193 protein-coding genes, 1 tRNA gene and 10 pseudogenes (1 of these 204 running past the window's edge) are annotated in these 230,686 nt (G+C 64.6%); 102 read left to right on the top strand and 102 right to left on the bottom strand.

Going from position 1 to position 230,686, the window contains the following annotated elements; all coding sequences use genetic code 11:
• Window positions 1–1,153 carry the 3' portion of a DUF7504 family protein gene (locus I7X12_RS11920; protein WP_198060303.1) on the top strand. Its footprint begins 353 nt before the window's first position, so 1,153 of the gene's 1,506 nt are visible here — the last part of the coding sequence; the start codon falls outside the window, past its left edge; the stop codon is at window positions 1,151–1,153.
• 79 nt (window positions 1,154–1,232) lie between these two features.
• Here the strand turns inward: I7X12_RS11920 and I7X12_RS11925 are convergent, their stop codons facing one another.
• Both I7X12_RS11925 and I7X12_RS11930 read right to left on the bottom strand, forming a co-directional pair.
• A complete protein-coding gene (locus I7X12_RS11925) occupies window positions 1,233–2,054 on the bottom strand; it encodes an RNA methyltransferase (RefSeq protein ID WP_198060304.1) in 822 nt (273 codons plus the stop codon).
• The gene (locus I7X12_RS11930; protein ID WP_198060305.1) at window positions 2,054–2,581 is read right to left on the bottom strand and encodes a hypothetical protein; all 528 of its coding nucleotides are present in this window, start codon (window positions 2,579–2,581) and stop codon (window positions 2,054–2,056) included. Before I7X12_RS11930 ends, I7X12_RS11925 begins: the two co-directional genes overlap by 1 nt.
• Before the next feature lie 121 nt (window positions 2,582–2,702).
• Here I7X12_RS11930 and I7X12_RS11935 point away from each other — a divergent pair, with 121 nt between their 5' ends.
• From I7X12_RS11935 to I7X12_RS11945, 3 genes are all read left to right on the top strand, one after another.
• Window positions 2,703–3,011 carry a hypothetical protein gene (locus I7X12_RS11935; protein ID WP_198060306.1) on the top strand — a complete coding sequence of 103 codons (309 nt, stop codon included), beginning with the start codon at window positions 2,703–2,705 and terminating at the stop codon, window positions 3,009–3,011.
• Between the two features lie 114 nt (window positions 3,012–3,125).
• The gene (gene folP, locus I7X12_RS11940) at window positions 3,126–4,319 is read left to right on the top strand and encodes a dihydropteroate synthase (protein WP_198060307.1); all 1,194 of its coding nucleotides are present in this window, start codon (window positions 3,126–3,128) and stop codon (window positions 4,317–4,319) included.
• A gap of 5 nt (window positions 4,320–4,324) precedes the next feature.
• On the top strand, window positions 4,325–5,029 hold the full coding sequence (locus I7X12_RS11945; RefSeq protein WP_198060308.1) for a 6-hydroxymethylpterin diphosphokinase MptE-like protein: 705 nt from the start codon (window positions 4,325–4,327) through the stop codon (window positions 5,027–5,029).
• 6 nt (window positions 5,030–5,035) lie between these two features.
• Here I7X12_RS11945 and I7X12_RS11950 read toward each other — a convergent pair whose 3' ends face one another.
• The gene (locus tag I7X12_RS11950; RefSeq protein ID WP_198060309.1) at window positions 5,036–5,188 is read right to left on the bottom strand and encodes a hypothetical protein; all 153 of its coding nucleotides are present in this window, start codon (window positions 5,186–5,188) and stop codon (window positions 5,036–5,038) included.
• Between the two features lie 166 nt (window positions 5,189–5,354).
• Between I7X12_RS11950 and I7X12_RS11955 the strand changes: the two genes are divergently transcribed.
• Complete coding sequence (locus tag I7X12_RS11955; protein ID WP_198060310.1) at window positions 5,355–6,452, top strand: phosphotransferase family protein; 1,098 nt, start codon at window positions 5,355–5,357, stop codon at window positions 6,450–6,452.
• 44 nt (window positions 6,453–6,496) lie between these two features.
• Here the strand turns inward: I7X12_RS11955 and I7X12_RS11960 are convergent, their stop codons facing one another.
• Window positions 6,497–6,919: a hypothetical protein gene (locus I7X12_RS11960; protein WP_198060311.1), complete on the bottom strand. Its 423-nt coding sequence runs from the start codon at window positions 6,917–6,919 to the stop codon at window positions 6,497–6,499.
• A gap of 100 nt (window positions 6,920–7,019) precedes the next feature.
• Between I7X12_RS11960 and I7X12_RS11965 the strand changes: the two genes are divergently transcribed.
• Window positions 7,020–8,405, top strand: coding sequence for an FAD-binding oxidoreductase (locus tag I7X12_RS11965; protein ID WP_198060312.1), 1,386 nt, complete (start codon window positions 7,020–7,022; stop codon window positions 8,403–8,405).
• Window positions 8,406–8,423: 18 nt separating this feature from the next.
• Here I7X12_RS11965 and I7X12_RS11970 read toward each other — a convergent pair whose 3' ends face one another.
• From I7X12_RS11970 to I7X12_RS12005, 8 genes are all read right to left on the bottom strand, one after another.
• Entirely contained in the window at window positions 8,424–9,440 is a 1,017-nt protein-coding gene (locus I7X12_RS11970; protein ID WP_198060313.1) for a TIGR04024 family LLM class F420-dependent oxidoreductase, read from the bottom strand.
• A 131-nt stretch (window positions 9,441–9,571) separates the two neighbouring features.
• The gene (gene thiC, locus I7X12_RS11975) at window positions 9,572–11,023 is read right to left on the bottom strand and encodes a phosphomethylpyrimidine synthase ThiC (RefSeq protein ID WP_198060314.1); all 1,452 of its coding nucleotides are present in this window, start codon (window positions 11,021–11,023) and stop codon (window positions 9,572–9,574) included.
• A 226-nt stretch (window positions 11,024–11,249) separates the two neighbouring features.
• A complete protein-coding gene (locus I7X12_RS11980) occupies window positions 11,250–11,549 on the bottom strand; it encodes a hypothetical protein (protein ID WP_198060315.1) in 300 nt (99 codons plus the stop codon).
• A 105-nt stretch (window positions 11,550–11,654) separates the two neighbouring features.
• Complete coding sequence (locus tag I7X12_RS11985; RefSeq protein WP_198060316.1) at window positions 11,655–12,089, bottom strand: universal stress protein; 435 nt, start codon at window positions 12,087–12,089, stop codon at window positions 11,655–11,657.
• Window positions 12,089–13,213 (bottom strand): sulfite exporter TauE/SafE family protein, encoded by a 1,125-nt coding sequence (locus I7X12_RS11990; protein WP_198060317.1) that lies wholly within the window; start codon window positions 13,211–13,213, stop codon window positions 12,089–12,091. Before I7X12_RS11990 ends, I7X12_RS11985 begins: the two co-directional genes overlap by 1 nt.
• 332 nt (window positions 13,214–13,545) lie before the next feature.
• A complete protein-coding gene (locus I7X12_RS11995; protein ID WP_198060318.1) occupies window positions 13,546–13,845 on the bottom strand; it encodes a hypothetical protein in 300 nt (99 codons plus the stop codon).
• Window positions 13,842–14,141, bottom strand: coding sequence for a hypothetical protein (locus tag I7X12_RS12000; protein ID WP_198060319.1), 300 nt, complete (start codon window positions 14,139–14,141; stop codon window positions 13,842–13,844). Before I7X12_RS12000 ends, I7X12_RS11995 begins: the two co-directional genes overlap by 4 nt.
• A 267-nt stretch (window positions 14,142–14,408) precedes the next feature.
• The gene (locus I7X12_RS12005; RefSeq protein WP_198060320.1) at window positions 14,409–15,149 is read right to left on the bottom strand and encodes a cupin domain-containing protein; all 741 of its coding nucleotides are present in this window, start codon (window positions 15,147–15,149) and stop codon (window positions 14,409–14,411) included.
• Window positions 15,150–15,234: 85 nt separating this feature from the next.
• On the opposite strand from I7X12_RS12005, the gene I7X12_RS12010 reads away from it, so the two are divergent.
• Window positions 15,235–15,909, top strand: coding sequence for a helix-turn-helix domain-containing protein (locus tag I7X12_RS12010; RefSeq protein WP_198060321.1), 675 nt, complete (start codon window positions 15,235–15,237; stop codon window positions 15,907–15,909).
• 43 nt (window positions 15,910–15,952) lie between these two features.
• On the opposite strand, the gene I7X12_RS12015 is transcribed toward I7X12_RS12010, so the two are convergent.
• On the bottom strand, window positions 15,953–16,858 hold the full coding sequence (locus I7X12_RS12015) for an ABC transporter permease (RefSeq protein ID WP_198060322.1): 906 nt from the start codon (window positions 16,856–16,858) through the stop codon (window positions 15,953–15,955).
• Window positions 16,855–18,012, bottom strand: coding sequence for an ABC transporter ATP-binding protein (locus I7X12_RS12020; RefSeq protein WP_198060323.1), 1,158 nt, complete (start codon window positions 18,010–18,012; stop codon window positions 16,855–16,857). The genes I7X12_RS12015 and I7X12_RS12020 overlap by 4 nt, the downstream gene beginning before the upstream one ends.
• Window positions 18,013–18,099: 87 nt before the next feature.
• Here I7X12_RS12020 and I7X12_RS12025 point away from each other — a divergent pair, with 87 nt between their 5' ends.
• The 4 genes and pseudogenes from I7X12_RS12025 to I7X12_RS12040 all read left to right on the top strand — a co-directional run.
• A complete protein-coding gene (locus tag I7X12_RS12025; RefSeq protein ID WP_198060324.1) occupies window positions 18,100–18,798 on the top strand; it encodes a helix-turn-helix domain-containing protein in 699 nt (232 codons plus the stop codon).
• A gap of 90 nt (window positions 18,799–18,888) precedes the next feature.
• On the top strand, window positions 18,889–19,332 hold the full coding sequence (locus tag I7X12_RS12030) for a GIY-YIG nuclease family protein (protein ID WP_198060325.1): 444 nt from the start codon (window positions 18,889–18,891) through the stop codon (window positions 19,330–19,332).
• Between the two features lie 76 nt (window positions 19,333–19,408).
• On the top strand, window positions 19,409–22,186 hold the full coding sequence (locus I7X12_RS12035; protein ID WP_198060326.1) for a PAS domain S-box protein: 2,778 nt from the start codon (window positions 19,409–19,411) through the stop codon (window positions 22,184–22,186).
• Window positions 22,187–22,370: 184 nt separating this feature from the next.
• Window positions 22,371–22,685, top strand: a pseudogene (locus I7X12_RS12040) (alpha/beta hydrolase family protein); the annotation flags it as partial.
• 618 nt (window positions 22,686–23,303) lie between these two features.
• On the opposite strand, the gene I7X12_RS12045 reads toward I7X12_RS12040, so the two are convergent.
• Window positions 23,304–23,633 (bottom strand): hypothetical protein, encoded by a 330-nt coding sequence (locus tag I7X12_RS12045; RefSeq protein ID WP_198060327.1) that lies wholly within the window; start codon window positions 23,631–23,633, stop codon window positions 23,304–23,306.
• A 95-nt stretch (window positions 23,634–23,728) separates the two neighbouring features.
• Window positions 23,729–24,499 carry an RraA family protein gene (locus tag I7X12_RS12050; protein WP_198060328.1) on the bottom strand — a complete coding sequence of 257 codons (771 nt, stop codon included), beginning with the start codon at window positions 24,497–24,499 and terminating at the stop codon, window positions 23,729–23,731.
• Window positions 24,500–25,038: 539 nt separating this feature from the next.
• Between I7X12_RS12050 and I7X12_RS12055 the strand changes: the two genes are divergently transcribed.
• Window positions 25,039–25,650 (top strand): MBL fold metallo-hydrolase, encoded by a 612-nt coding sequence (locus tag I7X12_RS12055; protein ID WP_198060329.1) that lies wholly within the window; start codon window positions 25,039–25,041, stop codon window positions 25,648–25,650.
• 118 nt (window positions 25,651–25,768) lie between these two features.
• On the opposite strand, the gene I7X12_RS12060 is transcribed toward I7X12_RS12055, so the two are convergent.
• On the bottom strand, window positions 25,769–25,918 hold the full coding sequence (locus I7X12_RS12060) for a 50S ribosomal protein L40e (protein WP_198060330.1): 150 nt from the start codon (window positions 25,916–25,918) through the stop codon (window positions 25,769–25,771).
• A 142-nt stretch (window positions 25,919–26,060) separates the two neighbouring features.
• Here I7X12_RS12060 and I7X12_RS12065 point away from each other — a divergent pair, with 142 nt between their 5' ends.
• Entirely contained in the window at window positions 26,061–27,140 is a 1,080-nt protein-coding gene (locus tag I7X12_RS12065) for an enolase-like domain-containing protein (RefSeq protein ID WP_198060331.1), read from the top strand.
• 47 nt (window positions 27,141–27,187) lie between these two features.
• Here I7X12_RS12065 and I7X12_RS12070 read toward each other — a convergent pair whose 3' ends face one another.
• Window positions 27,188–28,255, bottom strand: coding sequence for a TrmB family transcriptional regulator (locus tag I7X12_RS12070; RefSeq protein WP_198060332.1), 1,068 nt, complete (start codon window positions 28,253–28,255; stop codon window positions 27,188–27,190).
• 178 nt (window positions 28,256–28,433) lie between these two features.
• Between I7X12_RS12070 and I7X12_RS12075 the strand changes: the two genes are divergently transcribed.
• From I7X12_RS12075 to I7X12_RS12085, 3 genes are all read left to right on the top strand, one after another.
• Complete coding sequence (locus tag I7X12_RS12075) at window positions 28,434–30,365, top strand: glycoside hydrolase family 9 protein (protein ID WP_198060333.1); 1,932 nt, start codon at window positions 28,434–28,436, stop codon at window positions 30,363–30,365.
• A gap of 169 nt (window positions 30,366–30,534) precedes the next feature.
• Window positions 30,535–31,089: a DUF4870 domain-containing protein gene (locus I7X12_RS12080; protein ID WP_198060334.1), complete on the top strand. Its 555-nt coding sequence runs from the start codon at window positions 30,535–30,537 to the stop codon at window positions 31,087–31,089.
• Between the two features lie 108 nt (window positions 31,090–31,197).
• On the top strand, window positions 31,198–32,322 hold the full coding sequence (locus I7X12_RS12085; RefSeq protein ID WP_198060335.1) for a hypothetical protein: 1,125 nt from the start codon (window positions 31,198–31,200) through the stop codon (window positions 32,320–32,322).
• A 124-nt stretch (window positions 32,323–32,446) separates the two neighbouring features.
• Here I7X12_RS12085 and I7X12_RS12090 read toward each other — a convergent pair whose 3' ends face one another.
• Window positions 32,447–32,962, bottom strand: a complete 516-nt coding sequence (locus I7X12_RS12090; protein WP_198060336.1) for a DUF367 family protein — start codon at window positions 32,960–32,962, stop codon at window positions 32,447–32,449.
• Between the two features lie 130 nt (window positions 32,963–33,092).
• On the opposite strand from I7X12_RS12090, the gene I7X12_RS12095 reads away from it, so the two are divergent.
• The 3 genes from I7X12_RS12095 to I7X12_RS12105 all read left to right on the top strand — a co-directional run bounded on the left by I7X12_RS12095 (window position 33,093) and on the right by I7X12_RS12105 (window position 37,014).
• Window positions 33,093–34,571: a redoxin domain-containing protein gene (locus tag I7X12_RS12095; RefSeq protein ID WP_198060337.1), complete on the top strand. Its 1,479-nt coding sequence runs from the start codon at window positions 33,093–33,095 to the stop codon at window positions 34,569–34,571.
• Between the two features lie 65 nt (window positions 34,572–34,636).
• Window positions 34,637–34,999, top strand: coding sequence for a nuclear transport factor 2 family protein (locus tag I7X12_RS12100; protein WP_198060338.1), 363 nt, complete (start codon window positions 34,637–34,639; stop codon window positions 34,997–34,999).
• A gap of 59 nt (window positions 35,000–35,058) precedes the next feature.
• Window positions 35,059–37,014: a bacterio-opsin activator domain-containing protein gene (locus tag I7X12_RS12105; protein ID WP_198060339.1), complete on the top strand. Its 1,956-nt coding sequence runs from the start codon at window positions 35,059–35,061 to the stop codon at window positions 37,012–37,014.
• 51 nt (window positions 37,015–37,065) lie between these two features.
• Here the strand turns inward: I7X12_RS12105 and serS are convergent, their stop codons facing one another.
• Entirely contained in the window at window positions 37,066–38,448 is a 1,383-nt protein-coding gene (gene serS / locus I7X12_RS12110; protein ID WP_198060340.1) for a serine--tRNA ligase, read from the bottom strand.
• Window positions 38,449–38,862: 414 nt separating this feature from the next.
• On the opposite strand from serS, the gene I7X12_RS20700 reads away from it, so the two are divergent.
• From I7X12_RS20700 to I7X12_RS12125, 4 genes are all read left to right on the top strand, one after another.
• Window positions 38,863–38,997, top strand: a complete 135-nt coding sequence (locus tag I7X12_RS20700; RefSeq protein WP_269750311.1) for a hypothetical protein — start codon at window positions 38,863–38,865, stop codon at window positions 38,995–38,997.
• Between the two features lie 58 nt (window positions 38,998–39,055).
• Entirely contained in the window at window positions 39,056–39,907 is an 852-nt protein-coding gene (locus tag I7X12_RS12115; RefSeq protein WP_198060341.1) for an alpha/beta hydrolase, read from the top strand.
• Window positions 39,908–40,057: 150 nt separating this feature from the next.
• A complete protein-coding gene (locus I7X12_RS12120) occupies window positions 40,058–42,910 on the top strand; it encodes a PKD domain-containing protein (protein ID WP_198060342.1) in 2,853 nt (950 codons plus the stop codon).
• Between the two features lie 131 nt (window positions 42,911–43,041).
• Window positions 43,042–43,956: an MBL fold metallo-hydrolase gene (locus I7X12_RS12125; RefSeq protein WP_198060343.1), complete on the top strand. Its 915-nt coding sequence runs from the start codon at window positions 43,042–43,044 to the stop codon at window positions 43,954–43,956.
• A 52-nt stretch (window positions 43,957–44,008) separates the two neighbouring features.
• On the opposite strand, the gene I7X12_RS12130 is transcribed toward I7X12_RS12125, so the two are convergent.
• Window positions 44,009–48,274, bottom strand: coding sequence for a PAS domain S-box protein (locus I7X12_RS12130; RefSeq protein WP_198060344.1), 4,266 nt, complete (start codon window positions 48,272–48,274; stop codon window positions 44,009–44,011).
• A 268-nt stretch (window positions 48,275–48,542) separates the two neighbouring features.
• Here I7X12_RS12130 and I7X12_RS12135 point away from each other — a divergent pair, with 268 nt between their 5' ends.
• Window positions 48,543–48,839 (top strand): DUF7344 domain-containing protein, encoded by a 297-nt coding sequence (locus I7X12_RS12135; protein WP_232342811.1) that lies wholly within the window; start codon window positions 48,543–48,545, stop codon window positions 48,837–48,839.
• Between the two features lie 417 nt (window positions 48,840–49,256).
• Window positions 49,257–51,431, top strand: coding sequence for an amino acid permease (locus I7X12_RS12140; protein WP_198060346.1), 2,175 nt, complete (start codon window positions 49,257–49,259; stop codon window positions 51,429–51,431).
• A 27-nt stretch (window positions 51,432–51,458) separates the two neighbouring features.
• Here I7X12_RS12140 and I7X12_RS12145 read toward each other — a convergent pair whose 3' ends face one another.
• Complete coding sequence (locus I7X12_RS12145) at window positions 51,459–53,282, bottom strand: formate/nitrite transporter family protein (protein WP_198060347.1); 1,824 nt, start codon at window positions 53,280–53,282, stop codon at window positions 51,459–51,461.
• Between the two features lie 145 nt (window positions 53,283–53,427).
• On the opposite strand from I7X12_RS12145, the gene I7X12_RS12150 reads away from it, so the two are divergent.
• Entirely contained in the window at window positions 53,428–55,287 is a 1,860-nt protein-coding gene (locus I7X12_RS12150; RefSeq protein WP_198060348.1) for a cation:proton antiporter domain-containing protein, read from the top strand.
• A gap of 62 nt (window positions 55,288–55,349) precedes the next feature.
• Here I7X12_RS12150 and I7X12_RS12155 read toward each other — a convergent pair whose 3' ends face one another.
• The 3 genes from I7X12_RS12155 to I7X12_RS12165 form a co-directional block, all read right to left on the bottom strand.
• Complete coding sequence (locus I7X12_RS12155) at window positions 55,350–56,981, bottom strand: PAS domain-containing protein (RefSeq protein WP_198060349.1); 1,632 nt, start codon at window positions 56,979–56,981, stop codon at window positions 55,350–55,352.
• Between the two features lie 546 nt (window positions 56,982–57,527).
• Entirely contained in the window at window positions 57,528–58,667 is a 1,140-nt protein-coding gene (locus tag I7X12_RS12160) for a thiolase family protein (RefSeq protein ID WP_198060350.1), read from the bottom strand.
• A 104-nt stretch (window positions 58,668–58,771) separates the two neighbouring features.
• Entirely contained in the window at window positions 58,772–58,996 is a 225-nt protein-coding gene (locus tag I7X12_RS12165; RefSeq protein WP_198060351.1) for a hypothetical protein, read from the bottom strand.
• Window positions 58,997–59,139: 143 nt separating this feature from the next.
• Here I7X12_RS12165 and I7X12_RS12170 point away from each other — a divergent pair, with 143 nt between their 5' ends.
• Window positions 59,140–60,510, top strand: a complete 1,371-nt coding sequence (locus I7X12_RS12170; protein WP_198060352.1) for an ATP-binding protein — start codon at window positions 59,140–59,142, stop codon at window positions 60,508–60,510.
• Between the two features lie 27 nt (window positions 60,511–60,537).
• On the opposite strand, the gene I7X12_RS12175 is transcribed toward I7X12_RS12170, so the two are convergent.
• Window positions 60,538–61,557, bottom strand: coding sequence for an NADP-dependent oxidoreductase (locus I7X12_RS12175; RefSeq protein ID WP_198060353.1), 1,020 nt, complete (start codon window positions 61,555–61,557; stop codon window positions 60,538–60,540).
• A 143-nt stretch (window positions 61,558–61,700) separates the two neighbouring features.
• Here I7X12_RS12175 and I7X12_RS12180 point away from each other — a divergent pair, with 143 nt between their 5' ends.
• The 4 genes from I7X12_RS12180 to I7X12_RS12195 all read left to right on the top strand — a co-directional run bounded on the left by I7X12_RS12180 (window position 61,701) and on the right by I7X12_RS12195 (window position 65,393).
• The gene (locus I7X12_RS12180; protein ID WP_198060354.1) at window positions 61,701–62,003 is read left to right on the top strand and encodes a hypothetical protein; all 303 of its coding nucleotides are present in this window, start codon (window positions 61,701–61,703) and stop codon (window positions 62,001–62,003) included.
• A gap of 172 nt (window positions 62,004–62,175) precedes the next feature.
• The gene (locus I7X12_RS12185) at window positions 62,176–62,631 is read left to right on the top strand and encodes a TRAM domain-containing protein (RefSeq protein ID WP_198060355.1); all 456 of its coding nucleotides are present in this window, start codon (window positions 62,176–62,178) and stop codon (window positions 62,629–62,631) included.
• 177 nt (window positions 62,632–62,808) lie between these two features.
• A complete protein-coding gene (locus I7X12_RS12190; RefSeq protein WP_198063941.1) occupies window positions 62,809–64,536 on the top strand; it encodes a lipopolysaccharide biosynthesis protein in 1,728 nt (575 codons plus the stop codon).
• Window positions 64,537–64,607: 71 nt separating this feature from the next.
• On the top strand, window positions 64,608–65,393 hold the full coding sequence (locus I7X12_RS12195) for an SDR family oxidoreductase (RefSeq protein WP_198060356.1): 786 nt from the start codon (window positions 64,608–64,610) through the stop codon (window positions 65,391–65,393).
• Between the two features lie 12 nt (window positions 65,394–65,405).
• On the opposite strand, the gene I7X12_RS12200 is transcribed toward I7X12_RS12195, so the two are convergent.
• Together I7X12_RS12200 and I7X12_RS12205 are read right to left on the bottom strand one after the other, a co-directional pair.
• Window positions 65,406–65,936, bottom strand: coding sequence for a hypothetical protein (locus I7X12_RS12200; protein ID WP_198060357.1), 531 nt, complete (start codon window positions 65,934–65,936; stop codon window positions 65,406–65,408).
• Window positions 65,882–66,109 (bottom strand): hypothetical protein, encoded by a 228-nt coding sequence (locus I7X12_RS12205; RefSeq protein WP_198060358.1) that lies wholly within the window; start codon window positions 66,107–66,109, stop codon window positions 65,882–65,884. Before I7X12_RS12205 ends, I7X12_RS12200 begins: the two co-directional genes overlap by 55 nt.
• Before the next feature lie 130 nt (window positions 66,110–66,239).
• Between I7X12_RS12205 and I7X12_RS12210 the strand changes: the two genes are divergently transcribed.
• Window positions 66,240–67,379, top strand: coding sequence for a hypothetical protein (locus I7X12_RS12210; RefSeq protein ID WP_198060359.1), 1,140 nt, complete (start codon window positions 66,240–66,242; stop codon window positions 67,377–67,379).
• 17 nt (window positions 67,380–67,396) lie between these two features.
• On the opposite strand, the gene I7X12_RS12215 is transcribed toward I7X12_RS12210, so the two are convergent.
• Complete coding sequence (locus I7X12_RS12215) at window positions 67,397–68,410, bottom strand: mannose-1-phosphate guanylyltransferase (protein ID WP_198060360.1); 1,014 nt, start codon at window positions 68,408–68,410, stop codon at window positions 67,397–67,399.
• A 187-nt stretch (window positions 68,411–68,597) separates the two neighbouring features.
• Between I7X12_RS12215 and I7X12_RS12220 the strand changes: the two genes are divergently transcribed.
• Window positions 68,598–69,026 carry a universal stress protein gene (locus I7X12_RS12220; protein WP_198060361.1) on the top strand — a complete coding sequence of 143 codons (429 nt, stop codon included), beginning with the start codon at window positions 68,598–68,600 and terminating at the stop codon, window positions 69,024–69,026.
• Window positions 69,027–69,152: 126 nt separating this feature from the next.
• On the opposite strand, the gene I7X12_RS12225 is transcribed toward I7X12_RS12220, so the two are convergent.
• The gene (locus tag I7X12_RS12225) at window positions 69,153–70,016 is read right to left on the bottom strand and encodes an alpha/beta fold hydrolase (protein WP_198060362.1); all 864 of its coding nucleotides are present in this window, start codon (window positions 70,014–70,016) and stop codon (window positions 69,153–69,155) included.
• Window positions 70,017–70,201: 185 nt separating this feature from the next.
• Here I7X12_RS12225 and I7X12_RS12230 point away from each other — a divergent pair, with 185 nt between their 5' ends.
• Window positions 70,202–70,579 carry a winged helix-turn-helix domain-containing protein gene (locus I7X12_RS12230; RefSeq protein ID WP_198060363.1) on the top strand — a complete coding sequence of 126 codons (378 nt, stop codon included), beginning with the start codon at window positions 70,202–70,204 and terminating at the stop codon, window positions 70,577–70,579.
• A complete protein-coding gene (locus I7X12_RS12235) occupies window positions 70,560–70,928 on the top strand; it encodes a type II toxin-antitoxin system PemK/MazF family toxin (protein ID WP_232342813.1) in 369 nt (122 codons plus the stop codon). The genes I7X12_RS12230 and I7X12_RS12235 overlap by 20 nt, the downstream gene beginning before the upstream one ends.
• A gap of 46 nt (window positions 70,929–70,974) precedes the next feature.
• On the opposite strand, the gene I7X12_RS12240 is transcribed toward I7X12_RS12235, so the two are convergent.
• From I7X12_RS12240 to I7X12_RS12255, 4 genes are all read right to left on the bottom strand, one after another.
• Window positions 70,975–71,700, bottom strand: a complete 726-nt coding sequence (locus I7X12_RS12240; RefSeq protein ID WP_198060364.1) for a helix-turn-helix domain-containing protein — start codon at window positions 71,698–71,700, stop codon at window positions 70,975–70,977.
• Between the two features lie 61 nt (window positions 71,701–71,761).
• On the bottom strand, window positions 71,762–72,043 hold the full coding sequence (locus I7X12_RS12245) for a DUF7091 family protein (RefSeq protein ID WP_198060365.1): 282 nt from the start codon (window positions 72,041–72,043) through the stop codon (window positions 71,762–71,764).
• A gap of 76 nt (window positions 72,044–72,119) precedes the next feature.
• Window positions 72,120–72,824, bottom strand: coding sequence for an HAD family hydrolase (locus I7X12_RS12250; protein ID WP_198060366.1), 705 nt, complete (start codon window positions 72,822–72,824; stop codon window positions 72,120–72,122).
• A gap of 68 nt (window positions 72,825–72,892) precedes the next feature.
• Window positions 72,893–73,918, bottom strand: a complete 1,026-nt coding sequence (locus tag I7X12_RS12255) for a Gfo/Idh/MocA family protein (protein WP_198060367.1) — start codon at window positions 73,916–73,918, stop codon at window positions 72,893–72,895.
• A gap of 363 nt (window positions 73,919–74,281) precedes the next feature.
• Here I7X12_RS12255 and I7X12_RS12260 point away from each other — a divergent pair, with 363 nt between their 5' ends.
• The 5 genes and pseudogenes from I7X12_RS12260 to I7X12_RS12280 all read left to right on the top strand — a co-directional run bounded on the left by I7X12_RS12260 (window position 74,282) and on the right by I7X12_RS12280 (window position 78,819).
• Window positions 74,282–75,217, top strand: coding sequence for a replication factor A (locus tag I7X12_RS12260; RefSeq protein ID WP_198063862.1), 936 nt, complete (start codon window positions 74,282–74,284; stop codon window positions 75,215–75,217).
• Window positions 75,218–75,841, top strand: a complete 624-nt coding sequence (locus I7X12_RS12265; protein WP_198060368.1) for an RPA family protein — start codon at window positions 75,218–75,220, stop codon at window positions 75,839–75,841.
• Between the two features lie 235 nt (window positions 75,842–76,076).
• The gene (locus I7X12_RS12270; protein ID WP_198060369.1) at window positions 76,077–76,514 is read left to right on the top strand and encodes a CopG family transcriptional regulator; all 438 of its coding nucleotides are present in this window, start codon (window positions 76,077–76,079) and stop codon (window positions 76,512–76,514) included.
• 129 nt (window positions 76,515–76,643) lie between these two features.
• A pseudogene (locus I7X12_RS12275) lies at window positions 76,644–76,833 on the top strand (haloacid dehalogenase type II); the annotation flags it as partial.
• Window positions 76,834–77,088: 255 nt separating this feature from the next.
• Window positions 77,089–78,819, top strand: coding sequence for a sensor histidine kinase (locus I7X12_RS12280; RefSeq protein ID WP_198060370.1), 1,731 nt, complete (start codon window positions 77,089–77,091; stop codon window positions 78,817–78,819).
• A 76-nt stretch (window positions 78,820–78,895) separates the two neighbouring features.
• Here I7X12_RS12280 and I7X12_RS12285 read toward each other — a convergent pair whose 3' ends face one another.
• Window positions 78,896–79,348: a DUF5814 domain-containing protein gene (locus I7X12_RS12285; RefSeq protein ID WP_198060371.1), complete on the bottom strand. Its 453-nt coding sequence runs from the start codon at window positions 79,346–79,348 to the stop codon at window positions 78,896–78,898.
• An 84-nt stretch (window positions 79,349–79,432) separates the two neighbouring features.
• Between I7X12_RS12285 and I7X12_RS12290 the strand changes: the two genes are divergently transcribed.
• Together I7X12_RS12290 and I7X12_RS12295 are read left to right on the top strand one after the other, a co-directional pair.
• Window positions 79,433–79,645: an antitoxin VapB family protein gene (locus I7X12_RS12290; RefSeq protein ID WP_198060372.1), complete on the top strand. Its 213-nt coding sequence runs from the start codon at window positions 79,433–79,435 to the stop codon at window positions 79,643–79,645.
• Window positions 79,642–80,031, top strand: coding sequence for a PIN domain-containing protein (locus tag I7X12_RS12295; RefSeq protein ID WP_198060373.1), 390 nt, complete (start codon window positions 79,642–79,644; stop codon window positions 80,029–80,031). The genes I7X12_RS12290 and I7X12_RS12295 overlap by 4 nt, the downstream gene beginning before the upstream one ends.
• Before the next feature lie 37 nt (window positions 80,032–80,068).
• On the opposite strand, the gene I7X12_RS12300 is transcribed toward I7X12_RS12295, so the two are convergent.
• The 3 genes from I7X12_RS12300 to I7X12_RS12310 all read right to left on the bottom strand — a co-directional run bounded on the left by I7X12_RS12300 (window position 80,069) and on the right by I7X12_RS12310 (window position 83,022).
• Window positions 80,069–80,917, bottom strand: coding sequence for an ABC transporter permease subunit (locus I7X12_RS12300; protein ID WP_198060374.1), 849 nt, complete (start codon window positions 80,915–80,917; stop codon window positions 80,069–80,071).
• Between the two features lie 46 nt (window positions 80,918–80,963).
• Window positions 80,964–81,890: an ABC transporter ATP-binding protein gene (locus tag I7X12_RS12305; protein ID WP_198060375.1), complete on the bottom strand. Its 927-nt coding sequence runs from the start codon at window positions 81,888–81,890 to the stop codon at window positions 80,964–80,966.
• 181 nt (window positions 81,891–82,071) lie between these two features.
• Window positions 82,072–83,022 carry an ArsR/SmtB family transcription factor gene (locus I7X12_RS12310; RefSeq protein ID WP_198060376.1) on the bottom strand — a complete coding sequence of 317 codons (951 nt, stop codon included), beginning with the start codon at window positions 83,020–83,022 and terminating at the stop codon, window positions 82,072–82,074.
• A gap of 237 nt (window positions 83,023–83,259) precedes the next feature.
• On the opposite strand from I7X12_RS12310, the gene I7X12_RS12315 reads away from it, so the two are divergent.
• Window positions 83,260–83,415: a hypothetical protein gene (locus I7X12_RS12315; protein ID WP_198060377.1), complete on the top strand. Its 156-nt coding sequence runs from the start codon at window positions 83,260–83,262 to the stop codon at window positions 83,413–83,415.
• A gap of 141 nt (window positions 83,416–83,556) precedes the next feature.
• Window positions 83,557–83,628 (top strand) — tRNA-His (locus I7X12_RS12320).
• 95 nt (window positions 83,629–83,723) lie between these two features.
• On the opposite strand, the gene I7X12_RS12325 is transcribed toward I7X12_RS12320, so the two are convergent.
• From I7X12_RS12325 to I7X12_RS12355, 7 genes are all read right to left on the bottom strand, one after another.
• Window positions 83,724–84,422: an HNH endonuclease gene (locus tag I7X12_RS12325; RefSeq protein ID WP_232342815.1), complete on the bottom strand. Its 699-nt coding sequence runs from the start codon at window positions 84,420–84,422 to the stop codon at window positions 83,724–83,726.
• 1,089 nt (window positions 84,423–85,511) lie between these two features.
• Complete coding sequence (locus I7X12_RS12330) at window positions 85,512–87,494, bottom strand: VirB4 family type IV secretion system protein (RefSeq protein ID WP_198060379.1); 1,983 nt, start codon at window positions 87,492–87,494, stop codon at window positions 85,512–85,514.
• Window positions 87,491–88,507: a hypothetical protein gene (locus I7X12_RS12335; protein WP_198060380.1), complete on the bottom strand. Its 1,017-nt coding sequence runs from the start codon at window positions 88,505–88,507 to the stop codon at window positions 87,491–87,493. The genes I7X12_RS12330 and I7X12_RS12335 overlap by 4 nt, the downstream gene beginning before the upstream one ends.
• Before the next feature lies 1 nt (window position 88,508).
• Window positions 88,509–89,900, bottom strand: a complete 1,392-nt coding sequence (locus I7X12_RS12340; RefSeq protein WP_198060381.1) for a hypothetical protein — start codon at window positions 89,898–89,900, stop codon at window positions 88,509–88,511.
• Entirely contained in the window at window positions 89,893–90,735 is an 843-nt protein-coding gene (locus I7X12_RS12345) for a twin-arginine translocation signal domain-containing protein (RefSeq protein WP_198060382.1), read from the bottom strand. Before I7X12_RS12345 ends, I7X12_RS12340 begins: the two co-directional genes overlap by 8 nt.
• Window positions 90,732–92,450, bottom strand: coding sequence for a hypothetical protein (locus I7X12_RS12350; protein ID WP_198060383.1), 1,719 nt, complete (start codon window positions 92,448–92,450; stop codon window positions 90,732–90,734). Before I7X12_RS12350 ends, I7X12_RS12345 begins: the two co-directional genes overlap by 4 nt.
• The gene (locus I7X12_RS12355; protein ID WP_198060384.1) at window positions 92,438–92,842 is read right to left on the bottom strand and encodes a hypothetical protein; all 405 of its coding nucleotides are present in this window, start codon (window positions 92,840–92,842) and stop codon (window positions 92,438–92,440) included. Before I7X12_RS12355 ends, I7X12_RS12350 begins: the two co-directional genes overlap by 13 nt.
• A 508-nt stretch (window positions 92,843–93,350) precedes the next feature.
• Here I7X12_RS12355 and I7X12_RS12360 point away from each other — a divergent pair.
• Window positions 93,351–93,536: a DUF7557 family protein gene (locus I7X12_RS12360; protein ID WP_198060385.1), complete on the top strand. Its 186-nt coding sequence runs from the start codon at window positions 93,351–93,353 to the stop codon at window positions 93,534–93,536.
• A 62-nt stretch (window positions 93,537–93,598) separates the two neighbouring features.
• Here the strand turns inward: I7X12_RS12360 and I7X12_RS20875 are convergent, their stop codons facing one another.
• The 3 genes from I7X12_RS20875 to I7X12_RS12370 form a co-directional block, all read right to left on the bottom strand.
• Window positions 93,599–94,027 carry a hypothetical protein gene (locus tag I7X12_RS20875; RefSeq protein WP_394355608.1) on the bottom strand — a complete coding sequence of 143 codons (429 nt, stop codon included), beginning with the start codon at window positions 94,025–94,027 and terminating at the stop codon, window positions 93,599–93,601.
• Window positions 94,020–94,589, bottom strand: coding sequence for a DUF7342 family protein (locus tag I7X12_RS12365; RefSeq protein WP_198060386.1), 570 nt, complete (start codon window positions 94,587–94,589; stop codon window positions 94,020–94,022). Before I7X12_RS12365 ends, I7X12_RS20875 begins: the two co-directional genes overlap by 8 nt.
• Window positions 94,590–94,862: 273 nt before the next feature.
• Complete coding sequence (locus I7X12_RS12370) at window positions 94,863–95,246, bottom strand: helix-turn-helix domain-containing protein (RefSeq protein ID WP_198060387.1); 384 nt, start codon at window positions 95,244–95,246, stop codon at window positions 94,863–94,865.
• Between the two features lie 139 nt (window positions 95,247–95,385).
• Between I7X12_RS12370 and I7X12_RS12375 the strand changes: the two genes are divergently transcribed.
• A complete protein-coding gene (locus I7X12_RS12375) occupies window positions 95,386–95,670 on the top strand; it encodes a hypothetical protein (protein WP_198060388.1) in 285 nt (94 codons plus the stop codon).
• 71 nt (window positions 95,671–95,741) lie between these two features.
• On the opposite strand, the gene I7X12_RS12380 is transcribed toward I7X12_RS12375, so the two are convergent.
• Together I7X12_RS12380 and I7X12_RS20880 are read right to left on the bottom strand one after the other, a co-directional pair.
• Window positions 95,742–97,133, bottom strand: a complete 1,392-nt coding sequence (locus I7X12_RS12380; protein ID WP_232342817.1) for a copper amine oxidase — start codon at window positions 97,131–97,133, stop codon at window positions 95,742–95,744.
• A 626-nt stretch (window positions 97,134–97,759) separates the two neighbouring features.
• Window positions 97,760–97,894: pseudogene (locus tag I7X12_RS20880) on the bottom strand (RNA-guided endonuclease InsQ/TnpB family protein); the annotation flags it as partial.
• Window positions 97,895–98,076: 182 nt separating this feature from the next.
• Here I7X12_RS20880 and I7X12_RS12385 point away from each other — a divergent pair.
• Window positions 98,077–99,300 (top strand): Cdc6/Cdc18 family protein, encoded by a 1,224-nt coding sequence (locus tag I7X12_RS12385; RefSeq protein ID WP_198060389.1) that lies wholly within the window; start codon window positions 98,077–98,079, stop codon window positions 99,298–99,300.
• A gap of 867 nt (window positions 99,301–100,167) precedes the next feature.
• A pseudogene (locus tag I7X12_RS12390) lies at window positions 100,168–100,268 on the top strand (IS6 family transposase); the annotation flags it as partial.
• Between the two features lie 42 nt (window positions 100,269–100,310).
• Here the strand turns inward: I7X12_RS12390 and I7X12_RS12395 are convergent.
• The 4 genes from I7X12_RS12395 to I7X12_RS12410 all read right to left on the bottom strand — a co-directional run bounded on the left by I7X12_RS12395 (window position 100,311) and on the right by I7X12_RS12410 (window position 108,869).
• On the bottom strand, window positions 100,311–105,044 hold the full coding sequence (locus I7X12_RS12395; RefSeq protein ID WP_198060390.1) for a DUF5797 family protein: 4,734 nt from the start codon (window positions 105,042–105,044) through the stop codon (window positions 100,311–100,313).
• 155 nt (window positions 105,045–105,199) lie between these two features.
• On the bottom strand, window positions 105,200–105,952 hold the full coding sequence (locus tag I7X12_RS12400) for a DUF6339 family protein (protein WP_198060391.1): 753 nt from the start codon (window positions 105,950–105,952) through the stop codon (window positions 105,200–105,202).
• Window positions 105,949–106,956, bottom strand: coding sequence for a hypothetical protein (locus I7X12_RS12405; RefSeq protein WP_198060392.1), 1,008 nt, complete (start codon window positions 106,954–106,956; stop codon window positions 105,949–105,951). Before I7X12_RS12405 ends, I7X12_RS12400 begins: the two co-directional genes overlap by 4 nt.
• A complete protein-coding gene (locus I7X12_RS12410) occupies window positions 106,956–108,869 on the bottom strand; it encodes a hypothetical protein (RefSeq protein WP_198060393.1) in 1,914 nt (637 codons plus the stop codon). Before I7X12_RS12410 ends, I7X12_RS12405 begins: the two co-directional genes overlap by 1 nt.
• A gap of 258 nt (window positions 108,870–109,127) precedes the next feature.
• Between I7X12_RS12410 and I7X12_RS12415 the strand changes: the two genes are divergently transcribed.
• Window positions 109,128–109,481 (top strand): hypothetical protein, encoded by a 354-nt coding sequence (locus I7X12_RS12415; RefSeq protein ID WP_198060394.1) that lies wholly within the window; start codon window positions 109,128–109,130, stop codon window positions 109,479–109,481.
• A gap of 126 nt (window positions 109,482–109,607) precedes the next feature.
• On the opposite strand, the gene I7X12_RS12420 is transcribed toward I7X12_RS12415, so the two are convergent.
• The 3 genes from I7X12_RS12420 to I7X12_RS12430 form a co-directional block, all read right to left on the bottom strand.
• Window positions 109,608–110,306, bottom strand: coding sequence for a DUF6339 family protein (locus tag I7X12_RS12420; protein WP_198060395.1), 699 nt, complete (start codon window positions 110,304–110,306; stop codon window positions 109,608–109,610).
• A gap of 1 nt (window position 110,307) precedes the next feature.
• A complete protein-coding gene (locus tag I7X12_RS12425; protein ID WP_232342819.1) occupies window positions 110,308–111,258 on the bottom strand; it encodes a hypothetical protein in 951 nt (316 codons plus the stop codon).
• Window positions 111,259–111,335: 77 nt separating this feature from the next.
• The gene (locus I7X12_RS12430) at window positions 111,336–112,916 is read right to left on the bottom strand and encodes a hypothetical protein (protein WP_232342821.1); all 1,581 of its coding nucleotides are present in this window, start codon (window positions 112,914–112,916) and stop codon (window positions 111,336–111,338) included.
• 539 nt (window positions 112,917–113,455) lie between these two features.
• Here I7X12_RS12430 and I7X12_RS12435 point away from each other — a divergent pair.
• From I7X12_RS12435 to I7X12_RS12465, 7 genes are all read left to right on the top strand, one after another.
• Window positions 113,456–114,565, top strand: a complete 1,110-nt coding sequence (locus I7X12_RS12435) for a DNA cytosine methyltransferase (RefSeq protein ID WP_198060398.1) — start codon at window positions 113,456–113,458, stop codon at window positions 114,563–114,565.
• Window positions 114,566–114,820: 255 nt separating this feature from the next.
• A complete protein-coding gene (locus I7X12_RS12440) occupies window positions 114,821–115,597 on the top strand; it encodes a hypothetical protein (RefSeq protein WP_198060399.1) in 777 nt (258 codons plus the stop codon).
• A gap of 27 nt (window positions 115,598–115,624) precedes the next feature.
• Window positions 115,625–116,251, top strand: coding sequence for an HhH-GPD family protein (locus I7X12_RS12445; RefSeq protein WP_198060400.1), 627 nt, complete (start codon window positions 115,625–115,627; stop codon window positions 116,249–116,251).
• The gene (locus I7X12_RS12450; RefSeq protein WP_232342822.1) at window positions 116,227–117,489 is read left to right on the top strand and encodes a DNA cytosine methyltransferase; all 1,263 of its coding nucleotides are present in this window, start codon (window positions 116,227–116,229) and stop codon (window positions 117,487–117,489) included. Before I7X12_RS12445 ends, I7X12_RS12450 begins: the two co-directional genes overlap by 25 nt.
• 148 nt (window positions 117,490–117,637) lie before the next feature.
• Window positions 117,638–119,569, top strand: coding sequence for a hypothetical protein (locus I7X12_RS12455; RefSeq protein WP_198060401.1), 1,932 nt, complete (start codon window positions 117,638–117,640; stop codon window positions 119,567–119,569).
• A gap of 223 nt (window positions 119,570–119,792) precedes the next feature.
• On the top strand, window positions 119,793–120,602 hold the full coding sequence (locus I7X12_RS12460) for a hypothetical protein (protein ID WP_198060402.1): 810 nt from the start codon (window positions 119,793–119,795) through the stop codon (window positions 120,600–120,602).
• Window positions 120,595–121,299 carry a DUF6339 family protein gene (locus I7X12_RS12465; RefSeq protein ID WP_198060403.1) on the top strand — a complete coding sequence of 235 codons (705 nt, stop codon included), beginning with the start codon at window positions 120,595–120,597 and terminating at the stop codon, window positions 121,297–121,299. Before I7X12_RS12460 ends, I7X12_RS12465 begins: the two co-directional genes overlap by 8 nt.
• Before the next feature lie 187 nt (window positions 121,300–121,486).
• On the opposite strand, the gene I7X12_RS12470 is transcribed toward I7X12_RS12465, so the two are convergent.
• From I7X12_RS12470 to I7X12_RS12485, 4 genes are read right to left on the bottom strand one after another with little or no spacing between them, the layout of a single operon-like run.
• Entirely contained in the window at window positions 121,487–122,557 is a 1,071-nt protein-coding gene (locus I7X12_RS12470) for a hypothetical protein (RefSeq protein WP_198060404.1), read from the bottom strand.
• 1 nt (window position 122,558) lies between these two features.
• The gene (locus I7X12_RS12475) at window positions 122,559–123,281 is read right to left on the bottom strand and encodes a DUF6339 family protein (protein WP_198060405.1); all 723 of its coding nucleotides are present in this window, start codon (window positions 123,279–123,281) and stop codon (window positions 122,559–122,561) included.
• Window positions 123,278–124,240, bottom strand: coding sequence for a hypothetical protein (locus I7X12_RS12480; protein ID WP_198060406.1), 963 nt, complete (start codon window positions 124,238–124,240; stop codon window positions 123,278–123,280). Before I7X12_RS12480 ends, I7X12_RS12475 begins: the two co-directional genes overlap by 4 nt.
• The gene (locus tag I7X12_RS12485) at window positions 124,237–126,153 is read right to left on the bottom strand and encodes a hypothetical protein (RefSeq protein ID WP_198060407.1); all 1,917 of its coding nucleotides are present in this window, start codon (window positions 126,151–126,153) and stop codon (window positions 124,237–124,239) included. Before I7X12_RS12485 ends, I7X12_RS12480 begins: the two co-directional genes overlap by 4 nt.
• Before the next feature lie 441 nt (window positions 126,154–126,594).
• Here I7X12_RS12485 and I7X12_RS12490 point away from each other — a divergent pair, with 441 nt between their 5' ends.
• Window positions 126,595–127,701 carry an HNH endonuclease gene (locus I7X12_RS12490; protein WP_198060408.1) on the top strand — a complete coding sequence of 369 codons (1,107 nt, stop codon included), beginning with the start codon at window positions 126,595–126,597 and terminating at the stop codon, window positions 127,699–127,701.
• 182 nt (window positions 127,702–127,883) lie between these two features.
• Here the strand turns inward: I7X12_RS12490 and I7X12_RS12495 are convergent, their stop codons facing one another.
• The 11 genes from I7X12_RS12495 to I7X12_RS12545 form a co-directional block, all read right to left on the bottom strand.
• Window positions 127,884–128,441 (bottom strand): hypothetical protein, encoded by a 558-nt coding sequence (locus I7X12_RS12495; RefSeq protein ID WP_198060409.1) that lies wholly within the window; start codon window positions 128,439–128,441, stop codon window positions 127,884–127,886.
• Window positions 128,438–129,763, bottom strand: a complete 1,326-nt coding sequence (locus I7X12_RS12500; RefSeq protein WP_198060410.1) for an NRAMP family divalent metal transporter — start codon at window positions 129,761–129,763, stop codon at window positions 128,438–128,440. The genes I7X12_RS12495 and I7X12_RS12500 overlap by 4 nt, the downstream gene beginning before the upstream one ends.
• 273 nt (window positions 129,764–130,036) lie before the next feature.
• Window positions 130,037–130,960 carry an ArdC-like ssDNA-binding domain-containing protein gene (locus tag I7X12_RS12505; RefSeq protein ID WP_198060411.1) on the bottom strand — a complete coding sequence of 308 codons (924 nt, stop codon included), beginning with the start codon at window positions 130,958–130,960 and terminating at the stop codon, window positions 130,037–130,039.
• A 763-nt stretch (window positions 130,961–131,723) separates the two neighbouring features.
• Window positions 131,724–132,293 (bottom strand): hypothetical protein, encoded by a 570-nt coding sequence (locus tag I7X12_RS12510; RefSeq protein WP_198060412.1) that lies wholly within the window; start codon window positions 132,291–132,293, stop codon window positions 131,724–131,726.
• Complete coding sequence (locus I7X12_RS12515) at window positions 132,290–132,655, bottom strand: hypothetical protein (protein WP_232342823.1); 366 nt, start codon at window positions 132,653–132,655, stop codon at window positions 132,290–132,292. Before I7X12_RS12515 ends, I7X12_RS12510 begins: the two co-directional genes overlap by 4 nt.
• A 188-nt stretch (window positions 132,656–132,843) precedes the next feature.
• A complete protein-coding gene (locus tag I7X12_RS12520) occupies window positions 132,844–133,830 on the bottom strand; it encodes an alpha/beta hydrolase (RefSeq protein WP_198063865.1) in 987 nt (328 codons plus the stop codon).
• A 423-nt stretch (window positions 133,831–134,253) separates the two neighbouring features.
• Entirely contained in the window at window positions 134,254–134,949 is a 696-nt protein-coding gene (locus I7X12_RS12525) for a hypothetical protein (protein ID WP_198060414.1), read from the bottom strand.
• A complete protein-coding gene (locus I7X12_RS12530) occupies window positions 134,946–135,620 on the bottom strand; it encodes a MarR family transcriptional regulator (protein ID WP_198060415.1) in 675 nt (224 codons plus the stop codon). The genes I7X12_RS12525 and I7X12_RS12530 overlap by 4 nt, the downstream gene beginning before the upstream one ends.
• 642 nt (window positions 135,621–136,262) lie before the next feature.
• Window positions 136,263–137,540: an RNA-guided endonuclease TnpB family protein gene (locus I7X12_RS12535; RefSeq protein WP_198060416.1), complete on the bottom strand. Its 1,278-nt coding sequence runs from the start codon at window positions 137,538–137,540 to the stop codon at window positions 136,263–136,265.
• 7 nt (window positions 137,541–137,547) lie between these two features.
• Window positions 137,548–137,697 carry a DUF2080 family transposase-associated protein gene (locus tag I7X12_RS12540; protein WP_198060417.1) on the bottom strand — a complete coding sequence of 50 codons (150 nt, stop codon included), beginning with the start codon at window positions 137,695–137,697 and terminating at the stop codon, window positions 137,548–137,550.
• A gap of 533 nt (window positions 137,698–138,230) precedes the next feature.
• Complete coding sequence (locus I7X12_RS12545; RefSeq protein WP_198060418.1) at window positions 138,231–139,031, bottom strand: hypothetical protein; 801 nt, start codon at window positions 139,029–139,031, stop codon at window positions 138,231–138,233.
• A gap of 115 nt (window positions 139,032–139,146) precedes the next feature.
• On the opposite strand from I7X12_RS12545, the gene I7X12_RS12550 reads away from it, so the two are divergent.
• Window positions 139,147–139,635, top strand: coding sequence for an ArsR family transcriptional regulator (locus I7X12_RS12550; RefSeq protein WP_198060419.1), 489 nt, complete (start codon window positions 139,147–139,149; stop codon window positions 139,633–139,635).
• A 321-nt stretch (window positions 139,636–139,956) separates the two neighbouring features.
• Here I7X12_RS12550 and I7X12_RS20885 read toward each other — a convergent pair whose 3' ends face one another.
• Window positions 139,957–140,895 carry a transcription initiation factor IIB gene (locus I7X12_RS20885; protein WP_198060420.1) on the bottom strand — a complete coding sequence of 313 codons (939 nt, stop codon included), beginning with the start codon at window positions 140,893–140,895 and terminating at the stop codon, window positions 139,957–139,959.
• Between the two features lie 265 nt (window positions 140,896–141,160).
• Between I7X12_RS20885 and I7X12_RS12560 the strand changes: the two genes are divergently transcribed.
• From I7X12_RS12560 to I7X12_RS20890, 9 genes and pseudogenes are all read left to right on the top strand, one after another.
• Window positions 141,161–146,644: a VWA domain-containing protein gene (locus I7X12_RS12560; RefSeq protein ID WP_198060421.1), complete on the top strand. Its 5,484-nt coding sequence runs from the start codon at window positions 141,161–141,163 to the stop codon at window positions 146,642–146,644.
• Window positions 146,634–147,602 (top strand): hypothetical protein, encoded by a 969-nt coding sequence (locus I7X12_RS12565; protein ID WP_198060422.1) that lies wholly within the window; start codon window positions 146,634–146,636, stop codon window positions 147,600–147,602. The genes I7X12_RS12560 and I7X12_RS12565 overlap by 11 nt, the downstream gene beginning before the upstream one ends.
• A gap of 364 nt (window positions 147,603–147,966) precedes the next feature.
• Window positions 147,967–148,644 (top strand): hypothetical protein, encoded by a 678-nt coding sequence (locus I7X12_RS12570; protein ID WP_198060423.1) that lies wholly within the window; start codon window positions 147,967–147,969, stop codon window positions 148,642–148,644.
• Between the two features lie 221 nt (window positions 148,645–148,865).
• Window positions 148,866–149,885 carry a hypothetical protein gene (locus I7X12_RS12575; RefSeq protein WP_198060424.1) on the top strand — a complete coding sequence of 340 codons (1,020 nt, stop codon included), beginning with the start codon at window positions 148,866–148,868 and terminating at the stop codon, window positions 149,883–149,885.
• A 139-nt stretch (window positions 149,886–150,024) separates the two neighbouring features.
• Window positions 150,025–150,786: a hypothetical protein gene (locus I7X12_RS12580; RefSeq protein WP_198060425.1), complete on the top strand. Its 762-nt coding sequence runs from the start codon at window positions 150,025–150,027 to the stop codon at window positions 150,784–150,786.
• A 33-nt stretch (window positions 150,787–150,819) separates the two neighbouring features.
• Entirely contained in the window at window positions 150,820–151,152 is a 333-nt protein-coding gene (locus I7X12_RS12585; RefSeq protein ID WP_232343153.1) for a HEAT repeat domain-containing protein, read from the top strand.
• Between the two features lie 76 nt (window positions 151,153–151,228).
• Window positions 151,229–151,954 carry a hypothetical protein gene (locus I7X12_RS12590; RefSeq protein ID WP_198060427.1) on the top strand — a complete coding sequence of 242 codons (726 nt, stop codon included), beginning with the start codon at window positions 151,229–151,231 and terminating at the stop codon, window positions 151,952–151,954.
• A gap of 2 nt (window positions 151,955–151,956) precedes the next feature.
• Window positions 151,957–152,412 (top strand): hypothetical protein, encoded by a 456-nt coding sequence (locus tag I7X12_RS12595; protein ID WP_198060428.1) that lies wholly within the window; start codon window positions 151,957–151,959, stop codon window positions 152,410–152,412.
• 368 nt (window positions 152,413–152,780) lie between these two features.
• Window positions 152,781–153,266, top strand: a pseudogene (locus I7X12_RS20890) (hypothetical protein); the annotation flags it as partial.
• A 130-nt stretch (window positions 153,267–153,396) separates the two neighbouring features.
• Here the strand turns inward: I7X12_RS20890 and I7X12_RS12605 are convergent.
• From I7X12_RS12605 to I7X12_RS20895, 3 genes and pseudogenes are all read right to left on the bottom strand, one after another.
• A complete protein-coding gene (locus I7X12_RS12605; protein WP_198060430.1) occupies window positions 153,397–153,831 on the bottom strand; it encodes a PIN domain-containing protein in 435 nt (144 codons plus the stop codon).
• A complete protein-coding gene (locus I7X12_RS12610; RefSeq protein ID WP_198060431.1) occupies window positions 153,832–154,083 on the bottom strand; it encodes an AbrB/MazE/SpoVT family DNA-binding domain-containing protein in 252 nt (83 codons plus the stop codon).
• A 323-nt stretch (window positions 154,084–154,406) separates the two neighbouring features.
• Window positions 154,407–154,826, bottom strand: a pseudogene (locus tag I7X12_RS20895) (DUF6735 family protein); the annotation flags it as partial.
• Window positions 154,827–154,940: 114 nt separating this feature from the next.
• Between I7X12_RS20895 and I7X12_RS12620 the strand changes: the two are divergent.
• Window positions 154,941–155,930: an endo-1,4-beta-xylanase gene (locus I7X12_RS12620; protein ID WP_198060432.1), complete on the top strand. Its 990-nt coding sequence runs from the start codon at window positions 154,941–154,943 to the stop codon at window positions 155,928–155,930.
• A 465-nt stretch (window positions 155,931–156,395) separates the two neighbouring features.
• On the opposite strand, the gene I7X12_RS12625 is transcribed toward I7X12_RS12620, so the two are convergent.
• Window positions 156,396–156,983 carry a carboxymuconolactone decarboxylase family protein gene (locus tag I7X12_RS12625; protein ID WP_198060433.1) on the bottom strand — a complete coding sequence of 196 codons (588 nt, stop codon included), beginning with the start codon at window positions 156,981–156,983 and terminating at the stop codon, window positions 156,396–156,398.
• A gap of 377 nt (window positions 156,984–157,360) precedes the next feature.
• On the opposite strand from I7X12_RS12625, the gene I7X12_RS12630 reads away from it, so the two are divergent.
• The 3 genes from I7X12_RS12630 (at window position 157,361) to I7X12_RS12640 (ending at window position 162,441) form a co-directional block, all read left to right on the top strand.
• On the top strand, window positions 157,361–158,164 hold the full coding sequence (locus tag I7X12_RS12630) for a helix-turn-helix transcriptional regulator (RefSeq protein WP_198060434.1): 804 nt from the start codon (window positions 157,361–157,363) through the stop codon (window positions 158,162–158,164).
• 129 nt (window positions 158,165–158,293) lie between these two features.
• Window positions 158,294–160,000 (top strand): NAD(P)/FAD-dependent oxidoreductase, encoded by a 1,707-nt coding sequence (locus I7X12_RS12635; RefSeq protein ID WP_198060435.1) that lies wholly within the window; start codon window positions 158,294–158,296, stop codon window positions 159,998–160,000.
• A gap of 95 nt (window positions 160,001–160,095) precedes the next feature.
• Window positions 160,096–162,441, top strand: coding sequence for a glycoside hydrolase family 95 protein (locus I7X12_RS12640; RefSeq protein ID WP_198060436.1), 2,346 nt, complete (start codon window positions 160,096–160,098; stop codon window positions 162,439–162,441).
• A 190-nt stretch (window positions 162,442–162,631) separates the two neighbouring features.
• Here the strand turns inward: I7X12_RS12640 and I7X12_RS12645 are convergent.
• A pseudogene (locus I7X12_RS12645) lies at window positions 162,632–163,631 on the bottom strand (IS630 family transposase).
• 82 nt (window positions 163,632–163,713) lie between these two features.
• Here I7X12_RS12645 and I7X12_RS12650 point away from each other — a divergent pair.
• From I7X12_RS12650 to I7X12_RS12670, 5 genes and pseudogenes are all read left to right on the top strand, one after another.
• A pseudogene (locus I7X12_RS12650) lies at window positions 163,714–164,251 on the top strand (transposase); the annotation flags it as partial.
• A 148-nt stretch (window positions 164,252–164,399) separates the two neighbouring features.
• Complete coding sequence (locus I7X12_RS12655) at window positions 164,400–165,761, top strand: ABC transporter substrate-binding protein (protein WP_198060437.1); 1,362 nt, start codon at window positions 164,400–164,402, stop codon at window positions 165,759–165,761.
• Window positions 165,762–165,807: 46 nt separating this feature from the next.
• On the top strand, window positions 165,808–166,728 hold the full coding sequence (locus tag I7X12_RS12660) for a carbohydrate ABC transporter permease (protein WP_198060438.1): 921 nt from the start codon (window positions 165,808–165,810) through the stop codon (window positions 166,726–166,728).
• The gene (locus I7X12_RS12665; RefSeq protein WP_198060439.1) at window positions 166,725–167,597 is read left to right on the top strand and encodes a carbohydrate ABC transporter permease; all 873 of its coding nucleotides are present in this window, start codon (window positions 166,725–166,727) and stop codon (window positions 167,595–167,597) included. Before I7X12_RS12660 ends, I7X12_RS12665 begins: the two co-directional genes overlap by 4 nt.
• Window position 167,598: 1 nt before the next feature.
• The gene (locus I7X12_RS12670; RefSeq protein WP_198060440.1) at window positions 167,599–168,687 is read left to right on the top strand and encodes an ABC transporter ATP-binding protein; all 1,089 of its coding nucleotides are present in this window, start codon (window positions 167,599–167,601) and stop codon (window positions 168,685–168,687) included.
• Window positions 168,688–168,754: 67 nt separating this feature from the next.
• Here the strand turns inward: I7X12_RS12670 and I7X12_RS12675 are convergent, their stop codons facing one another.
• The 3 genes from I7X12_RS12675 to I7X12_RS12685 form a co-directional block, all read right to left on the bottom strand.
• Window positions 168,755–169,771, bottom strand: coding sequence for an aldo/keto reductase (locus tag I7X12_RS12675; protein ID WP_198060441.1), 1,017 nt, complete (start codon window positions 169,769–169,771; stop codon window positions 168,755–168,757).
• A 111-nt stretch (window positions 169,772–169,882) separates the two neighbouring features.
• Window positions 169,883–171,835, bottom strand: a complete 1,953-nt coding sequence (locus I7X12_RS12680; RefSeq protein WP_198060442.1) for a glycoside hydrolase family 127 protein — start codon at window positions 171,833–171,835, stop codon at window positions 169,883–169,885.
• Between the two features lie 108 nt (window positions 171,836–171,943).
• Window positions 171,944–173,902 (bottom strand): glycoside hydrolase family 127 protein, encoded by a 1,959-nt coding sequence (locus tag I7X12_RS12685; RefSeq protein WP_232342825.1) that lies wholly within the window; start codon window positions 173,900–173,902, stop codon window positions 171,944–171,946.
• A gap of 123 nt (window positions 173,903–174,025) precedes the next feature.
• Here I7X12_RS12685 and I7X12_RS12690 point away from each other — a divergent pair, with 123 nt between their 5' ends.
• The 5 genes and pseudogenes from I7X12_RS12690 to I7X12_RS20600 all read left to right on the top strand — a co-directional run.
• The gene (locus I7X12_RS12690) at window positions 174,026–175,978 is read left to right on the top strand and encodes a glycoside hydrolase family 127 protein (RefSeq protein WP_232342826.1); all 1,953 of its coding nucleotides are present in this window, start codon (window positions 174,026–174,028) and stop codon (window positions 175,976–175,978) included.
• A 109-nt stretch (window positions 175,979–176,087) separates the two neighbouring features.
• Entirely contained in the window at window positions 176,088–176,903 is an 816-nt protein-coding gene (locus tag I7X12_RS12695; RefSeq protein ID WP_198060443.1) for an aldo/keto reductase, read from the top strand.
• Window positions 176,904–177,665: 762 nt separating this feature from the next.
• A complete protein-coding gene (locus I7X12_RS12700; protein ID WP_198060444.1) occupies window positions 177,666–179,678 on the top strand; it encodes a beta-L-arabinofuranosidase domain-containing protein in 2,013 nt (670 codons plus the stop codon).
• A 138-nt stretch (window positions 179,679–179,816) separates the two neighbouring features.
• Entirely contained in the window at window positions 179,817–180,644 is an 828-nt protein-coding gene (locus tag I7X12_RS12705; RefSeq protein ID WP_198060445.1) for an IclR family transcriptional regulator, read from the top strand.
• A gap of 461 nt (window positions 180,645–181,105) precedes the next feature.
• Window positions 181,106–181,261: pseudogene (locus I7X12_RS20600) on the top strand (galactonate dehydratase); the annotation flags it as partial.
• A gap of 9 nt (window positions 181,262–181,270) precedes the next feature.
• Here the strand turns inward: I7X12_RS20600 and I7X12_RS12710 are convergent.
• Both I7X12_RS12710 and I7X12_RS12715 read right to left on the bottom strand, forming a co-directional pair.
• Window positions 181,271–182,072, bottom strand: a pseudogene (locus I7X12_RS12710) (winged helix-turn-helix domain-containing protein).
• 140 nt (window positions 182,073–182,212) lie between these two features.
• Window positions 182,213–183,280, bottom strand: coding sequence for a sensor histidine kinase (locus I7X12_RS12715; protein ID WP_198060446.1), 1,068 nt, complete (start codon window positions 183,278–183,280; stop codon window positions 182,213–182,215).
• Between the two features lie 3 nt (window positions 183,281–183,283).
• On the opposite strand from I7X12_RS12715, the gene I7X12_RS12720 reads away from it, so the two are divergent.
• On the top strand, window positions 183,284–183,646 hold the full coding sequence (locus I7X12_RS12720) for a hypothetical protein (protein ID WP_198060447.1): 363 nt from the start codon (window positions 183,284–183,286) through the stop codon (window positions 183,644–183,646).
• Between the two features lie 159 nt (window positions 183,647–183,805).
• Here I7X12_RS12720 and I7X12_RS12725 read toward each other — a convergent pair whose 3' ends face one another.
• The 5 genes from I7X12_RS12725 to I7X12_RS12745 all read right to left on the bottom strand — a co-directional run bounded on the left by I7X12_RS12725 (window position 183,806) and on the right by I7X12_RS12745 (window position 193,641).
• Window positions 183,806–186,751 (bottom strand): PAS domain S-box protein, encoded by a 2,946-nt coding sequence (locus I7X12_RS12725; RefSeq protein WP_198060448.1) that lies wholly within the window; start codon window positions 186,749–186,751, stop codon window positions 183,806–183,808.
• Window positions 186,752–186,753: 2 nt separating this feature from the next.
• The gene (locus tag I7X12_RS12730) at window positions 186,754–188,514 is read right to left on the bottom strand and encodes an ATPase domain-containing protein (RefSeq protein ID WP_232342827.1); all 1,761 of its coding nucleotides are present in this window, start codon (window positions 188,512–188,514) and stop codon (window positions 186,754–186,756) included.
• The gene (locus I7X12_RS12735) at window positions 188,436–191,408 is read right to left on the bottom strand and encodes a PAS domain S-box protein (protein WP_198060449.1); all 2,973 of its coding nucleotides are present in this window, start codon (window positions 191,406–191,408) and stop codon (window positions 188,436–188,438) included. The genes I7X12_RS12730 and I7X12_RS12735 overlap by 79 nt, the downstream gene beginning before the upstream one ends.
• A gap of 240 nt (window positions 191,409–191,648) precedes the next feature.
• Complete coding sequence (locus I7X12_RS12740; RefSeq protein WP_198060450.1) at window positions 191,649–191,870, bottom strand: hypothetical protein; 222 nt, start codon at window positions 191,868–191,870, stop codon at window positions 191,649–191,651.
• A gap of 991 nt (window positions 191,871–192,861) precedes the next feature.
• Entirely contained in the window at window positions 192,862–193,641 is a 780-nt protein-coding gene (locus tag I7X12_RS12745) for an IclR family transcriptional regulator (protein WP_198060451.1), read from the bottom strand.
• A 407-nt stretch (window positions 193,642–194,048) separates the two neighbouring features.
• On the opposite strand from I7X12_RS12745, the gene I7X12_RS12750 reads away from it, so the two are divergent.
• A complete protein-coding gene (locus I7X12_RS12750) occupies window positions 194,049–195,149 on the top strand; it encodes an MFS transporter (protein ID WP_198060452.1) in 1,101 nt (366 codons plus the stop codon).
• Between the two features lie 31 nt (window positions 195,150–195,180).
• Here I7X12_RS12750 and I7X12_RS12755 read toward each other — a convergent pair whose 3' ends face one another.
• Window positions 195,181–196,077: a DMT family transporter gene (locus I7X12_RS12755; RefSeq protein WP_198060453.1), complete on the bottom strand. Its 897-nt coding sequence runs from the start codon at window positions 196,075–196,077 to the stop codon at window positions 195,181–195,183.
• Between the two features lie 469 nt (window positions 196,078–196,546).
• Between I7X12_RS12755 and I7X12_RS12760 the strand changes: the two genes are divergently transcribed.
• The 8 genes from I7X12_RS12760 to I7X12_RS12795 all read left to right on the top strand — a co-directional run bounded on the left by I7X12_RS12760 (window position 196,547) and on the right by I7X12_RS12795 (window position 204,698).
• The gene (locus I7X12_RS12760) at window positions 196,547–197,719 is read left to right on the top strand and encodes an ABC transporter ATP-binding protein (protein WP_198060454.1); all 1,173 of its coding nucleotides are present in this window, start codon (window positions 196,547–196,549) and stop codon (window positions 197,717–197,719) included.
• A gap of 7 nt (window positions 197,720–197,726) precedes the next feature.
• A complete protein-coding gene (locus I7X12_RS12765; RefSeq protein WP_198060455.1) occupies window positions 197,727–198,653 on the top strand; it encodes a hypothetical protein in 927 nt (308 codons plus the stop codon).
• Window positions 198,654–199,018: 365 nt separating this feature from the next.
• Complete coding sequence (locus I7X12_RS12770; protein ID WP_232342829.1) at window positions 199,019–200,320, top strand: extracellular solute-binding protein; 1,302 nt, start codon at window positions 199,019–199,021, stop codon at window positions 200,318–200,320.
• Window position 200,321: 1 nt separating this feature from the next.
• On the top strand, window positions 200,322–201,305 hold the full coding sequence (locus I7X12_RS12775; protein ID WP_198060457.1) for a carbohydrate ABC transporter permease: 984 nt from the start codon (window positions 200,322–200,324) through the stop codon (window positions 201,303–201,305).
• 1 nt (window position 201,306) lies between these two features.
• Window positions 201,307–202,251 (top strand): carbohydrate ABC transporter permease, encoded by a 945-nt coding sequence (locus tag I7X12_RS12780; protein ID WP_198060458.1) that lies wholly within the window; start codon window positions 201,307–201,309, stop codon window positions 202,249–202,251.
• Between the two features lie 164 nt (window positions 202,252–202,415).
• Complete coding sequence (locus I7X12_RS12785) at window positions 202,416–202,625, top strand: hypothetical protein (protein WP_198060459.1); 210 nt, start codon at window positions 202,416–202,418, stop codon at window positions 202,623–202,625.
• 117 nt (window positions 202,626–202,742) lie between these two features.
• The gene (locus I7X12_RS12790) at window positions 202,743–203,708 is read left to right on the top strand and encodes a sugar phosphate isomerase/epimerase family protein (RefSeq protein ID WP_198060460.1); all 966 of its coding nucleotides are present in this window, start codon (window positions 202,743–202,745) and stop codon (window positions 203,706–203,708) included.
• A 60-nt stretch (window positions 203,709–203,768) separates the two neighbouring features.
• Window positions 203,769–204,698, top strand: coding sequence for a carbohydrate ABC transporter permease (locus I7X12_RS12795; RefSeq protein ID WP_394355609.1), 930 nt, complete (start codon window positions 203,769–203,771; stop codon window positions 204,696–204,698).
• Between the two features lie 31 nt (window positions 204,699–204,729).
• On the opposite strand, the gene I7X12_RS12800 is transcribed toward I7X12_RS12795, so the two are convergent.
• The gene (locus I7X12_RS12800) at window positions 204,730–205,758 is read right to left on the bottom strand and encodes a Gfo/Idh/MocA family protein (RefSeq protein WP_198060461.1); all 1,029 of its coding nucleotides are present in this window, start codon (window positions 205,756–205,758) and stop codon (window positions 204,730–204,732) included.
• Window positions 205,759–205,853: 95 nt separating this feature from the next.
• Window positions 205,854–207,785, bottom strand: a complete 1,932-nt coding sequence (locus I7X12_RS12805) for a glycoside hydrolase family 127 protein (RefSeq protein WP_198060462.1) — start codon at window positions 207,783–207,785, stop codon at window positions 205,854–205,856.
• A 112-nt stretch (window positions 207,786–207,897) separates the two neighbouring features.
• Here I7X12_RS12805 and I7X12_RS12810 point away from each other — a divergent pair, with 112 nt between their 5' ends.
• A complete protein-coding gene (locus I7X12_RS12810) occupies window positions 207,898–208,875 on the top strand; it encodes an aldo/keto reductase (RefSeq protein WP_394355630.1) in 978 nt (325 codons plus the stop codon).
• Window positions 208,876–209,693: 818 nt separating this feature from the next.
• On the opposite strand, the gene I7X12_RS12815 is transcribed toward I7X12_RS12810, so the two are convergent.
• From I7X12_RS12815 to I7X12_RS12825, 3 genes are all read right to left on the bottom strand, one after another.
• The gene (locus I7X12_RS12815; RefSeq protein WP_198060464.1) at window positions 209,694–209,972 is read right to left on the bottom strand and encodes a DUF7521 family protein; all 279 of its coding nucleotides are present in this window, start codon (window positions 209,970–209,972) and stop codon (window positions 209,694–209,696) included.
• Window positions 209,969–210,346, bottom strand: a complete 378-nt coding sequence (locus I7X12_RS12820; protein WP_198060465.1) for a winged helix-turn-helix domain-containing protein — start codon at window positions 210,344–210,346, stop codon at window positions 209,969–209,971. The genes I7X12_RS12815 and I7X12_RS12820 overlap by 4 nt, the downstream gene beginning before the upstream one ends.
• Before the next feature lie 136 nt (window positions 210,347–210,482).
• A complete protein-coding gene (locus I7X12_RS12825) occupies window positions 210,483–211,451 on the bottom strand; it encodes a transcription initiation factor IIB (RefSeq protein WP_198060466.1) in 969 nt (322 codons plus the stop codon).
• Window positions 211,452–211,653: 202 nt separating this feature from the next.
• Between I7X12_RS12825 and I7X12_RS12830 the strand changes: the two genes are divergently transcribed.
• From I7X12_RS12830 to I7X12_RS12840, 3 genes are all read left to right on the top strand, one after another.
• Window positions 211,654–212,682, top strand: a complete 1,029-nt coding sequence (locus I7X12_RS12830; RefSeq protein WP_198060467.1) for an LLM class flavin-dependent oxidoreductase — start codon at window positions 211,654–211,656, stop codon at window positions 212,680–212,682.
• 77 nt (window positions 212,683–212,759) lie between these two features.
• Window positions 212,760–213,629, top strand: coding sequence for a VOC family protein (locus I7X12_RS12835; protein ID WP_198060468.1), 870 nt, complete (start codon window positions 212,760–212,762; stop codon window positions 213,627–213,629).
• Between the two features lie 61 nt (window positions 213,630–213,690).
• Window positions 213,691–214,122 carry a zinc ribbon domain-containing protein gene (locus I7X12_RS12840; protein ID WP_198060469.1) on the top strand — a complete coding sequence of 144 codons (432 nt, stop codon included), beginning with the start codon at window positions 213,691–213,693 and terminating at the stop codon, window positions 214,120–214,122.
• A gap of 9 nt (window positions 214,123–214,131) precedes the next feature.
• Here the strand turns inward: I7X12_RS12840 and I7X12_RS12845 are convergent, their stop codons facing one another.
• Window positions 214,132–214,722: a TetR/AcrR family transcriptional regulator gene (locus I7X12_RS12845; RefSeq protein WP_198060470.1), complete on the bottom strand. Its 591-nt coding sequence runs from the start codon at window positions 214,720–214,722 to the stop codon at window positions 214,132–214,134.
• A 177-nt stretch (window positions 214,723–214,899) separates the two neighbouring features.
• On the opposite strand from I7X12_RS12845, the gene I7X12_RS12850 reads away from it, so the two are divergent.
• From I7X12_RS12850 to I7X12_RS12860, 3 genes are all read left to right on the top strand, one after another.
• Window positions 214,900–215,499: a TetR/AcrR family transcriptional regulator gene (locus tag I7X12_RS12850; RefSeq protein WP_198060471.1), complete on the top strand. Its 600-nt coding sequence runs from the start codon at window positions 214,900–214,902 to the stop codon at window positions 215,497–215,499.
• Window positions 215,499–216,983 (top strand): MATE family efflux transporter, encoded by a 1,485-nt coding sequence (locus I7X12_RS12855; RefSeq protein ID WP_198060472.1) that lies wholly within the window; start codon window positions 215,499–215,501, stop codon window positions 216,981–216,983. Before I7X12_RS12850 ends, I7X12_RS12855 begins: the two co-directional genes overlap by 1 nt.
• 87 nt (window positions 216,984–217,070) lie before the next feature.
• Window positions 217,071–218,348, top strand: a complete 1,278-nt coding sequence (locus tag I7X12_RS12860) for a hypothetical protein (protein ID WP_232342836.1) — start codon at window positions 217,071–217,073, stop codon at window positions 218,346–218,348.
• A 24-nt stretch (window positions 218,349–218,372) separates the two neighbouring features.
• On the opposite strand, the gene I7X12_RS12865 is transcribed toward I7X12_RS12860, so the two are convergent.
• Both I7X12_RS12865 and I7X12_RS12870 read right to left on the bottom strand, forming a co-directional pair.
• Window positions 218,373–219,668 (bottom strand): heptaprenylglyceryl phosphate synthase, encoded by a 1,296-nt coding sequence (locus I7X12_RS12865; RefSeq protein WP_198060473.1) that lies wholly within the window; start codon window positions 219,666–219,668, stop codon window positions 218,373–218,375.
• A 145-nt stretch (window positions 219,669–219,813) separates the two neighbouring features.
• Window positions 219,814–220,008 (bottom strand): HVO_2922 family protein, encoded by a 195-nt coding sequence (locus tag I7X12_RS12870; protein ID WP_198060474.1) that lies wholly within the window; start codon window positions 220,006–220,008, stop codon window positions 219,814–219,816.
• 397 nt (window positions 220,009–220,405) lie between these two features.
• Between I7X12_RS12870 and I7X12_RS12875 the strand changes: the two genes are divergently transcribed.
• The 3 genes from I7X12_RS12875 (at window position 220,406) to I7X12_RS12885 (ending at window position 223,450) form a co-directional block, all read left to right on the top strand.
• Window positions 220,406–220,864, top strand: a complete 459-nt coding sequence (locus I7X12_RS12875; RefSeq protein WP_198060475.1) for a TRAM domain-containing protein — start codon at window positions 220,406–220,408, stop codon at window positions 220,862–220,864.
• Between the two features lie 44 nt (window positions 220,865–220,908).
• Window positions 220,909–222,063, top strand: coding sequence for a galactonate dehydratase (gene dgoD, locus I7X12_RS12880; RefSeq protein ID WP_198060476.1), 1,155 nt, complete (start codon window positions 220,909–220,911; stop codon window positions 222,061–222,063).
• Between the two features lie 421 nt (window positions 222,064–222,484).
• Window positions 222,485–223,450 carry an NADPH:quinone reductase gene (locus tag I7X12_RS12885; protein WP_198060477.1) on the top strand — a complete coding sequence of 322 codons (966 nt, stop codon included), beginning with the start codon at window positions 222,485–222,487 and terminating at the stop codon, window positions 223,448–223,450.
• A gap of 139 nt (window positions 223,451–223,589) precedes the next feature.
• Here I7X12_RS12885 and I7X12_RS12890 read toward each other — a convergent pair whose 3' ends face one another.
• The 3 genes from I7X12_RS12890 to I7X12_RS12900 form a co-directional block, all read right to left on the bottom strand.
• Window positions 223,590–224,798 carry an MFS transporter gene (locus I7X12_RS12890; protein WP_198060478.1) on the bottom strand — a complete coding sequence of 403 codons (1,209 nt, stop codon included), beginning with the start codon at window positions 224,796–224,798 and terminating at the stop codon, window positions 223,590–223,592.
• A gap of 104 nt (window positions 224,799–224,902) precedes the next feature.
• Window positions 224,903–226,861: a PAS domain S-box protein gene (locus tag I7X12_RS12895; RefSeq protein ID WP_198060479.1), complete on the bottom strand. Its 1,959-nt coding sequence runs from the start codon at window positions 226,859–226,861 to the stop codon at window positions 224,903–224,905.
• Between the two features lie 117 nt (window positions 226,862–226,978).
• Window positions 226,979–227,773, bottom strand: a complete 795-nt coding sequence (locus I7X12_RS12900) for a DUF7260 family protein (protein ID WP_198060480.1) — start codon at window positions 227,771–227,773, stop codon at window positions 226,979–226,981.
• Between the two features lie 181 nt (window positions 227,774–227,954).
• On the opposite strand from I7X12_RS12900, the gene I7X12_RS12905 reads away from it, so the two are divergent.
• Complete coding sequence (locus tag I7X12_RS12905; RefSeq protein ID WP_198060481.1) at window positions 227,955–228,536, top strand: NADPH-dependent FMN reductase; 582 nt, start codon at window positions 227,955–227,957, stop codon at window positions 228,534–228,536.
• A 31-nt stretch (window positions 228,537–228,567) separates the two neighbouring features.
• Here the strand turns inward: I7X12_RS12905 and I7X12_RS12910 are convergent, their stop codons facing one another.
• Both I7X12_RS12910 and I7X12_RS12915 read right to left on the bottom strand, forming a co-directional pair.
• Window positions 228,568–229,479: a dihydrodipicolinate synthase family protein gene (locus I7X12_RS12910; protein ID WP_198060482.1), complete on the bottom strand. Its 912-nt coding sequence runs from the start codon at window positions 229,477–229,479 to the stop codon at window positions 228,568–228,570.
• An 84-nt stretch (window positions 229,480–229,563) separates the two neighbouring features.
• Complete coding sequence (locus I7X12_RS12915; protein WP_198060483.1) at window positions 229,564–230,505, bottom strand: carbohydrate kinase family protein; 942 nt, start codon at window positions 230,503–230,505, stop codon at window positions 229,564–229,566.
• Window positions 230,506–230,686: the final 181 nt, after the last annotated feature.

The following is a 230,686-nucleotide window of genomic DNA, read 5'->3' on the forward strand; positions in this document are numbered from 1 at the left end:
CCTGACCGGTATCGGGATGATGGTGAGCCGGTTTTTCGACGAGCTGCTGACCGAGCGCGGTGTCGGGCGGATCCGGGTCGGCATCGCGACGCTCAACACGATGGCGATGTACGCCGACACAGAGCGGATCACGCGTTTCGTCCACGTGCTTAGCGGCCGGATCAGGTCCGTCGAAGGGCTGGGGCTCGTCGTCGTCCACACCGACGGGCTGGAGGGTGATATCGGTAACAGTCTCCCCGCGCTCGTCGACGGCCTCGTCGACATTCGCGAGGCCGACGACGGGTTCGAGGCACGGACGCGACGATTTGGCACCGACGGCGACTGGCGGCCGATCGACCTGACCGAGCCGGTCGGCGCGGCGGAGTCGAGCGATACTCGCGGGACGACGACGCCGACGAGCGCCCGACCGCCGGAGTCGCTCGGGGCGGCCGTCCGAGCGGTCGAGGCCGAGCGGCCGACGCTGACCCTCTGCAACTACGAGGAAGACGACGCGGCGCGCGAGGGCGAGGCGGACGCCCTCCGCTCGTACTTCGAGAGCCGGGACGTGACCGTCCGGACCGCGAGGCTGGACGCGGAGACGCCCCGTGGCGTCGCGCTACTGCACCGCGAGGAGGCGCTGCTGGCGGCGACGCCGACCGCCGACCTCGCCGACGCGATCGCACTCGACGAGTCGTCACTGTTCGCCGACGGCCGACGACCGGCCGTCATCGAGGCGCTCTCGGGCGACGCCCGCGCCGCAGGCGGCGTCGACCGTGCGTTCCTCGTCGAGGCGAGCCGCGTGGTCGAGACGCGCGCCGCGCGGACGAGCGGCGGCCGGCTCGATGCGGGGTTCCAGTCGCTCTCGCGGCTGTGGGCGGTGCCACGGACCCGTCGGATCTACGAGGCGCTCGCCGAGGCCGGGGTCGACGTGCACGCGTACGGCGTGGCGGACGCGGCCACGCCCCCGGACACGGCGATCACGGTCCACGCTTCCGACGACCCCGAGATACGCGACACCTGGTTCGTCGTCCACGACGGTGCGGGAGCCGGCGAGAGGGCGGCCGCACTGGTCGCGGAGGAGCGCGACCCGGGCGTCTACCACGGGTTCTGGACTCGCACGCCCGAGCGGGTGGCCGCGCTCTCGACGTACGTCGTCGAAACGCACTGTCACTGACCGTCTCGAACCGCGCCACTGGGCGCCAACGGCGCGTCGGTCCCGGCGAGCGTCGCGCTCGTCTCCCGGTCGTAGCGTCCTACGCGTCGCGGTCGTCCCCGTCGTCGCTCTCGAGTCGGTCGACCTTCCCGTCTGCCCGGCGGAAGACTCCACGGAGCGTCTTCGCCTCGCGACCGGTGGGATGGGCGCGGCCAACGAACCGCCGCCAGAGTCGCCGCGCTTTCGCTCGCTTCTCCTCGGGGTGGTCGATCGCGTCGAGGAAGTCGGCGAACTGCTCGTGCAGGCCCTCGACGGCGCGTTCGTCGGCGCGCTGGTGGCTCGACTCGGGGTGTTGGGTCTCCGCGACGGTCAGGTCCCGGAGTTCGTAGAGGACGACGGTCGCCGCCTGGCCGAGGTTGAGCACGGGGTACTCCCCGGAAGCGGGGATCGAACACACCTCGTCGAGGCGGGCGAGTTCCTCGTTGGTGAGTCCGACGCGCTCGCGGCCGAAGACGACGCAGGTGTCGGCGTCGACGCCGCGGAGGCTGTCGGCGAGGTCCGCGGGCGTCCGGAAGGGGTAGCGGGTGTGGCTGCGTTCGTCTTCGTTGGTGACGGCCGTGCAACCGACGGTGTGGTAGTGCTCGACCAGCTCGTCGAAGGAGACCTCACGAGCGTTCGGCAGGACGTCTTCGCGGGCCTGGCCGGCGAATCCGGCGGCCTCGCTCTCGGGGCCGACGTCGGGCGGGTCGACGAGCAACAGGTCCGAGAGCCCGAAGTTCTTCATCGAGCGGGCGATGGTGCCGACGTTACCGGAGGTCTCGGCATCGACGACGGCGACGGAGATCGAGGGGACTCCCTCGCGGTCCGGCGCGTCGCCGCTCGGCGCGTCGTCGCCGTCGTCGACCGTGTTGTCGCCGCTCATCAGTCGAAATCGATGTCCGACAGATCCATGTCGAGGGCGTCGAGCTCGTCGTCGTCCATCTCCTCGATCTCCTCTTCGAGGCCGGGCAGCTCCTCGTCGGGGTCGGGCGCCTCGGGGACGTCGTCGGGGTCTTCTTCGACGTGTTCGAGTTCGAACCCGTCGGGGGCGCGACCGCCGTCGAGGAACCACTGGTGGAAGCGGTCTTTCAGCTCGCGTTCGCCGGCGTGGTCCTTGCCGCCTTCCTCCTGGAACCAGTAGACGAAGTCGGCTTCGTGGTCGTCACAGAGGAGGACCTCGCCGAGCGCCTCGCCGTAGATGGCCTGGGCGGGGTTGCACCGCTGGATCTCTTCCTCGCCGTGGATCAGGTAACAGCAGTCGCAGGGCTCGCCCATCATCGCCGAGAGGCGGACGATCCGCTCGCGCGTCTCGGCGTCCATGTTGTCCAGCGGCCGGATCGTCCCGTCGGCGGCGAAGACCGCCTCCTCGTCGAAGCGCCAGCCGCGGAGCCCGATCGAGACCTTTCCCATGGCCGGTCGTAGACGACCGGTCGACAAAAAGCGCCCGTGTTGGCGCCGTCGACCCGTCGGACGCCGTCGAGTCAGTCGATTGACCCGACGATTTATGAGGGTGTGGTACCGACCGACACACATGGTCAGTTTCGTGGCCGTCGTAGTGTTCGCGGTCCTGGCGGCGATGGCGCTGGGGCTGGTCGCGTTCGTCGGGTCGGTGGCGCTCGGCCGAGTCGCGTCGGTGTCGTCGCGGTCGGAGGCGGCGATGCCGTCGCATTACTCGAGTCTCGTCCACACGACGCCGTCGAAGTACCCGGGCTACTGTCCGGAGTGCGAGACGAACAACGACCCCGACTACACCGTCTGCCGGAACTGCTCGGCGAAGCTGCCCGAGTCACGGTACGAGCGGGACACGCGGACGACCAATACGCTGTTCGACGAGCAGTAGTGCGGGCGTCACGCCGCCGGGGCGAGCGCCGGGAGCCGCGCTCGCGCCGACGCGTCGGCGGTCGCTTGCGGGCGCACCGTACCGCTTTTGCACCAGTGGTCCTGACCCCCGCACATGCAGAACGTCGACGCCGCGGGCCTGGGGATCGGAGACGACTATCCGCCGCGCATCATGGGCGTGCTCAACGTCAGCGAGGAGTCGCCCTACGATCCGAGCGTCTTCGCCGACCCCGGCGAGGCCGCGGCGTACGTCGACGACGAACTGATCGACGAGGGAGCCGACATCGTCGACGTGGGCCTCGAATCGGCCAACAAGAAGTTCGACGTACTCTCGGCCGAGGGGGAACTCGACCGGCTCGACACCGCTATCGAGACGCTCGAATCCACGTCGGGCGACGCCGTCTGGAGCATCGAGACGCGCTACGCCGAGGTGGCCGAGGCCGCCCTCGACCGGGGGTTCGACATGGTCAACGACATCGCCGGCTTCGCCGACCCCGAGATGCCCGAGGTCTGTCGGGAGTACGACGTGGCCGTCGCGAAGATGGCGAGCCCGCCCGACATCACGAAACCGGGGGCCGTGCGGGCGACGCCGTGGACCGAGCGCAAGTCGGCGGAGTGGGCCCAAGGGGCCGACTACGTCGACCAGGTGTACGAGGCGCTCACACAGAACGGCCTGACGGACAAGACCATCGTCGACCCCGCGTTCGGCCGGTGGTCCGAGGACCAGACGATCGAGGACGACCGTGAGACCTTCCGGCGGCTGCGGGAGTTCCGCGGGCTCGGCGCCCCGACGCTCGTCTCGATCAACCGCAAGACGTTCCTCCGGTCGCTGGCGGACCGCTCGACAGAGGGCGCCTTGCCGGTCAGCCTCGCGGCCACGTCGATGGCGGTCGAGCGCGGCGCCCACGTGATCCGCACTCACGACGTGAGCGAGACCCGCGACGCCGCGCTCGTCGGCGACGCCTTCGCGCGCGAGCGGGGGCGAGCCGGCGTGGACGCGGCACTCGCGGCCGAGGAGCTGGACGTGACGACGGCGGGGGAGTTCGCCCGCCACGCCGAGCGGGTCGGGGTCGACGGCGTCGACCCCGCGGACGCCGTCGCGGGCGTGTACGAGGTGGCCGGCCCGGACGACGAGCTGGGGCGTCTCCGCGCGGCCGCCGCGGCCGCCGGCTGCCGGTTCGCGGTCGGACCGGACGGGCGCGGGCTCCTGTGGGGGTCGGCCGCGGCGCTGACCGGACTGGCCGCCGACGAACGGGTCCCGTCGACGCTCGCGAGCGCCCTCGCCGACGCCGCCGAGGACGCCGGGTGACGCCGATGGAGTTCGACGAGTGGGAGCCGGTCTACGAGGCGGTCCTGGCCGACATGGGGTTCGACCGCGCGGGCGACGAGCGGGCGCGGGACCTGCTCGCCGACCTCGTGGTCGACAGCGGCGGGTCCGGCTCGCTCGCGCCTGCCGACCTTGACTTCGCCGGCGAGACGGTCGCCGTCGTCGGCGCGGGACCGTCGCTCGGTGACGAACTGGGCGTCGTCCGGGCGGCCGACAGCGTCGTCGCGGCCTCCGACGCGGCGGCCGCCGTGCGCGAGGCGGGACTGGTCGTCGACTGCATGGTCACCGATCTGGACGAGGAGAGCGACGTGGCCCGCGAGCTGACCGCCGCGGGGACGCCCGTGGCGGTCCACGCCCACGGCGACAATCGCCCGGCGCTGCGCGAGCGGGTGCCCGAACTGGTCGTCGAGTCGGTGCTGCCGACGACCCAGGCCGCGCCCGCCGGTCCGGTGGTCGACACGGGCGGGTTCACCGACGGCGACCGCGCGGCCTTCCTCGCCGACCACTGCGGCGCCGAGACGCTGGTCTTCGCCGGCTGGGACTTCGACGACCCCGACGTGGACCCGCTGAAGGCGCGGAAACTCGGCTGGGCCGAGCGACTGCTCCGGTGGCTGGAACTGCGGCGCGGCGAGCGCTTCGGCGTGCTGGACGGCCGCCGAGGCGACATCGACGAGTCGGCGCTGCCGGTGTGAGGCCAGTTACCACCTGATCTCGCGGTACCGGATCGCGGCGACGAGGAAGAAGCCGAAGAATATCGCGACGGCGGCCCCCGTCAGCGGTGAGTAGACGACACTGAGAACCCCGAAGGCGACCACGACCGCGGCGACGACCGCCACATCGCGCGTGTCCATAGCGATCAATTACCATCCCACAATCATTACGCTTCCCTTCGACCGAGCCGCTCGGCGGTGGCGTGTCACGGTCGGTCCGTCGGTACTCGACTGGGCTCGACCGACTGGGTTCGGTCACGCTCCAACCGACCGCAAGCCTTCTGACGGTCCCGGAGCGAGTGACCCCATGACTCACGCCCCCGTCTCGCCGACCGACCGCGAGGTGTCCGACGAGGCGGTCCGGGGGATGGTCGCCGCGCTCCGTCCCGACTGGACCGTCGAGTCGGTCGAGCGGAGTCCGCACGGGACGGACTTCGTGGCGACGCTCGACGTGGGAACGCCCGAGGGTCCGAGAACCGTCGTCCTGAAGGCGACGACCGCTGACTTCGTCGACCCACCGATCGCCCGCGCCGAGCCGCGACTGTTCGAACTCGTCGGCCGCGAGACGGCGATCCCGGTCCCCGAAGTCTACGGCTACTGCGACGACCACGACGAGTTCCCCGCCCCGTTCTACCTCGCCGAGCACGTCGACGGCGTGAACCTGGAGGACGACCCCGAGTCGCTCTCGCCGTCGGCCCGCGAGCGAGTGGTCCGCGACGCCGGCCGGAACCTCGCCGAGCTGCACGAGCTGGGTCCGCTCCCCGCGGTCGGGAGCGTCGGCGTCGCCGACGGCGAACTGACGGTGCTCGACACCGACGACCACCCGCGGGCCGACGACTTCCGGGACCGACTGCTGGAAGACGCCGAGCGGACGCTCGACGTGCTCACCGAGGGCGGCTACTTCCCCGAACTCGCCGACGACCCCGGGCGGTTTGTCGACCTCGTGCCCGCCGTCCGCGAGCACCTGCGGGAGGTGGTCCCCGAACTGTCCGAACCGGACCCACCGACGTACAACCACTGGGACTACCGCTACGGCAACCTCCTGCTCGACCCCGAGACCGGCGAGACGAAGGCAGTGCTCGACTGGGCGAACCTCTCGGCGGCCGAACCCGCCTACAACCTCGCGAAGGTCGAGTTCCACCTGCTGAAGCCGGTCCGTGACGACGAGGCGCGGACGACCGAACTGCGCGATATCTTCCGGTCGGCCTACGTCGCGGGCCGCGGTGGCTGGACGTTCGAAGAGGCGACGCTGGAGCGGATGGCGATCTACAGGTTGACCGATCGACTGGACGCGATGGCGTGTCTCCCGCTGTGGTACGAGGACGCGACGCCCGCCGAGCGCGACGAGCGAGCGGCCGAACACCGGGCGTTTCTCGCCGAGCGCGTGCCGGGTGTGGACCGCTGAGCCGGCCGACGGCGGGGCAGCGAGTCGTCCCGTGAGCCGGGTCCTCACTCGGAGCGTACCCGCCCGACCAGTCGATCGAGATCCGCGGGATCGGCGACTCGCCGCACGACGAGCCACAGCACGACCCCGACGATGCCGAGCAGCGCGGCGTCCATCGTCGCCTGCGGGAGCGCCTGTTCCATCGGCGTCCTGAACCCGATGCCGACCGACTGCGCGCGGACGTAGTACGCCGGGAACAGCAGCGCGAAGTCGACGAGGAGGACGACCCCGACGCCGAAGCCCAGCGCCAGCAGTGCCACCGAGACCGCGACCAGGCCGACCTGCGCGGCACCGCCGACGTACCACGGCCCGGGGTTCGGGAGGGCCGCTCCGAGGAGGGCGGAACACGCGGTACCGAGCAGGACACCGACGGCTAACCGTCGTCGTTCGTAGACCGGGTCCGTTCCGAGCGTCTCCCCTGCGTCCATCGTCGTTGCTCCGGGCAGTCTCCGTCGGGAGGAAAGTCTTGGGCCGCGCCGTCCGCCCGACGCCGACGGAGATAAGCCCCCGCGGCCCCGCACCTCGGCCATGACCGACCTCGACTTTCTCCGCGACGCCGTCGGCCCCGACCGGGTGTCGACGGACGAGTACGCCCGCGACGAACACGCTGGCGACTGGGGCACCCACCCCGAGGACGAGGTCCGCCCCGACGCCGTCGTCTGGCCGACGAGCACCGAGGAGGTGTCGGCCGTCCTCGCCGGCGCGCACGAGCGCGGGACCCCCGTCACGCCCTACGCCGCCGGCACCGGCCTGGAGGGCAACGCCGTTCCTGCCCACGAAGGCATCAGCATGGACCTGACCCGGATGGACGGGATTCTCGACCTTCGGCCCGACGACCTGCAGATCGACGTCGAGCCGGGCGTGCTGGGGAGCGCCGTCGACGAGGCCGCCGCCGAGCACGGGTTGACCTTCCCGCCGTTGCCGTCGTCGGGCGACATCTCGACGATCGGCGGGATGATCGCCACCGACGCCAGCGGGATGCAGGCGGTGAAGTACGGCGTCGTCGCCGACTGGGTGCTCGAACTCGAAGCCGTGCTCGCGGACGGGACGGTGATCACGGCCGGGAGCAAGGCCGTCAAGTCCTCCGCGGGATACAACCTCAAAGACCTGATCGTCGGCAGCGAGGGGACCCTGGCCGTGGTAACGCGGGCGACACTCCAGCTTGCCGGTCGGCCCCAGCAGATCAAGGGCGGTCGGGCGGTGTTCGAGACGTTCGACGACGCGGCGGGGGCCATCGCCGACGCCGTCCAGTCGGGCGTCGACGTGGCGAAGATCGAGCTGATGGGCGGGTTCGCCGCGGAGGTCGCGAACGAGTACGTCGGCACCGATCTGCCCGACGCGCCGATGGTGTTCGTCGAGTTCCACGCCGACCACGGGATCGACGAGGAGATAGAGTTCTGCCGGACCGTCTTCGCCGACTACGACCCCCACTCCTTCGAGATCGCCGCCGACGAGGAGATGGCTCAGCTGTGGGAGCTGCGCCGCGAGATGGCCTACGCCCTCGACGAGTACCGCGAGGACCTGCGGCCGCTGCACCCCGGCGACGTGACCGTCCCGATCGGGTCGTTCCCGGAGATCGTCCGCCGCGCCCGCGCCGAGGCCGACGAGCGGGACCTCCCGATGGCCTGCTACGGCCACGCCGGCGACGGCAACCTCCACTACGAGATCCTCGTCGACCCCGACGATGCGGCGATGGTCGAGCGCGGCGAGGCGGCTTACGCGGCCGTCGTCGAGGCCGCCATCGATCTGGGCGGCACCGCGACCGGCGAACACGGCGTCGGGCTGGGCAAACGGCAGTTCATGGAGCGCGAGCACGGTGCGGAATCGGTCGCGGCGATGCGGTCGATCAAGACGGCGCTCGATCCGGAAGGGATCTTGAATCCCGGGAAGATCTTTCCCGACGAACCGGAGTGAATCGCCAGCGGCGACCGCTCACTCCGGCGCGAGCGCCCGCATCGTCGACGAGATCTCGTCGGGCTCGGCGCCCCGCGGGAACGACACCGAGACGGCGTCGACGCCGTCGATGTCCTCCCACTCGGCGTAGCGCTCGCGACACTCGTCGGGGGTCCCCGCGATCCCCAGGTCGTCGAGTAACTCGTCGGAGATGGCGGCCAACGCGGCGTCCTGGTTCCCGTTGGCCCACTCGCTGGCGATCTCGATCGCTTCGTCCTCGTAGCCCTGCCGTTCGAGCGCCTCGCGATAGAAGGTGCCCATGGCGCCGACGTAGAAGGCAAGGTGGTTCCGGGCGAGCCGGCGCGCCCGCTCGCGGTCGTCCAGCGCGATACAGGGTAGCGAGAGCGTCACTCGCAGGTCCTCGGGATCGCGATCCCCGAGTTCGGCGCCCCGGTTGAGGTCGTCCAGCCGGTCGCGCAGCCCCTCTCTCGTGAGCATCAGCGCGTGCCAGCCGTCGGCGAACCGGCCCGCGAGTTCGACGGATTTGGGCCCCATCCCGGCGGCGTCGATCCCCGGAACCGTATCCGGCGGATCACATCGTAAACGCAGCCCGGAGAGCTGGAAGACGTCGCCGTCGTACTCGACGGACTCGCCCGAGAGCACGAGTCGGACGATATCGATGGTCTCGCGGGTCCGCCGGAGCGGGTTCCCGTACTCGACGCCGTGCCAGCCCTCGACGACGGCCGGGCCGCTCGGGCCGAGGCCCAGGCGCAGTCGCCCCTCGGAGACCTCCTGCAGCGTCGCGGCGGTCTGGCCGATCAGTGCGGGCGACCGCGAGTAGACGTTCGCGATGGAGGTCCCGATCCCGATCGACTCGGTGCGCTCGGCGATCGTCGTCAGCGTCGTCACGGCGTCGCGGCCCCACGTCTCGGGGGCCCAGGCGCGCTCGTAGCCCAGGTTCTCGGCTTCGCGGGCGAACCCGACGAGCGTGTCGACCGACGGCTGGGCGGCGACCGGGAGGAACACGTCGCGGGTCGGCGTCGAGTCGTCGCTCACCGTCCACCCTCCGTGACATCTCGTGGCATACGATCGCTCAGGCGCGGAGGCGCAAAAGTGTGGGTAGCACGTCGGGAAACTCGCCCGATGTTTTCGGTTTCACGACTGCCGGAGGGCGGTCGGGCGGTTCGTCAGTCGTCAGCGGGTTCCTCGTGACCGTAGGGGTCGACGAACTTCGGGAGGTCGGGCACGTCCGAGCCGTCGTGCTCGCCGACTGGCGGACGATTCACCTCGGCGGCGGGCGAGTCCTCCAGGTCGGTCTCGTCGTCGATCGCTTCCAGTTGCCCCTCGCCCGCCTCGGCGGCCTCGCGGGCGTCCTGGTCGATGCGCATCGAGCAGAAGTCGACGCCGCACATCGAGCAGAAACGCGCTTCCTTGTAGTTGTCGCCGGGTAGGGTCTGGTCGTGGAACTCGCGGGCGCGCTCGGGGTCCAGCGCGAGGTCGAACTGCCGGCGCCAGTCGAACTCGTAGCGGGCTTCGGAGAGCGCGTCGTCCCAGTCGCGCGCGCCCTCGCGGCCGTTGGCCACGTCGGCGGCGTGGGCGGCGATGCGATAGGCCGCGAGGCCGTCGCGCACGTCCTCGGCGTCGGGCAGGCCGAGGTGTTCCTTGGGCGTGACGTAACAGAGCATCGCCGCGCCTGCTCGGGCGGCCTCGGTCGCGCCGATGGCGCTGGTGATGTGGTCGTAGCCCGGCGCCACGTCGGTCACGAGCGGGCCGAGCACGTAGAAGGGCGCGCCGTCGCAGACGTCCTGCTGGCGTTCGACGTTGTCGGCCACCTCGTCCATCGGCACGTGGCCCGGCCCCTCGACCATGACCTGGACGCCGTGGTCCCAGGCGGTCCGGGTCAGCTCGCCGAGCGTGTCGAGTTCGGCGAACTGCGCCTCGTCGCTCGCGTCGGCCAGACAGCCGGGCCGGAGGCCGTCGCCCAGCGAGAAGGTCACGTCGTGTTCGGCGAAGATTTCGCAGATCTCCTCGAACTTCGTGTACAGCGGGTTTTCCATCCCGTTCTCCTCGATCCACTGGGCGAGGATCGAGCCGCCACGGGAGACGATGCCGGTCTTGCGGCCGTCGGTCAGCGGCAGGTGTTCCATTGTCACGCCGGCGTGGACGGTCATGTAGTCGACGCCCTGCTCGGCCTGGCCCTCGATCACCTCGAGCAGGAGTTCGTGTGTGATCTCGGCCACGTCGTCCACCCGCGTCACGGCCTCGTAGATCGGTACCGTGCCGACGGGCACCGGCGAGTACTCGACGTTGGCCTCGCGGATCTCGTCGAGGTCACCACCCGTCGACAGATCCATCACGGTGTCGGCACCGTAGTGGACGGCGGTGTGGAGCTTCTCCAGTTCGTCCTCTAGGTTGCTCGTCGTCTCGCTCGCGCCGATGTTGGCGTTGACCTTCGTCCCGAACTCGCGACCGACGACCATCGGGTCCAGCGAGTCGTGGCCGTGGTTGGTCGGGATCACCGCCTGCCCCTCGGCGACCTGTTCGCGGACGAACTCGGGGTCGCACTGTTCCCGCTCCGCGACTCGCTCCATCGCCGCCGTGACCGTTCCCTCCCTGGCGCGCTGCAGTTGCGTCGGCATAACTACTAGGTTATACTACCAGGTAATAAGCGTTGGTGGTCCGGTCGGTGACCGGCGGGACAGCGGTCGCTACCGGGCGGATCGGTCGCAGAAGAACGGGGTCGGGCGAGAGCGACGGCGCGAGTCGGACGCACCCGGCGACCGGGGGACTACTCGGGACCGGAGACTGCTCGGGACCGGAGACTGCTCGGGACGAGCGATGCGGGCCGGTGACGATGCCGGGGCGCTACCAGTCCCCGACGAGTCTGTTGGGGGTGTCGGACTCCCGTTCCTCGTCGTCCGAGGGCGGAGAGGTGTCCCGGCTGGCGACGGTCCGGAGGACGAGACAGCCGCCGAGGAAGGCGACGAGGCCGGCCGTCCCCCGTCCGACGCCGACGCCCGCCGCATCCAGTACCGGTCCGTCCGCGATCACGGCTTCGAGGGCCACCTCGGCCGTCACGGCGGCGCCGACCAGGAGCAGCGCGAGCGCGACGACGGTGCCTGTGACGGAGACGAGCCGTCCGTTCGACGGGAGTCGCGATGACATATATGCAATTCTACCTATCGACTGATAATCCCTTTCACGGAACCGGGACGATGGAACGGCGAGCCCGAGCGGCCGGCGAGGGGAGGCGACCGCCGGTCGCTCGCGCTACTCGTCGACGCGAACGGTCATCACGGGCGCGGGGGACTCCCGGACGACGTTCTCGGCGACGCTGCCGATGAGGTAGTGGTCGAGGCCGGTGCGACCGTGCGTGCCCATCACGACCAGATCGGGGCCGTTCTCCGCGACGTAGTCGAGGATGGCCGACTTGGGGACGCCCTCCTCGACGACGCGCTCGGTGGGCACGTCCTCGGGCAGCGTGGCGACGGCCTCGTCGACCGCTTGACGGGCGCGCTCGCGCTCGGAGGCGAGCCACGCGTCGGGAGCGATCCCGGACGACGGGCTCTCGAAGCGGTTGCGCGTGTCGACGACCGAGAGGACGTGCACGGTCGCGCCGTGGGTCTCGGCCAGGTGGCCGGCGTGGTCGACGGCGGCCGTGGTCGCCTCGCTGCCGTCCGTGGGGAGCAGGATGTCGTCGTACATCAGATCCCCCCGACCGCCATACCGAACAGCGCGACGGCGATGACCGCGAACAGGCCGCCGACGAACGTCTTGATCGTGTCGGTCTCCAGCGCGTTAGAGACGTAGGGGGCGATCTGTCCGCCGGTCACGGTGGCCGGAACGGTGAACACGACCATGTTCCACGGCGTCGAAGCCAGCGAGAGCCCGTGGACGCCGGGGATGTGGATTCCGGCGGCGTTGAGCGCCGTCCCACCGAAGACGTGAACGAGCGACGCGAGGACGGCCGTCACGGCGACGATGATGTGGTTGGTCCCGATGGCGACGCGGACGGGCACCTTCGTCGAGAGCATCGAGATGATCCCGAGTTCGCCGGCGCCGAAGCCGGCGAGGCCCTGGAAGGTCCCGCCGATGCTGTAGTTGCCGAAGCGCTTGAGGTAACCGCCGCGAGTGTAACGGTAGTCGTCGCCGTCGCGGTCGACCCGCGTGACGGTGCCGTCGTCGTCGGTGCGGACGCCTGCGGGACCGAGCTTGTCGGCGTCGTCGGGCAACTCGGCGGTCCCGCCGTCGGCTGCGGCCGAGGCGTCGTCGACCGCCGTCTCGTGGCCGTCGTCGGCGTCCGATTCGGCGCCGCCGTGGTCGAGGTCCGCCTTGAACAGGAGGACGGACGCGGCGATCAGCGCCAGCCCGAGTAGGGCGTGGAACACCGGTTCCGGGATGACGAACGAGAGGATGGCCCCGGCGATCACGAACGGAACGGCGCCGCCGACGATGGTCAGCGCGAGTCGGCGGTCGACCAGCCCGTACTGGATGAACGCGACCGAGGAGCTCGACAGGCCGAACGCCTCGCTGATCAGTCCCACCTTGACGATGGTCTCGGGCTGGAGCGGTTCGGCCGCGAGCGGGAAGAGGAAGATCAGGAACGGCACGAACAGCGCCGAGCCGCTGATCCCGACCGTGTTGACGATCGTCGCGCCGGTCAGGAACACCGGGAACAGCCACCAGAACTCCAGCCAGTAGCTCGCCCCGCTGCCGGTCGTCGGCGCGAACGCCAGCACCGCGGCGACGAAGATCACGGGCGCCGCGAACACGAAGACGTGCTGGTACTTGAGGAAGGACTTCTGGACGGAACTGAACGAGGAACTCACGCGGGATCACCCCGCGAGACCGCACGATTCGGGGCCGCTACGACCGGATCGGGGGATCTGACGATCGGGTCCCGCATTCAGGTGATGCCCCCGGTTGCCGGGTTGAAGCGGATCTGACTCGCGGGACGGTCGAACGACGGTGAACGGGTCATGGTGCCCGGCACCTTGCGAGTACGCTCTAAAGGACCTTTTGGCTTCGAACGTGTTTGGGAACCGCCCTCGTACGCCGATTCGAGACCGTCTCGCGCCCGTTTGTGGTCGGCCGCGGGCCGGTCTCGTCGGCCGGTCTCGTCGGCCCGTCGCGCTCGGGCCCGGTCACCCCGTCCGGCGGGTCACGGATCCCGGGAGCGGGTGGTCTTCACGGTCGCGTCGCCGTCGTCCGCGGCGGCGCCGGCGTCGTCCCGGCCACCGCCAGCCGAGAGGAGTGCGTAGCCGGCGACCGCGGCGACGACCCCGACGGCCCCGTCCCGGACGTTCGGCACGGGCACCGCCAGCGATCGCCCCGAGGCCAGCAGCAGCAACTCGAGCGCGGTCTCGGTCGCCACCGCGACGCCGGCGACCGCCAGGACGAGTCCGAGGAGGATCACGGCGAGCGAGACGAGCCGGCGACGATGGGACCGCGCGCGGCTCACGTGTCGAACTCGTACGCGTCGGCCGCGCGGGCCTTCGAGGGCTCGACGTTCGATGGGTCGGGGTCGGCGTCGCCCTCAAGTGTCCGCCTGAGCAGGAGATAGCCCGCGGCGCCGAGCGCCAGGCCGACGCCGGCTCGCGGACCGACGCTGACGGGCGTTTCGAGCGTCACGCCCGAGGCGAACAGCAGCTGGTACGCGGTGAGGCCGACCATCGCGACGCCCAGCGCGAGCAGTCCGTAGCCGAGCAGCGTCCCGCCGACCGAGGCGAGCCGCTCGCGACCGTTCGATCGGTCCATACTGTCGCTTCGGACGGGTCAGTGATGAAAGTTGTCACCGGGTGGACTGGTGTGGGCCACGCGGTCGGTTCGAGCCGCCGACATCGCGCTCGCTCCGAGCGCGAAAACCCTAACCGTGCCGGCGACGACGTCCGGATATGAACCCCCTCGAACTGGACCGCCAGCAGGTCATGGCGCTCATCATGGTGTTCCTGATGATCGGCTCTGCGGTGGTCTACGTGCTCGCGTACGCCCTCGGGTAGGCGCCGCGAGTCGGTCCGAACGCACTCACTGATTCTGCCGTTCGGGCCCGCTCGCGCCGTCGGGCTGCTCGACGCGTCGCTCCCAGAACCCGTCGTCGAGATAGCGGTCGTCGATACCACGGCCGAGCGCCCGCGCCGCTCGACCGACCGTGGCCCACAGGACCCGCTGGAGCGGCGCGGGCGCGACCGTCGTCACCGTATCGGGATACACCTCCGCGGCGAGCGCGAGCGCGTCCAGCGGGGCCGGCTGGCCGTCCGCCTCCCCCTCGCCGAGGGCGGCCTCGGCGTCCAACCCCCACGCCGTGTACAGCGACGCGACGGTCCGCATCGACGGCAACTCCGCCCGGAACGCCACGACCCCGTCGGTGTCGTTTCGGAACGAATGTTCGACGCCGGCCTCGACGGTCACCGACTCGCCGGGACCGAGTCGGCGGCGCTCGCCGTCCACCTCGACGGTCAGCGTCCCCGAGACCACCTCGAAGGTCTCGCTCGCCGGGTGGTAGTGGGTCGGCGTCGCCGGCGCGTCGGTCTCGAGCCACTGCGCGAGGACCGGCCGCTCGGTCTCCCCCTCCCCGGGTCGTTCGAGCAGCGTCGCCCAGAGGTCGGCGCCGGGACTGGCAGCGAGCGCCCGCGGCGACTCGCGGAGCAGCGCCGCTGCCGGGCCGTCGCGGTCGAGTTCGAGCGCCGGCCCCGCGTTCGGTCGTCCGTCGTCGTCGAGTGGCCTGCCGGTCGTCAGGACGGCGGCCGACCGCGTCGCTTCGGTCATAGTTCGACCGTCGGTCGCCGGACCCGTCGGCGTTCGGTGCAGTATGTTGCGGGAGTTTAAGTCCAGACGACGATACCGACGGACGATGAAACGCCTCCGAGTCACCGCGGCGGTCGACGGCGAACGCGCGCCGGCGTTCTACACGATGCTGGCCGACGCGCCGGGGATCGCAGAGACGCAACTGCTGGAGTGGAACGCGACGCCCGATCCCGTCGAGACCGTGCTGTTCGCCGTCCGCGGCGACGCCGAGCCGTTCGCCGCGGCCGCGCCGGAGCTGGACGGGATCGAATCGGTCCGGCTCTCGCCGGCCGGGGGCCCGTGGACCTACGCGCTGGTCGAGGTGCGACCGCGTGCGACCGCAATGTTCGCGGCCGTCCGCGAGGCCCGGACGCGGTCGGGACTGGTCGTTCGCAAACCGATCGTCTACCGCGACGGCGACATGCGCTTTCGCGTCGTCGGGGACGGCGACGCGCTCGGGGCGGCGCTGGCCGAGGCGCCCGACGCGATGGACGTGACCGTCGAGGCCGTCGGCGCGTTCCGAGGCGTGCTCGACCACCCCGCCTCGCGGCTGAGCGACCGCCAGCGCGAGGCCCTCGCTGTCGCCCAGGACCTCGGCTACTACGAGCGCCCCCGCGAGGCGACCCACGCCGACGTGGCCGCCGCCCTCGACTGCGCGCCCTCGACCGCCAGCCGCCACCTCCAGGCCGCCGAGGCCAAGCTCGTCGACGCCGCGATGGACGAGTTCGGTCCCGCGGTCTGAGTTCGATCGAACGCCGAGCGTCCGCGCTCCTCGGTCGGTCGCCTCAGGCCGCCTCGGCGCTGCTCGCTCGCGCCAGTAGTCGGACCGCGAGCGCGCCGACGACGAGGTTCAGCGCCGACAGGACGACGATTGCGGGTACGAGCGTGTCGGCGACCCCGCCGAACCGCGAGACCGACAGCACCGTCGACGCGTCCCGCCCGAGGACCAGCGCCCGGACCGCGTCGACGCCGTACGTGATTGGGTTGAACGCCGCGACGGCCTCGATATCGTCCGAGAGCGGGACGAACGCGGGCGAGAGGAACAGGAGGGGAAACATGAACAGCATCGAGGCGGCGTTGACCACCTCGTCGTCGCGGGCCAGCAGTCCGACGACGTTCGAGACGGCCATGAACAGCAGGGCGACGAGCAGACAGACCGCGACGACCCCCGCGACGCCGACGGCGCCGGTCTCGACGCGCGCCCCCAGGGCGACGGCCAGGCCGACCACGACCAGCACCTGGACGACGACCCGGACGAGTTCGGCCACGGACTTCCCGAGGAGGACGGCGGTCCACGACATCGGCGTCACGACCGTCTTCTCGAACATCCCGCTCTCGAGGTCGCTCACGAGCCCCATCCCCGAGGAGAACGCCGACCCCATCGTCGCCTGCATGAGCACCGCCGGGAGGAGGTAGGTGACGTAGTCCACCTCGGCGAACCCGGCGCGTTCGAGGGCGGCGCTCCCCACGTCGCCGAAGACGGCCGTGAAGAGGACCAGCGAGAGCGTCGCGACGACGATCTCCAGCAGGAAGGCGGTCGGGTTGTGGACCGCCTTCCGCGTCCACCGCTTCGCGTTGACACACACGTCCCCGAGGAACGTGTTCCCGGTCCCCGTCGCAGTCCGGGTCGACCGATCGGCCGCCGCCGTGGCGTCGGGCGCGTCGGCACCCGTCGCGTCGGGCGCGCTCACGCGTCCACCTCCGAGGGGACCGTCGACTCGTGGCCCTCCTCGTCGGACCGGCCCGTCTCGCGGCCGTCGTCACCGGACCGGTCGGGCGGGTCCCCGACCGAGTCGTCGGCGATGGCGAAGAACACGTCGTCCAGCGTCGGCTCCGCGACGGCGAACCCCGTCACCGCGAAGCCCGCGTCGCGGAGCGCGACCAGCAGGTCCGGCCCCAGATCGCCGGCCTCCCGCGCCGTGACTCGGACGGCGTCGTCGGTCGTGTCGATCGCTGGCGCGTCGGCTCCGGCGCTGTCGAGCGCCGCCGACTCGCTGAGGACCGCCGCGGCCGACTCGACGGCGTCGGGACCGCCGCCGATCTCGAGCGCGACCGTTTCACCGCCGACGCGGCGCTTGAGCCGCTCGGGCGAGTCGTCGGCGACGATGCGACCGTCGCGGACGACCGCGATCCGGTCGCAGAGCCGGTCGGCCTCCTCGAGGTACTGCGTGGTGAGGAAGACGGTCGTCCCGCGGTCGTTGATCCGTCGGAAGTACGTCCACAGGCGCTCGCGGGCCGTCGGGTCCAGCCCGGTCGTCGGCTCGTCGAGGAAGACGAGTTCCGGGTCGTGGACCAGCGCCGTCGCCGCGTCCAGCCGTTTTTTCATCCCGCCGGAGAAGCTCCCCGCAGGCGTGTCCGCCACGTCCGCCAGATCGACCAGATCCAGCAGCGTGGCGATGCGGTCGGCCCGCCCGTCGGCCGGGACGCCGTAGGCGTCGCAGGCGAACGCGAGGTTCTCGCGGGCCGTGAGTTCCTCGTCGACGCTCGTCTCCTGGGCCATGTAGCCGATCGACGCCCTGACTTCCGCGCGCTCGGCCGTCACGTCGCGGCCGACGACCCGGACGCGACCGGCGGTCGGTTCGAGTAGCGTCGCGAGCACTTTGATCGTCGTCGTCTTGCCGGCGCCGTTGGCCCCGAGGAAGCCGAAGCACTGACCTTCGGGGACCGCCAGCGTCACGTCCTCGACGGCCTCGGTCCCGTCGGCGTAGGTGAGCGCCAGTCCCTCGGCGTCGACGGCCAGCGGTCGGTCGCCGGTCGAGCGGGCGGTATCGTCGCCGACGGAGCGGTCGCCGTCGTCGGTGTCTCGCTTCGATCCCCGCGTCGGTCGCGCTGTCTCGTCGGACATGTACTCCGGTGGTGCGGCGCGGTCGGGGAGGGCGTTCCGGGCGGCATAGAACCGGGATTTATTACCCCCTCGCCTGACTGTTCGGCAGTGAAACACGTCCGCGTCACCGCGGGCGTCGACGGCTCGCGGGCGCCGCCGCTGTTCGACCGGCTGGCGAACGCGACCGCCGTCGACCGGGCCCGCGTGATCGACTGGAACCTCGTGGCCGACGAGGCGATGGTCCTCCTCGCGGTCGACGGCGACCCCACCCCGCTGGTCGACGTCGCGCCCGATACCCCCGGCGTCGAACGCTGCGAGGTGGTCGATCCCGACGGTCAGAGTTCAGGTGTGGGCACCGACGGGGCGTCCGCCCGCGTCTGCCTCCGCGTCGAACGGTCGGCGGTCCCGATCTTCGGGTGCCTCGCCGACGCGCTCGGGGCGGGCGGGCTGATCGTCCGGACGCCCGTGGTGTTCCGCGAGGGGGAGATCCACGCGACCGTCGTCGGCGACCCGGGGCCGCTCCAGACCGCCTTCGAGCGGCGAGGGGCGGACATCGACGTCCGGATCGACGAGATCTCCTCGACGCCGGCCGCGAGTGAGTCCGTGGACGGGTCGCTGAGCGACCGCCAGCGCGAGGCACTGGTCGTCGCGAGGGAGCTGGGCTACTACGAACACCCTCGGGAGGCGACCCACGCCGACGTGGCCGCCGAGCTGGGCTGTTCGCCCCAGACCGCCGGGGAACACCTCCGGAGAGCGGAGGCGAAGCTCGCCGACGCAGCCCTCGACGAGGTCGGCCCCCGGGCCTGAGTCGGCGACGCCGCCGGGAGGGGGTCCCCGGACGACGCTCGCGACCCGAACTCGCCAGTCACTTGCCGGTGGCAACCCGAGCGGAGGGCGATGAGCGAGGGGACGTACACGCTGGTCGTCGAACTGCCCGAGTCGGCGACCATCGAGGTCGGAGCGCTGGACGAGTGCGAGTTCGCGGCGGGCGCCTACGCCTACACCGGGAGCGCGCTCGGCCCGGGCGGGTTCGCCCGCGTCGAGCGCCACCGCGAGCTGGCTGCCGGCGAGCGCGACGCCCGCCACTGGCACATCGACTACCTGCTGGGCCACCCCGACGCCGTCGTCGCGGCGGTCGTCCGGACGGCCGGCGCGGACGTGGAGTGTGTGGTCGGTCGCGACCTCGCCGAGGCGCGGTGGACCGAGCGGGTCGCGGGGTTCGGCGCCTCCGATTGCGACTGCGCTTCGCATCTCGTCTACGCCGCCGACGGCGAGCGGCTCCGGGCGGCCGTCGAGCGGGCCCACGGGACCGCCGGCGGGGCGAGCGATACCGACGGGTAATCGACCGACGAACGAACTGAAAGAAACTCCCAGGCTTATGGTCGATGTCCGCGAACAACGTGTAGACCGGCCACATATGAGCGCGACACCGACGACGATCCGCGTCCTGCACGTCGACGACGACCCGGACCTCTCGGCGCTGGTCGCGTCGGCGCTCGAACGCGAGGACGACCGCTTCGACGTGACGACGGCGACGAGCCCGGACGAGGGGCTCGACGTGCTCGCCGACGAGCGGGTCGACTGCGTCGTCTCGGACTACGACATGCCCGGGACGAACGGGATCGAGTTCCTCGAACGCGTCCGCGCGGACCACCCCGACCTCCCGTTCGTCCTCTACACGGGCAAGGGGAGCGAGGAAGTGGCGAGCGACGCCATCTCGGCGGGCGTGACGGACTACCTCCAGAAGGGGACGGGGACCGACCAGTACGCGCTGCTGGCCAACCGGATCGACAACGCCGTCTCGGCGGCGCGGTCCCAGCGGGCGCTGACCGAACGCAACCGCCGGCTGGAGACGCTGATCAGCAACCTCCCGGGGATCGTCTACCGCTGCGAGAACGACCCCGCCTGGCCGATGGAGTTCGCCGCCGGCGAGTGCGTCGAGATCACCGGCTACGACGCCGCGACGCTGGAATCGGACGAGGTGAACTGGGGGACGGACGTGATCCACCCCGACGACCGCGACGCGCTGTGGGAGACGATCCAGTCGTCGCTGCGCGAGGGCGACCCCTTCGAAGTCACCTACCGGATCCGCACGGCCGACGGCGAGATCCGGTGGATGTGGGAGCGCGGGCGGGCCATCGACAGCGACCGCCGCGATGCGGGCGCGGAGCGTGGCGGCGCGTGCATCGAGGGGTTCATCACCGACGTGACCGAGCGCAAAGAGCGCGAGCAGACCCTCGAACGCTACCGGAGCATGGTCGACGCGATGCCCAACGCCGCGTGTATCTACGACACCGACGGTCGCTTCGCCCTCGTCAACGACCACCTCGCCGACTTCCTGGGGACGGCTCCCGAGGAGCTCGAGGGGACGAAGAGCGTGCTCGTCGAGGAGATCCGGGCCGGGGCCGACGGCGACCCGTTCGGCGCGCTCGTCGACGGCGAGCGCGAGACGGTCCGCGGCGAGGTCGAGGCGCGGTTCCCCGGCTACGGCCGGGCGGTCGTCGACTACCGACTGGCGCGACTGGAGATCGACGGCGAACTGGACGGCGTCGTCGCGATCGGCCGCGACGTGACCGAGCGCCGCGAGCGCGAGCGGGAACTCGAGGCGACCGGCGCCCGGCTGGAGGCGCTGGTCGACAACTCCCCGGACATGATCGACGTGCTCGACCCCGAAGGGCGGATCGTCGACGTGAACCCGCGACTCTGCGAGGCGCTGAACCGCGAGGAGGACGAGTTGCTCGGACGCCCCGTCTGGGAGGTCGACGAAGCGGTCGATCCCGGATCGGTGCGGTCGCTGCTGGACGGGATGGACGTCGGCGAGTCCCGGAAGTTCGACGGTCGCTATCGCCGGGCCGACGGGTCGACGTTCCCCGTGGAGGTCCACTTGGTCCGCGTCGACCTCCGCGGGGCCGACCGGTATCTCGCGGTGTCGCGGGACATCACCGAGCGCAAGCGCCGCGAGGACGCGCTGGCCGGGCTCACGGACGCGACCGAGGGGTTCATGGACGCCCCTGACCCCGAAACCGTCGCCGAACACGCCGTCGAGACCGCTCGGTCCGTCCTCGGTCGCGACATCAACGGCGTCTGGCTGGCCGACGACGCGGGCGAGGAGCTCCGCCCGGTCGTCCAGACCGACGCGGCCGACGCGCTGTTCGACGAGATGCCCGCCTTCGACGGCGGGTGCGAGGGCGAACGTGGGGACGAAGGTGCGACGAGCCTCGCCTGGGAAGCCTTCCAGACCGGCGACATCGTCGTCTGCGAGGAGTTGGCCGACGAGCCCGACCGCTACAACCCCGACACGCCGCTGTCGAGCGAGATCGTCCTGCCGCTGGGCGAGTACGGCGTCGCGGCCGTCGGCGCGACCGACCCCGCCGACTTCGACGAGGTCGACGTGTCGCTGGCACACGTCTTCGCCAGTACCGTCGAGGCGGGCCTCGACCGGGCCGCCCGCGAGGCGGAATCCCGTCGCCACCGCCGGGAGCTCGAACGACAGAACGACCGGCTCGACGAGTTCGCGAGCATCGTCTCCCACGACCTTCGCAACCCCCTGCAGGTCGCGACGGCCCGGCTCGATTTCGTCCGCGAGGAGTGCGACAGCGACCACCTCGACACCGTCGAGCGCGCCCACGACCGCATGGAGGCGCTCATCGAGGACCTGCTCACACTCGGTCGCGAGGGCAAGGCCGTCCTCGACATCGAACCCGTCGACCTCGACACGGTCACCCGCTCGTGCTGGCGGAGCCTCCGTACACCCGAGGCGACCCTCGCCCTCGAGACCGACGCGGCCGTCCACGCCGACCGGAGCCGCCTCCAGCAACTGCTGGAGAACCTGCTCGCCAACGCTGTCGAGCACAGCTCGACGACCCCTCGCTCGCACGCTCACGACGACGACGCCGAGCACGGCGCCCCGGACGACCGACCGCGGACCGACGGCTCGCCCGACACCGTGACGGTCCGGGTCGGCGAACTGGCCGACGGGTCGGGTTTCTTCGTCGCCGACGACGGAACCGGGATCGACGAGAGCGAGCGCGACCGCGTGTTCTCCAGCGGCTACTCGACCGCGACGGAGGGGACCGGGTTCGGCCTCTCCATCGTCGAACAGATCGCCGACGCCCACGGCTGGTCGGTCGCCCTCGTCGAGAGCGAGGCCGGCGGCGCGCGCTTTGAGGTCCGGGGCGTCGAAACCACGGCGTAGACCGACTCCACGCCCCACGGCGACGGCGACACCGCCGCTCGCGGTGGTCGACTCGTGATTCCCTCGAACGACGCCGCTCCGCTGTCCGACGAGGCCGGTCGTCGGCTCCCGCCGGACGGAGCGGTCGTCACCCGACTCGGCCAGCGGCCCGTTCGGTGACCTATCACCACGACGACCGAAAGCGCGTTCTCCCATCGTGGAGAAGTATCTCGGGACGCCCGAGGAGAGCCCCGAACTGTACGAAGAGCGCTTACCGGTCACCCACGTCGAGACCGTCGACTCGCCGCTGTCGCCCCTCCACGGCGTCAACGACCGGCGGGTCCCCGTCTCGCAGGCTCGTATCGTCCGCGAGGCGCTCGAAGATGCGAGGTACGAAGCGGGCGAGGGCGGCGACTTCGAGTACGAGGAACTCGGCGAGGGGGGCCACGCCTCCTCCGACCAGGCGCAGAAACTCCGACCGTTCCGCCTGTTCGACGAGTTCCTCGACCGCCGGGTCGGCGCACCCGCCGAGGACGAGGCCGGCGACTCAATCCCGGCGGTCGTCGCCGACGGCCGACCTCGGAATCGGCGAATACTGCCGTTGTGGGGGGCAAGAGTGACGAAACCGCGACTACGCTTATACTGTGTGGGGGCGTAGCACGGACCGAGACGATGGCAGGATCCGACGGGCACGTCACCACGAGACGGACGGAACGGCGAGCGGCGGCACTGGAACGGGAGACGTCGCGGCGAATCGACGACTCGGGTGCGAGATCCGTCCCGTCCGAGCGTTCGGTGTCGGCCCGAGCCTGCAACCGGTGCCGGGCGCCCGTCGGACCCGAAGATACCGTCCTGCGGCCCACCGGGAGCGACCGCCTGACGGTGTCGGAGTGCGCTCGCTGTGGTGCGATCGTCAGTATCGGGCCTCACTCCAGATGACCGCGCCGGGCGAACGCGCTCGCGTGGCGCAGTGACGTGGCACGTCCCGACGAAAACCGCCGGTACAGCGTACGGCGGCCGGATCCAGCCGGCCGGGCCGCCGACTTCGAACCGCCGGCCCATCCCCTCGGCGGTCAGCTCGGAGTCGAAGGGCCGGACGGACGCAGTCGGTATCGCGGCGGGCTCGGTTACGGCAGTCTCAGTCTCGGCGTCCCCAGTCGGGGGCCGCCGAGAGCGCCTCGCGGGCCGTGGCCAGGTCGGTGTCGGCGGCGCCGTAGAACAGTTCGCGGCCGACGGGCGTCCGGACGCGGAGGACGGCGGTGTGGTCGGTCACGTCGAAGACCGCGACCGCCCACGGCGTCGTGTGACAGCGCCACTCGCCCATCAGCGTCGCGTCGGCCCCGCTCGTCACGCGGTCGCCCAGTTCCCAGCTGAGCCGCGTCGTTCGGTCCAGCGAGACGGGGACGGCGTCGGGGACCCCGCCGTCGCCACGCCCGGCCGCCCCGTCGCGAGCGCTCTGTGTCGACATACCATAGCCCACGACACTCCCCATCAAAAATCATCCGCTTCGCTCCCCGGTCGCGTCCGGCGGCCGCCCACGCCTGGCCCACCGCGTCGCCCCGCTCAGAGGACGCCGTACTCCTCGTAGACCTCGTCGATCGGCATCCCCTCCTCGATCTTCCGGCGCTCTTCCTGCTCCTCCTCGTGGATGTCCTCGATGCGCAGGAGTACCTCGTCGACGACCTCTCGGGGGATCAGCTGCGCGCCGTCGAAGTCGGCGAACACGAAGTCTCCCGGGCGGATCGTCACGTAATGTGAGAGGTGACCGGGCACGTGGATCGGCTGGTCGACCTCGATTATCTCCCAGCCGCCGTGCCAGTTGGGCGTCGTGCCTCGCGTGTAGACCGGGAAGTCGTCCATCTCGCCGATGTAGCGCGTGTCGCGGACGTTGCCCGCACAGAGCATCCCCCGAGCGCCGTGGGCCTTCGCCAGCGTACACGACATCTCGCCGAAGTGGGCCGGTTGCATATCGCCGCCGGTGTCGAAACAAAGGACCGTGCCGTCGTCTTTCGCCTCGACGGTCCGCATCAGCTCTTTCTGGGGGTGGACGCCGTCGTTTTCTTCCTCCCACTTCTCCTCGAGATATTCCTCGACTTCGTCGGTCTTGGGGTAGGTGTGTAGTTTCACTGGAAGCGCCCGACCGGCCAGGGTCTGGCCACGCTCGACGCCGAAGAAGTCCTGGTCGAAGACGAACCGCCGGACGCCGACGTTGTACAGCGCGTCGGCGACACTCCCGCCGTAGCCCGCCTCCTTGTACCGCTCGATGCGGTCCAGATCCGTGATGTCGAGGGTGCGGGGCTCCTCGTCGAGGTCGAAGTCGTACTCGGGACCCATGAGTCTCGGTTGCACGTGGCGTCCGCTTGATTCTGTGGGTGATCGAAACTCTCTCCGGAGTCCGTGGGAGCGAGGTCGTGACGACGAACGACAGCACCGTGACCGCAGCTACGAACTGCGTGAAATCCCCTCGAACGGTCACCAGTACCGCGACTGCAGCGAGATCCAGACCGCAGAACAGCGTGAAAGCCTCGCCCCTTTCGTTCCCGCCCGCACAGACTGGCCGATCAGCCGACACGGGTGGGAATGAAAGGGGCCGCGTGCTCCGGGAAGCACGACGACGTAAGCACCGCAGCGAACGGAGTGAGCGAGGCACGCAGCGAGGCGCGCGAGCGGAGCACGCGGGGGCTTTCACGCTGTTTGCAGTCGTGGTCGGTCGAGCGGTCGCAGTCGTGGTCGGTCGAGCGGTCGCAGTCGTGGTCGGTCGAGCGGTCGCAGTCGTGGTCGGTCGAGCGGTCGCAGTCACCGGACCCCGAATCGCAGACTACGGAAGTTGCTGGGTCACCAGACTGAAGCCCAGGGCGCCCGAGCACACGGCTATGGAAGTCGTCAACGTCACCGCCGACGCCGAGACGTTCACGAGCAACGCCTATCTCGCGCTCGGCGAGTCGCCGACGCTGGTCGACGCGGGCGCGATGACGGGCGTCGTCGACGTGATCGCAGAGCACACCGACGACCTCGACCGCGTCGTACTCACCCACCAGCACGGCGACCACGTCTCGCAACTGGACGCCGTCCTCGACGCCTTCGACGCCGAGGTGTACGCCTACGCCGACCACCCGCGCCGGACGCACGAACTCGCCGATGGCGATACCGTCACCGTCGGCGACGAGACCTGCGACGTCGTCTACACGCCGGGCCACGCCGACGACCACGTCTCGCTGGTCTCCGACGCGTCGCTCTTCTCGGGCGACGTGGTCGTCCACGACGACGGCGCCTTCGACGACGGTAGCTTCGGTCGGACCGACATGGCCGGCCAGTCCCGCGAGCGGCTCGTCGAATCGATCGCGGACTTGCTCGAGCGACTCTCCGGGAGCGTCGAACACATGTACAGCGGCCACGGCGGCGTCTTCGAGGGTGACGTGCGGAGCGTCGTCGAGCGAGCGCTCGAACGCGCCGAACGCCGCGAGCCGAAGTACCCCGACGAGTGAGCGCGCCCGCTCGACGAGCGACCGCGCGGGCGCTCGGTGAGTGCGAGCGGGTGTTCCACCCGAAACGGTGGCGTCGCTGTGACGGCAGACGAAAGAGAGCGGCAGAGAAAAGACCGGCTTAGGCGTTGCGGCGCTCTTTGCTCTTGCGGCGGAGCTTCTTGTAGCCGCACTTCCGGCAGCTCTCGGCCTCGACGGAGTTGCGGGCGTTGCAGCGCATGCAGATCTGCTTCTCGAGCTCGCGTCGTTCCGCGGGTTCGAACTTGGGCATACCCGCCTTTCCGCGTCACCGCGTTTAAGCGTTGCCTCTCCGAGTCGGCCAGCGCGAAGCGCCCGTCGCGCTCTCTCCGCGTCGGCGACGCTCGCCTGCCGGTTGAACCAGCGTTATCCGGCTCCCCGCCGAAGTGACCGGTATGAGCGACCTGTACGACGAGATAGCGGATCTCCCCCTCGCGGTCGAGGGATTCGACCTGGACCGCCACGAGATGGACACCTCCGCCGGGTTCACGCGCGTGACGACCGTCGTCGAACTGCACGGCCCCGACGGGAAAGTGGGCCGCGGCGAGGACGTCGCCTACGACACCGAGGACCACGACCGGCTGCGCGAGGCCCACGAGGGCGGCGCCCTCGACTGGGAGTTCGCCGGTGAGTACGCCTTCGACGAGTTCTCGACGGCGCTGGACGACGTCGAGCTGTTCCCCGAGCCGCCCGAACAGGAGACCGCCCGGCAGTACCGCCGATGGGCCGTCGAGAGCGCGGCACTGGATCTCGCGCTCCGACAGGCCGAGACGACGTTCGCCGACGCGCTCGGCCGGAGCTACGACCCCCTTCGGTTCGTCGTCTCGACGCGCCTCGACACCGAGGACGACCCCTCCGCCGAGCGGATCCACGAGTGGCTCGATATCGACCCCGCGATGGAGTTCAAGCTCGATCCCACCGACGAGTGGACCGCGGCGCTGATGGACGACCTCGCCGCGACCGACAGCGTGCGCATCCTCGACCTGAAGAGTTACTACGAGGGCACCGAGGTCGACACCGACGCCGACCCCGAACGCTACCGCCAGGTGGCCGAGGCGTTCCCCGACGCCGTGCTGGAGGACGCGAAGTTCACCGACGAGACCGAAGAGATCCTCGACGGCGTCGCCGACCGACTCTCCTGGGACTACCCGGTCGTCGACGTCGAGAGCGTCGAGAACCTGCCGATCGAGCCGGAGTGGCTGAACATCAAGCCCTCGCGCTTTGGCACCGTCTCCGACCTGCTCGACACGATCGAGTACTGTCTGGAACGCGATATCACGCTGTACGGCGGCGGCCAGTACGAACTCGGCGTCGGGCGCGAGCACCTCCACGCCGTCGCCTCGGTGTTCTACCCCGACGGTCCGAACGATATCGCGCCGAGCGCCTACCACAGTCCAGAGCCGCACGCGGACGTGCCTGCGAGCCCGCTGGCCGTGCCCGAGGATCCGGTCGGGCTGCGCTGGTCGCGGGAGTGAGGGCGGAAACCGCCGAGACGGCCGGCGGCGCCGGCCCGCTCCGGTTGCTACTCCGTGACGCCTTCGACGCGGACGACCTCGGCCTCCACGTCCTCGGTGACGGCGCCCCAGCCGCCGACTGCGACCTCGCCGTCGTCGGTCGCGACGACGATCGAGACGGTTCCGCCGAGCTGGTCGTAGGTCGGGTCGGTGACGGCGCCGTTGTCGGGGCCCAAGCGGACGTCGACCAGGTCGCCGCGGATCTCGACGGGGTCGCCGGTGTCGGTGTCGCGGCCGCGGACGGCGACTGCGACGGTGGCGCCCTCGCTCCAGCAGACGGCGGCGTTGCGGACGAACTCCTCGATGCTGATGTAGGCGGTCTCGTCGGGGTCGGCGACGTGGACCCGGTCGGCCGGGACCCACCCGCAAGTGAGAAACGACCAGTGAAAGAGGAAGGTGAGCAGGTCGTCGCCGACCTGGACGCCGTACTCCTCGTCGGCGTGGACGTTCGGTGAGAGGAAGCCCTGCCGGCGGTCGACGACGGTGAGGAAGGAGCCGGGCGAGTGGGAGTGGCGCACTTCGGTGATGGGGCTGTTCGCGAGGCGCTCTGCGGACACGTCGGTGTCGGCGACGGGGCCGTTGACCGAGGCGTGGACGACGACGCCGCGCTCGGCGGCGGCCGCCAGCGCGGGACGGAGCTCGGCGAACTGCGCGGCGCTCCCACCGAACTCGACGGAGACCTCGGCGTCCTCGATAGCGGCGCGGGCGTTCTCGACGACGGTCCGGCGACGCTTGACGACGCTGACGCGGTGTTCGCTGGGGTCCGGCCGCTCCCAGCGGTCCTCGATCTCGTCGGCGGCCGTCGCCAGCAACTGCCCCGTCGAGCGCAGCTCGTCGAGCACGTCACCGGGTTCGTCGGCGCGAGCGTGCAGACGGTCCCGTTCGATCGTCTCGACGAACCCGCGGTCCTCCAGCGTCCGCACTACGTCGTACACCTGTGATGTGGGGACGCCGGCCCGCTCGGCCACGTCGACGACCGGCGACGTCCCCCGGTCGAGCAACCCCAGGTAGACGGCCGCCTGGTACTCCGTCAGGCCCGCGCGCTCCAGCGCCTCGCGGAGTCGTTTCGTCTCCATGCCCACTGGTGCTCCCCACCCGAGTAAAGCGTTACCCTGGACGCTCGGCTCCCCACTCGCCCCGGTCCCGCCAGCGACCCGGACGAGGGAACGGCCCCACCGCCGCTCATCCTACCGAAACATTATTTCAGCTTCGAGGGAACTTTTTTGTAGACAGTTCGACAACGGTACGTCCGTCATGGCAGACGATAGCGAACGGTGGGTTTCGCGGCGGGCGCTGCTCGCCGCGGGCGTATCGGGTGTGACGGCGGTCGCAGGCTGTCCGAGCGGCAGTGGGTCGACGGCGGCGCCCGGTGACGGCGGCGCCGCCGCCGACGGCGACGAGGGTGCGACGTCGACCGAACCGCCGAGTGGTGGCGACGGGGGCGGCGACGGGCCGGCGACCGACGCCGCGGCGACGGAGGCGGCCGAGAGCGGTGTCGACCCGGGCGGGCCGGGCGGAGCGGTCCTCGTCGACCAGGTCGGGTATCGACCTGGCGACGCCAAAACCGCCGTCGTGCGCGCTGACGCGGCGACCTTCTCGGTCGTCGACGCCGAGAGCGGGGAGACGGTGGCCAGCGGTGACCTCTCCGAACCGACCGACGACGACGCCTCCGGCGACACGGTTCGCCACGCCGCTTTCGACGGCGTGACCGAACCCGGAACCTACCGGCTCACCGTCGGCGACGGCGCCGTCGCCTCCCACGAGTTCGACGTCGGCGCGAGCGTCTACGGCCGGACCCTGGCGGAGATCTGCCGGCGCTACACGCTCCGACGGGCCAACACCCGGATCGACGACTCCGTGACCGGGCTCGAATACGGGCCGGGTCACCCCCAGGACCGTGAGGCCCGCACGTACTTCGCCGACGAGTTTCACGACGAGGGCGACCGGATCGACGCCCGTGGCGGGTGGTACGACGCCGGCGACTACGGCAAGTACGTGACGCCGGGGGCGGTGACGGTCGCGCAGTTGCTGCTGGCCTACGAACGCAATCCCGACACCTTCCAGTCGGAGCAACTGGCGCTGCCCGAGGGCGTCTCGACGGCCGACCGCGAGGCCGGACTGCCGGACCTGCTCGCCGAGGCGAAGTTCGAACTCGAGTGGTTAGAGCGGATGCAGCGGCCGGACGGCGCCGCTTACCACAAGGTCGCCGGGCAAAGCTGGCCGGCGATGGACACCCGACCGACCGAGGACACCCAGCCGCGGTACGTCTTCGGGCTCTCGACGTACGGGACCGGGATGGTCGCCGGCGTGATGGCGATGGCGGCCCGCGTCTACCGCGAGTTCGACGCCGACTTCGCCGACCGGCTGCTCGCGAACGCTCGCGACGCCTTCGCCTTTCTCGAATCGAACCCCGACCCGATATTCCGCCGCGACGACGGTCAGAACGACGGTTCCGGCGGGTACGCCAAGGAGACCGACCGCACGGAACGGTTCTGGGCCGCCGCGGAACTGCTGAAGACGACCGACGAGTCCCGCTTCGCCGACTATCTCGAGACCCAGGTCGCCCCGCAGTTCGAGGCGACGCCGCCGGCGGTCTCGTGGGTGAACACCCTCCTGCTGGGCCACTGGGCCTACTACACGGCCGAGGCGGCCGACCCGGACCGTCGGTCGGCGGTCGGCGAGCGCCTCGTCGCCGAGGCCGATCGACTGGTCGAACACGTTCGGTCGGAGGGGTACCGCGTCGCGCTGTCGACCGACCAGTACTACTGGGCGTCGGCGAAGCTGGCGGTCGCGCAGGGCTGTACGCTCCTGCTTGCGAACGACGTCGAGGCTCGCGAGGCGTACGTCGACGCCGCGCTCGACCAGGTCCACTACGTTCTCGGGCGGGCACCGACGGGCCGCTCGTACGTCACGGGCTCGGGCGAGGCCGCCCCGGAGAACCCCCACAGCCGGACCGTCGAGAGCACCGGCGTCGACGTCCCGGGGAACCTCGTCGGCGGCCCGAACGCCGAGGGCGGTGACCCGGCACTCGACGAGTTGATCGAGACCGAGGACCCGCCGCCGGCCAAGTGCTACCTCGACGAGACGGCCTCCTACGCCTCGAACGAACCCGCCATCGACTACGCCGCGCCGCTGGTCGTCGCGCTGGCGGAGGTGACCCCCGCCTCGGCCGTCGGCGTCCGGTAACGCCGCCGAGACCGTCGCCCGAGCCGGGCGGACGCCGAGAGAGGTGCCGAATGTACTCTTTCGATGAAAAGTATTACAACCGATCCATTCGCCAATGTTGACATGGTTGGGAACCACCGGCCGGGGGAAGCGGGGAACGACGAGTCCTACCTGGTACAGAGGTGGGACGATGACGAGTGACGAGTCCACCGAAGCGAACGGCTCCGACGAGACCGGGGAGGCCATCGAGGGGCAGTCGACGAGTGGGCAGTCGACGGGCGGCCACAGCAGTGTCCAGACGGGTGGGCAAGCCGGCGGGCAGGCGAGTGGCCACTCTGCCGGGCCGGCCGCGAACGAACCGAACACCGAGATGACCGGGCCGGCCGCGGGCGGGACGGACCTGGAGCCCAACGTCGCGGCGGCGATCGCGTACCTGTTCGCGCCGCTGACGGGTATCGTCATGCTGCTGCTCGAGGGCGACGAGGACGACTTCGTCCGCTTTCACTCGCTCCAGAGCATCGGCTTCGGCGCGGTCGCCGTCGCCACCTGGGTCGCGATCGGCGTCGTCATGGGGATCCTCACGGTGATACCGTTCGTCGGCGACATCTTTGCGGTCCTGGTGTTGCCGCTGAACGCCGTCGTCGGCCTGGGACTGTTCGCCGTCTGGCTGTTGCTGATCCTCAGGGCCTACCAGGGCGAACGCTACGGGCTGCCGGTACTCGGACCGATCGCCGCGTCGGACTGAATAGGCTCCCGGGACGGTCATGGTTTCGGCACGATGTCGCCGAGCGGCAGCACCTTCGGTGCCGCAGAGACATATACCTCTTTACCATTCGAGAGAACAGAAGGCCCCATGCGTCGGATTTGCAAGTATATACTGGTGTTTACCGTCGCGTTGGCGGCACGAATTAGTTGGGTTATCTACACGGGGATACACACGGGGGTTGACACTTCGAATTTTATGGCCTCCTGTGAGTTTTGGCTGCACAACCCGGCTGGAATTGTCGGTATCGACCTCATTGCCGGCCTCGAATACGCAGGAGCAACGATTCCGATGTGCTGGCTTATCGATGGACTTGGTCTCGGAACCCTCGGGTTCGTCGCATATCAGATTCTCATTTCCGCGCTTGGAACTGTTCTGTTCGCTGATGCCTGCCGTCGAGAATTTGGGAGTCCGTGGGGTATCTTCGGTGGCCTCGTGCTCGCGATACACTGGCCGACGTTCAAGTGGGTCTCTTGGATCCTCACGGACGCGACGTTCATTGCCGCGCTCGTTGCTGGTATCTGGGTCGTGGTCTGGGTTCGAACGAGCAGTCAGGTGCGGATCTATCACAGGGGCGCGGTCGCTGTGGCCGCGATCGTAATCGCCTTCACGAGGCCGGTTGGTCTCCTGATCGCGGTGATTTGGCTCTGCTGGTTCGCGGTCTACGCACAGAACTGGTGGGACCTCGAAATTCGGATTCCGGAAGTTGCAGGTGCCATTGCAACGGTCTGGGCGTATGTCTCACTGAGTTCACGTGGCGAATTTTCCACACAACTACTCGATGTCTGGCAACAGGGCGTGATCGTCCTCGACAGCGGCCTGTTGAGGCAATCTTACGAAGCCACCTCTGCTGATAGTGTTCTCGGATTCTTGATCGCACACCCAATCCACGTCCTGTTTATGGGCCTTCTGAAAGTGGCCGTTTTTTTTCTCCCCGTGGTACCCCGATTTTCGGTGATACACAATCTCCTGAATGTCCTGCTACTGGTCCCCGTAATGGTTGGTGCGTTTCTGGGAGCCGTGGTTTTGGTCAGACGGTACGATCGGGGTATGATGATGACGTGGCTCGTTCCGGCCCTTGCAATGCTGGCGCTCATCGCAGCGACGTTTGTAGACTGGGACTGGAGATATCGTTCTCCTTTCGGACCACTGTTTATCGGACTCACGATCGCCGCGGTCTCGAGCTACGTAGATGTCGACCGGATTCGGGGGTGAGAATCGGGTTGATCGCCGCTACGAACGTTCGCCGCGATCTGACGCTGCAATCGGTCTATACGAGTGGCCACACCGAGACCGGAAGGTGGCTGGAGCGTACCGTCGTACGACGGCGACGGAGCCGTTACTCGCCCTCCTCGGCGAGGTAGTCGTCCTGCACGGCGAGCACGTCGGCCGAGTCGGCACACGCCGCGTACCGGCCCAGCGGTTCCTCGTTGAGTTCGAGGAAGGTGTGCCCCCACGAGAACCGGCCGAGGATCTCTTCGGCCTGCTCGCGTTCGCCGAGGATACAGAGCGCGCCGGCGAAGGCTTCGACGGTGTTCAGCTGGAAGGCCGTCCCGTAGTTGACCGGGTTGCCGGCGACGAGGAAGGGCAGCGAGCGATGAACTCCCTCCAGGTCGAACGCCTCGCGTTCGGCGGTCTCCCACGAGCAGTCGAGGGCGACGAGGCGGTCGCGGCGGTTCCCCGTTCCCTCGCGGTCGGCGGGCGAGAGCGCCCGGTCGGCGAAGGGGTTGAGGACGATTCCGGGGGGCGTCGCCCGCGTCGAGCGGTGTAACTCGGCGTCGTCGAACTGCGCCAGCCGGCGAGCCGAGCACTTCTCGGGGTCGTCGTCGCCCTCGTAGCGGACGTGTAGCTCCACGGGAGCGGCTACTCCCCGCGATGGCAAAAGCCGCTCGGAGCGGATCCGTCCCGGCGGGGAACCGATCGGCGTATACAGCGCGTGAAAACGCTGGGAAGGTCTAAATACGATAGGTCAGTTGTATGTTACAATGCTATCGGAGGGTGCGGCGGCGCCAGCGGTCGACCTGCCGGGGTACGTCGACGGCGAGCGCCGGCGCGTGGACCTCGACGACTATCTGGGCGAGGGGATCGTCGTCCTCGCGTTCTATCCGGCCGATTTCAATCCGGCCTGCACGATGCAGGAGTCCGACCTGGGAGATCTGGATCTGTTCACGATGCAGAAAGACGTGTCGGTGTTCGGGGTCTCACCGGACAGCACCTACAGCCACGAGGCCTTCGCCGAGCGCTACGGGCTGCACGTCCCGCTGTTGAGCGACCGCGAGGGCGAGGCCGCCGACGCCTACGGCGTGAGGACCGAAAACGAGGTCGGCGAGGCCCTCGTCCGACGGGCCGTCTTCGTCGTCGACCACCGCGGCACCGTCCAGTACGCCCGGGCGGCCGAGGACTTGGAGACGCCGCTCGACGTGGCGCCGGTCAAGGCGGCCGTCGGCGACATCGGCGGCGACGACACCGCGCTGGAGCGCTACCGCGTCGGGCACGGCCACTACGGGGAGGGCCGCGAGATCTTCCGCACGGCGATGGCCGCATACGAGGACCGCGAGTGGATGGACGCACGCAACGGGTTTCGGGACGCAGAGCCCGACTTCTCCGCCGCGGCCGACCACTTCGACACGGCCGTGCGCTTCGCCGAGACCGCGGACTTCGAGACGGTGGTCGACCGCACGGAGGAGAAAGCCGACACGCTCGCCCACGCGGCCAGCTGGCTGGCCGACTCGGCGGACGCCCTCGCCAGCGGCCGCGGCAAGCAGGGCAGGCAGTACCGCGAGGACGCTCAACGGCTGCTCGACGCCGCGACCGACCTCTCGGAGCCCCCCGAGCCCGACGCCTTCCGGCTGACCGCCGACGAGATCGAACTTGGCGACTCCGTCGTCGTCGACCCCGACGAGGAGGAGGGCTACGACTGGCGGGCCGACGACGCCGGCGACGTCGACACCGGGCTGGCCGTCGACGACGCCGATCTGGACGCCGCCGTCGACGGCGAGACCGACGACTACGAACCGGCCGACGAACCGGACACAGTCGAGGGTGATCTGGAGATGGACCTCGACGCCGTCGACGCGGCCGACGACGGGGACGGCGAGAGCGCGGCGGAGGGATCGAACGTCGAGGGCGACACCGTCGAGGGCGACCTGGAGATGGACCTCGACGCCGTGGACGCGGCCGCCGACGAAGGCGACGGGGCAGGCGGTGAGCCCGACCGACCGGACGGAGCAGCCGACGCGACGACCGAACCGGACGCCGCGCCCGTGTCCCGCGAGGGGTCGGACACCGACGCCGACGCCGCGGCGGCGGCGACCGAGACCGACGAAGACGGGTCCGGCGGCGACGAACCGGACGAGGGCAGTGATTCGGACGTCGAGGAGCTCGACCTGGCCGACCCGACCGAGGTCGACGACGAGGACGAGGAGGAAGACGAGCGGGCGAACTGGGACATCCCCGGTCGGTAGTCTGCCGTCGGCGGCCGAGGTGCTCGGACCGCCGCGCTCTTGCCGCGAGGCCGTCAAGCGGAGGTATGACCGACGGCGCCGAGCGAGCGCGGGCGTACTACCGGGCGCTCGACCAGGGCGAGTACGACGCGCTCACGGCCCTGCTCGCTCCCGAATTCGTTCACGACCGGCCGGATATGCGGCTGGAGGGGCGCGAGCGCTTCGTCGAGTTCGTGCGCGAGGAGCGACCGCAGACGGACACCGACCACCGGGTCGAGGCGGTGTTCGCGGTCCGGGAAGACACGGAGAGTCGGGACGGCGAGGCCGGTGGGAGCATCGCCGTTCAGGGACGACTGCTCGCCGCCGACGGCTCGGTGATCACCGGCTTCGTCGACGTCTTCTCGCTGGACGACGCCGGGATCGACCGGATCGAGACGTACACCGACTGATCGCGGTGCGACCTGTCGCCGGGAGATATTTATATCGGCATCGATAAATCACCCCGATAATGGGTGATACGGGACAGGTATCGGTCGGATGGGAGAGCGTGGTTCGGGCCGTGCCGGGAGGGGTGGGAGTCCAGGAAGAGGAGGCGCTGGCGTACGTCTCCCCGACGTTCGCCGGGATCGTCGGCCGGAGTCGCGAGAAGTTGCGGGACAGTCCGTGGGAGTCGCTGTTCGAGCCGGGGGCCTCCGAGCGGATGCGGGCGGCGCTCGACGCGGCCCGGACCGGCGGCCGCTGGCGGGGCGAGGTGTCGATGGTTGGTGCGGGGAGAGTGCCCGTCGAGCTGTCGCTCTCCTCGCCGGCGGGGACCGACGCAGTCGTCTGGTGGCTCTCCGGACGGGACCCCGAAGCGGCGGACGAGCACGACGCCGAGACGCTCCCGCGGGGCACGTCGGCCCGGCTGGCGCGGACGGTCCTGAACACTATCGACGACGTCGTCTACGTCATCGCCGAGGACAGCAGCTTCTGGTTCTGGAACGAGCGACTCGCCGAGACGACGGGGTACAGTCACGAGGAGATCGCGGCCATGGACCCCATGGAGTTCATCCCGGAGGACCAACACGAGTACGTCCCGGGGTTGCGGGAAGCGATCGAGAGCATCGAGGACCGCCGCGTCGAGGTGGACATCCTCACCGCCGACGGGGAGCGCGTCCCCCACGAGTTCAGTGGGACGACCTTCGAGGACCCGGAGACCGGCCGTTCGTTCAGGTGCGGCGTCGCGCGCGACATCTCGGAGCGGCGCGAGCGCGAGCGGACGCTGCGACGCCAGCGTGACGAACTGGCGACGCTGAACCGCATCAACGCGCTCCTGTTCGAGACCGCCCGGGAGGCGATCCGGACGGGCAGCTGGGAGGCGGTCACGCGGGTCCTCTGCGAGCAGGTCGTGGCGTCGGAGTTCTACCGGTTCGCCTGGGTCGGCCGATTCGACCGGGGCACGGACCGGCTCGCACGCGTCGCCGCCGACGGTGTCGACGGCGGCCTCGAGACGATCCGGACCGACGGGCCGGCCGACGGTGAGGACCGTGACGTCGTGAGGCGGGCGGTGCACACCGGCGAACTCGCGGTGACGAGGCGACGGGACGGAGCCGCGTGGCGGTGGGACGAAACCGCGGTGGACGGCGGGATCGGGTCGGTCGCCGCCGTCCCGCTCGACCACGACGGAACCGTCTACGGCTGTCTCGTGCTCGGGACGGAGCGGCCGGACGCGTTCGAACCCCGCGAGCGGACCGGTCTGGAGGTGCTCGGTCGGCTCGTCGGGATCGTGTTGCACGCCGCACGGACCCAGAAGCTGCTGTTCGCGGACTCCGTCGTCGAACTCGAGTTCGAGGCGGCGCGCGGCGAGTCGCCGCTCCTCTCGGTCGGGTCCGAGCTGGACTGCACGCTGTCGCTCGACGGGTACGTTCCGGGCGGCGAGGGATGGGTCCTTTACCTGTCGACCGAGAGGCTGGCCCCGACCGAGGTGGCGAACGCCGTCGGCCAGAACCCCCGCGTCGAGACCGTGCGGGCGATCACCGGCGGCGACCGGTCGGCGCGGTTCGAGGTGGGCGTCTCCGCGTCGTCGCTCCTCGACGTCGTCACCGACGCCGGCGCCGCCGTTCGGACGGCCACCGTCACGCCGACGGAGACACGGTTCGTCGTCGAAGCCCCGATCGACGCCGACATCCGCCGGATCGTCGACCGGGTCGTCGCGGCGTTCCCGGAGGCGGACCCGCTCGCCACCCGCGAACGGAACCGCGAGCCCGTGACCGTCGGCCGGCCCGGCGGCGTCCTCGACGAGCTGACCGCCCGCCAGCGGGAGGTCCTCGAAGCCGCCTACCGGGCCGGTTACTTCGCCTGGCCGCGCGAGAGTACCGCCGAGGAGGTCGCCGATGCGCTCGGGATCGCCCCGTCGACGGTCCACGCCCACCTCCGGAAGAGCGAGGCGAACATCCTGTCGGAACTGCTCGACACCGCGGCATAGCGAGCCGTCGACTCCCGCGGACGCGCCGCGGAGCGGTCCGACCGAGCGCGCTCACTCCTTCTCGCCGGCGCCGACGGCGCTCTCGCCGACGGGTTCGTGACCGTCGATGACCGCCTGGCCGTTCATGTACGGCCGTAGCGGTTCGGGGACGGTGACGGTGCCGTCGTCGTTCTGGTAGTACTCCATGATCGCGACCATCACGCGCGGCACGGCGACCCCCGACCCGTTGAGGGTGTGGAGGTACTCGGCCGATTCGTGCCGTTCCGGTCGGTATCGGAGCCCGGCCCGCCGGGCCTGGAAGTCCTCGAAGTTCGAGACCGACGAGACCTCCAGCCAACGACCGCCCACGTCGGGACCCTCGTCCATGTCGTCGCCGGGCGCCCACACCTCGATGTCGTACTTCTTGGCCTGGGTGAACCCCATGTCGCCGGTGCACATGTCCAGTACGCGGTAGGGCAGCCCGAGTCGCTGGAGCACCTCCTCGGCTTCGCTCAGGAGGTCCTCCAGCCGGTCGTAGCTCTCCTCGGGGCGGACGAAGTTGACGAGTTCGACCTTGTTGAACTGGTGGACGCGGACGTACCCGCGGGTCTCGGTGCCGTGTTCGCCAGCTTCACGGCGGAAATTGGGCGAGAACGCCTGGTGTTTCAGGGGGAGGTCGTCGTCGAGCAGGATCTCGTCGCGGTACATGTTGGTGACCGGCACCTCCGCAGTGGGGAGCAGCCACAGGTCGTCGTCGTCGTAGTCGTCGTCCTGGCGGGCCTCCACGCGGTAGGCGTCCTCGGCGAATTTGGGGAGCTGGCCGGTCCCGCGCATCGACGCGGAGTTGACCGGGATCGGCGGGGACACCTCGACGTAGTCCTGTTCCTCGTGGACGTCGAGGAAGAACTGGATCAGCGCCCGTTCGAGTTTGGCGCCGTCGCCCTTGACGAACTGGAAGCCCCCGCCCGACACTTTCGCGCCGCGCTCGAAGTCCAAGATATCGAGCTCCTCGCCCAGGTCGTAGTGTGGAGTCACGTCGTCGGGGTCGACCCGCAGGTCGTCGAAGCCCTCGCGGTAGCGCTCGACGTTGTCGCTCTCGTCCTCGCCCGTGGGGACCGACTCGTGGGGGACGTTCGGGATCGTCAGGAGGCGCTCCTCTAGTTCCGTCTGGAGTTCGTCCGCGCGGTCCTCGACGTCCTGAAGCTCGTCTTTGAGTTCCTGGGAGCGCTCGATGGCCTCCTGGGCCTCTTCGTCTCTCCCTTCCTGTTTCAGCTCGCCGATCCGACTGGAGACCTCGTTGCGCTCGTGGCGGAGGCTGTCGCCGTGGGCCTTCAGTTCGCGCCACTCCTCGTCCATCTCGAGGATATCGTCCAAGTCGACGCCCGTGACGCCCTTGCGCTCGATGGCGTCGCGGACCCGTTCGGGGTTCTCCCGAACGAACTGCCTGCTTAACATGGTCGGCGCTTCTCGATGGAGGGAAGTAGGCGTGTCGGTCCGATGTGGATCGGTCTCGGTGTGGAGCGGTGAGAACGGAACAACGGTGAACGCGACCGCCGCTCGAACTGGACCGCAGAACAGCGTGAAAGCCCCCGCCGTCTCGGCTCCCGGGACTCGCTGCGCTCCTCGGCTCACTCCGTTCGCCTGCGGTGCTTACGTCGTCTGGGTTCGCCGAGACGGCGGCCCCTTTCATTCCCGCCCGCACAGACCGACCGGTCAGCCGACACGGGTGGGAATGAAAGGGGCGACGCGTTCGACGACGGCCGACGACGCAAGCACTGCAGCGAACGCAGTGAGCGAAGCGCGCAGCGAGGCGCCCGAGTCGAACGCGTCGGGGCTTTCACGCTGTTCGCGGTCGTGGAGTTGGCGGTCGTGGAGTTGGCGGTCGTGGAGTTGGCGGTCGTGGAGTTGGCGGTCGTGGAGTTGGCGGTCGTAGAGTTGGCGGTCGTGGAGTTGGCGGTCGTGGAGTTGGCGGTCGTGGCAGTCGCGATCAGAGGGATCGCATGAGGAACCGATACACATCGGAACGATACCCGTTTGTACGCAGAGCCGTAGGCACAGACACATGACCGAGCCGTCGACGATCGAGTTGCCGGACGGCCGAACGCTGTCGTACGCCGAGTACGGCGACCCCGAGGGGACGCCCGTGTTCGCCTTCCACGGCGTCATCGGGTCGCGACTGATGTGGTCGCTGTGTGACGACGAGGCCCGCGAACGCGACGTCCGCCTGATCGCACCCGACCGCCCGGGCTTCGGCGCGTCGTCGTTCCATCGCGACCGGCGACTGCTCGATTGGCCGGCGGACGTGACCGCGCTGGCCGATTCGCTGGGCGTCGACCGCTTCGGGGTGACTGGGTTTTCGGGGGGCGGCCCCCACGCGATGGCCTGTGCCCACGCCGTGCCGGAGCGCGTGCGCGGCGTCTCGCTGGTGAGCACGGTGACGCCGCCGGAGACGCGTGACCACGCGAACCCGTTCAACGAGGCGGTGCTGTCTGCGACGCGGTTCGTCCCGGGGTTCTCCCAGGCGGCGTTCGCGTCGTCGGCGTGGCTGGCGGACAACGCCTGGCCGCAGTTCCGCACGGCGCTGAAAGTCGGGTCGCCGCCCGAGGACCGGGCGATATTCGACGGGCCGGCGGGCGAGACGCTGTTCGCCGACGGCGCCGAGGCGTTCCGCAACGGCTCCCGCGGGCCGGCCCACGACCTCCCGCTGGTCGGGAACGATTGGGGGTTCGACGCTCGCGACTGTCCCCACGACGTGGCCCTCTGGCACGGGCGGAGCGACGCGACGGTCGGTCCCGACCTGGCGCGGGCGTTCGGCGACCTGCTCCCCGGGGCGGACCTCTATCTCGGCGACGGCGCCCACTACTCGACGTACGTCGACAACCGCGGGGCAATTTTGGACGCCGCGGCGGAGTAGGTGCCACGCAATCGCCGCCTGCAGCGGTATCGGGTAAAGTGACCGCCAGCTTTACTACCGATACTTGATCTTTTGTCCGGTAGTGATCCATCCGTGACGGGATTGTGTCCGGGACGAAGCGATTCTGTTAGTGTTCTCGTCGTGTTGCTCGTGTTCACCAGCGCGGTCGGCGGCGTCGTCGTGGGGGCAGCGGGTGCCGCGGACGCGAGTAGCGCCGAAACGGCGGACTACCGGATGGACGTGACCGGGACGCTCACTACCGGTGACTGGTACGTCGACCGGTTCGGATACCACGACAACTACACGTTCTACGGGGAGAGCGGAGACAACGTCACCGCCGCGCTCCGCCAGACCGTCGGTGAGGACGAGAACGTACAGGAGCTGCAGCTGTGGTTGGTCGCGCCGAGCGGTGAGATCGAGACGAGCGAATCGCTGCGTCTCAAGTACGACCCCTACCAAAACATCAGCGTCGACACTGCTCTCGACGAGACTGGCACATATACGCTCGTGGCAGGGACGACGAACGACGACCCGAACTTCGATTACCGGCTCCGGCTCCGTGAGCGACTCGCGACGGCCGATACCGTCGCCTACGGCGACAGAGTCGATGGCGCGGTCACCGCGACCGACGCCTTCTCCGACGGGGCCGGGACCGGCGGCGACGACCTCCCCGTGCTTCGAGGGTACCACGACGTCTACGCCTTCGACGGGGTCGAAGGCGACAACGTCACCGCCGAGCTTCGCCAGACCGTCGGCGAGGACGAGACGGCCGAGCGGCTCGTACTCAAGATGATCGCGCCCAGTGGGGAGGTCGAGACGGTCGAACAGCTCGACATCGAGTACGACCCCTACCAGAACATCAGCGTCGACACCTCCCTCGACGAGACCGGCACCTATAGGCTGGTCGTCACAGGCGGGACGGTTACGGGAACCTTCGATTACGAGTTGCGCTTCCACCGCCCGTTCGAACCGAACGAGGCGATCGCCTACGGTGACCGGGTCTCCGGTGCGATCACGAAATCGGACGCCTTCTCGGTGTACTCGGGGAGTGACCGCGACGACATCCCCGTGCTCGAGGGGTACCACGACGTCTACACGTTCGAGGGCGAGGTCGGCGAGAACGTCACCGCCGAGCTTCGCCAGACCACCGGGACGGACGAGCCCGCCGAGCCGATCCTGCTGAAACTGGTGGGGCCCGACGGCGGGATCGAAGCGGTCGACCAGCACGACCTCGAGTACGATGCCTACCAGAACGTCAGTGTCGACACTTCCCTCGACGCAAACGGCACTTACCGGCTCGTGGTCTCCAGCGCGCGAGTCACCGACACCTTCGATTACGAGTTGCGCTTCCACCGTCCGTTCGAACCGAACGAGGCGATCGCCTACGGCGACCGGGTCTCCGGTGCGATCACGAAATCGGACGCGTTCTCGGTGTACTCGGGGAGCGACCGCGACGACATCCCCGTGCTCGAGGGGTACCACGACGTCTACACGTTCGAGGGCGAGGTCGGCGACAACGTTACCGCCGAGCTCCGCCAGACCACCGGGACGGACGAGCCCGCCGAGCCGATCCTGCTGAAACTGGTGGGGCCCGACGGCGGGATCGAAGCGGTCGACCAGCACGACCTCGAGTACGATGCCTACCAGAACGTCAGTGTCGACACTTCCCTCGACGCAAACGGCACTTACCGGCTCGTGGTCACCAGCGCGCGAGTCACGGACACCTTCGACTACCAGTTGCGCCTCCACCGCTCGCTGGCGACGGGGGATTCGCTGGCGTACGGTGACCGGGTCTCCGGTGCGATCACGAAATCGGACGCGTTCTCGGTGTACTCGGGGAGCGACCGCGACGACATCCCCGTGCTCGAGGGGTACCACGACATCTACACGTTCGAGGGCGAGGTCGGCGAGAACGTCACCGCCGAGCTCCGCCAGACCACCGGGACGGACGAGCCCGCCGAGCCGATCCTGCTGAAGCTGGTAGCACCGAGCGGCGAGGTCGAAGCCGTCGAACAACACGACCTCGAGTACGACCCCAACCTGAACATCAGTCTCGACTCCTCGCTCGACGAGACCGGCATCTACCGGCTCGTGGTCACGAGCGCGGAAGTGACCGACACCTTCGACTATCGACTCCGGCTCCACGAACGCCTGGCGACGAACGAGACGCTCGCCTACGGCGACCGGGTCACTGGCGCGGTCACCACCGCCGACGACTTCTCCGACGTCGACGGGACCGACGACGGACTCCCGACGCTCGACGGCTACCACGACGTCTACGCCGTCGAGGGTGAGGCGGGCGAGAACGTCAGCGCGGTACTCGAACAGACCGGGAGCGGTTCCGCCGAAGCGATCACGCTGAAACTGGTCGCGCCGAGCGGCGACCTCGAAGCCGTCGACCAGTACGACCTCCAGTACGACAGCGACAACAGCGTCGGCGTCGACACCGCCCTCGAAGAGACGGGGCGGTACAAGCTGGTCGTCGAGGGGATACAACTCACGGACACGTTCGAGTACGCGCTGAACGTGACCGGTCCTGCCCCCGAACCGACGACGCCGCCGACCGCGGCGCTGTCGGTCTCGCCGGCGACCGCGACGGTCGGCGAGACAGTGACCTTCGAGGCCGAAGCGTCGACGGACACCGACGGCTCGGTCGTCGAGTACGCCTGGGACTTCGACGGCGACGGGACGGTCGACCGGACGACGACGACGGCGACGGTGACACACGACTACGGAGCCAGCGGCGACTACGCCGCGAGCGTGACCGTCACCGACGGCGACGGGCTAACGGATTCGACGAGCGAGACGGTCACGGTCGAAGCCGCGAACCAGATCCCGGACGATGCAGTCTACGAACCGGGAAGTGTCGCCGCCGAGTTCGACGCCGACACCGACGGCCGAATTAGCATCGGTGAACTCGCGACAGCGGCAGAGACCTTCGCGTCCGGCGAACTCCGGATCTCCGGACTCGCGACGATAGCGGAAGCGTTTGCCGCCAGCTGACTGTCGTCCACGGCGACGGGCGAGTCGCCGGCCAGGAGACCATCCCCGTCGCCGACGTGACCGCGCCGTTCAACGCGATCGCTGGACAGCCCGACGCGAACGCTTTTGCGCACGGCAGTCGCCTATCGAACATGGCCATCGGCGACGTATCGGCGGTGACGGTCGGCGACTGCACGGACCTCTCCTTCGTCGACACGGGGATGTACGACACCGAGGCGTACGGCGCGGTGTACCTGATCGACGACGAGCGGCCCGCGCTGGTCGACACCGGCATCGGGACCGACTACGAGCGTGTCCTCGATCTCGTTCGCGAGGCGGGTCTCGACCCCGAGGACGTCGAGGTGATCGCGCTGACGCACGTCCACCTCGACCACGCGGGCGGGGCGGGCTTTCTCGTCGAGGAATGCCCGAACGCCGAGGTGTACGTCCACCCGGTCGGCGCGCCCCACGTCGCCGACCCCGAGCGGCTGTGGGAAGGGACGAAGTCGGCTGTCGGCGAGCAGATCGAGTTCTACACCGAACCGGAGCCGGTTCCCGAAGAACGGATCGTCGAGATCGAGGGCGGCGACGCGATCGACCTGGGCGACCACGCCCTCGAAGTCCATCACGCGCCGGGCCACGCGCCCCATCAGGTCGTCTTCCACGACCCCGAAAACGACGCGGTCTTCACCGCGGACGCGGCGGGCATCTACGCGCCGAGCCGCGACGAGGTCTTCCCGACGAGCCCGCCGCCGAACTTCGACCCCGAGGGGTGCCAGGACGACATCGACACCCTGCAGGATATCGACCCCGCGGTGCTGTGTTACGCCCACTTCGGGCCGGTCGCGACGGGCGACAAACTCGACCGCTACGCCGACGTGCTCGACTCGTGGGTCGAGGCCGTCGCCGAGAAGCGGGCCGAACTGGGCGACGACGCGGCGGTCGTCGACTACTTCGTCGCCGAGGCCGACGCCGAACGGTCGGTCTGGGGCGCCGAGAAAGCCGACGCCGAGGTGGCGATGAACGTCCGGGGCGTGTTGAGGGCACTGGACCGACGCGAGGAGTGAGTCGCCGGGCGGGAGCGGACGATCCGCCGCTGGACCTGTCGCGGTCCCTCGTTCAGTCCGCGTTTCCATCGAAGAGGCCGCCGAACACCTTGCCCTCTGCCTTCCGGAGGTGCTGGTGGAAGGTGGGCGGGGAGACCTGTAGCGACTCGGCCACGTCCTCGCCGGAGGCGTCGCGGGGCCACTCGAAGAAGCCGGCGTGATACGCGGCTTCGAGCGTGGTCCGCTGGCGGTCGGTGAGTCCTTCCAGCAGCGACCGCGTCGGACGTGCGCGGGCGTCGTCCGTGGTCACTTGCTGGCGGCGGAGCATCTCCGCTTCGGGGTAGGCCTCGGTCACGGCGTCGATCACGCGGCGCACGTCCGTGTTCGGCGAGACGTGCAGCGCCATCCGGTAATCGCCGTCCTCGACGACGGCTCCCTGGACGGAGCCGCCGAGCGACGCGAGCGTCGACAGGACGGGCGGTTCGACCATCCGGAGTTCGAAGCCGCGTTCGCCGTCGCGCTCGGCGTCGGCCTCCTGGAAGGACACGTCGGTCCAGTGGGGGTGGTGTTCGACGAGGTCGCCGAGCGTGCCGACCGCCTCGGGCGAGGTCGTCCCGTAGACGAGGAACTCGTCGTCGGCCACGGAGACGACGTGGTCGAACGAGAACCGCCCCTCGGGCTGCTCGGGGAGGTCGAGCACCTCGAAGAAGTCGGTGATCTGGAACTCGAGTTCGACCACCTCGTCCGAGAGCAGCGCCTGCTTGCGCTCGGCGGCGGCGATTGCGTGGCCGACGACCTCGCCGAGCTGGGCCAGAACGGCCCGCTCCTGGGCCTCGAAGGCGTCGGGGCGGCCGGCGTAGACGTTCAGGACGCCGTAGGTCGTCCCCTCGTGGACGATCGGGATCGCCGCCGACGACCGGACGCCGTAGCTGTCGACGCGCTCGCGCCAGGGGTCGTGGCTGTCGCTGGTCTGGACGTCCTGGGTGACCTGCACCGCACCCGTGCGGAACGCGCGGCCGGTCGGGCCGCCGCTGCGCTCGTCGTCCGGGTCGACGGAGATCGTGATCCCGTCGAGGTACCCGTCGGTCCCGGCCTTCGCGCGCGCCTCGACGGTCCGGTCGGCAGTGTCGACCTCGCCGATCCAGGCGAACCGGTAGGAATCGGCCGCGGCGAGGTGTTCGCACACCGTCCGTTCGATCTCCTCGCGGGTCGACTGGTCGACGACGGCGTCGGTGATCCCGTTGACGACCTCGTTGAGGCTGTTGAGCGCCGCCAACTGCTCGCGCTGGTGGACGAGCCGTTCCTCGTAGCGGTTGCGGTCGATCGCCGTCGCCAGCACCGTCGCGACCGACCGGACGAAGTTCACGTCCTGCCGGGACACACTCCCGGACTCGGTGTCGTGGGTTGCGAGGATCCCCCACGGCCCCGCCGACGATTCGACCACCACGCTGATCCCCGAGCGAACGTCGTGGTCGCACAGCAGGTCCGGGCCGCCGAACCGGTTCTCGCTCCGCAGGTCCTCGACGACGACCGGGTCACCAGACCGGAGCGTGTACGCCGCCTGGGAACCCTCGGCGACCGCCGAGACGGTCGCCTCGCCGACGAGCCCCTCGTCCCACCCGACCCCCTGGCGGAGCAGCAGTTGCTCGCCGTCCTCGTCCAACTCGAGCACTTTGCAGTAGTCGTCCCCGAGCGTCGTCGCGACCTCCTCGACCGCCTCGGCCATCAGCGCGTCCAGATCGCGCTCTTCGAGGGCGCGCTGGCCCAGGTCGGTGACGACCGCTTGCTGGCGGATCCGCCGCTGGAGTTCCCGCTCGCGTTCGAGGCGCTCGGAGATGTCCCGGACGACGCCACAGCGACCGGTGCCGTCGCCGTAGGGGAACGGCTCGAAGCGTGTCTCGACCGGGACGGCGGTGCCGTCCTCGCGGTGGAGCTCGAACTCGATGGTCGCCGCCTCGCGTTCGTCCGCCGCGACCGCTTCGGCCCGTTCCTCGACGACGGGCGCGTACTCTTCGTCGTAGATCGCCGACGCTTCCAGCCCCAGCAACTCCTCGCGGTCGTAGCGCAGCAGCTCGCAGAACGCCTCGTTGACGAGGACGAACCGCCCGTCGTCGTCGAGCGCGTAGATGCCGTCGTCGACCGTCTCGACGATCCGCTCGTACTGTTCGAGCTCGCGCTCGCGCTCCTTGCGCTCGGTGATGTCGCGGACGACGGCGATACGCTCGCGGCCCGAGTCGACCACCCCGTCCGGGCCCGCGTCGGCGTTCATCAGCGAGAAGGTCGCCTCGCCGATCCACGCCTCGCCGTCGGGGCCGGTCAGCGTCGCCTCCAGCGTCGCCGTCGCCCGCTCGTCGACCGCGAGGGCGTCTTCCAGCCGCTTCGCCGCGGCCATCGTCTCCTCGTCGACGACCGTCGAGACGTGGTCGCCGACCAGCGACTCGGGGTCACTGCCGACCATCGCCGCGTAGGTCTCGTTGACCTGCGTGAAGTGGCCGTCCTCGTCGACGGTGTAGATGCCGTCGTCGACCGTCTCGACGATCCGCTCGTAGCGTTCGAGCTCCCGCTCGCGGGCCTTGCGCTCGGTCACGTCGCGGAAGTACACCGAGAGGCCGCTCTCGGAGGGGTGGGCCGACACCTCGAACCAGGCCTCGAGTGGCGCGAAGTACGCCTCGAAGGCGACCGACTCGCCGGTCTCCCGGGCGCGCTCGTAGTGCGTCTGGAAGGTCGACCCGACGGCCGCCGGAAAGGCGTCCCAGACGTTCCGACCGACGAGTTCGTGCCGGTCGCGGTCGAGGAGTTCCGCGGCCCGGTCGTTGACGTAGGTGAACCGCCACCGTTCGTCGAGCGCGTAGAACGCGTCGTCGATCCGTTCGAGCACCTCGTCGAGCTCGGATTCCAGGTCCGCTCGACGGCGTTCGAGCCGCTGGGCCTGCGTCTTGAGCTGGGTCACGTCCTCCGCGGAGACGACGACGCGAGAGACGCCGTCGTCGTCGGTCAGCGGGACGGCGTCGATCGAGAGCCACCGCTCGCCGTGGTCCGGGAGGTCGAACCGACCGACCCAGTCTCTGACCGGCTCGCCCGTCCGGAGCGGCCGCTCGTAGGGCCGCTCGCCCGGCGGGACCGCCTCGCCGTCCTCGTCGAAGACGGTGCCCGCGGGGAGGGTGCCGGATTCGAGACTGGCCGAGGGCTCGATCCCGAGCAGTCGCCTGGTCCGGTCGTTCATCCTGACGGGCTCGCCGTCTCCGTCGAGGACGGCGACCCCGACCGGGATGGCGTCGAAGACCCGTTCGAGCAGGTCTCGCTCGCGCTGGAGCCGTCGCTCGAACTCGCGGCGCTCGGTCATGTCGCGGGTGACCTTCGCGAACCCCTCGACGTCGCCGTCGTCGTCGTAGATCGCCGTGAGCGTCACGTTCGCCCAGAAGCGCGTCCCGTCGGCTCGCACGCGCCAGCCCTCGTCCTCGATCCAGCCCCGCTCGGCCGCCGCCGCGAGGTTCCGCTCGGGGACCCCCGCCTCGCGGTCGGCCTCGGTGTAGAACGTCGAGACCTCCTCCCCGACGATCGCCTCGGCGTCGTACCCCTTCAGGCGTGTCGCGGCCGGGTTCCACGTTTGCACGCGGCCGTCGGCGTCCAGGCGGAAGATCGCGTACTCCTCGACGGCGTCGACGAGCGACTCGAACTGGTCGCGCCGGTCGCGCCGAGTCAGCTCCGCCCGCTTGCGCTCGGTCACGTCCACGTACAGCTCCACCCGACCGCCCGCGTAGGCGCCCGACTCGATCGGCCGACTCCGGTGTTCGAGCCATCGCTCCTCGCGGCCGTCGGTGGGCGTGACGTGACACTTGAAGCGCTCCTCGCCGACGGCCTCGTCGTCCGTCGAGCGGACTCGGTCGGTGAACGCCTCGGCGTCTTCGACGACCGGCGCGATCCGTTCCTCGAGCAGGGCCCGTTCGTCCCGACCGATCGCGTCCGCCCGGTCGAGCCCGAAGTAGCGCTCGACGGCGTCGTTGACCCACCGCACCTCGCAGTCGGCGTCGAGGACGAGCACGCCCACGTCGACCGTCCGAAACACGTCGGTGACGAGCGACTCCGCCGCCGCCGGCCAGTCCGGCTCCGCGGCTTCGGTGACGACCGGATCCGGGATCCGCCACCACACGCGAGCGCTCGCCCCGACTTTCTTCGTCCGGAGGTGACCGGCCTCGACCAGCCGGTCGAGCCGGTCGTACGTGCTCCGCCGACCCAGATCGAGGCGGTCGGCGACCTCGCTCGTCGTCCGCGGCTCCCCGCCCCCGTCGAACGCCGCGAGCGTCTCCCGGAGACTCTCTGTCAGCCCGTGCGATTCCATTACCACATCGAGGGTCGGCCACCACTACAACCTTCCGCCGGCGGAGCCGCCGACCGATCGCGACGGATCAGTAGCCGATCCGTATCGCGATATCGAACGAAACTACGCCGCCGGTGGCCCTGACAGCGTCGCTCCCCCATCCGCGGAGTGGCGGACCTAATTACTTCTAGCGATCCCTTACCGGGGCGGGAGGAGTCGGTACTGGTACGCCCGACGGAGACCACAGATGTCCCAGCCCACACCCCAAACGACGGACGACGACCGAGCCGTGATCGACCTCTGCGCAGACGAGCGCCACGACCTCTTGGCGGTCGAGCGGCGCCGCGTGGTCCTCGAGGCGCTCGTGGACCGCGAGGAGCCGGTCGCACTCGCGGACCTCGCAGAGTGGGTCGCCGCCCGCGAGACGGATGCGGCGACTCCGGGCGAAGACGCGACCGAACGGGTCGCCGTCTCGCTTCACCACGTCCACCTGCCGCGGATGGATGACCTGGGTGTGCTCGACTACGACGTCGCCACGAATCGCGTCGAAGCCGCCGACGACCTCGCCGTCTCTCGGTCGTCGTGAACCCGCCGGCGTCGCCCACGCTCGGCACTCAGTCGGAAGCAAACCGCCGCGACCCGTGACGGCGCTCTGCCCGAACTACGGGAGGGCCGGCGTCGAACACACCGACAGGTGCCACGGGAGCGAGAGCGCGGTCACACTGGCGGTTTCCTGTCCGGAGTGTGGCCACGACTGGACGGTCTCGCCGTAGGCGTTCCGCGCGTCCAACGGCGGTCACGTCAGTCCTGCGCCGATCCGTACGCTTATCGGGACAGCCACCTACGACCCACGCGAGAACACAGTGACCGTCGCCACCAGTCCCGACTGGGACGCTTCTCGACCCCGGTGTCGACACCCCGCGTTCGGACCCGACGGACCGCCGAGTCCGTCGCTCGCGGGCGAACTGCGGCGACGAGACCGCACGGGCGGGATCGCGGCCAGATGAAGTCGCTGGAACGCGACCTGGGCCTCCCCACGGTACTCGCGATCAGCATCGGCGCGATGATCGGGAGCGGTATCTTCATCCTCCCGGCGCTGGCGCTGGAGACCGCGGGGCCGTCGGTCGTGCTCGCGTACCTGCTGGCGGGCGTGCTCGTGCTGCCGGCCGCCCTCTCGAAGTCGGAGATGGCGACGGCGATGCCCGAGGCCGGCGGGACGTACATCTACATCGAGCGCGGGATGGGGCCGCTGCTCGGAACGATCGCCGGCGTCGGGACGTGGTTCTCCCTGGCGTTCAAGGGCGGGTTGGCCCTGGTCGGTGGCGTCCCCTACTTGCTGATCGCCTTCGACCTGCCGGTCAAGCCCGTCGCGCTCGCGCTCGCGGCCCTGCTCATTCTCGTCAACCTCTTCGGGGCGAAACAGACCGGCCGCCTGCAGGTCGTCATCGTGACGATCATGCTCGCGGCGCTGTCGTGGTTCGTCCTCGGGAGCGCGCCGAGCGTCCAGCAGGCGAACTTCGAGCCGTTCTTGACGGACGGCGCGGGCGGGCTGCTGGCCGCGACCGGGCTCGTGTTCGTCTCCTACGCCGGCGTGACGAAGGTCGCCAGTATCGCCGAGGAGGTCGAGAACCCGGACCGGAACATCCCGCTGGGCATCCTGGGGTCGCTCGGGTTCACGACGCTGTTGTACGTGCTGATCGTCGCGATCATGGTCGGCGTCACCGACGCGGGCGTGGTCGCCGACTCGAACGTTCCCGTGGCCGACGCCGCCCGGGTAACGGTCGGCACGCTCGGCGTCGGCGCGGTCGTCGTCGCGGCCGTCCTCGCCCTGGTTTCGACGGCCAACGCCGGCATCCTCTCCTCGTCGCGATACCCCTTCGCGATGGCGCGCGACGGCCTGGTCCCCGAGTCGCTGGCCGCCGTCAGCGAGCGCTTCGGGACGCCCGCGACCTCGATCACGCTCACCGGCGCGGTGTTGCTCGCGCTGATCGCCTTCGTCCCGATCCGCGAGATCGCCAAGCTCGCCAGCGCCTTCCAGATCCTCGTGTTCATCCTGATCAACGTCACCATCGTCGCCTTCCGCAAGGGAAAGGCCGACTACGACCCCAGCTTCGAGTCGCCGCTGTACCCGTGGACGCAGGTGTTCGGCGTCCTCGGTGGGCTCGTGCTCATCACGCAGATGGGAGGAACGGCGATCCTGGGCGCGGTCGTCATCACGGTCGGGAGCGCCGTGTGGTACGCCGCCTACGCCCGCCCGCGGGTCCAGCGCGAGGGCGCGGCGACGGACGTGGTCCGCCGCCGGGTCGGCGAGGACGTCCTCGCCGAGACCGAGGACGCCATGACCGGCGAGACCTACGAGGTCCTCGTCGCGCTCACCTCGGAGGTGTCTCGCGAGCGCGAGGCGGCACTGTTGCGGATGGCCGCCGACGTCGTCCGGCCTCACGACGGTCGGGTCGTCGTCGTCTGGTTCGAGGAGGTGCCCGACCAGGCGCCCCTGGAGACCGCGACCGAGACCCAATCGCCCGCGGAGGTCCGCTTCGAGGAGCAGACCGACGACCTCGCGGTCGACCTCGACGTCGACGTCGACGTGGGCGAGATCGTCAGCCACGACACGAAACACGCGATCGTCAACTTCGCCGAGCACCGCCGCGTCGACACGGTCCTCGCAGAGCACGAGCGGCTCCGCTTGCGGTCGCGCCTCGTCGGCGACCCCATCGACTGGGTGGTTCGCCACGCCCCCTGTGACGTGTTGCTCGTCCACGACGAGGGGTACGACCGGCCCGAACTGATCGAACTCGTCGGCGACGGGGGGCCGTTCGACCCCGACCAGGTCGCCGTCACCGAAGCGATCGCGACCCAGAACGGCAGCGAGGTGTGTCTCGGCTACCCCGAGACCGACGACAGCCCCGCGCAGCGCGAGCGGACCATCGAGGAGTACCGCGAGCGGCTGGCCGAACTGCTGTCGGTCCCGGTCCGGACGCCCTCCGACCCGGCCACCGACGGCGGCTCCGACCGGCCCGACCTCAGGATCCGGCGGGGCGCCGACCACCGGCTCCGGGGCGCGCTGTTCGACCGCGAGCAGACCCGGCCGCCGACCTGCACGGAGATAACGGTGTACTCCCACGAGTCGGCACAGCCCGGACTCGTCCGTCGGTTCTTCGAACGGGTCGTCTTCTGAGCGGGGCCGTTCGGTCGCCCCGTCGCCTCACCTGTCCGACCCTTCGCCGCTCTTGTCCCGTCGCCCGCTCCCGAACAGCCGGTCGACCAGCGGCCGGTCGGTGGGTCGTTCGGCGAACAGCACGGACGCGTCGACGTCGTTGACCACGTCGAGATGCAGCGAGTCGGTGACGAGCCGCGAGATCATCCCCCGCTCGGTCGCCCCGAGCAACACCATCGTGTGGTCGTCGGCCGCCGCCTCGATCGCCGCCTCGATGTCCCCGGAGTCGTCGACGATCGCGGCCGCGTCGCCCAGGTCGTGCGCCGCGCCCCACCGCTCGAGGAACCGCTGGCCCGCCTCGCGTTCGTCGGGGCCGTCGACGACGTGCAGTAGCGACACCTCGGCCCCGGCGTCCGTCCGGAGGGCGCGTGCGACCTCGGCGCTGAGGTCCGAGTCCGGGCCGCCCGCGGTGGGCAGCAACACCCGCGAGCAGTCCAGTCCGCGGTCCTTGACGACGAGGAAGTCACAGGGCAGGCGGTTGGTCAGCTCGTCCAGCGGGCGCTCGGCGCGGGCGGCGTTCCACAGGCGACCCTGTCCCCAGCCCATCAACGCCAGGTCCGGGCGGGTGCGCCGCGCCCGGTCGAACACCTCCTCGAACGACCGCGAGGAGACGATGGTCGACGTCTCGAAGGCCACGTCCTCGCGGTCGACCTGCTGTTCCAGATCCGCCATGAGCCGCTCGGACTCCCGGGTGATCCGGGTGCGGTCGCCGTCGTCGAGCGGACGATTCGACGGTGCCTGGACGATGTGGAGCGCGTGGACGGTGCCTTTCTCGCGCGTGCTCGCCAGTGCACAGGCGAACTCGACCAGCCGGGTCTCGGTCCGCGGGTTCGCGATCGGGACGAGGATCCGGTAGGAGTCGGGGTCGCGGACGAACTCCTCCAGCGTGTCGACCAGCGGCACGTACGACCGCCCGGCGAGGTTGCCCAGCAGCATCTCCCGGACCGACAGCCGTCGGACGTTCTCGAACTGCTCGATCTCCAGGCGGCGCTCGCTGGTCTGGTAGTAGTTGACGACCGTGACCAGCAGGATGCCGCCCAGCGTGTTGCCCAGCAGGACGGGGATCACGAACTCGGTGAGCCCGACGACCAGCGCGAGGTCGCCGGCCAGCATCGTGTACACCACCTCGGTGAAGGAGACGACGACGTGGAAGAGGTTGCCCAGCGGGATCGCCAAAAACGCCATGTAGACGACGGCGATCCGGGAGATGGTGTCCCGAGCTGCGAAGTCCATCCAGACGACGCCGGCGACGATCAGCCCGGCGAAGGCGGCCTTGAAAAAGAGGGCGGTGACCGGCGTCTCGACGCCGTTCTGTGCGAGTCCGAGGGCGTACTCCGCGGCGGCCGGCTCGAAGACGCCGCCGTAGGCGAGCACGACCGCGCCGACGGCGCCGCCGGCGAAGTTGCCCGCGAGGACGATCAGCCAGTGGCGCACCAGCGCCGGGAGGCTGGCCAGCCGCTCAAGGGTCAGCGCGACCGGCGGCAGCGTGTTCTCGGTGTAGAGCTGGTAGCCGCCGATGATGATGTAGACGAATCCGAGCGGGTAGAGCAACACGGCCAGCACCGGCGACTCGGTCGACGCCGACAGCGAGGCGTACAACAGGAAGGTGATCGTGATCGCGAACCCACCGGCGACGCCGCTGAAGAACAGCTCGCGGAAGCCGGACGTGATCTCGTGGTCGGCGTCGGCGACGATCCGCTGGAACACTTCGTCCGAGGAGAACCGACCGGGCACGACCTCGCCCGTCTCGGGGACGCTCTCCTCGGACTCCGTCTTGCGGCTCGTCGGCGACTCGGGGTCGGCGTCGGCCATCACTCACACGGCCAGGGCCGACGGCAAAGAGGTTTGTCTCTCCGCGGAGCGACGCCCCGACCGCTCGGAGGGTCGAGACGGCCCGACGGACGGGGGCGCGGCCAGTGGATGTGCTTTTATGTACGGCAACCGACAGCGGAGACGAATGGCCGAGAGTACGCTGCTCCTGCTGGTTGCCGGTGTCATCGCCGTCGGGGTGCTGGCCCAGATCCTGGCCGACCGTCTTCAGGTGCCGGCCATCGTCTTCTACATCGTCGCCGGGCTGGTGCTGGGCCAGCCGGGGCTGGAGGTCATCACGCGGGAGACGTTCGGCGGCGCCCTCTCGACGGTCGTCGGGTTCGCCGTCGCGATCATCGTCTTCGAAGGCGCCTTTCACCTGAAGGTCGAACGCATCCGGACGGCGCCGAAGGCCGCGTTGCGGCTGGTCACCGTCGGCGCGGTCGTCGCGCTGGCCGGGACCGCCGTGGCCGTGCGGCTGGTCTTCGGCGTGAGCTGGAACCTCTCGCTGGTGATCGGGTCCCTGCTGGTCGCGACCGGGCCGACCGTCGTCACGCCGATCCTCAGTATCGTCCCGGTGCGCGACCGGGTGGCGACTGCCCTGGAGTTCGAGGGTATCGTCAACGACGTGACCGCGGCCATCCTCGCCGTCGTCTTCTTCCAGACGGTCCTCCCGGAGACGGCCGGCAACGACATCGTCCGGGGGTTCGTCGTCCGACTCGGGGTCGGACTGCTGTTCGGCGTCGTCGTCGCGGGCGCCGTCTACTACCTGCTGCGGTACGTCGACCTCTCGCCGGGCGACGCGCCGCGCAACGCCCGCCTGCTCGTGCTCGCTGGCGCGCTAGTCGCGTTCGCCGCCGCGAACTTCGAGGCGACCGAGGCCGGCGTCGCCGCGGCCGCGACCGCGGGGTTCCTGCTCGGCAACGCCGACGTGCCCTACGAGGCGGAGATCGAGGCGTTCAAAGGCGACCTGACGCTGCTGGTTCTGGCGTTCGTCTTCATCGGGCTCGCGGCGCTGCTCGACCCCGCGGCGCTGGCCGAGGTCGGTCTCGGCGGGCTGGTCGTCGTGGCCGCGATCGCGCTGGTGATCCGCCCGGTACTCGTGTTTCTGTCGACCGCCGGCGACCGGTTCACCCGCCAGGAGCGGACGTTCATGAGCCTGGTCGGCCCGCGGGGGATCATCCCGGCGTCGGTCGCGACACTCTTCGCGGTCCAGTTCCAGGAGGCCGGGCTCGTCCGGGAGGCGAACGTCCTCCTGGGGACGGTCTTTCTCGCGATCTTGCTGACGGCCGTCTTCGAGGGCGGCCTCGCGCGCTACGTCGCGCGCTACCTGAACGTCATACCCATGAGAGTCATCATCGTCGGCGGCGGCCGGGTCGGCCGGTCGCTCGCCGAACGGCTGGAGAACCGGGGCGAGAACGTCGTCATCGTCGAGCAGGACGAGTCAGTCGCAGAGTCGGTCCGCAACGCCGGATACACCGCTATCATCGGCGACGGCACCGACACCGAACTCCTCCGGGAGGCCGGCGCGGACAACGCCAAGACGGTCGTCGCCGCGACCGGCGACGACGACGCGAACCTGCTGGTCGCGCAGCTGTCGAGCTCGAAGTTCGACGTCGAGAACGTCATCGCGCGGGCGAACGATCCCGACAACGTCGACGCCTTCGAGGACCTCGGGGTGCGCACTATCTCCTCGTCGATGGCCACGGCCTGGGCCATCGACAACCAGATCGAACGCCCCGCTATCACCCACTGGATGACCGACGTGGGCCGCTCGGGCGACGTCCAGGAGGTCGAGGTCACGAGCGAGGAGGTCGCGGGCAAACCGGTCAGCGAGATCGGCCCGATGCTCCCCGCGGCCTGTCTGATCGCACTGGTCAGCGAGGGCAAGCACGACGACGCCGAGGTACCCACCGCCGACCACGTGGTCGAACTCGGCGACCGCATCACCCTCCTCGGGCGTCGCGAGTCGGTGCAGGACGGCATGAAGTTCGTCAACCCGGACTGACGCCCCGTCGGTCGGCGGGCTCGCGTCCCCGCGGGCCGTCCGCGCTCACTCCACCGCCCCGGTCACTCCACCGGGATCCGGATCCCGACGCACCGGCCGCGCTCGTAGTCGGCCAGCAGTTCGCCGCCCAGCCGCTCGGCGCCCCACGAGACCGCCCAGACGTCCAGGTCGTTGGCGTGTTCGAGCGGCGTCTCCCCGCCGTTCGTGACCGCCGTCGCGTCCTGTTCGAGGAGGAGTCGGTCGTCGCTCTCGGCGGTCACGTCGACGTAACAGCCGTCGCGCTCGACGGTCACGGCGACCGGCCCCGTCGCGTTGCCGGTCGCGTACGACAGCAGGTGTTCGCAGATCGACGCGACCAGCTTCGGCGACCGACTGACCTCGGTGTCGCCGCCGGTCGCGACCGACAGGTCGTGGCCCTGCTCGCCGAGCATGGCTGCGACGTCGGACGCGAGCGACCCCACGTCGGCCGTCGCGTCGGTGGCCGGCTCCAGACACATGCTCTCCTCGACGGCACGGGCCCGCTCGCTCACGTCGACCAGCGAGTCGGCCGTCTCGCGGAGCCGCTCGGCGACCTCCTCGTCGCCGCCGTCGGCGACGACGTCGGCCATCGCGTACACCGCCGTCATGTCGTTGCGCACGTTGTGTCGGAGCACCCGCTGGAGGACCTCCAGGCGCTGGCCGCGGATGCGCTCGTCGGTCACGTCCCGCAGCGCCACCGCGTAGCCCGCATCGACGTCCCCGTCGCGGCGCACCCGCGAGACCGACACGTCGAAGTAGCGCTTCCCGGCCGGTCCCTCGAAGGGGATCGTCGACTCGGTCGGCAGTCCGTCGGGCCCCAGCAGGTCGTCGTCGACCAGCGCCGACAGCGGCTCGCGGACCACCTCCTCGAGCGACTGCTCGAACACCTGTTCGGCCGACCGGTTCATGTCGACGATCCGCGCGTCGCCGTCGACGACGGCGACCGCGTCGTTGAGGTTCGAGACGATCGCCGCGCGGCCGATCGCCTCCGCGATGGGCAGCGACCGATAGGGTCGCCCGACCGCCACGGCGACCGCCAGCGCCGCGAGGATCACCGTCTGGGAGACCACCGTCCCCGTCTCGATAGTGATCGTGTCCGCGAGTTCCAGCGCCGAGGTGACCAACGGCAGGCCGACGACCGAGAGACCCACGAGCGCCAGCGCGAGGCCACGGGACCGCCCGAACGAGCTGTACCGCGTCGAGTCCCAGACGACCAGCAGCGACAGTCCGATCAGGATCCCCCACGACGCCGCGCTCGGGACGGAGGTGAGGAGGATGTACACCGGCCCCACCGTCTCGACCGACTCGGTCAGCGGCAACACCGGCGTGAGCCGCACCAGCGCGCCGAACAGCCCGACCACCGGGAATACCAGCGTGAGGGCCAAGACCGTTCGGCCGCCGCCCTCACGTCCCGTGTAGGCGATGACGAACGTCGCCCAGCACACCGCCCCGCCGAAGACGGCGATCTGCGTCAGCGGGGAGAGCGCCGACGCGGGTAGTCCGAGCCCGATCACCAGCGACGCGGCCGCGGTCACGACCGCGAGCAACGCCGCTATCCCGACCAGCCCGGTCCCCCCCGGCCGGCCGCGCACCCCCCGCAACCGCCACGCGTACCACCCGAACGCGACGGCCACGGCGCCCAGTATCGGCCCACCCACCAGCGGCGCCGAAAGCATACCGCCACACCTCACACCACTGACGTAAATATTTTTTCGATACTGAATTAGTCTCTCGAACGGACTGTCTCCGACCGGCGCGTTCGCTGCGGGTACCCGACTCGAAAAACGTGGGCGAAAAACCGGTCGCCTCGCTCGCTGGGCTCACGGGTCGCTCCGCTCCCCGTTCGCAACGAGATACTCCCTTCGGTCGCACCTCGCTACACTCGCTCGCGACCGGGCAACCGCGCGCCGAGGGCGCGCGGACGCTACGGCAGCGAGAACTCGATAGACACGCCGCTGCCACCTTTTTCTCGTCGGGTATCCTCGCTCGCTGCGCTCGCTGTGGATACCGCTCTCTGTTCACGGGCGCTTCGCGCCCGTTCGCACGGTCAGCGGGACCGGAGGTCCCGCTCGACTCGAAAAAGATGGGGCAAAAAGCCGGTCGCCTCGCTCGCTGGGCTCACGGGTCGCTCCGCTCCCCGTTCGCAACGAGGTACTCCCTTCGGTCGCACCTCGCTACACTCGCTCGCGACCGGGGAACCGCGCGCCGAGGGCGCGCGGACGCTACGGCAGCGAGAACTCGATCGCCGCGCCCTGACCGAAGCCGACGCACTCGGTCGCCAGTCCCAGGTCGGCGTCGCGCTCGTTCATCTCGTGGATCAGCGTCACCGGGAGTCGGGCACCGGAGGCGCCGAGCGGGTGGCCGATGGCGATGGCGCCGCCGTTGACGTTGTAGATGTCGTCGTCGAAGCCGAGCTCGCGCTGGCAGTACAGCGCCTGGCTCGCGAACGCCTCGTTGAGTTCGACCAGGTCGTAGTCGTCGGTGTCGCGGCCGGTCCGCTCGCAGAGCTTGCGGACCGCCGGGACGGGCCCGACGCCCATGATCGTCGGGTCGACGCCCGCGACCATGTGATTCCCCACCTCGGCGAGCACGTCTAGGTCGTGGTCGTCGGCGAACGCGCGGGAGGTGATCATCGTCCCCGAGGCGCCGTCGGAAATCTGGGAGGCGTTGCCCGGCGTGATCGTCCCGTCGCTCTTGAAGACGGTGGGCAGTCCCGAGAGGGTCTCGAGGGAGGTGTCCCGGCGGATGCCCTCGTCCTCGGAGACGGTGCCCTCCTCGGTCTCGACCGGGACGATCTCGTCGTCGAATCGACCCGAGTCGGTGGCCTCGCCGGCGCGCTGGTGGCTGCGCAGCGCGAACTCGTCCTGGTCTTCCCGCGAGACGTCGTACTCCTCGGCGACCTTCTCGGCGGTCATCCCCATCTGTAGCTCGCCGATGTTGTACAGTTCGGCGAGCCGCGGGTGGACGTTGTGGGTGTTCTGACCGAGTTCGACGCGGGACATCGACTCCACCCCGCCGGCGATGACGCAGTCGCGTTGCCCGGCCGCGACGGCGTCGGCGGCGCGCATGATCGCCTCCGCCGAGGAGGCACACCAGCGGTTGATCGTCGCCGCGGGGACCGACTCGCCGAGATCCGAGAGGAGGGCCACCACCCGAGCCACGTTGTTGCCCTGTTCGTCCCGCTGCTGGGCGCAGCCCCACAGCAGGTCGTCGACCTGCTCGCTCGCCACGCCCGTGTCGGCGAGCATCTCGTTCACCAGCGGGACCGACAGGTCCTCGCTGCGCACGTCCGCGAAGGCACCGTCCTCCTTGCCCTGTGGTGTCCGTCGCGCCTGCACGACGACCGGTGTCGCGTCACTCATGGCTCCAGAGTGGTGCCGCGTCGTGTTAAGTCCTCACAAACGAGCGACGCGTCGCCCGGAGTTTCTCCGGGACTCGGTCGCGACGGCGGTCCGCGTGCCGGTCCTCACAGGAGGTCGCCGACGACGAACAGCACGACCGGGGCGACCATCAGCAGGACGCCGACGACCATCAACACCGCCGGGAGCACGAGCAGACCCGTGTCGGTCAGGAGCCACAGCCCGAGCCCGCCCAGGACGAGCAGGAACCCGACGAGCCCCAAGAGTAGTCGGAACACGCCCTCTAGTCCGAAGTCGGCCGCGACTTCCGCAACTTCGAGGACTTCGTCCATGGTTCGTCAGCACCGTCGTTTGCCCGGCGACATAAACGTGGCGAGACGTGTCTGTCTCGATAGGAGTCGACGACCCCGGCAATATTCGGACGGCGACGACAGTTCGCGACACTTATCCGGTCGGGGGACGAATCTCGGTGGGAATGAGCGATCCGGAGCTTGCAGTCGTGGAGTTCGTGCTGACGGCGCAGGCCTACAGCGACAACCGCGACCTCGACGCCGACGATCTACCGCCCGACTATCGGGCGGTCTTCTGGAGCGACGGGGAGATCGAGCGCCCGCTCTCGGCGACGACGACGACCGCCCGAGAGGCGACCGACGTGGACCGGCCCTGGGAGGCGATCTCCGGGCTGATGTTCACCGACCGGGACGACTTCTCGGGCACGATCTCCTTCACCGACGAGGACATGGCCGAGGAGTGGTTCCTCGACCGGGTCGACGCCGACCGCCTCCACGACAACCCCGTCCTCGCGAGCGTCTACGAGGCGGCGGTCGACGGCGCGGACTACGAGCACGCCCGCGCCGAGAACCGCCCGGTGCGAGCCGATCGGGTCTGGATCGACAACCTCCTCGAAGAGTACTTCGACGAGGACGACGAGGACGAGCAGGAGATGCTCGACCTGGTCGACATCCGCGCCCCCGAAGAGGTCGAGATGACCATGGACGACCTCGTGCTCACCGCCGACCAGGAAGGGGAGATCCACAAGATCGTCAAGGCCATCGAACACCGCGACTACCTCGCCCAGATCGGCCTGCGCGAGATCGGGAAACTGCTGTTCGTCGGCCCGCCGGGCACCGGAAAGACCTCCGTCGCCCGCGCGCTCGCGAGCGAACTCGACCTCCCGTTCGTCGAGGTGAAGCTGTCGATGATCACCTCCCAGTACCTCGGCGAGACCGCCAAGAACGTCGAGAAGGTGTTCGAAGTCGCCACCCGCCTCTCGCCGTGTATCCTCTTCATGGACGAGTTCGACTTCGTCGCGAAGACCCGCGCCAGCGACGAACACGCCGCCATCAAGCGCGCCGTCAACACCCTGCTCAAGAGCATCGACGAAGTGAGCCTCATCGAACACGAGGTCCTGCTCATCGGCGCGACAAACCACCCCGACCAGCTCGACGCCGCCGCGTGGCGCCGCTTCGACGAGATCGTCAACTTCCCCAAGCCGGACGACCAGATGCGCGCCGACATCTTGCAGGTCGTCACCCGCGAGATGGAGATCGACGACTTCGATCCGCTCGAGGTCGCCCGCCAGACCGAGGGGCTGACCGGGTCGGACCTCCGACTCGTCCTGCGGGAGGCGGTACTCGACGCGCTGACCGAGGAGCGGACGACGCTCACCCAGCAGGATCTGATGGACGCCGTCGCCGACTTCGAGGAGCGGGACAACCTGAAAAATATGGACATGATCGAGGGCGACCACGACGCCCTCGTGGCGGGGGGCGACATCTCCGGGACGAACGACGCCGCCTCCGACGGCGGCCACTCACACGACCACGACCACAGCCACGACGACTGACGCTCGACGCGCCGTCGGTTCCCCGCGCTAGGGCTTCGGTTCGCCGACTGCGACGAGCTGTTTCCCGATGTTCTCGCCTTCGAACAGCCCGAGGAACGCGTCGGGCGCCGACTCTAGCCCTTCGGTGACGGTCTCGCGGTACTGGAGGTCGTCGCTCGCGACCCACTCGGCCAGCCGCTCGGTCGCGGCCTCGAACCGGGGCGCGAAGTCGCTGACGAGGAACCCCTCGACGCGGGCGCGCTTGCTGACGAGGCCGGGGAGCTTGCGCGGGCCGGTCGGCCGTTCGGTCGCGTTGTACAGCGATATCTGGCCGCAGACGGCGACGCGGGCGTCGACGTTCAGGCGGTCGAAGACGGCGTCGGTGATCGGCCCGCCGACGTTGTCGAAGTAGGCGTCGACGCCGCCGGGCGCCGCCTCCTCGAGCGCCGCGCCGTAGTCGTCGATCGCGCTGTAGTCGATCCCGGCGTCGAAGCCCAGATCGTCTTCGAGGAAGGCGACCTTCTCGGCCGAGCCGGCGAACCCGACGACGCGAGCGCCCGCGAGACTCGCGATCTGGCCGGCGACCGAGCCGACCGCGCCCGCCGCGCCGGTGACGACGAACGTGTCGCCCGGCCCGGGTTCGGCCACCTCGCGGACGCCGAAGTAGGCCGTCCGGCCGGGCATCCCGAGGACGCCCAGCGCGGTCGAAACTGGACCGAGGTCGGGGTCGACCTCGCGAAGGGCGGTCCCGGGTGCGGTGGCGTAGTCGGCCCACTCCAGGTCGCCGGTCACGATATCGCCGGCTTCGAAGCCGGCGCCGTTCGATTCGACCACCTCGCCGACGACGCCGCCCCGGAGTGGGCCGCCAACGTCCCAGGGGTCGGCGTAGGACTCGCCGGCGCTCATCCGACCGCGCATGTACGGGTCCACCGAGAGATAGCGGGTGCGGACGAGCGCCTCGCCCGGCCCGGGCTCGGGCACGTCGGTCTCGACCAGGTCGAAGACGTCGCGGCCCGGTGTCCCCTCGGGTCGCTTCGCCAGGCGGAACTGTCGGTTGGTGTCTCGCATGACTCGCGGTAGGGACGTGGCCCGGAAAGGTCCCGCGACTTTCGGACACAGTGAACTAATTTTCAGTTTCACCGTCGCGGAGCCGTCGGTCGGCGCTCGCCGCGATCGGCAGGGTTTCGTCGCCGACGGTCGAACAGGTGGACATGTACGTCTCACCGGCGGTTCGGACGATCCGAGACGACCCGGTCGAGGGTGAGTCGGTGACGCTGCTGCTGGAAGTCGCCGACGACGCGGCGGTCGACGACGTGGCCGCGGCCGCCGAGGCGGCGGGGGCGACCGTCGAGGAAGAACTGCAGTTCCGGACGCTGGAGACGACCGTCGGCCACGAGCGTGTCGGCGCGGTCTGTGCGGTCGAGGGGATCGCCCACGTCGAGACGGGGAACACCCTCGGGATCGACCCCGACGGGGCGGAGGGCGCGGGCGAAGACGTGCGGCCGGACGGTTGAGGCGGTTCGTGGCCCCGAGCGGACCGAAAGCGTCGGACCAGCGGGCGATAGACCGGGGGCTACGGGCCCACACCAGCGGCCGCGAACGGCCGTTCGGCTGCACGAAACGCCGATCTCGGGTGCTGGCGGACAGAGCGCAAGCGTTTACTTCGCCCCAGCGCAACTGAGCCTCATGCCCGACTGTCCACTCGCGGACGAGTGCCCCAGTTTTCAGGAGCGCATCGAGGGGATGGGCTGTACGCACTACGGCGACCGCGGCGGCGCCGAGTGGTGTAACCATTACAATCAGCCGATCGAGGACCTCAAGAGTCAACCCGTCCAGCCCGGCCAGGAAGTCGTGGTGACCGTCGAGGACATCCACGAGAGCGGTGCCGGCGTCGGCCGCACCGAGGACGGCTTCATCATCATGGTCGACGGCGTCCTGCCGCCGGCTCGCGCGAAGGTGAAGATAACCAAGGTCCGCTCGAACCACGCCCGCGCCGACGAACTCGAACGTCTCCCCGACGACCCCGACGAGGAGGGTGAAGACGCCGAGACCGAGGGCGACGAGGCGGACGACGAGACCGAAGAGAGCGACGAAACCGACCGCGAGCGCCTCGGTAGCCGCGACAACTTCTGGGGCTCGTAGCTCCCATCGCGGCTGGCGCTTCAACCTGGACAGTCGTATCACCGTTCGCTCCGTTCTCACCGCTCGGTCCGTTCGCGCCGCTCACGGTCCCGTCCGAGACTCCACCTGTCGCCGATTTCACAGTCGTTCTCACCCGTTTCAGCGGTTTTATGCGGTCGGATCCGCCAACGTAGCGCCGTGGTCTCCGACCCAGCGGTCGCCGACGGAACCGAGACCGACGAGTCCGCCACCGACGGGTCCACTCTCGATGGGGCCGCCGGTCGAACGGGCTCGACCGACGATGCGGACGACGAGCCGGCCGACCCGGTCGAGGCGCGGCTCGACGACGCCTTAGAGCGGGTCGCCCACGGTGCGACCGTCTCGGTGCCGAGCATCCTCCTCCAGCGCGGGCTGACCGTCGCGTTCACCGCGGTGCTGACGAACGGGTTCGCAGCGGGCGCCTACGGCGTCTTCGCCGTCGCCCGCCGGCTCCAGCAGTTTCTGTTGCACGTCGCGCTCGGCTTTCGCAGCGGGCTGAGCCGGTTCCTGCCCAACGCCGACTCGCCGGCCGAGCGCGACGCGCTCGTCACCGTCGCCGGGCTGCTGTTGGGGACCGTCGCGACCGTCTTCGGCGCCGCGCTGTTTTTCGCCGCACCCGCGGTGACCGCACTCACCGACCAGCGGCCGCTGTTCGAGACGGTCCTTCGAGTGTTCGCCGTCGGCCTCCCGGCGACGGTGTGGCTGTTCACCGCGGCCGAGATCCTGCGGGGGCTGGAGGAGGTCGGCCCGCTGAACCTCACACTCCGGGTCGCGTTCCCGGCCGCACAGTTGCTCGTGGGCGTCGTCGGAACGGTCGTCTACGGCGATCTGGTCGCCGTCGCGGTCGGCGTCGTCGCGATTTCGGGGCTGACCGGTCTCGCCGCGACCGCGTGGCTCGTCCGCGAGCGCGGGCTCGGGCTGCGATTCCGGAGCGAGGGAAGCGACACGGGGACGAGCGACCCCGGGAACGACGGCACCCAGACCGATCGAGGCGACGGCGCCCGGCACGCCGAAGCCGACGCCAGCGTACTCGACCTGCGGTCGGTGTGGCGTCGGTACGTCCGCTACACGGCACCGCTGTTCGTCGGTGGCGTCGCGACGACGATCCAGCGGCTGGGGTTCTATCCGTTGATCGCCGTGTTCCTGACGGACGTGGCCGGCGGCGTCTTCGCGGTCGGGATGGTCGTCGGGTCGCTGGTGCGGCTGCCGCTGATGGGGATCAACCAGTTCGTCCCGCCGGTCGCCGCCGCGCTCCACGAGGACGACCACCGGGCCGCGCTCTCGCGGTTCTACCACGTCACCAGTCGGCTCGTCCTCGTTGGCGTCGTCGGTCTCTCCGTGCCGGTTATCGTCTACCGCGAGACGGTGATGTCGCTGTTCGGGCCGGCGTTCGTCCCCTACGCACCGCTTTTGGTCGGGTTCGTCCTCGCGCAGGTCGGTGCCTGCGCCGCCGGCAGCGTCGGCATCCTCCTCATGATGACCGACAACCAGCGACCCTACCTCGCGGTCAACGTCTGTATCACGCTCCTGCTGACCGCGATCGCCGTGCCGCTGACGATACGGTTCGGCCTCTCGGGACTCGTGGCGAGTTACGTGCTCATGCTGACGCTGAACAACGGCCTGGAGGTCGCCGTCCTCTATCACTTCGAACGGCTCCAGCCGTTCACGCCGCTGCACGGGAAGGCGCTCGCGGCCGGGGTGCCGCTGGGCGTCGTCGCCTGGGGCGCGAAGGCCGCGCTCGCCGGATCGGTGGCGCCCGCCGTCGGGGTCGTCGGCGGGCTGGCGGCGTACGCGGCGACGCTGGGACTGCTCGGGTTCACGCCCACCGAGCGGCGGCTGGCCGGGACGCTCCGCGACCGGTACCGCGCCGCGCTCTCGCGGGGCTGACCGGTCCAGGTCCGCCCGCTGCCGATCCGAAACCTCCCGGTTCTTTGAGGGGCCGGTCCCAGGGGTCGCGTATGGACCTGCAACTCGACGACAGCGCGGCACTGACGACGGCCAGCTCCAGCGGTCTCGGGCTCGCGAGCGCGAAGGCGCTGGCCCGCGAGGGCGCGGACGTGGCCGTCTGTGGCCGCACGGAATCGCACCTCGAATCGGCCGAGAACGAACTCGAAGCGCTGGGCGACGGCGACGTGCTCGCCGTCGAAGTCGACCTCACCGACCGCGCGGAGGTCGAGGCGTACGTCGAACAGGTCGCCGACGAGTTCGGCGGGATCGACCAGGTCGTCATGAGCGCCGGCGGGCCGCCCAGCGGCGCGTTCCTGGAGATGGACGACGACGACTGGTACGGCGCCTACGACACGCTCGTCATGTCGGCCGTCTGGACGACGCGGTTCGCCTACCCCTACCTGGCCGAGTCCGATCAGGGCTCGATCACGGCGATCACTTCCCGCTCCGTCCGGGAGGTCATCGACGACCTCGTGCTCTCGAACGCCGTCCGCCGGGCGGTCATCGGGATGGTCAAGACCCAGGCGCGGGAGTTCGCGCCCGAGGTCCGGGTCAACGCCGTCCTCCCGAGCGCTCACGAGACCGCGCGGATGGAAGAACTCATCTCCGACGCCGTCGAGCGCGGCGAGTACGAGGACTACGAGGCCGGTCTCGCCGACTGGGGCGAGGGCGTCCCACTGGGCCGGATGGGCCAACCCGAGGAACTGGCCGACGTGGTCGCGTTCCTGGCCAGCCCGCGCGCCAGCTACGTGAGCGGAGTGGCGCTGCCCATCGACGGCGCGACGATGCGGAGCTAAGGGTTCGGTCGGTCAGGTACCGACGCTGTGCGGAACGTTCTCGGTGTTCCCGGCCACCTCGCGGGAGCGTCCGAGCAGGTAGCCCGCCACGGCGCCCAGCGGGAGCGTCAGCGGCGCGACGCTCACTGGGACCAACAGTCCGACGAACAGCGCGGCGCCCAGTCGTCCCAGGGGATCGATCCCGAGGACGGCCGCGTTCCGTGCGAGACTCCAGAACGCGAAGAACGCTCCCGGGCCCAGCAGTCCGACCAGGGCGCCCGCGACCGCGCCCCGCCGCGAGGTCGACCCGCCGCCGGGACGTTCGACGACCGCGGCCCAGCAGGCGGCGCCGACGACGACGGTCACGGCCGCGATAGTGGCCAGTCCGCGCACGCCCCAGGTGCCGTACTCCGACGCCAGCGACGCCGCACCGACCAGTGCAAGGGCGACGACGGCGAATCCGAGGCCGGCTCCGAGCGGCCACCAGGGCGACGACCCGTCGGCCATCGTCACCGCGTCCCGGGCGAGCCGCCCGACCGCTCGCTGTCGGCGGTCAGCGACCACACGAGCAGTCCCAGCGATATCAGGGCGACGAACACCGAGACGACGTAGCCGACCGAGTCGGCCGTCCCGAGGATCGACCCCGGCAGGAACGCCGAGACGACCAGGAGGATGGCCGCCGAGACCGTCCCCGCGAGCGCGAGGATCAACAGCCAGAAACGAACCGCCGGGTCCATGCTGGTCGGCGGTTGTCACCGGGGAAGTATGAGCGTTCCGGCGGCGACGGCGAACGGCGGGATTGTACACTTCTCTTACAAAAATGCGGTTCAGCGAACAGTTTTGCGGACAGCGACGCCCCGATCGAGTATGGACGACGAGCGAGCGAACGACGACCGACCGACCGTCGGCACCGACTGGCGCACTGCTGGCCCGGAGATCCGCCTGACCGACGCCGACGCAGCAGAACCCGTCCGCGAGACCACCCCCTCGGACGCGCAGGCCGGCGCGAACTTCGTCGTGTTCGAGCCGGGGTGGCTCCCCGACGACTGCGAGATGAGCGAGACGACGATCCGACCCGAACAGCCGCCGGGGCGGCCCGAGGGACTGGACGCCGCGGATATCGGACAGACGCCCCACAGCGAGGGGAACCCGTCGGCGGTCCGGACCGTCGTCGCGGGCGAGGGCCGCGAGTTGCGGATCAAGCAGTTCTGCTACGACTGGGCGCCACCGGCCGCCAGTGTCGCGCCGCTGTGGGGCACCGAGGACCCGACGCCGGTCGACGCGGGCGACGCCGTCGGCTTCCTGGGGACCGACTACAAGGACAACCGGGGCGCCTGCGTCCAGCGGAGGCGTACGCAGGTCGAGGTGTCCGTGCTGGCGGGGGCGTTCGACGACGACGAACTCGCGGGACTGCTCGACGGGTTAGAGCCGGCGGTCGACTCCGATTCGGGTGGCCGCGGGGCGACTCCGATTCGGCAGATCCCCTTTCACCGCCTGAGCTACTGGGCTCGCTACCGGTGTGCGGCGGTGGGGGTGCCCCACGGGCTGTGGGCCCACGGGATCGCTCGACCGTACGACGAGAGCGTCCCGTGCTCGCCGGTGGCGCTCCGCGACGCGGAGCCGCGACTGCTCGTCCCGAGCGGCGACGGCCCGGGCGCGGCGTACGCCCTCGACTCGGCCGTGACCTTCCCGGAGCACGACGCGGTCGAAGCGGTCTACCGCCACGAGGGGAACGAGAGCGACCACCTGTGGATCACCGCGGCGGCGCCCGAGAGCGACCTCGGCCCCGAGGTACCGCCGGAGCCGGCCGACCAGCCCGCCGAAACCCGCGAGACGGTCGACCTGCGCGGCGAGCGAGTCCACTACGCGGCGCTGACCGAAGCGGCCGGCGCGTGGGAAGCGGTCTGGACGGAGGGCGGCGTCACCTACGCCGTCGTCGCCGGGGCGTCGCGGTATCTCGACGGCGCGGCGTTCCGACGGCTGGTCGACGGGTTGGAGCCGGTCTGAGCGGGACCCGTCCGCCCTCAGAACAGGTCGTCGTCCCCGAGTTCGTCGACTACGTCGCGCACGCGCTGGGCCTGGTCCTTCGGCACGACGAGCGTGCGGTCGCCGTAGGAGGCGACGATCAGGTCGGAGACGCCGACGACGCTGGCGTGGCCGTCGGTGGCGACGACGGTGTTCTCGGCGTCGACGGTGAGCGCGTCGCCGAGTACCGCGTTGCCGTCGTCGTCGGTATCGAGGACGCGGGAAACGGCGTCCCAGGCGCCCAGGTCGTCCCACTCGAAGGTCGCCGGAACCAGGGCGGCGTCGTCGGTCGTCTCCATGACCGCGTAGTCGACGCTCACCGGATCGACGGCGTCGAACCCGCGCTGGGGGTCGCCAGCGTCGAGCGCGTCGACGAGGGGCGACAGTTCGGAGTCGGCGGCCGCCCGGAGGAAGGCGTCGGGCGTCCAGGCGAACGTTCCGGCGTTCCAGTAGTAGCCGTGGTGGCGATAGCGCATCGCCGCGCCCTGGTCGGGTTTCTCCGTGAACCGCTCGACGGGGTAGTAGGCATGCCCGCTCGCGGTCGCCGACTCCTCGCCCGGCTTGATGTAGCCGTAGCCGGTCTCCGGCCGAGTCGGTTCGACACCGACGGTCACGAGCGAGCCGGTCTCGGCGGCGACGGCGGCGGCGTCGGTCATGGTCCCCGCGAAGTCTCCCGTCACGTGGTGGTCGCTCGGGAGACAGACGAGCGTGCAGTCGCCGACCTGTTCGCGGACACGGTGGGCTGCGTAGACCAGTGCGGGGCCGGTGTCCTTCGGTTCGGGTTCGGTGAGGACGGCCGCCGAGGGGGCGTGTTCGCGGACCTGGTCGGCCAGGTCCGGGCGCGTGAGGACGTACACCTCGTCGGCGAAGCCGGCGCGGTCGACGGTCTCGGCCAGGAGTGACTGGTCGCCTCCGAGCGGGAGGAACTGCTTCGGGCGATCGCTCCGGCTGGCGGGATAGAGGCGGGTCCCGGTGCCGCCCGCCAAGACGACGGCGACGACGGTGTCGGTCATGGGCGTGTCGTCGAGCGGACGGGAAAAATAGCCGCCGGGTTCGGCGAATCGTCGCGGCCGATCCCGGGCTCCGATCGCTCCGGCAACAGATACCGGTGACGGCGTGCGATGTCTCCGGTCCTCGAGCTGGGCGTCCGTCCGAGCGAGATCGAAAGCGGTGAGTACGTACTGGACGGATATCGAACACATGTATCACGAAATCCTGGTCCCGACCGACGGCAGCGAGCCGATAGCGACCGTCCTCGAGCACACCGGAGCGGTCGCCGAGGGTCGCGATGCGCGGGTTCACATCCTCTACGTCGTCGACGACCGGGCGTTCCTGACGCTCGGCGAGGAGATGAAAGACGACGTGATCGAGAACCTCCGACAGGAGGGACAGACAGCGGTCGAGGCGGCGTCGAAACAACTGGAAACGGGGGACATCGAGGTCACGACGGCGATAACGAGGGGAAAGCCGGCAGACGAGATAATCGCCTACGTCGAGGACGAGGGGATCGACCTCGTCACGATGGGCACGCGTGGCGACGACACGTCGAACCTGCTCGGGAGTACGGCCCAGACGATCGTGACGAACGCGCCTGCACCCGTCCTGACCGTCAACATCGGCGAGGAGTGACGGAGCCGGACGGGGCTCTCCTCGCCCGAGGCGGACCTGGAGCCGAAAGTGCAGCGTCGGTCAGTGCGTCACTGCCAGAGCACGGGTTCTCGACTGTCGCCGGACGTGGGGACCTCGACTCCGAATTCACTGCCGACTAGCCAGTCGTCGCTCGCGGAGGAACGCCCGCATTTCGTCTGTCGTCCGCGCGGGTGCTTCCGAGGGGCCGGAGTGGCTGACGCCGTCGAACTCGACGAAGCGGCTCGACGGGAGCGCGTCGTGGACGGCCCGGGCGCTCTCGCGGAGGAACTCCGGACCGTCGGTCCCCGTCAGGACGAGCGCGGGCGCGTCGACGGCGAGGCGCTCGGGCAGTTCGTAGCGCTCGACAGCGCGGTTCATCCGGATCACTTCTTCGAGCAGGTCGACGCAGTCGGGCCAGACCGGCCACTCGGCCAGCCAGGCGTCCAGGTCGTCGACCGCGCCGGCGCAGACGACCTGCTCGACGTACAGCTTCATCGCCCCCTCGCGGTCGCCGTCGTCGAGGCGCTCCTGCATCCGGTCGGCGAGGTCGGCGTGTTCGGCGAACGGTTCGGGAAGGACCGCGGGCTCGTAGGCGACGACGGCGTCGATCGCGTCGCCCTCGCCGTCGGCCGTGAGTGCCCGCACCGTCTCGATGGCCGTCAGCGCGCCGAAGGAGTGGCCCAGCAGGACGGGTTTCTCGTCGCCGTCCGTCGCGTCGTCGGTGAGGTCCTCGACGAGCGCGCGGACGTACGCGACCTCGCGGTCGAGTACTTCGTCGGGACCGGTCTCCTCGGGGTCGTCGAGGCAGGTGCCGAAGCCCGGCCGCTGCGGGACGACGGCGGCGAACGCCTCGAAGTGCGGGATCGCGGGCCGCCAGTACTCTCTGGGGGCCATCCCGCCGTGGAGCAAGACGAGGGGGCGGCCCTCGCCGTGGCCTTCGTACTCGACGTCGATACCGTCCGCGGTCGCCGTAGACCGTGTCGTCGGCATGGGACTCCTCGTTGTGCGCTCGCGGGGCTACGCCTGACTCTCAGTCGTGCGGTCGTTTTTAAGCCGGTATCCGGCTACCCCCACTTTCGGTAGAGGAGCGGTCGGTCGCGTCCCCGAACGGATCGATACGTTCCATACATCGAGTACAGCAATACATTCAATACCGACGGAACGCTACCGCCGGTATGCCGATCGGAACGGATCGATTCGAGCAACTGGGTGCCGACGGGGACGGAGACGGACCGACGCCGGGCACGAACGCGGCGGCGATCCTCGATTTTCTCCGGGAGAATCCGGACAAGGCGTACACCCAGAGCGAGATCGCGGACGCGACGGAGGTGAAAGCGGGGTCCGTCGGACCGACGCTCGCTCGGTTGCGCGAGGGGGGACGTGTCGACCACCGTGGACACTACTGGCGTGTCAGCGACCACGAACGCGGCGTCGACGAGGCCGCCAGCCAGTCCGCCGCCGCGCTCGCGAGTCGGGAAGCCGACGACGAGACACCCGGGATGGCGGCCTGGCGGGACCACGCCGTCGACTCCCGTGAACACCGTGACGAGTGAGCGGTTCGCGGCCGGCGACGTGTTCTGGGCACCGGATCCCTACAACTCCGGAGGCGATCCGCGACCGTGGCTGGTGCTCTCGGCCGACGCCATCCCGTACGCCGGCGAGGAGTACGTCTGCGCGGGACTGACGCTGAGTGACCTCCCGGACAACGTCGAACTCACCGACGAGGACTGGGTAGTGGGGTCCGACCCCGAGCGAACGTCGTTCTGCTCACCGTGGGTTCTGGCGACGGTCGAACACGACGCGGTCGCGAACCCGCAGGGATCCGTGACCGACGCGTTCGCGCGCCGGATCGTCGATCAGAGCGTCGCGTACCTCTCCGGGGACGTGTCCATCGAGTACTGAACGGCCGGTTCGGGGGGTCGTGGGAGCGAGACGAGGCGGTTCGAGATCAGAACGGATCGACGGGCCGCGGTCGCTCTTCGACGTGGGCCTCGACCAGATGGGTCTGGGCGCGCCGGAGCCGTTCCGACAGCGACGACGCCGAAATGTCGAGTTCCGCGGCCACGTCGTCGAGCGTGGCAGTGCGGGGGATCTCGAAGTAGCCCAGCCGGTGGGCGGTCCGGACCGCCTCGCGCTGGGCGTCGGTGAGGCCGTCGTCGTTGTCGGAGTCCGGGCCGGAACCGAACCGGTTCTCGGCATCGTCGCCGACGCGGGTGAGCTTGCGGAGACGGAAGGGAACGTTTCGCTGCCAGAACTCCCGCAGTTCGTCGAACGCGCCGCGGTCCGCGAATCGGCTCGTCTGCACCCATCCGGTCGGGGTCGCGCGGATGCGCTCGATGTGCGTGGGCGTCTCGTAGAGCGCCCGAAGGTCGTCCAGGTCGTCGAGGTCGTCCCCGAGTTGTTCGGCCATACTCGTCCCCGGGAGAATCGTGTATCTGCTCGCCTCACCTTCGCGAGTGACCAGCGTGTACTCCCCGACGAACGGCGTGCGCTCGAACTCGACCTCGACCGCCGCGACGGTCTCGTCGCTCCCGACCACACGGACGGTGAAACGCGGCCGCTCGTTCATGCCCGGACTGATCGCGAGGTCGATGTCGGCGTCGGGGACCGCCGCGGCCACGTCGACCAGCGGGAGGGCCGTACAGCCGATCTCGTACTCGGCGCGCAGCGCCATACCGTCGTCTCGAATCGGAATGTCAAGTGTCCGTCGAAAGCCCACGGTCGACGAGCGCCGCTCACCACGTCTCGATGTCGCCCGAGCGGATGTCCTCGACACAGCCCTGGCAGTCCTGCGATTGGGGGTCGAAACAGCCCGGGCGGTGCTCGGGGTCGAGTTCGACCGCGCGGCGCTCGGCGTGCCGGCGGCAGACGATCCGCGCGCGCCCGTCGTCGCCGTGGGGGAGGTCGGCCTCCGCGGAGCGGCGGGCGTGTCTGTAGGCGCGCTTGGCCTCGCCGATCTGGCGGCCCGCCGACCGGAGCTTCTGCCGGAGGACGCGCTCGATACGGTCGTCTGCCATCTGGTCGCCGGTTAGGCGGCGTGGCCCTTAGCCCCGTCGGCGTTCGGCGGGATCGGGGGTGGACGAGGACTACCGCTCAGCCCAGATCGTCGATCACCGCTTCGACCTCGCCGAGCGTCTCGACGACGTAGTCCGGCTCACACACCTCGCCGACGGGCGGGGTCGCGTGGGCCGTGACTTGGACGGTCGTCATCCCGACCTCGGACGCCCACGTGTCCTCGTCGACCCGGTCGCCGACCATCAGACAGTCCTCGCCGTCGAGACCCGTCCGGTCGAGAAACGCCTCGAACGGCTCGACCGTCGACTTCTCGGCCTCGACCGCGGCCGAGGTCAGCACGAGGTCGAAGGCGTCGTCGACGTCCAGCGATTCGAGTCGCCGGTCGGTCATCAATTCGTTGCCGTTGGTGATGGCGCCGACGAACAGATCGCGGTCACAACAGTGTCCCAGGACCGATTCGGCGTCCTCGTCCGGTGATTCGGCGTCGAGGCGAGTCTCCCAGAACACCCGGTCGAGGGCTTCGATATCTTCCTGGGGCGCGTCGCGGTCCCAAACCTCGAAGAACAGTTCGGTGTAGCGGCCGAGTTCGAAGCGTCGATAGTCGCCGTGATAGCGGTCGGCGAACCGTTCGCCCGTTCGTGCCGTCAGGTCGTCGAAGGTCTCGCGGTCGATCTCGTAGCCTCGGTCGCACATCTCCCGATAGCGCGCGTCGACCGCGCGGCCGACCGCGTCGTCGCCGTGAAAGAGCGTTCCCCCGAAGTCGAAGATCACCGCCTCGACCATCCGTGCTCGTTCTCCGACGCCACGCTGTGGCGATAAAAAGCTGCCGCGAACGCCCCGATGGGTGCGGGTCAGTCCGCCTCGACCCGCGGTTCGGTCCGGAGGTCGACGTCGACGCGGCGCCCGGTCCGGGCGGACTCGTAGGCCGCTTCGGTGACGGCGGTGACTTTCAGGGCGTCGCGGGCCGTGGCCGGCGGTTCCGCGCCGTCGCGGATCACGTCGACGAAGGCCGTGCCCTTGTTGCGGCTCTCCCCCTCGTGTTCGGGGGCGTGCGCGTTATTCTCGTCGTCGACGAAATCGAGGTCGCGCTCGCCCCAGTCGCTCCCGCGCACGCGGAACCCGCCCTGCTCGCCCCAGACGTCGAGGTGCTCGCGCACGACCGGCGAGTCGCCGGAGACGCCGACACTGGCGACCGCGCCGTTCTCGAACGCGACGTCCAGCGCGGCCTGGACGTCCACCCGCTCGGCCTCGTCGTCGAAGCGCATCTGGGCGCTGACCGAGACGGGGGTGAGTCCGGTCGTCCACAGCAGCGCGTCGAGGACGTGGCTCCCGGTGTCGTAGAGCTGCCCGCCCCCGGAGAGGTCGGGGTTGGCCCGCCAGGTGCCCCGCTGGTGGGTGATCCAGTTCTGGGTGATCGACGCGCTGAGGAACTGCGGGTCGCCGACCCGTTCGTCGAGCGCCTCGCGTGCCCGCTGGAACGCCGGCGAGAGGTGGCGCTGGTAGCCGACCATCAGCGCGGCGTCGCTGGCCTCGCTGCGGTCGACGAGGTCGCGCGCGTGGTCGAGGTCGACACACAGCGGTTTCTCACAGAGGGTGTCGATCTCTCGTTCGAGCGCGGCGACGACCTGCTCGTGGTGCAGTGCGTGGGGCGTGGCGATCGCGACCCCGTCGAGGTCCGCGCCGTCGAGCATCGCCTCGTGTGACTCGTAGCGCTGGTCGTCGGGCACGCCGAACTCCTCGGCCCCGCTCCGCCGGGCCTCGTCGCTCACGTCCGCGACCGCCACGACCTCGGCGTCGGCGACGGCATCGATTTCGCGCGCGAGCGGCGTCCCGAGACCGCCGAGCCCCGTGACGCCGATCCTGACCGTGTCTACCATACCCGTCCCATGTGAGTGAGTTTCAAGACTCTTTGGTTTCCGGAGGCTTCGGATAGCTGAACCGATAGTCGAAACATACGTACGAGGTTTCCGCTCGGTACGCCGGATACCACGGCGGATCCCTTCGGCGGTTCGGCGGCCGTTGCTCGCCGCCAGTTTCGAGGGTCCCGACCGCCCGACGCACTCGTCGGTAATCGCGGCACGACGCCCGTGCTCCGCCGGCCAGACGCCGAGAATATCCGACTCTTAGGTGCTCTGGCGCAACGTTTCACTTCCACTCCGCCGTGCGAGCGTTTATGTACGGGGGCGACCAAGTGACGGATGTCTCCCATCGAAAACAACGCGGAGACAGGAACGACACAGATGACGGATTTGCGTACACAGGCGACAGAGATACACGAACAGTTCGAAGACCAGCTGGAGATTTCCGTCGACGACGTGGAGGAGCGTCTCGACACGCTGGTCAACGAGTACAAGGTCCCCCTCTCGGAGGCCCGTCGGAGCGTCACCAACACCTACCTCGACGAGGCGGGCATGGAGCGCGACGAACTGGGCGGTGGCGGCTCGGGCAACGACCGGGTGCAGGTCGCCGACGTCGACGCGCCCGAGGAGTGGGTCGACATCAAGGGCGAGGTCACGGAGCTGTGGGAGGCCAACTCCGACGCCGTGGCACAGGTCGGCCTGTTCGGCGACGAGACGGGCACGATCAAGTTCACCAAGTGGTCGAAATCCGACCTGCCCGAGCTGGAGGAGGGGACGGTCTACGACCTGCGGAACGTCGTCACCGACGAGTACGAGGGGCGGTTCTCGGTGAAGCTCAATCGCACCACGGTGATCGAGGAACTCGACGAGGAGATCGAGGTCGGCGACGACGACGTGAGCGTCGAGGGGGCCTTAGTCGACATCCAGTCCGGGTCCGGACTGATCAAGCGCTGTCCCGAGGACGAGTGCACGCGCGTCCTCCAGAACGGGCGCTGCAACGAGCACGGCGAGGTCGAAGGCGAGTTCGACCTCCGGATCAAGGGCGTGCTCGACGACGGCGAGGAGGTCCACGAGATCCTCTTCAACCAGGAGGCCACCGAGAACCTCACCGGCATCACGCTGGAGGAGGCCCAGGAGATGGCGATGGACGCGCTGGACACCTCCGTGGTGGCCGACGAGATGCGCGCGGACCTGCTGGGGAAGTACTACCGCGTCACCGGGCCGACTTTCCGTCGGTACGTGCTGGTCGACGAGGTCGAGCGACTCTCCGATCCGACGGATGCAGAGGCCGTGCTGATCAAAGCGAGGTCGATCTAGATGGCGACGACACCCACTCGAGAGGTCGCCCGCCGCGTGTTCGCGGGCGAGTTCAACGACGCGACCTACACGTTCAAAGAGAGCGACGACGAGCGAGCCCCCGTCTATCTGTTGCTCCCGACGGGCGAGCGGGCCAACCGCGTGTTCCTCGTCGGGACGCTCATGGAGACCGAGGACGTGGGCGACGACAGCGAGTACTGGCAGGGGCAGGTCATCGACCCCAACGGCGACCGCTACTACATGTACGCGGGCCAGTACCAGCCCGACGCGGCCTCGATGCTGCGGGAGCTGGAGCCGCCGGCGTACATCTCGGTCGTCGGCAAGCCACGCACCTACGAGACCGACGACGGCGAGGTGAACGTCTCCATCCGACCGGAGTCGATCACCGAGGTCGACGCGGCGACCCGCGATCGGTGGGTCGTCGAGACCGCCGAGCGCACGCTCGACCGGATCGGCCGCTACAAGGACGAAACCGGCGAGGACGGCGACGCCGCCGTCGACGAGTACGTCGCGATGGCCGCCGAGGAGTACGACCTCCCGATCGAGGACTACCGCCGCCAGGTCGTCGAGGCGCTGGAGAGCCTCGAAGACGACGAGGCGGTCGCCGCCGAGCCCGACGCCTGACCGGCGGGCCGCGGTAGCGACTCTTCGACCCGTTCGAGAGAACACGACGGCCCGGTGAAAGCCGTCGATCGACGCTCGCAATCGGGCGTTCGACGACTCCACGTATCAGAGATGATGCCGAGCCGAGCCCGCGTATCGGTCCGTAGCGAGTCCGAGACGGTTTCTTTCAGCCGAGCACGGACTCGTGCCAGCGTCTGACAAACGATTAAGTGGGGCGGGAAACGAGTGAGGAGTAATGAGTAAGAACAAGACGATCTCCTTTCGCGTGAGCGAGGACAAGTTCGAGACGCTCCGCGAGATCGCCGACGAGCGAGATCTCTCGCTGTCGGCGGTGTTCAGGGACTACGTCGACATGCTCGTCGCCCACGACGGGCAGGTGGAGGTGGTACCGGAACACCAGCTCAACGAGTCCAACGCCTCGACCAGCGACACGGAGAGCTTCCCGCCGAAGGTCGAGGTGCCAAAGAGCTTCGTCCGCGAGCACGAGCGCCTCGAACTCGAAGCGGAACACCTCCGCGAACAGCTCGAAGAGCACAAGCGCTACGTGACGAAACTCCGCCAGCAGCTCGACGAGCAGGACAAGGAAGACGTCGTCCAGCTCGAAGACCTCGACGGCAGCGAGGACGACGAGGAAGCCTCCTATCGCCTCGGCAACTTCGAAGAGTCGATCTAGCGCGGCCGTTCTCACTCCGCTTCTCGCGTTCTCTTCACCCACGTTCTCTCCGTTTCCCGTCACTGGCGCTCGCGTACGACACCCGCCAGCCGAGCCGTTATGTTCTTCGCGAGCGTGATGTGGTATCGTATGTCGTTCGACACAGAGCGCGTGTCGACACTCCTGTTCGATTCGCACAGCACGCTCGTGGACGTCGACGTGGCCGAGCGGGCGCTCGCGGAGTGGGTCGCCGATCCCGACGAAGCTGTGGCGAGCGCGCTCGCTGGAGTACACGATGGTCGCCAACCACCTCGGCGCCTACCGGCCGTTCTACGAGCTGAAGCCGACCTCGGGCACAGACCACCCCGCTGTTCCCGTCCTCAGTGACAGTCAGCACAGTAGGCTTCATCCCGCGACGAAATCTCCGGGGATTCGCCTCGCGACCACTGTCACGAGTTCCGTCGTTCAATTATCGGCGATGAGAGCGAGCGGAGACATTTAATATGTCTCTGTAAGGGTAGCCAGTCATATGGCTGGCAGTTCGTCGGTTGTCTGGGCATACCACTCGCTCTTGCTATTTGCGACGGTTCTACACGTGCTTCTCGGGTACTGGATCTATCGGGATCACTGGGACAAGCGCGGTGCGAAGTGGTTCGTAGCGATGCTCGCGATCGGCGGCGCGTACGCGCTGTGCGCGTCCGCTCAGTTGCTCGTTCCCTGGCTCGAAGTGAAGACCGTCCTCTCGACGGTGGGTGGCTTCTTCGGGTTGCTCTCCTACGTGGCCTTCGCCGTTTTCGCGGGGAAGTACACGGAGACCGAGTACCACCGGCGTCCGGTCGTCAAGCTCGCCCTGGTGACAGTTCCGGTCAGCTACTTCGTGTTCGTCCTCGTTCGACCAATCGTAGACCTCTGGGTTACCGACTACTGGATCGAGACCGAGCCGTTCCGATACCTGGCGCACAAACCCGGGCCGGGCCTTCTCTTCGTCGCGGTGCTGTCGTATCTCGTCGGCTTCTACAACCTCTACAGGCTGTCCATATATCTCCTGTCGACCTCGAAACGTGCCACGAAACAGCTCGGTCTCCTGATGGCCGGGACGTTCAGCGTCATGCTCATCGCCACCGCGAGCAACCTCGGGCTGTTCCCCGCGGAACACTTCTATCACGGCGTCTACGCGACGATTCCGTTCATCCTGTTCACCTCACTGGCGCTGTTCCGGTACGACTTCCTGCGGGTTCAACCCGTCGCCCGTACCGCTGTCGTCGAAGGTCTCGACGACCCCGTCATCGTCCTCGACGGGGACCGCGCCGTCGCGGATTTCAACCAGGCGAGCACCCGCCTGTGGCCACTTCTGCCCGACGCCGTCGGCGAACCGATCGCGGACGCCTGTCCCGACCTGGTAGACGCGATGTGGCTCGACGACGAGACGTGGGACCTCGCGGTGAAGGGAGACCGAGACGAACTCGCCGACCAGATCACGTTCACAGTCGACGGGACCGAGCGTCACTTCTCGGTCAACCTGTCGACTGTCGGCGGTGACGACGAGAGCGCAAACTGGGTGTCGATTCTTCTCGGAGACGTCACGGAGCTCGAACGATCCCGTTGGCGGCTCGAGAAACAGAACGAACGCCTCGATCAGGTCGCCTCGACGATCTCACACGACCTCCGCAATCCCATCAATGTCGCCGACGGCTACGCCGAGCTCGTCGAGAGTCTGATCGACGAAGACGGGCTCGACGCAGGTGACGCCGAGACCGCGATCGAACACCTCCACCGGATCCGGACCAGCCACGACCGGATGGAGGCGATTATCGCAGATATCCTCACCATCGCCCGCGAGGGCAAGACTGTCGACGAGACTCGGCAGGTCTCGCTGGTGGCCGCAGCCCGCGACGCATGGCACAACGTCGAGACGGAAGACACCACCCTGACCATCGCCGCCGACCGGCGTCTCCAGGCTGACCGCTCGAAGCTCCTTTCGATTTTGGAGAATCTCTTCCGGAACGCCCTCGACCACGGTCCGAACGACGTCCACGTGACTGTGGAAGCGACCTCCGATGGCTTCGCTGTCGCCGACGACGGCCCTGGAATCCCGGCGGAGCACCGTGACAGTCTCTTCGAGTACGGCTACACCACCAGCGAGGAGGGAACCGGTCTCGGTCTTTCGATCGTCCAGGCCATGGCCGAGTCCCACGGCTGGACCGTCGAGCACGACGACGGATACGCCGACGGCGCGCGATTCGTCTTCGGCAACGTCGACGCAGTGCCGCTGTCCGACTCCGAAGCCGCCAGTCACGGCGATTCTGACCCGGTCCAGCACGGGTGAGTGGTCTCATCACAGCCTCGCGAGACGGGTATATCGTAGTCCGGAAGGGCCCGATTAGAGTGGATTCCCGAGACTGCTACAGTAGTTCTTCGCGCTTGCGACGAGCCTCGCTCGCGGCGTCGGAGCGACCGTCCACGTCGGCGAGCGTCTCGACGGCTTCGAGCGTGCGGACGGCGCCGTCGAGAAAGGAGAGCACGTCGCCAGGGTAGGCGTAGAGCATGTAGTCGTCGCCCATCACGTCGACGATGGCATCGGGACCCAGCCCCTGGGCGCGGAGTTCGAGGAGATAGCGGACGAACTTCTCTTCGGGGTGGCCACAGTGGGGGTTGGCCTGGCAGTCACAATCCATGAAGTCGGTGGCGAAATCGAGCACGCGGTCCTGAGTGGTGTCGTCGAGTTTCGCGAGGTTCTCCCCCTGGAAGAGCATGTCCAGCGTCGCCCCTTTGAACGCCCCCTTGGGGAAGGAGGTCTCTAGCTGGGAGGCGATCTGCTGGTGGTTCTTGATGTAGATCTTGTCCGTGATGGCCACGGTTGTTCGATCGGAGCGGCCGCGAGAGCAAAAGCGTCTCGGACGAAAGACGGAAGCATCGCCGGTGTATACACGGATGTGTACATGGCCGACAAGACGATCCGGGTCTCGGAGGAGACGTGGCGAAAGCTCCGGGCGCGAAAGCGGGGCGACGAGAGCTTCGACGCCGTCATCGAGCGCGAGCTGGTGGACGACGACCCGTTGGCCGGGTTCGGTGCGTGGAGCGACACGACCATCGACGAGTCGGTCCGCGAAGTCAAAACGGAGATGGACGAGGACCTGGAGTCCGAGCAGTGAAAATTCTCGACAGCAGTTACTGCGCAGACTTCCTTCGGGGTCGCGACGCGGCGCGGGAGTTCCGGCTCACCAACAGAGACGAGGGTCTCGTGCTCACGTCTGTGGGGTTCTACGAGCTCTATCACGGTGCAGTCAGAGAGGGACGAGATCCGGTCCTCGTCGACGACGATCTCCCGTGGGTGGAGCATCTGGAGTTCGACCGACGTCACGCGCTGGAAGGGGCGCGTATCCGGCGAGAGCTGGAAGCCGACGGCCGGCGACTCCAGCATCCGGACATGATGATCGCCGGTGCCGCCCGCTCACTGGACGTACCTGTCGTCACCGCAGACAGAGGGTTCGAGCACGTCGACGGCCTCACCGTCGAGAACTATCGCGAGCGAGACTGATCGGCGAGTCGATCGGAGTCCTGATCGCCGAGGCCGCTCACAGGTCTGCGCTACTGAAGCGGGCGTAGCCGACCGCGAGTGGGACGACCAGCCAGACCGCGAGGACGACGAAGCCGATCTCGGGGACGGCGTAGAAGGCGTCGATGCCCGCGCCGGCGAACGTCTGCGTGGGGAGCGAGGCGGCCACGTCGGGCAACAGGGCGGTGAGGACGGCGGTGTAGGCCGTCGACGGCGGTACCTGCATGACGAGGAACGTCCAGTCGGGCATCTGCTGTGGGAGCGCGAAGCCGTTGGCGACGTAGACGACGCCGATCGGCACGACGTCCCAGAGGAACTCGAAGACGACGAAAAAACCGATGGCGAGCGTCGTCGCCCGCGAGGTCGACCCCGTCGTCGCCGAGATGCCGACGACGACCGAGACGTACACCGCGGTGAACAGCAGCGTCGCGACCAGGAAGAGGCCGACGGTCACCACGTCGAGCGACCCCAACATGGCGAAGGCGAAGCCGAAGCCGACGGCCAGGCCGATCGCCAGCGCCAGCGAGAGGACGGCCATACGCCCGAGGAGCTTGCCGAAGAGTACGTCCCGTCGCCGGTGGGGCAGCGCGAGCAGGAGTTTGACGCTCCCGATCTCCCGCTCGCCGGCGATCGCTTTGTAGCAGACGACGATGGCCGTCAGCGAGACGAACAGGCTGACGATCCCCGCCGTGAAGAAGACCAGCCCGCCGACCGACGGCTCGGCGCCCGGGCTGACCAGCTGGGGCAACTCGACGTAGGAGTAGGTGAGCGTCAGCGAGAGGACGACGAAGACGGCCAGCAGCGCCCACAGCGCCCGCGACTGGACGGCGTCGCGAAAGTCCTTCTTCGCGACGGCGAGGGTACTCATCGACTCGCCTCCAGGATGCAGTCGGCGACCCGCGGGCGGACGGGCGTCACTGTGGCACCTCCTGTTTCTCGGTCGTGTACTCGGCGAAGAGATCCTCCAGCGAGGACTCGTCGATCGCGAAGTCGCGGATCTCGACGCCGCGCTCGTCGAGGGCCTTCAGGATCTCGAACTTCGAGCCGTCGCGAGTCAGCGTCACTTCGAGTCGGTCGCCCTCCAGGGCCGCGCTCGTGACGTAGATGCGGTTGCGGATCGCCTCGGCGTCTTCGGCGTCGGCGCCGCCGACGTCGATGGTGAGCGTGGTGACCGTCTCGGTCTGGCCGCGCAGGCCGTCGATGGAGTCGACGGCGACGAGACGGCCGCGATTGATGATCGCCACGCGGTCGCAGATGGCCTCGACCTGCTCCATGATGTGACTGGAGAAGAAGACGGTCGTCCCGCGCTCGTTCTCCGCCCGGATGATCTCCCGCATCTGGCGGGCGCCGTTGGGGTCCAGCCCGGTCGACGGTTCGTCGAGGATCAACAGATCGGGGTCGCCCAGCAACGCCATCGCGAGGACGAGCCGCTGGCGCATCCCCTTGGAGTAGCCGCCGGCCTTCCGGTCGGCCGCCTCGGCGATCGACACCCGCTCCATGACATCGTCGATGTCCGCGCCGTCGAGGTCCTTCGAGTCGACGACGAACTGGAGGTGCTGGCGCCCAGTCAGCCGGTCGTAGACGTGGAACGCATCGGGGAGCACGCCGATCCGCTCTCGAACCCGCAGGCTGTCGGCCTGGGCGTCCAGTCCCATGACCGTCGCCGACCCCGACGTGGGCCGCACGAAATCGAGTAGGATGTCGATCGTCGTCGACTTCCCCGCGCCGTTCGGCCCTAAAAATCCGAATATCTCACCCTCCTGTACTTCGAGGTCGAGCCCGTCGACCGCCAGCACGTCGCCGTAGCGCTTGGTCAGCCCGTCGAGTTCGATCGCCGTCATCGGTCTCCGCCCTCCGCACCCGTCGTGTCGCCCGCGCTCGTTGTCCCGTTCACACCACTACTCTACTACCGGGTACGATAAGTATTATTGAATTATTTACATATAACGGATCGCTTACTCAAAGATATTTGAGCGGTATCAGCCCGTGACGACGCCGTACGCCGGGAGTATTGTGGGGTTGTCAGGGCGGCTCGAAATCGTCGACCGGCGTGACGGCGAACGAGTCGTCCATCGCGAGCGCGAGCGTGTCGCCCTCGAAGTCGAGCTCGAAGCGGGCGTCGACCGGGTCGGCCGAACGCACGTCGGTCGTCCATTCCTCGGAGACGAACAGTCCGAACAGCTCCCACAGGGGCGTCTCGGGCAGTGGGATCTCGTGGTCCCAGAGGAAGGCACTCGCCCGCGGGTGAAAGACCGCCGGGACTTCGATCGGGAGGTGGATCGTAAAGTCGCAGGTCCGACAGATAGCGGCGAAGGTGTACTGGCCCGCGTCGCCGGGTGTCTCGTGGCTCTCGTGGGCGTCGACGCGTCGGTCGACTCGCCCGAAACACTCCGGGCACACGTCGCCACGGATCAGGACGTAGGTGCTCCAGATCCGATAGCCGAAGCTCGCGACGACCTCGTCGGGCGAGCGCTCGCTCGCCTGGCTCCGCGGGAACGAGTCCGAGAGCAGCGTCCGGTCGCAGGCGCGACAGCTGACGACGAACCGCTCGTCGTCGAGACGCGCCCCCAGGTCGCTCGTGCCGCAGACGACGCAGGCGCCGGCGACTGCGATCGGGTCGAACGACGGTGTCGTCTCGTACAGTCCCGACCGGACGGCCCGGACGATCTTGTCGCCAGCGTAGGTGAGGCGATACCCCGCGTCGGTCTCGGCGACGAACGGCCCGACGAGCTTCGAGAGGTGATAGGAGAACTGCGACGTGTTCTCGACGGGGACGGCGTCGTACAGTTCCGAGAACGGGAGTTCGAGGCCATTGGTTTGGGTCGCCACCTCGCGGTCGCCCAGCGCGAGCAGGATCGCCAGGCGGTGTTCGTTGCCCAGCGCGCGCAGGGCGTCGACCTGCTCGTCGGCGGTCAGGTGACTCCCCGAGCGGTCGTCGCCGGCGTCTGTCCGGCCGCGGTCGTCCGGGCACATGCGACTTCTACCACGCAGGACAGCACCCGACTGGGTAAGCCTGTGTGGTAAGTCTCTGTTACGCCCAAGGGGGCTGCCCTTCGGACTCGTGAGCGAAGATCCGCGCGTGGTAACGTCGGGCCAACACCGCTCGCGATCTGCCCGGGGGGCTACACTCATAGCGTCGATCGACAGGGGGGGTGCAACAGACATAGCAACGATCCTTACCCCCACGTAGGTCGTTCCTACAATCGAGAGATGCACGAGCCCGACACGACCCGCACGGACGCCACCGAACAGCGCTACATCACCACCCAGTACGGCGACGGCGGCGAACAGATGACCCTCGTCCACGACACCGAGAACGAACAGGCCTGGATCCAGTCCGACTACGCGGTCGAAGCCACGCCGTAGGCCCGGACCTTCGGTCGACGACACCTCCACACGGATCTGCAGTTTCGACTCCCGACCGTGACCACCGTTCTCAGTCGGACCCGGGAGTCGTAACGTATTTCAATTCTACCCGGTTATCCCGATATGCCTCAACGAAGCGTGTCCGGGTTGGGGTAGTGGTTATCCTTCAGCCTTGTGGAGGCTGAGACGCGGGTTCGATTCTCGCACCCGGACTTTTCAGATATCTTACACTTCTAAAACACCCAGATGCGTCCATAGAGGCGATAGTGTTCCGGATGCTAACTAAATGAAAACATCTCTGATATGTTTTAAGCGGTGCCAGAGTTAGCGATCTTGGAGCGGAGTACGTCCTCCTCGATCGTGTCGAACTCGGCTTTTCGGTGGCAACTATTGCAGAGGGCAATCACGTTCGAGAGTTGGTGAGCGTCGGTGAGTTCGTGGTCGTTGGAGGTCACGAACCATCGAACCGGCGTGATATGATGGACATCGGGATTGCGGCCGAGTTCATCGTGAGTGGCACCACAGACCTGGCACGAATACTCGTCGCGTTCGAGTGCCGCCTCGCGTACCGAGTGCCAGCCCGGCCCGTACTCGACGTTGCCGCCGCCTTTCCAGTTCGGGTGACCGGAGCCGCGAAACGCCTCGGAAAGCCACTCACTTCGGCATGCTTCACTACAGAGGACCGTATCACTGATTTCACTCGGCCACCGTTCGACTGTCGTCTCACAGACGGCACAGGGAACGCGTTCTTTGCCACCGTTCCACTGTCCATTCGCCTCCGCAGTGACCTCAGGCGCCGATTGCCATTGGCCGGATTCAACGCACTCAGAACAGTACTTCCCTTCCTTCTCCGACGGATAGTATTCGAACTCGGTCGAGCACCGTCGACACGTCGCCGTCTCCAATTTGCCCTCGTAGTTGGGGTTATCGGCACCCGCAAACGAGACCGCAGCGTCTCTGCACTCAGGGCTACAGTAGACCTTCTCGTGTTCGGAGTGGAACTCCATTCCGCAGTGGCTACACTCTCGATTCGGAAGCGTTTCTCCGTGGACCTGACTGTGGTGGACACGCATCCCTCGCTCTGAGGAGAAGTCACGATCACAGGTCGGGCAAACTGCGTCACTCATTGCTGCCACCTGTGGACGGATTTCGAGCCCGATGTTCGGCACGACGAGCTACGAAACACTGAATTAGCGATACTACTCTGTGTCGTCTACCATTCGAATTCTTGAGATTCATTGTCGATATCAGACAGTTCGAGCACGCCCGCACCCCTCGGGGGGCGAGAAAAAATATCGCTGTATCAGCGCCTTCCCAAGGGGACAGTTACGCCCCAAGCGATAGTCGAAATTGCGAGTTCTCAGATCGGTCTATTTACTATTGGATTCCGATATCAACTCGCGACGACAGGCTTCGCTGCAGACGACACTGTCGTTCACGTTACTCGGGTAGCGCTCTACCGTCTCACCACAGATGTCACAGGCGAGCACTCGCTTCCCGCCTTTCCACTGTGGATTCTCTTCGCGACTGAGCGACGGTGTGGAGCGCCACTCGCCGGATTCGACACAGTCTGAACAGTACAGCCCTTCCTTCTCTGATGGATAATACTCGAATTCTGTTCCGCACCGCTCACAGTTGGTCGTCGCTTTCCCGGTTTGATCGTTTGCCTCACGTCGACAGCTTACGGAACAGTATTTCCGTTCAGCGTTTGCGTGGAATCGGTCTCCACATGCCTCGCATTCGTATTCGGGGAACGGACCATCGTGGCGATGATCGTAGTGGATCTTTAGCTGAGATTTTGCCTCGTAGACGCGGTCGCAGTCTGGACAGGTGTAGTCAGTCATTGGTATCACGAGCATCTCGAATGGGCCCGCACCCCTCGGGGGCACGACAAAACGAACCGTAGCTACACCCCGATAGATTGGCACAGTCCATTCGGGCAGCGCTGAGTCGTTTTCGTATATATATTTCAGGCCCTGTACAGACAGTCGACACCCACCAGAGATTCAGAACTGTTTGTCGATCACCTCTCCAGCGTCGATAGAATCTGCCCCCTGCACGAATGGCTGAGAACCAGTACTTCTGCAGCATAAGGATCACTCCGTCGGGTCGAGTGCTTCAACCTCAAACTCACTCGCCCGCACCCGCAACGGGAACCACCCCTCCTCGTCGATCCCAAGTAACGCCTCAGAGAACCCGTCCTCGTCGTTGCCGGCTTTCGCGGTCCGGATCCAGTTCACTTCGCGCTCACTGAGCCCGAACCACTCGGCCAGCTTGTCGGTCTCCTCTTGGACCCGATGAATGAGCGTCAACGAACAGAGATTCGCGATCGTCCGTGCCTCGGGCGTCAGCGCGAACTCACCCCCCGTCTGCGTGATGAAATGCAGCGACAGATCGTAGTGACGACTGTGCCGAACGGCCGTTTCCAGAAACTCCAGTGAGGTGGCGTCGTTCATCAGATAGTGCGCCTCGTCGATGGCGAAGACGACTCGCTTGTCCGTGCCCTTCGCGCGTTCGTAGACCGCGTTGAACAGCACCTGCATCATGAGACTCGTCTCCGAGCGACCCGTGGCGCCCTCTTCCTGGTGGAGGTCCAGATACAGCACCGACGAATCGAGGTCGAACTCCGTCCGCTGGGCGAGATTCGCGAGGTCGCCACCCTCGCGGAAGGATGGCCGAAGGTCGGTCAGCAATGTCTGGGCGTCACGTTCGACTTGCTCCTGTTCGCCATCGGTCGCGTAGCCGAACTCCGCGGGGTTCTCCAAGAGATCTTCGAGCACGGCGATCACGTCACGAACCGTCGGCGACTGCCGTCCGTGCGTCGAGGGGTCTCGCGAGATCCCCTGGCGTTCGTAGGCCTCCTGGATCGCCCGTCGGAGTGTCTGTTTGCGGTCGGCGAGTGGGTTCGACGCGACGTGTTCGAAGAACGTCTCGAAGAAGGTGAGCACCCAGGAGATCTGCTCGGACCACGGGTCCAGATCGGGCACGTCCTGTAGCACCTCCGTCGGCGTCACCCGAATTTCGAGCGGGTTGAATCCACGGGTCCCGCCGACCGTGATGCGCTCGCCACCGAGCGCCTCGTTCACGCCGGCGAAGCCCTCCAGCGGGTCGAGCATGATGACGACCGTGTCTTTGTCGTACATCGCCCGCCGCAGCAACTGCAGTTTCGTCGAGAAGGACTTCCCGGCGCCGAGTTGCCCGATGACCATCGTACAGTAGCCCGTCTCGCGTTCGAACCGATCGAGAATGAGCGGGCTCTCGTTCAACGCGTAGGTTCCGTATTCGATCCCAGGCTCGGCGAACGCTCCGGCGACGAAGGGGAACATGGCGCCGACAGCGCCGGCGAGCATCGGCGTGGTCGTATCCATCGACTCGTCGAGTTTGTCGACGCCGACGGGGCTCCCCGAGATGAACGAATCGAGCTGTGTCCATCGTGGCATCACCGGCGTGAGATTCGTCGGCGACTCACGGGCCGCACTCCTCACGCCGTCGACGTTCAGCTCCTCCGGTGACTCGCCCTGGACGGCGAGATACATCGAGACGTCGAAGGCCGACATCGACGTGTTTCGGAGTGCGTCGTACAGCGCCTGATAATCCTGCAGGTCTTTCTCGACGCCACGGGCACCAGCCCGGCGTTTCTCTTCGAGGTACTCCCGGTCGGCCTCCAAGTCCTCGATGGTGTTTTCGAGCGTGTCCAGCGTCGCGGCCGTATCCCGCGGCGAGAGATGGAGACTGATGTCCGTCTGTCGCGTCGCCGCAGTCGAGTAGAGCGTCTCGAAAAGGCCGTCTCGCGGGGAGTCCGGATACTCCCCGACCAGCAGGGTCTGAGTCCACTGGGCGTCCGTCCGGACAGCAGTGGGCCCACGTTCGATGCTCGACGGCGTGAGGACCGTCTGGTGGGTGTCCGCGACATCGGGGATGGTTCCACCGCCAGTGGCCGCGGCCGGGTCGTACGTGACGCTGACGCCGTCTGTCGGTCCGTCCTGTTGCTGTCCATCGTCGGCTGTCTGATCCGTCGTCTCGTCGTCCGCGGACTCCTCGTTTCGAGTCGGGAGGATCGATAACAGCGAGCCGATCATCGCTCTGGCCCCCCGACGATGCCACGGGTACGAAGCACCTTCTCCAGGTCGCCGTAGGCCTGTGAGCCGTCGCTCCAGTACTCGCCGACCACTTCCGTCGCCGCTGTCCCGTCGATACGGTGGGCGGTACAGCCCTCGATACTCCGGAGGCCGGCCCGAACCTGATCGAGGCGGTCGTCGAGTTCCGCGAGCAGTGCCTCGCGTTCGACCGCTTCTCGCGGGCCGTAGAGTTCGCGGACGATCGCGCCGAGGACGGGCAGGCTGGCGAGTTGCTGTGCGAGACTCGCCTCGTCGAACTGGACTTCCACGGGCGCGACGGGGACGACGACGTAGTGGTCGCGGATGGTCATCCGCCGGTCGTGGAGTTCGGTCTCGTACCACTCGAGATAGTTCTCGATGAGCGCTTCCAGGTGGGGATTGGCCTCGACGTCGGGATCGTCGAGCCGGGATTCGTATCGACCGAGGTGCTCGTCGACGGGAAACGGCTGTGTCGTCGAGTAGATCTGGATGGGGAACGCGACGGTCGTGTTCAGGAAGTCCTGGAAGCTCTCGGCCTTCTGTGCCCACTCTGCCTGGGTCGCCAGCGCCATCGTCGGTGGAATCACCTGGACGAGGCCGATCATCGCGCCGTCCGTGCGCTCGATGGCGTCGCGGTCGGGATACACCCGCTCGACCTGGGTGTATTCCTTGGCGGCCTCGTGGTCGATCTGTTCGGAGCGACTGTGGAAGGTAACCATCGAGGTGACCCAGTCGGCGCTGGTCGTGTACGCCGGCGTCAGGTAGACAAAGAGTGCGCCGAGGCCGATCAGCACGCCCGCGAGCGGGAGTGCGAGTGTCTGGACCCGATAGCCCTGGATGGTCATCCCCGCGGGGAGCAGCACCTGGACACAGAGGACGACGACCACCCCAGGGAACAGTGCGACGGCTAGGTCGGTCATCGTGTAGTTGCCGAATAGTTTCGTGTCGGTACCGAGCGATTTCGGGATGCGTTTTGCGGGATTGCGGTCGTCCATCTTAGCGAATGTATCGGGGTTCGTCGTCGATCGCGGCGCGATCGCGGTCGGTGCTCGTATCGTCGGTTCTAGAGGGGTCACGGAGTGCGCCAAAATCCTGGGCGCGGCTGTCGGCCGACTGGCTCGCGGACTCTTCGTCGGAGGCGTCGTCAGTGGATTTTGTAGTACTGCTCGACTGCGTTGGAGTACTGTCCGACGAGCCGGTGTCTGCGCTGGCAGTCGTACTGGATGGCCGTGCCAGCGCCCCCCGGAGTCGCGACCCTGCGTCGTTGAGTCGCGACCCTGCGGCGTGGGCTCGGGACTCTCCGGAGCCGAACACCGCCTGGCCGTCGGGCTTGAGTGCGGCCTTACCCTGTGTCCCGCGAGAGAAATTCCGTCCGCCGTGGGCGACAGTTCCGGCACGGTTTTTCGCCCCGCCCATTCGTGACTGAGCACGTCGCGTCGAGGCGTGTCGGGACGCGCTCTGGGCCATGAAGAAGATCGACCCGGCCTGCCAGAACAGGACGAACGGCGAGACGATCGCGACGATTGGGATGATGAGGGCAGTAAGCCACAGTCCGAGCCCCTCTACCGAGAAGCCGAAGTTCTCCCCGAGAATCTGCCCGAGGCGGAAGAGAAGTGCGACCGGAATCGTCATGAAGAGGAACGGAACGTAGAATCCGGCCATTCGCTTCATGAACTTCGAGACGAGGCTAAAGGGTCCGACCCCAGGAATCCAGAGTGCGATCAGGATCGGCATCAGGAGCGTGAAGAGGTAGAGGACCACTTCGCGGATGAAGTAGATGAGGATGACAAGCGCGATCAAGAAGAAATCTACCGAGAGGGTGATTGCCGTCACCAGCGCACCGACTCCAGAGACAGACAGCGTCTCGAAGAGCGTGATATTCGATAGGTCTGGAGCAAGAAATATAGCCAGTTCATTCGTGAACTGACGCGCAAACGCATCCATCCACCACCATGCGAGAATGCCCAAAAGTCCAGCGAAGGCACGACGCTTCAATTTCGTACGATGGTAGCTACTGAAGAGGTAACTCGTCGATTCGAGGAAAATGACGATGCCTACAGAGAGGGCCCATAGTAGCAGTGCAAGGGGTGTGAGTACATCCCAGAAATAGCCATAGATACTTGTCCATGGGTTGTTCGTTGGAGCGACAAACACAGCATTCGGATGAGGGGTCCCGATGGCGACGCTCAGGGCACTATTCGCGTTGTTCTGAACTACTGTCTTGAGAGGATCAAAGAGAACTCTGAGGGCGTTCTTGATCGCCCAGACGATGGTGTTACCAAGTGCGCCGCCACCGTCCCCGTCACTCTGAGCACTAACAGACCCTATTGCAAACTGGAGGGCAATACAGACACTCAGTATCGAGGTCCAGTACGATCGATTACTCATCGGGATCGCTCGCCTCACGGGGTTCTATTTGGATGTCGCTGCAGGTTCCGCGGAAGTTTGCGCGGACAGGCTCTCCATCAAGAACCGCTCGGAGTTCGCGTTGCCCGTTCTCACCGATTCCAGTGGAAACGATCGCGGTTAGATTGACCTCTAAACCGTTGCAGTGGTCGTCCTTCGAGAGGAGTAGCGGCGAGCGTATTCCCCGAAATACCGTCGAGTCTCCCGGTTGTAATATCACATCGTCCGCTGATTGCGGCTTTTCGAGATTCAGTAGAGGCGTTGATCTAGCGTAGTCAGTCGTGGGGATACGGTTGGCTGCCGAACGGGGTGCATTCTCGTATCCGACGTAGTAGACCCAGGTCGGGCCGGTTCCGGTATTCTCCACAGTGACGAGGAGATTCGCGCGGTTCGATGGCGTTGGCCGCCCACCAGTGTAGGGCTCGACGTTGGTAATCTCTAATTCGGGGGTCAACGGAATCGTCGTCGAGCCAACCTCCTCACCGTCTTCGACAGCAACCAGCGTGTGCTCGCCAGGCGTGTAGTGCCACCCCCGCCGATAATCGAACAGACCAAGCTCGACTGTCGTCGCGCCCGTCGCGACCTGTGACGACTGGAATATCGATCCAGACGAATCGATCAGGTTGACCGTCGATACATCGTGGTCCTCTCGGAGCGTGACCCTGAGCGAGTTCCCCGAAACCGAGGTGTCCCGGAAGACGGACTCCGGGGTAGCAGTCCCGGCTGAATTGCCACCCGAACACCCGGCCAGTCCGGCTGCGGCGACTGCAAGCCCACCCTTGAGAAATCGCCGACGGGAGCGCTCCGTACCCGTCATAGTCCCCTCCACGGTGGCCACACAGCCAGACCAGTAATCCGGTCGATGAGGAACACGGCGAGCAAGAACAGCCCGACGGGCACGCCAGCCCGGTAGATCGAAGTAACGACTCCGAGTACCGTCCCCTGGACGGAGACCGTGTCCGAATCACCGACGTGGGCCGTCTGTCGAAGCCACCACTCCGTCGGCTCGAAGCGGGCGTCGATCGCACCGGCTGGCCGGTCGATCGTCGTCGTGACCGTCCCATCTCTGCCCGTCTGGACGCGCTCGCCAGCGAGACGAACGTAACCCCCACTGTGGTCCGTCTCGATCGGCTCGCCCGTCTCCTCGTCCCGCAACGAGACATGGACGGTCGCCGTCCGGTCGGTCGTGTTCAGGACGGTGAGCGTGAGGTTGCTCCGGTGGATGGGTACCTCCTCGAACGTGCGCGAGTCGACGTCGGTGTGAGCACCGCGGACCAACCCACGAGCGGTCACGTCCGACACGCTCCGGTTGGGTGTCTCGAAGCGCGTCATTAGATTGTAGCTCGTCCGGTAGGGCCGTTCGAGCACGTCCAGGTTGACCGACCTGGGGAGCGTGGGTGGCCGTTGCTGGCGACCGTTCACGCGAAGGATCGAGACGGTATCGGCTGGCGAAGCGGTCGGCCCGGTCTCGATCGGGTAGGCCGACACCTGCAGCGGGTGCATCGGTGAGTGTTCGGTCGCCGCGTCGTCGGCCGTCGACGTGACCAGCCGATCCCAGCTGGGATCGCGAGCGGAGTAGAATCGCCACACGCCGTTGACCTGCCCCTCAGGGAGAGAGTAGCCCAGCCAGGGCGCGGTCTTGAACATGGCCAGCCCGAGGTCGCCGTCGGGATAGCGGGCGTAGAATCCGAACACGTCCAGCGCGTACTCGCGCACCGACCGCGAGTCGGTCACGGTGAGATTCTCCGTCACGGTGGTCGTCTGCTCCGGCGCCCACGCCGTGCAGTTGCCCGCGCCGGTGGCGTTGGTACACCAGGTGTACGTTCGCTCCAGCGCGACCGAGAGATTCGCCTGGACGGTGAGCGTGTGATTCAGCCCGCGGTCGTCGGACAGGTCGTATGCCAAGTGTGGCGTTCGCGTCTCGCTCGATTTGGCTTCGCGCTCGCCGTCGACGAAGAGCTGTATTTGCGTGACGTTGTGCGACGCCAGCGCCCACCGTTCTCGCTCCGTCTCGGTCGTAGCGTTCCCTGGGACACGAAGTCGATAATCGAGCGTCGCGAGCATGGCACCCTCCGAGGCGACGTAGTAGGGCTGGCGCTCGGGCGTGAGACGGGCATCGGTCGACGGCTGGGTGGTGAAGACCTCGGTGTACGCATCGCGGATGTACGTCCCGTCACGTAACGTCGCACCCGGTGGGTGGACCGATTCGTCGCGCTGAAAGCCCGGCAACCGATCGAGTTGTGCGCGGTTTCGCCGCTCGATAGCTTTCGGTGGCCGGTTGAACGGGATGTCCGTCGTGGCCGCCAGCGCGTTCGTCGGCGACCCCGTCTGGTTGCGGAGCGCGGAACCGTTGATCGTGTCGCGGTCCCGAGACCAGAGACTCCGATTGTCGCCGTGGTGATAGTCGTCGTCCGGGCCGAACGCGCTGGTATCGAGCGGGCGGGCGACCGACTGGGTCGCGACGAGCGCGCTCGTCGCCAGCAGGAGCGCTACTGCGACGCCGGCGCCGAGCGAGCGACTTAGAAGCTGCAACTGGCGCCCCCTGCCACGACGGACGTGAGCAGGAACTGCAGGATGGTCGTCCCCAGCGGTGCGACGATGACGCCCCAGACGACTGCCTGAACGCGCATCGATTTGAGTTCCTTCTTCGTATCGGCACGCCGGATCACCGGGATCGCGACGGTCGTCCCGAGCGCGACCAGCCCGCCGATGAGCGGGCCACCGAACTGGATGAGCGTGAAGAGATTCCGGACCGTCGTCGCCATGTCCGTCTGGCAGAAGCTACTGCCGACACCGGTGCCGTTCGGCGCTGCTGTCGCCGTCTGTGCGGCCGCCGGTTCGACCAGCACGAGAGCGAGTCCCCCAACAGCGAGTGCGAGCCACGAGAGTGTCGGTGCGAACCCGGCAACGGCACTGCGAAGCATACCTGACTGATCCTCCTGCGCGAAATCTGCCTGCGGCGTATCGTCGTTCATGGATATAGCTGGCGCTCGATGTGCCGAATCACACCCTCTCAGTGGGGCGAACGGCGCGAAACGAGCGACCTACTTCAGATCGCCCCGTGCCGTTGTAAATATCTTCGCTATTGGCCATGAAAATAGTAGTATTAGACATCAATTCTCGATAACTGTGGATATTCGTCGACTGCGTATCGGCTACTCAATGATACATACAGTTACTATCCAGTTGCTAACGGAGCTGCGAGACAGGTCGAACTCGCCGGATGATTCCCGTGGCGGGATTCCCGCGTCTTCAGGCGCGGGAGGTTGTCGATCAGGCACCCTTCCCGTTCTAAGCAGGGGTGGCTGACTGAGCAGCTGCCGACCAGGCTTCATCAGCAGAATCGGTTGTTAGAGGCGAATCAGCCACTTTCAGGCGCTGCCGACACTGGCCAGCGAAACATGTACTCCCCTCGAATACGTCGAATACAACATGAGCTCGTCCATCCGGATTTCCGACGAAACGAAACGGAAACTCGAGCTGGTGAAACAAGATGACGAGACGTACGATGAGTTGCTCGCCCGCCTCGCGACGACGGAGAAGGATCTGGAAGAGAGAGGTGGCTTCGCTGATGACGGTGTCGTCGAAGATATGGCTCGCGCTCGTGAGGAGATTTGACTTCCTCCCACGCCTAACCCCACTTCCTCAAGGAACGACCGAAGGGAGTAGGGTAGGGCAGCTCACTCCCAGAATGCTTGCACTCGCTCATCCAGATCATCTAATATGTGTGTGAGAACAGCCCGCCAGTCGGCCTCGTATGAAACATTCTCGCCAGGAGTGTCCGCATCTGGCGGCGGATGAAAGTGGGCTCGTGTATTGTGGTCATCTGGGTGTCTGTCCCAGCGACATTCCCACTTCGATCCGTCCTGATACTGCTCTGAATAGTGGATCGAAAAGTCGTCTGTCTCGAACCATCGAATCCGTAAGTATGCCCGGTCGATAGCTGCTGGAAAGTACCCGCTATCGTAGTCTGCGACGACTGCGTTTGGCGCTGCTGACGGTCGTTCCTGAGTATCTTCGAACCGCTCACTCGCTGATAATCGACGCCCAATCCGCTGTAACACGGTAGCATCAATTGGGCCAGTCGCTGCGGCCGAGTCCTCAGGCATCGATTCGTCCGTCGCTCGCACCTGAGGCATGCATCTCTCGTCGCGCCGCATCGAATAACGTTGCCCGTCGTTCGAGCGTCTGCCAGTCGCTTAGCGCCTTCCAGGTCGCTTCGACCGACGTACCGTCCTCGGCGTCGACCAGGGATACGTCCGCAGGGGTTTCAGCATCGAACCGCTCTCGGTAGTCCGCAATCTGGTCCATCGTCTCCGAGAGCACTTCGACGATCTCGTCGTCCGAGTACTTCTCACGGATCTGCTCGATTCGTCGCCACCGCCAGTACGAGTCGTTGCGCTCGTACCGGACTGGCCGGCCGGCTCTCTCACGCACCATCCCCATCTCGGTGAACCACCCGAGGTAATCCCGGGCCGTCTCGGTATCACATCCCGCTCGCTCGGCTATCGTCGAAACCTTCGCGGGCTCACGGAGCAAGAGAATCACGTCCAGCATTCGCTCCCGGATTGGGCCGCCTTTCAGCACCGCTTCGGGGTCGTCCCACTCGGAGAAGTCGGGCGGTTCCTCGTCTGCATCGCGAATGTCATCCCGCGTGTCGGTCAGGTCCATACGAGGTCACCGTGCTATGCATGCTATGCGCCATGCTGTAATATATTTGCTGGTGCGGAATTATATCAGCAGCTGTCTTCACCGTCGACCATCTGTCGGACACACTGCCGCGTATTTGGTATAAACTCTCAAGGGTGGTGGGGAGTCAGTTCGTGATCGCCTGGGGATTGCTTCGAACAGTGTCGGATTCCTCCCACGGCTCAAGCCGTGGACATCCTCCTTGCACCTTTGTGACTGCCACTTCTGTGTACTGGAGAGATAAAAGGAGGCCAATTAGGGGAGGGGGTTATTTTGATCGTCCAGTTCGCCGGCCTGTTCCTTGTCTCCGAGATGGGTCAGTAGCTCCCACTCGAATTTGGCGAAGGCTTCATTGGCATCGTTCTCTGTGTTGAGGGCATACATTTGGCTGTTGCCGACGCGACGGGTTTCTTCAATGAGTCCCCATCCCTTGAGGGTGTCCAGATATTTGTAGACTGTATCGCGCTTGAGGTTGGCGTAATCGGCGATCTCTGTCACATTGAAGTCCATCTCTGGGTTGCCAACGAAGGTAGCCAGAATCTTCGTTTTGGGGTGGTCACCAAGGACGGAGACCAGCACATGCTCGTCAGTAACGTGTGCCTCGTCGCTTGGGTCTTCGGGCTTGGTGTCCGTGGCCATCTTGTTCCAGGGTATGAAGAGTGAGGTTAAAAATGTGTCTATAGTTGGGGCTTGACTAACCCATTTGATGGGCAGTGCTGTCCATGCTGATGGGCAGACTTATTATAGAATGGAAAGTAGACGGTAAGTGAGGTGAGACATGGAAGACGAGGAAATAGAACTCGCGATCAAGATGGTGGAGTATCTCGTGAAAAACAAAGTCACTGGAAACCACAAGAAGCAGGTGGATACGGTCATCAACAAATCTGGACTCCCGGTTCACGCGAAGGGCGATGCCCGAGATGTTCTAGAGGAGATAGCCACGTCTCCGCCGCCGATTGAGATGTATGGGGGCGGGCATCGGCAAAACGTCCGTCTTACATCTATCCAAGATGGTGTCGAATTCATCGAGGAGAACGGCGGCGACCCTCCTTGGGGTTTCTAACTGACTTGAACTCGGCTTTTTATTCGTGTTCTCGAATATCCGCGATTGCATCCATCGTCTCGTGGGAGTGATCAATCGCCGTTTGGTGTCCGGTACTCGCTCGTCATCGAGTCGTGGATCGACCCGTCGAGTAGCACTGAGACCTCGACCCGTTGTTTCGTGTCGTCCGGTGGGACCGCACTGACCGAGAGCTCTGTATCGCCCCCGACAGGGATCGTCTGGGGATCACTTTCGGCCGTCGTCAGCGTGTTCTGCTGGCCGTCCTGAAACTGAACACGCAATTGCGCTGTCTCCGCGACTGCATCGCCGACGTTCTTCAGCCCGCCGTTTACCGTGACGCCACCCTTCGGGGAGACCTGAACCCCGTAGGAGAATACGAGTACCGGATGGCTCCGGATCGAGATGACCTCCGGCGAGTGACCCTGAACCTGTTCGGGAGCCTCTCCGACTGTCCAGCCGGTATCGGTCGTTTCGACGTAGTAGTAGCGCTGTCCGTTGTGCGTGACTGACGATCCCTGGATATCGTCTTCACCCGCTATCCCCAGGGCCATGTGCTGGGCATCGTAGAATGCCAGTAGGACCGCGCCGTAGCCGAACTGCTCGAGCATCGATGCAAGGAGAATACACGTGTCTTCGCAGTCGCCGCCTTTGTCGAGCAGCGTTTCGGTGGGGTATTTTGGATACTCGTTGTAGCCCGTGCTCACCTCGTCCGTGCTGTATTCGAGGTGCTGCACGAATCCCATCATGTGGTTGATTATTTCGCGGTCAGAGAGGCCGTTCTCGTTGCCATACGTTTCGAACTCGGAGACGATCGACTGGATATACGAATCGTCGTACGAGTCCGAGACGTAGGCGCCGTAGTTTCGCGTCCGCGTTCGGTTGGCATAGTACGAGGACAGCACCTCCGGCACCTGGATCGTGAGGTTCGTCTTCCGAGAGCCGACATCCTGCGTGAAGGTTTTCTGGATAGATCCGCTCTGCTCGAGATTCGGGTCGGTGCTCCCGCTGAGCCCGTTCAAGAACATCGGGAAGCTGGGCTCTTCCTGGGTCCCGACCATGTGGTCGCCGAACGATTTGGTCTGTTCGAGATCCAGCGACGTCTCCAGTGGATAGCCCGCGATGAGCATTCGTCCGCCTTCGATCGGGCCGTACTCGGTGTCCGGCCCAGCAATGGTGTGGGTGCCGCTGGAGGTGAGCGTGACCATGGGATCGCTGGAGGGCGTCCCCTTCATGATGTGGACTTCATCGAGGCTATCGAGTTCGACGGTGACTGTCAGCCGGTAGGCCGTTCCCTCGAGCCACTCCTCCGTCCAGCTAATGCTTGGACTCGGTTCAGGTGTCGCAGTCGACGGCGCCGATTCGGTCGCGGGGTTGGTGCTGTTGGATTCATCGGCCGGACACCCAGCACTCGCCGTCAGGGCGGCGAGGCCAGCTACCGATCGGAGGTACGTACGGCGGTCCATTTGAAATATAAACCAATTCTAATCGACAATTGACTTTAATCTACTTGTCGAAACCATGCTTTCCGGAGGCAGATGGTCGGATATCGCTTCTAGTACAGTCGGTCACACTGAGTGGAGGAAGCTCTCTCGGACACACGTTGCTGACTGCCTCCCTGAGAACGTCCTGAAAGTGAATGCCAATCTTCCGGTTTCGGCGGTTGATAACTATGATTTTCACTCGGAGTCAGGGGTGTGTGCTCTCACGAGACTAGTACGCAGTGTCGTTTGCTTCACTCGGATCGAGGAGTGTCTCGTCCGCCACTTATACAGGAGTCTTTCAAACGAACATCCCCACCCCTCGATCCGAGTGTATCGAACTGACCGGCCCAGTAGATCTCCGATAGAACTGTTCACTTACCTGGCGAAAACGGTCTTCCCAGTAAGAGATTCTTTGTGTGATAGACCAATATCTGGTATCCACGCCAAATGGATCCGACTGAATCCGGACTCCACTCGCTAATCTGATTGGGAACGTATTGAATAATAGATATTGACGCGAGTTGCTGAGCACACACCCCTGGATCCGAGTGAAACGCCACAGGATATCCCCCTCTGCATGAACACGGGTAAACTCCGAGGTCGGGGTATTAGGGTTTGCAGTCTACCACTTGTCCTCTTGGTGAGAATCCGTGGGACAAGTCCTGAACAGAGACTTCGGGCTGTGCCAACCAGCCGGTACTTCGATACCCACCCAGATCTGGTGTAGACTCGGAATTGTTTCGAATGAATCCCACTCACCGAGATGCCGATACACTCGGATCGAGGGGTGTGACGAATTTGTAACATCAAAAACCGGCTATTCACGGTCGATACGCCATAATGCTCGAGAATAGCTGTCAAATATGCTATTTCACTCGGATTCGGGTTCCACAGATTTATTACGAAACGTATGGAAATAATATCTATGACGCAGTCAAATCAGATCGACGATGACGAGCTTTTCGACACGGGCGACATCTACGCGAATCGCGAGCTCGTCACCGTCGGGTACGTCCCGGACGAGAACCGAATCGTGGGACGACAAGAGGAGATGCGGAAGGTGGGCCAAGCACTTGGCCCCGGTGTCGAGGGGGGCCCGCCCAAGAATTTGATCATCTACGGGAAGACCGGTGCAGGAAAGTCTCTCGTCGCGAAGCACGTCGCACAGCGTGCTGAACGGCGAGCCCGTGATAATGGGATACATTTCGTAACCTGCTACGTCGACTGCTCGAACGCAGACACAGAGACGCGTGTTGCACGCGAAATGGCATTTTCCATCCGGGACGAACTCAGTCCGTCGATGGAGATCCCGATGAACGGGATCGGTGCAGCGGAGTACTACCGGTATCTGTGGTCCCTGCTCGATGACCAGGATGTCTTCGTGGTCATTCTCGACGAGGTGGATAAGCTCCAGGAAGACGATGTCCTCATGCAACTGTCGCGTGCCCAGGAGTCGGGCAAAACAGACGCCCACGTCGGCGTGCTCTCGGTAAGCAACAAGATCGAGTATCGCGACCGGCTCAACAAGCGGATCGACTCCAGCCTCCAGGACCGTGAACACGTGTTCGATCCCTACGATGCAGACGAACTCCGGTCGATTCTCAATAACCGCCAGGATGCGTTCAAAGACGGCGTTCTTGAAGACGGTGTGATCGAACTCACCGCCGCCCTGTCGGCACAGGAACACGGAGATGCTCGGAAAGCGATCGACATTCTTCAGGAGGCCGGAGAACTCGCAGTACAGGAAAACGCAACTACGATCACGGAGACTCACGTCCGAGCGGCAAAGGAACGCGCCGAGATCAACCGGTTCAAGGAACTCATCAGCGGGACGACGACACACGTCAAATACACCCTTCGGGCCCTCGCGCTACTCACGCAAGATACACGAACAGACGACACGACCGCCGCTGAGGACTGGTTCCGGACAAACGAAATCTATGCGTTCTACCGGGATATCGTCGAGCACGAGGGACACAACCCGCTCAAGAAAGACAGCGTCTATCGGATCCTCGATGAACAGTCATTTCTCGGTATCACCGAGTCTCGACACACCGGTGGGGGGAAGGGTCAAGGGAGCTACCTCGAACACACGTTACTGACCGACCCCGGGATTGTCCTCGAAGCAGTTGCCGATATTCAGGACTAGGCGGCGGACACTCGTGATTTTCACTCGGACCGGGGGGTGTGTGTCCTCACGGAGCTAGTCGGTGGTATCGTGTTTTTCACTCGGACTCAGGGGTGTGTCTGGCGCCCGCTTCATTGGGATCAAGGGGCGTATCTGTTGTCTGTTTCACTCGGATCGTGGGGTGTGTGGCTACGGGTTCCCATTTTCTGCCTGAGAATACGAGTCGTACTGTGCGTCGATCGGTCTTGTGCACAACTGCGGACAGGCCTTATCCTTACATCGAGGCGTCTAAGTGACACTCTTATCAGATACGCCCCTTCGTGACCGAAGCGGTTGTGGCGCGCGGCATCCAGATGCTGGACGAGCAGTACCGCGACGAGATGCCTCGGTAGCGACGACGCCCAATCCAAGTATATCGACGGGAAAAAGGCCCCACGTTCGTCAACGAACTTCGGACATCGACGCTACTTCGAACTCTCGTGAAATGTGGGGGGGGCCCCCTCCCTTCAGGTTGCACCCTATTTTGGAACTCTCGTGTATCCCTCAACAACGAACTAAATATGAATTTCAAGCGGCGCCTAGAACACTGTCTCGTAGGAATTGGCTGATTCAAACCATTAGAATTCACCGGATAGACCGCTTCCTTCTACGGAGTACTTGGCCTTGTTTAGACGCCGAATTTCGGGATTTCGAGAGCCTGAAACCCGATCAGGAGTGAATCGACATTATCGGTTCGGCTCGTCCGATCGGTTTGACCGACTTATTTGCCCGGCTGTTGCAACCGGTCCAGGCTGATCAGACTGATCTCGGCTCTAACCTTCGATACTCGCTGACTCTCTCTCCTCGCAACCTCCGAAACAGCGCTCTCAACCGCTCGTACGAGCGTCTAAACACGTTGACTCGTTCTCAAATCGCTTCAGTCACGTCGTCCAGCAACCGCCGACGATTGGCTTAGATCGTTCGCCTTCGCGTGGAATCGTCTTATCTGAACACTACCCTGAACAAAACACGACCATTGAATTCAGGGCGATCTATATCTCAGAGCCACCGACCCACGTCCACTCCCAGGTTCCTTGTGCTTGTTCCACGAGGTCCCGTGACTCTGCTTCTTGGAGAACGGGTCTTATCGTCTTCTTCCAACCGTTCCGGTACGACGGACCGTCGGCGTCTATTTTTTCGGTAACCTCACTTACAACTTCGTGACCGGTCCCGGTCCAACCACGCTTGAGTAGCAGGAGTGCTTCTATCCCAGCCCGTTCACGCTCGGTCTCGTCGTCTAACGCACCGAGTGGTCCCCACGACTCGGATACCGTCTCTACGATCTCTCTAGCCCACTCGACAGTATCTGCCTCGGGATCGGACTCTCGGTGGGCACCTTCTATTGACCCAAACCGGCTCACGAAGGTCGTGGCCGTATGGTCGGAGAGCTCGTCAATGTTCCTCGCTGTCGGTGTATGCCCTACCCGATCGGTGAGACCCGCGAGTGTAGCGAGCAATTCGTCGTCGTAATCTTCTGGGTGACCCCACGCTTCGTCTATATCACAGCCGATATTCGAGAGCGCTGCTTCCCACGAGCCGAACTCGTCGATATACGCTGACGGAGAGAATCGACCGTAGTTGCTGATGTCTGCCGGCCGGGGCGGATGGCCGAACTCGTCGTACAAGCGTCTCAAATCGTCGCCGAGGAGCGTGCGTCGTTGGAGGTCTCGCTCTGGTTGGAGTCGTTCTTCCACAACCACTGGGCTCTCGTCTCCTTCGGCTTCGCGAACGTCGTCTATACCAGTCTCTCCGTCGGTCTCCGTGTATTCAGACTCCGTCTGTTCGGTCTCGGCTGGTTCTCCTTCCGCTTGCAAATCAGGGAAGACATCCTCAACGCTGGAGTCGATTACGTCCAAGATGTGGAGCGTGGGAAACAGGTCTAACATCCGATAGAGGGGGACGCCACTAGACGTCTCACTACGAACCTGGTCGGCAAACTGCCTCGTAGCGACCGATGCAGGATACGGAGTCACACCTCTTCCATCCGATCTGAGTTTCTCTTTGACCCGCTCCTCTACGTCTCGCCACGATTCGACCGTCGAAGCGACCCGTCCAGGGTCTAAGTCAGTATGCTCTGCTATCTTTTCGAGTGTCGGTGTCTCTCCCAACTCTTCGGCAAGGCCAGCGACAGACGCTGAGAGTTCGTCGTGGCCTGGAACGTCAGTCACGTCTACCTCCTCTCGTAGCTCGCCGGACTCAAGGCCGGCCTCTGTGACGATCTGGTCCCAGGTTCCGAGTGACGAAACCGCGTCACTCGTCATCGGAGCAAGCTGGTCGAAGACAGACGCTCGTGGTGGCTCACCGAGGATATCCGAAAGTATCTGAACGGCTGCGATCACCTCTGACGGCCTGTACTTCTCTCCAGTGTCGTCTGTCAGTGTCTGGTCCCTGAGTTTGTAACCAGCTGTCCGTAGTGCGTCGTCGAAGGAACCGAACGTGAAGATGTACGACCCGAAGGGGTATCGCGACTTACTCACGACAGTCTCCTCTGTCGGTGGATAGAGAGCGAAATCGTTCATCTCCTGCAATTCGTCGACGAGTTTCTCCCGATCCGTCTCCAAGAGACTACTGGAGTAATGATCCGGGACAGCTCCTTCGGACACCTCCTCATCGGTCCGTCCGTGCTCGGTCTCGGTATCCTCTGCTGACTCAGATGGTGAATCGTCCCTTGCATCTTCGGTGGACGAACCCCCAGGACTCGGCCCCTCCTGATCGTCGCGATCGCGCGTAAGTGTGTCCATCCGGTCTCTCGCATCGTCGGCGAGCTGCACGTCCCCGAGGCCCACGACATCGGTGAGGCCATGGGCCGAATCACTCAGATACTCGTAGACATCGGACGGGTTCTCGAAATCCCACCCCTCCACGAGTTTGTCCTTGCCGATCGGCCCGTCACTCCGATAGAGATCCAGCAGCCGATGTGCAGTCGTCTCGGGGACACTGAATTCTATCTGGACATCCTCGACGAGGCCTTCTGGCTCGTCTTCGAGGTGTGGCCCTGTATACGGAGGAGTGACACCTTTTCGGTCCATTTCGTCGTCCGAGTCGGTGTCTCCGCCTCCACCGTCTGAATCGTCGGTCGAACCGCCGTTATCGTCTTCGCCTCGGCTTTCTTCCTCGGACTCGTCTGGCTCGGCTCGGGGCTGGCCGTCGTCTGTGCCTCCCTTGAGCGGCTCGTGATCGACGAGTCCACGACCGAGTTCTGTCGCACAAACGGCGCCTTCGTCGTCACGCGTGAGGTAGTCGTCTAACTCTCCTTTTAGAACCTTCGCCAGGGCGATAGAGGAGTCTAACCCCCACAGCTCAATCAATTCGTCGTCAATGATCGGTTCGCGAGCGACAACGTCGTCGACTCTATCGAGCTGCTCTCGTGTCACGTTCTCGGGCAATTCGTCACTCTCGTCACTCGGTTCGGTTTGGTCTTCGTCCATCTCGTCAGTATTTTGTTCTGATTCTGCAGTGTCCTCGTCTTCTGTTTTCGCCCGATTTTCTGACTCGTCCTTGGACGTAGCCGATGTGGGGCTTGTTCCGGCCCACGTGAACGACGCCATTTCGTCGTCACTCTGTTCAACGACTTGGCACAGCTCAGTCAGCCGGTCCGCCGTCTCCGTCGAGTCCGCGAGTGCTTCGATGTCCCGCGGGAGCAGGTCGAACGATAGGACTCCGTTCTCTTCGAACGCTCGCAGATTCGCCTCTAAATTGTCGCCCCGATGCTGGAAATAAGGGGGTTCTTCCATCCGTTCACCGAGCAGCTCGAAAGAACAGATCCGCTCCAGGAATTGCCGCCCGTCCTCGGTCGAAAGTATCGCTCGATCGTCTGTCGGGACGCTCATCAAATGGTAGAACGAGGCATCCTTTCGGCCAGACGGGTTCCGGAGGACACGTCCGATCCGCTGGACGAGGGAGGCGTTCAGTCCGCCTTTCCCGACGTTGACGGCAACTTCAGCGTCGGGTAAGTCGACGCCCGTCCCGAGCAAGTCTCCCGGCCCGACGAGTATCGACGCTTCGCCCTCGTTGAATTCCTCGATTATCTCTTCCGTGTCGTCGGTGCGATCGGTGAGTGCCGCGAGCGCCGATCCGCCAAATTCCTCGGCCAACACCGACTCGATCCGTTCGGCGAACGAGTAACTTTGGACCAACACGACCGTTTGCTCGTCCCAGTGGTCTCGGACGATATCTACCACCGGCTCCAGTGATGGTCGTAGCTGCCACCGACGGGTCAGCCGTGAGAATGCCGCGTTCGCGAGCGTATCGAACTTCTCCGAATCGTTACGGAGTTCCCGTCCGTCGGAGGTGTTCGCAAACGCACGAAGTTCCTCGATGGTCCCGATGTCTGCTGCGGCCACGATATCGTCCAACGACTCGAAGTTCGGGCCTGCTGGTGGGCCGAAGTACTCCGCACACGTCTCGGTAACGTCTATCAACTCCTCTACGGCGTCGGCTTCCGAGGTGGGCATGTAGGTGACTTTCCAGGAGAAGTCGGCGACGATACCTTTCTTCCTCGCCTCCGGAAGCGAGAACGTGAACACCTCGTCCAGCTCGTCGTCGAGGACAGATTCGACCGTCTCGTCGCCGATCCAGCCCGCGTCGATGGACCCCGACATGGCAAGGATGTCTTCACTCTTCTCGGCGAGCGTCTCGAACGTATCACGCCACCCCCGATCCGTCGACGATCCACTCGAGTACCGGTGAGCTTCGTCTAGAATTACCAAGTCGTATCGCCCGACGAGGTCGTCACTCGCGAGCTGTTGAGACGTCTTGAACTCTACCGTCCCCCAGCTCAGGCGGATCTCTTGGCCATCGCCCGTATCCATCGCTTCGGTCCGATGCTTCGGGATGTTCATGTGGGCCGCGAACTCGTCTCGCCACTGGTTCAGGAGCAGGTTTCGTCCAGCGACGATCAGTACCTGCAGATCTCCGTCGAGGTCGAGCGGCGACTCTGGAGTGATCCTCTCTGCATCGTTTGCTGGATGTAGCCCGTCGAATTGCTGGGCGATCGTCGCCAAACCAAGGACTGTCTTCCCCGTCGCGGTCGCCATGTTGACGTATCCTCGTCGATCCTCGTCGACCCAGTCTTGGAGCGCATCCGCTTGATGTTCCCAGAGTGGGGTCGTCAACTGTGGTTCGTCTACCAACTCTAGGATGCTCTCGTTCTCGGCAGCCCGTGCCATCTCGTCTACGAGCACGTCCGTGTATTCGTCGGCTGTCGGATCGGTCAGCAGTTGGACCAACATGTCGACGACTGCTTCGGTTTCTCGAAGTGGTCTGCGGAGCGTCCCCGACTCCACCTCCTTCGTCGTGAGCTTCTCAACCAGTGCCTCTAGTGTCTTCGATAAAATCTCGGCGTTCAACTCACCAGACGTCGCCGATTGGAGTCTAAGTCGAAGTTCGGTGAGCTTGAGAACCAACCGACCAACATCTTCGCCCTCGTAGTTTTCGAGAACAGTTTCGATCTGACTCTCGGCGTCCGTCAACGCTTTCAGCCCCTCGATGTAGAAGGGCCCTGCAGCACGCGGGAAATCTGTCTTTCCGATCGTACCGCCGATGTCACTTTTCGAGTCTGTCGAGCCGATCGCTACGTCTCCGACGACATCGTACGCGGCTGTATCGATGGCTGTAGCCCACCGAGTCTTGTCATCGTCGTAGCGTTTCAGTCGTTCCTCGTAGAACTCCTCGTCTAAATCTTGGTGATCCGTGACCGAATCGACGAGCTTGTCAAGTGGATCCATTGGGAGAGGATGCTAGAGGCCTTCGGCGCTTCTGGCTGGATGATGTGTACGAGATATCTATCGACACGGTATAGATGTTTCCCCGGTTGCGTTCTCTATCGGGCGTGATAGTCCGTTTGGCGAGCACGCAGAGTCGTTCGGGTCGATCTGTGGACTCAGTCGCTCCGCTCACGTTTCATCTGCCGCTTCAGTTTCTCGACGACTTCGACACTATTGTCATCAACCCATCCCTCGGCCGGCATCATCGACAGGAGTGTAGACAACCGATCTGGCATGTCGTTGACGAGGTCCTGACTCTCGTCGGCGAACTGGTCTACGACAGCGACGACGAGGGGTTTCGACATGTGGAAGGCGTTGTCCAGAATTCTGTTCGCGAGGAAGTTGAATTCAAAAGCCTTCCGTGTCAGTTCGTACTCGTCGTCTACGTCCACGTCGACAGCCGCCTCCGTAGCAGGATCGACGTGTGTGAGTTCGGCTAGCCACCAGAGGCGGCCGATCGCGTTTGAGTAGAGGTTGTTCGCTCTCGTCTCGCCGAGGAACTTCTCGAACGCCGCAGCACGACTGTCCTCGAAGTCGAAGCGCCATCGGTAGCGAACGAAATCGTCGAACTTCACCGCTGCCAGGTAGTACCAGATCCGCTCGTCTCTGGCAGTTCGACGATCGATATCGATCTCCGCGTGAATCGTGGGAGCGAGTTTGGCGTCCATCGACGCCTCGTACTCCGGATACTCTGGGTCCACGAAGATCCCGTCGATTCGATCCTGTATCGCCCCGTAGTCGACGTCTGTTCCTTCGACGGGAATCGAATGCCGCTCAAAGAGTTCTGGCTTGATGTTCCGCTCCCCACTGATGAAATCCTCGTCTATCTCCGAAACAGCTTGCTGTTGGAGGAGTCGCAGTTCACTCATGATCTGATCCTGTCGACGAGGTCGTTCATGTCGTCACTCATTTCGAGGAACTGTTGGATGGTAGTCGACGTTTTGTTGAGTATCTCAGTCATGTCCCCGTCGGTATATTCTTGCGCCAACTCTTCGGCTGCGTCGGCTGCAGAGTCTTCGTTATACATTTCTGTCACGATTTCGTTGAGGAGGTCGCCCTGCCAATCGTGCTCTGGTTCACCTTCCTCGTCAACGTCTTCAGCAGTCCAGAGGACGAGTTCGGACAGTGCTGGGAGAAGGATACTATCCGTGTAGACGTTCATAACCTTGCCCAGCTTCCCTCTCGGACCAGTGTTCAGTGCAGCAGCGATCGGTTCGTGGTCCCGATTGACGTACAGTTTTGGAGCTTCCAGCTTGGTCTTGTCGACGACGTAGACAGCGTCGTTCGGGAACCGTTCGTCGTTGTCGCTCTCCTCGAAACTCTTGAAGATCGGGGGAAGCAGCGGACCAGACGCGTCGTCTGTCTCGTCGATGTTGACGTACCACGGCTCACCGTCTGCGAGCTCAAGACCGGCGTGAGTTCGATAGTCGCCCGATGTCTCTGCGTCTTCGATACGGACGACCAACGGCGTCACTTCGATCGTACCGTATACTTCCGTCGATTGAAACTCGATCTCGAAGTCCGTCTTCCCCGCCTCGAAGTTCTCGACGGGGACGGTTCTCCCTTCTCTGAGGTGTGTGTACTCGCATTCGACTGCGAGGACGACCTCGGCCATGGGCCCACTCTTCCACTCATCTGGCGGGAAGACAGATTCCAGAGTATCTTGGATCGTCAGCTCTCCCTGGAGCGATAGTTTCTTCCAGTCGGCTTGCCAGTTCTCGAGGAACACCTCGTTTCCTGCCTTGTCTACGTCGAACGAATTGTCGTCGTCGTCGAGCGAGAAGGTATCTATCTCTATCGAGAGTGTCGATGGAGCGTGACGCAGCGGCTCGTCGTCGATCCGTTCTCGACTCGAGCGGGTACGCTCGGGCATCAGGACTCACCACCCAGTTCGACGTTACCGTCGATTTGTAGTCGCGATCTTCCGATCCGACCACTATATGGGTCGAAATCTCCGAAGGAGCGCGAGCGGCCGCTGATATCGACACTCCGCGAACTCGCGTCACCTTCTATCACCAACACTCCGTCTTCGATGTTCACTCTGGCAACGTCTCCGTCTTTCTCGAACTCTTCGATAGCGATATCTCCCGTCTCGTTGTTCTCCTCACCGAGACTTACGATCTCGATCGTCACCCGCCAACTCTCGAACTCGTCGGCTTCGGGCGAGATCGTCCCGTCGAAATTCCACGACCCGTCTCGATACCCGAAGTCTGCGGAGACGTCGAACGCCTCCGACGATCGCACCGACTGAACCGACCTCGACTTCTTCTTGTTCCCCGTTCCGGAGCGCGGGATCTTCCGCTTCATCGAATCGATCATCCCACCCTCTTCGGTGACCTCCGATGCGACGAGATTCTGGAGGCATTTCCGTAGCTTCTTGTCGGTCAGGTCTTCGACCGTCCCGGCACAACCCCACTCGTACGTGGACTGGAGCCGAGAGTTCTTGTACCCCTTCCACTGGTCGTGTGCAGCTGGTTCGGACGTCCGTAAGAGTTCCTCTACGTCACCGTCCGCGAGTTCTAACGGCCTCTCACCCCAACCTCTCGCGTTTCCGGCGACCAAGAGACCGTAGAAATCGCTCCCGTACGACGCGGCAGCACTCATGTTGATGTAGTCCACGACCATCCCTGCGCCCCGGAAAATCGCGACTTCGTTGAGGCGGCTTCCATCGTCACCCGGACTGGGGCTCTTCGCGTAGACACTCAGACGCCCCTTCGGCTCCGTCTGTTGATCGTCCCCGATCTTCCTGTCTGGTAGGTCGAACTCGATCTCGCCCTCCACGGTGTTTCCTCTCGTTTCGAGGTCGTCGTCTGGCGAGTCTCGGCTCTCGAAACAATCGACGAACGGACGGACAGAGTCTACGTCGGAGGGGTCTACTCGGATCGCGTCGTCGTCTTCGGGCCCCTCCAGATAGACCTCCAAATTGCCCCGCTCGATAGCTGGCCAAAAGTACTCGGCCACAGACTTGCGGAACGTCGCCATCAGCTCTTCACTGTTCGAGAACTGCTCTGCAGTCGGATCTCTGAACCCGACGATCGTCGCCGTCGTACCCGTCGTTTCGTCGTCGACACTCCGGTGGGCGTAGAGTGATTCGGCGCGGTCACTCGCTTCCTCCTCCCACATACTTACGTAGCGCCCCTCGGGGTCGTCCGGGTCAAGCCGGCCGAACCAGCCGTTTCCGGAGTACAACTGGTCAGTCGTCTCGTCACGGTGATCGGGAAGTAAGGCTCGACCGACGAACCGTGGTGGCTGGTGTCCGCCCGTCTCCCTCACTGGGTTCGACGAGAAGAGAACGGTGGAGAGACCAGAGAAGGCCCAGAGGACGGTCTTCCCGACACCGTGGCTTCCGCCCTCGTCTGTATCTTTGTTGCTCCGACCCATGTCCCGGACGAGAGCGGTGTAGTTGGTTCCGTCCTCCGTCTCTAACCCGTCGAGACCTTCCGTGTTCCTGTCTTCGACCGAGAGGAGTAACAGCTCGTCTTCGTCCTCCACGTGGTCCAGATACTGATCGAGCTGACGGTCGTCTTCGACATCTCCGGCGGCACGGAGGTGGTCGTAGAGCCCAACCTCGTCGTCGTCTAACTTACAGTCGAGATCACTCAAGAACTGCTCTAGCCGCGAGCCACTGAGACTCTCGAACCGATAGTACACTTCGACGGGTTCGTCCGAGTCATCTACCTTCGCGTCGTTCGCGTTCTGGAGTGTCTCGCGGACGAACGTCGCGACATCGTTCTCGAACGCGTGTTTGGTGAGGAGATCGGCGTTCTGCTCTGCCTTGTCGCCCATCTCTTGGAAGTACCAACCTTCAGACACCCGAGCTCACCCGTTGTAATTCCTCGCTCGCATGGCCGAAAACCATAATTGAACCAATACGTATCATTAATCGATGATTCATTGCTAGTTCCTAACGGGTTAAAACCAATGGTAGGACGGATTCGTCCGATCAGACGAATAGTACCGAATCATCACACGACGTGACTATCGTGCCCGTTTCAGCGAGCTCCCGGGAGTATATTTTATATAGATCCATTCATATATCGAATCGTGACTGGAGGTCTAGAGCCGTCGGAAGAGTACGACGGCAGACTCACGGTACACGTTCTGAGAGACAGGGATAGCAAAGAAAAGATCGTCTGCCATTCGTATCGAGAGGCTATCGAGACTGTGCGACGAAAGAACGAGTCGGCAGTCGCTACTAAGATCGAAGATCGAGATGGCACGATCGTATTCTCGTCCGACGAGATCGACATTGACGACTGGGTGGTAGAGTGGGAGGACCAGATGCGAAGCCTTGCCGTCGACGTAGACGCTCACGATTGTCCGTACGGGAACGTCGCCTGTGTCTCCGACGACCTCTGTGTCCAGTGCAAGATGGACAAAGTCCAAGATCAGTACTAGAGTTCGGTCCCTCTCGAAACCGTGAGACGGTGCTACTCCACACCGACTCGAACGAGGTCAAGTCTCGGCTACTCCCGGTGCACCAAGCGAAGAATCTCTCGTTCTCACCGACCCAAACTGGCGAGTCTACTCGGACTTTACTTCGGATATGATCTGGGTGACTACGTCACGTGCGTCCTCTTCCGATAACCCTTCGAGTTGGACGTTCGTGAGCGTGTGATTGAACCGACGGGTCGCATCGTCGATGACACGGGACGGTTCGTCGGCCAGCTCGTCGCAGATAGCGACCACGGCCGGCTGGTATCGTGCGAACCAGCGGTCGAACACTTTGTTGACCATCGTTTGATTGGCGAATACGGTCTCGGTCAGGCTGTAGTCGTCCCCGTCGGCCGTCAACTCGGCGATCCACCACAATCTGTGGATAGCGTTCGAGTAGAGGTCAGAACCTGCACCGAGGAACTTCTCTCGCATCGCGTCCTCGGAGCGATACTTCCAGCGATGGCGGACCAGATCGGGATATTCGACGACGGCTAACCAGTGCCACAGTCCCGGGTCACCGGCGACACGCCGGTTGATATCCAGACACTGGTGGACATCTTGGGCGAGTGCCCCGTCGATAGCGGTTTCGTACTCCGAATACTCCCTGAGAGCGGCGTCTACCGCGTCGTCTAACGTTCCTAAGTCGGCCGTCGGATTCCCTGGAATCGGTTCGACGAACTCTTCTATCGACTCCTGCTCTATCTCTGCCTCACCCTTCAGGAACGGTTCGCTGACCAACCGCCGGCCATCTTCTGTGAGTCTACGTAGGGTCTCCTCTTCACTCATATTAGATCCTCAGTCCTTCTTCCATCAGGTTGATGAGCTGTGTCCTCGGGTCGATGTACTCCTGGAGTTCTCGGTCGATCCGCTCCATCAGGAACGGCAACGATCCCGGATCGTCGATTTCGTCGCGCAACATCCGAGTCGCTTCCGCGAGGTCCTCGACATCGTAGAGATTCCGTGCGAAGGTCTCCAAGATGGTCTCTTGCCACTCGTATTCGACGTCTCCGTTGTCGTCGATGGCTGTCCCCGCGTGGATCAACAACTGTGTCCAGACTCCGTAGCTAATCTGGTCTAAGACGACGTCGCGCATCCGTGGTTCTGCCCCTACGGATCCTCTACTCTGGAGGATATCGGTGATCCGGGGATGGTCAGAGTTGATCCACAGCTTCGGGCGGCTCTCGTTCCGAAAGTCGAGATAGTATAATTTGTCACCGTCGGGAAGATACGCCGTGCGTGAGAAGCTCGCTTCCTCACCGTCGATAGCCGGGGGCTCTTCTCCTTTCGGACGATCGACGATGATCCGATAGTCACGGCAACTCGCCAGTCGAAGATTCGACTTTGCAGCGTACTTTTTCTCACCGCTACGATCTTCTGTTCGTACGAGATACGGACAGAGCTCGACAGTGCCGCGGATATCATCTTTCTCCAACATTACACTGACGTCGTACGTTCCAGGGCCCGTCGGCGCCTCCGAGATCATGGCTCGATCTCTGTAGATGGTGTCGTGACAACGGATCGCGACGTAGAGTTTCGCAGGCGGAGAATCACGTTCGAATACAGGAAATACGTCGTTGACGGTCTTCTCCGGGATCGTCAACCGCCCATAGATCGTAACCTGATCCCAGTTGCCGACTTCCTCGTCCTCGTCTGGCTGGAGAACCGGGGCAAGATCGATTTCCTTCTGCCCAGGTAGTAGGTCTAGGTCTACAGGCTTCTTGCCGTCAACCGAGTACATCTCCAGTTCGAAATTGAGGCCTCCGCCTCGATACTCGAACGGTAACGTCGTACTTCGATGATGCTGTGAATGTCGTGTCACGCCTGATCACCTTCGGTAGTCTCGAGTTCGGCTCGGACTTCCAGCTGTGTCTCGCCGACTTCACCACTAAGCAAATTGCTTTCACTCTTCGTCCGACTATGCCCTTCGAACGTGACTTCTTTCGACGTTTCGTCGGCGATCAATCTAACGGTCCCATCCTCCGTAGTCGTCTCCACTCCCTCCGAATCGGTCGAGATCGATTCGATGGGCACGTCGTCGTACCTCGTACCGTCTTCACCGACGCCCATCATCGATATCTCGGCAGTCCAGCTCTCGAAGTCGTCGACGTTCGAAGTGATGTGGCCCGAGAACACCCACCGATCTCCGTCGAAGCGAGACGAACTATCGATCTCGAAGATTCGACCGAGGTCCGACGTACTCACTGTACGGGGGGCGCCAGTACCGTGAATCGGGAAATGGTTCAAGACGCTATCGGAGAGAGCGTCGCGACCACTGTCGTTCTTCGAGATGAGGTGGCGAAGCCCATCTCGGAGTGTACCGAACATATCGTCGAGGGCAGTTCGGAATCCTCGCTGGTACTGCTCACGAAGGTTCTCCGTCGACTCCCACTCGTCGTGCTCGGGGGGCTCGGAAAACCGTAGGAATCGATCGACTTCCTGGTCGCTCTCTGTCGCCGGACCGTCTGCTCTCGCTTCCCCGCAAGCGAGGACGCCGTAGAAGTTCCTGTCACCGAACGCGACACGGTTCTGATCGTAGTACTTGACGACCATCCCCGCGCCGCGGAACAGTGCGACCCTGTTGAGGTAGGTATCGTCGTCTGCTGGCGAAGCAAGCCGGGACGAGAGACGGACCTCGCCGTCGGGTGTCTCCGTGCCATCGGATCTAGGTGGCAGATCGACGGGGATGTCGAGTCCGGCCACGTCCCCGGGGTTCTGGAGAGTCGTTCCCTCCTCGAATCGTGCTTCGTACGATTCCACGAACGGCCGAATCGAAGGGACGTTGTCTACGTCGGCCTCTCGTGTCTCTTCGGGTGTTTCGACAGTGACTCGTAAGTCTCCACGGTAGATTGCCGGCCAGAAGTACTTGACCGAGGCCTCGACGAACTCGTCGGCCAGTTCGTCGATCTCCGGTCGCACGTCACGTGTCGGATCACGGTATTCGACGACCATCGCGCTCGTGCCGCTGACAGCCGGCCGATCGATCTGGAGGCGTTGCGCTAGTCTCGATGCCTCGTCTCCACGAAGTGCTTCGGGCCGGACGCCATCGTCGGTGTGTTGTGGCCGACAGAACCAGCCAGCACCTTGATAGGTCGTGTCGTCACCTGGTAGTTCGTGTGTAGGAAGCTTCGTCCGGGCGATGAGTCTCGGCGATTCACCGTCGTCAGATCCTGGAGGAAGTTGGGAATTGAATATAACCGTCGATGCGCCGGAGAACGTCCAGAGAACGGACTTCCCCAAGCCGTAGGACCCCCCGGCGTTGTCCTCTCGTTTACTGCTGTATAGTTCGTCGCGGACGAGCGCAGCGTAGTTAGAGTCTTGGTCCCATCCACCGGTGAGCCCCGTCGTGTTGCTATCTTCGACTACGAGAAGTCGTAGTTCTGCGTCGGGATCGCCCATCCGATCCAGGAGTCGGTCGTATCCACGCCCACGATCGGTCTGTGCGACCGCATCTAAACGATCCTGAAGGCCGTTGTTCCACTCTAACGTCTCCAAAAATCGGTCTCTCTCTTCTCCAGTCAACGTGAGGAAACGGAAGGTAACTTCTACCGGTTCTCCATTGTCTAGTCCCTGATCGTTCGCGTTCTGGAGGACTTCGCGAACGAACGATTCGGTATCGTGATCGACAGCGTGTTTGGTCGGGTCGTCGCCGTATCGTGGGGAACCGGGGCCACCGCTGAAGAAGAACCATTCAGTGTCGTCATTTAAGTGTTCTCGGCCTGTGTTCATGTGTCGAGAAACCGTCTGTTCTTACTCCACTGGGAACCTCGACCCTCATCACTGTTCCGGGTCGTGGGCACGCCCTCTGGCTCTCGAACTCTCTGAGTGGATAGTTGTGGCGAACAATAGGCTCGCCCGGAAGTGATACGCCAGACAGATCGACGTACCCCCCTCCATCGTACTGTGATTTTATATACGATCACTCGAAAATTGCCTCCATGAATATCACAGCAGTAGATCTCTTCTGTGGATCTGGTGGCCTGAGTTACGGACTAGAGCAGGCTGGCATCTCGGTTCTCGCCGGTGTGGATTGGAACGACAAAAGCAAGTTCCCCTACGAGCAGAATATCGACGCTGATTTCAAGCAATCGAAGATACAAGCCCTCTCGCAAGATCCAGAACGAGTCGCTAGAATGTTTCCCTGGGGATCCGATTTAGATGTCCTCGCGGGATGCGCCCCCTGTCAACCCTACTCTACGATGGGTCGTTCGGACGACGACACTCCTCAGAACGATAGTAAATGGGGACGGCTGAAGGACGTCAAGAAGATCATCAACTACGTTGAGCCAGACGTGGTCGTCACCGAGAACGTCCTTCAGATACGGAACGATCCGGTCTACGAGGAGTTCATCGAGTTCCTGGAGGCGGAAGGATTCTTCGTCAACAGCGACGAGAACAAGAACGTGTACTGTCCCGAGTACGGGATCCCTCAGAAGCGGAAGCGGTGGGTGGTCATGGCATCGAAGGAGGGGCCCATCTCTCTCCCGGAGCCCCTCTACACAGACGAGTCTGAATACCCGACCGTTCGCGAGACGATAGGGCATCTGCCGCCGACCGAAGCCGGTGAAGTACACCCCGATCACAAACTCCACAGGGCACGGACACTCTCCGACAAGAATTTAGAACGGATCAAGAATATCGAGCCTGGCGAAGATTGGAGTGTCTGGAAGGATGACCAGGAGCATCTCCTCGCAGAGTGTCACAAGAAGGCCAGTGGTCAGTCGTACAAAGCTCCGTACAGCCGGATGTCCCCAGACGAACCGGCCCCGACGATCACGACACAGTTCTACAACTACGGGAGTGGACGGTTCGGGCATTACGATACCGACCAAGATCGTGCGCTCTCCCTCCTAGAGGGGGCGCTCTTGCAGACGTTCCCACAAGACTACGAGTTCTACGACGACTGGGACGACGTCGGCGTCAAGAATCTTGGCCGGTTGATCGGAAACGCAGTCCCACCGTTACTGGGTGAGCACATCGGCAGAGGAATTCTCTCTCACGTCGGTGCAGAGGCACCCGCTGTACAGAGTGGCATCGCCGACGATTGAGGAAGAACAGTCTCGTACACGAAACGGGACCGTGTCTTCGAGTCGAACCATCTGAATTGACGATCGTTTCTATACGGTAATCTGTACTCGGGACACCCGACACGGTTCCCAAAGATGCCCTTTTATATCTCGACAGAAGACGTTCGAGTAGGATGTTTCGTCGGTCGATCGGAAGACACGTCTCTGTATCTCTGCCTCCGATCATTCGTGAACGGTTGTCCGATCGCTCGAGCGGGGAGTCGGGGGGCTATTCAAATGGTCACTAACACAGAGCGAGACGACGAACCCACGATTCTCCACTGCTTCGCAGACTATGGGACCGAATGTGAGGTTCTGACCAACTACGGAACGGTAATCCGTGTCGGAATCGCACCCCGCGACACCAACGAGAGTCACCCGATCAAAGCCGATGCCCATCTCAGTGGCCCGGAAAAAAACTGGCACTTCCCCATCTCCGACGACGTGACCTTCGACCTCGGTGTGTTCCACCCGGTCTGTTCGAAGTGGGCAGATACGACCAGTATCTCCGGCGAACCCGACGATCACGAAGACATGATCCCCAGTGCCCGTGAGATCGCTCGGGAGTACTGTGACCACTACGTGATCGAAAACGTTCCGAGGGCTCCGTTGAAAGATCCTATCGTCCTCAACGGGCGGATGTTCGGGCTCCCTATCGAGTACGAGCGGGCGTTCGAGACGACCTTCCGCGTTCCACAACCACCCAGGCACAAGCGATTCTGGGGTGACGACGGTCCCGAGAAGAACGCCGAGACATCGTCGTTCTTCTTCTCGGAACGGTCGAAACGGTGGTGGGCATCCGCGAAGCACTACCCAGTGAAGTCCTATCCGAAGAAGCACCTCTCGAAGAACTGTATTCCCGCCCCGTACATCCACCACCTCTGCCGTGCCTGGCTGAAGATCTACGAAGAGGAGCAGGGCGTCGCCGAGGGCCGTCGAGATTATTCTAACTACGACGAGGAGAAAGACCTCGAACGAGCGTTCGAGAACAACCGGACACTGGACGAATTTTGAATACTGGAGGAGCACGACCAACGTACCATGGACGGGTCGACAGCACGACGGTTCAGGTCGGAGTTACTGGAATGGGCGGAAGAGAACCTCCGTGAGTTTTCGTGGCGAGATCCCGACCGCTCGCTGTACGAAGTATTCGTCGCAGAGTTCTTTCTCACTCAGACACCAGCGGAGAACGTCGCTACGGTCTATCCTCGATTTCTGGATCGGTTCTCCTCTCTCGGAGCTATCGAAGAGGCCGAGGAGAGTGAACTCGCCGAGGTGATCGAGCCGCTCGGGTTCTACAACATGCGGTCAGATGCTTTGAAACAGATCGCGGACGAGCACGACACGTTACCAGAGACTGTCGACGAGCTCACCGACCTCGTCAGAGTCGGACCGTACGTCGCAAACGCCACTCTCTGCTTCGCACATGGTGAACCACTCCCCATTTTAGACCGAAACGTGGAGAGAGTTTACGATCGAGTCTTCGGTGACGAATGGCCCGATAGTCCGACAGAGCGACGGCAGTTTGCCGATCGACACCTCTCTACGGATCGTCCCCGGACTTACAACCTCGCTCTACTCGATTTCGGGGCGGCTATCTGCCAGCCAGAACCACTATGTTCCGAGTGTTTCGCGAACGGTTATTGCGAATACTATCAGGAGAGATAGATTCGTTCGACGGGGATCTTCTTCGTCGGCTAAGATGTCGAAACTACCACTCGAAGCGGAAGATCACGGTTCTCTCGCTGTCTCCTCTCGTTTTCCTGCTGGAGAAATACTTTAACCCCCACCTGCGTTACGTACCAGACGATCAGATGCACGTCTCTGCCGTCGATCTCTTCTGTGGCGCTGGCGGTATGACGAACGGGTTGGAAGCGGCTGGGATCACGGTGGAAGCTGGTCTCGACGTCGACCCGGACTGTGAGTTCCCGTACGAACACAACAACGATGCCGAATTCGTCGAATACGATATCGGCGAGCTCGCCAGAGACGAGCCCGAGAAAGTAGGGGAGTATCTGAATTCGCAAGCAGACGCGACACTCGTTGCCGGCTGTGCACCCTGCCAGCCGTTTTCGCCACTCACCCACGGCTCGGACAGCTCCGAACACGAAAAGTACGGGATGCTTGACGCGTTCCTTGAGATCGTCCGGCACGTAGAGCCCGACTTCGTGGCCATGGAGAACGTTTACGAGGTCCGGAACACCGACGTCTACGAAGACTTCGTCGACGGCTTAGACGAACTCGGATACAACCTCAATCCGGAAGAAGATCGGCGCGTCTACTGTCCCGAGTACGATATCCCACAGACCCGCCGTCGATGGATAGTACTCGCCTCCAGGGAGGGTCGTATCGATCTCGGGGATCCGATCAATTCTCACCCGGATAACTACCCGAGTGTCCGTGACTATATTGACGACCTGCCCCAATTACGGGCAGGTGAACGATCGGGAGAAGACTGGCTCCACAGTGCACGTGACCTCTCTGAGACGAACTTGGAGCGGATACGCGAGTCGAGGCCCGGTGGTACGTGGAGAGATTGGCCCGAACGTCTACAGCTCGACTGTCATAAGAAAGCGAGCGGTCAGACGTACGAATCGGTCTACGGCCGCATGAAGCCCACAGATCCGGCACCGACGATCACGACACAGTTCTACAACCTAGGTAGTGGGCGATTTGGCCACTACGATACAGAGCAGAACCGGGCGCTCTCACTCCGAGAGGGTGCTCTGCTCCAAACCTTCCCGAAGGACTATCGCTTTACCGAAGACATTGACGAGGTCAAGATCAGGAAGATCGGACGGCTCATCGGCAACGCCGTCCCCCCAAAACTCGGCGAGGTCGTCGGAAACCGGATCCAAGAGTTCCTGGAGTGGTCGGACAGACAGGCGACGGTAACCGACTTCTGACTCGAGTGTTCAGACTGCCAGGATGTTCGGAAGTTATAACACTCAGTATAACTAGCAGATTACGGTACCGTGGTTTCGATATCGCCGAGTACCGATCTGTCGCGTCGTTCGAATGTCGTCTCTTCCAATTCTACGAAAGGTGAGGATCGTGAGCGGTAGGGACATCTTGCAGGACGACGAGGTTGATTGGGTATTCCCCGATCTCCGACCGGGAGGGGCCGGACAAGGTGGAGACCTCACACAGTTCACGATGGAGGGCGAACTTGAGACGTTCGTCCGTGAGGTCCTGCAGAACGCGAACGATGCGGCGTACTCGGATCTCGACGATCCAGTCGAAGTAGACTTTCATATCCAAGAACTCACTGGTGACGAGTTGTCGGAGTTCAAGACGGCACTTCGGTGGGAGAAGTGGAAAGCCCAAGTCGAGAGCGCAGCGGACGAAGAGAACAGTCAGATCGCTAGGCGGATCGAACGGTTCGCAGAGAAGGTTGAGGACGAGGACTCCCTCAGACTCTTGACCGTCGAAGATAAGCACACTCAAGGACTGACCGGTCCCGACGAGGACAGTCCAGATAGAGGAAGTACGAACTTCTCTGCCCTCGTCCGAGACAGTCTCGAGTCGAACAAGGAGGAAGAAGCTGCAGGTGGGAAGTTCGGTCTCGGAAAGGCCGTACTCCGGATCTTTTCCGGGACTTCCACCGTCCTGTTTACCTCGGTACTGAGTGAGAACGATCCGCGTCCGGACTCACCACGACTCATCGGACGAACGAAACTCCCGCAACACTGGAAGGGTGAGACTCGCCACAACGGGCAGGGGTTCTTCGGCGACACTCGGACGTGTGAAGGAGAATATGAACCGCCCGCGTCGTTGTGGGGTGAGGAAGCAGCGTCGTTAGCCGACTCTCTGCACGTCTCGAGACCGGACCACGAAACGCCGGGGACCAGTGTAACCGTCGTCGGGTTCCGAGACCCGAGTAGGGAAGAGCCGCGTGGGACAGAGGAGCTAGCCGAAGAGATCCGTGACGAGGCAGTCAAGTGGTTCTGGCCGGCGATCTGGCGAGGGGATCTTCGTGTGCGGGCACAAACTTCGAATTCGACGTACGAAGGAACGATCGACCGTGTTCCCGATGTCGAACCGTACATCGAATGTCTTGAGTCCGAGTGCGTCAAGGAACTAGAGGAGACGGGTGATGTCGTAACCGAGTCGATCGACATCTCGATCCCAGACCGAGAGAACGGCGACGACCCGGAGATGACCGACGACGGTGAGGTGGGGCTCGCCGTCCGTTTGACGGTCGAAGACGAGCAGCGCTACACCAACAACGTCGCGCTGATCCGCGGCGCAGGGATGGTCGTCCGTTACTGGGACCGCAACAAGCTGGTCCACGGCAATCGCAACTTCCACGCCGTCACGCTAGGTGGCGAAGCGCGTGCGTGGTTAGAAGACGAAGATCCGACGAGTGACGATACGGACGTCGAGAACTTCCTAAAAGACGCAGAACCGCCAGCCCACGACGACTGGGAACAGACCGACGCGACACGAGACGACTACAAGCGCGGGACGAAACGCACCATCGATGACCTCAAGAGTGACGTAGAGGAAGCGATCAGTGACTTCGTCGGTCCGAACTTTGACCGTGGGATGCGAGGTCCACAACGGCTCGCGAATCGCTTCCCGCTGACGAATCAGGGGACGACCGAGGAGCCAGATGGGGCCGCCAAAATCGACGGTGATGCCGACATCCGCCGGAACAACGACTCTGAGCAGTGGTCGTTCTCGGCCACCGTCACGCCAGCAGACGACGACTACGAACTCGTCGAAGTCGAAATCTCGCTACCGCGGATGGCAGAGGAACGGCAGATGCAGGACGACTTCGTCCCGATCGGAACTTTCGACGAGGTCCCGTCGGGATGTGCGATGTCACGGCGAGAGAACGGGAAAGTCGTCGTGTTCAGCGTCGACGGGAATCAGGACGAGATCCAGCTCGCGGGTCACTCTGAGACGGACCCACTGGGTGTCAAGACTCGATTGAACGTCGATGGAACGGTCCGTCCTGTGGAGGTGACCGACGATGAGTAGTGGGGAGTTGCAAGGCCGCCTCGTCAGTGAGGGGTTCCCTCACAATTACCTCGATGACGCTCTGGAGTTCGAGATCGACTCCGTCCAGGTGACCGGGGATCACGACGTTGACGAGAGTGCCGATAGTGTCCAAGTCGTCCAGTCGGATCGGCGGGTCTCTGTCGTGAGCGTCCCACAGTGGGACGAGACCGAGTTGAGTGGGACCGTCGTCGTTCCGGAGAAGGTGCTGAACGGGACGCTCCCACACCACGAACGTGAAGATCCACCTATCGAACTCGTGATCGCCGTCAGATGCACCCAGACGATCCTTCGACGGCGTATCTCCGAAACGGACATCGGGATCGACGTCGACGGGGAGGGTGAGTACGAGTTCACGTTCACGATCGAGCGAGCCGAGTCTAGAGGTGATGTCGAGATCGAACCGTTCCTGGTTCGATCCGAACACCAGTCGGACGACGCAGACTACGCTGGAAGAGCAGGCGATCGCTTGGCCTCGACGGCTTCGTGGACGTTAGAGGTGGACGAAACCGACGACGACGGCGGCTTCTTACATCCACGTATCGAACCGTTCGACAGACACGACAGTTTCCCCGACGGCGAACACCTCCACTATCTCCACTTCGAAGACCCGTCGACACCCAAGCTCTATCTCAACGCGAATCACGGTCGCCTCGTCGACGTCCTCCAGAACGAGGGGACGAGAGGCGCCGATCCACGGTTCCGTGACGTCCTATACGACTACATCGAGCAGTCGATCTGGCAGCAACTACTCCTCCGAGCGGCGAACGATATCGACGAAGAGACGGGCGAGGCCAGATATCCGTGGCAAGAGGAAGTCGTCGAACTGTTTGACGACGACCTCTACCCAGATATCGACGAGACCGACGAACTCCGTCGAAAGATAGCGACCGACGCCAACTCGGGTGAGGATCTAGACGTGCTCGTTCGTCGTGTCGACTTGGCGATCCAACGCCGCATCGACCACCCGCAACGTGCTGTCGATCTCTTCCAGGAGGGCCTACACAATGACTGAATTGATGGAGTTAGACGAGGGCGGTCAGGCCTTGGTCGGCGAAGCGTTCCTGAGCGGTGACGAAGAGTTGACCCAAGAAGATCTCGGTCCGTATCTGAATCACACCGGGATCGAAGTCGATCTAACGCCGCTAGACGAGGCTGTCCAAGCAGTCCAAGAGGACTTCGAAGAAGGGGACGCGAAGATAGACCAGGCTCTCGCACAAACCGTCCACGAGACGCTCGATCTGACTCGACGGGAAGCCGCTATTACGGGCATCTGGCACTACCTGACTGTCGTCGAATATCCCGAACTAGTTCAGCATCGGTGGGGACACGTCAGTAACGTCCGAGAGAAGTACCTTGAGGGTGGAGAAGACATCTACTCGAACGCGCTCCACCGATTGTGGTGGATCGCAGAGATAACTCGTGAAGGCGACGACTACTCTCGTACAGAGGAGATCTTCGAAATGCAGGAACTTGCCAACGACGTTGCAGACCGATGGTTCGCTCGCTACGACGTGATCACGTACGCCTGCGTTGACGTGCTCAACAAAGACGAGATAGAGGAATACGACGTGTCGAATTCGAAGATCGTCAGCGAGACGACGACGAGACTTCGAGAGAAGCTCACGGTCGTCTGTGCGGAGGGGCTTGACTACCCGAAGGCAATTGAGTTGATCGCGGAGATCCGTGATGAGGTCATCAGTGAGTCTTAGTCAACGTGAAAGCGGGCACTGTCTGGTTCAGGACCTCCTCGGCTGATGTGTGGTTATTCATTAAATACAACCTACTCGCTTCTCAACGTCCCTTAACTAGCCAGTGCTGACTTCGTTTATATATAAAATTATATTATTTACACATTTCACGTCCGCACAAAAGTGCTCACTCGCGACCGAGAGAAGCTCATTCGATCTGAGGGAGCAGCAAGTCCCTCCCCTCGTCGGTCACGTCATAGCCAGTCCCGCGAGCACCGACGCGATGCCGAGACAGGAGCCCCAACTCAACCATACGGCTGACAAGGCCCGAGCGGACCGTCTTGGCCTGTGACTCCGACCAATTGTGGTTCAATTCTGCGACCTTCTCCGTGAGCGACGTCGGCCGGTTGACGCCTTCCATGATCGCGTCCGCAAGGAACTGCATCGCCTCGTACTCCTCGGTCACCGCCGATCGGACGTGCTCGACGTAGAACTCCCTCTCTTTCGCCGAGAGGGACTGATCGGCTTCGAGGTCCTCGTCCAACAACGGGTTCCGAATCGAAGCAAACTCCATCCCTGCCTCGGTGAGGCCGAACGTCTTCTCGTCTGGATGGATGTCCACAAACCGAAGATCAGGCGCGGCACCAGTCAGTTCACCACTTGTCTCCAACTGCCCAACAAAATGGGTCTTGAAACGTTCTAGCGACCGGTCTGTCTTATCGCTCGTCGGAAGTGCCGAGGCAAGTTTCTCTCCACGTCCACGGTCCTGGACGTCGTCAATCTCTTCGAGTCGCAATCCATATCCACGGGCGGTGGCCGCAGTCTCTTCTCTGAAGCGTTTATACGAAACTCCTTCCTTTTCACCATCCGTGAGCAGTGTCGCCAGCCGTCGGACGACGAGTTTAACTGGGAATAACCGGTTATACTGGCCCCACAGGGGGCCGTCGTCGAGTCGGGACTCGTCGGGCGGCGCGACGGTCCGAACCTCGAACGACCGCCACGAGAGATCCTCAAGGTGGTCGGTTGTATCCGAGTCGTTTGCCTCTTTGACCTCCGACTTGGTCTCGTTTGCAGCCGTCAGGAGGTCCTGTTGCTCTGGACGCCCGCCGCCGACGGCTTCGCCGAACGACGGCAGCGACAACTGCTCAGACTCTTCCATCTCCAGTTGGTTCCGGAGCGCGAGCTCTAAGAACTGCTCTGGGTCGTCGTAGCTTCCGTCAGCCACGGCTGTCCGGACACGGGCGACCAACTCGTCTGGAATGTCGACGACCATCTTCATATCATGTGGTCCTCCGTTCCACGCGTTTGTGTATCTCGCCGACGATGTCTTCAATGGTGTCCTCTTTGAGGCACTCCTCAGCGGTTACTGACCACTGGTGACTCACCGTCTTGGCCGTCTCTTCCAAGAGATCATCGTCGGCGTCCTCGTCAATCGCAACTTTGCTGAGCGCGAGCCCGGTCGCTGGCCGACGCAGGTCCATCCGGTCAAAGATACGGTTGACGCGGTACTGCTGTTTGAACACTGCCTCGGTGACCGAGTAGTCGTCACCGTCACAGGTGAACTCGGCGATGAACCACATGCGCGAAAACGCGTTGGTGTACAGATCCTGCGTTGAGCCTAAGAACTTCTCGTTCATGGACGTGACCGTCCGCTGGGAGTCGTCGTAGGGCCACCGGTACCGGACGAACTCCGGCTTCCAGGCGATTGCCAACCAGTGCCACAGCGTGGGGTCGCCCGCCTCACGGAGCGGGATATCGATGAACTTCCGGACCGCCGGGGCGACGGCGGCCTCTATCTCCGACGTTCCCTCCTTGACGGGACTCTGTTCGTCCAGCACCCAGTCGATGACCTGCTCCAGGGCGTCTAAGTTTGCTGTTAGGTCGGTCGCTTCGCGGAACGCTTTGAGGCGGGCATCAGAGTACTGCACGTCACCGGTTCGGAAGTCCTCGGTGACGAGGGTCGATGCGTCTTCGTTCAGCTTGTAGAGTGTGTTCTCGCTCATGTATTCAGCTCCAGGAGGCGCTTGATGTTCTCGTGTGGACTCCGGCGGCGTTGGACGGCGCTCTCGATGTCGTTGAGCGTCGCCGAGAGACTACCCGGCTTCAGCATCTCTTCGATGTCGTCGGGGTCGGGGTCGTCACCGAAGACATCACCGCAGACCTCGGTAAGCATCCGCTCTTGCCACTCGTACTTAATTTCGCCACTGTTGACCGCCAGCTCGGCAGCCTTGACGACGAACTCGACGAGCATCGGGATCCCGATCGTGTCGAGCACGACCGACCGCACCCTGCCTCGGAACGTCTGCGTAGCGTCTTCGTCTATCAGCGGGGGCAGGTACGCGTGATCTTTGTTCACGTAGAGTTTCGGGCTCTCCGAGTTGGTGATGTCGACGTACCACGTGTTCGCTTCTTTCGCCGGGAAGTCGGGCTCGGAGAACGACTTCGTTCGGATGTCCAGGTCGGTTGACTGTCCTGTCGACGGCTCGTCAATGTCCACGACCCACGCGGGGCCGGACGCCAGCTTGTTCCCGATGCGGTGTGCGTAGTCGTCTCCATCGTCCCGTTTTTTAGTCCGTACGAGATACGGCGTGAGCGTCACGCGACCGCGCAGGTCCTCGTGCGTCAACTCGACAGTCCTGGTCACGGATCCAGCCGTGAGCGATGGCTTCGCGAGCACCGAGACGAACCGATGGTGGTTCATCGGGCAGTAACCCACGACGACGAGCGCCCCGGCGTTCGGTTCCGTCGCCGGGAACACCTCTTCCAGAGTCTCGTCGTCAACGGCTACTCTCACCGAGAGCTCACCGGTCTCCCAGCCAGACTCTTCCGGCAACGAGATGTGTTGTTCCCCGTCGGGCTCACCTGCCTCACCGGTGTCCAAGTCGTACGTTTCGATAGCAAAACCGAGCGTTTCTCCCGCGTGCCGGTAGGGGAACTGGTCGATTTGGAGGGAGTTGCTCATGAGTCATCCTCCTCGTCGTCCTCGTCAAAGTCGTAGCCGATTTTCAGCCGTGTCTGTCCGCCACCTAGAAGGTCACCACCGTCGCCGACTTCGACCGATTCCACGTTGAACTCGGCGGTCCGCGTGCCTGCCGGGAACTCCAGTTCTGCGACGCCGTCAACGACCTCGTCCCGCGTCGCGAGCGGTGCGTCCACGCCCGCGACGTCAACCGAGTCCAGCTTTCGGTTGGCGCCGTCCACTTCTTCGATTTCGACCGTTGCCTTCCACTTCCCGGGACTGGCGTCGGCCGTCACGAGCTTCCCGTCGTAGTGGTGGAAACGGCCGTCGAAGTGGCTCTCGCTCGAGACCTCCTCAAACGGTGAAGACCCACCACCGCCACCACCGCCACCGGGTCCACCGGACCCGGACCGACTGTTCGGGAAGAAGGGAAACTCTTTCCCAGCGTTGCGCAATCGGTCCTCGTCGTCGGTTTTGGCGGTCGCGAGAACGTCGTGGAGTTCGTCCTGTACTCGGTTACGGAGCAAGTCCCTGATGAGGTCCAGGCCGTCCCCCTCGTAGCGATTCTCGAGCTTCGAGGTACCGTCCGTCCAGTTGTCGTGTTCTTCGGGCTCTGCGTCCCGGAAGAACCGCTCTGCAGCCTGATTCTCGTCCGAGAGCTCTTCTCCAAGACCCTGATTGGCACCCCCGACGAGCAGCAGCCCAACGAAGTCCTGGCCGGCCGTCCGCGCGACGTGGCCGTACTTTCGGTACTTGACGACGTGCCGTGCTCCCCGGAACAATGCGACCTTGTTTCGGAAGGCGTTGGGGTCATCTTCGTCGGGCCTCCGGACAACCAGCCGAAGCTGGCTTTCCGGGTGCGTCGTCCCGCCTTTCAGTGGCGGCACCTGAAACGGTATCGCGCTCGTGACGACGGTCCCTTCCTCATCCAACGAATCGTCGGCCGACGCTACCCGCTCGTAAGCTTTGATGTACGGTGCGATTTTCGGGACTGTCTTCGGCTCCACTGGCCGTGGTTCCGGGTCCGACGGGCCTTGGACGGACACCTCGATACTGCCGTCAACGAGTGCTGGCCAGTAGTGTTGGGCCGTCGCCTCGTACAGCCGGTTGACGACTTCGTCCGGCGACCTCGTGCTCCGGGTTGGCTCACGGAACCCGACAATGGCGATGGAAGTGCCCGGCTCGTCCGGCCGGGAGATGTTCAGGTCTTCGCCGACGGCTTCGGCGGCTTCGCTCCACGCCGAGACCGGACGGTCGTACCCCGTGCTTTCGACGCCGAGCCACCCGTCCCCACTGTAGGGTTTCCCACGTAATTCGTGGTCGGGCAGGTCAACACGTCCGACCAGACGTGGCGGCGTCTCCCCGCCTGCAAGGTTCGCCGGGACCGTGTTGAACAGCACCGTCTTGAACCCGCTGAATCCGTAGAAGATGGAGGATCCGACACCCTCGCTCCCGGCCTGGTCACCTTCCTTGGTCGTGATACCGAAGTCCTTGACCAACGAAGAATAGTTCGTCTTCTTCGAGTCTTCGGCACCGTCAAGGCCTTCGGCGTGTTTGTCCTCAACGACGAGAACGTTCAACGCACCGTTACGAACCTGCTGGAGGGCCTCCTCAATGCCGATGGAGTCGTCTGTCTCGGCAACTGCCTCCATGTGCTTTCGCAGTTCCTCCCAGTCGATAGCCGTGAGGAACTTCTCTAGGACATCTCCCTCGAGCGTCTCGAACCGAAACACGAGTTTCGGCGTCTCACCCACCAGACCAGCGTCGTCCGTGTTTTGGATGGCCTCGCGGGGAATCGTCATCAGCTTCGAGTTGAGCGCCATGTCTGTGGCAGTCTTCCCGTACATCCGATTCTCCGACTGCTTAGCGGGGAAGTGCGCCTTCAGTCCCCTCGTGTGAGACGTCGCATCTGTCATCTATATCTACACCTAAGACCAACAACATACATAAAACCGTCGCATTTTCACACTAACCCATGTGGTTACGACTCTATCGAAGCAAAACGTACTCAAACAACCTGAAACGACATAATATGCCCATATTAGTGTCGTAATTCTCCCTGAGAACCCGATGGGGATGCAGCTACCATGTCATATGCTGGAAATCATGGGGTAGTGCTTGGGTTGGTTTGGTAATGGGAACATATACGCCGCGATGGCCACAGTCTTACTTGATGACGATTGAGTGAATGGGGTAATCAAGGGTTCGTCGCGGATCGTCTCGGTGCACTTGGCGTGTGACCTTTGACACTCAACTGCGGAGCGGAAACGGGTAGATCGTCATTCGTGAACACTTTGAATCCATTATGGATCAACAGATCCCCAATCTTCATTCACCAATCTCCACATGCACAGAGCATGCCGCCTGAGGATGGGAAGAACTCACGAACCGACGAACTCCCTCCGGATCCGATCTTCGCTGCCTACCCAGTCACAGTCGACGAAGACGACCGATACCCGACAGCAGTCCGCTTTCTCGGGGGCGCCAGCGACCGCTTCGCGAATCTCGTCGCGATGTGCAAGTATATCTCGACCGAGGCGCCCACGAAAACCGACCTCCGGGCATGGTTCGAGACAGAACTCGACGCCCGCGAATCCACCTTCGACAAGCAAGTTCCCTTTATCGAAGATCTCGGCCTCATCTCACTCCCGGAAGCGACCGGTGTTGTCTACCTCACCGAGACTGGTGACCGATTCCTCACTGCGCTCGACGAGCCGGGCGAGCGGAAATACGAGATCCTCTTCGATGCACTTCGGGCGACGGTCATCGGCTTCGACTATCTTCTCGCACGATTAGCAGCCGACCCCATCCCACTCGACCAGCTTGACACCATCCTCGCCGAGGCATACGTCGACTACCAACCCGACGATGCTGTCGCGATCAAGCACTACACTTGGCTCCTGGCAATCGGCTACGTCGAGAAACACGACGGCGCATACGAACTCACCGACCGCGGACGCCGCGCATTCACGAGAATCCAGCCGACCCAACACGCTGACGAGACCGAACCACCTACACCCGAAGCCATCGATACATCCACCCTGACCGACGAGGAGCAACGGTTCGTCGAACAGCGTCGCCGGGTGCGTGATACAGCCTTCCGACGACGCGTCCGTGCAGCCTACGATAACCGCTGTGCGATCTGTGGACGCAACCGAACCACTCCTGATGGCACCCCGGAAGTCGAAGCTGCCCACATCTATCCGAAGGGCGCTGGCGGTCGAGATATCGTCCCCAATGGGCTTGCCCTGTGCAAGCTCCATCACTGGGCGTTCGACTCGGGGTGGCTCTCGATGTCCGACGAGTACGAGGTGCTCGTCACAGACGCACCAGACCAGCCCGGCTACGCGGAGTTCAGTGAGCTCGAAGGAACCACGCTTCACCTCCCTGCCAACGAATCTCAATATCCAGCGGTCAAATTCCTCCAGAAACATCGACGCTTGTATGGATTCACTGCTGAGTGAATTATCACGGTTCCGCCGGTCAGCGGTGTGACCTCACGCAATTTCCGCTGTGAAGCTACGAATGCTGTTGCAGTTCCGGTGGGATCCATTCGGCCGGGGTCGGTGTTCGGATAACAGCGATTCCGATGAAGCGGCTGGTGACGGCCCTGCGGTCGGTAGGAGTCGGCCGTCCGGGGCCGTGATCAGCTCTCGAGCGCGATCGTTCGGTCGGCCCACGTCCGCAATCGCTGGACGACATCGCGTTCCCGAGCGGAAACCGGGTCGTCCGTCCCGAGTTCGTCACTCTCGAACGCGTTGAGAACGGCCGTCTCGGCAGTGTCACAGTAGTCGAGCAGTCGTTCGACCGCCCCGTCCGCGTGCTGGTATCCGATCGTGACGTCGTTCACGAAGACGGCGGCGGGAGCAGCGGGCGCGTCCGCGAGCCGGTCGGCCGCAGCCATCGCATTCTCCCTGGCGAGCTCGCGCAACTCCGCTTCGTGCACGCTTTCGGCCCGAGGCGCGTGCGCGTCGACCGTCCCGACCCAGACGTCCGACGGGATGTCCGTATACCGTTCGAGCCGTCGACCGAGGACGGTCCCGTTGCGGTCGTACTCCGGGCCGAATTCGAGAAGCACGACATCGGCTGTCCCCTCCCGGTCGATCCACGCCTCCATGGCGCGGGCAGTGAGTTGCGTTTTGCCGGCCTGGGAGGGGCCGACGATCAGCGTCGACCCCTCGAGCGGGAACCCCAGGTCGGTCACGCAGGCGCCCCCTCCCGACGAATAAACTTCCCGAACATCCCGACCGTCCCCAGTCCCAGCACGACGGCGAAGATGAGGATCGCCCCCGACAGCGGGCCGATCCCCGCGGCGACCTGCTCCCTGACGAAGTTCGCCGCCAGCGTTCCGGAGACCAACAGCAGGGCGAGCCCGGCGAGATTCGCGAGCGGCGAGTTCGATTCGGGGACCGCCGACGAGTTGAGTAGATACAGCACGACCGCGATCGCGAACGGCGTTCCGACGGTCCCGATCGCGAGCACGAGCGCCAGCTGACTCAGGACTGGGCCGCCGATGAACGCGCCCGGGGCCGAGAGGAGCGCCGCGACGACGAGGAGCCCGCGGTAGCGGTCGTCCTCGACGGACGTTTCCCAGCCGAGTTTGTCCGCGAGGAGGAACGGCGGGACGATCGTGTTCGCGCCGAGCGTCGAGACCGCTGCGCCCAGGAGGCCGACGAGGAAGAGTGACTTCGCGAACGGACCCGCGAGCGGCCCCAGCGCCTGTGCCGCTTCCACGGTCGAGAGATCGCCGGAGGTGAGGACGCTCGCCGTGACGAGGTAGATCGCGACGCTGTAGGTCCCGAACGCGACCAGCATCGACGCGACCACGTCGAACGTCGCGAGATCGGAGTCGGCGACGGTCCACCCGCGTGCTCGCATCGTGTAGGAATGCATCGTTATCAGGGTGATGTGGACGGCGCCGCCGAGGATTCCCGCTGCGACCAGTGCGCTTCCGGACGGGAGCGACGGAACGAGTCCGCCGACCGCCGCGGTCGGATCGATCGGGACGACGAACAGCGATGCCACGAACGCGACGACGACGCCACCGACGAGGACTTTGGCGGCGACTTCGAGGAACCGGTAGCCCCGAGTGGCGAGCCCCGCCGCGAGGACGCCCGCCCACACGACGCCCCAGAGACGGCTGTCGATGCCGGTCACGGTCGCCGAAACGCCGGCGACGGTCTTCATGATCAGCAGCTGTGCGGCCCCGGCCGCGACCACCACGTCGAGGACGAGCAGCCAGGCCCAGGTGTCCCCGAGTTGGTCCGTGACGACGCCGACGATACCGCGTTCGGTGAGCAGTCCGAGCCGCATCGCGAGATACTGGGCGAACGCCCCGGCGACGGCCGAGAGGACGACGATCCAGAACAGCTCGTACCCGAAGGCGCCACCGGCGGTGATCAGCGATCCCATCGTCGCCGGGCCCGCGGCGATCGCGCCGGCGACCCACGACGGCCCCATGTTCGAGACGAACGATTTCACCCGACCTGTCGATGTTGGCTCCTCGCTACCCGTCGGCGTTTGCATACCACCGGTTCGGAACACGCGCCGTATGAAGGTTTCTACACGGTGGTACCACCCAGTGTTGTCCGTGCCGCGGCTCCCGGCTGGCGCTGACTGGCCCGTCGCGTCTCGGGCGAGTGGCCGGTCGCGTTCGATCTGTGCCCCGACCGGGTGAACGTCTCAGAGCGACCGGATCGCTTCTCACTGGAGAGGGACTGGCGCCAGTGGACACAGCTCGTGTCGGCGAAGCCCCGTTCGGAGTGTCGGTCCTCCACCGGCTCCGGATCGACATCGGGATCACCCCTCCAGAAACCCGATCAAGTCGGCCGCCGTCCGGCTGATCCGCTGGAGCCGGTCACGGATCGCGTCTGCACATTCCGTATCCCAAGCTGCCAGGTACAACGCCGACCCGCTCATATCGAGCCCACAGTGGCGACCGACGATATAGGCGACCGCTTCCGCTTCGACCTCGCGTTTGGCCCGCTCGGCCTCGTCGAGTTCCCCGGAGTGCAACAGTGCGTGAGCGTATTCGTGGACGAGCGTCCCGGCGACTGCAGCTCGCTCCGGTCGATCCCGAACCTCGACGACCGGCTGCTCGTCCTGTCCATCGGGCCACTTACAGACACCGTCGGCATTTCCATGACTCCACGCCGCGTCAGAGACAACACGTATGGATACCCCGACCGCGTCTGCAATGTCGACCAACCGACCGACGAGGTCGCCAGCCGACCCAGTCGCCTCGGTTTCCAGTTCCGGCAAGGGTTGGCCCTCGGTCTGGGTGATATCGAACACCGAAGCGGGTGTGAACCCGACCAAGCCGTTCGACCACTCCTCGGGTGGCGTCTCGTCGTACTCACAGTCGATCTGCTCGTGGTAGCTTGGGGCGTTCTCACACTCGGGACACCGCGTCGTGATGATCGGTGCCCAGATCCAGATGGCCGACTCGCCCTCCTTGACGTGTCGGTCGAACTCTTCCTGCCAGGTCCGATACCCGGCAACCTTCGTCGCCTCGGGACACTGCTGTTTGATGAGCAGCGTATTTCGATACGAGTAGTCGTGGAAGCGTTGCTGGACATCCAGCCACTCCTGGAACTGCTGGCTGGCCCGTGCCTCGTCGACGGCTGCGACGAGGTCGTCGATCCACTCGTCGATCGCACTGTGCATCTCGGCGTCTCGCGTGTCGGCCTCCTCGAACGAGACCGACGAATCAGTTGAGTTCATGAGTAGCGACTCAATTCAGAGGCGCCTCCGGAGGATGCGCCCCGCCCCTCGGGGGCGCAAACAAAACACACGCGAGCGCTCGCCTGTTGTCCGTCAGCGCCCGCACCTCGAAGGAGCGCCGCGAGAACGAGTGATGCCGGACCAGATTCTGCCCACGGGGCTATTCGGTTGCGTGCGATTAGTCTTATGTAACAATTGGCCATCCCAGAAAGCGGACTGTTACATAAGATTGGGCGGGACCCGGACGCAGGCGCCACGGGAACCACTGTATCCGGTTCGTCGAAGAGATTCTGGATCGAACGGAGCGGGCGGAACTCGCCAATAGGGCCGGACCGAGCGAAGCGGAATTCATCGAGTATCTGGAGACAGGATTCGTCGAGCGAAATCTCGGTGACCTCAAAGTACAAGCGAACAGTCGATCCTGACCAGTGTACTCAGGAGATGCCGCCACCCCACTGGTTCCGCTGTAAATGATGAGAAGAAGCGCCATATCCGGAGATTTTACCGAATTAGTATCAGCCCTTATCGAATCTTGAGGGGGTGGGCACAACACATCGATAGAGGTGTGTGCCCCTCTGGAGCAGTCTGCCAGAACACATCGATAGAGGGGTGTCTGTCAGACATCCCATTGGCTAACTCATCCCCTTCCAACAGAAGTGAAGCTATGTTGTCGAGACTAACAGCGGAACCAGTGGGGTGGGTGTGTCTCTTTGGTCATTGAGAATCAACTCTCATTCTCCAGTCAGACGAATTCCCGTACTGGTTACGGTTCGAGGTGCTGGAGTAATTGCGTGACGTAGGGGCTGTTCTCCCAGCTCCGATGTGGGCTGATCGTCGTGATCAGCGTTCGAGCCTCTTCCGCGGTCAGATGCCCGTTCCGGGCGTAGTCCACGACGAGCCGCGGTGTCGGGACGATCCGCGGCCCCTGCAACACGGCGTGGATCAGCGGGAAGTTCGTCCCACCGAACTCGTCGGTGAGAAATCCATCGACATCGAGGGCGTTCGCGAGAACGATACCGTCGGTTTCGCCGTCGTCGAGGCCGAACGTCGGCCGGGAGCCAGGCGTCTCGTCGCGATCGTACGGATCGTCGACGGTGTAATGGTTGCGGGCCGAGAGGACGTTGTTCGCAGCCGCAGCGTGGATATCCTGATACTGCGTGATGTCGCGCAGCTCCGCAACGACTTCCGGTGGCACGAATACCTCACAGGAGGTAAGGAGATACTGGAACGGGTCCGGAACGTCGGTAGCGACAGCTGTGTCCGCACGAGGCACGGCGAGGCTGACGAGCGCGCTGGTGTCGGCGACGACCGTTCGCAGCCGTGGCCTGCTCATCGATCGTCGTCTGCAGTGTCGACCGTCGTCGCGTCGCCATCGTAGACGTCGACATCGTCGGGGGCAGCGAGATCGAGTGGTTCGTCTTCGAGGTCCGCTTTGAGGAGGCGGAGCCGCTGGGCAGTCTCGGCACCGACCAGTTGCTTGACCGTCTCGAATTCGAGCTGGTCGTCGTAGTACTTCGTCGCGACCAACTCCCGGAACGTCTCGCTATCGGCGGTGTCTTCGATGTACTCACGGATGGCCTCGACGAGGAGATCAGTCCGATCCGTATCGAAGAGCTCCGCAATCGCATCGAGACGATCGACGAGATACTCCGGCGACTGGAAGTGAACCCGTCGCGGATCGTCGCTTGCGCTCATCTCGTGTGTAAGTTTTGCACATAGACGCATAACGGTTTCGCCGCATGCACAGAGCTTGCACATCGACGCTCGCGAGAAAGAGAACGCTCACGCCCCCCAGATGCGCCCTGTAGGGTTCGATCGCGGGGAATTCGAGGAGATCTGGCTTGCAGCCGAGCTGGGGGCAACTCTCTTCGTCACGGACGAGTTCACCGGATGGTTCGGTCAAGGAACTGTTGGATGGCCTCGGGCCCCGCGGGTGGAAGATCCGCGAGAAGGGGGTCGGGCGACCCACCCGCTTCGACGTGTGTCGCCTCGTACACCGACTGGGCGTGAGTCGGGTCCGCCGCGAGCAGGTCCATCGCCACGCGCTCGGACTCGATGTCTTCGACATCCTCGACCCAGACGTGATTCAGGTCGTGCAACTCGTAGAAGATCGCGTTCACGCCGGCCTCCTCTAGCGCATCGAAAAAGCGGTGGCTGTGTTCCACAGCGACCACTTCGTCCTCGCGACCGTGCATCAACAGCGTCGGTGGACTCTCTGGGGTGACGTGCGTGACGGGGCTAGCCTGTGCCCACCGCTCGGGGATTTCGGACTGGGGACCGCCCATTAGCAGTGGGATAAGTCCCTCCACATCGTCCTCGACGAGCGTGAAGTCGGCGGCGCCGTACCAGCTGACGACAGCCTGGACGGCACCGGATTCCTCTGGGGCAACGGTCTGCTCAACCTCGTCAGCGAAAGCATCACCGAGGTCGGTGACATCGTCGACGACACCCGCAAGCAAGGCGAGATGCCCACCCGCCGAGGAGCCCCACGCGGCGATCTTGTCGGTGTCGTAGCCGTACTCGCCAGCGTGGGCGCGAAGCCATCGGATCGCGGCTTTCACGTCGACGAAGTGGTCGGGGAAGTGACCTCGTGGAGTGGGATTCGTCGGGTCGTACATCTCCTCGACGGCTGCTCCATCGGGAGCTTCCTGGAGGCGGTAGCTGACGCTGGCGATCGCACAGTCCCACTCGGCAGCGTACTGCTCGGGATCGGGGATATTCGAGCGCGTCTCCGCGATCCACCCGCCGCCGTGAACGTAGACGACGAGTGGTGGGTTCTCCTTCTCCGGGAGGTAGAGGTCGAGTTTCAGCTCGCCAGTCTCGCGATCGGCGTACGTGATCCCTTCGTGGACGGTAACATCGTTCGTCATGATATCCGAAAGGGACGGAGCAGCTGCTATAGAACTACGGATTCCGGAACGTGCCTCGGGTGGGGTGGACCCACCCAGGACCGATGAGCCGCCCCGCGATTGGCGACGCCTCTGTCCGAACCAGTATCGTTCGTCGGCCGCGTCGACCGGAAAGTATTTCGATGGACATCGCAAGCAGAGACCACTGTTCGACCCGAAACCGACCACGGGGACCGAACTTTCAACGGTGACGATCTCGTGATACATCAAATATTCGAGATTCAAGCGAGCGTACTCAGGAGCATTGGAGAGACACAGAGGAGACAGCTAGTCTAGAACTCCAAATCGAATGGCCTGCCTCACAGAGACACACCACCGTCGCGAGTGAACGGTCTATGGATCGGACGGGGCGGACCAAACAACAACCTGACTACACAGTATCCACTATCGTAGCCGCTCGACCTGTTCAGAGAGATACTGTTTAAGAGCTGTGACCGTCTCTGTCGAGACCGCCGATGCCCCGAAATCACTCCGGTAGCCATGCTTGAGGTCGTCACTCTCTAATATCTCTAACCCCCACTCAAGCTGCACTCGCAGGGCATCTTCGTCTCCCCGATGCAAGTGGGGTGTGACCGTCTCCAGATCGATCTCTTCGGCGACCGCTAGAACGTCCCGGAGATCCGTCTCGCGGCCGCTGTGGAGCTTTGCTGCCACGAGTACCGCGCCATCGATGACTCGGGCGGTCGTCGCCACCGTCCCACCAGAGACCTCCCGTTCTTGGCTGTGGTCGTGTAGATAGTCGAACGACCACTGAGCCTCGGTCTGGCGACAGCCGAGGCCGTTGACCAGCAAATCGAAGCCGATCGGTTGCTGCGGGGCAAGTCGTTTCTCGTACTCGATGACTTCCGTATCGTAGAACCACCGCTTGGCGTGGCTGTCCGTTTCCTCGAATTCGTGCGCTTCGAGAAACGCGACGAACTCCGCCTTGGTGTCCGGGGCGACGACGATATCGAGGTCGGTCGAGAAGCGCGCGTTGAACGCCGAGACGGCATAGCCACCGACAAGGACGTATCGGTGGTCGCTCTCAGTGAGGTCTTCGAGGAGTTCGATGAGTGCGTCACTCCGATTGCCGAAACTCATGACCGGACTCGCTCGGTCTCCCGGTAGGCGACACCGAGGTCGAGGTCCTCGTACATCCGGTCGAGCATTGCAAGCGCCGACTGGAACTGCGCGTAATGGTCGCGCATGTACTCGATCGTGTCCTCGCGCGGAATGACGGGATAGCCTTCCACATCCTCGATTTCGAGTGAGGGCTGTGGGTCGAGGACGATCTGCAACGAGCCCTCGATCTCGTCGCTGGACTGGCGCTCGAAGGCAGTTGGCAGCCCGAACGATGCGAAGAACGTCTCCCACGCGTCGACGTCTTCCTCGCGAACAGCTATGAACAGCGGGTAGTCGTCGGGATCGCGGCTGACTTGGTAGCCGCCCTGGGTCCACACGTAGACGGCGTCGATTCGCGTGAACGCAAACGGCCATTCCCCGAATTGCGGGATGACGTACGCCTCCTCGATCGTTGGCGGACTCACGCCGGCGCTTGCCGTGATCAACTCACGCGCTGCGTCGCGCACGCTGTCGTCGACAACGGACAGGCCATTGTCGTAGTGGACGTAGCCTGCCGCTTCGAGCCTGTTGGCTGCCTGTCTGACCGTCTCGTAGGGGATGTGAAGTTGCTGGGCGACGCGGCGGATGGAGTCGCCACTCTCGATGGCGAGGAGTACTTGGGCCGCCGTGTCGTCGAGCACTTCGTACATATGATAGTTACCAATATTCCGGTAACAGTTAAAAACCTTACTAGAATCGCAATTCTGCTAACGCTTTCTGGCTTTCTTCTGCGGGGACAGACGGCCTCTCACCTTCGTGGAAATCGCCGGAGAGAAACGACACACCGAGAACAACGAGCGGACACATTTCCGTCCGTTACAAACGCGATGGTGGTGTGGGGGTGCCTGGCCTCGTGCTGTGTTGCCCATTAGCCCATGTAGTTTCATCTTCGACTGAAGCTGTTGCTTTCCCATTGATGCCGATACATTCGCGACGGTGGTGTGTCTCCCAAGCAAATTCACAATTCTGGCAGCTGATTTCGAGTGGGGAATGGGTCGCGGACACACCCCGTGTGCAATGTGAAATTCGGTTATTGAGGTTCAGTACGGAAGCCACGTAGACCTATCGCGACATCGGCCGTTCAGCGAAGGGACCCTCGGTGAGCGGTTCGAAGGATGAGTGGACATTCCCATCTGAACCAACCTTCGGGGCGCTCTGCTCATCCTGATCAACTTACTATGGCGTTGCCATTGACCTCCTCCACGCCCTGAAGGGCGTGGAATCCCACCATGGGATTTCGGCCCCGCTTGGTAGGCCTTCGCGGTTTCAAGACGCATACGCGCTCGCGTCATCTACCTCGCCCCCGCAGTGCCAGTATCGCTCTGGGTGCTAGACTCGGTATCCGCGAGCGTGTCTTGTGGCCCGGTCAAACAGGCCCCATCCCCACTAGAGTCATCGCCAACCGCCTTCTCACTCGAATCCGAGTGGGTTTGGGGCTGGCTCTCTCCAGCGGGGTCGTATCTATCCGCAATGTTGAGCGCGGCGTTGATATCCGCCTGATACTCGGACACCCAACACGAATCGTCCGTACACTTGAACATCCCCTGTCGCGGACGATAGCCTTCCTCGCCGCACACATGGCACATTTTCGACGTGTACGCTGGCTCGACGGTTTCCACTGGAATTCCGCATTCCGTGGCTTTGTACGTGATCTGGGCGTGGAGCTTGGCGAACGCCCACCCGTGTAATCGGCGATTCATGAACCGTCCGTAGTCCATGTTCTCGCGCAAGTGCTGAAGATCTTCCAGCACTACCACAGGATTCTCGACTGTCCGGGCGTGCGCGACCACGTCGCTCGACACAGTGTCGATGAGGTGGTCGATACGCGACCAGAGTTCGCCGCCGTACTCCTCGTCGAGGCGGTCCGCCTCGCGTTGTTGGAGGCGATGGGTGGCCGTGAAGTACGTTTTGCGGAGGTGTCGGACTTCGCGAGATTCGTCGCTCCAGATGTTGGGTGTGGTCGGGGTGCCGCGCTCATTACGGTGACACACCGTGGCTAAGGCAGCCTCCCCGATATCCACTCCAACCGGCGTCCGCTCACTCGCAGACGCCGAACTGGGCTGTTTGAACATTCTTTTCACGCTCATGTGGACGTACCACTCGCCCTCTCGCTCGAGTAACTGGCACTCGCCCATCTCGGCATCGCCGTGGTACACGGCTTCGATCCACTCGCGCTTGTTCGCTGGGGGCTGCGCGGGCAGCCACAAGTGGTAGTCCCCGTGGTGGGGGATTTTGACGTACCACTCGATAGCGTTCTGTGGCTTGTGGTCGAGGCTCGGTCCCTCGTTGGTGAAGCGAACGGGATGGGTTCCCTCGTTGAGTTCGTCCGCGTCGTACGTGTCTTCGTCGAGCAAGTTTGGCACGTACTGTTTGAGGGCGTTCTTCGCGTACCCAGACAGGTCGTAGTCAACCACGACGTCGTTGGTTTTGGTCTGGGTGTCACAGCCTTGGTCGAACGCGTCGTGGAGGGCGAGTTGGTACTCGTCAACTGTTTCACGGAGCTTGCGCTGTTTGTGCGCGTTCGGGTTGACCAGTTTGAGTTGCAGCGTCTCCGTGAGTACCTCAGGCATGGTATGGCTATTCGTCGGCGCCTGGGTTGCTGGTGCGGATGATTTTGACATCTGCGCCACGCCAGTCTTTGGGGACGAGAACGTGTGCGCCGTTTCCTGTGGGTTTGACCTCGCCTTCGACGACTTCGTGGCCGTTGATCTCGAACCTATCCTGCATGATAGTATTTACACCATGTTTAAACTTAAACGATTCGGATGAGGGAAATCCATTCCTGCTTACACGCGTGGGTTGTGGGAGGGGCCTATCGCTCGACCTCCGCCTAAAGACGGAGGTATGCGCTAACAATCTGTATCAACGCCTGCAGCTCGAAGGAGCGCCGCGAGAGCACGTGATTGCGGACCGGATTCACCTCGCGGGGCTACGCCGGTTCCGTGCGATTAGTCTTATGTAACGATGGCCTGCCCTAGAAGGCGGGCTGTTACATAAGAATAGGTCGGGTCCTGAACGCAGGCGCTACGGGCACTGCTGTATCCGATTCGCCGAAAGCAATCTTGAACGAGTAGAGCGTCCGGAACTCGTCGATTGCGGACCGAGTGAAGCGGAATTCGCGGAGTATATGGAGAAAAAATCGTCGAGCGAGATCTCGGAGACCTCAAAATACAAGCGACCGGGCGAGCCTGATCGGTGAACTCAGGAAAGGTTCCCACCCCACTGGTTCCGATGTTGAAACTAACGACTACTATCGCTACTCACTGGTCCTCGCTCGCTTCCCACTCTGGTCGTGGCGTCGGCGTTGGGAGCTCGTCAACCATCGTTCGAAGTTCGCCCTCTGTCGTCCACGGGAAGCACCGATCGTGGAGTTCGAATTTGCGGAATTTGTTGAGATGAACCCAACTGTAGGTTGCTGGCTCCGCTCCCTCATCCGCTCGGTCGTCGATACTACTCCAAACCGCCTGTTCGTCGATATCGAGACCGCTATCTTGCGCACGGTTGACGAGCGATTCTATCTTCGACTGGGCCTCATCTTCTGATAAATCGTCTGCGAACGCAATCTCGAGGGCAGCCTGAACGACGTGCTGGTCCGATTTCAGATTGTCGTCAGTCACCCACGCGTAATCACGGGGGAACACGTACGACTTGTCGAAATACGGCTGGTCGTCAATTTCACCTAGTTCAGGGGCCTCACCACCGCTCTCCTTCTCGAAGACACCGACGATGTAGTCGCTGTACGTCGCGAGCAACGAGAACATGATATCGAACGTATTGAGACGGTCAGTCGGGAGTTCGAGGAGATCACCCATGATGAACGGATAGGCACCAAGTTGCTTCGCGAGTTCGTTCTGGACGGCGCGAAGCCGGCGGATATAGGGGTCGCGATAGCTCCCCAGGATGAAATACGACGTCCGCTGACTCCAGAGATACGGCAATTCACGCTTGGTGAATCGCCAAATCTCTCGTTTCTCTGCAGGCTCCAGTTCGATGCCTCCGACGGCCTCGTGAACAACGGTCATAATGTCCCCAGCTTCCGGCGGAGGGCTTGGGTCGGTCATTAGCTGCCAGTTCGAACCACACCACCTTACTCCTTCTGAACCACTTTGGGATTTTCCGATTTGACCAACTTGGCTAGCCCTAACTGTTATAGCGCCCTTCCTCGTACCAGCACGTATGAGCGAAACCGACACTGGCGCGGCCGATGCAGGGCCGTTCGCGGAACAACAGCGGCTGTTCAAGCTGCTGTCCCAGGATACGCGCCATCTCGTCATCCAGGAGCTGTTGGGTCACCCTGCCCATCTGATGTCGCTCGCCGAACTCGAGTATATGACCGGTAAGAGCCAAGCAGCAATCAAAGACCAGCTGGAGACGTTGATCGATGCTGGCCTTCTCGCACGCTACACGTACGAACCAAGCGAGGGGAAGCGTGATCTCCCCGCCCAGTTCTACGGATTCACGGAGCGGGGCGTCGAGGTCCTCCACGACTACAAGTATCTCCGTGGGCTTCCGGTCGCACGCGCTCTCTACGAAAACACGCGTAAGACCGAGAAAATCGAGCGCCACGAATCGGCACCCCGCCCGGAGCTTCCGGATGCTGTCGCGGAAGCACTCGAGTTCGACGAGCCCGTTCTCGACGCGGGCGATGGTGGTACAACCCGATAGTTCGTCGTCGAACAGCACCGTTCTCGACGCTAGAGAGAAGGGACGCCAGCTTCGTACTTTGGTCAGGACTCTGTCGACTGTTCCTCGTGCGGATTTACGCACGAGACCAATCGACGGTCGAAACACCAGTTCGTGTGTCAGAAGTGCGGGTACGAACTGATGTGGACTATCCGACCTCGTAGGTCGCAATGCCTGACCGCCCACAGACCGGGCACGACTCAGTCGTCGATTCGACCGTGTGCCCGCAATGGCGACACTCGTGGATGCACTCGCCCCCCGATCCGAACTCCGAGAGGAACGCACGAACACCGGAGAGTCCCATCAACACCACCCACTGCGTGCTTCCTCGATCCGATCGCGATGGGCACGCACGGTCACCGGCGTCACGTCCGCGGCTTCGGCGAGGGCTATCTGCATGATTTCCACATCGTCGTCCCGACAGGCGACTTCGAGACAGGCCGCGGCGAACCCCGAAGGATGGACACCGATGCTCTCGCCAGCGTCCCACGCACGTTCGGCGAGTGAACGTGCATCCCCCTCAGTTTCCGATGGAACGTCCATCGCCGACGCGAGCGCTGGAATATACTCCCGCGGACGCTGTGGAGGTGTCGGCAGGTTCAATTGCTCGTTGAGCACGTCGTAGGCGGTGATCACCCGCTCACGGCCGACCTGGGCGACCGACGCCACCTCACCGCGCGTTCGAGTTGCACCCGTACATCGACAGACCGCGTAAACCGAGGCTGTCGCGAACGCCTCGATCGACCGACCGGGGAGGAGGCCTTCGTCCTGGGCCGACCGGAACAGCGCACTCGCCTGCTCGCGGTGGGCACGTTCGAGGTCGAGCGCGCCGACCATCCGCGCGATCTCCCCACATCCGTGGGAGAGATTCCGTTCGGCTTTCGACCGCCACTTCGCCCGGGTATGCTCGCGACGCAAGCGGGTGAGCTGGCGTCGTTTCTGTCCGGAGAGCGCGTTGCCGTTCCCATCGAACTTGTATCCGATCTCCGTCGACAGCCCGCGGTCGTGCCGTGCTTCGGTGATCGGCGCCCCGGTGCGTTCTCGGTTGGTGTCGTCATCGGCGAAGGTGCGTGGGCCGCGTCGGTCGACACGGCAGCCCTCGACGACGAGTCCGCAGTCGGTACACCGGGTTTCCCCACCGTCAGTGATGAGCCGTCCATCACACTCGGGACACTCGGTCGTCTGGATCGTTCGGCCGCTCTCTTCGTCGAACGTTCGCTCGAAGTGTTCTGTCGTAGCCATCGAAGGTCAGCGCGAGGCAATGTTGTGCCCCCCGCACCCCTCGGGGGGCAATAAAATACGTGCGGGAGCGGACACCAGTCTTCCATAGTCTCACAGGGATGGGCTGTCCGCTGAATGGGTGGCTTCGAGCGGATCCCTCGGCATGGTACGGCCTTCTCCGACGATTCTCTGGTTCGAGATTCCTAGACAACAGTACAGACTCACGAGTAATCCGATGTTGTAGAAACAAAAACAAATATATGTGACTGGTGAGCGTGTGGGTATAATGGGGCCACTGGGCCGAATCGGGGCACTGGGGTGTGCCCTCATGCTGGTGATGGCAGCGATTCCCCCCGTTGTGGGTGGTACGACCGGATCTGCGGCGATCGGGACGGCGGGCAACGAGGCGACGCTGGCTGGCGCGGGTAACGTTCCCGCCAAACCGCCGGCCGCGCTGAAAGCCGAGGCCGCGGCGGCGATCGACGACGTGAGCGTCGAAAAGAACCGTTCCATCTCGGCGCGGGATCGGGCGTTCGAGCGGATCAACGGGACACTCGACGATTACCGCGATCCCGTGCGGCTGGCGTCGATGCAGTCGTTCACCGACGACGCAGTCGGGGTGCAAGCGCTCGCGAAACTCGCCCGGTCGGAGGCGAACGTCACTGCCTTGCGGGCGAGCCGCTACGTCGCGCTCGCGGACAATCGGACAGCCTACCAGACGATACTCGACGCCCGACGGGCGCTGAATCAGACCGAGGGCAAAGTAGCGAATCAGGGGCTGCGCCGCAGCGCAGAGGCGCACTTCGACAACGCCCAGCGGCAGTTCGACCGGGCACAGCGACAGTTGGGTCGGGCGAACGACTCCGAAGGTCGGCGAGCGATCAGCCAGTACGCCCAGGCGATCCGGACGCTGCGGACGAGCTGGCAGCAGGCACAGCTGACGCTGCACTTCCTCGACCGTGAGATCGACCCAGCCGTGACGATCGTAAATCGTGCGGACCCGATCCGTAACGGTTCGGAGACGACAACGCGAGTCGTCACCGTCCAGTTCTCGGACCCGCGCCCGTGGACGCTCGGCAATCTGACCGTGTACGTCGACGGCGAACAGCGCCGTTCACAGCCGGTCGACCGGCTCGGGAACGGACCGATGGACAATCGGACGGTCGGCGTGCCCGTGCGGCTGTCCGAGCGCGTGGCGAACGTCACCGTCGTCGTCAGTGACACAGACATAAAGCCCGGGCAGAACGGCAAGCAGAACGCCCGGACGACGCGGTCGCGTGCGACGCTGTTGCTCGACGGCGACGGACTCAACGAGTCGACCGAGGCCAAGCTGGGTACCGACCCGCTCGACCCCGACAGCGACTCGACCGAAACCGAGCGAGACGAGAGCGACGACGGCGTCATCGACGGCCGAGCGGACTTCGATCGCGACGGACTCGGCACGCTCGCGGAGTTCGACCTCGGGACTGACCCGCTGGTCGCCGACACGGACGACGACGGACTGCGCGATGGCGTCGAGCAGTTATTCCTGCCGACCGACCCGCTCGATCCGGACACCGACGACGACGGGACGCTCGACGGCGCCGAGGATCGGGACGGCGACACCCTGACAACGGCGGAGGAAATCGAGGCCGGCAGTTCGCCGTTCCGCGCCGACACGGACGGTGACAGGCTGTCCGACGCGGAGGAAGTGAACGGCGAGACCAACGTCACCGACCCCGACACGGACGACGACGGCCTGCTGGACGGCGTCGAAGGCACTGGGCCGTTCGACACGGACCCGCTCAACCCAGATACCGACGGCGACGGCGTCCTCGACGGCAACGAGACCTACACGACCGACGCAGGCAACGAGTCACTCGGCATCTCCATCGACGTGACCGGCGAGGGCAACGTCGCAGGTGCGACGACGGTTCGGCAGGGCGACCAGGGGCAGTTCGACACGCCACAGGTCGCGAACATCACCGCGACGCCGGTCGTCAGCATCCAGTCCCAGCGTGACTTCGAGCGGGCGAACATCACGTTCACCTACGAAGAATCGGATCTCCCGCGACACAACGAATCGCGACTCGGCGTCTTCCGCTGGAACGACACCGTCCAGGGGTTCGTACCCGTCAACTCGACGGTCGACACGAGTGCGAACACCGTCTCGGCGGAGACGAGCCACTTCTCGCAGTACGCCGTCCTCGACGTCGAGCGATGGAAGGACGGGTTCACGACGGTTCCGCAGCCGAACCGTCGTAGCGGGGATGGTGAGGACACGAACGCGAGCGAGACCGACCCGCTCGATGCCGCGTTCGTGCTGGACTCCTCCGGGTCGATGGAGGGCACCGACCCACAGGACCTGCGGGCGACGGCAGCCAAGCGGTTCGTCGGCGCGCTCCTCGAAGGTGACCGGGCGGCCGTCGTCGACTTCGATTCCGACGGTCGGCTGACGGAACCGCTGACGACCGACCGCGCGGCGGTCAACGAGAGTATCGACCGGCTCGACCAGTACGGTGGTACGAACCTGACCGACGGGCTCGACACTGCACTCGCGGAGTTCGCCGCCAACAGCAGCGCCGACCGGCAGAAAGTCACCATTCTGCTAACCGACGGTCAAGGCCCGGGCAACGCCGACAAGATCCGAGCACTCTCCCGGGAGATGGCCGAGCGGAACATCACTCTCTACACGGTCGGGTTCAGCAACGCGAACGCGGAGCTGTTGAGCGAGATCGCGAACACGACCGGTGGGACCTCCTACTTCGCGGAGAATGCCAGCCAGTTACCGCGGGTGTTCTCGCGAGTCGCGACCAACACCACCGGCGGCACGGACTCCGACGGCGACGGACTGACCGACGCGACCGAACGCTCCGGGTTCACTGACGAGACGCTCCCGGTGTCGGTCGTGCCGTTCTCGACGGACCCCAACGACGCCCAGACCGACGCTGACGGGCTCTCAGACGGCGCGGAGGTCGGCTCGATCGTCCAGCGCTCGGTCGCGTTCACGATCGTCACCGACGGCGAACCGTTCTCCCAGCGCCTCTCGGGCGGCAACTGGCAGATCCACAGCAACCCGACGAAAGTCGACACCGACGGTGACGGGCTGACCGACGACACGGAGACAGACGGCTGGACCGTCCCGACGATCAACCGCAGCGGGCAGGCCTACCGCTACGCGACCCACGAGGCCAACGGGTCGGTCCACGTCGACTCGAACCCACGCAAGAAAGACTCCGACGGCGACGTGATCACCGACAGTGCCGAAAAGTTCCGCGCCCACACTGACCCCAGTGGTGACGTGCGATACGGTATCGCGGGGACGCTGGCCACCCGCGCCGTCAAACTGGACGACACACGAGACTCCGACCAGGACGGCTTCCCCGACCGCCAGGAGTTCCAGGGCATCCCCACACAGGTCGACGGGTCGTTCGTCCAGTTCGAGACCGACCCGCTGAATCCCGACACCGACGGCGACGAGTTACACGACTCCGAGGAGTTCGAGTCGCTGACGACGGTCGACCGCGATATCGGTGTCACGAGCGTCCAGCGCGATATATTTCCGCTGGTCAGCGACCCGACCGAGACGGATTCCGACGGCGATCAGCTCTCTGACCTCGCTGAGCGAAGATTCGGAACGACGCCGCTAGCTGCCAATCCCGACGGCGACCAGTTCACCGACTTCGCCGACCCGCAACCGTACACCGAGAACCTCCCGCCGGAGATTACCATCTCGACCGATAACAAGTGGATCGGTAACGAGATCGAGGTCTCCGCCACCGACAACAACGCGCTCGAACGCATCAACGCGACGTACGTCGGTGAAAACAACTTCGGCGAGACGCGAACGGACACGTATCTGGAGACGGGTATCGAGGGGCAGTCGGCGACGATAACGCCCGCAGCGCCCTCGAGCGCCAAACGATTGATCGTCACCGCTGTCGACGACAACGGGAACGCGTACTCGTATACGGCGGAGATTCAGAACGACGGGTCCGGCGTCTCGATCGTCAGTGCGAACGTACTCGTTGCGGGACTGCCTGGTCAAGTGGCGCGGAAAGGGACACAGCAAACGCTCCGGACCCCGACTCCGGCCGGAAAAGCGGTTGTCGGAGGGCTGACGATCGGGGCGGTTGCCGGGTCGACCGGGTATTTAATTCTCGACCACAAGTTCACGACCGATATCGAGACAGGTACGTATCCCGCGCCGCTGTACAGCGGCGAGCCGGCCGTCTCCTATCCGGAGGCTGGCGTCGAAATCCCGCCAGGCCACGTGGAACGCGCAGGGGGCTTCGTTCGCGGCTACGGCTGGGCGTACATCCAGGCCGCGACCGAGCTCACCAAAGAAGAGATCGGAACGGTACTCGCCGCCGAAGAGACGCGAGAAGTCACCATATCACGAACCGAGAGAGTCGAGCGGAAAGCGTTAATCGCACTTATCGGTGGGAGCGGAGGCCCACAGAAAGTTGCCATTGTAGTCACTGTCGCTGGTGCGATATCGAGAGTCGTTACCCAGCAAATTGACAGCGCCGTCGACGATCAACAAGCTTTGGATAACGCCGAAGAGTTCGTCGACAAAAACGGGGAGAGTTCACTCGATTGCACAGACGGTTTGGATGGTTCAGTATCGAGCGATGATCTGTCGGAACTGAGCCAGGAGGAATGCCAGACGCTCCAGCAACTGGATATCACTGATGAACAGCGAGCCGGGCTAGTGTCCGCCTACGTGTCTCTGAGTGACGCCAGTCAGGCCCGGCTGGTGGAACTGGTCGAGCGCTCAAAGCAAGGCCAAGTAGAGTTCCTCGCAGAAGCCGACAGTGAGACCATTTCGGCCCTCGTCACCGGTCACAATCCGGAAGATAGCTACCAGCAGGCGATACTCCGCGTTGCCAGCGACGATGTCGATCCTTCTGATGAACAGGTCGAACGCGTCGTTCAGGAGATCGGCTCTCAGAATGGAATCGCGAGAATCAATGCACAACAGTTAGTCGTCAACGCCGGCGATCCGGGGATAAAACTCGTCGATGCCTTCTCCGGGTCAGAGCCAGATACGCTCGAATCGTTCCTCACAGCCGACCTCAACGATGCGGATATGAGAACGTGGCGTAGCGTTCTCGCAGAGCGTGCAGCCGACTCGAGTTCTGCAATCGAATATCAGGACGTTGGGGAGTATGCCCGAAACGTGCGGGAGATTCAGAGTCTCGTGGAAGCAGATGGAACAGAGATCACGGACCCGAATCGGGTAGTCCAAGAGACGATATACAATAGTGAAGACGACGGCCAGATACTAGGACAGATGCTAGAGGCTAGGCGGACGGCCCACTATGCAAATAGCTATGATAGAGTTATTGTCGATCCAGAAACCTCTGGAGATGGAGAACCTGACCTTCAGGTCGACCGTGACAGTGGACCAGATAAATATATAGAAATAAAAATGGTAGAAGGAGATCTCGATCGGGGACTGAAACTTAAGGACAAAATTATCGAGGCAGACGGCTCGTTCAATGGAATTTCAGATGGACAAAATATAGTTGTTGAAATAACTGCTCAGGGAGAAATAACCGACGATTTCAACTCGAACACTCCAGAAACGGAATCTCCTATAGAATCGTTCAAAGGAATTATTGAAGCTAAGCGTCAGGGAGCAGATATTGAGAATGTACCGAAAGACATTGATGGACTAGAGAATCCAGAGATGAGAGTGAGGGTTATAGATCAAGACGGAAACGTCGTTGATGGTGGTGAGTTTGTTGTCAGTAGCATATATAAGGAGCTTAACAATGGGAACTAAAGACTACGACTATATCGAGTACGACGAGCGTCTCTTCCGGCAGCGATTCATGATGCCGATAGATGAAATGGGGGCTACAGAGCGACTCGAATCAATGCTCGATACGATCTCAGATGTTTTCACTACGTTCAAACACGTCGTTCGTCCCACCGAGGTCACGGTTCAGGTAACCGGTCGAGACGACTCTGCGGTTCACGAGCGAACACTTACAGACACTGAACGGGTTTCGTTCCGGTCAGTCTCGAATGCAATCAATGAGATGGCCGAGCAGGTTGAATCACCGTTGCCTGGTATCGAAATATCGTCCGGGATCCGTACCGCGCTTTCGGACGGAATCCATCACCTCGGCGGAAACAAACCATTGTCGAGGGTAGAAAGGTCAGCGACAGATTCGAGCGATGTGTCCTCCCCGCTTCAGATCACTACGGGATACAGGGATTATACGATGCCATGCCTTACAGAGTCCGTTACGCTAGTGGGCCACTCGGACCATTGGTTAGACGGCGACGAAGACCGATTTTATCTCCCTGAGGCGACACCGCTAGCGAAACTTGACCAGTCACGGCTAGCCGCTGCTCTCTCAACACTGTATGACACTCTCAACCCGGTCGAGATTGCTTTCGATGTCTTCGAGAATACGGAGGGATGGCATACGCCTTCTCAAACCGTCCCTGCTTACGAGTCGCTGCTGATTCGCCACGCAATCGAGTGGGTTTTGGAGAATTTCGAACAGCGACGGCTTGACGAGAATACGGTGGAACTCGAATTCACCGGTGGAAAAATTCATCCACTGATATATTCGCCTGATAAAAAGGTCGAGACGTTCCTCCGAAAGGCGTTCCCCCAAGACCGCTATAGTGAAGGCGCGACCGCAACTGTCCACTACCCTGCCGACGAAGCAATCTTTGTAAAGGATGAGGAGGGAAAGTGGGATATCAGAAGCCAGTCTGACCTGTAGAAATCAAGGAGATTGATTTCTGATGCCGGGAGCAGAGAAGACAAGGTAGCGGTGATTCGGGATGCGCTTAATCCTGACTCAGTCGGACAGAATAGTTCGAAGACAGAGCTAGACATATTAAAACAAGGTGATGAATATGTCGAAGCGAAGTCAGGGGGTGTCGAGTATGATGATATAATTGACAAAATCATACGATATAAAGCACATCAACTGGATGGTGATCTGGATTCGAGTGATACTATGATCGTGGTCGCCAAAGACCGCCAGGAGTTCATTGACGGTAACACCGGTGGCCCTAACAAGGTCGCTCAGTTAATTAATAATACCCGCGGCGTAGACTGGGATATACTGGAGTGGTGAAAGAATGACAAACTACGTCCATGTCGAATTTGTCTATCCCAGCGGGGAACCTGAAGAGACTTTAGACGATCTTGAAGAAACGTTGGGCGGATCGGATAGCATTGAGTCAAGCCGGATTATGATTGAGCCAAGTAGTTTCGGGAATGTTAGAATAGGTACATACGACGGGATTACAGATCACTGGCCTCTTGAAGAGACTGAATTTTTCTACGAATCGTCTCATCATAGTCTTAATCTGGCAGATTCACCGACGGTTCAATTCTCCGTTAGTGATGTCCAGTATCTGAAAGGCGGTGCCGAACATCCTCTTGACGTTGGGCCTGATGAGCCTCTCCGGGAGCTGCTCGATATCCTCACATTCTGCTACAGGGCTACCGAGAACCGTCCTATAGCCGCGTATAGCACTACGCCCGATACACCACTCGATCTACTGAAGCCGCCGATCACTGCTGAATCTGTTGCCAACGGCCAGCTTACGTATCTTCCGTGGCTGACCATCTTCCCGCCGAGGATGGTCGAGAGCTACGGCAAAGAAACGATTCTATCGGCCCTTGCCTGGCATGTCGAAACGTTAGACGACGGCTCGATTCTGGTAGTCTGTCACAACGACATGGAGTGGGAGACGGACTGCCGAGACGTTGCCGAGCACATCGGATTGCCAGCCTACGAAGAGATTGGTTGAATCGACGGGAAACCAGCGGTCGTTTCTCTCCTGTGCCTCATTTATTCTTGCTTGGTTAACCTCCCGTACTCGCGTACGGCGAATCGAACGGCATCGAGACCGGCCGCGGGTGGGAGTTCATCGACGCGACCGACGACGATGTCACGCTGGAGAACATCGGTCGGGCGCTCGAACCGGACAACGCCATCGGCGTCACCCTGCCCGAATCGGACGACTCGGGAGTGAAGCCGAACGTCGGCGTCGGCATCACCGGCCCGATCGACGACCCCGAGCTCGTGTTCGTCGTCATCGTCGGCGATACCATCCTGCGAGCGACCGCGCAGGATCTGGAGGGCATCGACAGTCGGGACGAACTCGACGCCGCGCGGGAGTTCCTCCACGACGACGCCTCGGAGACGACCAAGCGGGTGATGACCGACGGCGGCCTCGAAGACGAGGCGCATCCGGGTGCGCTGGTCGAAGCGCTCGACGACCCCGACGTGAGCGAGGAAGATGTCGACAACGCCGTCGGGACTATCGAGTCGCTCAATCAGGAGGAGATGGCGTGGGGTGTCGTCGAGGAATCGCCCGCGCTGACCGTCGAGTTCTTCGCCGAAATGGAGAGCAACAACGTAGCGGCACTTCTGGGGCAGGCGCAGTCGGCACAGCAAGTCGCTGACTTCCTCGAGGCTACCGACGGAGACGCAGCAGAACTGGTACAGCAGATTGATGACCGGGGACTGTACAGCGTTCTCCTCGAACTCGAGAGCGAGAACCAGCGCGGAGTCGCAACCATCGCAATTCACGGCAAGATCGACGGTCGCTCACAGTATATTGACAAAGTAGACGCCGATCCTCTCATAGAACTCGCTCAGAATTACGAATCTGGGGAGTACGACTCCCAAGATGTTCCAGGCACGAGTGAATTTCTCGACCTCGTTGTCATCGCTGAAAGTCCTGTAGGGGATGGGAGACCAGTCTTCATGGATGCTGATGACATTACTCACGCCATAGACAGACATGTGAACGGCGAGAGCATGAAGAACAAAGCAAATACTACATTTTTCCCCGTTGGAGGGAAGATTAGCGCAACTGGAGTCCCAGAAGCTCAACTACCAGATAGAATGCCATCAGAGACAGGCAGTATTGACCGAACCCGGGTAAAAAGATCGCGTACGAAGCGATACGGAACGGGAAACAAGATACTATCGGTGACTCAGTCACGTACTCACTCGATCGATACGGAATCCAAGAAGTGGTAATTAATGTTGAGTTCCGTGGACACGGCCAGAGCATCTACCCGTCTCACGGAGATTCAGTCCGACGGTGGAGTGAATGGGCAGGAGGAGAGTGGCAGAAATGGGATGGTAACAAGTGGGTCGTATGGAGTAGCTACTCACCATGAACATTGACACAGTGGAAATAGAAGTCGCGATATCGGAATCAGAGGAATCTATTCGCGACAGCGATAGGATTCCAGTTACACTCGTAGAAAAGATCCCCGTAACGTATAACGGGAAAAGCGGCCAGATTACGGTATATTCCGATCAGGCTTGGGGGTTCCTACTAAGGCGACTGGAGGCTCTGTTCCCCATGGTAGCGGACTCTGTAGCTTATGTTGAGAGTGGATATCAGGCAAGTTACGAGGGAGAACACTCTGACCTGAATATCGGAAGAGAGTGGAACATCGTCTTTCTCCCGGTAGACGATGACACGTTCAAATACGCAGTTGTCAAGCCTACCAGTGCTCCACCCAGTGTAACGGAGCCACATCCAGATCCCGAATCTATCTCCGTCGAGAGTAAACTACCAGTCGAGGGAATTCTGCTGAGCAAAGGAGAATATGCCACCGCCCTGTTCGAAGCTACAGAGGAATACATAAGGCTCGCCGAGATTGCAGATCCGTCCGGTAATAATGGACTAAGCACCGTGAATGAGAAACTGAGATTGTATTATACCGGTCTTGAAACTATCGTAGAACACTACGAAGATCACGGTACTCTAGAAAATTTCCGATTTAGTGCAGACAGTGGATTTATCAATACATTCTTATACGAAGATATCAAATCTGATGGGATATCCAGATACGCAATCAAGGAACGTATTATCGACAACGAGATCATGAATCTCAGTCAAACTGAAAATGGTTCTCTCCCTGACTAATACAAAACACTTCTCTCACACTCGTCGCGTCGGATCAGAGCAGAAGCTGCGCGCGTTCTCGCGAAACATCCCGACGAACGTGCTAAGAACGGGTTGCTTTGGACGCGCTGGACAGACAATCCTGATGTCGTCCCACATGCAATTCGCGCACTGGTCCAGATCGGTGGCGAGGATGTCCGCGAGGCACTGCTCGAACTCCCCGATTTCTCCGAGGAAGAATCGATTCGAAAAGCCGCGATTGAGGGGCTCGCCGAGTTCGACGACGAGGAGGTTAGAACAACACTCCAAGCGATCGCCGACAATGAAGAGGAGTCGGAACCGATCCGTGAAGCGGCACGCGATGCGCTTGCAGCGGTAGACAAATAGACGCAAGCGCCTGACGCGTCAGGGGAGAGGGTGGGAGCATCCCAGTGCGCTGGTCGAAGCGCTCGACGACCCCGACGTGAGCGAGGACGATGTCGACGATGCCGTCGAGACCATCGAATCACTAGATGAGGAACAGGCAGCTTGGGATAGTGTCGAGGAGTCCCCCGGACCGACGGTTCAACTGCTTTCGGAATTGGGTAGAGCGGACGCGCAAAAATTCTTCGAGGACCGTGGTCTCTCAAAGGAAGAGCTGGCGGCCATCAGTCGTCAGTTCGATGCCGGTCGACTCAGTATCGAGAACATCGAGCGCCTGATCGAACTGCGGTCCGATGGGAAGCTCGCGCCCGACGAAGTCGTCCCGTTGACGGAGATGCTGGAATCGAAGCAAACTGATCCAGATATCGACGGCGATCTGACGGCGGAAGACCTACTGTCTATCGTACCGAAGGCAGATCTGACCGACACCCGTATGCTCGTTCTTGACGGAGCAGGGAACGTTCGCTGGCTCGAATTCAACGAAGGCGAGCCTGTGGGATACGACAAGATTCTGTCTAAGCATAAAGAGGACTTCTATAAAGAGTACCCATCTGTGAATTCGCGACGGGAGATCAAACAATCCATCTACGACGCAATCAAGAAGTCTGAGACTAACTCAGTGATTATCAAACCGAATCCCGATGGAGGAAAGCGGTATTTCCTTGATGTTGAATCAAGTGATATCCCTCTTAGGGTTGCAGTTTCGGAAAATGGATTCATTTTATCGGCATTCCCTAGCAGTAACGACCAAGGGATGTTCGACTAACTATGTCACTGAAAATCTCGATTGAAGAGATCATACCGGAAACGGTGTATCAAGAAACAGTATATGAGCAGGTTGTTATTGGTAAAACCATCGATGGCACTAGATTTGGAATGTTTGACTATGATATGCATGTTCCACCAAATTCCATCGGTGAAACTTTGGAAATTTGCATCAATTTATTCATCCCCAGAGAGAGGGTAACTACAACTGACCGACAGGTGAAGGGTGTGCAACCAAATGAAAATAATCCTGATGGCTGGTCGGATCATGAATTTTATGGGGAATTGACGTCATTGGAAGAAATTTCACAGAGTTCGTATGAATGTGAGATCGATGTGGGAGTTGGTACGGTAAGTATTAAATCATACAAAAACCTGAACCAACATCTGTCCGTGGGTGATTTCGTTGAATTAGAAGCAAGTAGAACCGATATTGCGGGCTTAGTAAGAGACAACTGAAAACCACAACTTGATTAGAATTAAAAATCTGATTTCAAAATTTCTATTTATACATTCAGGGCTGAATTATAATGAATGGAAATGTAATAGAACATCGGCCTGAGGTAGTATATTAGGATACAGTATACGAAGTGATCGGCTCCAAAGACGAGTTCCCCGTCACAGTCTCGCCAAACTCATCCACTTCTAGGTGATTGTTAGCTGGACCCTTACCCGAAACCAAGTTCAGTATTTCTCGCAGTGATCGAGGTCGGACACTCCTTGGAGATTGGCGAAAACGCGGCGAATTCACCTGCCAACACGATCCTTGGGATCCGGACACCGACGGCGACGGGCTGACCGACGACACCGAAACCGAGGGCTGGACCGTGCCGACGATCAACCGCAGCGGCCAGGCCTACCGCTACGCGACTCACGAGGCCAACGGCTCGGTCCACGTCGACTCGAACCCGCGCAAGCAAGACTCCGACGGCGACGTGATCACCGACAGCGCCGAGAAGTTTCGCGCTCACACCGACCCCAGCGGGGACGTGCGGTACGCCATCGCCAACACGCTGGCGACGAGGCCGGTCCAGATGGAGCAGACGCGCGACTCCGACCAGGACGGCTTCCCCGACCGCCAGGAGTTCCAGGGAATTCCCACACAGGTCGACGGGGAGGTCACGCAGTTCGAGACCGACCCGCTGAATCCCGACACCGACGGCGACCGGCTCCACGAATCCGTGGAGTTCGAGTCGCTGACGACGGTCGGCCGTGACGTCGGTGCGACGACTGTTCAGCGCGATATCTTCCCTATCATCAGTGATCCCACTGCAGTAGATCCCGACGGAGATCACCTGTCAGACCGGGAAGAAAGAGCGTTCGGGACCGATCCGCTCGACGCAAATCCCGATGATTCAGGTAGAGATTCGACCCACTACCCAGACATCGTGTGGTATCTTTTGCTTCGAGACGACTCGCAGCCAGCCGCAGTGTCAGCCAGCGTCAATCCGGATCGTAGGGATTCGTCGCTGTATCGAGCCGATATACATCCTCGACTGCGTCAAAATCGTCGTCGAACGCATACAGGTAGCCGAGCCCCTCGGTCTGCATATACGCAACAATGCAGGCGTCGACGAAGGAGAGTGGCTCGTGTTGTCGAAATATGGCCTTCCCTGTCGAGAGGGCATCGGTGGTGAGTGAGTCGATGTGGAAGCGGGCGTTTTCTTCGATACGATCGAGAAGATCGACGGCTGCGTCGTGGCCAGCGTGGGTCGTGAGGCCGTTGAGTGTTTCCGCGAGTACGTAGTCCAAGACGACTGCCTCCGGGAGCGTTCCATCGTCGATGCTTTGGAGCACGGGAAGCGCGCCATCGTGAGATCCATCTCGCCGGTATGCAGCGGCAAAGAGGACTGTCGTATCGATGAGTGCACGAGGCATTTACTCGATGTCGACGCCCCAAGCGTCGTGATCGCTCGTTACGTCGGTCGGCTCCTCACCAGCATAGCCGTCGAAGTCGGCGAATGTACCCGTTTGCTGTTGGATGACCTGGACTCGTACGCTTCCGTCGTCTTCGAGATGCCAACGGAGCTGATCACCATCGTCGATATCGAGTTCACGTCGAATCCGGGCGGGGATATTCGCCTGGTTTCCAGACACCTTGCTTTCGGCGTCGATTCTGTCGCTGCTCATATCTCCGGGTAGGTGACTAGCCGTGAAAAACCTAGTGTGCCGCCACACTACCCAGTACACGAGAGCGATTCCGACGAAGAGGATGGCGCCCTACCCCGTGGTCGTTGGGAGCTGGCCGTCTGATCGGGGAACCCAGCCTGCTTGATCTCGTGGCCGACGCGACGCAGGCGCTTGCAGCCACCCTCGGGTGAGCACTGGTGCCAGTCAGGACAGGTGCACGACTCGTCAGTGACGGCTTTCAGCGCGCGGAACTCACCTTGGGCGAACCCATTGCCGACTGTGGGCGCAGTTTCGACTGCAGCACAGTCGTACTGCAGGCCGAACCAGTGCGTCCGGTAGGCCGTCACCGTCAAGTCACTATCGACCACGTAGAATGCTTCGTGATGCAAGAAATCCAGCTGCTCGCTGATGATCTCGTCGAACGTGCAACGCGTCGCCCACGGATCGATATCGACCGGGAGCGACGGTGATTCACGGCCGTCCAGGGCGTCCCGAATCGCTGTCTCGGTCGTCGCTTCGAGGAGTCGCGTACAGATGGACTGGCTCGTCTCGTTCGGTTGCTCCCCACCAAACGGTGTCCCGCGACTGATTTCCCGCTTGAGCCTGAGATGCATTCCACCCCAGTGGGTGTAATGGCAGTTGTAGGTAGTATCCGGTCGTTCGTAGGCGATGAGTGCGCGATGTCCCGTTGGTACTCGCGAGGGACTCAGTGGTGCCCCCGCGCCCCTCAGGGGGTGATACAATCGCCCAGTGTCGCGATCGATAGCTCTGAATTCGGCAGTATCTGTGTCCGTATATTCAGCAAAATCCCTCCGGTATCGGTACGACTTTCTCGTCTCGCACTCCCGTATGTGGGAATGTCCAGTGAGAAGACACTCCGCGAACTGGCCGACGAGAATGACGTGACGATCGGGGCAGGCGTTCCCGCTCGATCGTTCAGACAGTATCCCGACGATCCGACGCTCGCACAGACGCTCAAGCGGGAGTTCAACGCGATTACGACGGCGAACGCGCTGAAGATGGGGCCGTTGCGCCCCGAACGCAAGGTCTACGATTTCGACGATGCCGACGCGATCGTGAACTTCGGTGTCGAGAACGACATGACCGTCCGAGGACACACGTTGCTCTGGCACAAGCAGACCCCGGAGTGGTTCCTCGCCTGGGACTACACCGACGACCAGTTAGAAGCGTTTGTCCGAGATCACATTCACACGGTGGCCGGCCGCTATCACGATAAAGTGGACGTCTGGGACGTCGTGAACGAAGCGGTGGCCGACGACGGGTCGATGCGCGAGACGATGTGGTACGAGGCGATGGGCGAAGCATATCTCGACAAGGCCTTCGAGTGGGCGAACGACGTCGCGCCGAACGCCGATCTCTATTACAACGATTACGAGATCGCCTCAGACAACGACAAGGCCGACGCCGTATACGACCTTCTGCAGCGCCTGCTCGACCGTGGCGTGCCGATCGACGGCGTCGGGATCCAGATGCACTCGCTGCCGTCGTATCAGCACAGCCGGGAGGGCCCCGAAGCGGTCGGCGCGAACATCCGTCGCTTCAAAGACCTCGGCCTGGACGTGCAGGTCACCGAGATGGACGTCGCGTACGGCCCCGACGAGGAGTTCGACGATCGCCTCGAACACCAGGCACAGTACTATCGAGACGTCCTCGAGGCGTGCCTCGACAACGGCTGTGACACGCTCATCACCTGGGGCGTCCACGACGCGGGAACCTGGCTCCAGAATCGCTACGACGTGACGAGCGATCCACTGCTCTTCGACGAGAACTTCAACCCCAAGCCCGCGTACGACGCGATCCGAGACCTCCTGGAGAGTCGGAGTTGACGGACACGAAGCCTCACTACTGAGGAAACGAGGGTGCGAAGAGAAGAGTTGAACGTCTGGTTGAGACCCACGTTGCCGACGGTCGTGGCTGCGCGCGCAGCGATTGGCTGAGAGCGAGCACGGAGCGGTGAGTGGGGAGGTGGAGTCGGGTCGGTCAGGAGAAAAAACGAGAGTGCTTGCGCCCTACTCGGTCCACTACCGGTCTTTCTCCGGGAACTCCATCTCCGACCAGCACTGGCCACCGAGACGCACCCCTGAGACCAGTTCTTCTCGACGTTGCGCAACCGCATCCGTTGCAGTCCAGTATCCCGTTACCGATGGCTTGAACGAAGGTCCTCGATGAACCGGAAGCCGTTCACGAACGTCACTGAGTCACCTACCCCCTCACTATCCAGAACTGTTTCAGCGCCCGCTCCGGCCGCGATGTCGGTGGTCTAGATGTACGCTTCCGTCACGGTCTCTGTGCTAATCGTCGGCGGGCGACATGGCGGCCGTGTCGAGTTCGCGCCACAGCTCCTGATAGTCGTAGTCCGTATCGAGCGCGGTGTTGAGGCGGTTGTAGGAGGCGAAGTCGCTGACCAGGTGGGTCAACTGGACGACCCCCTTGTCGCCGAGGCCGACCTCGCGAAGGGCCTCGGTATCCGCGTCGGTGACGGCGTGGGGGTCGTCGTTGATCGTCAGCGCGTACTCGACGATGGTCTCCAGGCGCTCGTCGTCGAGGACGTCCGTGCCCTGCTCGGCGAACGCCCTGACGTAGTCGGTGTCGGCGTCGAGCCCGTAGTCGAGGATCGTACAGAAGGCGCCGGTGCAGTACGAACACCCGTTGGCGGTGGAGACGGCGATGCCGACGTGCTGGATCTCCGGCATCGACAGCTCCCCGTGTTCCCACAGCGCCGCCGTCGACTGGAGCTTCGGCTTCATGTACTCCGGAAAGTTCAACTCCAGATAGAAGTGGTTCGGGACCGACCCCTCCATTTCGGTGACCCACGCGAAGATCTCTTCGACAGCCGGATCGTCGACCGCTTCGGGTTCGATGAGTGGCACTCGTGCCATGGCCTCACGACCAGTGTGGGTTGCTTAAATCCTCCGTTTAGAGGCTCTCTAAACCAGTTCTACGCGCAATACGCATCGCTGGCTGGGGCAGGAAAGTACGCCGAGCGCCGAGCGGTGAACCCAGCGCGACCCGTTGCAAACACGGTCGACCAGAAGTGCCGACAGTCCGAGTTGCCGCGGACTGTGCTCGGTGCCCGTTCGGTCACCACCTCCACCAGCTGCGGCGTCGACCACCGACGACAGCCCTCGCCAGATCTGTCCGTCCCATCGAGTACACAGACCGGGGAGTGTACTGGTATAGTCATTCCCTGAGACGACGGTTCATCACCTGAGACACCTGACGGAACACTTATGATTCGAACGTCCATGCCACGAGCATGGAACGCTACGAGGGTGACCCACACCAGTTGTTGGATCGGGTGCCGTTGCTGACGGCGGCCCGGGACAGGCCACTCGACCGGTCGCAGTTGCAGGACGAACTCGACATTTCACGGGCGACGGCGTACCGACGAACGTCTACCCTCTCGGAGGAGGGATTGCTCGACCAGCAGCCAGGAGGGTATCAGACGACCGGCGCCGGCCGTGCCGTGGTCGAGGCTGTCGAACAGTTCGAGCGCTCGTTGGTGGCGATCGACCGCCTGGAGCCGCTGCTCGCACAGCTGTCGGCACCGGAACTCACGCGCAACGTTCACCTGTTCGCCGACGCCGACCTCCACGTCGCCACGCCGCAGAACCCGAACGAACCGATCGAGCCGTGGCTCGAACACTTCGAGGAGTTCGACTACTTCCGAAGTCTGGTCGTCGCCGGCTGTCCCCCGAAGGTCACCGAACTGGGGATCGAACACGCCAGAGACGGCGTCGACTTCGAAGCCATCTGCACGCCGCTGGCGCTCCAGGCGGACCAGAACGCCTCCGAGGAGGCGTTCGAGACCATCGCCAACGCCGACGCGCCGTCGCTGTACACCCACTCGGCGCTCCCGTTCACGATGGGGATCGTCGACGACGTGGTCATCATCGGCGGCTTCGACAGCGAGACGGCGCTACCGGTCGCCTCCCTCACGACGGAGAATCCCGAGGCTCGGGAGTGGGCCAAAGACCTCTACCGGCGATACAGACGCGACGCGGAGGAGCTCGACCTCACCGAGATGGACGCCGGTCTCCAGTCGGTGACCAACGACTGAACTCGTGGGCGTTCCCCTCGGATCTGGCTCCCCCAGACCCCGACCCCACATACCCCAGACACGTATCTCACGGCCTGAAACATCGTCTCAGGGAATGACTATAATCGTCATCTGTCCGTGAACCGGTGTATGGAACGTACAGGATCGGCCGATCCGACAGACCGTGATCGACAACAGGAACCACAACTCGAGGCCGACGGCGGCTCGGCGCTCGCGGATTCGTACGACGTCGTCGTCGGCGGGTCCGGGATGTCGGCGTCGACGACGGCGACGATCCTGGGGAAACACGGGTTCGACGTGGCCATGATCGAAGCCGGGACTCACCCGCGGTTCGCCATCGGCGAAGCCATGTTGCCCCAGAGTTCGATGTGGATGTGGATCGTCGGGGAGTACCACGATATCCCGGAGATCCAGTATCTCAGCGACGCGAACGAGATCGTGGACAACGTCACCGCTTCCTGCGGGATCAAACACTCGATCGGCTTCGCCTACCACGAACCGGACCGGCCGGTGTCCGCCGACCGCTCCCACCAGTTGATCCCGCCGAATCTACCCTTTTACAGCGAGAGTCACCTGCTTCGCGAGGACGTCGACCACTACCTCGTCGAGGTCGCCCAGGAGTACGGCGTCGACTACGTCGACGAGACCGAGATCACCGACGTGGACATCGGTACCGACGCGGTGACGGTCACGACCGACCGCGGCGCCGCCACGGCGTCGTTCTACGTCGACGGGACCGGCGGCAACTCCACCCTCGCGGACCAGCTGGGCTATCGCGAGAACGCGCCCGAGCTGGAGACCGACTCCCGGGCGATATTCACCCATGTCGAGGGGCTCGACCCGTTCGACGAGGTGCTCGAAGCGGACGCCCGGCCGGGGCAGTCCAACCGTCTCCACGACGGGACGCTCCACCACGTGTTCGACGGCGGGTGGATGTGGGTCATCCCCTTCGACAACTTCGAGCGGTCCGAGGCCACCAGAGCGAGCGTCGGCCTGATGCTGGACCGCGAGAAGTACCCGGTCGACGAGTCCGTCGAGCCGGCCGCGGAAGTCGAGCGTATCGTCTCGCAGTTCCCGGACGTCGAGCGCCACCTCGACTCGGCGGACCCGGTGATGCCCTGGACCCGAACCGGGCGGATCCAGCGCAGCGCCAGCCACTCGTCGGGTCACCGTCACTACCTCACGAGCAACACCTACGGCTTTGTCGACCCGCTGTACGCGATCGGGCTGGTCGACACCTTCGAGTCGGTGTTCGTCTCCACGAAGCTCCTGCTGGACGCGTTCGAGGACGGGGACTTCTCGGCCGAACGGTTCGCGCCCGTCGACGAGCTGCACCGCCGACAGCTCCTGAACAACGACCGGCTCATCAGCAACGCGTACAAGTCGATGGGCGACTTCCGGCTCTGGAACGCCTGGACGCAGATGTGGCTGGGCCAGGTGCTGTTCCACGACCTCTACATCCAGCGACACTGCTTCAACTACCTGGAGTCGGGGCAGACTGCCGAGTTCGACCCCCTGCTCGACGAGGCGGCGCCCGGTGCTGGGGCACCGTTCGCGACGCAGAAAGAGACGATGCACCGGACGATGGCCGACCTGCTGGACGCCTACGAGGCGGGCGAGACGAGTGCCGACCGCGCTGCCGACCAGATGTTAGCCGAGATGCGCCAGGCCGACTGGCTCCCGAAGCACGTCTACGACTGGGGGGCCGACCGAGCGCGACACGTCGACTTCTCGAACCCCGAACTGGTCGGGAAGCTCATCCAGTGGGGCAAAACCGACTCCCCCGACCGGATCCGGGAGGATCTATTCGACTTCACGGTCCCGGAGATGGCCTGAGAGCTGCCCGACGATCGCACAGAGCGACCATCGGAACACCCCCTGAATCCTGCTGGTGACCCCAGTTTTAACCTGCGAGTCCGCGATCTGCAACCATGCCCCGCCCCTTCGACGCACGGACTACGACGTGGTACGACTCGCCGGCGACGGAGTGGCTGGAAGCGCTCCCCGTCGGCAACGGCCGCCTCGGCGCGATGGCCTACGGAGACCCCGGCGTCGACCGAGTCCAGTTCAACGCCGACACGCTGTGGGCGGGCGGTCACGAAGAGCGAACGAACCCGGTCGCACGAGAGCATCTCGAAGAGATGCGGAGGCTTCTCTTCGACGGCGACGTCGAACGGGCGCAGGCGCTCGCCGAGGAGAAACTGATGGGCGACCCGATCCGCCTGCGTCCCTACCAGCCCTTCGGCGACCTCGCTCTGGACGTGGGCCACGACGACGTGACCGACTACCGACGCGAACTCGACCTGTCGGCCGGCCTCGTGCGCGTCCGCTACGACCACGAGGGGACGACCTACACTCGCGAGTACTTCGCCTCGGCCCCGGACGACGCCATCGTGGTCCGACTCGCCGCCGACGGGCCGGACACGGTAGACGCGACGGTCGGGCTCCATCGCGAGCAGGGCGCACAGGCGGCCGCCCGCGACGACACACTCCACCTCCGGGGCTCGGTCACCGATCCGCCGGCCGACGATCGCGGTGCGGGCGGCTGGGGGATGCGCTTCGAAGCCCAGGCCCGCGTCGAGACGCCCGCTGGAACGATCGAACGGGTGACTGACGCGGACGCACCGGCTGGGTCAGATGCCGGCCTCGCCGTCACGGGCGCCGACGAGGTGACGGTGGTGGTGACCGGCTTCACGAGCCACGAGGCCGAGGAACCGACCGCCGCCTGCGAGGACGTGCTGGCCACCCTGTCGGGCCGGCCCTACGACGACCTGCGGCGGGCGCACGTCGCCGACCACCGCTCGCTGTTCGACCGCGTGGAACTGAACCTGGGCGAGCCCGTCGACCGGCCGACCGACGAGCGCCTCGACCGAATGGCCGAGGGTGCTGCGGATCCACACCTCGTGGCGCTGTACGTCCAGTTCGGGCGCTATCTCCTGCTGGCGAGCTCACGGCCCGGGACCGAGCCCGCGACCCTCCAGGGCGTCTGGAACCAGGAGTTCGACCCGCCCTGGAACAGCGGCTACACGCTGAACGTCAACCTGGAGATGAACTACTGGCCGGCGCTGCAGGCGAACCTCGCGGAGTGTGCAACGCCGCTGTACGACTTCGTCGACGAGTTGCGCGGCCCCGGCCGGCGCGCTGCCGAGGCCCACTACGGCTGTGACGGCGTCGCCGTCCACCACAACTCGGATCTCTGGCGGAGCGTGGCACCGGTCGACGGCGCACGGTGGGGACTCTGGCCGATGGGGGCGGCGTGGCTCTCCCGGCTGGTCTGGGACCACTACGCCTTCACCCGCGACGAGCAGTTCCTCCGCGAGACGGCATATCCCATCCTCCGGGACGCGGCAGCGTTCCTCCTCGATTTCCTCGTCGAACACCCCGAGGACGACTGGCTGGTGACCGCGCCGTCGATCTCCCCCGAGAACACCTACGTCACCGACGACGGCCAGGAAGCCGCCGTCACCTACGCGCCGACGATGGACGTACAGCTCACTCGTGACTGCTTCGACCACTGCGTCGCCGCCGCGGAGACGCTCGATATCACGGGGGAGTTCCACCAGGAGCTGGTCGCCGCGGCCGAGCGCCTCCCCCCGATGCAAGTGGGCGAGCACGGCCAGCTACAGGAGTGGATCGAGGACTACGACGAGGCCGACCCGGGCCATCGCCACATCTCCCATCTCTACGGCGCCCATCCGAGCGACCAGATCACGCCCCGGGAGACGCCGGATCTGGCCGACGCGGTCCGGACGTCGCTGGAGCGACGACTCGAACACGGTGGCGGCCACACTGGCTGGAGCGCCGCGTGGCTGGTCAACCAGTTCGCCCGCCTGGAAGACGGCGAACGGGCCCACGAGTGGGTCGAGACGTTGCTCACGGACTCCACGGCGCCGAACCTGTTCGACCTCCATCCACCCTTCCAGATCGACGGGAACTTCGGCGCCACCGCGGGCGTCGTCGAGATGCTACTGGGCAGTCACGGCGAGGCGCTCCGCCTCCTCCCGGCGCTCCCCGAGGCGTGGGCCGAGGGGTCGGTCTCGGGGCTGCGTGCGCGGGGCGATTTCGAAGTCGACGTCGAGTGGTCGGCCGGGACGCTGGACGGCGCGACCATCGAGTCGGGCTCCGGAGAACGCTGTCGGGTGCGGGCGACGCCCGACCTCGCAGTCGAGACGGTCGACGGTGAGTCGGTGGACGCCCACGCCGACGATGGCGCGGTGGTCTTCGAGACGAGAGCGGGTGAGCGGTACCGCGTCACCGCCGTGTCCAGCCCGTCTTGACTCCGACGCCGCTCCGATCGAAGGCCTCACCGACGGTCCGAGAAGCGACGCCTCCGTATCCTCGCAGCAACCGCTGACCGAATCGCAGGACAGACGCACCGGACCGTCCGGCCGAGGCACTGCTGGCCCTCTCGTGACGTACACCGTCATCGCGCTCGAGACGGCACTGCGCAAGACAGACCGGTTAGCGTTAGAAATAATCACTCGATTTTCGAAACGGCAGCTGGTCGAGAGCGGGATCGATCGCGATGATCAGTTACTCGAGCGAGTCGAAAAATCGGTTGCTAAGTGCGTCTCGGAGCTGCCGACAGCACTCTGCGACGGGATCGAGCTCCGCCGAATACGCGGGCAACGTGACGAAGACGAGGTCGCCACGGCCCGTCAGGTCCGTGACGGCCGACGCCTGGACGTACGGCGCACCATCCGGCACGACGATCTGATAGTATTCGAATTCTTTGTATACGTCGAAAATTATACTTTTGTGCGATCGGCGGTGACGTACTCGATGAACGGTGAGAAACAGCAGTCGCTCTCTTCGGCGATCACGCCGAGGAGACACGTCCAGTCGCGCTGGCCGGACAGTTCGATGGCCGGCCGCGTGGCGTGCGGAAACCACGTGACACGCAGCTCGGCCCGGACAGAGTTCTTCGTTCGATCGATGCGGACTACTGTGGGGTCCATCTCCGCTCGCTTCGTTCGATCTGGTCGTCGAACTCCTCTCGATCGGTGCCTTCGACTCCGGCGGCCGACCGATAAGGTTTCTGATAACTCAGCCCAGCTTCTTTCAGCAGCCGCCGGCAACTCGGACGCGAGTACTCGACGCCGTAGGTGTCTTCGAGAAATTCCCGGACGAGCGCCGGCGTCCACGCCGGCGCGTCGATCCCGACTTCTTCGGGCGGTTCGTGAACCGTACGTTCGAACTCTTCTTGCTGTGATTCCGAAAGCTTTCGTTTTCTTCCGGATCGAGGAGCATCAGAGACAACTTGCTCGAGCGGCTCGTCCGTGTCGAATCGCATCAGCCAACTGTAGATCGTTCGTCGCCCGGTGTCGTGCCACTCGGCAAGCTCAGTTTGTGTTACACCGTTCTTGTACGCGATCGCCGCTAACAACCGCTGTGTCGGCTTGTTCTTCTCGACGGTGTCGAGGGCGTCCTGGAGGTCTTCGACGGAGATTTCGTCGAGGTGGTCCATCGACTAGACCTACAATTTACGAGCGGAAAGTTCTAACGGATACTATAATAAAGTGGTTCAACAGGTCAAGATGGTACTCTGACGAGTGTTGCTACGCTGCTCGGCGCAGCTGCACGACCCGAGCGGTCACACCGCTATCGATGCGACGCTTTTCCACCGAGAAAACGCTAGCAAACACTGCTGTCGCCGAACGAATTACCGGGCTCAGACGCTCAAAACAACCTCACTCGTCGACACAGAAGATCGCGCCACTCTGGAATTCACTGTACGACCGAGAAACGCCACGACACACAGCTCGGTCGGCCAGCAGAGCTGCACAAAGGCTACGAACGAAGTGATCTGGAGGAAAACTTCGTGATGAGGGCGTAAGACCGTTGATCAAACACCGCGAGTTCCAGCCCAGCGATCACGCACACAACGCGCGGACCGATGGGCCTCACTACCGCTCACGAGCGACGTGTGAGAGCATCTTCTCGACCATCGAGCGCACGCTCGGCGACATCGTGCATGCGCGAACTCGGTACGGTCAATTCCGCGAAACCGTTCTGATCTGTATCGTTCACAACATCAAGTGGTCTCCGACATCCTGCTCACTCTGGCGATTCACCGAGTCCTACTGAACCGTAGGCAATCGTTCGTTGGAGGGCGTTGCCATGACATATCTCGCTCGTCAGGGACCTCGGATCCGAACGGCCCAGCCATCTAATTCTTTATTCATGATTGCTATCGTTAGTAAAGATTAAGTGTGAGTGTTTGTGATTAACATTGATGCGAGAAATTGACCGCAGGCGATTACTGCAAGCCATAGGTGCGTCGGGCGCTATCGGACTGGCCGGCTGCTCCGGGAACGGAGACAGTACAGACAGCGAGGATGGTGGATCGGACGGTAGTGACGGTTCAGACGGAGACGGCGGCAGCATGGACGGTGGTGACGGTGGCAGTGGAGGCCAGGAAACAGCGGAGATCACGTACCGTGACCGATCCGGCGGGTCTGACCCTTCGATCTACGCTGATGTGTTCAACGAGTCTCAGGAAGGGATTCAGGTCAACCCAAGCATGAAGCCCGTCGAGGAGAAGTACCGGGCACTCATCGCGCAAATTAGCGCCGGCAACGCCCCGGATGTGCTGGGTCTTGACGTGGTGTATCTTCCCCGGTTCGTCCAACTCGGTGCGCTGGACGAAATCAACGACTTCTACGAGAGTCGTGACTACACGGACGAGATCTTCCAACCGTTGCGTGAGGATTTCATCCAGTGGGACGGCGACTACTACGCAATGCCGTTCTGGATCGACCTGAGCGCGTACTATTACAACAAGCTCCACTACGAGGAGGCTGGACTTGACCCGGAGAACCCACCGGAGACGTTCCAGGAGTTCCTCGATGCATGTGAGGCGCTCCAGCAAGCCGGCTACGACACGCCTCTGTCGAACACTCTCGGGTTCGTTGGTCTGGAGAGCTTCTTTTACCTGCCCCACGTCTGGGCGGGAGGCGGAGAGTTCCTCAACGAGGACCAAACGGAGTGTCTGATCGACGAACAACCGGCAGTTGACGCATTGGAGTTCTTCCTCGAACTACAGGAGAACGACTACTCCACCGACCAGACCTCGACAGAGAGCTTCACTTACGGCGCGTTCGCCGCCGAAGAGACGTCGATGATGTATGGCGGCGGAACGGGTGTCGGCGCTGTCAAGAACCAGAACGAGGAACTGTTCAACAACATGGGAACCGCGATGTTCCCCAAGCCTGAAGGTGGCGAACGGTCCAGTTTCCTCGGCGGTGACAGCATCTCGGTTTCGACCCAGACGAGCGACGCAAAACGTGAGGCCTCACTGGAGTTCATCGACTGGGTGAACAGTGAAGAAGGTATGCGCGTAACAGTTGAAGACCTCGGCTACCTTCCCGCACGACGCTCTGGCTTCGAAACCGAATACGTGGCGGAACGGCAGGATATTTTCGCCGCGTTCGAACAAGCGATGGAACAGGGCCACGCCCCGCCCATGCATCCGAACTTCCTCGAGATGCAGGGACCGCTCAACAACGCCATCTCCCGAGTCCTCCTCGGTGAACAGGATCCCCAGCCAGCTCTGACACAGGCTGCGAACTCCATAAACAGCGTCCTGCAGTCCTAGCAGGGCGTTTCGTTTCATTCTCACACACATGAGTTCACGCAATACGTTGGCAGATAGGATAGATCGGCGCCTGCCGGACCGATTCTCGTCGTCAACCACAACCGGCGGGATCAACTGGACGCCGTACCTGTACCTGCTCCCCGCGCTGGTACTGTACGCCGTCGTTCTCGTCTACCCATTCGTCGACACATTCCTCCTGAGCTTCCAGCAGGTTACGACGCTAGGTGGCGAACGCGAATGGGTCGGCCTCTCGAACTACGAAGCGATCCTCTCCGATCCGATCTTCTGGCGTGCCGGCTTCAACACCCTCGTATTCAGCATCGGCATGGTGTTCGTCCCGCTGGTGCTGGGGCTCTTCCTAGCGATCCTCATCGACACCGGGATCTCGGGGACGAGTACGTTTCGATCGCTGATCTTCGTGCCAGTGATCGTCCCGCTCGTCGTCGCTGGAATCGTCTTCGGCTGGCTTCTCGGATCGAACGGTCTCATCAACTCGGTGCTTGTCGGGGCCGGCATCATCGACGAGCCGATGCGGTTTCTCAATTCCACGACCTGGTCGCTCCCCAGCGTCCTGTTGATGGTGATCTGGAAGCGGACAGGGTACTACCTAGTTATCCTGCTCGCCGGTCTCCAGGGGATCCCCGACAGCGTCTATGAGGCCGCACAGATCGCAGGCAAGAGCCGATTCGAGACGTTCCGAAACATCACACTTCCACTGTTGAAGCCCGCGATCCTCGTGACGGTCATTATCGGAATCATCGACTCGGTCAAAGCGTTCGCGCACGTCTACGTGATGACCGGTGGCGGCCCTTCCCACTCAAGTGAGATCCTGGCGACATACTTCTACAAGATCGCCTTCCGCTTTTTCCAGTTCGGAGAGGGCGCAGCATATGGGTTCATCTTGTTCGCCATCGCGCTGACACTGTCGCTTCTCGTCATCCGGGTCTCCGGAGGGTCTGAGATATGAGCGTCTCCAACAGAGTCCGCAACGCTATCGCTGGCGGCGACGATGTGAACACGATCACCCGAGTGGGGACGATCGGCGCGCTCCTACTCGCGTCGGCGATGGTAGCTCTCCCACTGTACTGGATGGTTGCCACTTCGCTCAAGACCGCGACGCAGATCAGTGCCTACCCGCCACACCTCGTCCCGCCGACTCCGACGGTAGCGCCGTACTTCGAAGCGCTGCAGACCGGTCCCTGGGTCCAGTGGTTCCTCAACACCGTAATTATCAGCGCTGGGTCAACTGTGTTCGTCCTCGCATTCGCGACGCCAGCGGCGTATGTCCTAGCACGGCGAGACTTCCCCGGGGCAAAACCGTTCTACGTCATGTTCATCGGGATCTTGATGATCCCGGCGCAGATTCTCCTGATCCCGATGTACACGCTGTTCGCCCGGTTCGGCTTGATCAACACCCGTCTCGGACTGATCATCGCCTACAGCGCCTTCTTCCTCGGGTTCTGCGTCTTCCTACTGCATAGCTTCTTCACCAATCTCCCCGACAACGTCGAAGACGCGGCACACATCGGCGGCGTCCCTGAGTGGCGGACCTTCCTACGCGTGATCCTGCCGATGGCGAAGCCCGGGATCGCGACGGCTGCGATCTTCGTATTCGTGTTCACGTGGAACGAGTTCCTCTTTGCACTGACGTTCCTGCAGACCGAGGAACTGTACACAATTAGCGTCGGTCTCCAGCAATTTCAGGGACTGCGGGGCACCGTCGTATACAACCAACTCTTCGCCATGAGTACGCTGGCGACCCTGCCAATCGTGATCCTGTTCGCGTTCTTCTCCGAACAGTTCATCAAAGGAATGGCTGGCCTAAACCTCAAATAACATGAAACTAGAAATCGAGAACCTCACGAAAGAATTCGGCGACCTCGTCGCTGTCGACGACGTATCGATGACGATCGAAGATGGGGAGTTCGTTACCTTCGTCGGGCCGAGCGGCTGTGGGAAAACAACTACCCTACGATGTGTCGCTGGTCTCGAGACACCCAGCTCGGGCACGATCCGCATCGGCGGCACCGACATGACCGCAGCGAACCCCAAAGAGCGGGGCACGGCGTTCGTCTTCCAAGATTACGCACTGTACCCACATATGACCGCGCGGCGCAACATGTCGTTCGCGCTGGAGAGCACCGATATGGATAGCGAGGCGATCCGCGAATCCGTCGAGACCACCGCTGAGATGCTGGGTATCCGCGAGCATCTAGATCAGACGCCTGGTGAACTCTCGGGCGGCCAGCAACAGCGCGTCGCGCTCGGGCGTAGCATCGTCCGCGACCCGAAGATCTTCCTGCTCGACGAACCCCTGTCGAATCTCGACGCCAAGCTTCGAGTCCAGATGCGCGCCGAACTCCAGCAGTTGCATCGCGAGATCCAGTCGACGACCATCTACGTAACCCACGACCAGGAGGAGGCGATGACGATGAGCGACCGGGTCGCCATTCTCGACGGCGGCAAGCTCCAACAGATCGCACCACCGTCTGTCGTCTACTCCCAACCCGCCAATGAGTTCGTCGCTGGATTCATCGGTAGCCCCTCGATGAACTTCCTCGACTGTACGGTTTCCAGCGGAGCCGTCGAGACGACCGCGTTTTCTCTCGATGCTCCCGCTGGGTCGGAAGACGCCGTGACTCTCGGCATCCGACCAGAGAACATCACGCTCGATCACGTCGGTGGCGACGGTGACACCGAAGCGACCGTCGCAGTGTTCGAGCAGGTTGGGTCGTTCAACATCGTCTATCTCGACATCGACGGTCTGGACGACGTCGTGGCACAGGTCCCCGGCGCCAAACAGTTCGAGGCCGGCGACCGTGTCTCGGTCACTATCGATACGGATCGCATCCATCTGTTCGCTGAGGACGGCGAGACGGTTCACAACCCACCGGTGTTCACGAAAGAACCGGCAGCAGCCGAGTAACGGTCGAAGACGACCGACGACCAGCGACGTACACTGCCGGTCGATCGGTCATCTCTTTTCCGTTCGGTCAGGTATCGACGGCAGTATCGATACGGTCGAAGTGACTCTCGGATAGTGAGACATCGACAGCACCGAAGTTCTCGTCCAGTTGCTCGACAGTCCGAGCGCCGACGATCGGAACACAAGTAAATCGGTCGTGGTCCATCAGCCAGCGCAGTGATACCTGCGCGGCTGTCGCGTCGACCTCGTCTGCCACCTCACGAACCGTCTTAAGAACATTCCACGCGGCGTCAGCCACGTAATCGGACGCGAACGCTCGGTCGATCTCGGCCCGCGACCCATCCGGAGCCCGAATCTCGCCGTCCACACGCTCGTACTTGCCGGTCAGGAACCCTCCGTGCAGCGGCGAGTACGGACAGACAGCCAGATTCTGATCCTCACAGACGTCTAGGTACTCCTCGATCGGTTCTTTATGCTCGGGTGGCTGGTCGAGGTCGTCGACGATCGGCCCCCGGTAGACTGCTGAATACTCAGGCTGGGTAACGGTGAATGCCTCGTAGTTGTTCACATCAGCTTTCCAGAGCCCTTTCGTGAGCTCCCAAGCATCGCAGGTCGAGATGCCGACGTAGTGGACTCTCCCTTCGCTCACGAGGTCGTCGACGGCCCGCAACGTCTGCTCGATGGGTGTCCGGTCGTCGAAGCGATGCAAGTAGAGGATGTCCAAATAGTCCGTCCCCAACCGATCAAGGGATCCGTCGACCTCCGCTTTGACGTCCTTTTTCGAGAGGTTCTCCTGGAAGCGAGAGACGGTCGACCAGAAGCACTTCGAAGCGATGACGTAGTCTTCGCGGTCGCGCTCTGCGAGCCACTCGCCAATCCACCGTTCGGAGTCACCTCCTCCGTAGCTGTTCGCCGTGTCGATGAAGTTGCCACCCCGTTCAGCGACGGCATCGAGCAGTTCGTGAGCTTCTTCGCGATCGGTCTCGATAACGCCGCTATCTTCGTGTTCAAGGCCAAAGCGCCACGTCCCGAAGCAGATCGGCGAGACTTCCAGCCCAGTTTGACCGAGTCTGACGTACTCCATACCAGATTCTATGTTGACTCCCTATATCAACACGGCGTCTCTCGGCGAGACTCACCGGAGCTTGCGAGGACCGTCGCCTCAGATAGGAGCGGTCTCCGGCTGAAGGAGGGGTTAGGACGCCGGTATCCAGACTGTCATCGACCCAGAGTCGCGGTTATCCCAGGCGTAGTAGGGGACCGCGACGACGTCGACGGGTGCCCGTTCGACGGCGCTTATCGAGCGATATAGCGACCCCGACCACGCGTCAAGGTCGGCCGCGGTGCCGGTCCCTTCCAACGCGGTCACACCACCGAGTCGGTCTGGGTCGTGGACTGGCTCGAACAGTTCGGGGTGGGACACAGTGATCGATTCGACGGGGACGGACTGGTCGGCATCCTCGATGCAGTAGACCAGTGGTCCGCGATAGAGGGCCATGCGGCCGGCGTCGGCACGGACACGTGGGTCCGCTCTGAGCGCCTCGACCGGCATCTCGAACGAGAGGGTTACCTCGTCACCCGCCACCCACTCGCGTTCGACAGCGGTATACTCGTCCCTCGGTGCGACCGCGCTGGATTCGCCGTTGACGGTCAACGTCGCATTCTCGGCCCACTCCGGAACCCGGATCCGAAGGGTGAATGAGGCTGGATCATCGTGGGTGAACTCGACGGTCGTCTCGCCGTCCCATGGGTAGTCTGTGGACTGGGTGAATGATACTTGGTCGCCGCCGAGGTTGGTTTCAACTGTGCTACCGATGAACTGGTTCACATACAGCGCCTCTCCGTCGGTACCCCGGGCGTAGACATACCGTTCGAGCGACGCCAACAGTCGTGCGGTGTTGGGTGGACAGCAGGCCACGTAGAACCACTCTTTGCGGTGGTGGTCGCCATTAGTTTCCAAGGGATTTACGTAAAAAAACTGGTCGCCGTTCGCTGAAACACCGGCGAGGAAGCCGTTGTACAGCGTCCGTTCGACCAGATCCGCGAATTTACGGTCGCCAGTGAGTTCGAACAGTCGCCGGTTCCAGAAGACGCTCCCGATGGCGGCACAGGTCTCTGCGTACGCGGTGTCGTTCGGGAGGTCGTAGTCCTCGGTAAATCCCTCGTGTTCGTGTTCCGACCCGATACCCCCGGTAACGTACATCCGGTGCTCGGTCATGTTCTCCCAGAGACGCTGCATCGCGGCCCACAGTTCCTCATCTTCGACCTCCTGCAGTAGCGAGGTGACACCTGTATACCCGTATGTCGCGCGGACGGCGTGTCCCTCGACGGTCTCCTGCTCTCGGTAGGGTAGGTGGTCTTGGGCGTAGCTGCCGTCGTACTCGCCATTATCATCCAGGAAGTGGTTTCGCGCTCCCTCCGCGGCCCGGCGCCCGTGGTGGACGAAGTCGGCGCCACCGGTCCCGTCGATATTCGCGAGTTCGGCGGCCAATGGCGAAGAGGCCTGCCCGCGGGCGTCGATGAAATACTGTGCGAGGTCGAGGTAGCGGTCCTCGTCGGTCACTCGGTAGAGTTTGACCAGCGCGAGTTCGATCTCCTCGTGACCTGCTACGCCGTTGTGACCGTTTGGGCCGAACACGTTATCGACGTGGTCGGCAAAGTCGACGGCCACGTCGAGCAGCGTCTCCTCGTCGGTGGCCTCGTAGTGCGCCACCGCCGCCTCGATCAGGTGCCCCGCACAGTACAGCTCGTGCATGAAGCTCAGGTTCGTCCACCGTTCTTCGGGCTCGACGAGTTGGAAGTACGTGTGGAGATAGCCATCATCAGCCTGCGCGTTCGCAACGAGGTCGACCACTTCATCAACTCGATCGCGCAGGTCGGGGTCATCGTGATTCGCGAGCACGTAACTGGCTGCTTCGAGCCATTTGTAGGCATCCGAGTCGATGAACATTGGCCCCTCAAAGCCATCCCACTCGCCTGCTGCGACCCGACGGAAGTTCGACAGACAGCCGTTTGCTTCGAGCTGGTCGTACTGGTGTGCAACCGTCACATCCCGGTTGGTCTCGACACGTGGGCTCCAGAACGAGTCTTCAATACTGACATCCGTGATCGGTAGCGACTCGGCTTGCGCTCGGTTTCCTGCCGGCATACCCTATCCTCGAGAGCGAACGGCTAATAGCTTCGGTACCGGCAGGCGGACCGATACGGGCGGTGAACACATCCTAATGGCCGACACCGATTTCGTCATCGGCGTCAGTCAGAGCTGCGACGACTCCGCATCGACCCAAACGCGCATTTCGTCTTCGCCGCGATTGGCCCACCCGTAGTAGGGAATGGCGCGGACGGTCGTCGTTTCGACTGTCGTCTCGCTATCGGGCTGATAGAGTGGTCCGCCCGCCCAGCAGGATTCCTCGGGGACGAGCGCATCGAGGTCGAGCGTGGTGACCCCGTCGAGCAGTTCGTGGTCGTGGTCGACGACGGTGTCCCCGTCCGGCAGGAGCCGGAGCTGATGGAGTGGACGTGGACTGTCCTGGCCCTCCAGACAGTAGACGACCGGGCCCCGTTGGACGGCAACTGCGCCACTCGCCGATCGGACGTTCGGGTTGGCGCGAACGAACGTGACGGGGAACGATCCCTCGAAGACGATCTTGTCGCCGGCCGTCCACTCGCGCTCGACGTGGAGAAACTCACCGGGCGTGGCTTCCGTCTCCTCGCCGGCGACGGTTACCGAAACGTCAGTACACCACTCCGGGATGCGGAGCGCGAGCTCGAACGTCGCGGGTTGAGCAGGTGTCACCGTCAGACACGACTCGGCATCCCACGGAAACGACGACTCCTGTTCGACCGTCACGGTCGTATCGTCGACCACGACCGTCGCCTCGCTTCCGATGTGGTGGTTCACGTACAGCGACGAGTCATCCGACGCGTACACCTGTGTCGCAAGTGAGGCCAATAGCCGCGGAACGTTCGTCGGACAGCAGGCTGTCTGGAACCAGCCCTGTCGCTGGGCTGCGAACCGGTTCGGATCTTCATCGTGCAGTGGGTGTCCTTCCGGCCCCATCTCGTGGGGGTTCGCATAGAAAAATCGGGTCCCGTCGAGTGAGAGTCCCGCTAGCAGAGCGTTGTAGAGCGTCCGTGACTGGAGGTCGGCGTACTTCGCCTCGCGGGTCAACTGGAGGAGCCGCCGATTCCAGATGATACTGCCAAGCGCCGCGCACGTTTCGGCGTACGACGTCTCATTCGGGAGGTCGTAATCTCCAGTGAAACGTTCGCCTTCGTGAGAGGACCCGATCCCGCCGGTGACGTACATTCGACGCTCGGTCATGTTCTCCCACAGCCGCTCAAGCACCGCGACCAGTTCGTCGTCGCCAGTCTCTATCGCCACATCGCCCGCACCTGTGTACAGATACATCGCACGGACGGCGTGCCCCTCAACGGTCTCTTGTTCGCGCAACGGCGCGTGATCTTGGAAGTACCGTCCATCGTACTCACCGTCCTCGACGACGTGGTCGTAAGCGTCCCCAGCTATCTCTTCGGGGTGAAACGCCTCGTATTTCAACCGCGAGTCCGGATCGCCGCGGTGATCGACGAAGTGCTCTGCGAGATCAAGATATCGCTGCTCGCCGGTCTCCCGATAGAGTTTGACCAGCGCGAGTTCGATCCCTTCGTGACCTGGCACACCGCGGTAACCGTCCGGCCCGAACCGCTCGTCGATATGGTCGGCCAACGCCGTCGCTACCTTCACGAGGCTGTCTTCGCCTGTTGCTTCGGAGTGTGCGATCGCTGCCTCGAACAAATGTCCGGCGCAGTATAGCTCGTGGAGCACGTGGAGGTTCGTCCACTTCTGCTCCGGTTCGACGAGCTGGAAGTACGTGTTCAAGTAGCCATCCGCCTCTTGGGCGCTAGCTATCAGTGAGACCAGTTCGTCGACGCGTTCACGTAGGTCTGCGTCCGAATCGGTCGTTAGGAAGTAGCAGGCTCCCTCGAGCCATTTGTAGACGTCCGAATCGTTGTAGAACCGTCCCTGAAAATCTCCGTCCGCTTCGCCGGCCGCGATCCGGAAGTTCTCAATGCGGCCTGATTCGACTAGGCGGTCGTAGACGAAGTCGATCGTTGAGTCTCGGACCGTCTGAATCCGGGGCGTCCAAAAGTCGTCGTCGATGCTCGCGTCGGTAAGACTCACTGGCTTCAGCGGCTGGCAACTGTCGTAAGTCACGTTTGAAACTGCTCATGCTGTTATAAAAATCTATGTTTCTGCCTGGTATCGGGCGGTGGTGTAGCCGGACCGACAGGTGTTGATGACGGCGGCCTGTGAGAGTAGCCCCATACGTTTATTCCTATGCCTGCGCAAGTCGAGATCGGTATCATGACCGGCGCGCAGTACTCCGTAGCCATCGGCGAAGTCGAGATCGACGACGAGTTTTGGTCTCCGTGGGTCACCCGTAACCGCGACGTGACCATCGAGTACCAGTACGAGCAACTCGAGGAGTCAGGGACTCTAGAGAACTTCCGGCGAGCTATCGACGGGAAAGAGGGCGGCTTCCAGGGGATGTGGTTCCAGGACAGTGACGCCTACAAATGGATCGAGGCGGCGAGCTATGAACTCACGAAAGGGGACGACCCCGACCTACGTGAGCGAGTTGACGAAGTAATCGGTCTCGTCGCGGATGCGCAGGAACCCGATGGGTACGTAAATACATATTTCCAGCTCGTCGAGCCGGAAAAGAAGTGGACCAACCTCCACATGCTCCACGAACTGTACTGCGCGGGCCACCTGATCGAGGCAGCGGTGGCGCACTACGAGGCCACCGACGAGACGACGCTGCTCGACGTGGCCGTCGACTTTGCCGACCACGTCGACGACGTGTTCGGCGACGAGATCGATGGCGTTCCCGGCCACGAGGAGATCGAACTCGCGCTGGTCAAACTCTACCGAGTGACCGACGAGGACCGCTACCTCGACCTCGCACAGTACTTCGTGGATCTGCGAGGCCACGACGACCGGCTGGAGTGGGAACTGGCTCACCTCTCTGAGATCGCTGGTGACGAGTTCAGCTCCGACGACTGGGAGGGGTCGATACACGATGGGTCGAAGACCGTCTTTCTCGAAGAGGGAGAGTATGACGGCAGTTACGCCCAGGCACACGCACCAGTCCGCGACCAAGACGCGGCCGATGGCCACTCGGTCCGTGCAATGTACCTCTACGCTGCTATGACCGACTTAGTGGCCGAACGAGGCGACGACGAGTTGCGAGCGGCGCTCGACCGCCTCTGGGAGAACATGACGACCAAACAGATGTACGTTACCGGGGGTATCGGACCGGAACACGAACACGAGGGGTTTACCGAGGACTACGACCTCCCGAACGACACCGCGTACGCCGAGACCTGTGCCGCCATCGGGAGCGTCTTCTGGAACCAGCGACTGTTCGAGTTGACCCGCGAGGCGAAGTACGCAGACCTGATAGAGCGGACGCTGTACAATGGCTTCCTTGCTGGCGTTGGCCTCGACGGCAAACGCTTCTTCTACGTGAATCCGCTGGCCAGTTCGGGTAACCACCATCGGAAGGGCTGGTTCACCTGCGCCTGTTGTCCGCCCAACGCTGCCCGCCTGTTCGCTTCACTCGGGCAGTACCTGTATTCGACCAGCGGCGGCGAACTTTCGGTGAACCAGTACATCGGCAGCACACTGGAGACGACCGTCGACGGTATCGATGTGACGCTGGACCAGTCTAGTGCGATTCCGTGGGACGAGGGGGTCTCTGTCGTGATCGAGGCCAACGGGACCGTCCCTGTGAACTTTCGGGTTCCAGAGTGGTGCGCCGAGGCCACGGTCACTATCGACGGCGAACCGGTCGATCATGGTGAGAGCGACTACGTCCGTCTCGAACGAGCCTGGGACGGAGAACTTGTCGAACTCACCTTCGCTCAGGAGCCGACGGTTGTGGCCGCTCACCCGGATGTCGAGGCCGACGCGGGACGGGTCGCCGTCGAGCGTGGCCCACTCGTCTATACTGCCGAAGCCGTCGACAACGACCGGCCGCTCCACCAGTACAGAGTCCCCGACGATGCCGATGTCAAAGAGACCCACGACACAGCGTTGCTCAACGGTGTGACCGTCCTGTCGGTAGACGTCGCAGTCCCGTCACTCGACGGCTGGGACGGGGAACTTTACAGGCCCGCGACCGAAACCGACAACGAACCAAGTTCGCTGGAGCTGATTCCATACTACGCATGGGACAACCGCGAACCGGGCGACATGCAGGTGTGGCATCGCTCGGACAACGACTGAGTCTCGAGCAGTCCGCTCGCTGTTTCGACTGACGTGAACACAGCACTTACTTCGATACCACAGGCAGCTACCGTGTGGACTCGATACCGATTACGTAGATCCGCTGTACGTGCACGTCGACGACAGAGAGACATCGCTCGCGGAAACGATGGCCACCTTCGACCGACTCGTCGAGGCCGGGAAGGTCCGCCACGTCGGTGCAAGCAACTACGACGGCTGGTGGCTCGCTCGCGCCAACACGATCGCCGAAGAGCGGCATCTGACGAAATGTAGCTGTGTCCAGCCACGGCTCTCGTCTCTGCTCCCGCACCGCTACTCGGACTTCGATCGTCGGCGGCCGGCGACCGGCGAACTCGTCAGCTACTGCGACGACCACGACCTGACGATGCTCCCGTATTCCCCACTGTTGCCGGGCCGTTACGGCCGTGACGACCGCCCGGTTTCCGAGCGGTACGTCACGATGGAGACCCGTCCGAAGATGGAGGCTGTCCGGACCGTCGCCAACCGAACGGGTGTCTCCGGCAATCAGGTTGTCCTCGCCCGGATGGCTCGGCGTACCCCGACGACGATCCCCATCGTCGGCTGCAACACTGTCGATCAGCTTGAAGCGAACATCACTGCGCTCGATATCGAACTGACCGACGACGACTTCCAGCGGCTCGACAGCATCGAAACCCTGGGCGGCCTCCACCGACGGTACCGGAGCGAAGTTCGGATCGGACGGACTCGGGACCGTCGGTCGGCTCTTCCTCAGCGGTCCTCCAGGAATGCTGGGATTCCCAGCCAAGAATCGACGCCGCTCTCACGGTCGAGTAGGCTGACTCCTCGCCGGAGAGATCGCAGTCCTCAGGGAGAGCATCGTGACCCGCCTCGATCGCTGACGGCGTGTCGTGACCAAGGAAACCGTCTGCTGCAAAGGCGTTGAATACCTCGTGACCGTCGAAGGCGTGCCTCACTCGTTCGGCAGCCGCCTCACCCGCGAGCTCCGGGGTCTCGTAGCCGTTCCAGGGCCGAGGCGGGTGATCCTCGCCTACTGGAAGCGACTCCGGCAGTTCCGGTTCGGGCCAGTGGGTCCCCTAAACCGTCTCGCTGGACGCCTCGTCGACATCGGCCCCGGAGCGTCGGGCCGCCTCTAGCGCGTGGAACGTACTCGTGGCGTTGTTCTCGTAGACGTTGCCGCCGGAGTGGTCTTCTTGCCGAGGAACGTTACCGAAGTGACCGACGGGTTGGCGATCCGCTTCGCGGACTGTCTCCCAGGTAGCACCCTGGTCGGTTAGGTCCGGTGCTCGGAAGCTGATACCGTCGAAGTCTACCGATTCCGGGCGCGTCTGGTCGACTGCAACGACCTCGTACTCGGATCCGAGTCTTCGACTATCCAACTCCTCACACCACCGAGTGAACCAGTTACAACAACTGTCTCTGCCACAGTCACGCGACGTGTCTCGCCATCATAAGCGTCGGCCTCGGAATATGTACGCGAAGTAATCAAACGCCGCTGGAGTTCGCCACCCGGCGTCCAGTCGACAGACAGCACGAGTGGGGAAAAATTATAAATACTTGTTCTTTCATCCTTGGACTGCGGGACGTATCGAGTGGCTGAACGGCATGCCATGTTCCACGGTAATGGCCCGTGGGCTTGCCTCCGTCGACAGACACACCCCTGTCGTCGGAGACCGTTTCGGGCGGTGTGGACGACAGTCTGACCGACTCTTCGGTAACCGTTCAGGCCATCGAACCCTCTGTCGAAACTGCTGGCAGGCACTTCGACTCGGTCGAGATCCATCTCGAACGCCAGTATACTTATACGGGTGCGGTAGCGTTAGTCTCTATGGTCGTTAGTAATTCCCCGCAACTATCTCCAAGAGCGTTCAACCCGCTACCTCTCGGTGCAGTCACACCACGCGGTTGGCTCCGCCGCCAGTTGCGCGTCCAAGCCGACGGGTTGACCGGCAGTATCGACGAGATCTGGGAGGATCTGGCGGACAACGCTTGGCTCGACGGCAAGCGTGACGGCTGGGAGCGTGGTCCGTACTACGCCGACGGCCTGGTACCCCTGGCGCACCTACTTGAGGACGACACCCTCCAAGCCAAGGCGGAGACGTGGGTCGAGGGATTTCTCGCGGCACAGGACGACGACGGGTGGTTCCGCCCGAAACAGGTGTGGGCTGCAGTGGACCCGTCCGATCCATGGCCACGGTTCGTCATCTGCAAGTCGCTCCGGCAACACTACGAAGCGACCGGGGACGAACGGGCCCGAGACGCCATCGAATCGTTTGCCGAGTACCTCATGGAACACCCAGACAACTGGTCAATCGGCGACTGGGCCGAGATGCGGTGGATGGATCTAGCCGTCACGCTGCACTGGCTGTTTGAGGAGACCGGCGAAGCGTGGATCCTCGATCTCGTCGAGTTGCTAATTGGCCGTGGGTTCGACTGGACGGACCACTTTCAGAACTTCCAATTCAAACGCAAACAGGACGACCCGAAGATGGAGACGCACGTCGTAAACAACGCTATGGGGATCAAGGCGCCGGCCGTTCGTCACCGTCAGAGCGCGACAGGAGACCACAGCAGCGCTGTCTACGAGGGGATCGACAACCTCGACCGCTTCCATGGGCAGGCGACCGGCCTGTTCACCGGCGACGAGCACTTCTCTGGAAAGAATCCCTCCCAAGGGACCGAACTGTGTGCAGTCGTCGAGTACATGTACTCGCTGGAATATCTCGCGTCAACCCTCGGTGACCCCGCGTTCGCGGACCGGCTCGAACGGATCGCGTACAACGCCCTTCCGGCGACGTTCACCCCAGACATGTGGGCCCACCAGTACGATCAAGAAGCCAATCAGGTTCTCTGTACCGTCGCCGAACGACCCTGGACCAATGGCCCCGAGGCGAACATCTTTGGACAGACACCCCACTTCGGATGTTGTCACGCCAACTTCCATCAGGGGTGGCCGAAGTTTGCGGCCAACCTCTGGATGCGTTCGCCCGACGGCGGGCTCGCGGCAGTGGCGTACGCTCCTTCCGAGGTTCAGACGACCCTCGAGGACGGAACTCCAGTCGGCGTAGTCGTGGAGACCGACTACCCCTTCGAAGACGAAATCACCTTTCGGATAAACGTCGAAGCAACGACGACATTCCCGCTCTATCTGCGGATTCCGGAGTGGGCGGACGGCGCGTCTATCACGACCTCCAGCGGCAAAACAGTCCCTGAGACGGGAAGCTATCACGTCCTCGATCAGGCGTGGGAGCCAGGTGACGAAGTCTCGCTTTCGCTGTCGACACAACTGTCCGCCGAACGTCGCTACAACGGGAGCGTCGCGCTGCATCGCGGCCCACTCGTCTTTTCGTTACCAATCGACGCCGAGCGGAAGTTGGTCGGCGGGACGCCACCGGCTGGTGACTGGGAGTATCACCCGACCGAACTCTGGAACTACGCGCTCGATCTGGATGCCACTGACCCGTCGGCGACGACAGATCTCGAACGCCGGTCGCCTGGGAAGGTCCCGTTCGACCCCGAGGACCCCCCGGTCGAACTGAACGTAGACGGGGCGCTCGCGCCGGAGTGGCAACTAGAAAACAACTGGGCCGGCGAGATACAGCGGAGTCCGACGCGGACCGACACCGACACCCAGAGCTTGACCCTCGTCCCATATGGCGCGACGAATCTACGAGTAACCGAGTTCCCACTTCTCGAGTGAACACTCGAAGGGGTCGCGACGCCGCTCGAGTCCTTATCGTGATCCAGCCCGATTCGATGGTGCTGAATAGTTCGTCGACGGCTTACGGTACCTGTTTATCACCAGCTAATTTTTAATCGTGCGGACCTAGAACTAGATATGTCACCTGACGATACGCCTGTTCTGCAATCGTCACAGAAGCAATTCAACGTCCTTGAACAGCTCACACAGGCGGACGGCGCCGGTATTACAGAACTCTCAGAGGCCACTTCACTCCCGAAGAGCACTGTCCACCTCCATCTTCAGTCGTTGATCGAAGCCGGGTACGTCGTCAAATCCGGTCAGGAATATAGTCCTTCGCTCAAGTTGCTCAGAATGGGTGAACAGACGCGAGAGAGCGTCGAACTATATCGAGAGGGGCGCGAAGAGATCGACTCACTCGCGAGAGAAACAAACGAACTGGTTAACTTGGGACTGTTTGAGAACGGGAAGGTACGTCTCCTGTACCTCCGAGAGACCCACGGAGACAGTCCGACTGAGCCACCGTCCGTCTCAACGGAATTCGAAGCGACAAGACAGAGAGTGAGTGTACTAAGCGAGGACTACGGGCACGCTGCAGGGACCACGCTCGATATCCATGCAACTGCTATGGGGAAGGCGATCCTTGCCGCACTGTCACGGGAGACAGTTGAGCGAATCATCGACGAGCATGGGCTTCCCCGCCACACCGAGCAAACGATCACGTCCTACGAGGAACTCTTCGCGGAGTTGGAGACCATCCGCACGCGAGGCTACGCCGAAGACGTCGAAGGTCGAGCCGAGGACCTCTACTGCGTCGCGGCAGCAGTTTCGAATAACGACGAGCCGATAGGTGCGGTTAGCATCACCGGCCTCTCGGATCAGTGGAACGGTGAGTATCAGGAGCGACTCGCGGACAAAATCATCGACACTGCGCGGATGATCGAAATAAAACTGGCCCACTCCTGATCTGACGCGGCGTTCGACGTCTTTCCCGGACTGTTCAACTCTATCGAAAAAATCCCCGACGAACCTGACCCAGTAGTCCTCCCTGTCTCGGCCCCATACGGTGCAATCTATTCGCTCGCACGCCACGTATTACAATTCTATTATTGTAATTTCTAACCGGGGTTACGCCTCCCTCGGCGTCCAACCGATATACGAATTCAACAGGGCTGAACAATAGGTGGCACGACGACAACATGTCTATAGATGGAATACACAGTCGAGTTTAAAAATGCGAATCGTTTCCGACGGGCTAGGCTAACGAGATAGGTCTCGAAGTCTACAAGGCTGAACATTCGTATGTATAGACGGCAAAAAAGTATACTTTAGGATGTAAGTAGACAAGGACATCAAGACAGTAGGATTCCAGATGGTGAAAATAGAATCGAATCCCGAGATCGTGTTCGCTTTCTTGAGGGACGAAAATTACTGAATACGAACCGTTCGAGGTCCCGCCACGGTGGCCCATACTGAAGCTGACGACCGACGAGGGGGGCGTCGGCTGGAGGGAGCCTGTTGTCGAAGGTCGTGCAAAAACCGTCCGGACCGCCGTCGAAGAACTCTTTCAGACGTACCTGCTGCAGTAGTAGTTAGAAATAGTTGCTCACTCTTCGACCGGAATTTGGTCTATCGCGGTGTCGATCGCCGCCGTGAGCTCGTCGAGCGAGTCGAAAAGTCGGTTGCTGAGTGCGTCTCGGAGCTGCCGACAGCACTCTGCGACGGGATCGAGCTCCGGCGAATACGCGGGCAACGTGACGAAGACGAGGTCGTCACGGCCCGTCAGGTCCGTGACGGCCGACGCCTGGACGTACGGCGCACCACCCGGCACGACGATCTAATAGTATTCGAATTCTTTGTATACATCGAAAATTATACTTTTGTGTGATCGGCGGTGACGTACTCGATGAACGGTGAGAAACAGCAGCCGCCCTCTTCGGCTTCGGCGGCCGACCGGCGAGGCTTCTGAGAACTCGATCTAGCTTCTTTCAGCAGCCGCCGGCGACTCGAACGGGAGTACTCGACGCCGTAGGTGTCTTCGAGAAATTCCCGGACGAGCGCCGGCGTCCACGCCGGCGCGTCGATCCCGACTTCTTCGGGCGGTTGGTGAACCGTACGTTCGAACTCTTCTTGCCGTGATTCCGAGAGCTTTCGTTTTCTTCCGGATCGAAGAGCATCAGAGACAGCTTGCTCGAGCGACTCGTCCGTGTCGAATCGCATCAGCCAACTGTAGATCGTTCGTCGCTCGGTGTCGTGCCACTCGGCAAGCTCAGTTTGTGTTACTCCGTTCTCGTACGCGATCGCCGCTAACAACCGCTGTGTCGGCTTGTTCTTCTCGACGGTGTCGAGGGTACCTCGGATGTCTTCGACGGAAACATCGCCGAGGTGGTCCATCGGTTAGTGTCTCGATTTACGAGTGAAAAGTTCTAACGGCTACTGTCGGTTCCGCTACCACGCGTTCGTCCAGAGTCACTGTCGGCAGCCGCCACAGACGGCTGACCGGTCGGATTAGCGCCGTCGATCGCCGCGGTCGCTCAGACCGTGGGAACCCTGAGCGTGACGACGGTCCCGAATTCCCCAGAGGACGGTGTCTCGACCGCTAACGTGCCGCCTCCCTCTTCGACGATCCACGTTGCCAACCAGAGCCCCAGGCCCGTACTGTGTTCGAGCCCCGTCTCGGCCGCCCCCGTATTGTGGATCAGCTCGTTCTGGTCGATCCCCGGTCCGTTATCGGCGATCGAGAGTGCAACCATCCCCGCTTCGGGGGCCTCGACGGTGACCTCCGCCCGCGGGTCGGGACTGTCGTTGTGTTCGGCGGCGTTCTCGAGGACGTGCTCGATAGCCTGTCTGAACAGCGGGGGCGCCTGTACTCGTCGTTCGTCGGGGAGGTCCAGCGTCAGCGTCAGCCTCGAGTGGGTCGTTTCGACCGTCCGGACAGCTCCCTCGACGACGGTGACGATATCGACGGCCTCGGTTTCGAACGCGTCGTGTTCGAGCAGCTGTTCCAGTTCGCGTGCCTCCTCCGAGAGGTTGAGCAGCCGATCGGTGGTCTGGTCGATGTTGACCGCGGCGTTCGTCGGCGCCAGATCGCCCGACGCGAGTCGCTCGGAATGCCCCCGGAGCACCTGGGCCCGGGTGCGAATATCGTGGCGCAACACACGGTTGAGAACGCTCAAGCGCGTCGACAGTGCCGTCGCCTCGCGCTGTTTAGCTGCGAGTTCCGTATGGCTCTGCCGTTGGTGGCCGTCGTACAACCCGATCACGAACCCGAGCACTGCACCGCCAGCGGCGGCGTTCGTAACGAGGTAGAGCGCGATCGTATACCCCGGGCGAATCACCTCGAAGAGGACCGTATTGAGACTCACGGCCACCAGCAATGCAGCGGCCCCGAGATACGTCCACCCGGCGATACGGGGGGCGTAGCTCGTCAAGTCGTAGCGGACGATCCCGAGCCCGCCCGCGGCCAACGACAGTCCGAGCGCGACGGTGAGCCCCAGCGCGACACGCTGGGCCAACCCGGACCCGCTCGCCTCCGACAGCCGTACCAGCGTGAACACGACGAATACGACAGCCAGCCCGAGTAGCGACCCGACACCGAACATCGATTGAACGCGCTGTTCGGTTTGCATGAATCGGAATCCGGTGATATATGCACGCCGCTCCTACATATACGTACGTGCAGTTGTGGGCCGACTGATGCTTCTGCGGATACCGGCAACACCGAGAAGTACAGCGGCGGCGGGAGCGATCTCACCGAGGAACCCGTCCTCGACCGTGCACAGGCTGGAGTCGGTCTCGAGGAGTGGAGCGTCACGTCCGGTGGTACCGAAGACGACCAGTTCCGTCCGCCGACCGACGAGACGTACTTCGCGTTCGGTCTCGCGGAACTCGTGGGCGTGACGGATGTGACCGCGGTGTTCGCCGACGAACTCGCCGCGTCGGACGACGACGAACCCGTCGAGGGATGACACGAGGGCCCTCTGGTCGTGGCAAACCCAGCGATTCCGGGTGGGGCTGCCACAGCACTCGCCGAAAACCCGGACCACCGGACAAGAGACGCGTGCTTCCAGACGGGCCGAAGAGCGCTCCCGGAATCCGTGGACGACGACTGTGGTCGCCCCGTCGCGTCACTCCCGGGAGAATCGAAGTTCGACGACGGCCCCTGTCGGCTCGTCGTCGGTGATACGCATCGAACCACCGCTGTTCGTCGCTATCCACCGCACGAACCACAGTCCGAGTCCGTTGGTGTGCTGGAGTGGTGACTCCTTCCCGGCGGTGACCGACTGTCGTTCGAGCGTGGGGATTCCCGGCCCGTCGTCGGCGACACGAACGAGCACGGCGTCCGACTCGTCGTCTACCACGACCGATATCTGTACCGAAGGGCGCTCTCCGGTGTGTTTCACCGCGTTGTCGACCAGCTCGTTCACGGCCAGTTCGAACGCCTCGTGGACCGCTGCTTCCGCGACCGACGGTGTCTCGACCGAGATCGATGCGGCGGGGTAACTCAACTCCGCCTCCGATGCGACCTCCTCCACGCACTCCGCCACGTCGATGGTCGTGACGACGTCGGTCGCACCGGGGTCCAGTACGGTCTCGAACTTCCTGACTTGCTCCGCGAGTGCGAGCAGTTCGTCACTGGCTTTCAGAATATTGCCGGCGGCGTCTCCCACAGTCACGTCCGTCCGATCCTCCTCGAGTCGCTCCGCCCACGCCTGGACGACGTGCATCTTGTTCCTGAGGTTGTGCCGAAGCACTCGGTCGAAGACGGAGAGTCGGCGGTCGCGCTCCTGCAACTCGGTGATGTCACGTCCGACACAGACGACCTCTCCTATCTGTCGGTCGGACGGACGGACCGAGACGGTCGTCTGGTACTGTCGCTCTCTCCCGTCGCAGTCGACGAGTATCGTCTCTACCGTCTTCTCTGTCGCTTGCTCGGCCAGAAGATCCAGTATCGCGTCGGTCAGAACTCTCGTGTGCTCTTTGCCGAACACTACCGAGAGATGTTCGCCGACGATGGTGTCCGCCGACTGCCCCAAGAAGTCTGCCGTCGCCGGGTTCGACGACTCGAACGTCAGGTCTTCGTCGAGCGTGTATATCAGGTCGCTCGTCGTTTCGACGATACGCTCGTATCGCTCGAGTTCCTCCTGTCTCTGTTTCTGGTCGGTGAGGTCTTCGAGGAGGCCGACCACGCCGGTGACCTCACCGTCGCTATCCCGCATCGGGGCCGTCGTGAGCGCTACGTCGACGAGCGACCCGTCTTTCCGCTGGCGAACCGTTTCGTAGCCTACAACCGGTTGTTTGCCCTCTATCACTTCGGTTCGCAGTTCGTCGAACTCCGCTTGCTTCTCCGCTTGGACGTTCGGTAGCTGTTCGCCGAGAGCCTCCTCTTCGGACCAGCCGAAGATGCGCTCGCACCCTTCACTCCAGAGTCGTGTGATGCCGTCCACGTCCACTGCGAGTATCCCGATGGGTGAGGCGTCGAACACGGACTCGAGCAGGTCTTTCGTCTCTTCGAGGTTCCGCTCGCGCTCCCTGCGATCGGTGATGTCCTGAACGGTGCCTCGGTAGACAGACGACTCGGACTGGTGTGGTTCACCTCGAACGTGCACCCATCTGGTCTCACCGGACGCCGTCTGGATGCGACAGTCGAGTTCCTGTGGCTCACCGGTCGCCACCAGCCGTTCGAACGCGTCACGGACGTCCACTTCGTCGTCCGGGTGGTAAAGGTCGAACGCCTCTTCGAGGTCGAGTTCGGTTCGCGGCCAGACACCGAGCAGTTCGGCGAGCCGTTCGGTGTGTTCGACCTCACCGACGTCAACGTCTACCTCCCAGCCGCCGACGTCGGCGATAACCTGCATCTGATCGAGGAAATCGACCAGTTGCTCCAGTTCACGCTCCTGTGCCCGTCGTTCGGTAATGTCCTCGATGGTCGAGATAACACCGATTCGCTCGCCCGACTCGCCGGTCAGGGGGGCGGCGTTTATCGAGAGCCAGCGTGTCTCGCCGCTCTCGGCGATGCCGTGCTCGACTCCTCGGACGGTATCACCGGTTGCCATCACGCGCTCGAACGGGAGGTCCGCGCTGTCGAGCGGCTCACCGCTCTCTCCGACGACCTCCCAGCTCGGTTCGTCGAACGCGCGGCCGACGACGTCTGAGCGCTCCAGTCCGAGGACGTCTTCGGCTGCCGCGTTCGCCCGGACGATCCGTCCGTCGGCATCGATCACTGCGATGCCCGTCGGGCTCGTCTCGAACAGCCCTTCGAGCGTCTCCGTCTCCTCGCGCAGTCGCTCCTCAGCCCGTTTTCGAGCGGTGACATCGGACTGAAAGCCGATATAGTGGGTGAGCTCTCCCGTGTCGTCGTAGACCGGGGAGATCTCGAGGTGGTTCCAGAATTCGGTTCCGTCGTTCCGGTAGTTTCGAAGCTCGACGCTCACCGCCTCGCCCGCGTCGATGGCCTCGCGAAGGCGCTGGACCGGCTCCGATTCGGTCGCCTCGCCCTGCAGGAATCGGCAGTTTCGACCCAGCACCTCCTCGCGGTCGTACCCCGTCATCTCCACGTACGCGTCGTTGACGTAGGTCAACGCCTGGTCGTCGGCGGCGTCCGTGATGCTGATACCGACCGTCGCATCGTCCATCGCCCGCCGATACAGCGCGAGTTGCAGTGACTGGCGACGGGTCCGGAGGAGCGACTCGACACGCGACTCGACGACTGCCTCCGTCGTTGGAACGGAGAGGGTATCGTCAGCCGCTCCGTGTAAGGGCTGGGAGACGTCGCGTCCCTCGCGCGCTCCGACCAGCAGGAGCACCGGCAGGTAGCGCTCTCCTGCGCTCTCCTTTCGGCTTTCGAGCGTCTCGGCGACCGTGCGGTAGGTCGCTTCGCCGACGATACAGAGGTCGAAGTTCGGGAGCGGTTCGTCGGCCTCCGGTGGAGCCACGACCACCTCGTAGTCGCCGAGCAAGTCCACGAGCAGGTCTCGGTTGCGCTGACCTTGGACGAGGAGGAGAATCCTGTCGGGACCCGTCGCTGTTCCGGGCCCCCTCTCTCCAGTGGACGGTGGCTCCTCGTCGCTCACGGTTACCTCTCGCCGTCCCAGGTCGGTGTCCCGGTCAGGACGCCGCGAAGGTCGTCGAGGGGGTCCCCGATGTGGATCCCGTCACGGTCGATACGGAACGAACGCAGGGTCGACTCGAACGACCCGAACCGTTTTTTCAGGACACCGGCAGCCTTCCGAACGTCGCCACGCACTTCGATATATCTGAGGAACAAGATGTTGTCCGCGAGATAGCTGACGTGGCTATCCGAGGCCCGGAAACCGCCGGTGACGTCCTGTATCTCGTCGGTTATCACCACCGTCACGCCGATATTGCGGAGATAGCGTGCCAAGGCGTGGAGTTCCTTCCGGAGGTCGCTTCCCTCCGCGTGGAGGCTCAGTTCGTAGCCAGCAGTCCCGTCGATGAGCACGAACTTCGTGTCGTTCTCTTCGACTTCCGTCCGGACCCGGTCGGCGAACTCGTCGGCAGACAGCGTCAGCGGCTCGATAGCCTCGACGACCATGTCGCCCGACTCTATCTGTTCGCTCACGGAGAGCCCGACGGCCGCCGAGCGGTGTGTGAAACTCTCCGCGCTCTCCTCGAACAGGTAGAGAGCCGCTCGCTCGTTCCGGGCAGTGAAGGCCCTGGCCAGCGTCGTAGCGGTCGTCGACTTACCGACGCCGCTCGGCCCCGAGACGAGCGTGATGCTCCCCCGTTCGAGGCCGCCACCGAGCAACGCGTCGAGCGACTCGACGTTCGACGACACCGTCTCGAACGCCGACGCATGGTGATGGTTCGCCGGGCTGACCTTGGGGAAGACCCGAACTCCTCGGCCGTCGTCGATGCGGAGCGCGTGGGTGCCGCTTCGGAAGTCCGTCCCCCGGAGCTTCTCGATTTCGAGGAACCGACCTTCGTCGGTCCGTGAGACGGTTACCGAGCCGTTACAGAGATACTGGAGCCCTTCGTCGGCCTGCTGTGCGTCCGGTTGGCTCGTAAAGAGCGTCGTCGCCCCCGCGTCCTTGAGATACCGCATCAACGACGCGGCAGTCCTGTTGAACTGGTACTCGTCCGGAGAGAGATGGCGCAACTGTGAGAGGGGGTCGATGACGACACGGTCGGGCCCGTGCTCCTCGACGGCGTCGGCGATAGCCGACTTCGTCGACTCTCCCTCGACTTCGCTGGGCTTCAGCACGGAGTACGACTCCTCGTCGGTGAACTCGCCGCCCGTCGGACTCAGGTCCAAGATCGGCAGGTCCGAGAAGTCGAACCCGAGGGTCTCCGCGTTCGCTATCAGCTCTGCCGCTGGCTCCTCGAAGGTGACGTACAGGACGGGTTCTCCGTCGGCAATTCCCGCAGCGAGAAAGTGATATCCGAGGATCGTCTTTCCCGTTCCGGACCGTCCACGGACCATGTACGTCCGGTTCGGGGGGAATCCACCGTGCAGCAGGGTATCGAGCCCATCGATCCCAGACGACGCCCGAGAATCAGTACTCATTTCGACTCTACCTTGGGCTAAACCGGCAATAATCCTGGGGTCGTCCCCCTGCCGGTGTTCGAGGTGTTCCAGACCGAGGGCGAACCACCTCCGGAACTGGCGACCGAGACGACCGGAGACGGCGCGGAGCCGGCCGGCCGGTCGACCGACCTGGCCGATGCGCCGGGGTTGCAGTTCGTGCCCTACCCGACGCCGAGTGGCGACACCGACACCGCGACGGGCGACCGTCGCTACTCGGCGGCGAAAACGACGCCCCTGATCGCGAAGCGCACGCCACCGTCTGCCCCCTCGGTAACGGAGATGTCCCACCCGTGGGCCTCGGCGATCTGTTCGACGATGTTCAGTCCGAAGCCGGTGCCCGTTTCCCTCGTCGAGTATCCCGCGTCGAAGATATCGTCGCGTTCGCCTTCGGGGATGCCCGGGCCGTCGTCCTCGACGTAGAAGCCGTCTTCGAGTGCGCCGACGGTGACGACCACGTCCTGGCCGCCGTGTTCCACGGCGTTCCCGAACAGGTTTTCCAGCAGTTGATAGAGCCGGTCGTCGTCGGCTTCGATCGGCGGCAGCGGGTCGCCGTCGGTCGCACGTCGGAGCTCGGCGTGGGCCACGTCGTCGGTCACGAGCGTCCACGCATCGTCGATAGCGGCGTCGAGGGCGACGGGAGTCAGTGCCCCGATATCTCGTCCCTCGCGGGCCAGCCAGAGCACGTCCTCGGTGATCCGCTCGATCCGGTGTAGTGCAGTGGCGATCGCCTCGAGGTGCTCGGTGTCACACTCTCGTTGGACGAACTTCAACCGCCCCTGGGCGACGTTCAGCGGGTTGCGAAGGTCGTGACTGACGACGCTCGCGAACTCGTCGAGTCGATCCCGCTCCTCTGTGAGGGCCTGCTCGCGGTCCTTCCGGTCGGTAATATCACGATAGACCCACAGATGGCCGAAGCCGTCCGGGAGTTCGATCGGCTCGTAACTGCGAGCGAACGTGCGGCCGTCCCGCAGCGACACCTCCTCGTCGCGGACGGAGTCGCGTCGGTCCACGAGGTCCGCGATCCGGGCCACGAACCGCTCCGGGTCGACGAATCGCTCGCCGAGCTCCGCGGCCAGTCGTTCGCAATCCGTTCCGATCACCTCGTCGGGAGCGCGGGACGTGTCGAACAGTTCGAGCAGTCGGTCGTTGACCATCAAGACGTTTCGCGACTCGTCTTCGGCGAGAACGCCCACAGGGAATGTCTCGATGAGCGTGGACAGCAACGCGTTCGTCTCTTCGAGTTCCTGCTCGCGCTCGATCCGTCCGGTGATGTCCCAGTTGTTCGTCACGATTCCCTCGACCGCGTCGTGGTCGAGTCGATTCGTCCCTCGGATCTCGAGCCAGCGCCACGCGTCGTCGGCGGTCCTGAACCGGCACTCGACGGTCACCATCTCCTCCGGCCCGGCGACGAGGTCGCTAAACGCCTCGCGCACCTCGTCCTCGTCGTCCGGATGGACATAGCCGAACCCGTTCCGGCCGACGAGCGCGTCCGTCTCGTATCCCAAAATCCGCTCGACTGCGGGACTCTGGTAGGTGATCGTGCCGGCCTCGTCGAGGACGGTAACGATATCGGACGACTCCTCGAGATACGCCTCGTACTGCCGTAGTTCGCGCTCCCGTCGTTTGCGCTCGGTGATGTCGCGGTCGGAGACGAGTAGCGAGACGACCTCTCCGTCGTCGTTCGTCACCGGTCTGAAGACACCCTCGACCGTGTACGGCTCACCGGTTGGGCCCACGAGATCGGCCTCGAACTCGACGTACTCCCCGTCGGCGGCACGGTCGATCCACCCTTCGACCGCCCGTTGGACGGCCTCGGAATGGTCGAACCACGGCGTCGCCCAGAAGGGCTGCCCGATGAGTTCCTCGCGCGTGGCAGCGACGTACTCCATCGCCGTCCGGTTGATATCGAGGACCGTCCCGTCCGTGTCGATCAGCCCGACGAGGATGTTCGGATCGTCGAATATCGCCTGAAAGCGCCGTTCTTTCCGCTCGAGTTGGAGTTCCCGTTCCTTCTCGCCGGTCACGTCCCGCTGAAAGCCGACGTAGTTCGTGATCTCGCCGTCGGACGTTCGAACCGGGGCGATCGAGACGCGGTTCCAGAACTCGGTGCCGTCCTCGCGGTAGTTCCGCAGTTCGACGGTGACCGGGTCGCCGGCGTCGATCGCCGTCCGCATCGCTGCCACCGGTTCCCCAGCGGTCCGCTCCCCCTGGAGGAACCGACAGTTCCGGCCGAGAACCTCGGACTCGGTGTAACCGGTGAGCTGCTCGAACCGATCGTTCGCGTACACGAGTGGGTTGTCGTCGCGGGATGGGTCCGAGAGCGTGATGCCGACCGGCGCTTCGTCCATCACCCGAGTTTCGAGTTCACCGGCCGGTTCGCGCGCTTTCCGGTCCGTGATATCCTGAAACTGCGAAAACACCGCGACGGTCTCTCCGTCGTCGTCGGTGACGACTCGGTTGTGCCACTCACAGACGATCCGCTCCCCGTCCCGACGGACGTTCGTGTTGATGCTGTGATAGCCGTCCTCGTCACGAAGCAGGTTCGAAACGACGTTACCGACCGGCTCGCGGTCGGAGTCGGGAACGATCCGCTCCCACGAGTCGCCGACCAGGTCGTCCGCGCCGTATCCGAGGATCGCTTCGGCCCGCTCGTTGATGCGGGCGACCTCGAAGTCGTCGTTCCACTCGATGACACCGAGCGGAGACTGGTCGAAAAACAGGGACAACCGCTCGCGACTCGTCTCGAGCTCGCGCTTCGACCGGTACTGCTCGACGGCGTTCGCGATCCGGTTCGCCAGAACGGTGTACTGACTGGTGCCGCTCCCTTTCTGCAGGTAATCGGTCACACCGGCGGAGATCGCGTCGCTCGCGACCTCTTCGCTTCCTTTGCCGGTATAGAGGATAAACGGCAGCTCCGGGTACTCCGAACGGACGGTCTCGAGAAAGGCGATCCCGTTCCGCCCGGGCATCTCGTAATCGGAGACGATACAGTCGAACGCCGCCTCGTCGAGGCGCTCCAACCCCTCGCTGGCGCTCGCCGCCGTCTCGACCGTGAACCGTTCGTCCTCGCGCTCGACGAACGTCGACGCCAGGTCAGCGAGGTCGGGCTCGTCGTCGACGTGCAGCACGCGAATCCGGACGTCCTCTCGATCGACGGAACGGGACGCCCCAAAATCGGTCATGCTAGAGACTCTCTCGAGAAGCGAAAAAGGTGTTTGGGGCAATTTTCAGAAGAGAGATCCGGGACGCAGTTGTCGGGCTCTCCGCGCATCCCCCACCACCGGATCGAATGCTCCCGATAGCGTGGAGTCCTAGTGTGACACGAAGCTCGACCGCGGGGCGTAGGCGAGCCTCTCACGGTACAACCCGACTGGACCCCGTACTGTGATACTTAGAACGCTCTGCTCACTGTCCGGTACCGTCTACGACACCCCCATCTCGACGAGAGGTCCCCCGAGGATTCCCGAAGCGCCCCCGACGACGTCGGGGAAGACGAACCGATACGACGGTCGGTAGCGGCGATCGCGGCCAACGACGGCGTGAGACGGACCGCACTCGCCGAGTGGCACGACGTCGGTCGAAACGCGACCTCCAGGCGTCTCGAACGGCGCCGAACCGACGAACCGTTCGAGCGCCTCGTACAAATATACTCGATATGAGAAAAAACGATACCACTCAGAACAAACAGACAACTATCGGAACGAACCGTTCACGAACTACCCACGGAAGTCGAGACGGGCCCGGCGGTGCGGTTCCCGCGTTCGGCCGGACAGTCCTCGACGCAACCTGTGGCGTCTAGTCCTCCTGGCAGAACTGCCGGCAGTTGCGCAAAGGCTGGGCCGAATTGTCGAGGGAACCGTCAAAAAGCCGCTGAGGCCGACGATTCAGCGAGGATTCCCGACGAAATCAGACAGCGCGAGTGAAGACGGCGACCAATATACTGCGTCCCGACCGAACCGAGACGCTCGTTCGGGTCGACTCGGGCGCCGCGCGGGTCCCGTGCGGCACCCGGCCAGGCGCCGACCGCTCCGGCCAACACGACTGGACGTGCTTACCCGGTGTATCCTTCGAAGACAGCAACTGCATCTACAGCAGGCCGTCGAGTACGGCGGCGCCGGCGACGCAAAAGTATACTTTTGCTTATATACTACGAGTTCAAACAAGATCTGATATCGCAGTCGGCGATCGGCCGTCTTTTCGGGGGTCGGCCGTCACGGATCGTGTGGCCCGTGACGGCCTCGCCTCCGTCACGCCGCCTGCGTATTCGCCGGAACTCGATCCCGCCGAAGAGTGCTGGCGGCGACTCCGAGACGGCTTCAGCAGTGGGTCCTTCGGCTCGCTCGAGCAACTGCCCACCGCGATCGATACCGACCAGCGTCACCTCCGAACGTGGGTGGGGCCGTCTGACGTTCACTATCGGTGTACCGACTACCGTCCGGTAGGGAGAAACCGTCGATCGCAGCGAACGGGCCCCGTTTCCGACCAGTGTCGATCGGGAGTGCCGTGGCGTGTCCTATCACACTACAGGATTCGATCCCGAGCTGAAATTACAATACTACAGGCGTAATTTTGAAGCCAGCTCGACCCGTGTCGGGCGGCGGGCAACCCGTCCACCGATAGTGAACGAAAACGCTATCAATAGTGTTTGGATTTCAACTCGATCACGTTCACTGTCCGCTGCAGGGCGTCGGCTAGTTCGTCGTCCTGGTACTTTTCCTCCAGACGGTGTTTCGGCCCGCTGATTCCGATAGCGGTCGGGGCGTCGAGACTCCCGTCGTAGTGGAGCGCCATCGCGATCGTCTTGATCCCCTGGCGGTGTTCGGCGTCGCCGACCGCGTACCCGGTTTCGTCGATCCGACCGAGTTCCGCGAAGAGTTCTTCGCGCTCGGTAATCGTGTTCTCGGCCGCGTCGGGTAACCCCTGCCGGGCGAGGATCGTCTCGACTCGTTCCTCGGGGAGTTCTGCCAGGAGTGCTTTGCCGAGTGCGGTCCAGTGCATCCTCGTCCGGTGGCCCAGTGGGGAGTTGTCGAACACCCCGTCGGACGGCTGAGACGAGTAGACGAGTACGCGCTCGCCGGTCTCCTCGATACCGAGGTGTGTCGTCTCTCCGATCTCTTCGGCGAGTGCGTCGAGTTCCGGTCTGGCAGCTCGAAAGACGTTCAGACGCTGCTGGATCTCGCCCCCGACCTCGAGGAATTTGAGCCCGAGTCGGTACTCCCCGCCGTCGTTGACCAGATATCCCTCCTCCTCCAACGTCTTGAGGTGCACGTGGACGGTGCTCTTGGCCATCCCGAGCCGTTCGGCCAGTTCGGAGACGCCTGCCGACTCGGCTTCGCGGAGCGTATCGACGATAGTGAACAGCTTCTTCGTCGACTGTACCCGTTTGGCCGAGGACTCGGTGTCGTTCGTGTCCATCATTCGTGGTCGTTCTCTCCTGGAGTAGTCCAGTTTTCTACTTAAACCCGTCGCGTATCCGGGGCGGAACGTGACCGTGGTGCCGGAACGTTCCGTTCCTCCTCCCTCGAATCGTTCACTATCGGTGGACGGTCTATTTTTATCGTTCGTGATGGATCGGGGGTGGCGTCGGTGGTCGGTCGAGAGCGCGGTGACGGTCCGAGAGCGTGCCGGTCGGGCGTCGGAGTGGACCGACAGACCAGTATCGTTATTCGCCAGTACCGAGTCGGACCACTACCGGGGCGCTAGATACGCGAACCGTGTGCCCCGACAGACCAATGCACTCATCGGAACCCAGGCCGGTTCGACGTAGTCGACTGTTCGGATCCCTGCTGACAGTCGTGTTCTTGCTCGGACTCTCGCGAGTAGTGTTCGCGCCGCTGGTCCAGTCGTTGATGGACGCGTTCACGGTCTCCGAGGGGACGATAGGGCTGGTACTGACGCTGATGTGGGGTGGGACCGCCGTCAGCGCCGTTCCGGCCGGATATCTCCTCACGCGGGTCGGTCGCCGACCGATGATCGTCGCCTGTGGGGTCGTCCTCGGCGGCGCGAACGTCCTCGTCTCGGTGTCGCCGACGGTCGAGGTACTCGCGTTCGGGGCGGCTCTCCTCGGACTCTCTGCCGGTGGGTACTTCGCCGCCGTGAACCCGTTTCTCGCGGACCTCTACCCGACGCAGGTCGGTCGGGCAGTCGGGATCCACGGCATGTCTCAGCAGGTCGCCGCGACACTCGCCCCGGTGGCGGTCACGGCCGCGCTCGTGGTCGGGACCTGGCGGACGACCTTCGCGGTGGCGGGCGCCACCGTCTTCGTCGCGACGGCGCTGTTCTGGGCGCTGAGTCGCGATGTCGATCCTCCCGGTGGGACCGATGCGCCACCGGCGGCGTTCCTGACGAGCGTTCGCAGTCAGTGGCGAGTCGTCGTCGCTGGCGTCGGGATGGCGGGCGCGACCATGTTCGTCTGGATGGGCGTGTTCAACTTCTACGTCCCGTACCTCTCGGCTACCAAGACCGTCTCGTCGTCGAGCGCGAGCCTCTTGCTATCGCTAAGCTTCGCGGCCGGGATCCCGGCGTTCTGGGTCAGCGGCCGACTGGCCGACCGGATCCGTCGCGTCCCGCTGGTGCTGGGTATCGTTGCGGCGTTCGCCGGACTGGTCGGTCTGCTCCCGGTCGTCGACGGATTCTGGCCCCTGGCCGCGACGTCGATCGCCCTCGGATTCGTGATACACGCGCTCTTCCCGGCGCTCGACTCGTATCTCCTGACTTCCGTCCCCGACGAGAACCGGGGCAGTGCGTACGCGCTGTTGCTCGCTGCGACGATCACCATCGAGGCGCCCGGGAGCGCGGTCCTCGGAGCGCTCGTCGCGGGCGGTGTGGCCTACGACGTGGTCTTCCGTCTCGCCTCGGTCGGTCTCTGGACCGTCCTCGCCTGTCTGCTCCTGGTCTACCGGCTCCGGTGGATCCCCGAGTGAGCCGTCGTCAGCCCGGCCCCGTGGTCGTCCGTCACTGGAAGAAAGACCGCAACTGGTCGCGCTTGACCAGCGCGAACCCGGCTACGATGACGACGAAGCCGACGACGCTCACCGGGTCCAGCCCTTCCCTGAGGACGAGCCAGCCGACGACCGCCGCGACGATCGGCTGGAGATAGTTCACCAGGCTCACCTCGAACGCGCCGACGCGCCGGAGCAGCGTGAAAAATACCATGTACCCGCCCACGTTGACCAGCAGTGCCAGATAGGCGACCGCCAACACCCCTGGGACCGTCACCGACAGGTCGCCGTAGGACTCGCGAACGACGAACAGACTCACGAAGTGGAGCGCGATGCCGCCGGGCGGGGTGGCCCACGCGAGCAGCACCGGGGTCGACGCCGGGGGATCGAAGCGCTGGACGAGGACGCCGCCTAGCGCGTTGCTGGTCGCCGCGACGAGTATCAACAGGCGACTGACGTCGCCCGTCGCGATCGTAGCTGGCGTCGGCCGCACGATGAGCGCGACGCCCGCGAGCCCCACGAGCAATCCGACGACCTCGACGACCGCGAATCGCCGGTCCGGAATCAACAGCCGTGCGAACAGCGCGGTGATGAGCGGGATGAAACTCAGGACGATCGCGCCGACGGCGCTGGGTGCACCACGCTGGCCGACGAAGAAAAACGAGTTGTAGATCGTGACGGTGAACAGTGCGATCGCGCCGGCGGCGAACCAGCCACGCCGGGTGCGCGGACGCCACTGGTCGTGGACGGTGAGGACATACGCGAACAGCCCGACGGCCGTCACGTCGAAACACAGCGCCGCGTAGAACACCGACGGGAAGTACGACTGGCCGATCTTGACCACCACGAACCCGGAGCCCCACACGACACTGAGCAGGACGAACAGCAGGATGTCTCTCCGTGAATCCATCGTCACCCGCTCTCGGCGAGAAGCACAATAATGTACCGATCGTACCGATGGCAGTCCGTCGACGGTACCCGATCACTTCGCCCGCGTGCACCGCCCGTCCACGCGGACCGCGATATCGTGGCCCCTGCGACTCGTGGTCTATCGAGCCGGTCACACGCTCGTGCCGGCGACCGCGGGGTCCAGTAGCAGGAACCATCCACGACTGTTCCGCCCGCGACTCGGACTGTCCGGTCGCGGGCACCGGGCGCCGAACCCGCCCGAGAATATCGGCCTGTCACCAGTACGACCGGTACTCCGGGTCGAGCTGGCCTGGCCAGCGGGAGACCGAGCGCGCCGTCTCGACAGCGGTGGACGTCCGGACTCCCGGTCGGTCGTCTGGGTGTCCGCTCTCGAAGTTGTTCGGTGAGCGGTCGATCGCTCCCACTTGCGAAACCTTTATACAGCAATCCCGGGAATGTGAGAGGTAGTTATGGGATCGCTTCGCATGGAGCACGTCACGAAGCGCTACGACGACGTAGTCGCTGTCGACGACATGAACCTCGATATCGAGGATAGCGAGTTCATTTGCCTGGTCGGTCCGTCGGGGTGTGGCAAATCGACGACACTCGAGATGATCGGCGGACTCACGACGCCCTCGGAGGGCGACGTCTACATCGGTGACCGGGACGTCACCGACCTGCCGCCCAAAGACCGCGGGCTGGCGATGGTGTTTCAGAACATCGCCCTGTTCCCGCACATGGACGTCTACGACAACATCAGCTATGGGCTCAGGCTCCGCGACTTCCCGCAAGACGAGATCGACGAGCGGGTGGACGAGGCCGCCGAGATCCTCCAGCTAGAGGGGATGATCGACCGGATGCCGAGCGAGCTCTCGGGCGGGCAACGCCAGCGTGTCGCTATCGGTCGCGCGATCGTCCGGGACCCCGACGTATTCCTGATGGACGAACCGCTGGCGAACCTCGACGCGAAGCTGCGGGTGCACATGCGGACCGAACTCCAGCGGCTCCAGCGCCAACTGGACGTGACGACGATCTACGTGACCCACGACCAGGAGGAAGCGATGACGATGTCCGACCGGATCGCCGTCATCAACCACGGCGTCCTCCAGCAGATCGCCCCGCCACTGACCTGCTACAACGAACCGGCAAACCTCTTCGTGGCCGGGTTCATCGGCTCGCCGAGCATGAACTTCTTCGAGGGCCGACTCGACGGCGACCGGCTCCGGTTCGACTCGTTCGACATCGACGTCTCGGACGTCGACCTCCCCGGGGATCTGACTGACGTCACCCTCGGTATCCGGCAGGAGGACGTCTATCCCGCGGAACAGGCCGATTCGATCGAGGCACCTTCGAGCGCTATCTCGGCGACTGTCGACGTCCTCGAACCCGTCGGTGAACAGATCTTCGTCTACCTGGACACCGGAACCGAGATGGCAGACGTCGGCGTCGAGACCGAAGAAGACGAGATCGGTGCCGATATCGGCTCCCTGCTCATGGGTGTCGACCCCGACTACCGACTCGAGGAGGGCGACGAGATCGAGGTCGTCTTCGACCGCTCGAAGTTGCACCTCTTCGAGACCAGTTCCGGAGACGCGCTCGTCCACGGGATGACGGCGAAACAGCTCGTCGACGAAACGCAGTGACCCGCTGATGTGTGCTGACACCCTCGGCCTCTCGAGACTCCGCCGGGACGCCTACACCGGGCCGAACCGTTGCTGGCCGTGTACGGCCCTGAACGTGGCGATCCTCGCGGTCGCGGCGGTCGCGGTGGGCTGGGCGAGTGTCGCCCTCGTCGGCGTCGCGGTGGCCGTCGCCGGTCTCGCGGCGGTCTGGCTTCGAGGGTATCTCGTCCCGTACACCCCCCGGGTCACCGGTCGGGTCCTGCCCGCACTTCCCGGTGACCGGTTCGGCCACGCGACCCCCTCAGGGGCGCCGAGCGGAACTGCCGCGACGGACGGTGGGGACAGCGACCAGTCGGATCCCGAGACGACGCCTGCCGTGTCCGGCCAGGGCGTCTCCGCGGGGTCCACCGACGGGGCGGCCGGGGCCGCCGTCGTCGAGGAACTCCTCGCTGCGGACGTCCTGGTCGACGACGGGACGGCGCTGGCGCTGGCCCCAGCGTTCCACGACGCCTGGCGCGCGACGGTCGTCGACAGTCGCGAGACGGAGTCGAGCCCCGAGAAGCTCGCTACCGGCCTGAGAGCGGTGATACCCTGGGTAGCCGACGCCTCTGTCGTGACCGACGACGGTCGACAGTGGATACAGCTCACCGACGCGGACGAACGGATCGCCGCCGAGACGTGGCTGTCGCTCCCCGCCGCCGCGGCCGACTTGACCGCCGTCCAGACCCTCGCCGACCGGACCGACCTCACCCCGAGTCAGCGGACGCTGGCCGCACCGCCGCTGCGTCAGTTCCTCGAGCGGTGCCCGCGATGCGATGCCGACCTCGACGTCTCCTCGCCACGGGCCTGCTGTGGGAGCCCCCGGTACGTCGCCGACGGGATCGAGGCAGTCCTCGCCTGTCCCGACTGCGACGAACTCGTCACCGTCTTCGAGGCCGACCCCGACGCCGAGTGACCTGGCGGAGCACTGCCCGCAGTCCGTGTTTCACTGCACCCAGTCCATCAGCGACTGCGGTGAACGGGATCGGACCCGGTAGTCAGGACGCTTCGACCGGCCGATCCGGGTGAGTATGCGAAACTATTATATATTTTGGGGGCGAGCGGTGTATGTGTGTCTTTCACATGACCGATGAGAGTTCAACCAGTGGTCGTTCGATCGACCGACGGCGATTTATCAGGGCAGTGGGCGCTACAGGTGTCGCGGGCGGCTTAGCCGGTTGTTCGGGTAACGGCGACGGTGGCGACGGCGGTAGCGGCGACGGTTCGACCGGGACGTCGACGAGTGGCGGTGGCGGCAGTTCCGGTGGGACGACCGTCGAGATGATCGCTCACGACGAGTGGGCGAACGTGCAGCAGGAGGTCAACGACCTGCTCCACAAGTACGGGATGTCGGAGGACATCACCATCGAGATGAACACCGTCGGGCAGACGACCGACGACCAGCAGTCCCAGTACCGCCAGTGGCTCTCCGCGGGTCGGACGACCCCGGACATCATGATCTTCGACAGCGGGTGGACGATCCCGTTCCTCGTCCGTGACCAGTTACTCAACCTGGAGGAGGCGCTCCCCCAAGACCTGCTGGACCGCGTCCACAACGACTACTTCCAGGCCAGCGTCAACTCCGCGACCGGCCCGAACGGGGACCTCTACGCGTTCCCGATCTACCCGGACTTCCCGACCATCCAGTACCGCAAGGACCTGGTCCAGGACGCCGGATACGACTGGGAGCAGTACGCGACCGACCCGATGACCTGGGAGCAGTTCTCGGCCGAGCTCAAGGACGTCTACCAGCAGTCCGACGTCGAGTACGGGTTCAACACCCAGCACATCGCGGCCGAACAGCTCTCGTGTTGCGTGTTCAACGAGTACCTGACCACCTACGGTGGTGCCTTCTTCGGTAACCCCGAAGAGAACCTCTACCAGAACATCGGCGAGCGACCGGTCACCGTCGACGAGGAGCCGGTGATCAAGTCCCTGGAGATGGCCCGGACGCTCGTCCACGGCAACGACGCGTCTCACACGCTGGACAACATCGCGGGCAACATCTCCCCGGAAGCGGTCGCCCAGTGGGACGTCGAGGGTGCCCGTGCGCCCTTTACCAGCGGCAACGCGGTCGCGCTGCGCAACTGGCCGTACTCGATCGCGATCAGCGGATCCGAGGACAACCTCGGCGAGACCCAGGGCGTCATGCCGATGCCCTACGGCGTCCCCGAGGGCGAGGGCAACTACCCGGGGACCGGCGGGTCGACCGCGGCACTGGGTGGCTGGCACGTCGGTGTCAACCCCAACTCCGAGAAGGTCGACTCTGTCGTCTCGATGCTTCAGGCGATGCAGAAACCCGGCTTCATGAAAGAGAACTTCGGCCTCACCGGATGGATGCCGCCGGTCCAGGAGGTGTTGGCCGACTCGACGGACGTCCCGATCATGGGTCGATACGTCGACTCGCTGGCCTACGCCGGCGAGCACTCTATCGCGCGACCGGTGACCGTCCTCTGGCCACAGGAGGCCGACGCCATCGAGCAGTCCGCCAACTCGGCGCTTCAGAGCGGCGGCAACCCCACCGAGGAGATGAACCAGCTCGCCGACCGCCTCACCGCTATCGAGAACAACTTCGAGGGCTGATATGGCCACGGAAACGAACGCACGGACCACTCGATCGCCGCTCAGGGTCGACCTCGCCCTGTTGAATCGGGTCGAGCGACTCAGCGACACACAGTTCGTCTACTTGATGCTGACGCCGGTGCTCGTCCTGCTCGGGGCGATGGCAATCTGGCCGCTCGTCGATACGTTCCAGATGTCTCTGCACGCGGACAACATCATCAGTTCGGACGCGACCGGCGAGTTCGTCGGCTTCGAGAACTACGTCGGGATGCTCACCGGCCAGACCAACGCCCTGCTCCCGCGGCCGTTTCTCGACCTGTCGACGCCGTTGACCAGCGCCGTCTCCGTGACGGTGCTGTTCACCGGGATCGCCGTCGGGATCGAGACGATCCTCGGGTTCGGGATGGCGCTGGTCCTGGACAAGCGGTTCCGGGGTCGACGTTGGGTCCGTGTCGCGCTCATCCTGCCGTGGGCGGTCCCTATCGTCATCCAGGGGATGATCTACTACCTGATCTTCACCCCGGGCGTCGGCTTCGCGGTCGACCCGCTCCAGAGTCTCGGACTCATCTCCGGGGCGCCCCTCGCCGATTCGTGGTCGTCGCTGGTCATCGTGATCGCCGCCGACATCTGGAAGCAGTCGGCGTTCATGGCGCTGTTGATCCTCGCGGGCCTCCAGAGTATCGACCGCGACCTCTACAACGTCGCGAAGGTCACCGGGGCCTCGAAACTCCAGGAGTTCTGGACGATCACCTTCCCGCTCGTCCTCCCGACGCTTCTGATCGCCTTGCTCTTTCGGACCATCGCGGCGCTGAAAGTGTACGGCACGGTCGTGACGGTCACCAACTGTAACACGCTCCCGACGCTGACGTGTCTGGTCGTCACCACCTGGAACGCCAACCGATACGCCTCTGCGGCGACCATCGCGTTCATCATGGCCGCGGTCATCGCCATCGCGCTCATCGGCTACCTCTGGAAGCTCAGAGACCTCGAGTACGGGGGGATCTGAGATGGCGAAATCTACCGGCCAGGCGACGGCCGACTCCGAGCCCTCGAACGCCATCGAGGGCCTCGCTCGACGCATGGTCCAGAAACCGCAGTCGGTCTATCAGGTCCTGTTCTACGTCGTGACCGGCTTCTTCCTGCTGATGTCGCTGTTCCCGTTCTACTGGCTGATGGTGCTCTCGCTCACGCCACAGAACAGCATCTCCGGGATGGGCGCATTCTTGCCGAACGGGTTCAACCCCGGAGTGTACCTGACCGTCTTCGAGACCGTCCCGTTCCACCTATTTATCTTCAACAGCGTCCTCATCGCGGCGCTGACGACGGTCGTCGTCCTGCTGATCGGGAGTATCGGCGGGTACGTCTTCGGCCGCTACGAGTTCCCCGGGCGGACGCCCCTGATGCTGGGCGTACTCGTCATCTCGTATTTCCCGCCGGCGGCGTTCCTGATCCCCCTCTTCCAGCTGTTCACGGCGAACGTCGATCTCTTCGGAATCGCCTTCGAGTACCCGCAGATCTACAACACGCCGGGGGCCGTCGTGCTTCCGCTGAGCGCACTGATCATGCCGCTCGTGATCTTCATCCTGGCGACGTTCTACGGGCAGATCCCCGACGGGCTAGAAGACGCAGCCCGCATCGAGGGGTCGACCCGGGTCGGCGCACTGTTCAAGGTGATCATGCCGCTGTCGGCGCCCGGCGTCGCGACGGCGGGCATCCTGACCTTCATCATCACCTACAACGAGTTCTTCTTCTCGTTCCTGATGCTGGAGGGCAACCCCCAGGACTGGGGCGTCCTGCTCCACGGGGTGTTCCGCTTCCAGGGGACGCGCTCGCAGGCGTACAACCTGATGGCGGCGGCGAGCATCGTCGGCGTCGTGCCGATGGCCGCGCTGGTCGCGCTCGCACAGGACAAGATCGTCAGTGGCCTCACCCAGGGCGCGCTCAAAGAGTAGCGTCCGCCACGGGCGACAGCTTTTTTTCCCGCTCGCTCCTCGTCAACGATACGCATGCGTTACGCGACACTCGAACCCGCCCGCCCCGCGGCGTCACGTGAGCACTCCTCGACTGTCGCCGCCCGGGACAGCGCGGCCGTCGCTGTCTCTGGGGAGGGTACACGATGAGTTCCAACGGGGTGATCCTGTACTTCGCGTTCGGGACGCTCCTGTTTTTCTTCTGGGTCTACGGGATCGTCTCGTTCATCTCGGACCTGCGTCGTCAGATCATCCCCTGGATCCGCGTCCAGTGGCGAAAGCGGCGCGACGACGAGCCGAACGACCGCGAGACCGAGCGGCTCTCGGAACTCTACGGCGACCCCGACGACGAGTGACGCTCCACCGCTCCCCCTCCGAGCGCCCCGTTCCGGACGCCACCCCCGTTCGTCGCCGCTGGCGATCGTCCCGGCTCGGAGAAAGAATTATATACTCCTCTTGGGAAGGTGATCTGTATGCAAGTCGGAGTGCTCACAGTCCTGCTCGGAGACCAGCCACTCGAAGACGCGGTCGAATACCTCGACGAGATCGGCGTCGAGGCAGTCGAACTCGCCTGCGGCGGGTACGTCGGCGACGACCATCTCCCGACACAGGACGTCCTCGACGACGAGGACGCCCAGTCGGAGCTGCTCGCTGTGCTCGACGACCACGGCATGGATCTGGCCGCGCTGGCGACCCACAACAACCCGATCCATCCCGACGAGGAGCAGGCCGAAGCCGACGACACACAGTTCCGCGACGCTATCGCCCTGGCCGACCAGCTCGGCGTCGACACCGTCGTGAACTTCTCGGGACTGCCCGGCGGGTCGCCCACCGCGCAGGTCCCCAACTGGATCACGGCGCCCTGGCCCCCCGACCACGCAGAGGCCCTGGAGTACCAGTGGGAGGTCGCCATCGACTACTGGTCGGAGATCGCGCCGCTGGCCGAGGAACACGGTGTGGACATCGCCGTCGAGATGCACCCGAACATGCTCGTCCACGAGCCCCACGGCCTCCTGAAACTCCGCGAGGCGACGAACGAGCGCATCGGGGCGAACTTCGACCCCTCGCACCTCTACTGGCAGGACATCTCGATCACCGACGCCATCAGACTACTGGGCGAGCACGACGCGATCCACCACTTCCACGCCAAGGACACGAAAGTCTACGAGGAACAGGCCCGGACGCGTGGCGTCCTCGACACGCAGTCGTACGGCGACGTCGCCGACCGCGCGTGGAGCTTCCGCTCGGTGGGCTATGGCCACGGCGAACAACACTGGAAAGACGTCGTCAGTACCCTCCGGATGGTCGGCTACGACGGCGTGCTCTCGATCGAACACGAGGACGCGCTCGCCAGCCCGACCGAGGGGCTGGAGAAGGCGGTGGACGTGCTCAAGCGGGCGCGATTCGAGGAGACGCCCGGCGACGCCTACTGGGCCTGATCGCCCGCGTACTCGCCGCGAGACGCGTCCTGTGGACGCGAACCCGGGACCGGTACGGAGGTGAGTCCGGTGTCGGAACAGACCACTACCGACGCTGAACCGTCGACGGCGGTCGCGGATCTGGCCCGTCGGATGATCCGGCGCCCGGGGTCGGTCTACCGCGTGCTGTTCTACGTCGCGACCGGCTTCTTCCTGCTCGTGTCGCTGTTTCCCCTCTACTGGCTGCTGGTGCTTTCGCTCACCCCTCTGGGCGCACTCGCCGGTGGCCCCGCGCTCGTCCCGACAGACCTCGAACCGGGGGCGTACCTGCGTCTCTTCGACTCGTTCCCGTTTCACCTGTACGTCTTCAACAGCGTCCTCATCGCGGCGCTGACGACGGTCGTCGTCCTGCTGGTCGGGAGTATCGGCGGGTACGTCTTCGGCCGTTACGAGTTCCCCGGGCGGACGCCCCTGATGCTGGGCGTACTCGTCGTCTCGTATTTCCCGCCGGCGACGTTCGTGATCCCCCTCTTCCAGCTGTTCACGGCGAACGTCCCGCTGCCCGGGCTGGGCACGGACTACCCGCAACTGTACAACACGCCGGGGGCGGTCGTGTTGCCGCTGTCGGCGCTGCTCATGCCGCTCGCGATCTTCGTCCTCGCGACGTTTTTCGAGCAGATCCCGGACGGACTCGAGGATGCGGCCCGCATCGAGGGCTCGACTCGTCTCGGCGCGCTCTATCGCGTCGTCGCGCCGCTGTCGGCGCCCGGCCTCGCGACCGCCGGGGTCCTGACGTTCGTCGTCGTCTACAACGAGTTCTTCTTCTCCTATCTCGTGCTGCGCAGCGAGCCCCAGGAGTGGGGCGTGCTGCTCCACGGGATGTTTCGGGCGGGCGGAGTCAGCGGCATGGCCGCGGCGAGTATCGTCGGGATCGTGCCGATGGCCGCGCTGGTCGCGCTCGCACAGGACAGGATCGTCAGTGGCCTCACCCGGGGCGCGCTCAAAGAGTAGCGGTCGCACGCCCTGGCGTCGTCCGGGTCGTTCAGTAGCGCGCGTTCTCGGGGAGGTCGACCACGACACGTTCGCCGGCCCTGGCGGACTCGTACGCGGCCTCGATGACGGCGGTCACCCTGATCGCGTCGGTCGGCGTCGCGGGCGGGTCCTCGCCGGTCTCGACACAGTCCATGAACGCTTCAGCCTTGTTACGCTCGGCGTTGCGGTCGAGCAGTGGCGCGTGCTCGGTGCCTTCGGCGTCGATAGTCGTGAGCGACCGCCCGCCCCAGCCTCGCCCTTCGACGTAGGCGGCGCCGTCCTCGTCCCAGACGTGGTGGGCTTCGCGAACCGCCGGCGCGTCGCCGAACACCGAGATGTCGGCCGTCGCACCCGATTCGAACTCGACGTGGACGTTCGCGCGCTCGTCGACGCCCTCGTCCCAGTAGGTCATGTCGGCGGTGACGGTGACGGGGTTGAGGCCGGTGACCCACAGGAGCGCGTCGACGACGTGGCGACCGGTGTCGACGAGGAAACCACCGCCGCTGAGGTCGGTGTTCGTCCGCCAGGACCCACCGAAGGACTCGAACCACGGCTGGGTGATCTCCGCAGTGACCCAGTCGATCTCGGGTCCGTCGGCGCCGTAGCGCTCCCGAGCACGACGGAACGCGCTGTCCTGGTGGCGCTGGAACCCGACCATGAGGACGAGGTCCGCCTCGGCCGCGCGGTCACGCAGTTCGACCGCCTGTTCGACCTCGAGGACGAGCGGCTTCTCGCAGAGGACGTGCAGGCCGCGGTCGAGCGCGCTGCTCACCTGTTCGTAGTGGAGCTCGTGGGGCGTCGTGATGACGACGCCGTCCAGTGCCTCTTCGTCGAGCATCGCCTCGTAATCGGCGTACCGTGACGCGTCCGGGACGGCCAGGGCGTCCCCACCCTCGTCTCTCGCCGCGTCGCTGACGTCCGTGATCGCCGTCACACTGGCGTCCGGTCGTGCCATGAACTGTCCGCCGATGGCTCGACCCAGCAGGCCGACACCGACGATTCCGATACTCAATACCTGTGACTCCTCTGTCGCGGGCATACTCGGTAATCGATCGACGGTGACAAAAAGCTACGGGTCCGCTGTCGGCGAGCGCCGGGGCTCCGCCGGTCCGGTGGCGGACGGCGTCGCCGCGGTCAGCGATCGAGCGCTCGGAGCCACACCGCCATCTCGCCCGGTTCGCGGTTGTCCCAAGCGAAATACGGCACGAGGTCGAGCGAGGCGTCCTCGATGTCGGTCTCCTCGACTGGTCGGTAGAGGTCGTCCGCCCACCCTTCCAGCGACGGGACGGCGGCCTCCGTCTCGACGGTGGTCACGCCGCCCAGCAGGTCCTCGCGATGCTCGCTCTCGACGTCGGCGTCCGCCGGGAGGGCGTACTGGTGGAGGGGGCGGTCGGTATCGACCGCTTCGGCGCAGTAGACGAGTGGCCCCCGTTCGACGGCGACCCGGCCCGCATCGCTCTCGACAGCGGGGTGTGCGGCCGTGAGTCGCGTCTGCTGTTCGAACACCAGTTCGATCGTCTCGCCGTTCCACTCGCGGTCGAGCCGGGCGTAGCCGGACCCGTCGGTCGAGACGGCCTCGCCGTCGACGGTGACCGTCGCGTCGACACACCACTCGGGGATCCGGAGGTTGAGCGGGACGGCCCCGTCGGCGTCGACGGTGACCTCGACGCGTCCCTCCCAGGGGAGTGAACTGGTCTGTTCGACCGTCACGTCGATCTCGTCGACGGTCGTCTCGAGCGTGCTGCCGACGTACTGGCTGACGTAGAGTTCGCCCTCGCGTTTCGCGTAGCAGTACTGGCCGAGCGAGGCGAACAGGCGCGCAGCGTTGGGCGGGCAACACGCGCAGGTGAACCACCCTTTCCGGTGGTGGTCCCCGGAACTGGCCAGGGGGTTCACGTAGAAGAAGCGCTCGCCGTCCAGTCCGACGCCCGCGAGGAAGCCGTTGTACAGCGTCCGCTCGATCAAGGCGGCGTACTTCGCTTCGCCAGTGTGTTCGAACAGGCGCTGATTCCAGAAGATACTCCCGATCGCGGCACAGGTCTCGGCGTAGGCCGTCTCGTTGGGAAGGTCGTAGTCCTCGGTAAAGCCCTCGTGGTCGTGTTCCGGCCCGATACCGCCCGTGACGTACGTGCGCTTCGTGGTCATGTTCTCCCAGAGGCGCTGTACGGCCTGCCACAGCTCCTCGTCGCCAGTCTCCGCGACGATATCCGTCACCGCGGCGTAGAGGTACGTCGCTCGCACGGAGTGGCCCTCGACGGCGTCCTGTTCGCGGACCGGCGCGTGCGCCTGGGCGTAACTCCCGTCGTAGCCGCCGTCCTCGAGGAAGAGGTTGTGGCCCGCGTCCATGATCTGGTCGCCCCGGCCCTGCTCTACGTCGCTGTAGGCGTGGCCGGCGATCTCGTCGAGATGGGCCGTCTCCCAGGCCAGTCTGTCCTCGTGGCCACGCAGGTCCACGAAGTACTGTGCGAGGTCGAGATAGCGTCGTTCGCCGGTGACGCGGTACAGTTTGACCAGTGCGAGTTCGATCTCCTCGTGGCCCGGCACGCCGTCTAGCTCGTCGCCGAAGACGTCGTCGACGTGGTCGGCGAAAGCCCGTCCGACGTCGAGCAGGGACGTCTCGCCGGTCGCCTCGTAGTGTGCGACCGCTGCCTCGATCAAGTGCCCGCCGCAGTAGAGCTCGTGCAGTAGGTGGAGGTTCGTCCACTTCCCGTCGGGCTCGACGAGCTGTAAGTACGTGTCGATGTAGCCGGAGTCCTCCTGTGCGGCGGCGACGAGGTCGATCACCTCGTCGACTCGTTCGCGCAGGTCCGGGTCGTCGTCTTTGGCGAGTTCGTAACTCGCGGCTTCGAGCCACTTGTAGGCGTCACTGTCCTGGAACCACATCCCGCTGAACCCCCCGGTTTCGCCCGCGGCGGCCCGGCGGAAGTTCTCCAGCGCACCGGACGACTCGAGTCGCTCGTACTGGTACTCGATAGTCACGTCGCGGTTGGTCTCCACCCACCCAGACCAGAACTCGTCGTCGATCTCGACCTCAGTCACGCCTACCGAATACGCAGGTGTCGTCATGGTACACCCTCACATCGGTTCGGAGGTGCAAAACGCTAGTGGAAGGGGTGGCCGGGACCGGGGAAATCTATTTACTCCGATCTGCACAATCGAGAGTGTGTCACAACACGACATGGCATACACGCGGCTGTCGGGAACGGGACTCGAGATATCGCGACTCTGTCTGGGCTGTTGGAACTTCGGGACCGAGGAGCCGTGGATGGTCGGCGACGAGGAGGCGGCCCACGAGATCATCGACCGCGCCATCGACTCGGGAATCAACGTTCTCGACACCGCGAACGTCTACTCTCACGGCGAGAGCGAGCGGATCGTCGGGAATGCCATCCAGGGGCGCCGTGAGGAACTCGTAGTCACTTCGAAGGTGTTCGGACGGATGCGCGAGGGCCCCAACGGCAGGGGGCTCTCACGCAAGCACGTCCTCGAACAGGTCGATCGAACGCTCGAGCGCCTCGGGACCGACTATCTGGACCTGTACCAGATCCATCGCTGGGACGAACACACGCCCATCGAGGAGACACTCTCGGCGCTCACCCACCTCGTCGACGAGGGCAAAGTCAGGTACGTCGGCGCGAGTACGATGGCCGCCTGGCAGTTCACGAAGGCACTCTACGAGGCCGACCGGCAGCGATACGAACGCTTCGACTCGATGCAACTGGAGTATAGCCTCGTCGACCGTCACGAAGAGCAGAATCTCCTGCCCGTCTGTACCGACCAGAACGTCGGTACGCTGGCGTGGTCTCCCCTGGCTGGCGGGTTCCTCACGGGTCGCTACGACCGTGACGACGACCCCGACGACGGGAGCAGGGCCGCCGAGGACCCGTACATGCAACAGCGCTTCACCGACGAGAACTGGGCCGTGCTCGACGTCGTCCGCGACCTCGCCGAGGTCAAAGACGCGACGATGGCCCAGGTCAGCCTCGCGTGGCTCCTCCACAAGGACTCGGTCGACGCGCCGATCGTCGGGCCCACGACCGTCGAGGAACTCGACGACAGCGTCGCGGCGCTCGACGTCTCCCTCTCCGATCGGGAGATCGAACGACTCGAAGCACCGAAATCACCGAGCTGGTCCGAACGGAAGGTCCCGTGGTGAGCGGTGCCGACTCGTCAGCGAGTTCCGGTCGACGATCCTCCCGGCACTAACAGATAAAGAAACGTACAGTTGTATAAAATAGTACGAAAGTCATCATTTCGGCCGGGGGATCTCGTCGGGCTCCCGCGCTCGAGGGAGTCGGTCGATCGGCCACCCGACGTCGACGTCGCCCGCCGAGTCACTCACCGGTATCGACCGTCCGGCCGTCGTCGTTCCGACGGTTCTCGCCCCGTCTGCGATCTGACCGGAGAGCCGCTGGATATTCGAGACGACCGACGGGGAGCGTGTTTAGCTGAAAGAACCGATCCGTCTCTAGTGTCAGAAGATGCCGCGAGAATGTGGGGTCGTATCCCCGAGCCTCGAGATGCGGTTCTGTCGCGTCTCGCTGGGGCTGTCGGCAACGGTGCGCGAACGCGGCGATGGGCAGCCGATCGATGTAGCTGGCGCGGATCGGACAGACGGCGGCCGATACTGCACGGAACGAACGAATTACCGTTCGAAGCCGTGAAGACGACGCACCTCCAGAGATCGCGATCACAACACTTTCACTACATACCTCGTTAGATGATGTATGCGCCTGGTTCCGAGGTCGGCCGACGGTCGGTCGAACGAGTCGAGACGGACCGACCGGTCCTGCTGCCGACGACGGCCGTGATCGGTGGTCACCGCGGGTCCGTGTCCTCGTCGTCTGGTTCGGGTTCGGTGCGAGCACTTCGTTGGGTCGGTGCCCCAGTCCAACCGACGCTCGTCCAGAGGGCCGTCGAAAGTCCCGAACGTCGACTGTCGGGAGCGTGAGCGGACGGCGACGCTACACGTCCTCACCGCTGCATGTACAGCGAGTACATGATGATCGCCAGCCCGACCGCCAGGAAGATGCTGTTGACGAGGATCCCGGTCTCGAACGGGACGGCGAAAAACTGGTTCGCGGCTCCGGAGACGAGCGCTCCGAGCGTGATCACGCCGAACCCGGCGCCGAGCGCCCGCAGTGACGGGTCGCCCGCCCGCCGGTAGGCGCGATAGGCGACGATCGTGATGGCGCCGCCCAACAGCAAGATCACCGACTTGACGACGGCGATGGCGAGTTCGGTCTCGTTCATAGTTCGTCCCCCATCGCGGACCAGATGTCCGCGAGCCGTTCGTCTGCGCCCCGGGACGGCCGGTTGACGGCGACGGAGAAGGTGTCGTCGTCCTCGATCGCGATCAGCACGGTCTCGAAATCGCGTTCGTAGGTCGTCGTGCGGCCGCCTTCCGGATTGATAGTGTCGCGCTCCCGGAGGAGGGCTGCCGAACCGAGACGGTCGAGCTTGCGGTACAGTGTCGATTTCGGGATGTCACAGGCGTCGATGAGTTCGGTCGCGGTCATGGGTTCGGCGGTCTCCCGGAGGATCGCCCGGCAGTCGGGGTCGTTCAGTGCTTCGAGTACGGCCGTCAGCGGGGTCTCGTCCGGCGCCGGCGCTGACTCCTCCGCCATTACTCGCGATTGGAGACGCGGTTGGATATGCTATCCGGTCGTATACGAGTTCGGTTCGCGGGCGCGTCGAGCGCCGTCGGCGACCACTGGACGGGGGCTCCGGTCGTGTGGTGGCCGTCGGCCGCGTCGTCGACGATCACCCGTCGTGGTCGGCGTACACGTCGAGCAACTCCTGGTAGCGGTCGCGGATCGTCACCCTGCTCACGTCCGCGACGTCGCTCACGGCCGCCTGCGTGAGCGATTCGTTCGTCAGTGTCGCCGCGGCGTAGACGGCGGCGGCCGCCAGCCCGGACGGGCTCTTGCCGCTGTGTCGGTTGGCTCGTTTCGCGACCGCGAGCAGTTCGGTGGCTCGCCGTTCGGCCTCGTCGCTGAGGTCGAGGGCGGACGCGAACTGCGGGACGTACTGGGCCGGGTCCTCCGGCTCGATAGCGAGTCCGAGTTCGGCCTTGAGATAGCGGTACGCTCGCTCGATACGCCGCTGGGAGACGCGGCTCACGTCGGCGAACTCGGTCACCCGCCGGGGCGCGCCGTGCTGGCGGACGGACGCGTACAGCGCCGCCGTCGCCATCCCTTCGATCGAGCGCCCGGGGAGCAGTTCGTCTTCGACGGCTCGCCGATAGAGGACGCCGGCGGTTTCGCTGACCGACTCGGCGAGGTTGAGCGCCGAAGCCATGCGGTCGATCTCGCCGAACGCCTGTTTGAGGTTGCGCTCCTGGGCGTCTTTCGTCCGGAACCGCTCGTTCCAGGTGCGCAACCGCTCCATCCGCGTCCGTTGTCGCTGCGAGAGGGGCGACCCGTAAGCGTCCTTGTTTTGCCAGCCGATGTTCGTGCTGAGCCCCTTGTCGTGCATGAGCTCGGTCATCGGGGCGCCGACCCGGCTCTTTTTCTCTCGGTCGTCGCCGCCGAAGTCGCGCCACTCGGGACCGCGGTCGATCTCGTCGGTCTCGACGACGAGTCCACACGCGTCACAGGTCGTCTCGCCGCTGGCCTCGTCGTGTGTGACCTGCCCGTCGCACTCCGGACACGACGCTTCGGCGGTCGACTCGTCGCGCGCCTCAGAGCGGCGCGTTCGTTCGGGGTCGGACTCGAATCTCGTCCGTGTCATTGTGGGGGACTCCAGGAACGGGACTGCGATCTGTGTTCCCAGGTACCACCACTATCGGGGGGTTACAAGATGAGGATGCGGCGGCGTCCCAGCGGTTGGGACACCACCCGACTATTATGGTTCTCGGGCGCCGAATATTCCGGGTTGGCGAGCGCTGCGGAGCGAACCGAACCGTTTTGCCCCGTCGTCCCACAGCAAGGACATGGATCTCGCCGTCGTCGATCTCTCTCCCGTCCCCGACTCGGGCACGGCGACCGAGGCGTACGCGAACACCGTCGAGGCCGCACAGCAGGCCGAACGTCTGGGCTACACACGGTTCTGGGTGGCCGAACACCACGGTCGCGCCGAGACGCTCGCGGGCACGACGCCCGAGGTGCTCCTGGGCCACCTGGCGGCCGAGACCGACGCGATCCGACTGGGTTCGGGTGCGGTCCTGCTCAACCACTACAGCCCGCTCAAGGTCGCCGAGCAGTTCGGCGCGCTGGACGCGCTCGCACCGGGGCGGATCGACGCCGGCCTGGGCCGCGCGAACGGGTCGCCCGCGGTCGACCGGGCGCTGGGGACCGAGCGCCACGTCGAAGACCCCGACGGCGACCACGCAGAGAAAGTCGAGTCGGTGGTCTCGCACCTCTACGACGAGTTCCCGGACGACCACCCCTCCGGCGATATCGAGATCCCGGCCTCGGCCGAGGGGCCGGCGGTCCCGTGGGTGCTGGGGTCGAGCCCGTCGAGCGCGGAGATCGCGGCCGAACTCGGGCTGCCCTACTGCTTCGCGGCGTTCATCCGTCCGCAGTTCGCCGTCCACGCCTTCGAGACCTACCGCGAGGCGTTCGAACCGTCGGAACTGGCCGGCGGGGTCGACGAACCGCGGGGGATGGTCGCCGTCAACGCGCTCTGCGCCGAGACCGACGGGGAAGCCGCTCGGCTCCGGGCGGTCACCGAGGCGGTCTTCCGGCGAATGGCCCGCGGCGAGGTCGGGACCCCACCGACCGTCGAGGAGGCGATCGACGAACTCGGTGGGGTGCCGGAGCCGACACCGGAGCGGCTCGACGCCGACGAGTGGCCGCGGGCGATCTCGGGAAGTCCCGAGACGCTGTCTGGGCTGCTCGACCAGCTGGCCGACCGCGTGGAGGTCGACGAAGTGATGATCCAGCAGTCCGCGCCGACCCACGAGGACGCGCTGCGATCCCACGAGCTGCTGGCCGAGGGTGTCGGACTCTCGGGCCGGTGACAGGGTCGAAATCGGTCGTGTCCGGTTACACCGATGCCGCCTGAACTACATGTGCCTCCGAGCCCGATATCGAGGTGATGACCGCTGCCAGTGAGACGGACGAACCCACCGTCCCCGCGACGGCCCGGCTGGGTCGGACGGCGCTGACCGTCGCCGACCTCGACGAGACGGTCGCGTTCTACCGCGACGTCGTCGGGCTCGCCGTCCAGGCCCGGAGCGAACGAGCGGCGACGCTCGGTGCCGGGGGGTCACCGGTGCTCGAACTGCTGGCCGACGCGGACGCGCCGCCCAGGGACCGGACACAGGCGGGGTTGTTCCACACCGCCGTTCGGGTCCCCGACCGGGCGGCGCTGGGCGCCGCGCTCGAACGGATCCGCGACCGCGGGACGCTCGACGGGGCTTCCGACCACTACGTCAGCGAGGCGCTGTACTGCACCGACCCCGAGGGCAACGGGGTAGAGATCTACACGGACCGACCGCGCGAGGCGTGGCCTCGGGCCGACGACGGGACGGTCGAGATCGGCACGGCTCCGCTGGACCTGAACGCCCTCGCCGCAGAGTCGGACGGCGCCGCCGAGGCGTCCCCCGAGACGGATCCGGGTCACGTCCACCTCGAAGTCACCTCCCTCGACCGGACGCGGGCGTTCTACGCCGATCGCCTGGGGCTGGGCGTCCAGACGGAGACGCGGGGCGCCTCCTTTCTCGCGGCCGGCGGCTACCACCACCACGTCGGGGTCAACGTCTGGAACGGCCGGACCGACCCGGCCGGTGGCCGCGGTCTGGCGTGGTTCGAGTTCCTGCTGCCCGACGCCGAGGCGGTCGCAACCGCGCGCCGCCGACTCTCGGAGGCCGACGCTCCGGTGACCGACCGCGAACCGGGCTTCGAGGTGCGTGACCCGGACGGGATCGCCGTCCGGTTTCGAGCCCGGACGCCGCGGGAGCCATAGAGCGCTCGCGCGGCCGAGCGTCCGGACAAGGCTTATAACTGACTAACCGGTTAGTAACTGTATGGACAGATCGGTTTCACAGAAGCGGCCGTGGCTCGCCGCGGTGCTCGGGGTACTCGCGACGGGGCTCGGGCACGTCTACCTCCGACGAGTACGTCGGGCGGTCGGGTGGCTGGTCGCGTTGCTGGGCGTGAGTTTCCTGTTCGTCGACGGAGCGGCGCTGAGGGCGCTGGTCAGCGGCGACCCGGTCGACCCGCTCGCGGTCGCGCCCGTGGTCTTCGTCGGCGCCCTGAGCGTGATCGACGCCTATCTCGTCGCCCGAGCGCACAACGCCGTCGCCCGGATCACCGCCACGCCGGACGGGCAGGTCACGCACTGTCCGAACTGCGGTCGGGAACTCGACCCGAGCATCGACTTCTGTCAGTGGTGTACGACCGACCTCTCGGGCGTGGAGGTCGGATCGGCCGACGTGGCGGACGAGTCGGACCACTGAGCGGCCCCGTCAGGTCAGTGTGGCGTCGACGTACTCCTCGGCGGTCAGTCGGGCGGTTTCGAGCGCCCCGGGCTCGTCGAGGACGACGGCCCGCGTCCGGGCACCGTCGACGATCGTCATCAGGCCCCGCGTCACGTGGTCGGCGTCGACGTCGTCGAACTCGCCCTCGTCGATCCCGTGGTTTATGACCGCCTTGATCATGTAGCGGATGTACTCGTCGTTCCCGCGGAAGCGCTCGCGGAAGTCGGGCTTGTACGGCGCCTGCGAGCGCATCTCGAGCATCGCGACCGACAGGTCGCGGTGCTCCTCGGCGGCGAAGATCAGCTCGTCGAGGAGCAGATCGAGGCGCTGGTGGGGGTCGGTCGTCTCCACGTTCCGTATCGTGTCGACGAACCGTTCGAGCAGGTAGTCGAGGAACGCGACGAGCAGCTCGTCTTTCGTGTCGTAGTGGTAGTGGATCGCGGCGGTCGACTTCCCGTACTCCGCGGCGATCCGCTTGATCGTGAGGTCGGCGTACCCGTGCTCCCGGAGCGCCCGATAGGTCGCCCGCATGATATCCGCTTCCGGCTCCGAGAAGCTCCCCTCCGTTGGATCGGCCATCGGCTATGCGTTCCGGGCTCGTCGGGTTAACAGTTGTGACCGCTCCATCAGATCCTCGCCAGAGATACCGACCGGTCAGCCCGAATCGGCGTGAGATGCGTCGATAAACCTCGACGACGCGGCGCTCTCGAGTCCAAACGCTTTTGACTAACTAGTTAGTAAGTCGCGTATCGACCGATGGACGACGACGCAGCGACGGAGATCCTGGCGGCGACGCATCGAGCGCTCTGCGACCGGGGCTACGCCGACGTGACGCTAGCGGACATCGCCGCGGAGGCCGACCGGAGCAAGGGGTTGATCCACTACTACTACGACGACAAGGAGACGCTGTTCGCGGCGTTTCTGGACTACCTCTACGACCGCTACACCGAACGGATCGAGTCGGTCGCGGGGGAGACGCCGCGCGACCGCCTCGTCGGGCTCTTCGAGACGGTCCTCGCCGACCGGAAGGGGTCCGCCGGCGAGCAGTTGCGGACGGCGATGCTGGCGGTGAACGCGCAGGCGCCCTGCGACGACGCGATCCGGGCGCGGCTGGAACGGTTCGACGAGTACCTCCTCGACCGAGTGGCGGCGATCGTCGCCGACGGCGTCGCGACCGGCGAGTTCGCCGACGACGTCGACCCGACCGTCGCGGCCGAGTTCCTCGTGACGGCCGTCGCCGGCGCGCACGCGCGGCGGGCGGCCGTCGACCGCTCGCCCGACCGGATCGTCGAGACGATGACGCGCTACGCCGAGCGCCACCTGGTCGCCGACGGACCCGCGGAGGTGTCCGGCTGATGGGCCTGCGCAGTCGGCTCGACGCGCTGTTCAAGGGGCCCGAGGACTTCGACCTCACGTCGGGCGGGATCGGCAAACCGCTCTTCTTCCTCGCGATGCCGATCGTCGTCACGAACCTCTTCCAGACGGCCTACAACCTGGCGGACACGTTCTGGCTCGGCCAGTACAGCACGGACGCGCTGGCGGCGATCAGCTTCGCGTTCCCGATGGTCTTTCTGCTCATCTCGTTCGGGACCGGCATCTCCGTCGCCGGGAGCGTCCTCGTCGCGCAGTTCACCGGCGCCGGTGAGCCCCGCGAGGCCGAGTACGCCGCCTCCCAGACGGTCACGTTCGCGGCGATCGTCTCGCTGGTCCTGGGCGTGGTCGGCTACTTCGTCGTCGGCGAGTTCCTCTCGCTGATGGGCGCCTCGGCGGACGTGTTGCCGCTGGCATCGAGCTACATGGAAGTCATCTCGCTGGGTCTGCTCTTCATGTTCGGCTTCTTCGTCTTCATCGCACTCATGCGCGGCTACGGCGACACGATCACGCCGATGCTCGTGATGTTCGGGTCGGTCGTCCTCAACATCGTCCTCGACCCGTTCCTCATCTTCGGGTGGACGGTCGTCGAGTCGGCGCCGCTGGTCGGGACGGTGGCGTTCCCCGAACTCGGCATCCAGGGCGCGGCCGTCGCGACGGTGTTCTCCCGCGGGCTCGCGCTGGTCGTCGGGCTGGCGATCATGTTCCGGGGCGAGCGGGGCGTCCAGATCCACCTCGGCGACATGGTCCCGGATCTCTCGTATCTCCGCCGGCTGGTCGCGATCGGCCTGCCGGCGTCGGTCGAGGGGATGGGCCGGGCGCTGTCGATGAACCTCCTGTTGTTCGTCGTCGCCACGTTCTCCGACCCCGTCGTCTCCGCCTACGGTATCGGGACGCGCGTCTTCTCGGTCATCGTCCTGCCGGCCATCGCCGTCGCCCGCGGCGTCGAGACGATGACCGGCCAGAACGTGGGGGCGGACAAACCCGAGCGGGCTCAGGCGGCCGCCGACCTCGCGGCCAAGGTGCTGTTCGGCGTCCTCACCGCGGCGGGTGTCGTCGTCTTCCTCGCGCCCGAGCCCATCGTCTCGGTGTTCGTCGGCGCCGACCAGGCGAACGCCGACCGGGTCGTCGAGGTCGGCGCGCAGTTCCTCCGCTACGTCGCGCTCACCTTCGGGTTCATCGGCATCACCCGTGCTTACACCGGGAGCTTCCGCGGCGCCGGCAAGACCCTGACCGCCGCGGCCATCTCCGTCCTGATGCTCGGCGTCGTCCGGTTCCCGATCGCCTGGTTCGCCGCCGCCCCGCTCGGCGAGGCGGGGATCTGGCTCTCGTTCGCCGTCTCGAACGTCGTCGGCGCCGTCGTCGCCGTCCTGTGGTACCGCCGCGGCACCTGGAAAGGCGCCGAACTGACCGAACAGAGCGTCGACGTCGAGCCGACGGCCGTCGAGAGCTCGGCGGGCGACGACTGATCCGTGGCGTGCCGCCTCGCTCGGGCGACCGGTCGCCGCCCGGCGGTTCCAACAGCTATACAAACGCAGCCGGAAAACAGACGCGCCATGAGTTCCGGATCGGCCTCGTCGGCCCCGCTCGGCGCCGCTGCGCGGTGGATGTCCGAACGGGACCGGCTCCCGCTGTCGTTCCGCGCCGTCGCCCGTTTTTACGCCCGGACGGGCGAACTCGACCTCACGGCGCTGCGGATCAAGTCGTGGGTCGACGACACCCTCGAAGCGTTTCTCGACGACGCGTACGGTGCTATCGAGGCCGAACTCGAGGCCGAGCTCGGCTACGAGGATATCGACTTTCGCTACGAGACGAAGCTGACGCTGCCCGTCGAGCTGACGCTGGGCTATCTCTACCGGCGCGCGCTCGACGACTGCGACGGCTACAACCCCGTCACCGGGGAACCGACGCGATCCCGGGGCGGGGCCGTCCGGTCGCTCGTCGACGGCACCGATCCGGGGCGGCGCGAGCGCCTGCGTCGCGAGGCGAGCGAGCAGGTCGAGTTCGTCGGTCGCGTCGAGCGGGTCGCGCGCCTCTGTACGGAGGCGCTGCTCGACGGCGACATGCGCGACGCCATCAACGACGCGGAGTTCGAGGACTTCGAGACCGAGCCGCCGCTGTCCGACGACGAACGCGAGCGGGTCGCCCGGATCGCCCAGTCCACCCTGCGCGAACGCGTCGACGCGCAGATGGGACGGTTCCCCGACGCGGTCCGCGAGGCCTACGAGTCCGCCGTCGCCGAATCCAACACCCACCAGGCCGACGACGAGCACTTCCGCACGCTGATGGCGCGAGCGCTCGGCGAGGGCGGCGACGGGAGCGGGGACGGATCGAGTTCGGTCGCCGAGACGCCCGCCGACGCCGTCGAGCGCATCGAGGCGGAGTACAAGTTCGCCGAGTTCGATGGAGAGGCGGGGTCGCTGACGGCCGAGGAGCAGGGCTGGCCCTACTGCAAGACACAGTACGAGCGGGTGGGCGTCATCTACGAGGGGATGATCGAGATGTTCCGCGCGGCCGATATCGCCATCGAGCCGGCGTTCGAACACGCGGTCGTCCTGGCGATCGTCGGGGCGCAGGTCTGGCTCGACGACGTGGACGACTTCGCGGCCGACCGCGCCGAGACCCAGTTGACGCCGGTCACCGCCGAGTACATCGTCGCCGACGACGACCAGAAGGCCTACGACCGTGTCGTCGAGGTCTCGGAGACGTACCTCGACCGGGCGATCGAATACGCCGTCGACTCCGAGTCCATCCTGACCGGCATCGCCGCCGAGTACATCTACCTCTCGGGCGACCCCAGCGTGCTCCCCGGGAGTTCGGGACGCGACGACTAGCCCGGCGACCCGTTTTCGCCGCAGTCACCGCGACACGGAGAGCGTCGAGAGACTCAGGTGGCGCAGTCGTCGCGGGTCCGCGTCGGCATCGGAGAGGGCGGCCGCGACGCGAGCGCAGTAGTCGTCGAGCGGGTCGCCGTCCGCTCCGTGTTCGCCGGCCGAGAGCGCCGCTTCGAAGCGATCGGCGGTGTCGGCGTCGACGGCCGAGAGGAGCGAGCGCGTGCGCTCGGCGGACGGTTCCGATTCGCCGACGGCGGCCGGGAGCACGCCGAAACAGAGCGCGAGCGCGACCAGCAGCGACCCCTCTGCGGCGGCCTCCGGGTCGTCGACGGCCGGGGTCGTCCGGAGGTAGCGGGCCGCGGCCGTCCTCGCTGGGTCGATCTCGGCGTCGAACCACGACCGGATCTCCTCGCCCGAGGGCGCGACGCCGAGCGCCTCGACCGCGCGGGCGCAGGTCTCGACCTCCTCGTCGGCCACGTCGTGGAAGCAGTCGCCGACGACGACCGTATCGGCGCCCGCGTCGAGCATCGCCACCGCCCTTTCGCGGTCGTCGATCCCGCCGCCGTACCAGACGCGGGCGCCGTTGACCGAGTCGGCGACCGCCCGGAGCACGTCGGCGGCCTCGTCGCCGCCGTAGGTGCCCGAGTACTCGACGTAGACGACCTCGCTGTCGAGGTGGCGGTCGGCGACCATCGCCCGCTCTCGGGCGACCGCAGGCGAGAGCACGTCCGACTCGCCGACGCCGCTGCGGCGAGCCGCCGCGCTGTCGGGGTTCTGAACGACGTACGCCTCGAAGACGGCCGCCTCCAGCAGCCACGAGGTCGCGACGTCGGCGAGTGAGTCACCGACCAGCCGGTAGAGCGGGCCGGGCAGTTTCTCCCGGAGGAGCGCGGGTACCATCTCGTCGTGGAGGTAGGCCAGCCCCTCGCCGAGCGTGCCGACGAGCGCCTCGGTCTCGCCGTTCAGGACCTCGGGGAGCGCGAGGAACGCGGCCAGCTCTCGGGTCTCCTCGGTGACGTGACGGGCCTCGCTGGGCTCGTGGAAGGCGGGGACCGGTGCGCGCGCCAGCAGTCGAAACGTCTCTTCGGTGTTCGCCGCGGTGACGTCACTGGACCCACCCACGGAGACGGCGTCGGTGTGGCCGAGATACAGGGGGTAGGCGACCGGGAGCAGTTTCGCCGTCTCCGGGTCGACCTTCGTGACGTGGCGCCAGTCGGCGGGGACCGGGTTGGCGTCGAGCGAGCCGAGCGTCTCCGCGCCGATCCCGACCGCGGCGACGCACTGCCCGAGAGTGCGGCCGAGCGACGAACCGAGCGACATACCGACCGAGAGGTGGCTGTCGCAGGTTAAACTCCCGGTTTCGGGGGCGGGCTCGGTGAGCGGTCCCCGGTCCGCGTGGTCGACGGCCGACGAGCGCGGTCGGTACGTGGGGTCGGACTGGGTGGTCGGGCCTCCCGGATCGACCTCAGTCCACCGGCAGCACGTCCACGTCGGCGTCGGGAGCGTTGCGCTTGACGCTGTCGATACCGCGTTTGGCACCCTGCTTGGAGCTGTATCCCTCGCCGCTGTCGGCGATGATGTTCCCGTTGCTCGCGACGAGTCGCCACCGCCACTCGTCTGCACTGTCGCGATACACTTCGAAGGTTCCGGTGTTCGCCATACGGTCACAGGACACACTCGTGACCGTGTTAAATCCCTCGGGGACGCGCGAACGGTCCAAGCGTGGTCGTCGGGGGCGGAAGCGCTCGACCGGCGACTGCGGGTTGTCGCGGGCCGATCGGGACACCACGTATCAGCGAAACCGTCTCAGTTCGGTCTGTCCGCACACACGGACACAGGAGCCGTCCACTCGGTTCGGGGGCCTCTCCGAACCGGTCCACAGCCTACCTTCGTCGTTTCGCGGCGGGCCTCGCCCGAGCCCACCGGTTTCACACAGACCAGCCGCGGGCTCGCAGAGAGCGGCCGAGACGACGGAGAGGGTCAGACGCACGTCGTGTCGCTCGACACACGATAGAACCAAGTGCACCGCCTGCCTGCGTGGGAGATAGACGCTACGAATGGAGATCTCCGATCAGCTTCGCTGTCTGTTTTCCGCGCAGGTCGAGGAACGGGACGGGTCCTACGTCGTCGAGGTCCCGAAACGAGAGGTTCGAACGGGGTCGCTCGCCGCCGGCGACACGTATCGCGTGGCGCTGGTCCCTTCGCCCGCGAACACGAGCGGCGGCGGATCGGACGGTGAGGACGCCTCGCGCGCCGAACGTCGAGACCGTGCGAACGGGGATCGGTCGAACGGCGACCGTTCGGGGCGGTCGCCGCCGGTCGACGAAGGCGAGGAGCGCACCGTCGAGATCGAGGACATCGGCGAACAGGGTGACGGGATCACCCGCGTCGAGCGCGGGTTCGTCGTCATCGTCCCCGACACCGACCAGGGCGAGCGCGTCACCGTCGAGATCACGGACGTTCGCGAGAACGTCGCCTTCGCCGAAGTCGTCGAACGCCGCAGTTACTACGAGTGAGCGGGGCGAACGGTTAACAGGCGTCGACGCGCAGGTCGGGGTACGTGACTCAGATCACCGACTACGAACTGTTCGAGGTCCCGCCGCGGTGGCTGTTCCTGCGGGTGGAGACGAGCGACGGGACGGTCGGCTGGGGCGAGCCCGTCGTCGAGGGGCGAGCGAAGACCGTCCGGACGGCCGTCGAGGAACTGTTCGAGACTTACCTGCTCGGCGAGGACCCAGGCCGTATCGAGGACCACTGGCAACGGATGTACCGCGGCGGCTTCTACCGTGGCGGGCCCGTCCTCATGTCGGCGATCGCCGGCGTCGACCAGGCGCTGTGGGACATCAGGGGCAAGCAACTGGGCGTCCCGGTCTACGACCTGCTCGGCGGACCGGTGCGTGACCGCGTTCGAGTCTACCAGTGGGTCGGCGGCGACCGTCCGGCGGACGTGGCCGAGCAGGCAGCCGAGAAGGTCGACGCCGGGTTCACCGCGCTGAAGATGAACGCCACGTCGGAGCTGCGCCGGGTCGACACGCCCGCGGCGGTCGACGCCGCGGCCGACCGACTCGGCGCGGTCCGCGAGGCCGTCGGCGACGAGGTGGACGTCGGCGTCGACTTCCACGGTCGCGTCGCCAAGTCGATGGCCAAACGGCTGGCCGCCGCGCTCGAACCGCACGATCCGTTCTTCGTCGAGGAGCCGGTGCTTCCGGAGCACAACGACGCGCTCCCGCGGATCGCCGAACACACGACGACGCCCATCGCCACCGGCGAGCGGATGTACTCCCGCTGGGATTTCAAGGAAGTCTTCGAGCAGGGAACCGTCGACGTGGTCCAGCCCGACTTGTCCCACGCCGGTGGCATCACCGAGTGCAAGAAGATCGCCGACATGGCCGAGGCCTACGACGTGGCGCTGGCGCCCCACTGTCCGCTGGGGCCGATCGCCCTGGCCTCGTGCATTCAGGTCGACGCCAGCGCACCCAACGCCCTCATTCAGGAGCAGAGCCTCGACATCCACTACAACGAGACCAGCGACGTACTGGAGTATCTCGCCGACCCGTCGGTGTTCGAGTACGACGACGGCTACGTCCCGCTTCCCGACGGGCCGGGACTGGGTGTCGAGATCGACGAGGCGTACGTCCGCGAGCAAGCCGGGGGCGACGTGGACTGGCACAGCCCCGTGTGGCGCCACGACGACGGCGGCGTCGCCGAGTGGTGACCGGGCGTCGAAGGTCGTCTGCGGTTCGGCCGGTCGCTGCCGCCGCTCGGCGCGTTCGACGGGTGCGAAAGCGCGAGCGGGAGGCGGCTGCGGGCGAGACGAACGGTCCCGGGCACGAGACGGTTCGGAAAGGGTGGAATCCCTACGCTCCCCCGAGCGTCGGAATTGGTGGGTGTGGACGGGGTGGGTCGCGGGTGAGGCACATCCGTGGTCGGATGGGGCTCGCGGTCACACGAGCCGTTCCGTAGTTTGGCCCGGAGACGGAAGTCCACAGGGCCTCAGCAATTAGGTACCGTCGGGGCGTCACCGGACGGTCGGCCGATAGAGGCGCCAGAGGGCGTCTCGAGTCCGACGACGGATCGAGGCGAGCGCCGGGCCGACGGCCACAGTTAACCGCCGCCGCCCCGTTCGTTCGACCGACATGCGCGCAGTTCGCTTGCACGACCACGGCGGCCCCGAGGCCCTCGGGGTCGAGGACATCGACCGTCCGACCCCCGCGTCGGACGAACTGCTCGTCGAAGTGGCGGCGGCCGGCGTCAACCCCGTCGACACCTACTTCCGCGAGGGGTCGTACGAGCCCGTCGGCCTCCCGTTCACGCCGGGGGTCGACGTCGCCGGCGTCGTCGCCGCGACCGGCGACGGCGTCGCGGGGTTCGCCGAGGGCGACCGGGTGTTCGGCACCGGGGTCGGCAACGCCGGCCACCAGGGCGCCTACGCCGAGTACGCGACCGTCCCCATCGACCGCGTCGTCGCCCTGCCCGAAGGCGTGGACCTGACCGAGGCCGGCGCCGCGGGCGTCGCGGCGGTCACCGCCTGGCGCGCGCTGGTCGACCACGCCGCCCTCGACCCCGCCGAACACTGCCTCGTCCACGGCGGGTCGGGCGGCGTCGGCCACGCGGCCGTCCAGATCGCCGACGCCGTCAGCGCTCGTGCGATCACGACCGCCAGCGAGAGCTATCACGACGCGCTCGCCGACCTGGGCGCCGACACGGTACTGAACTACGGCCGCGACGACCTCGCCGACGCGGTCCTCGAAGCGTCCGACGGCGGCGTCGACGCGGTGCTCGATCACCGACTCGACGACTATTTGCAGTTCGACGCCGACGTGGCCGCCCAGGGCGCCCGCGTCGTCGGTATCGGCGAGAACAGTCCCGACCCGGGGTTCACGAACGACGGCGCCGCCCGCTCGAAGGACGTGTCCTACCAGTTCATGTCGATGTTCAACATGCCCGACCTGCGCGCGGGCCTGGCCGGCGTCGCCGACCTGATGGAACGCGACCGGCTGTCGATCGAGTGCGCCCGCAGCTACGATCTGGCGGAGGCCGGCGAGGCACAGCGTGCGGTCGTCGAGGACAGCTTTTTCGGCAAACTCGTCGTCGAGCCCTGACGCCGCGAGCGGGTCGGGCTCCTGGCTCCGCCGGCGGAGCGTCGGGCGAGCCGGAGCGGCCCCGCAGACCGGTTCGTCAGCGGTGGCGGTCCGTCGGGATCCCCGCGGCGATCCGGCGGCGACGCGACGGGCACTGGACTCACTCACCGGTCGGCAGCTGTCCAGCCCGGGCGAGGACGAACATCCCGACGGCGACGAGCGCGACCACGACCGCGTAGGCGCGGAAGACGCCGTCGTAGGGGATCCCGAACTGGTAGAACGTCCCGACGGCGACCCCGCCGGGAGCCTGCATGAGCATCATGACGGCGCTGTAGCCCGAGTAGGCGCTGGCGCGGTTCTCGTCGGGAAACGAGTCCAGCAGATAGGCGTCGGCGACCGGAAACAGACCGTGGACGATCAGGCTCATGACGATAGAGACGGCGGCGACCGCGACCCACGAGGAGACGAGCGTGAGCGCGAACAGGGTGACGACGAACCCGCCGAGGACGGCGAGCAGGACGGAGAGGTAGTCGAAGCGGTCGGCCAACCGGCCGGCGACGACGAACGACGGGACGCCGGCGGCGAAGGTGATAGTCAGGAGGGTGTTGGCCGGACCGGCCGCGAACCCTTTGGCGCCGAGATACGTGACGTAGAAGTTGAACACGCCCTGCCAGACGAACCCGGTGACGCCGACGAAGACGACGCCCGCGGCGACCAGTCGCCACTGGGCGCGGATCGCTCCCAGCAGGTCGCGGTCGTCGACGCCGGCGTCGGGCAGGTCGGCCCGCCGGACCGCGAGGACGAACAGGAGGGTGACGACGACGGCGAGGACGGCCAGCGCGCGGAAGGAGAGGCGCCACGACCCGCGGGCGATGGCGACCGAGACGAGGAACGGGGCGGCGACGGCGGCGATCTGCGAGGACATGCCGCGCAGACCGACCGCCAGGCCGACTCGCTCGGGGTAGAGTTCGCTGACGAGGGGGTTGGCGGCGATGAAGAACACGCCGGAGGCGAGGCCGACGAACAGCGCGCCGACGACGGTGACGCGAATCGACGGCGAGAACGCGGTGAACGCGGCCGCCGCGGCGAGACCGAGGCCCATTCCGGTGAGGACGCGGTGGCGCGAGACGAGCGTGAGGAGGTACCCCGTCGGCAGTCGCGGGAGTGCGCTGCCGACCCAGACGGCGGTGGCGGCCAGCCCCGCCGTGGCGGGGCTGACGCCCGTGCGGATGAAGTAGTCGACCAGCGGCGCGAAGGCGATCCGCCCGAAGTTCACCAGGAAGGAGAAGGCGCAGATGGAGACGAACACGCCGGCCCGGCCGCGGGGCTTGGCGGCGGTCGTCGCGCCCGAGGCCTCGCTCGTGGTCACGGTCTCCGGTCGCAGCCGCGGTCGGTTTAAGCCCGCGCTCGCGGCCAAAGGTTCCCGTTTGCGGTGCGGTGACGAACGGCTCGGGGTCCGACGAGCTGGTCGCGCTAGCGGAACAGCAGCGTCGGTGGCCGGGCGACGTCGTCGATCGAAGCGCCGTCGTCGATGCCGGGCAGACGAACTCGCGCGACGGTGCCGCCGCCGTTTGCCGGCTCGACCTGGAAGGAGCCGCCGTATCGCGTGACGACCCAGTTGACCAGCCACAGCCCCAGCCCGGAGCCGTGTTCGAGCGCCGTCTCCCGGCCGTGCTCGACGACCGCCGACTCCATCGGGTCGATCCCCGGGCCGTCGTCGACGACGGAGACGACGACCCAGTCGCCGTCGTCGACGGCGGTCACTTCGACGGCCGGATCGGGCCCTTCGACCCCGTGTTCGAGCGCGTTCTCGACGAGTTCCGACAGCGCCCGCCGGAGTTCGGTGCCGGCGCAGATCCCTCTCTCGGTCTCGACGCTCGTCTCGACGCTCGCTCGCCGGGGTCGACCGCCGTCGGCGTCGCGGGCCACGTCGACCGCGCTGGCGACCAATTCGGCCACGTCGAGACGTTCGTGGACGGGGTCGTGCCGTGCGAACTCCTCCAGGTCACGGGCTTTGTCGCTCAGCGCTACCAGATTCTCGGCGCTCGTCTCGATGCGCGCCCCGAGGTCGGCCGGCTCGTCTTCGTCCGTCCGAAGCATCTCGCCGAACGCCATGAACGGGCTGACGTCGTTCGCGAGGTTGTGCCTCAGCACCCGATTGAGCAGCGCACGGAGTCGCTCGGCACGCTTGCGCTCGGTCACGTCGTTCTGGAAGCCCAGGTAGTGGGTCACCTCTCCGGCGTCGTTCTCGATGGGGCTGAGCTGGACGCGATTCCAGAACGGGCTCCCGTCGGCCCGGTAGTTCACGATCTCCGTCGAGACCGATTCGCCCGCCTCGATCCCAGCTTTGAGCGTCGCGACCGCGTCGGGGTCGGTCGCCTCGCCCTGGAGGAACCGGCAGTTCCGACCGAGCATCTCCGCGGGGTCGTGGCCCGTCACGCGACCGAACCCCTCGTTGACGTAGACGAGCGGGCGACCGGAGTCGGTGTTGTCCGCGAGCGAGATGCCGATCTCGGCCTCGTCCATCGCACGATTTTTGATCCGTAGTTCCCGCTCGCGCTCCTTTCGGGCGGACACGTCACGACCGACGCCCTGGACGCCGACGACTTCGTCGCCGTCGCGGATCGGCGTCGCGTTCACTTCGAGCGCGACGGAGTTCCCCTCGGCGTCCAGAAACGTGAGTCCCAGCCCTTCGACGGCCTCGCCGTCGAGGACCGACGAGAGTCCTTCCGTGGCGTCGTCGACGGAGGACTCGCGGACGTGATCCACGACCGGTCGGTCGACCAGCGCCTCGGGGTCGTACCCGAGGACGCGCTCGACCGCGGCCGAGACGTACGTGAACCGCGTGTCCCGGTCCACGCGAAAGAGGATGTCGAAACTGTTCTCGGCGATCCCTTCGAAGCGCCGCTTCTCGCGAGCCAGCCGGTCTGCACGCTCGTGCAGTTCCCGCTCGTGGTCGCGCCGTTCGATGGCCTGCCCGACCAGCTTGGCGAGCAACTCGACGAACAGCTGTTCGGCCTCGGAAAACGGCGCGTCGCGCTCCAGGTCGTCGGCGAAACACACCGTCCCGTAGACCTCGTCGTCGAGTTCGACGCGCACGCCGATGTACGTTCCGAGTTCGAAAGTTCGGAGCGCCTGGTCGGAGACGAGCGGCGACGACCCGGCGTGCTGGACGGCCAGTGACTCCTCGACCTCGACGGTCCGCTTGCAGTAGGCCCGGTCGATCGGGCAGGTCTCGCCCGGCTGGATCAGGTCGTGGTCACCGACCGACTGGACGATCTCCTGACGACCGTCCGCGACGCGAGTCAGGAACCCGAGGTCGAGCGAGAGGTAGTCCGTGCCCAGCGAGAGCGCGTCGGCGACCTGTGAGTCCAGGCCCTCGGCACTGGCGAACACCTCGTAGAGCGACTCCCGATATCCGCTCGCGTTCATTCGATTCCGCTAGGGACAACGCCGACTTATCCCCTTTGACGCGAGTCTCACAGCTGGATCTGGGGCGGTCGTCTGACGATTCGGGGGCGACGACGGCGAATCGGGGCTATCAGCCTCTCACCGCAGACAGCGCGTCCGGAGGCTGCGGACCCGTCCGAGGCAGTCGGCGACGGCGGCCAGTGCAGGGCAGTGCCGCTCGCGGTCGCCGTAGAGGAACGAGACCAGGCTCACCCCGTCGACGCCGGAGAGCGGGACCGAGGGGCGCCCGTGGACGAGTCGCTGGCGCTCGTCGGCCAGGTCGGCGCAGGTCGTCTCGACGTCGGCCAGTCGGTCGTCGAGGCGGCGCAGTCGCTCGGAGTCGGCGCCGTCGAGTTCGGCGGCGACGTCGTCGAGTCGCCGTTCGCAGGCCGCGAGGTCGTCGCGGACGGTCGTCAGCGAGTCGCGCTCGCGTTCGAGGGCGCGACCGAACCGCGAGCGCTCGTCGACGGCCCGGTCGGCGGCGGCGGCGAGTGCGCGGTACAGCGGCGGCGTCAGCCGCGTCCCGTCGACGACCTGAGCGGCCACGTCGGCGCCGCACTCGGCGGCGAGGTTCGCCCGGAGCGTGTCGTCGTACTCGGCTTCGAAGTGCGGGACCGACATCACGGTCTCGCGGTAGGCCGTCCGGACGGTTCCGAGCCCGGTCCCGGTGGGTGGTTCCGAGCGCACCCCGGCGAGCGTCGGGGCGGACCCGACGACCGTCGGTTCCGTGCCGGCGCTCGCGTTCCCGTCGCTCGTCGCGGGCGTCCACGGCTCGACCTTCGAGAGACGGGCGCGAAAGCGGTCGAACGCCCCCCGCTCGTCGGCGATGTACTCGATCTCTCGGTCTACGGTCCCGACGGCGTCGACGACTCGGTCGTGTGGTGTCTCCGTCATGTGTCCCGGGCGTGATGAGATCTGTCAGCCAGCCCGTGTAACCGGTTGCTATGTGGGGCACGTAGCGTTCCCGAGGGCTACGTAGTGGCGCTGCCGACGGGGCGAGGGCTCGATCTATCCGGCTCACTACCGACGTTTCCTTCAGCGAAGCTTTATTCGCGCGGTCCGTCGATCCACCTACATGACCCGCCCCGACGTGGTCGCCGTCTGCGGCAGTCGCCGCGAGGGCAGTTACACCCGCCGGGCCCTCCGGATCGCGCTCGACGCGGCTGCCGAGTCCGGCGCCGACACCGAGTTGCTCGACCTGCGGACGCTCGACCTGCCGCCGTTCGACCCCGACGCCGACGAGGGCGAGGCCGTCGTCGCGTTCAAGCGCCGCGTCCGTGCGGCCGACGCCGTGATCCTCGGCTCGCCCGTCTACCACGGCTCGTACTCGGCGACGCTGAAGGACGCGCTGGACTACTGCGGCAAAGAGGAGTTCGCCGACGCGACCGTGGGCCTGCTCGCGACCGCCGGCGGCGGCAGCTACGCGAGTACGTTCGACCACCTCCGTACCGTGGTCCGGTCGGTCCACGGCTGGACCGTCCCGACGCAGGTCGGCATCCGCGGCGCCCACGACAAGTTCGACGGCGACCGAGTCGTAGAGCCGGGCCTCGAAGACCGCATCCGGCGACTCGGCCGCGAGGTGGCCGCCAACGCCGACGTGGAACCGGCCGCCCGCCGCCAACGGGGCGTCGCGGCCGCCGCCGACTGCGACGACTGAGTCCGCCGAGCGGCGACTGCGCTCGGCCGCTCTATATGAGATCCAGCGTGCGCAGCGTGCGTTCGAGTTGCACTTCCTCCTCCTCGCTCATCCGCTGGAGCGGCCGCCGCATCGGGCCGGGGTCGAACTCGACCTCGGGGTGCAAGTCGAGCGCGGACTTGACGCCGCCGAGGTAGGGTCCCTGGTCGATGGCCTTCCACACGTCGAACACGCGGCTCTGGAGTTCGCGGGTGCGGGTCTCGTCGCCGTCGACGTAGGACTCGTACAGCTCGACGGCCATCTCCGGGAAGACGTTCGAGACGGCGCTCACCAGGCCGGTACAGCCGATCTCCAGCTCCGCGAAGAGCAGCGAGTCCAGCCCGGCGAGGTAGGTCAGTTCGGGGTGGCGGTCGATGGCCTGGCCGAGCCACGCTACGTCGCCGCTGGAGTCTTTGACCCCGACGATCCCGTCGATGGCCGCCAGCCGGTCGAGGGTGTCCAGATCGAGCTTGTTGCCCATCCGGGCGGGGAAGTGGTAGATGTACACCGGGATGTCGACGGCGGCGGTGACCTCCTCGTAGTGTTCGACGATGGCGTCGTTGTCGATCGGGTAGTAGTAGGGGATACCGACGACGACGGCGTCGGCGCCTGCATCCTCGGCGTCGACGGAATAGGAGACGGTGTTTCGGGTGCTGGGCGCGCTGACGCCGGCGATCACGGGCACCTCCGCGCCCACCTCGCCGACGACCGCCTCGATGACCGCCGCGCGCTCGTCGGGCTTGAGCATCGGGAACTCCCCGTTGGTCCCCAGCGGGAAGACGCCGTGGGCGCCCCGGTCGACCACGAACCGCGCGTGGGCCGCCGTCGCGTCGAGCGCCAACTCCTCTTCGTCGGTGAAGGCGGTGATCGTCGGCGGGATCACCCCGTGTATCGATACGTCGTGCGTCGGGCCAGTGTTCGCCATCTGTCGATCACTGCACGACCGGTGAGTATGAAGGTGTCGCTACAGGTGAGTGCTGACACCGTTCGAGAGCGGCGAACGGGCGGCCTAGACGACGGAGTCGGGGTCCGGCAACTCGGCCATCCCGCCGGCACGGGTGGTGGCGGCGGCGGCGACGGCGTTCCCACGTTCGAGGACGGCGCGCAGGTCCCGCTCGCCGCCGGCCAGCGCGTCGACGACACCCGCGGTGAAGGCGTCGCCAGCGCCCGTGGTGTCGACGGCGTCGACGACGTAGCCCCCGTGGGACGCTTCGGTGGGGCCCCAGGGCGCGTCGGCGGTCGACCTGGCTACGGCGCCGCCCTCGCCCAGCGTGAGGAAGGCGGTGTGGGGGCCGCGCTCGTGGAGTTGGGGCGCCACGGTGTCGATATCGGCGGTGTCGCCCTCGATTCCGGCCGGTCCCAGGTCCTCGGGTGAGGCCTTGACGGCGTCGACGGCGGGGAGTATCCGGTCGACCTGTTCCCGGAAGTCGGCGTCGCCCCACAGCTCCGGGCGGGCGTTCAGGTCGAAGACGAGGGTGCAGTCGCGGTCGTTCGCGCGGTCGACGAGGTCGCGGACGGCGCTGCGGGCGGGGTCGCTGGCCAGCGGGACGCTGCCGACGACGACCCACTCGACGGCGTCGAGGGCGTCGTCGGGGACGCGACCGGGTTCGAGGCGGGTGTCGGCGGTGCCGTCGCGGTAGAAGGTAAAGCGGGGACCGCTGGTCGGGTCGCCGCTGACGAACGCGAGGGTGGTCTTGGCCGACGGATCGCGCTCGACGAAGCGGTCGGGGACGCCGCGGTCGGCGAGCGTCTCGACGAGGAAGTCGCCGAAGGGGTCGCTGCCGACGCGGGTCCAGAACCAGGCGGGGCGGTCGAGCTGGGCGAGGCGGACGGCGACGTTGGCGGGGGCGCCACCCGGTCGGCGGGCGAACGCCTCGGTGGTCGCGAGGGGCGTGTCGCTCTCGGGCAGGAAGTCGACGAGCGTCTCGCCGGCGACGAGAACGTCGGGCATGACCGGGGCTACCGTGCCGACGAGGAAAAATCGCGAGGGTCGACGGCGAGCGGACGCCGTCGCGGTTCGGCGAGTCGATGCGCGGACGGCACCGGGGCGCCGGTCACTCCGGCGGTTCGAACTCGGTGTCGGTGCTGGCCTGCGTGACCGTCCCGCAGTCGGGAGTCGCCCCCCGGCGCGC

Origin of the sequence: Halosimplex litoreum (assembly GCF_016065055.1) — an archaeon.
GTDB classification, from domain to species: domain Archaea; phylum Halobacteriota; class Halobacteria; order Halobacteriales; family Haloarculaceae; genus Halosimplex; species Halosimplex litoreum.

Bases quoted from the DNA above. Each gene is read 5' to 3' on its own strand.
- I7X12_RS12760 (WP_198060454.1), top strand. From the start codon at position 196,547: ATGGGATCGCTTCGCATGGAGCACGTCACGAAGCGCTACGACGACGTA.
- I7X12_RS12830 (WP_198060467.1), top strand. From the start codon at position 211,654: ATGGATCTCGCCGTCGTCGATCTCTCTCCCGTCCCCGACTCGGGCACG.
- I7X12_RS12835 (WP_198060468.1), top strand. From the start codon at position 212,760: ATGACCGCTGCCAGTGAGACGGACGAACCCACCGTCCCCGCGACGGCC.
- I7X12_RS11930 (WP_198060305.1), bottom strand. From the start codon at position 2,581: ATGGGAAAGGTCTCGATCGGGCTCCGCGGCTGGCGCTTCGACGAGGAG.
- I7X12_RS12870 (WP_198060474.1), bottom strand. From the start codon at position 220,008: ATGGCGAACACCGGAACCTTCGAAGTGTATCGCGACAGTGCAGACGAG.
- I7X12_RS12675 (WP_198060441.1), bottom strand. From the start codon at position 169,771: ATGGAGTACGTCAGACTCGGTCAAACTGGGCTGGAAGTCTCGCCGATC.
- I7X12_RS12410 (WP_198060393.1), bottom strand. From the start codon at position 108,869: ATGGGCGACAAGGCAGAGCAGAACGCCGATCTCCTCACCAAACACGCG.
- I7X12_RS12310 (WP_198060376.1), bottom strand. From the start codon at position 83,022: ATGTGCCCGGACGACCGCGGCCGGACAGACGCCGGCGACGACCGCTCG.
- I7X12_RS12125 (WP_198060343.1), top strand. From the start codon at position 43,042: ATGGCCATCGGCGACGTATCGGCGGTGACGGTCGGCGACTGCACGGAC.
- I7X12_RS12105 (WP_198060339.1), top strand. From the start codon at position 35,059: ATGGGTGATACGGGACAGGTATCGGTCGGATGGGAGAGCGTGGTTCGG.
- I7X12_RS12790 (WP_198060460.1), top strand. From the start codon at position 202,743: ATGCAAGTCGGAGTGCTCACAGTCCTGCTCGGAGACCAGCCACTCGAA.
- I7X12_RS12465 (WP_198060403.1), top strand. From the start codon at position 120,595: ATGACTGAATTGATGGAGTTAGACGAGGGCGGTCAGGCCTTGGTCGGC.
- I7X12_RS20875 (WP_394355608.1), bottom strand. From the start codon at position 94,027: ATGCCTGAGGACTCGGCCGCAGCGACTGGCCCAATTGATGCTACCGTG.
- I7X12_RS12240 (WP_198060364.1), bottom strand. From the start codon at position 71,700: ATGGCGCTGCGCGCCGAGTACGAGATCGGCTGTACGGCCCTCCCGCTG.
- I7X12_RS12265 (WP_198060368.1), top strand. From the start codon at position 75,218: ATGGCGACGACACCCACTCGAGAGGTCGCCCGCCGCGTGTTCGCGGGC.
- I7X12_RS12005 (WP_198060320.1), bottom strand. From the start codon at position 15,149: ATGACCGAAGCGACGCGGTCGGCCGCCGTCCTGACGACCGGCAGGCCA.
- I7X12_RS12865 (WP_198060473.1), bottom strand. From the start codon at position 219,668: ATGTCGCTCGGTTCGTCGCTCGGCCGCACTCTCGGGCAGTGCGTCGCC.
- I7X12_RS12515 (WP_232342823.1), bottom strand. From the start codon at position 132,655: ATGAGCGCAAGCGACGATCCGCGACGGGTTCACTTCCAGTCGCCGGAG.
- I7X12_RS12055 (WP_198060329.1), top strand. From the start codon at position 25,039: ATGGAAGTCGTCAACGTCACCGCCGACGCCGAGACGTTCACGAGCAAC.
- I7X12_RS12395 (WP_198060390.1), bottom strand. From the start codon at position 105,044: ATGGATCCACTTGACAAGCTCGTCGATTCGGTCACGGATCACCAAGAT.
- I7X12_RS12905 (WP_198060481.1), top strand. From the start codon at position 227,955: ATGACCCGCCCCGACGTGGTCGCCGTCTGCGGCAGTCGCCGCGAGGGC.
- I7X12_RS11980 (WP_198060315.1), bottom strand. From the start codon at position 11,549: ATGTCATCGCGACTCCCGTCGAACGGACGGCTCGTCTCCGTCACAGGC.
- I7X12_RS12400 (WP_198060391.1), bottom strand. From the start codon at position 105,952: ATGAGTGAACTGCGACTCCTCCAACAGCAAGCTGTTTCGGAGATAGAC.
- I7X12_RS12160 (WP_198060350.1), bottom strand. From the start codon at position 58,667: ATGAGTGACGCGACACCGGTCGTCGTGCAGGCGCGACGGACACCACAG.
- I7X12_RS12570 (WP_198060423.1), top strand. From the start codon at position 147,967: ATGACAAACTACGTCCATGTCGAATTTGTCTATCCCAGCGGGGAACCT.
- I7X12_RS12470 (WP_198060404.1), bottom strand. From the start codon at position 122,557: ATGAAGATGGTCGTCGACATTCCAGACGAGTTGGTCGCCCGTGTCCGG.
- I7X12_RS12420 (WP_198060395.1), bottom strand. From the start codon at position 110,306: ATGAGTGAAGAGGAGACCCTACGTAGACTCACAGAAGATGGCCGGCGG.
- I7X12_RS12900 (WP_198060480.1), bottom strand. From the start codon at position 227,773: ATGACGGAGACACCACACGACCGAGTCGTCGACGCCGTCGGGACCGTA.
- I7X12_RS12655 (WP_198060437.1), top strand. From the start codon at position 164,400: ATGCGAGAAATTGACCGCAGGCGATTACTGCAAGCCATAGGTGCGTCG.
- I7X12_RS12425 (WP_232342819.1), bottom strand. From the start codon at position 111,258: ATGTACTCGGTTGACGGCAAGAAGCCTGTAGACCTAGACCTACTACCT.
- I7X12_RS12270 (WP_198060369.1), top strand. From the start codon at position 76,077: ATGAGTAAGAACAAGACGATCTCCTTTCGCGTGAGCGAGGACAAGTTC.
- I7X12_RS12145 (WP_198060347.1), bottom strand. From the start codon at position 53,282: ATGGCCGACGCCGACCCCGAGTCGCCGACGAGCCGCAAGACGGAGTCC.
- I7X12_RS12715 (WP_198060446.1), bottom strand. From the start codon at position 183,280: ATGTTCGGTGTCGGGTCGCTACTCGGGCTGGCTGTCGTATTCGTCGTG.
- I7X12_RS12500 (WP_198060410.1), bottom strand. From the start codon at position 129,763: ATGCAAACGCCGACGGGTAGCGAGGAGCCAACATCGACAGGTCGGGTG.
- I7X12_RS12670 (WP_198060440.1), top strand. From the start codon at position 167,599: ATGAAACTAGAAATCGAGAACCTCACGAAAGAATTCGGCGACCTCGTC.
- I7X12_RS12305 (WP_198060375.1), bottom strand. From the start codon at position 81,890: ATGACGGCGATCGAACTCGACGGGCTGACCAAGCGCTACGGCGACGTG.
- I7X12_RS12290 (WP_198060372.1), top strand. From the start codon at position 79,433: ATGGCCGACAAGACGATCCGGGTCTCGGAGGAGACGTGGCGAAAGCTC.
- I7X12_RS12820 (WP_198060465.1), bottom strand. From the start codon at position 210,346: ATGGCGGAGGAGTCAGCGCCGGCGCCGGACGAGACCCCGCTGACGGCC.
- I7X12_RS12620 (WP_198060432.1), top strand. From the start codon at position 154,941: ATGTCCAGTGAGAAGACACTCCGCGAACTGGCCGACGAGAATGACGTG.
- I7X12_RS12150 (WP_198060348.1), top strand. From the start codon at position 53,428: ATGGCCGAGAGTACGCTGCTCCTGCTGGTTGCCGGTGTCATCGCCGTC.
- I7X12_RS12330 (WP_198060379.1), bottom strand. From the start codon at position 87,494: ATGATCGGCTCGCTGTTATCGATCCTCCCGACTCGAAACGAGGAGTCC.
- I7X12_RS12540 (WP_198060417.1), bottom strand. From the start codon at position 137,697: ATGCAGGATAGGTTCGAGATCAACGGCCACGAAGTCGTCGAAGGCGAG.
- I7X12_RS12115 (WP_198060341.1), top strand. From the start codon at position 39,056: ATGACCGAGCCGTCGACGATCGAGTTGCCGGACGGCCGAACGCTGTCG.
- I7X12_RS12770 (WP_232342829.1), top strand. From the start codon at position 199,019: ATGATCGCTCACGACGAGTGGGCGAACGTGCAGCAGGAGGTCAACGAC.
- I7X12_RS12155 (WP_198060349.1), bottom strand. From the start codon at position 56,981: ATGCTTTCGGCGCCGCTGGTGGGTGGGCCGATACTGGGCGCCGTGGCC.
- I7X12_RS12910 (WP_198060482.1), bottom strand. From the start codon at position 229,479: ATGGCGAACACTGGCCCGACGCACGACGTATCGATACACGGGGTGATC.
- I7X12_RS12030 (WP_198060325.1), top strand. From the start codon at position 18,889: ATGAGCGAGGGGACGTACACGCTGGTCGTCGAACTGCCCGAGTCGGCG.
- I7X12_RS12080 (WP_198060334.1), top strand. From the start codon at position 30,535: ATGACGAGTGACGAGTCCACCGAAGCGAACGGCTCCGACGAGACCGGG.
- I7X12_RS12180 (WP_198060354.1), top strand. From the start codon at position 61,701: ATGTACGTCTCACCGGCGGTTCGGACGATCCGAGACGACCCGGTCGAG.
- thiC (WP_198060314.1), bottom strand. From the start codon at position 11,023: ATGCCGACGCAACTGCAGCGCGCCAGGGAGGGAACGGTCACGGCGGCG.
- I7X12_RS12825 (WP_198060466.1), bottom strand. From the start codon at position 211,451: ATGACACGGACGAGATTCGAGTCCGACCCCGAACGAACGCGCCGCTCT.
- I7X12_RS12705 (WP_198060445.1), top strand. From the start codon at position 179,817: ATGTCACCTGACGATACGCCTGTTCTGCAATCGTCACAGAAGCAATTC.
- folP (WP_198060307.1), top strand. From the start codon at position 3,126: ATGCAGAACGTCGACGCCGCGGGCCTGGGGATCGGAGACGACTATCCG.
- I7X12_RS12345 (WP_198060382.1), bottom strand. From the start codon at position 90,735: ATGACGGGTACGGAGCGCTCCCGTCGGCGATTTCTCAAGGGTGGGCTT.
- I7X12_RS12065 (WP_198060331.1), top strand. From the start codon at position 26,061: ATGAGCGACCTGTACGACGAGATAGCGGATCTCCCCCTCGCGGTCGAG.
- I7X12_RS12170 (WP_198060352.1), top strand. From the start codon at position 59,140: ATGAGCGATCCGGAGCTTGCAGTCGTGGAGTTCGTGCTGACGGCGCAG.
- I7X12_RS12530 (WP_198060415.1), bottom strand. From the start codon at position 135,620: ATGTACGAAGTGCTCGACGACACGGCGGCCCAAGTACTCCTCGCCATC.
- I7X12_RS12490 (WP_198060408.1), top strand. From the start codon at position 126,595: ATGCCGCCTGAGGATGGGAAGAACTCACGAACCGACGAACTCCCTCCG.
- I7X12_RS12735 (WP_198060449.1), bottom strand. From the start codon at position 191,408: ATGACCGATTTTGGGGCGTCCCGTTCCGTCGATCGAGAGGACGTCCGG.
- I7X12_RS12185 (WP_198060355.1), top strand. From the start codon at position 62,176: ATGCCCGACTGTCCACTCGCGGACGAGTGCCCCAGTTTTCAGGAGCGC.
- I7X12_RS12885 (WP_198060477.1), top strand. From the start codon at position 222,485: ATGCGCGCAGTTCGCTTGCACGACCACGGCGGCCCCGAGGCCCTCGGG.
- I7X12_RS12800 (WP_198060461.1), bottom strand. From the start codon at position 205,758: ATGCCCGCGACAGAGGAGTCACAGGTATTGAGTATCGGAATCGTCGGT.
- I7X12_RS11950 (WP_198060309.1), bottom strand. From the start codon at position 5,188: ATGGACACGCGCGATGTGGCGGTCGTCGCCGCGGTCGTGGTCGCCTTC.
- I7X12_RS12630 (WP_198060434.1), top strand. From the start codon at position 157,361: ATGGAACGCTACGAGGGTGACCCACACCAGTTGTTGGATCGGGTGCCG.
- I7X12_RS12220 (WP_198060361.1), top strand. From the start codon at position 68,598: ATGTATCACGAAATCCTGGTCCCGACCGACGGCAGCGAGCCGATAGCG.
- I7X12_RS12300 (WP_198060374.1), bottom strand. From the start codon at position 80,917: ATGAGTACCCTCGCCGTCGCGAAGAAGGACTTTCGCGACGCCGTCCAG.
- I7X12_RS12375 (WP_198060388.1), top strand. From the start codon at position 95,386: ATGGAAGACGAGGAAATAGAACTCGCGATCAAGATGGTGGAGTATCTC.
- I7X12_RS12000 (WP_198060319.1), bottom strand. From the start codon at position 14,141: ATGGACCGATCGAACGGTCGCGAGCGGCTCGCCTCGGTCGGCGGGACG.
- I7X12_RS12210 (WP_198060359.1), top strand. From the start codon at position 66,240: ATGGACGACGAGCGAGCGAACGACGACCGACCGACCGTCGGCACCGAC.
- I7X12_RS12010 (WP_198060321.1), top strand. From the start codon at position 15,235: ATGAAACGCCTCCGAGTCACCGCGGCGGTCGACGGCGAACGCGCGCCG.
- I7X12_RS12860 (WP_232342836.1), top strand. From the start codon at position 217,071: ATGAGTTCCGGATCGGCCTCGTCGGCCCCGCTCGGCGCCGCTGCGCGG.
- I7X12_RS12035 (WP_198060326.1), top strand. From the start codon at position 19,409: ATGAGCGCGACACCGACGACGATCCGCGTCCTGCACGTCGACGACGAC.
- I7X12_RS12130 (WP_198060344.1), bottom strand. From the start codon at position 48,274: ATGGAATCGCACGGGCTGACAGAGAGTCTCCGGGAGACGCTCGCGGCG.
- I7X12_RS12365 (WP_198060386.1), bottom strand. From the start codon at position 94,589: ATGGACCTGACCGACACGCGGGATGACATTCGCGATGCAGACGAGGAA.
- I7X12_RS12775 (WP_198060457.1), top strand. From the start codon at position 200,322: ATGGCCACGGAAACGAACGCACGGACCACTCGATCGCCGCTCAGGGTC.
- I7X12_RS12525 (WP_198060414.1), bottom strand. From the start codon at position 134,949: ATGAGTTTCGGCAATCGGAGTGACGCACTCATCGAACTCCTCGAAGAC.
- I7X12_RS12165 (WP_198060351.1), bottom strand. From the start codon at position 58,996: ATGGACGAAGTCCTCGAAGTTGCGGAAGTCGCGGCCGACTTCGGACTA.
- I7X12_RS12510 (WP_198060412.1), bottom strand. From the start codon at position 132,293: ATGAGCAGGCCACGGCTGCGAACGGTCGTCGCCGACACCAGCGCGCTC.
- I7X12_RS12535 (WP_198060416.1), bottom strand. From the start codon at position 137,540: ATGCCTGAGGTACTCACGGAGACGCTGCAACTCAAACTGGTCAACCCG.
- I7X12_RS12315 (WP_198060377.1), top strand. From the start codon at position 83,260: ATGCACGAGCCCGACACGACCCGCACGGACGCCACCGAACAGCGCTAC.
- I7X12_RS12075 (WP_198060333.1), top strand. From the start codon at position 28,434: ATGGCAGACGATAGCGAACGGTGGGTTTCGCGGCGGGCGCTGCTCGCC.
- I7X12_RS12045 (WP_198060327.1), bottom strand. From the start codon at position 23,633: ATGTCGACACAGAGCGCTCGCGACGGGGCGGCCGGGCGTGGCGACGGC.
- I7X12_RS12440 (WP_198060399.1), top strand. From the start codon at position 114,821: ATGGTCACTAACACAGAGCGAGACGACGAACCCACGATTCTCCACTGC.
- I7X12_RS12095 (WP_198060337.1), top strand. From the start codon at position 33,093: ATGCTATCGGAGGGTGCGGCGGCGCCAGCGGTCGACCTGCCGGGGTAC.
- I7X12_RS12325 (WP_232342815.1), bottom strand. From the start codon at position 84,422: ATGGAGTTCCACTCCGAACACGAGAAGGTCTACTGTAGCCCTGAGTGC.
- I7X12_RS12340 (WP_198060381.1), bottom strand. From the start codon at position 89,900: ATGAGTAATCGATCGTACTGGACCTCGATACTGAGTGTCTGTATTGCC.
- I7X12_RS12850 (WP_198060471.1), top strand. From the start codon at position 214,900: ATGGACGACGACGCAGCGACGGAGATCCTGGCGGCGACGCATCGAGCG.
- I7X12_RS12255 (WP_198060367.1), bottom strand. From the start codon at position 73,918: ATGGTAGACACGGTCAGGATCGGCGTCACGGGGCTCGGCGGTCTCGGG.
- I7X12_RS12225 (WP_198060362.1), bottom strand. From the start codon at position 70,016: ATGCCGACGACACGGTCTACGGCGACCGCGGACGGTATCGACGTCGAG.
- I7X12_RS12335 (WP_198060380.1), bottom strand. From the start codon at position 88,507: ATGGACGACCGCAATCCCGCAAAACGCATCCCGAAATCGCTCGGTACC.
- I7X12_RS12845 (WP_198060470.1), bottom strand. From the start codon at position 214,722: ATGGCCGATCCAACGGAGGGGAGCTTCTCGGAGCCGGAAGCGGATATC.
- I7X12_RS12445 (WP_198060400.1), top strand. From the start codon at position 115,625: ATGGACGGGTCGACAGCACGACGGTTCAGGTCGGAGTTACTGGAATGG.
- I7X12_RS12520 (WP_198063865.1), bottom strand. From the start codon at position 133,830: ATGACGAACGATGTTACCGTCCACGAAGGGATCACGTACGCCGATCGC.
- I7X12_RS12505 (WP_198060411.1), bottom strand. From the start codon at position 130,960: ATGAACTCAACTGATTCGTCGGTCTCGTTCGAGGAGGCCGACACGCGA.
- I7X12_RS12765 (WP_198060455.1), top strand. From the start codon at position 197,727: ATGTGTGCTGACACCCTCGGCCTCTCGAGACTCCGCCGGGACGCCTAC.
- I7X12_RS12355 (WP_198060384.1), bottom strand. From the start codon at position 92,842: ATGCTTCGCAGTGCCGTTGCCGGGTTCGCACCGACACTCTCGTGGCTC.
- I7X12_RS12085 (WP_198060335.1), top strand. From the start codon at position 31,198: ATGCGTCGGATTTGCAAGTATATACTGGTGTTTACCGTCGCGTTGGCG.
- I7X12_RS12070 (WP_198060332.1), bottom strand. From the start codon at position 28,255: ATGGAGACGAAACGACTCCGCGAGGCGCTGGAGCGCGCGGGCCTGACG.
- I7X12_RS12435 (WP_198060398.1), top strand. From the start codon at position 113,456: ATGAATATCACAGCAGTAGATCTCTTCTGTGGATCTGGTGGCCTGAGT.
- I7X12_RS12195 (WP_198060356.1), top strand. From the start codon at position 64,608: ATGGACCTGCAACTCGACGACAGCGCGGCACTGACGACGGCCAGCTCC.
- I7X12_RS12100 (WP_198060338.1), top strand. From the start codon at position 34,637: ATGACCGACGGCGCCGAGCGAGCGCGGGCGTACTACCGGGCGCTCGAC.
- I7X12_RS11955 (WP_198060310.1), top strand. From the start codon at position 5,355: ATGACTCACGCCCCCGTCTCGCCGACCGACCGCGAGGTGTCCGACGAG.
- I7X12_RS12550 (WP_198060419.1), top strand. From the start codon at position 139,147: ATGAGCGAAACCGACACTGGCGCGGCCGATGCAGGGCCGTTCGCGGAA.
- I7X12_RS12050 (WP_198060328.1), bottom strand. From the start codon at position 24,499: ATGGGTCCCGAGTACGACTTCGACCTCGACGAGGAGCCCCGCACCCTC.
- I7X12_RS12855 (WP_198060472.1), top strand. From the start codon at position 215,499: ATGGGCCTGCGCAGTCGGCTCGACGCGCTGTTCAAGGGGCCCGAGGAC.
- I7X12_RS12665 (WP_198060439.1), top strand. From the start codon at position 166,725: ATGAGCGTCTCCAACAGAGTCCGCAACGCTATCGCTGGCGGCGACGAT.
- I7X12_RS12625 (WP_198060433.1), bottom strand. From the start codon at position 156,983: ATGGCACGAGTGCCACTCATCGAACCCGAAGCGGTCGACGATCCGGCT.
- I7X12_RS12755 (WP_198060453.1), bottom strand. From the start codon at position 196,077: ATGGATTCACGGAGAGACATCCTGCTGTTCGTCCTGCTCAGTGTCGTG.
- I7X12_RS12370 (WP_198060387.1), bottom strand. From the start codon at position 95,246: ATGGCCACGGACACCAAGCCCGAAGACCCAAGCGACGAGGCACACGTT.
- I7X12_RS11985 (WP_198060316.1), bottom strand. From the start codon at position 12,089: ATGTACGACGACATCCTGCTCCCCACGGACGGCAGCGAGGCGACCACG.
- I7X12_RS12635 (WP_198060435.1), top strand. From the start codon at position 158,294: ATGGAACGTACAGGATCGGCCGATCCGACAGACCGTGATCGACAACAG.
- I7X12_RS12815 (WP_198060464.1), bottom strand. From the start codon at position 209,972: ATGAACGAGACCGAACTCGCCATCGCCGTCGTCAAGTCGGTGATCTTG.
- I7X12_RS12360 (WP_198060385.1), top strand. From the start codon at position 93,351: ATGAGCTCGTCCATCCGGATTTCCGACGAAACGAAACGGAAACTCGAG.
- I7X12_RS11925 (WP_198060304.1), bottom strand. From the start codon at position 2,054: ATGAGCGGCGACAACACGGTCGACGACGGCGACGACGCGCCGAGCGGC.
- I7X12_RS12245 (WP_198060365.1), bottom strand. From the start codon at position 72,043: ATGGCAGACGACCGTATCGAGCGCGTCCTCCGGCAGAAGCTCCGGTCG.
- I7X12_RS11935 (WP_198060306.1), top strand. From the start codon at position 2,703: ATGGTCAGTTTCGTGGCCGTCGTAGTGTTCGCGGTCCTGGCGGCGATG.
- I7X12_RS12580 (WP_198060425.1), top strand. From the start codon at position 150,025: ATGAACATTGACACAGTGGAAATAGAAGTCGCGATATCGGAATCAGAG.
- I7X12_RS12475 (WP_198060405.1), bottom strand. From the start codon at position 123,281: ATGAGCGAGAACACACTCTACAAGCTGAACGAAGACGCATCGACCCTC.
- I7X12_RS12895 (WP_198060479.1), bottom strand. From the start codon at position 226,861: ATGAACGCGAGCGGATATCGGGAGTCGCTCTACGAGGTGTTCGCCAGT.
- I7X12_RS12605 (WP_198060430.1), bottom strand. From the start codon at position 153,831: ATGCCTCGTGCACTCATCGATACGACAGTCCTCTTTGCCGCTGCATAC.
- I7X12_RS12810 (WP_394355630.1), top strand. From the start codon at position 207,898: ATGGCATACACGCGGCTGTCGGGAACGGGACTCGAGATATCGCGACTC.
- I7X12_RS12480 (WP_198060406.1), bottom strand. From the start codon at position 124,240: ATGAGCAACTCCCTCCAAATCGACCAGTTCCCCTACCGGCACGCGGGA.
- I7X12_RS12380 (WP_232342817.1), bottom strand. From the start codon at position 97,133: ATGGACCGCCGTACGTACCTCCGATCGGTAGCTGGCCTCGCCGCCCTG.
- I7X12_RS12545 (WP_198060418.1), bottom strand. From the start codon at position 139,031: ATGACCGACCCAAGCCCTCCGCCGGAAGCTGGGGACATTATGACCGTT.
- I7X12_RS12175 (WP_198060353.1), bottom strand. From the start codon at position 61,557: ATGCGAGACACCAACCGACAGTTCCGCCTGGCGAAGCGACCCGAGGGG.
- I7X12_RS12020 (WP_198060323.1), bottom strand. From the start codon at position 18,012: ATGTCCGACGAGACAGCGCGACCGACGCGGGGATCGAAGCGAGACACC.
- I7X12_RS12610 (WP_198060431.1), bottom strand. From the start codon at position 154,083: ATGAGCAGCGACAGAATCGACGCCGAAAGCAAGGTGTCTGGAAACCAG.
- I7X12_RS12805 (WP_198060462.1), bottom strand. From the start codon at position 207,785: ATGACGACACCTGCGTATTCGGTAGGCGTGACTGAGGTCGAGATCGAC.
- I7X12_RS12430 (WP_232342821.1), bottom strand. From the start codon at position 112,916: ATGGGCGATCCCGACGCAGAACTACGACTTCTCGTAGTCGAAGATAGC.
- I7X12_RS12405 (WP_198060392.1), bottom strand. From the start codon at position 106,956: ATGCCCGAGCGTACCCGCTCGAGTCGAGAACGGATCGACGACGAGCCG.
- I7X12_RS12595 (WP_198060428.1), top strand. From the start codon at position 151,957: ATGTCACTGAAAATCTCGATTGAAGAGATCATACCGGAAACGGTGTAT.
- I7X12_RS12140 (WP_198060346.1), top strand. From the start codon at position 49,257: ATGAAGTCGCTGGAACGCGACCTGGGCCTCCCCACGGTACTCGCGATC.
- I7X12_RS12840 (WP_198060469.1), top strand. From the start codon at position 213,691: ATGGACAGATCGGTTTCACAGAAGCGGCCGTGGCTCGCCGCGGTGCTC.
- I7X12_RS11960 (WP_198060311.1), bottom strand. From the start codon at position 6,919: ATGGACGCAGGGGAGACGCTCGGAACGGACCCGGTCTACGAACGACGA.
- I7X12_RS12260 (WP_198063862.1), top strand. From the start codon at position 74,282: ATGACGGATTTGCGTACACAGGCGACAGAGATACACGAACAGTTCGAA.
- I7X12_RS12060 (WP_198060330.1), bottom strand. From the start codon at position 25,918: ATGCCCAAGTTCGAACCCGCGGAACGACGCGAGCTCGAGAAGCAGATC.
- I7X12_RS20885 (WP_198060420.1), bottom strand. From the start codon at position 140,895: ATGGCTACGACAGAACACTTCGAGCGAACGTTCGACGAAGAGAGCGGC.
- I7X12_RS12875 (WP_198060475.1), top strand. From the start codon at position 220,406: ATGGAGATCTCCGATCAGCTTCGCTGTCTGTTTTCCGCGCAGGTCGAG.
- I7X12_RS12385 (WP_198060389.1), top strand. From the start codon at position 98,077: ATGACGCAGTCAAATCAGATCGACGATGACGAGCTTTTCGACACGGGC.
- I7X12_RS11945 (WP_198060308.1), top strand. From the start codon at position 4,325: ATGGAGTTCGACGAGTGGGAGCCGGTCTACGAGGCGGTCCTGGCCGAC.
- I7X12_RS12230 (WP_198060363.1), top strand. From the start codon at position 70,202: ATGCCGATCGGAACGGATCGATTCGAGCAACTGGGTGCCGACGGGGAC.
- I7X12_RS12690 (WP_232342826.1), top strand. From the start codon at position 174,026: ATGCCTGCGCAAGTCGAGATCGGTATCATGACCGGCGCGCAGTACTCC.
- I7X12_RS12915 (WP_198060483.1), bottom strand. From the start codon at position 230,505: ATGCCCGACGTTCTCGTCGCCGGCGAGACGCTCGTCGACTTCCTGCCC.
- I7X12_RS11965 (WP_198060312.1), top strand. From the start codon at position 7,020: ATGACCGACCTCGACTTTCTCCGCGACGCCGTCGGCCCCGACCGGGTG.
- I7X12_RS12565 (WP_198060422.1), top strand. From the start codon at position 146,634: ATGGGAACTAAAGACTACGACTATATCGAGTACGACGAGCGTCTCTTC.
- I7X12_RS12785 (WP_198060459.1), top strand. From the start codon at position 202,416: ATGAGTTCCAACGGGGTGATCCTGTACTTCGCGTTCGGGACGCTCCTG.
- I7X12_RS12680 (WP_198060442.1), bottom strand. From the start codon at position 171,835: ATGCCGGCAGGAAACCGAGCGCAAGCCGAGTCGCTACCGATCACGGAT.
- I7X12_RS12560 (WP_198060421.1), top strand. From the start codon at position 141,161: ATGGGGCCACTGGGCCGAATCGGGGCACTGGGGTGTGCCCTCATGCTG.
- I7X12_RS12215 (WP_198060360.1), bottom strand. From the start codon at position 68,410: ATGACCGACACCGTCGTCGCCGTCGTCTTGGCGGGCGGCACCGGGACC.
- I7X12_RS12485 (WP_198060407.1), bottom strand. From the start codon at position 126,153: ATGACAGATGCGACGTCTCACACGAGGGGACTGAAGGCGCACTTCCCC.
- I7X12_RS12640 (WP_198060436.1), top strand. From the start codon at position 160,096: ATGCCCCGCCCCTTCGACGCACGGACTACGACGTGGTACGACTCGCCG.
- I7X12_RS12745 (WP_198060451.1), bottom strand. From the start codon at position 193,641: ATGGACACGAACGACACCGAGTCCTCGGCCAAACGGGTACAGTCGACG.
- serS (WP_198060340.1), bottom strand. From the start codon at position 38,448: ATGTTAAGCAGGCAGTTCGTTCGGGAGAACCCCGAACGGGTCCGCGAC.
- I7X12_RS12250 (WP_198060366.1), bottom strand. From the start codon at position 72,824: ATGGTCGAGGCGGTGATCTTCGACTTCGGGGGAACGCTCTTTCACGGC.
- I7X12_RS12205 (WP_198060358.1), bottom strand. From the start codon at position 66,109: ATGGACCCGGCGGTTCGTTTCTGGCTGTTGATCCTCGCGCTCGCGGGG.
- I7X12_RS12780 (WP_198060458.1), top strand. From the start codon at position 201,307: ATGGCGAAATCTACCGGCCAGGCGACGGCCGACTCCGAGCCCTCGAAC.